This window comes from Dyadobacter sp. HNCC25DJ187 (genome assembly GCF_056895255.1).
The window spans coordinates 1,959,589-2,190,274 of record NZ_JBXHAT010000001.1 but is presented as its reverse complement, the minus strand read 5'-3'; the positions used below and the strand labels follow the sequence as shown (position 1 = coordinate 2,190,274).

Sequence of the window (230,686 nt, the reverse complement as noted above, 5' to 3'; positions counted from 1 at the left end):
TAAAAAAGTATTGGATTCGGGTGTTGATGTGGTTATTCTTGCCACACCTCCACATTTCCGTCCGGAACATTTAACGGCAGCGATTAATGCAGGTAAGCACGTGTTCTGCGAGAAACCAGTAGCTGTCGATGCTCCAGGTGTACGTAAGGTTTTGGATGCTGCTAAGTTGGCAAAACAAAAGAATGTATCTCTGATGTCAGGTTTCTGCTGGAGATACCATGAGCCAAAACGTGCTATTTTCGGGAAAATTCTGGATGGTACAGTAGGTGACATTTCTGCAATCTATAATACGTACGATACAGGTTCGCTATGGTCGTTCCCGCGCCAGACTGGCTGGACAGATGCTGAATATGTGCTGCGTAACTGGACTTACTATACCTGGCTGGCTGGTGACCACATTGTAGAACAGGCAGTACATAGTATTGATATGATGTCGTGGGCATTTGGTGGAAAATTGCCAATATCAGCGACCGGTACAGGTGGACGCCAGGTAAGAACAGATTCTCTTTACGGAAATATATTTGATCACTTCGCAGTAACCTACGAATACGAAAACGGAGCAAAAGGCTTCCACCACTCTCGTCAGCAAGATAATTGCGAAAAGAGCTATTTGGTCGAAACACTTGGAACAAAAGGACGTGCAATGGCCAACTGCGCCAGAAACGTACACGAAATATATGGTCAGAATCCATGGAAGTATGATGGAGCTCAGAACGATATGTACCAAACGGAACATAACGAGCTGTTTGCTTCAATCCGTAGCGGTAAACTGATCAATGATGGAGAATACATGGCCCAAAGCACTTTGTTGGCGATCATGGGAAGGATGGCTGCATATACCGGTAAACGTGTAACCTGGGATGAAGCCATGAATTCTACTGAAAAGCTTGGTCCGGATACATATAGCTTCGACATGAAACCGCCGGTGGTGGAAGTGGCTCGTCCAGGTATCACTTCATTCTCATAAATCACTTTCTTCTACCAGAAACTCGTTTGAAATGATGGAAAGAAGGGATTTCCTCAGAAACAGCGCGTTAGTTGCCGGAGCTGCTATAGTTGGCTCGGCAGCTAATGCCACAGATATTATACCATCTCCATCAGAACTCACGAACGCGGCGGCCCGGCCGATGGTGAAGAAGAGCCTGAAATGGGGCATGGTGAAAGAAGATTTGTCCATCATGGATAAATTCAAATTACTGAAAGATCTTGGATATGATGGTGTGGAACTGGATTCGCCGGATAAACTGGATATGAAAGAGGTGCTGGCCGCCAGGGATAAAACCGGACTGGAATTACCAGGAACGGTAAACTCCATGCACTGGAAACTACCTTTGTCGGATCCGGATCCAAAAAAACGCGAAGAATGTGTGAAATCTATTGAAAAAGCACTTCGGGATACCAAACAATATGGTGGTACAACGGTATTGGTGGTACCCGGCGTAGTGAATGCCAATGTTACTTATGCAGAGGCTTATGAACGTTCGCAAAAAGAGATTCGTAAACTGCTGCCCGTTGCGGAAGAAACAGGTGTTAAAATAGCATTTGAAAATGTATGGAATCAGTTTTTAATCAGTCCGCTGGAGGCTGCCAGATATGTCGATGAATTTAATCACCCCATGGTGGGCTGGTATTTTGACGTAGGTAATGTACTCCGTTATGGATGGCCTGTTTCATGGATTGAAGCGCTTGATAAACGCATCTTAAAACTGGATCTGAAAGAGTTCAGCTTCAAAAAGCAAAATGATCTAGGACTTTGGAAAGGATTCGATGTGGAATTTATGGAAGGTGACTGCAATTGGCCGGAAGTAAATAAAGCTTTACAAAAGATCGGTTATTCAGGGTGGGCTTCGGCTGAAGTGGCTGGGGGCGATAGAAAACGGCTGCTTACCATCCGCGAAAAAATGGATGAGGTTTTCAAAGCATAATCTCAGTATTTAAAGTACTGAACATAGAATGCCAGGGGAATTCCCTGGCATTCTATGTTTTTATTATTTCTTACGGCTCAAAGTTCGTCTGTAAGCTTTAATGGTGGTTATTCTCAATTCCCCATTGTCAATAAAAACTTTCTTATATTCTTTAAACTCGTTTTCTTTTCCTTTAAATCCAACAATACAGGACAGATCTTCACTTCCCTTTTGGAGTTCAATAACAGGCATCACCCCGAAATCGGGCAGAGTAAGTGTATCTTTCACTTGTAGTTCTTTGTAGCGGATCTTCAACAGATACTGAAATGTCTTTTCTGTTTCAAAAGCATCGACTGAAAACTTCCAGTCGTTGAGTTTGTCTTTATCGGCAACAGGTTCCGTGTAGCTTGCGACGGCTTCTGTCTTAACGGTGGCTCGGTTTTCGGGGATCGTATCATTCACAATCGTTATTCCGCCTTTATCCGTGTCAGTTTTATTTTCCTTACCACATGCTATTGCAAGAAATCCCACCAACAGAATACTGTATTTTTTTATCATCATATAGAAAAGTTAGAGCGTGCAGGCATAAAGATAGAAAGCTGTCATCAATTTGTGCTATTTTACAGCCAATTTGGATCTTGATTTAAACATAGGATAATATCCTTAGTCAGATTCGAGGAAATATTCCTAAAAAACCAGACCATCCCGCAGTAATCTTCTATGGCATTAAACTACATTTTCGTAGCCTTTTTTGTAATTGCTTTTTTCATTGCCTTTCTGAAATTCATCATGACGGGCGATGTGCAAACCTTCAAATCTATTACTGAAGGAATGCTGGAGATGTCCAAAATTGCCGTGATGGATATTGCACTGCCGCTGACGGGGGTGATGACTTTCTTTTTAGGGATTTTAAACGTGGGAGAAAAGGCAGGAATTATCAATGCATTAGCCCGGATAATCGGCCCATTTTTTAATAAATTATTTCCTGAAGTACCTAAAGATCACCCGGCGAACGGACAGATGATCATGAATTTTTCTGCCAATATGCTCGGGCTGGATAATGCGGCCACTCCCTTTGGACTCAAAGCGATGCAAAGTTTGCAGGAACTTAATCCAAGCAAGGATACGGCCTCCAATGCACAGATCATGTTTTTGGTATTACATACCTCAGGTCTGCAAATCATCCCTCTGTCTATCATTGCGCAACGCGCTATTCTGGGTGCGCAGAGTCCGTCTGATGTATTCATTCCATGTGTGGTCGGTACCTATGTCACTACAGTCGCGGCAATGCTCATAACTGCTGCCTGGCAGCGAACCAACCTGTTCAATAAGTCTGTGATGTTGGGATTGGGCAGTATCACCACGGTAATGGGATTACTGCTCTGGTATTTGTCGGGATTGCCGAAAGAACAGATAGAAACCATCTCAGTTTTTACAGGTAATTCTGTTTTGCTGGGCGTAGTTGCAGGATTTCTGTTATGGGGAATGGTGAAAAAAGTGAATGTATTTGAGACTTTCATTGAAGGAGCAAAGGCTGGATTTACCACCACTGTTACGATTATTCCTTACCTGGTAGGGCTGCTGGTTGCTATCAGTGCATTCAGGGCATGCGGAGCGATGGATTATCTGATTGATTTTATGAAATGGATGTTTTCATTTTCCGGTTTCAATACTGACTTTACCGACGCACTACCGGTAGCTTTGATGAAGCCCTTGAGCGGAAGTGGCGCCCGCGCACTGATGATTGATGCCATGAAAGAATTCGGGCCCGATTCATTTGTGGGTCGGTTGGTGTGCATTTTTCAGGGATCAGCTGATACTACTTTATACATTGTTGCTCTTTATTTTGGTTCTGTCGGCATCAAGAATACCCGGTATGCGATCGTTGCCGGACTCATTGCCGACCTGATCGGGGTATTGGCAGGTATATGGCTCGGTTATCTGTTTTTTCATTCCTGATAAACGTACATATCACCCTTTACCCAGATATGCAACCGTCCGTACAAAATGGATGGTTGTTTTTTATTACAACGTGTAATATTGATTATCAAACTTATATAAGCATGACTAAATCGTTACGAAAATCCGTTCTTGTCGCTCTGATCATTGCTGGATTTACCTCGTTTCAATCTGTTTCGGCACAGACAAAAGTCCAGCAGGCACCTAATACGTATTCTTTGGAAGACTGTATACGGATTGCACTGGAAACAAATCCGGAAGTGAAAATTACCGAATTACAGGTTGCTTCTAACGAAAACATCCTGAATCAGTCACGCTGGCAACGGTGGCCGAGCCTCAGTTTTAGTGCTGGTCAGGGATTTAGCTCCGGTCGTAATATTGACCCTTTTACCAACACTTATGTACAGCAAAGTGTCAATTCTACGAACTACCAGCTGGGCGCGTCCTTAGCATTGTTCAACGGAATGCAGCTACACAATACCATTAAAAGAAATGTCACTAATTTAAAGGCAAGTCAAAAAGATCTTGATGCATCGCGTAACGATTTGATGCTGAATGTAGCTTTGGCTTACCTGCAGGTAATCTCAAATGAAGAGTTGATCGAAGTTGCCCGGAGACAGGTGGATGCATCTGTTTTGCAGGTTGATCGTACTGGTAAACTTGTTCAGGCCGGAACACTTGCAGAAAGCAATCTGTTCGATTTGAAATCACAGCTGGCTAATGATGAACTGAGTTTGGTAAATGCTGAGAATAACCTGGAAACAGCTAAGTTAAATCTGAAGCAGCTGATGAATATGCCGGGAAGTGAGCCGATTTTTCTTGTTAAAATTGCTGTGAGCGATCCATCATTACAGCCATATGACGCGGGTATTCAGGAAATTTATGATGTGGCTTTGGGGAATCTTCCCCAAATGAAAGCAGCGCAATTGAGGGTGGAATCAGCACGACAGAATATTGATATTGCGAAAGGCGTTGCAATGCCTTCTCTGAGCTTGAATGCAGGTATGGGGACCAATTACTCCAGTGTGGCCCCAAGGCAGCGTTTTGTAGCAGATGGTACAGGAAGTACAACGATTGAAGTGCCTTCCACAACAAATTTCGTTTCTTATCAGGGGATTACGGTTCCTGTGATTCAGCGTGTAACAACACCTAACGGACGTCTTCAGGATTTTGGATACTTCAACCAGCTGGACGGTAACCGGAACTCAGCCATCAGTTTAAGTTTACGTATTCCAATCTTCAGTCAGTTTCAGGTGAGATACAATGTGGCGAATGCTAAGTTACAGCAGAAAAATGCAGAGTATCAATCTCAACAGGTTCAGTTGTCGATTCGTAGAAATGTAGAACAGGCCTACATTGATATGACCAATTCGGCAAAGCGTTATTCTGCAACGGCTAATCAGGTACAGGCGTTGGTGGAAAGTTTTCGTGTAGCGCAGGTTCGCTTTGATGTTGGTGCGATCAATTCAGTAGAATACAACATCGCGAAGGCTAATCTCGACAGAGCGAATGCGAATCTGATCCAGACAAGATATGACTATGTCTTCAGAACAAAAGTGCTGGACTTCTATATGAATCGGCCGTTGTCGGATTTCTAAGCTGAACATCAATATTTCTTACGAGTACCCTTTACAATATTAATCTGCAAACGAATAACAATATGGCGCGTAAATCTTCAAATAAAATATGGTGGATTACCGGAGGTATTCTGCTTGTGTTGGTAGTCGGACTATTCGGGGCCAAACAGGCGGGACTGATCGGTAAACCGAAAACGACCGAAGTAGAATATGCTACAGTAAAACGTAACGACATCATTGAACGCGTCACTGCCTCAGGAAAAGTACAGCCGGAAGTAGAGGTAAAGTTGAGCCCGGATGTATCGGGTGAAATCATTAGTCTGAATGTAGCAGAAGGGGACTCGGTTGTGAAAGGACAACTGCTATTAAAGATCAGACCGGATAATTACGAGTCGCTGATGGCCCGTGCACAGGCATCTGTCAATTCCAGCAAAGCGAATTACGAACAAACCAAAGCCATGGTAATGCAGGCTGAATCGCGGTTAATTCAGGCAAAGGCAAATTTTGACAGGAATAAAAAACTGTATAACGACAAAGTGATTTCGGCTTCGGATTTCGAAACCTTTGAATCCAATTATGCGGTAGCGCAGCAGGATGTGGCATCTGCCAAATCCAACGTTTCAGCAGCATTATTTAATATTAAAAATGCAGAAGCCGGAATGAGAGATGCGGCAGAAAACCTGCGTAAGACAACTATTTTTGCACCTGTTAGCGGTATTGTTTCTTTATTGAATGTGGAAGTAGGGGAACGCGTGGTAGGTACATCACAAATGGCCGGTACTGAAATGATGCGTATTGCTAATCTGAGCAATATGGAGGTTCGTGTCAATGTCAATGAAAACGATATCGTTCGGGTTTCAATTGGTGATACGGCAGAGATTGATGTAGATGCCTACAATGCCTCAGGCCGTAAATTCAAAGGCATTGTCAAAGAAATTGCGAATACTGCCGCTGGTTTAGCTTCCAGCACTGCCACAGCAAGTGTTTCAGCAGATGCTGTTACTGAATTTCAGGTGAAGGTGAAAATCCTGAACGAATCTTTTAGTGATCTGATGGGTACACGTGCAAAAAAATCCTACCCTTTTAAGCCGGGGATGACTGCTTCGGTCGAGATCATTACAGAACGTAAAAACGGAGTGGTTTCTGTCCCTATTGCAGCTGTAACAACGAGAAACAACACACCGGCCGCTCCTGTTGAAGAAGGTGCAGACGACAGCAAAAAAAGCAAAGCTCCGGTTGTTGTGAAAGAGGTGGTGTTTGTTGATGTGAAGGGAAAAGCTGAAATGCGCGAAGTAAAAACCGGTATCAGTGATTTTGAAAACATTGAGATTGTCTCAGGTGTGAAAGAAGGAGATCAGATCATATCCGGACCTTATATTGTTGTGTCTAAAAATCTGAATGCCGGTGACCTTGTAGAGAAAAAGAAAGAAGAAGTGAAAAAAGACGAGAAAAAATCAAATGAAAAGTCTAACTGATACGTTGTAAAACTGTAATAAGTTCGATTTAGTTTAGGTTAAAAGAGAAATCCTTGCGGCTTTGCTGCAAGGATTTTTTATTTAACTGTCGAAATGCTTAGAATCGGGAGCTCAATCCCAAATTGATAATTCCTTTATATCCATAGCCGATTTCTGCAAATATGCCGGTTTGTTTTCCCGCTCTCACACCAAACGGGGTTATCTGGAATGTGGGATACATAAATGTTTCGTATTGATTTGTTGCAAGATCCAGCCGTCTTTCGCGAACAAGTACGCTACCTCCGCCAGCAAAATAATAAAGTTCAATGTTAGGTTTAGAAACGTAGTTGAATTTAGCTTCAAAACTCAATATGTAACTTTTATGACGATAATTGAACCGCTCTGCAAACAGATATTTTTTACTGGCATCTCCCCATCCCAGACCAGCATTTACACTCACTGCCAGTTTTTTATTAGTCTGGTATCTGTAAGTAGCCGATACCTTTTTCGAAAAGGCAACTTTTCTGATTGGTTCGCGCAGTAGTGTTCGACCCATGTTAAGCAGGATGTCTGTAGCAATCTGGTTTCTGGCTAAAGGGCCAAAACTGATCTGCAATTCTTCCCTGTCCGGAGTTTGAGAAAATGTACTGGCGGAAAAAAACAGATATGTTATTACTGTAGTTAAGAGTCTCGATTTCATAATTTCCCTGATGTTTGACATTATATAATCCGTACTTCTTCAGAGGTTACTCTGAAATTGCGATTGTATTCCTACTGTCAAAACCTTGAACTGAGTCCCAGATTGGCAATTCCTTTATATCCATAACCGATTTCCACAAATGCTGCTATCTTTTTGCCTGCCCGTAGTCCTATTGGGGTAAGTTGAGTTGTTGGATTGGTGTAAAGCTGCGAGGCAACGGATTCACCATTCATGATCGTTTTGTTTTCATGGAAAATGATACCTGCGCCAGCAAAGAAATAAAGCTCAAATGCTGGTTTTTTGAAGTAACTGAATCTAGGTTCAAAGGCAGTTACAATACTTGTGTGATGTAATTCAATATTCTGATTTTTCGATAACTGTCCGTTCAATAAAGACGCTGAAAAGCCCAGGTTCAATCTGCGGGGAGTTTTATATCGATATGAAATTTGATAAGAGTTGGAAAAATGAAAATCCTGGTGAAACGACTTTGATGCCAAACTGGTGATGTCGGAGTAGAAAAGTGGTCGGGCTAAGGGGCTATATCCGACTTGAATCTCATGTCGTGCCTCAGGAGTTTGTGCATAGCTACATGTTGTAATAGCTACAAAATAAGAGATTAACAGTAAGCACTTTTTCATAACAATTATTTTTCATTGAGATGAGTAGGTACAATTTATAAGTAGAATTCCGGGAACAAAGTAAATTGTTCTTGTAATATTTATATCTTGTCCTCTGACATTAGTTCGCCTTGTCGTACGACAAGATTTTGGCTCATTTTTAAATCTGGTTTGTTCAATTAGTTATTTAAACTTGAACATTTGAATGACTATGAAAAACGAAAAATTACCGCTGCACCAACTACTTGAAGCCATTGATACACCTCGTTTTGAAGGTTTAAAAGAACATTTTACACATTTATTTACACCCACATTTCTACGAAAGGGGAGAGTGCTCGTGGATATTGGTCAGGTCAATAATGCCATCTATTTTATCAAATCCGGTGTGATCAGGTCTTATTACTTGAAGGGTTCCGAGGATATTACATCACGATTGATTGCTGAAGGTGAAATTGCCTGCGTAGCTGAAAGTTTCTTTTCTCAGCAGGTATCGGATGAGGTAATGGAAACCCTGGAAGATACCATGGTATATTCAATTTCATACGAAGGATACCGTAAAATGGCGCAGGAGGATATACTCATCGCACAATTGATGATCCAGTTGCTGGAACAGCGTCTTGTTAGTTTTAGCGAACGGGTACGGCTTTTCAAATATTTATCAGTAGAAAAAAGGATTGAATACTATATCAATCAACCTAATTCTCTTTTTCGAAGAGTGCCTGATCATTACATTGCTACATACCTGGGAACTACGTCCGCAACATTCAGCAGATGTTTAAAAACGGCCAGTTTTGATAAAATTCAACATTAAGCAGTTTATTTGTAGTTTCCTTTTTACCTTAATTTCCGGGAAAGGAAAAGTAACAGACAAACAGAAACGATGAGTTTTTTAAGTAATACAAAAATTGCGGTAATTGGCGGAGGAAGCTGGGCTACTGCATTGATCAAAATACTTTGTGAACAATCCAATGTCCAAATCCGCTGGTGGCTCCGCAATCAGGATGATATCAACCATATCCGTAAGTTTCATCACAATCCGAGTTATCTGAGTGATGTACATTTGTCTCCAAAAAAAATTAAGGTTTTTGAGAAGACAACCGATGCGGTAAAAGGAGCCGATTATATCATTCTGGCGGTTCCCGCGGCGTTTGTACAGGAATCATTGCAAGGGCTTTCCGAAAAGCATTTTAAAGGAAAACGTGTAGTATCTGCCATTAAGGGCATGATTCCTGAAAAGAATATACTGGTGACAGACTGGGTAGCTGAAAAGTACAATGTTCCGCTCTCTGATACTTGTGTAATAGCCGGTCCTTGCCATGCAGAAGAAGTGGCTTTGGAAAAACAATCTTACCTGACCATTGCTTCTATTGACCATACAACTGCTGAGGAATTTGCTAAACTGATGACCTGCCGGTTTGTTACGGCCAATCCGCTGGAAGATTTGTATGGCGTAGAATATGCCGCAGTGATGAAAAATATTGTGGCACTCGCTTGTGGGATCACCCACGGACTAGGTTACGGTGATAATTTTCAGGCAGTACTTGTTTCCAACGCCATGCAGGAAATCGGGCGTTTTGTAACGGCACTGGACCCTCGCGAACGTGAAATCAGCTCATCAGCTTATCTGGGAGACTTACTCGTAACTTCTTATTCTCAATTTAGTCGTAACCGGCTTTTTGGTAATATGATTGGTCGGGGATATAGCGTAAAAGCGGCTCAATTGGAGATGAAAATGATCGCTGAGGGGTATTATGCCACTCGGAGTATTATGGAGATGAATAAATCTTATCATGTCAATATTCCTATTACTACTGCTGTTTACAGTATTCTTTACGATGAACAGGCTCCCGCAGGTGTGATGGAGGAATTGAAAAAAAACCTGAAATAGTAGCCTGTTGGTGTTACCTGATCGTATTGGATATTTACATCCAAACCCACATTCATGATGAATTTATCTGTTTTCAAATCTGGTCGGTATATAGCTTTATCAATACTTGTAGCATCTTGTTTGTCATGTAATTCCAACACAAAGAACTCTGATGAAGGAAATTCTGCTGATTCAGTAAAAGTCGAAAAAAGCTTTGTTTTTGGAGACGACAGGCCGTTTGCACAATGTCATGCTTCTACTTTGGTCAGGTTGGATGATGGTCAGTTTCTGATAGCATGGTTTGGTGGAACAGAAGAGAAAAATCCGGATGTAGGCATATGGCTTTCCAAGGGACAACCCGGCAACTGGAGTGCGCCTAAAGAAATTGCTAAAATTCGGGAAGATGCACACTGGAATCCGGTTTTACAAAAAACAGCAGATGGTAAAGTAATCCTCTATTTTAAGGTAGGGAAGGAAATATCACACTGGGAAACCTGGGTGCAAACTTCGGAAGATGGTGGTAACAGCTGGTCGAAGGCTCACGAACTTGTAAAAGGTGATAAAGGCGGGCGCGGCCCTGTGAAGGATAAATTGATTGAACTGGCTGACGGTACCTGGCTGGCTGGTGCATCCAATGAAGTGGGCCGCTGGGAAGTATTTGTAGACCGGAGTGAGGATCAGGGAAAGACCTGGAAGGCTAGTCCTTACTTCAAAATTGATACAACCGAAATTAAAGGAAAAGGAGCTATACAACCCACATTATGGGAATCTAAACCCGGAACCGTTCATATGCTTATGCGTACCACAGGAGGGGTTATTGGCAGAAGTGATTCCTACGACAACGGTAAAACGTGGTCTGAAATCAAAAAAACAAATTTGCCTAATCCGAACAGTGGCATAGACGCCGCTAAACTTGCAGATGGAACCATTGCATTAACATATAATCCTGATAAGGAAAACTGGGGCTCCCGTTCACCGTTGTCCCTGACACTTTCCCACGACAACGGAAAAACCTGGACCGATGAGTTTGACCTTGACAAAGGCAAAAAAGAAGATGAGTTTTCATATCCCGCCATCATAAGCTGGGGTGATTCTGTTGCCGTGACCTACACCTGGAACAGACAGAAGATAGCTTTCTGGAAAGGTAGTAAAGCTGATATCGTCCGACTCGCCGCCGCTCATAAATAAATCAACTCTTGTAATAGTATAACTAACTCTACTGTAGAAATAGAGTAATCGGCTCCATCTTATATCATATTACCACGATTTTATAATAAATTATCTCGGGTGCATCGCTTTTTGGCAACGTTCCCGATAACGTGTGCATTAATAAATTAACTCAAATTGCATTTTTTTAATTCTTAATTGGCTAATATTCATTGTATTTCTATTGGAACAGCTCATACCTATAGAATACTTTTCGTGGAAAAATTCAATAAAAGGTTTAATCTGATGAATGGATATCTGGCAGCCGGGACAAAGTTAGAAAATAAGAATTTTGTTTTTCATCATGTTTATGTTCCGGAGCGGGACGGTCTGTTTCATATGCAGTTCGATCCCCGCAACCAAATGCCTAAGTATAAACAGATTGTCCATTCTATCAAAACGGACATCGAACTGGGGGTATTGGCCAGAGGTGTCCAACTTCCTTCCATCAGTGAATTGAGTGCGGAATATCAGTTAGCACGTGACACTGTTGAAAAGGCCTACCGTGAGCTTCGCAACATGGGCTATATTTCGGCTGTCCAAGGAAAAGGATATTATGTGCAGGCAGTGAAGGACAGTAAAGAGCGCATCCTTCTTGTATTTAACAAGCTGAGCTCATATAAGAAGATCATCTATTATTCTTTCCTGAAAACGCTGGGTGATGCCGCTACTGTTGATTTAGAAATACACCATGGTAGTACGCTGAAATTCAAAGAGATTATGGAGAAGAATCTCGGTAAGTACAACAGATATGTGATCATGCCTCATTTCAATGCGGATTCCGAAGAGGATTACATGGATATACTGAAAAGAATCCCTACTTCTGAACTCATACTGCTTGACCGAGATATGCCGGCTTTGAAGCAGGAGATCAGCAGCGTACATCAGAGTTTTGATAAAGATATATTCGGTGCTTTGGAAGATGCCAATGATCTGATTCAGAAGTATGATAATCTGGTATTAATTTTCCCTGAAATCGGTAATTATCCTAAAGAGATCATCAGAGGCTTTCGTAATTATTGTATCAACTATAAGAAGGAATTTTCTATTAAAAGCAGAGTTCCCGAGATAGAGCCGCGCACAGCCTATGTTGTAGTGGAAGAATGTGAACTGGCGGAACTGGTCAAAAAAGTAAGGCTGTCTTCCTGCAAAATGGGAGAGGAGGTAGGGATCATATCATTTAATGAGACAACCCTCAAAGAACTACTCGAAATTACAGTAATCACTACAGACTTTGAAAAAATGGGTAGAACCGCCGCTACGCTGATTATGAATAAGCAGCAGCTAAGGGTCAAAAACCCGTTCTTTATGATTAGAAGAGGTTCATTATAATAATTTCTCTTGTTAACGATTAGAAAAAAACCGTCACGATCGCGCGACGGTTTTTTTGATATATGAACTATCCACTTAAATCGATATTACTTCATTTTATATATTTCAGCACCGGCAAGGAGAAAACATCCCAAACCGAAATCTTCAAAGTCGGGCATGCTGTTGTAGGTTACCGGCTGACCATCTTTTGGTTCTTTTCCTGTTCCTTGTACAAACCCTAAAAATCCGTTTTCATGTACACATTCTGATACCATGGCATTCCATGCTTTGGTGATGGCAGGCTCGTACTGTTTGCTTTTTACAAGACCTTTACGAATAGCCCAGGCCATACCGTAGATGAACAGAGATGTACCGGTAATTTCCTTGCCTCCGAAATCTGTTTCATCCGTAAGGCTCACATTCCAGTATCCATCTTTGCGTTGTAGTGGTAAAAGTGCTTCCAGCATAGTAAGCAACATTTTTTCATATTCATCCCGATGGGGAGCGTTTTGTGGCATGATGTCCAGCACCCGAACCAATGCCGCTACGATCCAGCCATTACCGCGCGACCAATAGCAATTCTTTCCACCCGGCGTTTTGTATGGGGGAACGAAATCTTTGTCTCTCCACCAAAGTCCCTCTTCGGGATTAAATAAACCTTTGCCTCCATGAACTGTTTTGGTATGATTGTACAGATCAAACATCTTTTCATAATACCGGTTGTCATCGAAAATGATAGCCAGCTGAGTGAATACAGGCATGGCCATTTGCAGGGTATCAATCCAGGACCAATCGTCTTTTGGTTCCGAATTCACCATCAGATCGATAGAAGCTTTAATATCTCTGATCCTTTCAGGCTTCTTGTCCATCAGGTAAAGGTCAATGTAAGTTTGCCCGCAGCACTGGTCATCAGCATTTCGGGTCTTGATTCCGTTACGCAATCCCCATTTGTGATTTTCACCCCATGATACCGCATAGTCAATATACGATTGCTGCTTGTCGATCTGGTACAAAGCCATTAATCCTTCGTAATAAACGCCACGCGTCCAGATATTGCTTGGGCGTTCGCGATTCGTAACAATAGATTTACCCGTATCAGGCCATTTTGCAACGAAGTAATCATTGGTTAGCCGAAGGGTTTTCAGGATTTTCTTTTTATCAATTTTAGAAGCTTCCGAGTTTTTTCCAAAAGCCCAGGTTGTCTGTATAGCAGCACCGCCTGCCAGCAATAACCCGAGTGCATTGCGTCTGTTCATCATGGTTAGTAGTTATATTTCTATTTTTTCACGCAAAGCAGGAAAGGATCATCAAGGAAACGATCTGCCTTCTGAGTGATTAACTTTAAGCCCTCCGTGAGATTTTACTTAAGATATTTTTTTAACTTACTTTTTTTCAAGCCTTTAATCCCGGTTGTTACTTCCTGTGCATTTACCCTGGCACCGGCCTCTGTGGTATGCGTATGATCTTTGGCTGTGAAAAGATCGGCCTGTACTTTTTCCGGACCCAGTGCGTCGTATCTCTTGGCGATCAGTTCAAACAGGTCGATGAAATCTGCACCATTCGTCTGCGCTACCTGCTTAGACCACAACCGATAGCTTCCTTCTGATCTTTCTATTTTACCGTCTTTGAAAATATTACGCGGAACCGGTGAGCAAACGATCGGAATGGCTCCTTTGGCTTTTGCCTCATCAATGTATTTGCGCATGTAGTACCCATAGGTATATACCACTTCATGCTTTTTGGTCATCAGATTGTCAATTTCTTCTGTTTCATTTCCAATGCCTTTGATAGAACCTCTTGCCCGGGTGGTGTCATTAATTGCTCCGCCGTCATTATGTCCGAATTGCATGATCACGTAATCGCCTGGCTGCAATTGCGCAAGTACTTTCTCCCATCTTCCTTCGGTCAGGAACGTACGGCTACTACGACCTCCAATTGCGTGGTTATGGATTTTAATTTTTGTTGTATCGAATAATTCAGGCAATACAGTGCCCCAGCCCCAAAGACCGTCTCCACCTTTTCCTGAACCATTTTTCACGGTGGAATCTCCTATTAAAAATAACTGAACAGGTTTGGGTTTGATACTGGCAGCCAATACCACCACAGAGAAAAGGGAGAATATAGAAAGGCGAATGAAGTTGGTTTTCATGTTTACAGGATAAATTTACTAGATAACTTTTTTGGGTGTAATGAAGTTATAAGTTGATTGTTCATAGCTCCTCATGTCGTGTGACGTATACTTTTACGAATGTCTTGCTGAGCGGAGTCGAAGCATTTTGCCCTTCGACTCCGCTTAGAGTGACATTTGTATTCCTACGAAACTTATTTCAATTGACATAGTGATTGTGACACGACAGCAGCTTTACTTATTTGTTTTAATATTTGGTTGTGAAACAGGTTTCATACCTTCACCCAGAAAAAACGACGGGTGAGGTGGCTGGTTGTAAGCCGAATTTTGCCAGGCAATCGCCACACGGTATTGTGCATCGTGCATCAGCGTTGGGATTCGGATTTCAGCAGGTATGGTTGTGGTATAAATCCGTAGTTCGGTATTATCTTCCTTCCGCCAGATCACTTCTTCCCGCCAGTCGCCCAGGATATCTGCGCTCAGCGCCGGCGTGCCTTTTGTCCCATTGTTTGAAGTAAAACCTTCTGCCGTGAAGAGATTTTTTGTTGTGTGGGTTTGATAATCCCATTTGTCAATTCTGTTTTTATCAAGTAGCTCTCTTGTCAGATCAGCATCCCACCACACAGCAAAATTGATGGACGAAGGCCGGTTATCAGCTATCTTTTCACCCTTGCTGTTATATAAACCTCCTACCGATCCCCAGTACTCATAACCCGGATTTGTTGGATCAATGTCTGCAGCCATCGCGCGGCCAACATCTTTACCTTCGCCATCCACGCCCCAAAGCATTTTTCCTGTTTTTGCATCTTTGAGCGCGAGACCGTACTGTCCATATTTTTTTTGTTCTTCGTACGACTGCCATATCTCCATGCCCGGATTGGCCGGATCCATGTCGGACATATGTAGCGCGTCTCCATGTCCTAGTCCTGTTGTGTACAATTCTTTACCGTCATCGTCAATCACGCTTGATCCATTGATGATCTCATCCTTTCCATCTCCATCCACATCGCCCACGGTCATGCTGTGGTTTCCCATTCCTGCATAGTTTTCGTTGGGAGCGTCTTTGCTGTCGAATATCCAGCGACGTTGCAGTTTTCCATTTTTGAAATCCCAGGCAACACGAACCAGTCTGGTGTAATAACCACGACCAGCAATAAAACTTGGTTTTTTACCATCCAGATAAGCCACCGCAGATACATAGCGATCTATACGATTTCCATAATTGTCGCCCCAACCCGCTTTCATTTGCTCAATAGTTGGATTGTCTCCGGCTTCTACATCCCGTTTCGGATAGAAATCCTGTGTATCAATCGCTTTTCCACTGATGCCTTCAAAAACAGTGAGATATTCCGGACCGGAAAGTATATAACCTTTTTCATTACGGAAGTCTGCATTGGCGTCACCAATTACTTTACCGGCACCGTCTATGGTTGCATCTGCGGTTTTACAGATAATTTCCGCCTTGCCATCACCATCAAAATCATACACCATAAACTGGGTGTAATGAGCTCCCGCACGTATGTTTCTGCCCAGATCAATACGCCAGAGCCTGGTGCCGTTCAGTTTATATGCGTCCAGATATACATTGCCCGTATAGCCGCGTTGCGAATTGTCTTTAGCATTGGAAGGATCCCATTTCAGGATGATCTCGTATTCTCCGTCACCATCCAGATCACCTACACTTGCATCGTTGGCGTTGTATGTATAAGCATCGCCTTTGGGTGTTGTTCCTCCCGCAGGTGGAGAAAGTGGAATGGAAATGAAAGGATTCGGGTTGACCTTCACCGATTCTGCGGCTTTTTGTTCCTTTCCTTTAATCACCGTTTTAATGCTGTATACTTCACCAGAGGGATTTTTATCAACATAATTGGTAGAAACTGAAAGTGGTGTTTTGTTGATTTTGGTTTTGCCCCGGTACAGGTTGAAAGCAATATCACCTGGATCTGTACCCAGAAGCCGCCAGCCGATATACACCTGGTTATTTTCTCCTTTAATAGCAATCAATCCCCGGTTCAAATGCTCCATCTGCCGTTGGGCTGTCGCGGAAATTAGGGTGCAAAAGAGGAGTAAGGAGGTTAATATTTTTCTATTCATTATAATCTTATTTTAGGTTACACAGCATTTCACGGAGATAAAAAAGAGGAGCGCGGAGTAAAAGTATCTCTTTGAAACTCTTGTTTTCTCTGTGTACCTCTGTGTCATTTTTTAACATTTCACGCAAACTCGCCAAGTTCTTTTTTCGGTCTTTGCATTTTTCTTCTCTGCTTTGCGTGAAATTTCCCAGCCTCTATTCCAAATGAAAAACCTCCGTCAACGGAACACTCACAGGTGAATTATCAGGATTGGTTTCCATGACAGCAGCCATATATGCCCACCATTTTTTGACGATTTCTGTTGTTCCCAAATCCTGTGACGATCCCGATCCGTCTTGCTTTTGTACTGCGAAGAGTATATTCGTCTCCTCATCCAGGAAAATAGAATAATCGCTGATGCCATTGTCTTTCAATAGTTTTTTCAGTTCCGGCCAGATCTCATCATGGCGTTTTTTATATTCCTCGGCCTGGCCGGGGTTCAGTTTCATTTTAAAGGCGGCTCTTTGCATGGCACTTTTCGTGTTAAGGTTTAGCTGAGTAAGCTGAAAAGTAAAGTTAATGTTTGTATGATAAGGCTCCTACCTGTGGTCTCCTGTGTTTGAAGCTCAATACAGAAAAATAAAAAAACGGAGCGGAATAATGATTCCGGCTCCGTTTTGTACTACCCTAGTCTACATGATTCAATATCAATATCCGTCATTTTGTTTCCAGAAACCCGGGTTAATAAGCATTTCGTTTAATGGTACAGGAAACAGCAGATCGCGATTTGTAACCCCGTTTGCCATAGGAATATCATGAGAGCGGAAAAACTCAGTCATTGCCGGGATGGCACGTTCTGTGCGAACCAAGTCAAACCACCTCAGGCCTTCTCCTGCAAATTCCCAGCGACGCTCGTTTTCCAGTGCCAGTTTCATCGCAGCTTTTGTTGCCGGTGTAACTGGTGCCACTTTTGCATCTGTGCGTACTTTGTTCAAGAGCTGAATGGCTTCTGCGGGAGGTGTTCCGGCTTCTTCGTTCAGGATTTCAGCGTACATCAGCAAAACATCGGCATAGCGTACAATAGGGAAATTGCGTTGGTAGTCGTTACGGCTGGTTACAGTCGGATCACCTTTTTCAAGAAACTTCGTAAACTGAACACGACCAGACGTTGCACCGGTTTTTGAATCCACATATCCTGAATCCAAAGTCGCGAGTTTTCTTGCATCCGTCGGTGCGTATGAAGCAAGCAAAGCTGGCTCTACCTGTCCTTCAAAACCACCGGTAAAAGGACTCCACTGAGATGGAAACTGAAAGGCCATTTCTGATGGCAAAGAAGAACCGAGTCCTTTTCCACCGGAGAGGTATTGCACCTCAAAAATGTGGTGTTTATTTTTTGATGCAACAGTAAAGAGATCGCGATAGACTGCTGGTACAGGGAAAAGTGAGCTTGCCTTCATCACCTCTGCAAGCTGCGCTTTTGCCAATGCAAGTTTGTCGGTTTGTTTCAGTGGATAGCCGGCCATAGTAAGGTAAACTCTTCCCAGCAAAGCTTTGGCGGCATATTTGGTAGCACGGCCCTTTTGAGCAGCTACGTAGGATTCTGGCAGGTTATCTGCAGCAAATAGCAAGTCGTCCACAATGAGTTGGTAAACCTCTGTTGCCGGCGTTCGCAGTGCATTTTTACCTTCTGAAATACTAAGTACTTTATCTACCAATGGAACATCTCCCCAATAGCGAACCAGATCAAAATAGGCCATGGCACGGAACAAACGTGCTTCTGCTTTGAATTGATTTACACGGGCAAACTCAAAACCCTCCACTTTGGAAAGAACCACATTGGAGCGGTAAATAACGTTGTATAGTTGTGACCATGCAGTTTGGAAAGCAGCTGTTTGTGAAGAGGCTGTAAAGTTTCCTACTTCCTTATAGTCGCGCTGCGCTCCGCCTTCGATCTCATGTGTATTGTCTGAGCGAACTTCTGACAAATACCAGTTGGACGATGCCGGGATGGGCAACCATGAATTGTAAACAGCCAGAACACCCTGATTGACCTGATCTTCGGTTTTGTAAAAATCATTGGCCGTATTGTTGGTCAGCGGCGTGATGTCTAAGATGCTTTCACTGCAGGAGCTCAGCGTCGCTGATAAGCCTAGTGTAAGCAAGTATGGGAATATTTTTGTGATTTTCATAGTCTCAAAAATGAATGCAGGAGAGATATACTGGTGTATATCGTCTGCTTTAAGTGTTGTTAAAGATTCAGGTTGATACCGATAGAATAGGTCTTAGACTGAGGATATCCACCGTAATCGCCACCTTCATTGTTCGCAGCTTCAGGCGTGAAACCTCCTGAGTATTTGTGCCAGATGAAAGGGTTTTCCACGGAAACATAGACTCTGGCACGTTCAAACCATTTCATTTTTGGTACATTATAACCAAACGTGATGTTTTTCACACGGATGTAATCTGAGCTGTACAGCCAGCGGGTATCATAGTAAGAACCTGTAGTAGAGTTGATACTTGGCGTCATACCATCACCCGGATCTTCCGGCGATTTCCAGCGATTTTCCCAGATAGCCAGTTTGTTGTATAAATAACCCATACCCGGACGGTCAATAGAACGGCCAATCATCGAATAGATCATTCCGCCTGTTTGCGCTGTTGCCAGAATGTTCAGGTCGAAATTGCGGTAAGTGAAAGTGTTAGTAAGTCCGTATACAAAAGCAGGCAGCGGCTGTCCCATGTTCGCACGGTCATTTTCATCGATGATCCCGTCCCCGTTTACGTCACGATATTGAGAATCCCCAACCAGTGTTTTCGACATACGAGGGTTGGCATCTACCTCCGCTTGGTTCTTATATACTCCGATGGCGTCGTATAGTTTGAAGTATCCGATTGGCTGGCCTACTTCAATCATGGAAGTCAATCCCGAGAACCCGGATGGAATAGGCGTGTTGTCATAGCCGAGTCTCAGTACCCGGTTTCTGTTGTAAGACAAATTGAAGTTGGTTCCCCATTTCAATACGCCTACTGTGTTTTTAGAAATTAATGAAAGTTCAAATCCTTTGTTTTCGATGTCGCCGATATTTTGCCAGCTACGGGTAAAGCCGGTTACAGCTGCGACCGGTGCCTGCAAAAGAAGCTCGGATGTTTTCCTATTATAATAATCTGCTGCTACGATCAAACGGTTTTTCAGTATACCAAAATCCACACCGAAGTTGTAGCTGCTGGTTTGTTCCCAGCCAAGCATGGTGTTTTCAAATCCTGATGGCGCATATCCTGTTTGTTGTGCACCGCCCAGGGCATAGTCGCTGTTGCCGAGCAATGAGAATTGCGCATTGTTAGGAATACGGTTATTTCCTGTGATACCGAAACTTGCACGAAGTTTGAGGTCTGTGACGTCTTCAATTCCGGCCATGAAGTTTTCGCTCGATATACGCCAAGCTGCCGAAACAGCCGGGAATGTTCCCCAACGGTTTTCTGATCCAAACTTAGAAGAGCCATCGCGTCTCAAACTCGCAGAAAACAGGTATTTTTCGCTAAAGTCATATTGAACACGTGCGAAGTAAGATAGCAATGCGGTTTTATCCTGACTGATGTTGGATGTAGAAACGGTAGATGACCCCTGGTTAAATAGGTTGGTCCAGTCATTTGGCAGACGTGTGTGGTTCTGACGGTTTCCGTAGCCATTGGTTGTTTCAACAGAGTAACCCAATAGTCCACTAACGTTGTGCTTTCCGAATGAGCGATTGTAATTCAGTGTACTTTGAAATAGGTATCGGTACGAATTCAGATTTTGTCTGTCCGATGAGGAGGCATAACCTTCGTTTGGCGCTGATGCCCAGTCGCGTGTTGCGTTGGTCGGTACAAATGAGTTGGATACTGATGAGGTATTGTCCATACCACCTGTCAACTGCAGTTGAAGTCCTTTTGCCAATGTAGCGTGTAAATACAGATTGGTATTCAGTCGGTTACGGGTCTGGTCTGCCTGCGTTCTTTCTAACACAGCTACCGGACTCACGTATCTTCCCGACCATAAATAGGTACCATTAGGTTGCGCACCTACATAAAGTCCTGTTCCCAACGGTGCTACCGGAGGCATTTGTACGGCGTTCATTCCCTGGCGGTCCTTTCCGTCAACTTGTCCGCCTCCATTGATCCATTCAACAGATGGCGACAGGGTCAATCCAACTTTTATAAATTTATTAACCTTTGCGTCGATGTTGGCTCTTACCGTAGCACGTTTGTAGTTGGTGTTGATAATCACACCTTTCTGATCCATATAGCTACCGTTGATGTTGAAAGTGATGTTATCGCTTCCACCATTTACACTCAACTGATAGTTAGACAACGTACCAGTGTTTCCGAAAAATGCATCCTGCCAGTCAACGTAGTCAAGACTGTCTCTTCCATAAGCCCACTTAGGGTCATACATTAATCCTGTGTTCGGGTTGTTTTCCGATATACCCAGCTCTGATGCACGGAAAGACATCGGATCGTTAGCAGTGTAAGGTTTACCCTGGCTAACTCCTCGGCTCACCCAGGAAGCATCGATCCCTTCTTTGCGCTGCTGAATCCATTGCTCTGGTGTCATCATGTCCAGACGGCCTTCTACTCTGGAAACACCTTGTGTCATGTTAAACTGAATACGTGGTTTGCCTTTTACACCTCTTTTGGTGGTAATGATCACAACCCCGTTAGACCCGCGAGAACCATAAATGGCAGCAGACGAAGCGTCTTTCAGTACGTCTATGGTTTGTACGTCAGCGGGGTTGATACCGTTCAGCGATTCAACCGGAACACCATCGACTACGTAAAGAGGATCGTTGGATGCATTCAAAGAACCTGTTCCCCGTACACGTATCTGCAGAGGGGCACCAGGCTCACCTGTCGTAGTTTGTACATCTACACCCGGAAGTTGTCCTGCAAGTGCATTCTCAAGTCTTGAAACTGGTCTTTCTTCAATGTCTTTTGCACCAATACTTGCCGCTGCGCCAGTAAGATTTGCTCTTTTGGAAGTACCGTAACCAATTACAACCACTTCTGACAATGCCTTGGAATCGTCGGAAAGTGATATGTTGATTTTAGAGCGGCCATTTACCGGAACCTCCTGAGGTTCATAGCCAATAAAAGAGAACTGAATCACAGCGTCCTGAGGGGCGCTGATAGAGTAGAGTCCTTCAACATTGGTGGATGTTCCGGTTGTTGTTCCTTTTATAACAATGTTAACTCCGGGCAAAGGTTCATTTCCCTGAGCTCCGGTAACCTTTCCGGTAATGGTTGTCTGTGCCATAACGACATCAGACGTGACAGTTAGCAAGATGCAAATCATGAGGAAGGCGAGGTGTCGATAAGCCTTTTCCAGCATGTTTGAGGATGAGTAGTAAATATGCATGGTTTGTATGCGATTAGATTTGAATCAAATTTGCACATAACCGATGGGCACACCTTCATGTAGACTCCTGTATAAGCCAAGATATTATAAGGATTCTGCAATTAAGAAAAGAAAGAAAGTGCTTTTTTTGTCATGAAAAGCACTTTTTGGAGATTGATTAAGATATTTTATATATAGTCTGACTCGGGAAGATATCTCTTATCAGCATTAATACCCATGCAGATCCAAATCAGAACTGTATTTCATTTCGACCTTTTTACCCATTTTTTTCTGAATGATCTTAAAATGATGCTCGTCTTCCGGGCAGATCAGAGAGATGGCATCACCCGAAGTTTCAGCACGCCCTGTTCTTCCTATACGGTGGACATAATCCTTTGGGGAGCGAGGCAATTCAAAGTTGATGACGTAAGGCAGAAATTGAATATCGATACCTCTGGCTACCAGATCCGTTGCAACAAGCACATTGAGCTTTCCTGATTTGAACTTGTTTAAAACTTCCGTACGTGCTCCCTGGCTTTTTCCACTATGCATGGCAGCCGCCTCTATTCCATTCTTTTTAAGTTTTTCAACAAGGTTGTCAGCGGTACGTGTAGCAGAAACAAATACAAGTACTTGTTTCATTTGTTCTGATTTGATAATATACCTCAGTAGTGGCCCTTTTCTCTCCGGATCAACAAAATAGGCAGTTTGACGGATCAGGTCCAGATTGTGTTCTTCCTCAGGAATTTCAATTTTTACCGGATCACGCAGAATGCTTTTATGGATGGCCTCCACGTCGTCGCCCAATGTTGCAGAGAAAAGAATACTCTGTCTTTTTCTGGGTAGGAGAAAAAAGATGTCTTTCATCTCATCAGCAAAGCCCATATTCAGCATTTTATCTGCCTCATCCAACACCAGTATTTCCGTATCTGATATCGTGAGAGCCTTGTGCGAGAGCAAATCTAGAAGGCGACCTGGTGTAGCAACAAGTATCTCTACATTTTGCAGACCGATCATTTGTGGATTAATTGAAACCCCTCCATATACAGCCATTGTTTTGACCTTCCTGGGTAGTTTTTCTCCGAAAGTCTGAAAAACCACAGCAGTCTGTAATGCCAGCTCTCTGGTAGGAGCCAGCACAAGAACACGGATCGACCTGTTTTTGGGAGCACCTTTATCCTGAAACCATTCCAGAATGGGCAGTACGAATCCCGCAGTTTTACCTGACCCCGTCCGTGCTATACCCAATATATCCTTTCCATTCAGAATGGCTGGAATTGCCTCTTTCTGAATGGGGTATGGCTGAGTATAATTCTGTTCTGCTATGGTTTTAAGTAAGGGTTCTGAAAGCCCCAATGCTTGGAAAGACATAAATTTTGCGGATACTTGCTGATATGATTTTTACAAAGATACCACTATTCGTATGATCGTTAACAGAAGAGAATTTTTACAGAAGGCTGGGTTGGGTGCTTTGCAGCTTGGCCTCATCAGCTACATGGCAGAAAGCGCATGGGCAGAGCCCCTGAAAGTAAGCCAATTGCCAAGAAGTATTCCCGAGGTACAGGGTGTTAAATCTTCTGGTATTTTGGATTTTGTGAAGGCGATCGAGGCAGATAAACTCAATCTGCACAGTCTGATGGTTCTAAGAAATGGAAAAGTACTGGCAGAAGGCTGGTGGGCGCCGTACGCGGCTGATCTGAAACATACACTTTATTCACTTAGTAAAAGTTTTACATCTACTGCCATTGGTTTCGCTGTAAGCGAAGGAAAGCTCACTGTGGATGACAAAGTCATATCCTTCTTTCCGGAAGCACTGCCTGACATGGTGAGTGAAAACCTGGGTAAGATGCGTGTGAGGGATCTGCTTACCATGCGTACCGGACATGAACAGGATTCGACACCGGCACTGAGGGAGTCGCAAGATCCTAACTGGATAAGATCGTTTCTCGCATATCCCGTCAAGAAAGAACCTGGTACCTTTTTCGTATACAATAGCGGCGCGACTTATATGTTATCCGCCATTATCCAAAAGCTTACCGGGCAAACTTTGATCGGTTATCTCAAGCCCAGACTGTTTATTCCATTAGGTATAGAAGGTGCTGATTGGGAAGTAGATCCCAATGATATCAATACAGGAGGATGGGGACTGAGGGTGAAAACAGAGGATATAGCGAAATTTGGTCAGCTTTATCTCCAAAAGGGAATGTGGAATGGAAAACGAGTACTTTCAGAAAAGTGGATTGATGAGGCGACCTCGGCCCATGTTCCTGCAAAGGACAGTGAAAGTGACTGGGAACAGGGTTATGGCTATCAGTTCTGGAGATGCCGCCATGATGCTTATCGCGGTGACGGTGCTTTCGGTCAATACTGCATTGTACTTCCAAAATTGAATATGGTCATTGCCATGACCAGCGAAACCGGAGATATGGGGGCGGTGATGAACCACGTCTGGAAACATATTTTACCCTCCGTTCAGGATAGCACGGCCTTGAACAAAAGTGTACAAACACAATTGAAGCAGAAACTTGCTACATTAGCTCTTCCTGTACCACCTGCAAATAGCAGTCCCTTGGCTGCCAAAATTAATAAATATACCTACGAGTTTGAGAGCAATGAGCTAAAAATCAAGTCTGTAACATTGAGCTTTAATCATGGTAACTGTGTGTTTAAACTAACGGATGATCAGGGTGAGCATACAATAGCATGCGGTAGTGGCCAGTGGAAGATAACGAAAACGGATTTGTCGGCCATGCCGCTCAAGCTTGTGCTTACCTCGGTTCCGGGAGAAACCCATGCGCCGGTTGCTGCTGCAGGTACATGGGTGGATGACGATACATTTGCGATGACCTGGCGATTTATAGAGACAGCTCATTATCAGATTGTGACTTGTCAGTTTCGTGATGATGACATCAAGTTAAGCTTCAAGAGAAGTCTTGCGATTATTAACAAAACTGAAGATTCCCGTCCTGCAATCATGGGAAAACGCGTAGTATAGGATTCAGGATGAGCGGGCCGGCAAGGAATGATTTTTGAAGCGTTGATGCCAAACCAATGGCCGTGTCTATATGGCTTTTGTAATTTTTCATGAGTTTAAAATAAAAATAATGAAAACAAGACAAATCGTATTAGCATCCCGGCCAAAAGGAACGCCATCCAAAGAAACTTTTCGTTTTGAAGATGTTTCGCTTCCTGAAATTCAGGGTGACGAGATATTGCTGAAAGGATTATATTACTCTGTTGATCCGTACATGCGGGGAAGGATGAATGATGCAAAATCGTATATACCTCCTTTCGAACTGGATAAGCCCATTACCGGGGGTGTCGTTGCGGAGGTAATAGAGTCTGGCAGTAGTCATTTTCAAAAGGGAGATCTGGTGACAGGTCGTCTGCCGTGGCAGGAACAAATCTTATCGCCTTCAAAAGAACTTAAGAAAATAGATACATCAGTTGCACCTGCAAGTTATTATCTCAGTATTCTGGGCATGACTGGCCTCACTGCTTACTTCGGTCTGATCTCAATAGGAAAGCCAAAGGTAGGGGAAACGGTTGTCGTGTCGGGTGCAGCAGGAGCGGTAGGCATTGCAGTTGGCCAAATTGCTAAATTAAAAGGGTGCAGGGTAGTAGGTATTGCCGGATCGGATGATAAGATCGATATGCTGAAGGAACAATTCGTTTTCGATGAAGGAATCAATTATAAAACAACTGATGATCTGAAAAAGGCGGTTGGCGCGGTATGTCCGGATGGTGTTGATATCTACTTTGACAATGTCGGAGGTGAAGTGTCTGATGCCGTGCTGAGCCATATTAATTTTCAGGCACGTATCCCGCTTTGTGGACAGATATCGCTCTACAATAATACTGAAATGGCTACCGGCCCGCGTATACAACCGCTTTTACTTACAAACAGTGCATTAATGCAAGGCTTTATCGTAGGTGATTTTGAAAGTGAGTTTGAGCAAGGAATAAAAGATTTGTCGCAGTGGGTGAAGGAGGAAAAACTGAAGTTTACCGAGACAATCGTTGAAGGATTTGATCAGTTGCCTCAGGCTATGCTGGATCTTTTCACTGGTGGAAATACCGGTAAGATGATTGTGAAAGCATAGTTAATTACATTCGTTAAGCAAAAGTGCCGGTTATGAATCAATAACCGGCACTTTTGCTTATTTTTACCCATAAACGTTTAAACAATGATTGACATGAAAAAGACAATTTTCCTATCCTTAATGCTCTCCGTACTTGCGTTAGGTGTGCAGGCGCAGAAATTCAAGCCGCTTGATAAGAGTCCGCGTGATATTGCTTATTACCCTGATGGTTTTGCAGGAAAACGTAAAGACGGAGAAAAAGCACTGGTAAAGGTTTCTTACAGCCGTCCGGGTGTGAAAGGTAGAGAGATATTTGGTAAACAGGAACAATACGGTAAAGTATGGCGACTGGGCGCAGATGAATCTACCGAAATTAAATTTTATACAGATGCTACTTTTGGCGGTAAAAAAGTGAAAGCTGGAACATATTCTCTTTTCGCCATTCCTGGTGAAAAAGAGTGGACGATCATATTGAATTCTGATGTAGACTACTGGGGTGCATACAAGTACAAAGAGGCAAATGATGTAGCGCGGGTAACTGTTCCTGTATCGGCCAAGCCTGCTGAGCTGATTGAAAACTTCTCGATCGTCTTCACAGGCGATTCTCCATCCAAAGCCGTGATGGCACTAGGCTGGGAGAATACGATTGTAGAAGTCCCTGTTACTTTCTAAGCACATACTGGCATTATTATTTAAATAAATGGGGTATCAGCATATTGTTGATATCCCTTTTATTTTAACCCAGTATGATATGAAGAAATTTCACACGCTGATTGCATGTATGGCGGTGGTTGGAAGCCTTGCCAGCTGCGGAGGCAATACAAAACAGGAAAAAGAAGAAGCAAGGGCTGCCGGGCCGGATTCAGTCGAAACGGCCGTAGATAAGCTGGTATTGCCCGCGCCATTCGAAACAGAATCGGTAACCAACAGACCGGAAGAGGCAGGATGGCCTGAGGGTAAAATGCCTACAGCGCCGGATGGGTTTACAGTAAATAAGTTTGCAGATAAACTCAAAAATCCGCGCTGGACATACATTGCTCCCAACGGAGATATTTTTGTGGCAGAGTCAGCTACTAAGAACAGTGCAGACCGCATTACACTGTTAAGAGATGTAAATAAAGATGGTATAGCAGAGTTCAGGGAAATATACCTGGAGAAGCTGAAGCAACCATTAGGCATGTTGGTCCTGAAAAATTATTTCTATGTGGCCAACACAGATGGGCTGTATCGTTATCCATACAAGGAAGGTGAGACCAAAATGACCGGGAAAGGGGAGAAAATTCTGGAATTACCAGCGGGAGGATACAATAACCACTGGACGCGTAATTTGCTTGTGAATAAAGATGGTTCTAAAATTTATGTATCTGTAGGTTCTGCCAGTAACGTAGCTGAACACGGCATGGATACGGAAAAAAGGAGAGCCAACATACTTGAAATTAATCCGGATGGCTCAGGTGAAAGAATTTTCGCCAGTGGTTTGAGAAATCCTGTTGGTATGGATTGGGCTCCGGGAACCAACACATTGTGGACGGCTGTGAATGAACGCGATGAATTGGGTGATGAGCTTGTGCCAGATTATATCACCAGCGTGAAAGAAGGCGGATTCTATGGCTGGCCATATTCCTACTTTGGGAAAAACAAAGATCCGCGCATGAAAGGTGAAGGAGCTGAATTGGTTGAGAAAGCGATTACTCCTGACGTTCCGCTAGGCAACCATACAGCATCACTAGGACTGGCATTTTATACAGGAGACAAATTCCCGGTAAAATATAAAAATGGAGCGTTTGTGGGTCAGCATGGATCCTGGAACAAATCCAAACTATCTGGTTATAAAGTTGTCTTCGTTCCTTTTAAAAACGGAAAGCCAGATGGCAATATGGAAGATTTTCTTACCGGATTTATAGAAAGCGAAAAGAAGGTGTACGGCCGGCCGGTTGGCGTTACTGCTATGAAGGATGGTTCAATGCTTGTGGTGGACGATTCAGGAAATACGATCTGGCGCGTTGCCGTGAAGTAATACATATAAATAAATCATAAATAAAGGCAACTGCACACTCGTTCGGTTGCCTTTATTTTTTATTTTAAATCTATTTGAAAAACAATACCGATCGGTATATATTTGTGTAGAAATTATATAAAAATGAGTAAGGCAGAAAGGACCAGGCAGTTTATAGTGGAAAGAATAGCCCCCATTTTTAACAAAAAGGGCTATGCGGGAACATCATTAAATGATATGACAGACGCTACCGGGCTTACAAAAGGTAGTATTTATGGTAACTTCATCAATAAGGATGATGTTGCACTGGCTGCTTTTGATTTTAATCTGGGGAAAGTGAATACTGCTATTATACTGGAAATGAGTTTAGTAGCCACGTATAGGGAAAAATTACTTGTTTATACCAAGGTGTATGAAAATTTCTACGAGTTCCCGTTTCCCGAAGGTGGATGTCCTGTGCTGAATACAGCGGTAGAAGCAGATGACACACATCCTGCTTTAAAGAGTCGGGCTGCCGATGCGATCATTTCGTGGAAAGAAAAGGTGGTTGGGTTAATTCAGAAAGGGATCGCAAACCATGAATTTGCCGGGGATACAGATCCTGAGCAAGTAGCGCTGACCATTATCGCGACGATTGAAGGGGCTGTTATGATCACAAAGCTTACGGGTAAACTAAACTATCGCAGAGCTATTATGAAATCGGTGGAAAAGCTGATTCGTGATTTGTAATCCAACTTTTTAACTAAAAATATACCGATCGGTATTAAACATGAAAGAGCAAGTCAGAGAGAGAAGTTTTACTTGGGAAGATCCTATGAAAGGAGCATCTCAGGCTTTACAACTGTCAGGATTAGAGTATTTCGATAAAATAAAGGCGGGGGAATTACCTCTGCCGCCGCTTTTGACGGCGCTCGACTTTCATCCCGAACAAGTTGAAAAAGGGAAGGCAGTCTTTTCATTTGTGCCACAGGAATTTCATTACAATGCTATCGGCACAGTACACGGCGGCGTCATTTCAGCAATACTGGATACAGCTATGGGTTGCACACTTCATTCGATGCTGCCCGCCGGAACTGGTTATACAACGCTGGAATTAAAAGTGAATTTCCTGAAGGCAGTCACTATCAGATGTAGCAAGCTGAAAACAGTGGGGAAAATGATTCATTCCGGTAGCAAGACTGCTCTTATAGAAGCACAACTTGTAGATGAAAATGGAACAATATATGCGCACGGCGTAAGTACATGCCTGCTTTTACCATTGGGCTAATTGTCAATTTTATGAAAATAAAAGTAGCTTTTGCATTGGTAATGGGAATTATCACCACCGGGATTATTTCTTTCACACTGATCTCCGTCAATGTAGGCTTCAAACCGGGTTTTGCCGGTATTTGGGTAAAATCTTGGGGAATGGCATATCTTATTGTTATTCCCGTTATCTTACTTGTTGGCCCGCCTATTCAGAATTTTGTGGAGTATGTTTTCAAGGAAAAGATTCCTTCAGATGTTGAAAAGTACAGGGAATGAATATTTTTGCGCAAAAATTAAAGTAATCACAAAGGAAAAACAGCTAACAGCTAACAGCGACAAGCTAGCAGCACATCGATATGAAAAGAGTTGTAGTAACAGGCCTGGGTGCGTTAACGCCACTTGGCAATACAGTGAATGAATTTTGGGAGAATATACTTGCAGGTAAAAGCGGAGCAGGACCAATCACCAAATTTGATACTTCAAAGTTTAAAACACATTTTGCCTGCGAAGTAAAAGGTTTTAAAGCGGAAGACTTCATTGATAAGAAGGAAATTAAGAAATACGATACTTTTACACAATACGCCATTGTAGCTTCAGATGAAGCTATCAGAGATGCAGGCCTGGATTTTTCTCAGATGAGCATAGAAGAACGTTATGATGTAGGGGTGATTTGGGGAAGTGGAAACGGCGGTATTGGTACTTTCGAAGATCAATTGCGTGAGTTTCATACCGGCGATGGTGCGCCAAGATTCAGTCCGTTCTTTATCCCTAAAATGATTGTGGATATAGCAGCTGGTGTTGTTTCTATACGTCATAAACTGCATGGTCCTAATTACTGTACGGTTTCTGCCTGCGCTTCGTCGAATAACGCGATCATCGCTGCATTTGACACAATTCGCTTGGGCAAAGCTACCATCATGATCGCGGGCGGTTCGGAAGCTGCCATTACGCATTCTTCACTGGGTGGATTCAGTTCAGCTCAGGCGTTATCGAAACGTAATGAGGATCCTGCAACTGCATCTCGTCCGTTTGATAAGGATCGTGATGGTTTTGTGATGGGAGAAGGAGCAGGGGCGCTTGTATTGGAGGAACTGGATCACGCTTTGGAACGTGGTGCAACCATATATGCTGAAATGATCGGAGGCGGAATGGCTGCCGATGCATACCACCTTACGGGTACGCCTCCTGATGGTTTGGGAGCATACCTGGGTATGGCCAATGCATTAAAAGATGCAGGAATTTCGGCTGATAAAATTGATTATGTTAATGCCCATGCTACATCCACCGGCTTGGGTGATATGAGTGAATTGAATGGCATCAAACGTGTTTTCGGTGAGCACCCTGTTGTAGTTGGCGCTACCAAATCCATGACTGGGCATTTACTTGGTGCTGCCGGCGCAGCTGAAAGCATTATCAGCATACTATCTATTAAAAACGATGTGATTCCGGGTACGATCAATACAGAAAATCTGGATGAGCATATTCCTGCAGGTTTGAATATTGTGTTGGGAGAACCTGTGCACAAGCCTGTTCATTACGTATTGAACAACACTTTCGGCTTTGGCGGACATGTTGCCAGTTCTATATTCAAGAAATTTACAGGAAAATAATCGATAAGTTAGGCGGCGCTTCACAGCGTTCAAAAGAGATACACGGAGATGTTTTGAATTTCTCTGTGTATCTCTTTACGTTTTCCACAACGCTGTACACATTATTTTTTCTCAATAGCGTCAATCAGCTCTGATAGCACTTCCACCACACCATTTTCATCATTGCTTTTGGCAGTGAAGCGTGCAATGTTCTTAATGTCCGGATGCGCATTAGCCATGGCATAGGAGAAATAGCCCTTTTGCAACATTTCAAGGTCGTTGAAATAGTCTCCGAAAACCATAGTTTGGTCGTACGTTACGCCGAATTTCTTTTGCAGTACATCCATAGCAACACCTTTGTTGGCCAGCGGATGGGAAATGTCCAGCCAGATTGGTCCGGAAACTTTCACTTTTAAAGTATTTTCAAGGTGTTTGTAATGAGGGTAACTATTCGCCTCCGATCCGGTGAGATCACACAAAGTGAATTTCAGGAATTGATCGTCTTCCACTTTCAGTAAGTCTTCAACGATTTCATAACGTTCAAAATATAACTCGAGCTGACTGATAAACTCCGGTTCCGAGTTTTGTACATAGGCTTTCTTTTTGCCACAGATGATCGGAAATGTATGAGGAATACCCTTTGAAATCCTGATCATATCCCTTACGATTTCATGCTCGATAGACTGTACATGAATTTCTTCGTCTCTGAAAACCACATAACTGCCATTTTCAGCAGCGAAAATGACTTCGTCTTTCACCTCATCCAGCGCTTTCAGGAGGTTGTAATATTGCCGTCCGCTTGCTGCCACGAATACAATTCCCTGTTCTTTTATTTTTTTGAAAACAGGTACAAAGGAATTGCTGAGTTCATGTTTTGAATTTAAAAGGGTGCCATCCATGTCGGTAGCAACTAAACGGATATCAGAAATATGCATAATTTGATATAAGATGTCGATCTATAAACAAGTACAAATGAATAACGTTGGTTCCTTTGCAAGCAAGGTTTTATCCAATTGTGCTATTTTATTTGGTTGAGGATGAACCTGGCTTTATTCGCTGCTGTTTGCCTAGAACCGTATCTGATGCAAATCAAAGTCTTTATCATGAAGTTGTATAAGTATTATCTGATCGCCTTTCTTTCTTTTGTGATCTGGGGATTTTTCAGTTTGGCTTTAAAACCGTTACACAATTATCCTTCGCTGGATATCCTTTTTTATCGTGTTTTTTTGTGTGCGGTCATTATGCTGGTGATCAGTCTGGCGGTTCGCGTGAGCGTCCTGAAGCGGAATATTGCAATTTTTAAAGCGATGTCGGCTACGGAAAAGAAAAGCATTATTCTCAGAACATTGGGGGGCGGAGTGCTGCTGACGGCCAACTGGTTTTTCTTCATTTATGTAATGAACCACATCAGTGTAAAAGCAGCATCTTTTGCCTATTTGGTGTGTCCTATATTGACGACAGTTATTGCTTTTTTTGTGTTGCAGGAAAAACTCAGTAAATGGCAGTGGGCTGCCGTAGGCCTGAGTGTTGTAAGCTGTTTGTTATTGTCTTTCAATAATATCGCCGATGTTGCTTACAGCATGATTGTTGCCTTATCCTACGCTTTGTACCTGGTAACGCAGCGTAAGAATTTTGGCGTGGATAAATTTCTTCTTCTAAGCGTTCAAATCGTCTTTTCTGCACTTATTCTTTTGCCCTTTTACCCGTTTTACAGCGCACCGCTGCCGTCGGAACCTGTATTTTACGAATTCATATTGCTGATTGCCGTGCTATTTACCATTATGCCTCTTTACATGAATCTCTACGCATTGCAGGGTGTAAACTCATCTACGATGGGCATTATGTTGTATATCAATCCGTTAATGAATTTTACAATAGCATTACTATACTTCCACGAACCCATCAACAGGTTCCAGATTGTTGCCTATTCGCTGATATTGTTGTCCATTGTAGTATTCAATGAACGACATATTTTTAGAAGGAGAAGTGTTGTAACGGGGTAGCCGTTTTTTGTTGCGCGATCACAGATGTATAGGATCAATGGAAGCGTATACTATTCATTTATCTTGTTTCTAACGGAAGTGTACTTACACCAACTCACCCCTCATTTTTCTTCTGTTTCGATACTCTGTACATACCCAGGAAAAGCGCGATGAGGAAGTAGCGAATAAATCTGTTCCTGGTCATCATGCCGTCTTGCCAGGAAAGCAATGCATCATCGAAAGAATTACCGCTTACTAAGGAATATCCCACTTCCAGAATAAAGCTCACAACAAAAATTCCAATGAAAACTTTAAGGGTGTAAATGGCAATGGCACTCAGATTCAGATCTTTCATTCCAGCAGGATTGTTGATTACTTCACGCAAAATAGGAATATTTTTTTGTGAAGCAACCATGTACCCGGCAACCCAGAGTGATTCGACTGGCCAATTCATGTGTACCTAATCCTGGGAAATTTGTACGTATACCGATGATTTGATGAATCCGTACATCCGTTCATAGGTATATAACTCCCGAAACTTATTTTGGAGGAAAAGGACTTTAACGGGTACCAGTTGTTTGGCTTCCACATGACATATCACCCGAAAAAAGTATAGCATTGTTTTTAGAAGGGCCTGTTGCCACCATGGACTCATTTTTTCATCAATATAAAAATCAGCAAAAAGCCATTTTCCTCGGGTAGTAAGTGATTGTGAGAGTTTATCGAAAACCAATGCTACCCTTTCTTCTCCAAAATTATCAAACAGGAAAGCGGTGAGGATAATATCGAAGTGCTGATCAGATTTGAAATCTTCAACAGGCATATTTACAAATTGAACTTCATTTTTCCCAGTATTGTGCCTTTTCGCCAGTTCCATCATTTTTTGGGAGATTTCCACATACGTTATCTGAAGGCCGGAAGGGTGTGTTTTAGCGAGTTCCGAAAGAATCCATCCTGTTCCTCCTCCTACGATCAGGACAGTACTATTGGATGGTATATGTTGTAAGAGGCAGGTTTGAGAAATAATCAGATTTCGTCTGAAAATAATCCTGCTCAGCCAGTCATAGTGAGTGGCTATCGGGTCATAATTGTTTTTCATAGTGTGTGTGGTTGTATCAGTTTAGTATGCGGAGTAATGCAATTCCTGTTATCCCGCAAACTGCCTTCAATAGCAAAAGACCATCAATGACAATCAGATAATACAGAATTTTTTTCGGGCGCTGCAACGCATAGGCGACATACAACAGACTCAAAAAAGGTATCAGATTTATCCCTATCACTACAGCACTGAAATTCTTGAAGTAGGTAAATATAAGTAAAGAAATTATTCCTACAAGCAGCAAAGGAACCAGGACGAAGAATATCGTTTTATGGAGTCCAAATCTTACTACAAACGTTTTGAGTTGCCTGTTTGAATCGTCTTCATAATCCTTGATGTCAAACATGATTGCGTTAACAGTACAAAACATCCAGTTCTTGATGAAGAGCCAGAGCATGAAGTCAGGTTGGGATACTCTAACCCCATACTGAATATGTGCCATCGCAACTGGTAAAAAGTTAACCGAACCTGCCCATACGAAACCTATTACAAATGCTTTAAACCAGCCCGTATTACGCAAATTGAAAGAGCTGGGAAGTAATCCGTAATACAGCATTGCAGCAATAGGGAGGCTGAATAGCATAAGCCAGTAGCTGATCGGTAAAGTTAAAATCGATGGCAGGTATCGATATGTCAGATAGCCCGCGGAGAGCACACAGATCAACAAGAATATTTGCTGTGTAATAGATGTAAAACGCTGGTGAGATCTGTACCATTCTGTTCTGGGATTCCTGGAGGCCGGAGCAGATGCGGCTCCTGAGTAAGCGTAGGTATAGTATAAAACGGTGGCCGCAAATAGCAGAAGGTAGTATACAGGCGACGCAAGAGGTAAGTTCAATTGAAATACGGTTTCAATTGAAAGTGCTACTGCCAGTAATCCGACGAAGTAGTTGGCAAAGAATATGAACTGAATAATTCGCAAACGCATCTCTAAATGTAGTCATACATCAGATGCAAAGGTAAAGCAGGATGGATAGGATATTGAAATTCCCGGAAAAGTTGTCGGCTTCACCGGGAAAATCGTGCTGAGACTAAGCCGTCGCAGCTATTTTATGCTGGAGATACTCGTATATAGAACCAACGGTTTGTAGCTTGGGATAATCGTCATCAGGAATACTCACCTTGAACTGATCTTCCATTTGAAGGACGATGTCTACGGTGTCAAGACTATCCAGTCCAAGATCGTGGGTAAGACTGGCATTGTCGGTGATGGACGATGTAGGGAGGCCGGTGGATGTGGCCAGTATTTTACGGAGCTGCTCTTTCATTTTTACATGGTTTGAGATAATATTTATTGTGGAAGTTTTCCTGTAAAGTTTATTTCAAGCAGTAACCTGTTATGTCTTTTGAGATACTTACGTGTATAGTGTGCCAACGGGAAAAGACCTAGAGTCTATATATGATTTACCATAAATCTTTTCCATTTGTTGCAAAAACAATTCCGATTTTGTCAGAAAGTATGTGTTGCAGGTTTGCTTAAATTGTTTTTCTTTTTGGTACTATTATCTGATTCAGTTCGAATGTTTCAGTATGAAAAGGTTTCATGGGGCATATTTTCTAAATTCGGTCATCAGAACTAATCCTAACTTTATTTATGAAGAAAATATCCTGTACGCTGATCGTTGCGGTTTTACTATCAACCGGTTATGGTTATGCTCAGAAAAACGATGCTGTGATAGATGGTATCGTTAAAGAAGCAACAGAGAATTCTCAGCTGGAAAAACTTGCTCATGAGCTCATGGACGTAGTGGGGCCAAGATTGGTAGGGTCTCCCCAGATGCAGCAGGCCAACGATTGGGCAATAGCTAAATACAAAGGCTGGAATATTGCAGCGAAAAATGAAAAGTGGGGAGAATGGAGAGGTTGGGAACGAGGTGCTTCACACATTGATATGGTATCGCCACGGGTAAAATCACTGGAAGGAATGCAGCTTGCATGGAGCCCGGGGACAGGAGGCAAAACAGTAACAGCAGATGTCGTGATCGTGCCTGACCTTGCAGATTCCCTGGCCTTTCAGAAATGGTTGCCGTCAGTAAAAGGAAAGTTTGTGATGATCAGTATGAATCAGCCCACAGGACGTCCAGATTACAACTGGCAGGAATTCGCAACTAAAGAGTCTTTTGAAAAAATGAAGAAAGAGCGCGAGTTACAGACCGAAGCCTGGGGGAAAAGAATAGCAAAAACGGGTTTGAATGCACGTACATTACCCGCAGCGCTGGAAAAAGCGGGCGCGGTAGGTATTGTGATGTCATATTGGTCGAAGGGATTTGGAGCCAATAAAATCTTTGGCGCCAATACAAAGAAAATTCCTACAGTGGATATAGCGTTGGAAGACTATGGTTTGTTATACCGACTGGCTGAATCAGGAAATACGCCGAAAATCAGTGTAAAAGCTGATGCGAAAGAACTAGGAATGGTTCCCACATTCAATACCATTGCGGAGATAAAAGGAACTGAAAAGCCTGAGGAATATGTAATTCTATCTGCACATTTTGACTCATGGGATGGTGGAACCGGTGCTACAGACAATGGGACAGGAACAATTGTGATGATGGAAGCGATGCGTATCCTCAAGAAAATCTATCCGAACCCAAAACGTACCATACTTGTAGGGCATTGGGGAAGTGAAGAGCAGGGATTGAATGGATCGCGTGCCTTTGTGGAGGACCATCCCGAAATTGTCAACAATATTCAGGCTGTATTCAACCAAGATAATGGAACAGGCCGTGTGGTGAATATGGCAGGACAAGGTTTCCTGAATTCCTATGAGTACCTGGGACGCTGGTTGTCGAAAGTTCCTGATCCAATTCGTTCGCAGATCGAAACACGTTTTCCCGGATCGCCGGGAGGGGGAGGTTCAGACTTCGCATCCTTCGTAGCTGCAGGAGCACCAGCATTCTCGCTGAGCTCTCTGAACTGGTCTTACGGAACCTATACCTGGCATACCAACAGAGATACCTATGACAAAATCGTGTTTGATGATGTACGCAGCAACGCGATCCTGGCGGCTATTCTGGCTTATCAAGCAAGTGAAGATCCTGCAAAAACTTCCCGCGAGAAAAGCGTGTTACCATTGAATTCAAAAGGTGAGCCGGGTGTGTGGCCTCAACCTCAGAAAGCAACAAGAAAAGGTGGCGTGAACTAATTTAAAAAGACTGATTAGAGCCGGTAGCTTTGGAATAATTTCTGAAGCTACCGGCTTTTTTATTTAGTGGAATTTTTAATTAGGAGTGTCTCATTCAATCTGTTGCTTTTTACTTTTCGGCTTGCTCAGAAAGATGAGCACTATACTTGCCTTTCATTTGACTGAAATTGCTCAGTTCAACTCGTACAAACCACGTGACATCACAGTTCTGTTAGTTTGCTGATCAGTTAGTTTCCGTCAGGTTTCACTGTATTTGCAAATGGGCTTTGTGGAAAATCGAAGGTATCAGCAGGGTCTGGTTGAGCCGGATCGTATCCGGGAATACCTGGAAGCAGATAAGATGCAAGCTGATCATCCGCTTTTCGTATACCTTCGATAATGCATTTAGCTAATTGATAGGCGCCATAATTGCTAAAGTGTGTATTGTCAGAAATGGCTTCGTTTCTTCCGGGATAGGTGCCTGCAGGCATATGAACGAAAGCTTTTTTGGATTCTTCAACGCCCAGCGCTTCCCAGAGTGTTTTACTCATCGCGTTCAGATCAATGAGTGCTACCCGATGTTCGTGGGCTGTTGCGCGTACAGCCTCCGGGAAATCCCCCAGTGTATTGATAATCTGTCCGGTTGAATCGAAGTTGCGCCGGTGCATAGATGTAACCAGTACTGGAATCGCACCTTTGGCTTTTGTCTTTTGAATCATTTCTTCCAGCATAGACTTGTATCCGACAAATGGCAACAGGTCTTTCTGTTTCTGGTCATTGTGAGCAAATTCAATCAATAGATAATCTCCCTTTTTCATTTGGGAGAATATTTTGGCTGATCTTTTTGAAGCGTTGAAGCTCCTTAAAGATTCTCCTGATTCGGCGTAGTTGGCTATGACAACAGAATCAGGTTGAAAAAAGCGTGGAATCATTTGTCCCCAAGACGCATAGGGTTCATTGGCCTGATCGACAACGGTTGAGTTGCCAGCCAGGAAGATGGTCCGGGCCGTGTGGTTGGGGATAATTTCCAGTGCACATATTTTGGGTTGTTTGCCTGTGAATTCAAAGGTGAGCTGGTCGTCCCAGTGCAAATAACTGAGTTCCCGTGGCTTCAGCGTTATTTTTTCGGTATCACTGATCTGAGGTGAACGAAGATTCACTGTAAAGTCAGAACTGGCCCATGATCCATTAGAAGTAACTACATTTTCAATCATCAATCTCCGGCATTCCACTTTTACTGTGGTGTGCGAAGTACCCTCCTGATCTCCCGTAATCAACCTGATATCATAATTTCCTTCCGGCAGCTTTACAGAAAAGAAAAAGGCGGAGTCGGCTGTGATAAAGTCATTGCGCAGCTGATCTTTCCCTTTCCGCAGTGTACTTCTGACCTGAGTACCCGGAAGAAATCCATATCCTTTTTCCGTGGTATAGGTCATATTCGGGGTCACACGGACATAGGTTTTTTCAGCCTTACCGGTGCCAAAATCAAAACGTAGCGGTTGCGCCACTACGTTTTGAAATATTCCCATCCATATCAGACAAAACAAAAAGCTATTTTTTTTGAAGCAACTGAACAGAGCTGTCATTAATTTCAAAAGATTTATTATTCAGTAAATTAATTACCTCAGCTCCGGCCATAATCACAGGTCCGTAACCGTGCGCTGCAAATGGACTGATAGGTCTGTGATAATAAAATGCGGGATCAAATCCCATCCCGGTTCCTACGCAGGTTCCTTCCACCTGGCCTTCTTTGTTGATTTTCGTCGAGACAGCATTCCATGCAAGCAGGGTCATCGGCGCATAGGTAAGTCCGTCGACCCAGCCGCTATTGATCGCTTTTGCAATAGAGTAGGCGTAGATTGCAGTAGCCGATGTCTCCAGATAAGAATCATTGCGATCCAGTAATTGGTGCCAAAAACCTGAGCCCGACTGATAGGAAGCCAGTCCTTTGATATGTGCTTTCAACAGTGCAAGGATTTTTGGCCTTCCCGGGTGGTTTGCCGGAAGTACGTCGAGCAACTCTACTTTTGTAAGAATTCCCCAACCGTTGGCTCGCGCCCAGTGAAATTGTGGGTGTTCTGTCATATTTTCTACCCAACCATGCATGTAGACCCCTTTTTCCTTATTAAACATGCGGTCAGATATCTGCAAAACCTGCTTTACGGCTTCGTCATAATATTTTTTCTCTCCTGTCAGCTTACCCATTTGTGCCAGTGCAGGTACAGCCATGAAGAGGTCGTCGAGCCAGATTGTGTTTGGTTGAGGTCGCATTCTGGCCAGTGTACCATCTTTTAATTTATGCTCCTTGTTAAGAATGTAGTCAATATGGCTGTCGATCAACGGTCTGAAATTGCCTTTGCTACCGTCGCGCGTTGCCTTGATCATGGCTGCACACATCGCTCCGCAATCATCCAGTGCATGAGGATCCACGAGTCCACGTAAAGGACCCGAAGTTGCCCAGTCAGCATGTTCCTGGCTTGTCTTTTTGAAGTATGGAACAGATTCAGCAATGAACTGCAGACGGGTATCTGAATACTCTTTGAACTTAGGGTCACCTGTTACTTTACTTGCCAGAAGCATAGCTGCATACGTTACACCCCACTCATAGCTTACAATCCTGTAGTCACCCTTTTGCAAAGCTGTATTCTGATCTATTTTCGTCAGATCAGTAACTGGTTTTCCTGTCTTGGAATCAACAAAGGCTGTTGGCGTCACTTTATTCAGGTATCCATGAATGCGGTTGAGATCCGCCACGATATTTTCCTTTTTCACGATACCGTACGGCACAGGGTAATCAGGTTGCAGCAAGTGCAAAGGGGTATTGGAATCGTTGGCTTTGGTTTCGTTTCGCTGGGCAAAACTATTATTGCCAAAAGCAAGCATGCCAGACAGAATGACACTGGCAGCAATATGATTTCGATGTGGAAAATTGAGCGGCATATACTATAATTTGGGTCTTTATACGGGTTGCAAATATGCTGTAAAAGGAGTGATACACATTCACGTACTCACCTGCTTCCGGAATTATTCCGGAACATACATATCCTTTGGCAAGAAATAGTTAGAAAATCCCTTCACTCTTTTTTAGCTTTGGTTTTATCAGAAACAGATATAGTAAAATGATCATCAATCAAGTAATTCAGCATAAGGAAGATACGCTTCTTCTAAGAATATTCAGAGAAGGTGAGCAGCCGTCTGATCAGTCGATGTTCAAAGGTGAAAAAGGGGAGTTGTGGTGGTACTCTTCTCAAGAGTTATGGGTAGGGTTGGGAAGGGACATTAAAATACCCAATCTTATCAAAGTACTTCGTTCGGTATTTTTCAAAAGAAAAGATCGCTGGCCAGGATTTATTACGCTGGATGCAAGAAAATTAACTGGTGAAGAGCTGGAATTGGTTGTAAACGGCATACTCTTGGGAGGCTATAATCTGCAACTTTATAAATCTGAGCCAAAGCCATTGAGTGCGTTTTTTTCTGCCAATGGGCAACTTGATATCTGGATTGAGCAGGAATCTCCTGAAATCGCTAACGCCGTTTCGCTGGCACAGCTTACAGCCGTTGTTCAAATGCGGATTATGGATCTGATGAATGCGCCAGCCAATTACAAAACACCGCAAACACTAGCACACTGGGCAGTGGAATCGGGGCGAATAAATCATTATGATGTAACGGTATTGCAAAAAGAAGCTCTGCAGCAGATGGGCATGCATGCTTTGCTGGCCGTAAGTAAGGGAAGCGATGTGCCGCCGGTAATGATTGTTACGGATTACAAACCAGAGGCATATGATAAAACCATTGTTTTTGTAGGAAAGGGTGTCACGTTTGATACAGGAGGGATTTCGATTAAGCCATCTGCCAATATGCACCTGATGAAGAGCGATATGGGCGGAGCAGGAGCCGTGTTGGGAATTGTCGAACTTGCTGCTCAACTCCGGATACCGGCCAGGATTATCGGGATTATTCCTTCCACAGAAAACAGCGTGGACGGTTCAGCCATGAAGCCGGGTGACGTAATCGGGTCATATGCAGGAAAAACCATCGAGGTAATAGATACAGATGCAGAAGGCAGGTTAATTCTGGCGGATGGACTGGCTTATGCTGTGAAGCATTACAGCCCTGATGTGCTGATTGATCTCGCTACATTAACAGGCAGCGTGATACAAACACTGGGCTATGAAGCAGCCGGATTGTTCACTCCGAATGATGACCTGGCACGCGACCTTACACTGGCGGGTGAAAAGACCGGAGAAAGATTGTGGAGATTGCCGGTATGGGACGAATACAAAGAAGAAATTTCTTCTGATGTGGCGGATTTGAAAAACTACCATGGCAAGCCTTTGGCAGGAGCGATTGTAGCAGCCAAGTTTCTGGAAGTTTTCACGGCTTCACATGTATCATGGGCACATCTGGATATTGCCGGTACTGCTTTTGGAGACAATGAGTTTGCACCCGGACGCGCCGGAACTGCATATGGAGTTCGTCTTCTTAGGGAATTTTTAGATACGCTTACCGGAAGAAATTAGTAATCCATATTAAATCAATATAATATGTGCTGTGTTACTTGCTTAATTGGTGCTTTTTGTTGAATTTGAGAAGGTAAGCCTGAGCTTGGTGTAATATCAGATCGGGCCATTGTTCACCGATTCGCGACTTTATGAGCCATACTTTGACCTTCCTTTGTATTTCAACATTCTTTAAGGGTAATGATTTTCTGAGAGCTTGTAAGAGCGCAGGGAACACCGTTTTTCTGCTTACTGCAAAAAAATTGGAACATAAGCCCTGGGCGAGAGAGAGCGTTGATGAATTCTTTTATATAGAAGAGCAGGAAAATGGCAGTTACAATATGGAAGACATGATCACGGGTCTTGCCTATGTGATGAGAAGTCGGCCAGTTGACCGTATCGTAGCACTGGATGATTTTGACGTAGAGAAGGCATCTCATTTAAGAGAGTATTTTCGCATTCCCGGCATGGGACAAACTACCGGCAGGTATTTTAGGGATAAACTGGCTATGCGTACGAAGGCAGCAGAATCAGGAATACTGGTGCCCGGATTCTCAGCTTTGTTCAATGATGAGCAGATCAATACTTTTATCGATAAATATCCGGGACCGTGGATGATCAAGCCAAGGTCGGAGGCATCGGCGACAGGAATAAAAAAGATGCACACTGCAGAAGAGCTGTGGGAAACCATTCATGATCTCGGAGATAAGCGGCATGCTTATCTGGTAGAGCAGTTTAAGCCCGGAGATGTGTATCATGTAGATTCTATATCTTATAACAGCCGCGTCATTTTTCTTTGGAGCAGCAAATATTTGTCTCCCCCTTTCGATGTAGCACATGAAGGAGGGATTTTTCGATCGGTAACAGTACCGTTTGATTCCGCAGAAGAGCATGCACTGGAAACACTGGCGGTAGATTTGCTGAAAGCTTTTGGATTAAGGCATAGCGCATCCCATACGGAGGTTATTCGCTGTCATGATGATGGAAAGTATTATTTCCTCGAAACATCTTCACGAGTAGGTGGAGCGCACTTATCCGAAATGGTGGACGCTTCTTCGGGCATCAACCTTTGGAAGGAATGGGCAAAGATGGAAACTGCCGAAGCGAGGGGTGAAGGTTATAAACTTCCTCCTGTACGCAAGGATTATTCCGGCATCATCATTTCACTTACCCGGCAGGAATACCCGGATCTTACTCCTTTTAATGACCCGGAGATTGTTTGGCGAATGGACGAACCTTACCATATTGGTTTAGTTGTAAGAGCTAAGACAAGGGAAAAAGTAATGGAGTTGCTGGATGGCTATGCAGCGATCATTCAGAAGAATTACCATGCTTCTGCTCCGGCTCCGAAAAGACCATCACATTAAGATTTTTCAGACCATTGTGGTCAGTACAAAAAAAATAAATCATTTTTGTACTGAAACGACATCCGCCCCAAAGGTTTACAGACTGATTGGGCGGATGCTGCTGTTTTATTTTAGTTAGAAGTCACGATTCCTGAGTCATTTATGCATTTTAGAAACCTGGTTTTTTTTATTTCGGCTTTCATATGGCTGGCAGGCTGTAAAAATAATGATGTAGAACCACGCAACCAGATACTGAAAGACGGACTTTCCTATGAGCTGGATAAGGGAACGCTGGTAGGCTATGGTAAAATGAATGAAGGTGACGTGGGATATAACTTACACCTGTATTTGATGTCTCCCGATGTATCCATTGTGGGTCGAAATGAAGTTCCGGATTCACTGGCAGGCAAAGGGCATCTGATCAGCTTTTCATTGTTTAGTAGTCAGGAGAGAGAGCTTGCATCAGGCACGTATCAGTTTGATGGATTTGGCACAACCAATCCTGAAACATTCGGAAATGCATATACCGTTTTTAATGCCAACTATACGAATAAAACCGGCAATGAAAACAAACTGATCGCCGGAAAAGTAATCGTAAGCAGAACCGGGGATCTATATAAAATTGATTTTGATGGGGTAGATGATACGGGAAAGCATTTGATCGGGCATTATACGGGGGGAGTTTCATACTTTAAGGGGAATTGATATCATCGTCCTTGTCTAAAGACAAACAAGCCAACCGTGAGGTCAGCTTGTTTGAAATCATCAGTTAGAAGAGTATCAAGGCAATTTAAATGCCTGACGGCCAACAAGCAGCCAGTTTCCTTTCGTTTTTTGCCATACCAGAAGTACACCAAGCTTCGTAGTGCCAGGCTCTTTGCCTTTGTTGTGCGTATCGCCGGTAAGCTTATGGCGAACCAATGCTACATCGCCGGATAGCGTAATAGTTTGCTCACTCAGGTCAATTTTGGTAAAATTGGATTCATCACTTACAATAGCACGAATGAACTCTTTCTTATCCTCCAGCAGCCCGTTGCTATGGCCATAAGTTAGTTTTGGAGATGTGAGCTTATTTAGTTCAGTTTCATTAGCATCTACGATAGCAATCCGTAATTTCTCTACTGCTGCCGCTACCGCTTTTTCATCTGCACTCTGAGCAAAAGATATGAGTTGAACTGCCGCCAGAAATAAAATAGTCAGAAATGTCTTCTTCATTTTGTAAGTTGTTTTTTGAACGTATGAATATACAAAGCCTTTCTTAAAAGCTAAAAACGGACTATATTTTTACCTGCTCCATTTTCGGTGCAAACAAGTGCATTACCAGCCATGCCAGCAAGTATGCACATCCGCAGATGATGAATATGATGTTATAACCAGCTCCGATATTACCCAGCGCTTTGTAATTGTCAAGGATGATACCCACCATCAATGGGAATAAAATACCGCCCACTGAACCTGCCATGCCTCCGATTCCTACAACAGAACTAACCGCTTTTTTCGGAAACATATCTGATGCAGTAGTAAAAATATTAGCGCTCCATGCCTGGTGAGCAGCTGCTGCAAGACTGATCAGGAATACAGCTTGCCAGATATTGGTCGTGTACTGAGCCAGCATAATTGGCATAACCAGTAAGGCAAATATGAACATAGATGTTTTTCTTGCCCGGAATATAGGCCATCCTTTGTTGATCAGATAACCGGATAGGTAGCCTCCTCCAATACTACCAATGGTAGTAGCTGTGTAAACGATCACCAGTTCAAGACTTGGTTTGGATAAATCCAATTTGAACGCTTCCGCAAAGTAGGACGGTAACCAATACAGGAAAAACCACCAGATGGGATCTGTCAGCATTTTACCAAAAACGAAAGCCCAGGTCTGGCGTACTTTGAACAGATCAAGCCATTTAACAGGCGCTTCTTTGCTGGTGTCAGGTTCGTTATCACTGAGGATATATTCAATTTCGGCTGCATTGGTACGCGGTTGTTTGTTAGGCACTTCATAGTATTTGATCCAGAAGAACAGCCAGATAAAACCTACTGCCCCGGTAATTAGAAACGCTTCCTGCCAACCGTAAGCACCAAGAATCCAAGGAACCATGATGGGCGCCACAACGGCACCAATATTAGCACCTGAATTAAAAATTCCGGTGGCCAGTGCACGTTCCTTCTTGGGAAACCATTCAGCAGTAGCTTTGATCGCCACGGGGAAGTTACCTGCTTCACCCAGACCGAGCAAAGCACGCATGAAACCAAAGCTGAATGTACCGGTCGCAACGGCATGAAGTACCGCGGCTATACTCCAGACTACGACTGATATGATATAGCCCAATTTTGTTCCGATCCTGTCAATGATGGCCCCAAAACCGATCAGGGAAATGGCATAGGCTGCCTGAAACGCCATAACGATATGACTGAAATCAGATTCTGTCCAGGAAAACTCTGCTTCCAGAGTTGGTTTTAATAAGCCGAGTACCTGCCGGTCCAGATAGTTGATGGTGGTTGCAGCGAAAAGAAGAGCTACAACTCGCCAGCGGTATTTCGTCATTTGGGTTTCCATGTAATGCGGTTTTGGATTAATGAGTAAGTAATAAATTTAATGTCCGGCCTGAAAAACGGGCTGACCAATTCGATTTTTATAGATGTGAGTTCTGAAGGATTTAAGTGCTTCCATTGCTCCTTTGTCAAGTATCCATTCGAGATAGAGGACGACACACTCTTTGGTTGTCCCTGTCTGGGTAAGATCTTTTCCCCAGATAGAAACATCTTTCAATATCAGATCAACCATATCCGGAAGTGACTTCATTTGCCATTTTTGATAGAAATATGCAGCCTTTGGATCCTGTATGAGATAAGGCTTGCCATTGCTCTTTCCATAAAAACTATCTCCGTTTTTACGATAGGACTTCATAAAATACATATAGGCTGCGAGTCCAAAAGTGATATAGTCAGGATGCTTGCCAAAAAGCTGTTCAAAGCTTTCGAAAGAAGGCATTACCCGTGATAATATTTTAGCAGAGTAATTGGACGTTATATTCAACCATTTATGATCGATGTATGGGTTTCGGAATCGATCCATGACCATTTTACTAAATGCCGGAGCTGTTTCCGGATCAGTCGGGTAGATGAGTGAAGGTGATATTTCATCTTCCAGCAAGGTGCTCAAAAAATCTGAAAAATAGGTATCATCCATTGCTTCCAATACCGACGTAAAACCACAAAGATGCGCTAATCCGCCGCCAAGTGTATGCGCGCCATTCAGGATGCGGAGTTTCATTTCGCGGTATAGACTGATATCGGGCTGGATGACAACACCGGGATCTGCCTGAGCGAATGACAGTACTTCTTTTACATGCTCATTACCTTCAATGGCCCAGAGATTGTACATCTCTGTAGTAATTAAAAGTTCATCCTGATAACCCAGCTCTTCCTCGATTTCTTTTCTTGTATTCAGATCTGGTTTCCCCGGTACAATACGGTCCACAAGGGAATTGCAAAACGAGTTATGCTGTTCAAGCCAATCGATAAAATTACTTTCCAGTCCATTGCGGTGCGCAAGTTCTAATACAATGGATTCCAATTTAGAGCCATTTTCCGATATCAGCTCAGTTGGTAGAATCACAAGACCATGGTCAGGACTACCGCTGAATGCCACAAAGCGTGCATAAAGGAATGCCAGGAGTTTTCCCGGATAGGAGATGGGGGGCCATTGGTAGATATCATCCGGCGCAAGCTGAATACCCAGTTCCGTGGTATTTGAAATAACAATACTGATGGCGGGATTTCGGGCAAGATCGAGTACCAGCGACCACTGTGTACGTGCGGAAAGTACCCGGCTGATGGCTGAGCATATTACATTTTCCTCAACCAATCTGCCGTTTTGAATACCACGACTGCAGATCGTATACAGGTTATCCTGTCTGTCGAAGGCTTTAAGGTCGCCCTCATCAGTGGATTTAACCACTACAATGCGCCCGTTGAAGATACCCTTACGGTTTGCTTTATCAATGTAATAGTCGGAAAGGCCACGAAGGAATGCACCGGTTCCGAACTGGAGCACTTTTTCAGGAAGCTTAAATATATCATCCAACGGTACTTCTACTGAAGGATGCCCTCTCAGCTGTCGGAGGTTTTCACGGAAAAGATAGCTCATACGCACGTCCGGTCATAAGTGTAATTACATATTCATTTGGATTGCCATCCTTCATATTTGCGGGACAACAATTGGGCTGGCCAGGTTCCATAATAAGCGTAACCCACCCGTCTTTCATTTTCAATCTCGCTTAATTTTTCACGTTTAATGCCATCGCGTCCACAAAAGAAAGGTTTCCCTGTCTCCAGGTCATAAAACCTGGCCCATATCCGGCCACCCGGAGCTTCCACCAGGATCACATCCTGTCCTTTGGGTTGCTTTGCATCTTTTACTCTCTTCACCCCATAGCCCGAGATTGCAGCGGCATCCAGCCAGTTGAGTGCCCCCAATACGGCTTCTCTGATCTCTGGAGTCGGATTAGGGATATCCATTAAAAACCGGGTAATATCAACACTTTCTCCACCGCTAAATGAAGCCAATTCAAATGCTCTGGCATTGGCCGGCTGGTAAGTGACATGATCGTGCTGCGCACACCAGACGGTAGGTTTCCCATTCACTCTGATCTGCGTTTTAAGTATACATGCAATACCTGCTTCCACGGCTGCAAAGGCCTGTGTTTTGAGCTCTGCATCAAATACTTTGAAATCATCCTTTCCTGCAGCAACATCCTGTAGAATCCGCAACGCGTTCAGCATCGCATCATCGTTGTAGGTGATGTGTTTCCGATAGCCACTGGTATCCGGGAAAAACTGAGGAAATCCACCATTTTCGTATTGCATTTTCAATAAGTAACGTATGCCTGTTTCTGCAGCATTCAGGTACTTTGGATTGCCTGTTTCTGAATAAGCTTTGGTAAGATGGCGAATCTCTCTGGTAGTAGCATTGTTATCTATGGTAGCATCCGGATGTTTATAGCTATTCTTTACCCGCTCTATGAAGTGACTGCTCCAGGCATAGTTATAATTGAAAGCTTTGGTGTCGATCTGCTTTGGCCAGCCACCTGAAATCCTTTGTGCAATTAATATTTTTTCTGCTGTGGAATCTATTTTGGTTTCAGCAGAAACAGATGCTGTAGTCAGACTTGCACCGTGAGTTTGCCTGGGTTCAGCCAGCGAGACCATGGTCAGAAGAAATAAAAAATACCGCATACTATCCATAGCATTCCTTATTTTGAAGCTTGTTTCAAAAGCCAGTTGGCCAGGTCTTTTCCGGCTTCAAAATTTTCGAAGCTGGTATCAATCCGGCGGCCGTCGGTATACTCATTATACAGCCATGGATCACCTACCGCGAATACTGTACCCTTTCCGTATTTTGAAATCCCGAAAATGATGTCTCCCTGATCTGTCAGTCCGGATTTGGCCGGTGATGTCAGGATCAGAGGAGAAAGCTCCTTGATGTAGATTTTGGAGGCAGTTTTAAATATCGGATCTCCTTTTGGAATATCAAGGCGGCCTTGTTCGAATTGTGTCCCCTGTACCATGTTACGGTTTTTATTAGAGAACTGTATACCAAATACTTTTGCAAGTTGGTTGAAATGAGGGATTTCACAGTTTGCAGTATCATTGGCCATCAACACCAGCACGCCACCTGCTTTTACCCATTTTTCAATAGCTGCTATATCTTTGGGTTCTACAAAATTGGGCTCGGCCGTTTCCTTTTTTGTATCCGGATCAACAATGATATAAACGCTCAGATTTTTCAGGTTTTCAGTAGTAGGAGCGGCCGGTACTGAAACAGTTTTTGCTCCCAACTCACGGAAAGTATTGCCCCACAGCCAGAAGCCGGAATGAAATCTATCCTCCCATGTATAGTGAAATTGTTCCTGCTGACCATTCGGGCCTTTTCTGAATTCACGATTGAAATGATAATCCAGTCCTACGGTTTTACCTTTGCCCACAGTGTTTTCCTTTGCAATCTCCATTTCGATACTTGCGAAGATAAAAGGACCAACTCCTTTCAGGTCATTTTTGCGGATTGGCTCACTAAGGTAGTATTCGTAAGTACCATCACGGTAGGGATTGCCTCCAAGTCCACCGACACTCACTGTTTTGTCAAGACTAACCAGTCCGTCCGCTTCTACTTCAATAAAATTTTTGATAATACCATCAAAACCTTTTTTCGCAGTAGCGGCATAGGTTTCAGGAATGTATCCCAGGCGTGATGCTTTTGCAAGCGCATATACAAACATGCAGGACGCTGATGCTTCAAAATAATTACCTTCTCTGTTGCCCTGATCTACGATCTGGTACCAAACACCGGAGGATTTGTCCTGATACTTGGCCAACACTGGTGCCAGTCTTTTGATGTAGCTGATGAGTTGAGCACGCTTGGGGTGATCTTCAGGAAAATAGTCCAGAACATCAACGATGGCAATGGCATACCATCCTATAGCCCGTCCCCAGAAGTGAGGAGATCGACCTGTTTTTTTATCAGCCCATTGCTGTTCCCTGCTTTCATCATAAGCGTGGTATACAAGTCCGGTTTTTTCATCAACGGCATACTTTTCAATTAGCTCAAATTGTTTTGCGATGTCGTCAAAATGCTCCGGGTGATTAAAAATCTTGCTGTATTCAGCAGCAAAGGGTTCACCCATGAAAAGTCCATCCAGCCACATCTGGTTCGGATAGCGTTTTTTATGCCAGAAACCGCCTTCTTTGGTTCTGGGTTGCTCTTCCAATTGTTTCCAAAGTAAATCAGCCGCTTTTTTATATTTCTCTTTGTCTGGCAACGTTTGCTGATACAAAGTGAGCAAAGCACGTCCCGGAGGTATATTATCAATATTGAAATCATCAAATTTATAGGAACGAATACTGCCGTCTTTATTCACATACTGATCAATATCTTTCCGGATGTAATCGAAATATTTTCCTTCACCGGTGCGGTACCATACTTTTTCAATGGCCTTCAACATTAATCCCTGCTCGTAGTCCCACCTGGTTTTCGTGTTTTTACCAACTAAAATGGAGTCCTTGTGGCGTGCTATGAATGAGTCGGTCATACGTCTCGACCACGGTATATCCTGAGCAAAAGATCCGATAGATACCAACATGCCAATGATCAGGAATGCTATATTTTTGAAGTTCGGTGTACTGATTTTCATTATAAACGATGTAAGTGCTAGGTTGTAAACTGAGATGTGCTATTCTTTTACAAAATCTTCCCGCATCGGTGTGAAGATGTCAATAAGAACACCGGCTTCAAGGCAGAGTGCGCCGTGTACCACATGGGGTGGAATGTAATATCCGTCACCAGTTTTAAGAATTCCTTTTTTTTCTCCGATGGTCATTTCAAATGAACCGCTTTCCACATAGCTCATCTGTGTATGATAGTGACTGTGCAGTGCTCCGATTCCACCGGTTTCGAATGCGACTTTTACCATCATCACATTTTCGTCGTAGGACATGATTTTACGTTTCACACCACCACCAAGATCTTCCCAGGGAATGTCATTATCGGTGATGAATTGGTTTTCTTTTTGAAACATGATTAGATTCTTTTATCAAAATTTTGAGATGACAGGCCTTTATGGCTAATCAGAGCGAGAACTTTCTTGTGGTCTTTGACTACTTCCTGCTAAAAACTCTCTCAGTCGCGTTTCCACCAAACTGAACTGCCTTCTTTGCTTTCTTTTCGTCTGTATTAATCAGCTTAATGGATTTAGATCTGTCGCCGGAAACATTCAAAAGCAAATTTCTTCCTTCCGCGTATTGTATACCATCCATGGTTACGTTAGTGCTATTCTGAATCTGCATGACCGTTTTGTCCTTGGTCAGCAGCGTTACGTTTTTCAGATTGATATTTTCGCCTTCGATACATACAAAACCCTTGTTACTCAGCAGTACGGCATTTTCGATTGTAATATTTTTGATACTCATTTCAGGTAATCCGCGTACCATAATTCCGGTTTCAGCACCTTTGGCAACAACATTACGGATATTGAAATTCTGGAACTGAGGGGTGCCGTCATTGACAGGCTCCGACTTCATCACAGGCAATTCGTTTTTCTCACCTGGTTGCGGAACAGGATCTTTTGCCATATAGTACATATCGAATAGAATTGCTTCGCCGGGAATGTTGGTCATGTTAATATCGGAAACAAAAATGTCCTCTACTACGCCACCGCGGCCTCTGGCCGTTTTGAAACGCAGACCTACATCTGTTCCAAGGAAGTTGCAGTTGGTGATGAATATGTTTTTAACCCCGCCCGACATCTCACTCCCGATCACGAATCCGCCATGGCCATGGAACACCGTCGAGTTCTGAACGATGATGTTTTCAGTAGGTACGGCGCGTTTACGTCCCTCTTCGTCGCGGCCGGACTTGATACAGATACCATCGTCACCCACATCAAAAGTACAGTTATCAATCACTCCGAACTTGCATGATTCCAGATCGACACCATCCCCGTTTTGTGCGTACCATGGGTTACGTACCGTCAGATTGCGAAGCGTAATGTGCTCGCAAAGCATAGGATGAAGATTCCACGCCGGAGAGTTTTGAAATGTTACACCATCAAGCAAGATCTTTTTACAGTTTGTGAAACGAACCATGTTCGGGCGAAGGAAATCCTTGAAAGGAGCCACATTACTTTCATTGTATCCGGCAGCAACATTTCCCGCCCCTTTTGTATTGTTTCCCAATAGTGATTTTTCCGTTGGGTACCAGATGCGCTGATCTTTATCAAGAACACCGCCTGAAGCGACCAGCTTTTTCCATTGTCCGTCGGTTAGTTTGTCTTTTTTTACTGCCCGCCATACCTGTCCGGCTCCATCCACAATACCGCCACCTGTAATGGCGATATTGGTTGCATTGGTAGCGCTGATAGGTGACTGACAGCGAACAGCGTCCAGCCCTTCCCAGCTCGTTTTCACAACCGGGTAATCGTCGTAGTTATCACTGAACTGAAGTAACGCACCTTTTGATATATGCAGATTAACGTTGTTTTTCAAAACAATGGGGCCACTCAGCCAGAAACCGTCAGGAATCAGAACGGTACCTCCACCCTTTGAAGAGCACTCATCAATGGCTTTATTGATCGCTACAGAATTAAGCTGAACACCATCACTTTTAGCGCCGTATTGGATAATATTGAAAGTATCTTTTTTGAATGCAGGTAGCAGCACTTTGGGTAATTCATAAACATACTTGTCAGTTGTACCGAAATGCTTCAGAGATTTGGCCAGGTCCGGAATCTGATTTTTGATTCCGTCTGCAACGATGCCTGCCATCACAGATGCGCCGTATCCGGAAAAATGCGTGTCGTCAATCAGCCCCTTGGGTGCCTTCGGATATATACCGCCTTCTAAATGCATGAAAAGTTCCTTTGAAGCTTCCGGTCCCATACTCCTGATTATTTCACCACTTTTGGAATGGAGATCAATTAACGGAACTTTCAATTCGCTGGCAACAGCTTTTACGGCAGCAGGATAATCTCCATGTGTATCGAAAAATACTCCTTTTTCATCAAATCTTCTGCGCATAACCGGCGTAATTAGTACAGCCTTTCCTCCTTTTGCCTGTGTTTCCTTCACGAAGCGGGTCAGGTTTTTGCGATAGTCGGTATTAGGTGCAGAAAAACGGCTGGTATCCTTATCTTTCTGGTCGTTGTGGCCAAATTGAATAAACACCCAGTCGCCAGGTCTTAAATCCTTCAAAACAGCTGTCCAGCGACCTTCATTAATAAAACTTTTTGTACTTCTACCGTTCTGTGCATGATTTTGAACGGTTATCTGATCATCATTAAAATAATCCTGCAGTACCATTCCCCAGCCTGTTTCAGGTGCATCTCCTGGTTTTTTGTTTGACAAAGTTGAATCACCAATCAAAAAGACCTGAACCCGATTTTCAGCCGGGCGGAAAGCGAAGAATATGACAAGGGAAAGTAGGAATAATTTTTTCATGCAATTGACTTATTTCAATACAAAGATGATAGGCACCGGACGTAGTGATCTGGTGGGTAAGACGAGTTTAGATGTATTAATTATAATTATCAAACATTAAATTGTGTTTAATTGTGCAATCGTTGTCGGGAACGTTGCCAGAGAATGAACACAGGGCCGGAATAGCGAAACGGAGCTGATTTGAGGGTTTTATTTCTCCTCTTGACCTTTAAAGAAGGCTTTTTGTAATCGTGTATAAATTGAATTTTACCAAGATGTGTTTGTAGGTCGCCTACACATTGCATTCTTTTTAGTAAAAGTGATCTGGTTACACGATTGTGCTTCGCATGCCAGGTAACATCCACCGAGAATCTTCATTCATTTTTGTGTTGCATTTAAAAAATGAATCCAATTCCGGTTTCTATGATATTCTTCACAGGTGTTGGGTCGAAATTCGATTTGTTCTTCCTATACTGGTAATTCATTTTTAAAACGATATTCTCTCTTGTATTGAAATTTGCTCCCACCGTAAGTATATCAAGGTTATTTTCTGTTCTTGTCAGACTTACCAAATCCGGATGTATTGCATGGTGGGTATTCAATCTTTCATATCGGGTAAAGAGACTCAATTTCATATCCTGATTGTCAAACAGGAAGTTGCTTTTGTGTGTCTTATTCTTCCTGTTTCTTTGTAAATATGGTAATATGTCGCAACCCAGCTCAAATAAATAGCCGTATGTTTTTTTGCCCAATACCTGGCCGTTTTCTCCATTTTCATCCTTGGTTTGCTGGTATATTTCTTCTGTATTCCCAAGCGTGCCGTATGTTCCTACGGTTACGAATCTGAAATTATTCCAGTCATATTTGGCGTAGGCGGATGTTAAATTGATTCTTCCTTTGATTTCCCTTGGCGTGTTGGTAATGTCTATCGTGTTTCCTTGTCCGGAATTTCCATAGTATCCTGACGCGGATAGCATCAGATTTTTTACACCATGATAATTGATTTGTGGATTAACAGAAAGGGATTTTGGAGCATCAAATCGGATTTCTCTTCCTTGTCTTATCCAGCTTCCGCTTAAATAGTTTTGGCTGTTCAGGCCTTGGGAGAATCCAAGTGCATAGCTCCAGTTTTTGAATACATTTCCATAAAACATAGTGCCAAATTCTATCCAGGTGGATGGTGTTATCAGCCGCTCTACTTCAGAACGGTTCACTGAATAAAACATGACAGGTTCGTCATTGTTGTTTACATAACCTATCGTTAGCGGATAAAATCCAATTCTTGCTTTGAGATAATCTCTAAAAAGATAGTCAACGAATGCTTCCACGACAATTTCATGATGGGTTTCCTGGTTTTTATAGTGCAGAAATTCTATCTGAAATTCTGAGTTCCAAATCAACTTATCTGTAAGCCTGTAACCGAAGAAAACGGCCTGCCGGTACAATCCTGAATAATAAAGTTCCAGGTCTCCAACGTTGGTGTTTACATTATTTTGTACAGGAACATAATTGTATTCGCCAAAGCCACTGATCGACCATTTTTTATCAGAGAAAAATATTTTTGAAGCAGCCAGCGCCAGTCCGGGTTGTTGCTGAAATTTAGGTTTGGCTGAGATTAAGCTATCTGTTAGTTGTGGTTGGGCATCGGTTTCAGATTGAGCATACGTTTTTTTGCTGCTGTAAATGAATAGGATTAAAATTAAGAATATGTTTTTCATGGTCAGGCAATTAGCTAGTTATTCATCAGGTAAATAACTAGTAAATCAAAATACGCTCTCTACAGAATTGCTTTGAGTCTGGTTCCTGTTTTGTCAGGTGGAATGGTTATCCAATTTACCAGGTACTTATTATAGGCGAGCTGGAAGTTCACAGTTGACAAAACAACATTGGAATCTGATTAGATTGTCTCAGCCAAAAAGCATCAGAGCCGAATAAGTCATAAAGACTTATTCGGCTCTGATAATATAAAAGTAATGTAATTTATCTTAAATCCCCAATCAAAACGGCATCCATGTCCGTATAGTCCTTATTCTCTCCGGCCATTCCCCATATGAAAGAATAGTTGGATGTGCCGCATCCTGAGTGCACTGACCATGGTGGCGATATGATTGCCTGGCGGTTAGCTACCCATAAGTGTCGGGTTTCAGATGGTTCACCCATCAGGTGAAGTACGCGTTGCTCTGCAGGTACATCGAAGTAGCAATATGCTTCCATACGGCGATCGTGCACGTGCGATGGCATGGTGTTCCATACACTTCCGGTCTGCAATACGGTTAGTCCCATCACCAACTGGCAACTTTGGATACCGTCCATGTGGATGTACTTGTAAATTGTACGGTGATTTGATGTTTCCATACTGCCTACTGTCACGGGTGTCGCATCTTCTTTGGAGAAGTGGCGGGTAGGGTGGGTGTGATGCGCTGGTGAGGAAAGTAAATAGAATGCTGCAGGATTAGCTGCATCCGCGCTTGAGAAAATCACCTCTTTGGTTCCTTTACCTACATATACGCAACCCAGTTTACTGATATTGATGGTTTCTCCATCCGCAATTACTTGTCCGTCTCCACCAATATTGATGATACCGATCTCGCGTCTTTCCAGGAAATACTCCGCGCGCAACGAATCAAACGTTTCTAGTTTCACAGGACCATTGGCTGGTATCGCTCCTCCGATCATTACACGGTCGTAGTGAGAGTAAACGAAGGAGATCTTATCAGTCTCAAAAATGTTCTCTATCAAAAAATTCTCGCGCAAGCTCGCAGTATCCATTTGGGAAACTTCCTTACGACTACTTTCAAATCTTATTTGCATATTGTTAGCTATGAGTGGTGGGCTATTAGCTGTCAGCTTTTTGCCAAACCTGTTTTTCTATCTATTTTGAAAAGTGATTAAAAGGAATTCTGGCATGTTGTGTCATCAATCGTTCAGTCCGCTAAACAGAGCCTGACTTCTCTTCTTCATTCCTAATTCTTAACTTCTATTTTCGTTCAGCCCGCCTGAGGGCGTGCAGACCGAAGCCTGACTTCTCATTCTTCATTCTTAACTTCTATTTTCGTGCAGACCGGATACTTACCGCCCCATCCATCCGCCGTCTACGGTCAGTGTGATTCCGTTGACATAGTTGGAAGCATCAGATGCCAAAAATACGGTGGGTCCTTTAAAATCTTCCGGCAATCCCCATCTTCCTGCAGGAATCCGGTCCAGTATTGATTTACTTCTGACAGCATCATTCCGCAATGCTTCTGTATTGTCGGTGTTGATATAGCCTGGAGCAATAGCATTTACATTCACACCTTTGCCTGCCCATTCATTGGCGAGTGCTTTTACAAGTCCTCCTATCGCACTTTTAGAAGCCGTATATCCGGGAACATTGATTCCCCCCTGAAAAGTGAGTAAAGATGCAGTAAATATAATCTTTCCGTAGCCGCGTGCCACCATTTCCTTGCCGAGTTCGCGCGAAAGGATAAATGGAGCATCCAGATTGATGTTCAATACCTGATCCCAATATTCATCGGAGTGCTCTGCAGCTGGCTGGCGCAAGATGATTCCGGCATTGTTGACCAGAATATCAATCCTCGGATGATCCTTTTTAACCTGTTCGATAAAGGCATACAGTTTTTCACGACTGTTCAGATCCACCTGATATGCATAAAACTTACGTCCTGCACCGGTTACCGCTTTTTGAATGTCACTTTCCCCGGCAGGTAAGGATGATGAAATTCCTATTACATCTGCACCGGCTTCGGCCAGTGCTTCAGCCATTGCTTTTCCTATACCCCGGTTGCAGCCTGTTACGAGTGCGGTTTTTCCTGTAAGGTTGAATTGATCCGTAATGCTCATTAAATATGATTTGAAATGGTTTTGACGAAGTAAAAAAGAGTTGATTAACTCCGTTTGAATAAGTTATCTACTTTCATCGGCGGCGATTTTAGAGCTATTTATTATAAATATCAAATATAAAATTGGCTTTTTATGTGCACACGTTGCCGGGAACGTTGCCGGATTTTAAATTTCAGGTGTCGATTTATGATTATTGGTTAAACTGAAATCGGGGTGTTCTCTGTAAGGCACCGTCTTAGTTGATAACAACTGAGGACGGATCACGTTTTATTTGCACTATTGAATTGAAAGCATATAATTGGGATCTGTTTACTGAAAAATGTAGTATATTCCCTATTAGGATAGAAATATAAAACTTTTATCTTATTGATTTGGATTAATTTGACTTCCCCTTGGAGACAATTACAATAAAAGATATAGCCCGTGCGCTCAATTTATCTACTTCCACGGTTTCCCGTGCGTTGAGGAATAGCTATGAGATTAATGCTGAGACGAAGAAGCTGGTGATGGAGTATGCGGAAAAAATGAATTACAGGCCTAATCCGATTGCACTAAGTCTGAGAGATAGCAAGAGTAAGTCGATAGGTGTTATTATTCCTGAAATTGCCAACAATTTTTTCTCACAGCTTATCAATGGAATAGAGTCGATCGCTTATAGTTTAGGTTACCATACAGTTATTTTTCAAAGTAATGAGTCATATGAGCGGGAAGTAGCAAATACAAATTATCTGGTATCCAGGAAAGTAGATGGTTTACTGGTTTCGCTGTCAAGTCTTACCACCGATCTTGTGCATTTTGAGGAATTGATAGAGAAAGGCTTGCCTATCGTTTTTTTTGACAGGGTTCCTAATCATATCGAAACGCATAAGGTAGTCGTGGATAACTACATGGCAAGCTATGAAGCCACAGAGCATCTGATTCAGTCGGGAAGACGGCGAATTGCACATATCACCAGCCCGATTTACCTTTCTATTACAACAGAAAGGCTTGCCGGTTACCGTAAAGCGTTGGAAGATAATGGTATAACTTTTGATGAATCATATGTGAAGTATTGTCATCATGGCGGAAAACTCACAACAGAGAATGAAGCTGCGGTGCTTGAATTACTGAGTATGCCGGCGCCACCTGATGCTATCCTGGCTGCCAGTGACCGGCTTACGTCTGGTTGCTTGTCGGTATTACATAAAAACCACATACGGATTCCGGAAGAAATTGCCTTGGTCGGTTTTACCAATATTGGTGTGGCTGATTTACTCAATCCTCCTCTTACCGCCGTCGTGCAACCTGCTATGGAAATGGGACAGCAGGCAGTAGAACTTCTGATCGGGCTCATAGAAAACCCCAAAAAGAACAGCAAGTTCGAAACGCGGTCGTTCAAAGCCTCATTGATGGTACGTGAGTCTTCTGCCAAAAGTCGTAATGAGTAATATCCAATAAATTTCAATGTTATGAATGGTCCAAAGACCATCAGTCTGCCATTAGAAGGTGGTTTGTTCAATTTCCGCGTGGCCGGTGTTGCTATCTTCAATAATCAGATTTTGCTACATAAAACTCCTTCTGACAATTTCTGGAGCTTGCCTGGCGGCAGGGTAGATATATTTGAATTTACAAAGGATACACTGCTTCGCGAAATGATGGAGGAGACAGGAATCCAGGCAGATGTGACAGATCTGATGTGGGTTGTTGAGAATTTTTTTGGATACAATGGGAGACGCTACCATGAAATCGGCTTTTACTACAGAATGCTGCTACCGGATTCCATAAGCCAGGAAGATTTCCAAACCATCGAGGCGGATACACATTTGCAGTTTCACTGGCATTCTATTGACAGGCTCCATGAAATTAAAGTTTATCCGGATTTTATCACCGCAGAGATGATCAGAGGCACCCATGCTACCAGACATATTTCTCTGGATTTTAAGGATCTTCATATTGTCTGAATTTTTCTTGTAACGACTAACGAGAAAATAGAAATAAAAAATAATACCCTATTAACTTTGTAGGTTAAGTAGTCTTAATATATATTTGTCCCATATCTAATTCAACCCTGGCAATTATGTATTACGAAATTGAAGATGAAGTAGGCAACGTTTCCACACTGCAACTGCGGGAAAGACATGAAGAGGAAGAGATAGAGGTGATCAAACCAGGTGATTTTGCGCCACTGTTTTATCTGAAGCCGGATGAAGGTTTCCAGGTCACTTCCATATCCGGCTCAAATGAATCCCGATCGTTGATAGAATTACTTAGAATACGTCCCGTTGTATTGAGTTTTTATTGCACCTGCTGGGGAAGCTACGCACCAAAACATCTTCGTATGCTGCAGGAAATGGCACCAAAAATAGAAGCTTTGGGCGGTCAGCTGATCATATTATCCAATGAGTCGCCCAAGCGTATTGAACGTCTTTCAAAAAAGCTGGATACTGAATTATCTATCTACCACGACCATGACCGGAATGTAGCGCGAACGTATGGTGTATATTCTGAAACTTCACCCATTTGGGATCGGATTGCAGGTATATCGGAGGAGGTATTCACACCTTCTTTATTTGTAATTGGCAAGGACAGACGTATTTCGTATACATTCGTGGACGAAAATTTTGACCATCAGCCTGATATAAAAGCCATATTGAAGCAGGTGTATTCATGGAGGAATAAAAAATAGTCTGATATAATCTCAGATGCACATCCGTATCACGCTCACTGCTATCAGTTATATTTGAAGCAGGATAAATGTGATACGGTTTTTTTTTGTCTTTTTAGAAGTTTATATCATATCGGAAATGAGTGTTTCAGACACAGGGGTAATCCTGAAATCAAAGCTTCCCGAAGTAGGGACAACTATATTTACCCATATGTCGAAACTGGCGGAGGAGTATAGCGCTATTAATCTTTCTCAGGGATTCCCGGAATTTGATTGTTCGCCTGAGCTTCAGAAGCTATTGGGGAAATATGTTGGCTCCGGGAAAAATCAATATGCTCCTATGGCAGGCATTATGCCCCTGCGGGAAGCTATTTCAGAAAAAGTATACAATGCTTGCGGACTTACTTATCATCCTGAAACCGAGATTACGATCACGAGCGGGGCTACTGAAGCGCTTTATGTAGCCATTAGTACAATAGTGCATCCAGGTGACGAGGTCATCGTGTTCGAACCAGCTTATGATAGTTACGTGCCGGCTATTAAAATGAATGGAGGTATTCCGGTTTTTGTTACACTAAGTCCGCTCTACAACCGGATTAACTGGACTGAAGTTGCGGCACTTTTCACTGAAAAAACCCGGGCAGTCATTATCAATACGCCACACAATCCTACGGGGAAAGTTTGGTCTGAAGAGGATATGAAGGAGCTTGGAGCACTGGCTCAGAAGCACGATGTACTGGTGATCAGTGATGAAGTGTATGAGCATATTATTTTCGATAACCATAAGCATGTTTCAGCTTCATCCATCCCGGCACTTGCGGAAAGGACATTTGTATGCGGGTCCTTTGGTAAGACTTTTCATATCACAGGTTGGAAAGTAGGTTACTGTCTGGCGCCCAAATCATTGACTGAAGAATTCAGGAAGATCCATCAGTATATTGTTTTCAGTGTGAATACACCTGCCCAGTTCGCCATTGCTGAATATTTGTCAGAACCTAGGCATTATCTGGAGCTGTCCGCATTTTATGAAGCTAAAAGGGATTTATTCATACAAGCAATTGACGGCACAGGATTGATCGTAAAACCATCAGAAGGAAGTTTTTTCCAGAATGTCTATTATGGAAATTTGTCGGATGAGCATGATTTGGCTTTGGCTGAAAGATTAACCAGAGAAGCAGGTTTAGCTTCGATACCCATCTCCTCATTTTATTATTCCAATTCGGATTACAGAGTGCTCAGGTTTTGTTTTGCTAAAAATGATGATACGCTTTCCAAAGGCGCAGAATTATTACATAGAGTGCATTGGAAGGGGTAGAACATTCATGTAAGTTGTTTGTCATACGGTAGAGTGTCGCCATATTCACATGACAAATTTCGGTTAAGATGAAAACAATTAATTACAGGTAACCTGAAAGCATCCCATTGCAAGTGGGCGCAAAACCTGAAATTTTATATTTTAACAAACAGAAAGACTTCAGGTATTTTGAAATGAAAGTAACTTAGTTGAATGGCTACGTGGTGATAAGATTATGCTCAATGAAACCATTGGCTCAGGATTTCAACAAAGTTCAATTTCATCCGGTCGCTCTTTTCTTAACGGATTTTAGCTTGCTGAAACGATTACTTTTCTAAGGCTATTTTTTAAATAGCAAAGCTTTAATGGGTTGAATACGTGTGATGATAAGTGTTGGTATCATCAGAATAAGTGCAGATACAACAATGGTTACTATATTGACAAGCGCGAATACCGGCCAGTCGAATACAATGGGTACAGTGTCCATGTAATAATTTACCGGATCCAATTTGATCAGATTGAATTCGTGCTGCAACCAGCAAAACAGAAGTCCTACGACATTTCCTATTAGCAAGCCTTTCCTTACCATATGTAAACCCACTTGAAAAAAGATCATCCGGATCTGTCCGTTCGGGCTGCCCAATGTTTTTAGCAAGCCGATCAGGGGTGTTCTTTCCATGATCATCACCAGCAGAATGGAGATCATATTGAAACATGCTACAAAGAGTATCAGCCCAAGAAATACAGCCGTATTTCGATCCAAAAGGATAAGCCAGTCGAAGATCTGGGGGAAACTGGTAGTTACCTTTTGAAGATATACTGCGGGTGGAAGTACTTTTCTTAATCTGTTGGAAACCTCATCTAATTTTTCGAAATCCTTTACATAAATCTCATAGGTACCCACAGAATCGGGTCCCCAGTTGTTGAGCCTTTGCACCAATCCGAGATCGCCGATCATCAGAATGTCGTCAAATTCTTCCATCTGCGTATCGTAAATTCCTGCTATGGTGAGTTTACGCGGGCGGGGCGGGTTCTGAAGTGAATACATAATCACATCATCTCCTGACTTGAGTCTGAGCTGGGATGCTATTTTCTGACTGATAATTACCTCGGAAGAATAACCGTAATTTTTTGATGAGGAATCCTTGTAAGTGAGTAAATGGCCATCTATCAGATTTTTTCCAAACGTCTCCCAATCATAATCTTTGCCTACTCCTTTCAGCACCACTCCTTTGATTTCATCCGGCGTTTTGAGTATACCTGATTTTTTTGCGACTACCTGCCAGTGTGCTATTTCCGGAATTTTGGGTAATTCTTCGGCTATGGGATTGTGAATATTAAGCGGTCCTTCCTCATAAGTATTTCCCATTACAAATGCACTAATATTGATATGTGCACCGAAGAGGAATATTTTTTGCTGTATGGTTTGCTTGAATCCGAAGAGCACCGCAAAAGAGATGATGCCTACTGCTACGCCTATGGCAATACTGGCTGTTCCGATACGGGACACCGTTGCAGAAAATGAGCCTGCCTCATTATGGCGAATTCGTTTGGCGATGAATGAGGGAAATTGCAAGGGTAGTGAATCGGTTAAATTTTTTGTTATCGGCAAAAATAGCAAAAATATGCCCTCGGAATTCTTTTTGGTTTATCGAATATCTAAGATAGAAGAGGGAGCGGGAGATGTAGGATAGGTTTCTGACAACTCCTTATGCTGAATTTTTGTTAAGTTGCGGACGGATTCTTTTTGATTTTTCACGATTCTACAACAGATCGCATATTATATGCCACAAATTAAAGTTGCTTCGGGTGTGGTGAATCAGACACCAATGTCTTGGGACACCAACACAAAAAATATTATTTCTGCAATTGAGGAAGCACGGAAACAAAATGTAAGTGTGTTGTGTTTGCCGGAGCTTTGTATCACAGGATATGGTTGTGAAGATTATTTCTTTGCGCCTGATCTGGTGGAGCAGGCTGAGAGATGCCTTCTGGATATTGTACATGAAACAAGTGGGATTATAGTAGCGGTAGGTTTGCCGGTTAGGCATAACAATAGCTTATACAATGCTGCCTGCCTGATCGCAAATAAGCAGATCGTCGGTTTTTATTGTAAACAGAATCTTGCCAATAATGGTATTCACTACGAAGCAAGATGGTTCCGTCCCTGGCAGCAGGGAGTAGTAGATGCTATAGAAATCAATCAAATGACGTATCCGATTGGAGATGTTATTTTTGATTTGGCTGGCAGTCCGCTGCAAGGTGGCTCCAAAGGTGTCAGAATTGCTTTTGAGATATGTGAAGATGGATGGGTAGCCAATCGGCCTGCCCGCAGACATTACGAGCGTGGAGTGGATATAATCCTGAATCCGAGCGCCAGTCATTTTGCTTTCAATAAGTTCATGACCAGAGAGCGATTAGTAGTGGATGCTTCAAGAACATTTGCGTGTACTTACATCTATACCAATTTGCTCGGAAACGAAGCGGGCAGAGCTATTTATGACGGTGATGCAATGGTGGCTACAAACGGAGAATTGCTGGTAAGCAGTCCGCGTTTCAGTTATGAAGACTTTCTTGTGACGACCGCTGTGATTGATACGGAATATACAAGATTAAGTCAGATTCAGAATATCATTGCACCACCCACCAAAGACAAAAGCTGGCTGGCCACTGGCCGATTCGAGTTTCCGGATATTGAGCCTGTAATACCTCAGGTAGCAGATATGGAGCCATTTGAGAGGGGAGGAGCTATTAAGGAAGAGGAATTTGCTAGAGCGGTTTGTCTTGGACTTTTCGACTATCTAAGAAAGAGCCGTTCGAATGGTTTTACCATATCGTTATCAGGTGGAGCTGATTCCTGTGCATGCACTGCATTATGTGGTTTGATGATCCGACTTGCTGATGAAAGTATCGGCATTGATAGAGTAAAGGAAAAGCTGTCCTATATTAAAGGAGTACAGTCAGCTCAGACAGAGGAAGATATGGCATTGGTTTTGATTCAGAATATTTATCAGGGAACAGAAAACAGCTCTGAGGATACACTGGAATCGGCCCGGTCACTGGCGCTTTCCATTGGATCAAAATTCTATAACATCAATATTAATGGTCTTGTTGAAACTTACAGAGGTTTGATAGAAGAGCAGATAGACAGAAAATTAAGTTGGGATGATGATGATATTGCCCTGCAAAACATTCAGGCGAGGGTACGTGCTCCGGGCGTGTGGTTGCTGACTAACCTTTCCAATCATTTGCTTTTGGCTACCTCTAACCGTTCGGAAGTAGCTGTTGGATATGCAACTATGGATGGTGATACATCCGGGAGTATTAGCCCATTGGCTGGTATTGATAAACATTATCTGAGGTCTTGGCTGCGCTGGCTGGAAACCGTTGGCTGTGAGGTGAAGGGAAAGCATATCAAGATCGAAGGTTTGCGTAAAGTCAACAGCTTACAACCTACTGCGGAACTAAGACCTCTGGATCAAAATCAGACGGACGAAGTTGATTTGATGCCTTATGATTTCCTGGATGCTTTGGAGAAACTGGCTATTCGCGATAAAAAATCGCCGATCGAATCATTTAAAGGAATGTTGGTTCGATACAGAGAAATGTATGAGATAGAAAGAATTCATCATTGGACTGAGCGGTTTTTCAGATTATGGAGTCGGAATCAGTGGAAACGCGAGCGGTATGCACCGTCATTTCACCTGGATGATCGGAATCTGGACCCCCGTTCATGGTGTCGATTCCCGATTTTGTCTGGTGGCTTCGATAAGGAACTTAAAGAGCTCAGCGAGTACGTTCAGGGGAATATGAATGCGGGAAGTAAAAAGAGAATAGGATTTTAATTTGACCTAGGATAAACGCACTATATGGCTGGCCTACAGATGGACCAGCCATATATTTTTACATTTTGTTGCAAAACCTGATACCCGCCTGAATACCTACCCAACCATAGTTTTTAGAATTATTATCAGGTTTTCTCCCGAGCCAGGACGGGCGTAGCACATGATCGGAAATACCGATCCGTCCTGATTCGGATGCACTATACCAGTTTACTGAAGGACCGGCAAAGAAGGCAAATCGGGATCCCAGTTTTTTTTCAGCGCTTAGAGAAAACCGAAATAGTCCGGCTGGTACATCATCTATTTTCTGACCTTTAAATAAAACAGCGTTTGCAGTTAAATCCGCATTAATACCCCATCCTTTTCCAAGATTTTGAGCAGTTCCGAATCCATATCCTATTGTTCCGATCTGATTTCGGTCAGAAAAACCATTGATGCCCAGCGCAAAAATATTATAGAATCGAGATACGCCCGTTTTAAAATGAAAGGAGAAACGGTCGAACTCGTTGGTGCCAAATTCATATCTCCGATACCCGCCGTACCTGACAAAGCTAAAGAACCCGAATGGGATAGTCTTTGAATAATTAGCATAATTAACTGCACCGATCTGATGCCCCGATTCAACGGTGTGGGCATAGTTATATACGCCTGAAAGCTGATAACCCGTCAGGGTGCCAACGACTACGTTGCCAACACCTGCAACCTGAAAACCACGAAAATTACGTCCTGTATAATTGATCAGGTTTGAACCCTGAAAGCCTGTAAAATTACCGAGTGTAAGATTGACCATACTCCCATATTGAAATCCGATGACGTCATTTCCTACCACATTACCGATACCAGCCAGCTGAAATCCGGTCACATTTCCTCTTACTACATTCAGAAATGCACCAAGTTCAAACATGTTGACACCCAAGGAGTAGCCTGCAAACAGGTTCAGCGATATGTCGTTGACAATGTTTCCGCTCAATTGCCGGTTTGTTCCTAAAAATGGTAGAACTGAGGCCTGGAAAGGTCGATGTAGTGTGTCTGTTATATTACGGATATTGATAGCCTGCCGCGCAGATGCAAAGGCATTCTGAACCTCTGTTTGCAGATGGATATATGTCATCCTCAGTTTTTCATAACGAAGTGCATCTGTTCTTCTAACTTCGGCGATCTGACCGGAATCCAAAGAAGGTAAATTGTACTGAGGAATAGTAATCAGTTGATGCAGAGAATCAGCACGTTGGCTAATCCGCAGTGCCTGGATTTCGAGCGGTTTGAGTGTGTCCGGATTCAGACCAATGGGCATATAGGCATCCTTTCTGCCAGGCAGCGGTATAGATCTGGCGATATAGTCTTCTTTTCTTACTTCGAGGCGTAGTGATGTTTTTGAAACCGGAAGTCTTATTCTATAAAAGCCATATTGATTACTGATGGTGGAAGCCAAGGTAACAGATTCATAGATACTCGCGTTTGCTAATTTCTCTCCGGTTTTTTCATCAATCACATAGCCGTTCAGATTGAAGTTTTCTGGTATAGCATCTTCCTTCTCTGCAGGTGCATTTTGTAATATAATATACTTACGCCTTTCTTTAAAGACCACTTTGCCTTTGAATATATCATTCAGAATTTCTCTGATAGTCTGGTTACTGGCATTTAGTGAAACAGTCTTTTTTACGTCTACGGCGTCAGGACTGTAGGAAAAACTGAAACCACCCAAACCACCGATTCGCTGCAAAACCTGGTCTATGGGCTGGTTACTGATGCGTATAGAAATTTTCTTTTCCAGAGTATTCTGCGCATACGAGGCCTGAATGCTGAGCAGTAAGCTAAAAATGAAAGAGATAAAGAGGTATTTATTCTTCAAAACTGGTATTGTTTGTGATGATAGCATACATGTTACTGGCAGCTGTTTCCGTCAAGCCAGTAGATATCTCCCTCTTTTCTGATTTTGAGATTCATAGTCTCGGCAATTACCCCCAGGGTAGCATCCACAGGTTCTTTTTCAAACCGTATTGTCAGCCTGCATTGTGCGGTCTTTTTGTCAGATAGCCTTAAATCGATGTGATAACCATTTCTGATAGATGAAACCACATCCTCCAGATCGGTAGCAACAAAGTCATAGACCTGTGTTCTGTAACCCATTTTGTTCAAATCCGGCATGATACTTCTCACGGTATCCTTTACTACTACAGCACTTTCTCCTTTGCTCAGTTTGAGTTTCGTTTCTCCTTTGGTGACTGATACTTTACCGGTTTCTACATCTATACGGACAGGTTCTTCCGCATAAGCCTTCACATTGAAAGATGTACCCAGTACCTGCACCTGAGTACCATTGGCATCAATGATAAAAGGATGAGCAGCATCAGGCTGTATGTCAAAAAAGGCTTCTCCTTTCAGTATTACTTTTCTTTCCCTTCCATCAAAATGCTCAGGATATGTAAGCGTGGAATGATAATTCAGAAATACTTTTGAACCATCCGGTAAAATTTCCTCTCTGGTATTTTCAGTTGTTGCGAGTTGAAGAGATTGATTTGCAGAAGGTTGCAGTATATACCAACCATAGGCCATCATTATTGCTGATATGACTGCTGCTGCCCACAATACCACCGGTTTTTTCTTATTGGTGATGAGCGGAGATGTGCTGTCCAGTTGCTTTACTTTACCTCTTTCATCGGTTTGCGAAGGAATAGAATCCATCCGGCTCTTCACTTTGTTCCAGGCCAGATCGGTATTGACAGGGAATTTTCCCCGCTGTATTTTTTCGGTTTGTTCCCATAGAATTCTATAGCCTTCAAATTCTTGTACATGTTCGTCAGATATAGCCAGCCAGGCTTGTACCTGTTGTATTTCTGAATCAGATGCTGTTTGGGCAAGGTAGCGCGCCAACAACTCTTCCGGTATTTGGTCATGAGTATTCTTCATGTTTACGGCTTGATTAGTTGTTGGATAAACAGGTAAAAAGAAACGAACACGGAGGGAAGATATGCAGCAAGTTCAACGCGCAGGATTTTTAATGCTTTTCCTATCTGATTTTCAACAGTTTTAATTGATATACCCAATTTGTCAGCGATTTCCTGGTATTTAAGTTCCTCAAAACGACTCATTCGAAACGCTTTCTGGCATTGTTCTGGCAGCGTGCTCACCACTTTTTCAATTCGTTCTTCCAATTCGTTGGCATGAATTGCCTCTGTTACCTGATCGTAGGATTGTGCCGAAAACTGAAGGCTGTAATCGCGGTGTGCTTCACGTACTGTCGCATGCTTGAACCGGTTGAGGCAATGATTGTGTACTGCTCTGTACAAATATGATTTCAGAGAAAGTGTAATTTCCAGTTCGGTGTGTTTCTCCCAAATGGTGAAGAAAACGTGTTGTACCACTTCTTCTGCCTCGTCCTGATCTTTCAACAGGGAGCAGGCATAGTGGCATAACCTCTCGTAATATTTGTGAAAGGTCAGTTCAAATGCCTTTTCATCACCCTGCCTGATCGCAGTGACAACATCCGGGTCTGTAGGGTGCAATGTTTTGTACTTTTGGTTCGGGGCCAAAAATAGGTAATCTCTTTCGATTACAGTATTTTTAAATACAAGAGCGGTTGCAGACACTGTTATAATTTCATTTTGTCATATGACAATCCACTACACGATAACCCCTATGCTGATGAGAGTCAGAGCAAGAAATTATCTGCTTTCGTTGATAATACGATTCGGGCTATAGCTGTATGAGCCAGCACTTTATTTGATCATGCCATATCGTACACGTGCAGCTTTTTTTGACATGCCATCGTAGTGCCACCATTCTGTAGTATTCTGTGTGAAACCAGCCTGTGTCATGGCTGATCGCAGAATTTTTCTATTGGCAATTTGTTTTGATGTGAGTTTGCCTTGTCGCAGCATTTCGGCCTCAGACCGTGGGTAGGCGAGGGGGCCAAAGTAATCGTATTTGGTTCCCATATCCAAAGCAACCCCTTTTTCATCGGCCACCGTCAGGTCAATAGCGCAGCCAAAGTTATGATTGGATCCTATTTTCGGATCTGCTACATATTGCGTTTTACTGCCTTCCGGAATTTTGAGCAGGTCGAGCGCTTTCCAAAGTTCATATTGAACCGAATTGGGACGTGCGGCATCGTATACGAGAAAATGATAACCAGGTTTGGCTTTTTGTAAAAGTTGGTGTGCTTTTACAAGGCGAGCTCCCATCTCCGGTTGCAGGTAAGCGCGTGTAAGATCCCCGTATACATCTTTACCTACAAAATTATCCGTAGTAGAATATTTCAAATCGACAAGGATAGTCGGATCCAGCTCCTGTATATCAACGAGTCCCTGGCTGATCATTCTCTGTTCTACCTCCGGAAGTTTTGCAGTTGAGCGGACCTTATTTTCTTTCTGACCATAGCTGCTCAGAAAAATCAGATTACAAAAAATCAAAAGTGCAGGACGCACAAAAAAATGAATAACTTTTACCATAGCCGGCAAAGATATTCATTAATGTAAACGGAGCAACAGGACTTGGTAGGATCTGATCAGTATCTTTTCAATTTGAAACTGGTAAGTCCACCTTCATAGTTGATCTGTATTTTATTTGCGGCTGATTCGTATCCGCTGGTTCTATATAAACCGTCACTTATTTTTTCAAGACCGTCCAGTTCTTTAGAATTAAGTGCACCGTCAAAACGCATCTCGCACCCACTTGTTCTGGGAATTTCAAGTTTTACCGATGCTACGCCTGCCTCAATTTCTACATCTGTTTTGGAATATTTGTCTCCCAATTTAATATCCATATCGGCTACGCCTGTACTCACTTTCAATTTCTCAAGCTGGTAGTTGGTAAAATCAAAATCCCCTTCTCCAGCACCTATTCCAAGATCAATGGTCCAGACAGGTTTGGTATTTAAACGGATTTTTGCCTCGTTGGACATTTTGCCATTTTTGATCTTGATATTCCCTTCCTCCATTTTCAGATTCACAGTTACACTGTTTTCCAGCTTGTTCACCGAAGTGTTGGATTGGAAGCCTACAAATGTACTTCGGGTTGAAGCATCAAATAATTTATCTGTATAGCCATTTACAGAAAAAGATCCAGCTCCTCCTTCCAGGTTGAGAGTGGCCTTTTGAACAAATTCCTCCATTTCATACTGAAATGATCTGTTGATGGCCTTCCCGTCTTTACGGCTCCGGTCTTCCAGATATGCATTGTCATCATCGCTGGTATCTTCGTTGTCATTATCCCGGTGGTGTCTTCTATCGTGGTGATCGTCGTCATCCCAGTCAAAATTCCAATTACGATTATTGAACTTATCGTTGGTTTTATTCGCGAGTCCGCCAAAAACTGCCAGCGTAATCAGCAAAGCAACTAGTCCGCCGGATGCGCCACTTGCAGTCCGGGAAATAAGAAGTACTACACCGGCGACGATAAGAAGTACAGGCCAGTAGGGCAATACTTCGCTCCACTGGATGTGTATCAGATTCATATTTCGCAGGAGCCAGAACGTACCGAACAAAACCAGTAATCCTCCCCATACAATACCTCTGGATGTTTTCATGGCTTATATATTTGAATGGTTTGATGTTCCTGACTTCAGAAAGTTTTTAACAAGAAGCAAGCCTCCTGCAACGATCATGATAATGGGTGTCAGATAATTCCCGAAGTCAAAATCAGTAAGTTCCTGTATCAGAAAGAGGGCGCCGACAACAATCAGCATGACTCCCCAGAAAATGTTTTTAAAGTTCATGGCGCTATGTTTTAATGGTTAGTTATCAATTATTAATGGTTGATGGCCGGAACTGGTCAGCTTAATTCACCTTGATAATCCGATCATCATCTTCATCATCTGGCTTTTTATTTTCAGGATCTTCCGGAAATCGGGAAGGTGAATCGGATGATGAAAATGGTGTATATGGCTGCGGTTCCGGTTCAACAGGTGCCGGATCTACGGGTTCTGTAGGAGGTGGAGTGGTTGGATATACAGTATTGTTATTGCTTTCCTGAGCTTTGTCGCGTTGGCGCAGGATTAAAAATGCTCCTACAACAATTAGTGCGATTGGCCAGAAATAAGATTTGATCTGGTACCAAATAGGCAGATCGTCAAGCAGCATCAAGGCGCCGAACAAAATCAGGGCTCCTCCCAGAATCATAATCGTCTGATCCGAACGTTTCTTGTCAGATGCCGGATCACTCGGTTTGAATGAATGTGAATCAAAACTTACTGTATTGTTATATGGGACAGACGGACCTGTAGGTAACACAGCCCATAAAATGATATATAAAATCCCTGTCCATCCGAAGCTTGGAGGTATTGGAAGAAATAACATGACTACAAATAGAACGCGGATGATCACTACGTCTATCTGAAAATATTGAGCAATACCGGATGCTACTCCTCCAAATACTGCCTGGTCTGGGATTCTGTGCAATTTCTTTTCCATAGTTGGTTCAGTGTTTATTTGCAATCAAAGGTAGTTGGTAATGCAAGATACTGAAAACTGGAAAATTATTATCGGTAATGTAGCGTGTTGAAAGGTTATTTTAAGTGGTAACTTGAATTTCGAGCAGGTGATGAGCTGATAGTCATACATTCTCTAACCATTAATTAGACAGAATAGCTTGTCTATTGTTCTTCCAGCGCTTCCAGGATATCCATCATACTACCGAAGTCTTTGTAACCCGGACGGATTTCTTCACTTCCTCTGAGTGCAATACCAAGCTTAGGGAAAATTTCAGTAAGTGCGGTGACAGAGAATTCATTATCCAGACCAAAACCTGTAAGTAGCGGGTATTCTTCGGAAAGGTGTCCCAGCACCTGCATCCACTCCTCTGAGAGTGTTGCTTCACTGTCACTTTCCAAGAGGAAATGAGTTACGTCGGACTCATACCTGCTTAGGATAGATTCTATTTCCGAAGCATCGTAGGTATCAACACTTACACGCAGCAATAAAGGAAGATTGAGCTCGCTGTGTAAATAGCTTAAAATTCCCGAATCTTCTACCTGCAGAGCATGAACCGGGTATTGACTTAATGTATCAATGATTTTAGCAGGGTCTTCCTGTGCAGTTTCTGCGACCAGTGTGACACCGGCAAGCCAGGAACAAATATCCTCAAACTTCTTGGGGCTGATATAATTAGGGGAGTCTTCATCAATGGAAAAACCAAGCATTTCAACACCCATTCCAGCGCAGTAGCGGGCATCGGAAAGGTTAGTAACGTTGCTGATCTTTACGGTTCTGGTAAGCATATTCGATTACAGTTTATCGCGCAAAGATAAGTCAATGCTTCTGAAAATGTAACGCTTTTTGCTTATAGCAAATTGAAATTAGCAGAATGTAGACCTAGTATTAGGTGCTATAAGAGCTTAACTTACTCGTTGCTAATTTGAGAGCTTCTTCCATTAAAAAACCTCTCAAACTTAAATCAAAGTCAATTTCGGGCCAGTGAATACCGTAATCAGAAATCTGATACTGGTCGAGATGATACTCAATGGCATTATGTAGCTGAGGAAAGTCAGAAAGTTTACGCTGAATGATTTGGCCATTATTTAAGAAGAATAGTGCGATGTCTAAATCTGTTAAAAAACCGAAGTGCTTTATTTTTAAGTTCGTCTCAATAATAATCTTATCAAATTCATCATTACATACCATAATGTCTTCATTCATATCATCGGCCAGTATATCAGATAGTTCTTTACTGATTGAAGGTTTCATGCCAGGATTTGATAATGGTTTCATAATTTTCTATGATAATATCAATGATTTGACGCAACTCATTTTTCTTAAATCCATGATTGTAGGACAATTGTATGATTGGTACCAAGATAATTCTTGCATCATTTTGCCCTCTTGAAACATGAATATGTATTGGTTCATGCTCATTCATGAAAAAGTAGAAACGATATCCATGTAAGAATAAAACGGTTGGCATATAAAATTAACTATTAAAATCATATACTAAAATACAAGGAGGAACATGAATTTATAGTCTGTGTTCCTCCTTGTATTTTAGTTATTACTTCGCTGAAAACTTATACACTGTGGTAGTGCGGTAAGTATCGCCAGGTTTTAAAGAAGTGCTTGGGAATTGTGGTTGATTAGGAGCATCCGGATAATGTTCAGTTTCAAGGCAAAGGCCAAATCTCTTAAAGAATGTAGCACCTTTACCTGACAGACTTCCGTCCAGGAAGTTCCCTGAGTAAAACTGAACGGCAGGCTCCGTAGTGAATACTTCCATAAAACGTCCGCTTTCAGGATCCTTTACGGTTGCAAAAGGAATTAGTCCTTTGTTTGTACGGTTGATCACCCAGCAATGATCGTATCCTCCACCGTTTTTGATTTGCTCATCTTCAGTTTTGTCAATGCCTGTACCCACCACAGTAGGTTTCCTGAAATCGAACGGCGTACCTTCTACAGCTCTTAATTTACCTGTCGGGATCAACTCCTTGTTTACGGGCACAATGCTGTCAGAAAGAATAGTTACTTCATGACCAAGAATATCACGTTTCAAGCCGGTCAGATTGAAATAGGAATGGTTGGTGAGGTTAATAACAGTTTCCTTATCGGTAGTTGCAGTATAGTCAATACTAATCGAATTCTCGTTAGTAAGTTTGTAAACCACAGTCACAGTGAGATTTCCTGGATATCCTTCTTCCATGTCCTTGCTGGTATATTCCAGTTTCAAACCTACAGTCGAATCCTCTTTTACTTCAGTCGCTTTCCATAATACTTTATCAAAACCTTTGATGCCTCCATGCAGAGAATTCGGTCCGTTATTGATCGCAAGCTTATATTCAGTCCCGTTCAACGTAAATTTTCCGTTAGCGATACGGTTGCCAAAACGCCCTACCAAAGCACCGAAAAACGGATGCTCTTCCAGATAAGGAGCAAGGGAGTCAAAACCAAGCACAACATCTGCCCATTCTCCCTTTTTGTCAGGCGCGGTAAGTTTCGTAATAATACCACCATAGTTCGTGATATTCACGGTCATGCCGTTTTTGTTTGTCAGCGTATATAAATCTGCTGTTTGTCCGTCGGGAAGTTCTCCGAATACTTCTTTCGAAATGGTACTGATCATCTCTTGTTTATCATTGGTTTTTGAGCAGCTGGCCAAAGCAAGTCCAACCAGTGCTGTGAATAAATAGGTAATTCTTTTCATGCGGCGGATTTAGGTTTAATATTGATAATAGGTTGAATTGAGCCTGCTATTCCTAAACAGCCTCAGATTTTAAAAGTAAAGTTCTTCCGTACCATCTGTGATTTTCACGCGATAGCATGGCAGGTCTATACCAAACTTCGATTTATAGCCTTGTTTCATTTTATCTTCAAAAGCATCAACACTGTCTTTTTTAATCAGATTAATCGTACAGCCACCAAATCCGCCTCCCATCATGCGTGCTCCCAGTACATCATCATTTTCGATTGTCTGCTCAACCAGATAGTCAAGTTCGGGACAACTCACTTCATAATCATGCTGAAGACCACGGTGTGTTTCATACATTTTTTTTCCGAAGCTTTCCAGATCGCCGGCAATCAGCATATTACATGCATCCGTTACACGTTGAATTTCGCTGGTTACATATTTGCATCTGCGGTATACAACATCACCCATTTCATCCTGATGTGCTTCAACTGTTTCGGGAGAAACATCTCTCAGACTCTGGATAGACGCATCATATTTCCGGAGGATTGCGATCCCTTTTTCGCATTCCAGGCGCCTGGTATTGTATTCTGAACTGGCCAGAGAATGTTTGACGCTCGTGTCACAAAGCACCAGCAGGTATTCATCCATCGGGAATGGATAGTATTCAAAATCAAGGCTACGGCAGTCCATTTTCATTACAGATTCCTTTTTGCCAAATGTGGAGGCAAACTGATCCATGATACCGCTTTGCAGGCCGATAAACTCATTCTCCACTTTTTGCCCCATTTTCACAATATCCCATTTTGTGAGGCCGAGTGAGAACATTTCATTTAATGCAAAAAACAGGCAACATTCCAATGCAGCTGAAGATGACATGCCTGCACCTGCCGGAACATCTCCACCGAATGTGGCCTGGAAACCACCAATGGATTTACCTATTTTCTGAAGCTGATCTACTACTCCCAGCTGGTACAGAGGCCACGACTTTTTAGGTTTACTCAGGTCATCCAGTGTAAAACTGTAGGTATCGTTAAAGTCCGCCGCGTGAAGAATTACCTGATTGTCATTACGCGGAGCAATCACAAAATAAACCGCTTTGTCAACACTTGCGGGCAATACAAAACCATCGTTGTAGTCGGTATGCTCTCCGATCAGGTTGATTCTTCCGGGTGAACGAAAAATGCGGGGTGCCGGTGAATGATCTGAATTTCCGAAATGGATATAATATTTTTCTCTGATTTGTTCAGCTACACTTATTGATGTATTAGACATGCGGTTAGTTATTGGGCATAAATAGTAATATCTGGTTAATATCCTTTGGCCAGATTAATCTGGTCAAATATATCACTGCCATTTTCGATTGCAAAGATGTTGTTCAGGAATAAATCTACTTTTCCCAAATGTTCGTCTGCGCGCCCACCTCCTGTATGCTGTGTGAGAATCACATTTTTCATTTCCCAAAGTGGACTATCCGCAGGCAAAGGTTCAATATCTGTTACGTCGAGCACGGCTCCATCCAGATGCCCATTGTTAATTGCATCTAACAGCGCTTGTTCGTCCGTAGTACTGCCGCGACCAACGCTGGCATACACAGCACCTTTTTTTATTGTTTTGAAAAAATCAGCATCTGCAAATTTTACGGCTGTACCCGGCAAAGTGTTTATCACCAGATCAGCATGCGGCAATTCATTAAAAAGTTCTTCACGACTTCTGAGTGTTGCATCCGGTGATGTTCGGGCGTGCAGATGCGTATAGGTACCAAAGCCTTTGAGAATCTCATTCATCGCCTGACCTATGGTTCCTGCTCCAAGAATAATGGCATTCTGGCCGTGTAAAATACGGAGATTGGCCCGTAGTCTGGCGCCAACCCATTCTGATTTTTGTTGTAGCAATATCAGGTCCTGTAGCCCCCTGTAAAGAGCAAGTACCCCGCCGATAATCGTTTCAGCGCAGGGGCGTGCAAACCAGTTTCCCATGTTTGCTACTTTGACCTGCTCAGGCAGGGAAATGGATGCATATTGATCAAAACCAGCGGAATCAAGTTGCCAGAACTGCAGATTCGGAGAAACATTTTCAAACCATTTTACGGGTGGGTTTCCAAGAATGAAATCAGCTTTCCTGAATGTATTTTCTGCTTCATCATCGGATGTCAATTGTGAGTGAAACACAATTTCATATTTGGGTGACAAAGCATCAACCAGTTTGCTGCGAAGAGATTCTGTCAGTGTTGAATGGCAATAAATAATCATTTTTTTACTGTTTGCGGGAATCATAATCCCATGAGTACACTACTTATATTTCCTATGTATGACTCGCCAAAGGACAACCAATCGTAACAGTTGTACCTGCCCCGGGTTCACTATAAATCAGGAACTCACCCCCAAATGAGTCAGTCCGTTGTTTGAGATTGAGGAGTCCGTTACCATTGTTATTCTTTTCTTCATATACAAAACCTATACCATCATCCTGTATGATAAGCAGAAGATTTTCAACTTCTACCAATATATTGATGTATACATTCTGCGCTTGAGAATGCCTTACAATGTTATGGAGAATTTCTTTGTAGACCAGAAAAAGATTCCTGCGACTTTCATTTGGTATGCGTAGATTGATTTCCTGAGAAGGGAAATTGAAATGTAAAGCAATGGGATGATGTTCGAATAAAGTATAGGCTGTTTCTTTGGCCCGGAAAGTGAAGTTATCAACTGAATTATGAACCGAATGAAGGCTCCAAATGATTTCTCTCATACGGGTGATGACTTTTCTGGAAGTTTCTCCAATCCGACTGATCGTCGGCTCTGCGGCAGCCCCTGAGCCGTTCAGCTGCTTAATTGCAACATAACTCATCACGCTTATACTACTCAGATCGGCTCCCAATTCATCATGTAAATCTCTCGAAATATCATCTCTGATACGTATCAAAGCGGATTGTTTTCTGTCATTCTCAAGAAGTTGTTCAATCAACTGCTCTTGTGCCTGTATTTTGTCCAGTTCGTTTTTTCTATTCTGCACCGACATACCCAGCGTAAAACATAATACTTCCATGATCACACCTATTTCCATATAGGTTATCGGAAACGAAAGTGCTGTATCTGGATTTCGGTTAAAAATATGAGGCAAAAAATTAGTGGTGAGCGCAAAAAGGCAGCCCAAAACAAAGAAAAAAGAGCCTGCTATAAAGTAACCTACAGCTACTTCTCTTAACTTAAGAATGCGGGGTACCACAAAGAGGGCACCTAAGGCAAGCAGACAACGGAAAAAGATATAGGTATTGCTCTTAACCACATTTGCAGAGTCCCCAAGATAAAAAGCAAAGTCAACTGCAATTTCAATGGCAAGAATAATATTCATAGCTCTGAGTATCCTGTAACTAAAAGGATCCAGCCGCGGAATATCGATCAGGAGAATGGCAAACCTGATGTACAGAAGAAAAGCCAGGGATTCTACTGCAGCCACTTTGAAGTTGGTGCCCGGTAAATAGTTTGCTTTGCCATAATCGATATCATCCCAGTAAAAAGTGACGATCATGCAAAGAATGTAGAGAGCATATTGCCAGTAAATAGGCTTGCGATGCTGGATGTATGAAAACAGCGCATACAGTGCCATCATTGATAACATACCATCAAAAAACAACCGCAGCTGTGGATAAGGTATGGCAGGAAACATGCTGTTGGTTAGGGGGTTATATCAACCAACAATGTACGAAGGATTCTTGTGATTTAGTGCAAGCTCTATAGAAACATACTTTCAATTCAACTTCTTATATTGGTAGGAATAATCAGGAGCAATCTGAAGAATCAGTTTGCCTGGCTCTACAATAAATGGCACTGTACGATTGGCTAGTTTGCTAAGATAATCACTTTCGAAGTTCATATTGGGGCAGGCCATCAGGGTACCCGTAAAACGTCCGAAATGAATTCGCTTTCCCTGTACCTCCATCGAACTGCTGAATTCATTGCAACCTGCAAACGCAAAAACCTGATTCAGGGCAAGATTAAGTTCCATACGCGGGAGACCTTTGGGGAAGGAGTTGATATCAAGTGGTGCTTGATTAATACTTTCCAGAACCCATACATCATTCAAGCGGTAGTCAGACAAATAGGATCCGCAACCAGTAAAGCGTTTCTGACCGTAGCTAACCTCTACGGTTTTGGGAAACTCTTTTCCTGACATACCATCTTCGCAAGGTTTGTCAAATATAATCACTTCAATAGTTTGAGGAACTGTTTGGACACGATAGCTTGTGGCAGCTACGTCCTTGAGTCTGGTGCCATAAGGAGTTGCTATAGATACAGAGTCCCCCTCGAGTACTTTGAAGGTAATATTCTGATCGAAATTGATTTCAAGTGACCAGAAAGGTTCGTTGCCGGAGGCTACGAAATCAACTCCACTTTCCAGCTTATTCATCAGCTGATCAGTATATTTAGCCGGACCTTTATCTCCATAATCCAGCGGTGGAGTATGATTACTTACTCTTTGCTGTTGGCTGCATGCTGTAAACAGAAATACTACCAGAACTGCATTTACTATGTTTTTCATACGGATGTCTTTTCCGGATATATCCAACGATGTTGAGGATTACTGGGCTGGTTCTTACTTTAGTTTTGCCAAAAGTTTCTTACCTCTTGATCGGAATGCCGCTGTTTCAAATTCAATGTTTTCCTGAATGACGAGTTTGAGCTCATTCCGGATTTCAGGGTACAATTTCGAAAGATTGAAAATTATGTGTAACGAAAAGGCTTTTATAGCCACTGCAGTGTGTTTTTTCTGAACAAAATCAAAGCATGCATTTAAAACTTCGCCATGAAGTGGCTCTGGAATATATGTATCTTCTAAGATTCTGAGACTGTTACGGACGACGGCATCGTGTGCGTGAGGCTTGGATATCTGACTAACGATAATATTCAAATAAGGTTGTATCGCTTTCGGATTTTTCTGTGCAACCCAACTTAAACTCCAGGCTGCTCTTTGTGCCAAACGTGTATCGCCGGAGGTGTAACAATCAACCAATTCACTCAATAATATCTCAGAGTCAACTGCATATGTGGCTATCTGCAGCACTAATGCTTTGGATTGAACCTGATGTTTAAGAAGCTCTTCCCGGATGTTCATTTGTATCAGATCCTGTCCAGATTGGTAATAGCTGCTCCAATATAATGCATTTTGAGAGAATGAGGTAATTATAAGTATAAAACCGGTTTCTCATTGAAACGAAAAGGTCTCACGCAGTGAGCATGAGACCTTTTTGATGATCAGTGTCAGGATCAGAAATTGTTGTCACCTACCATGTCTTCCGGCTTTACCCATGCATCAAATTCTTCCGGAGTAACATAGCCCAAAGCCACGGCAGTCTCTTTTAATGTAGATCCGTTTTTATGAGCTGTCTGCGCAATTTCAGCTGCTTTGTAATAACCGATTTTTGTATTCAATGCCGTTACAAGCATCAGAGAATTGTTCACGTGCTTTTTGATATTTTCATGCAAAGGTTCGATACCAACCGCGCAATTATCATTGAAAGAAACACAAACGTCACCGATGAGTCTTGCTGAATGCAGAAAGTTGTAAGCCATCAAAGGTTTAAAAACATTCAGTTCAAAATGACCATTGGAACCTCCGATACCAATAGCAACATCATTACCCATTACCTGAGCTGCCACCATCGTCATCGCTTCACATTGCGTAGGATTCACTTTGCCAGGCATGATAGAGCTTCCTGGTTCATTATCAGGAATATAAATCTCGCCAATTCCTGAGCGTGGTCCCGATGACAACATACGAATATCATTACCGATTTTCATCAGACTCACTGCAACTGTTTTCAATGCGCCGTGAGCTTCTACAATGGCATCATGCGCTGCCAGTGCTTCAAACTTGTTTTCGGCTGTAATGAAAGGCAGTCCCGTTAAAGTAGCGATATGCTTTGCCACATTTTCCGAATAACCGGCAGGAGTATTGATTCCGGTTCCTACTGCAGTACCACCCAGTGCAAGCTCAGAAAGATGCGCAAATGAGTTATAGACTGCACGCAGACCGTGATCCAATTGAGAAGCATATCCAGAGAATTCCTGGCCCAATGTTAAAGGAGTCGCGTCCATGAAGTGCGTGCGACCGATTTTTACCACGTTACGGAATGACTCAGCTTTTGCTTTCAGCGTATCGCGCAATTTTACGATACCAGGAATTGTAACATCTACCAGAATCTTATATGCAGCGATGTGCATGGCAGTAGGGTAGGTGTCGTTGGAAGATTGCGATTTATTAACGTCGTCGTTAGGGTGAAGGACTTTGGTTTTATCAGCAAGTTCACCTCCCTGTAAAACATGTCCCCGGTAAGCAATTACTTCATTGCAGTTCATGTTAGACTGAGTACCTGATCCTGTCTGCCACACTACAAGTGGAAACTGATCGTCAAGCTGGTCAGTCAGAATTTCATCACAAACTTCACCGATCAGGTCACTTTTTTCTTTTGGCAAAACACCAGCCTCATAGTTTGTAATAGCAGCTGCTTTTTTGAGGTATGCAAAGGCTTTAATGATTTCCTTCGGCATCTTGTTGATATCCTGTGCAATAGGGAAATTCTGAATTGAGCGCTGAGTTTGTGCACCCCAGTATACATGGGCAGGAACCTGTACTTCTCCCATGGTATCTTTTTCTATACGGTATTCCATTTGATGATTTTAAATGAATAGGTAAAAGGTATAATTTACAAGTGGGTAAAGTTAGGACTGACAGTGGAGTTTTGGTATTTTTTATGGAGAAATGTTTCTTCTGAAAGGCAAAAATGCCGCTGGTGAGTCTGCCCCACAAGAATGTTGTCAGAATGAGCCTAGCGGAACGGAGCACTTGATACCGATGTGAGGCTGTATTGACAGCAATGGAAATATTGCAACTGCACCAACATGAACTGAAGGAGAGGATTGCTATTCCATCCTGCTTATTTTCAGCTTTATGTATGATTTTAGCCGATTCAATAAGTTATTCAAATAAGCAGTTGACTTAACTCATACATTTAGGAGCTTTTTCTAATTCGAAACTCTTAACTTAATAAGTCGATGTCATCTAAAATCCTCGTTACCGGAGCAACCGGAACCATGGGCAGAGCCCTTGTTCAAAGCCTGTTATCAAAAGGTTTGGCATTTGACGCAGCGGTGCGGGATGTAGAACGCGCAAAAGTGCAGCTGGGAATCTCGGATCATCTCGTTTATTTTGATTTTGAAGATCCCTCTAGTTTTGAAAAAGCTACAGAGGGTGTAGATAGTGTTTTCTTGCTTGGCCCACCATTCAATTTGGAGATTGTGGATCTTTTGTTTCCGTTCATTGATTTCTTAAAAGAGAAGAAAATAAAAAAGGTGGTATATCTATCTGCACTGGGTGAAGAAATTATGAAAAATCTGCCCTGGCACATAGCCATAGCCGAAAAATTACACAATGACGATTTTGACTACACGGTACTTAAACCTTCTGTTTTTGCTCAAAATTTCAAAAATTACGCAGGTGATATGATCATGAAAGACAATGTCATTTTTGTAACTGCCGGAGAAGGTCGTGTTGCCTTTATTGATGCCGATGATGTTGCAGAGGTGGCTTCCATCGTTTTGACAAAGGACGGGCATAGTAAGAAAACCTACCCGCTGACAGGTCCTGAGGCTTACACTTTTTATGATGCCGCTGAAATATTGACGGAAATTACTGGAATGCAGATTTTCTATCCAAACCCTACTGACGAGCAATTTATAGCCGGATTAACTGCCGCCGGAATACCTGATGACATGATTCAGTATATGTTGCGAGCATATGGCATGATGGCCAATAATAACACCGACATCATTAATAATGTTGTAGAACAAATAACAGGCAAAAAGCCCTCCTCTCTCAAAGATGTGTTAATCCGTGATTTCGCTTCCTGATTAACCTGAAAATTGTAATTAAAAGGAAAGAGCAGGTACCAGAATATACCTGCTCTTTTTGTATTTTTATGGCTAATGATAAAGGCACCTGGAACCGGAATGAAGCCAGGGCTGCTTTGGGTAATAGGATTTATGCGACTAACTTGCCACCTCATTTGGCATAGGACACCCATAGATTGTCATTTGTTGTCAGGTTTAGTCATTGACCATACCTGACAACCTACCGATGAATAACCATTTAATATTTAAAGTTTTGACCTTAGAAGAAAGAATCAACAAGTCGGAAACAAGCGTTTTTAAAACAGTTTTTCCAAATAACACAAACCATTACGATACGCTTTTCGGAGGAACTGCCTTATCCATGATGGACGAAATAGCTTTTATCACCGCCACCCGTTTTTCCCGCCTGCGTTGTGTTACCGTGTCTTCTGATCGCATCGATTTTACACATCCTATTCCGGCCGGAACGATCATTGAGCTTATCGGACGTGTAGAGCATGTAGGTAATACAAGTATGAAAGTGCGTGTAGATATTTTCGTAGAACATATGTACCATGAAGGACGTGAAAAAGCAGTATCCGGTATCTTCACCTTTGTGGCGCTGGACGAAAGTCACAAGCCTACAAAAATATTTCGTGGTTGAGGATCTAATCAGGTTCATCATGCTACAGATACTACTTTTAGATTAAATGGCTTTATTTGTTGAGAATTAGAATTGTTTATGCACAAACAGCCGGATTATATTTCTCAATTGGATGGTCTTCGGGCAATCGCGATTGTGCTTGTTATTATATTTCATTGGTTCCCTGAAGGTGAAGGTGTCAACAGAATAGCAAACGGTCCTTTAGGCGTTACGCTCTTTTTTGTTTTAAGTGGTTTCCTCATAACCAGAATACTCCTTTCAAACAGAAATTATCTCGGAGAACAGGGCTTTGCAGGAGTTTATAAGAACTTCATGATCAGGCGGATGTTACGGATTTTTCCGCTCTATTATCTTACACTGCTGCTGGTCTGGCTGGTGCAGTACGTTCCTTTTATTCCAAAGATATCTACACAGCTTTATTCCAATCCGTTATATTATGTCCTGTATCTGTCAAACTTTCTGATAGAAAAACTGCACGACTGGTCGGATGTTTTATCGCCATTCTGGTCGCTGGCTGTGGAGGAGCAGTTTTATATTCTGTGGCCGGTTGTTATGCTTATTACGCCTTCTCTATATGTGAAGAGGGTGATTATCTTGACTATATTGCTGGGTGTAGCATCCCGACTTGTTTTTTCGGTATATAGTCTGGATGAAGGAGTATTGATGCCTACCTGTCTGGATGCTTTTGGATTGGGGGCGATATGGGCATACACATTGTATTACAACGATGCACCTGAAAAATTCCTGAGGTTACTAAAAATAGTTGCAGCACCGGCACTGCTATTGTTTGTAATTATTTGTTTTGGATATGGTGGAGTAGTGCTGAAGACAATTATGTTCCGGACATCGATGTCCGTTTTTTGTCTTTATCTGGTAGCTACAGCCAGTTATGGAAATGGTTTTAAATCCGTTTTTGGTACAATCCTGAACGCCTCTCCGTTGAAGTATATCGGAAAGGTGAGCTATGGCTTGTATGTTTATCATATGCTCGTGCCCGCCTTGGTCATTCCATTGATTGTCAAGCTGGCCGGGAGATTTTTACATGTTGAATTCACGGTTGATGGCTTCACCGGCGTCTTTTTCGCCTTCATTGTTTTGATGATTGTAGCCTCCTTATCCTGGTACTGTTTTGAAGCACCTTTCAACAATCTGAAACGATTTTTTCAACTAAAGAGAAGCAAATAAAAAAACAGCACTGACCTATTTTGTCAGTGCTGTTCGTCATTGTTATCAAAATTTCTTTTTCCGAAGAGATCTTTCATAAAGTAACTGAAGCATTCCGTCCTTAAGACCCACATCAGGAACGTGAATAATTTCGGCACCGGCCCATTTCATGGCTGAAGTATAAATATCTCCGGCAGGAACAATTACATCGGCACGGTCAGGGTTCAACTGAAGTTTATTGATCCGGTCATCCAGAGAAAACTGAGCAATGTAGTCCTTCATCCGGGTTATTTCTGCCAGACTGGTAGACTTGTCGCTAAGTTTAGAAGACAGGTCAAACAGTTTATTGATATTACCACCGGTGCCTACCGCTTGAATAGGTTTTGAAAAATCTACATGTGCAGTAATCCATTCCTGGACCTTAGGCCACACATTTTTGGATTCTTTTCCTTCCAGAAGTCGCACAGAGCCGAGTTTGAACGATTTGGCGATGATTTTTTTTCTATCCTGGTACAGATTCAGCTCAGTGCTGCCTCCGCCAACATCAATGTGCAGGTATTGTCCATCATCCAGTGACTTCACTACTACATTGTTTACCAGCTCAGCCTCACGCTGTCCGTCAATGATTTGTATATGAATACCGGTGCGTTGCTCTATATGTTCACGGACTTCATGTCCATTTTCAGCTTCACGCATGGCTGATGTGGAACAAGCCATATAATCTTCTACTTCGTGAAGCTCCATCAATAGCTGATAAGCCAGCATGAGCTTCATCATGCGATCTTCACTTAAAGCAGAGATCTTTCCTTGTGTGAATACATCGTGTCCCAGTCGAAGGGGAAACCGGACATATTCTACTTTTTTTAAACGGGAGATGCCTTCATCCTGCAATACAGAGGAGATTTGCATACGGGCCCCATTCGATCCTATATCTATGGCCGCGAATTTCAAATGCTTATTGTAAGGATTAATAAAAAGCCAAAAATAGCTGTTTCAAACAAAAAACTCAAAGATCCCCGGGCTGGAGGATCTTTGAGTTTACATTTTTTTTCCAATCTGATACAATAATTTCATTTTGACACCCGGCCCCGTTCGTTGGGTTGTAGGATTGAGAGGCTTGAAATAGCTGTAAACATAGCCCTCTATCTGAACGACAATCGGGTGCCAGCTCTTCTCAATTCCGGCTGTAACATTCATGGAATTGAAAAGTGGGATATCCATTTTTCGCTCCAGAGATTGATTGTTAAACTCTTTTCCTGTTATTGGAAGCCAGCAATCGTAAGTAATTTTCTCCTTTCCGTTAAGTGTTACATTTGTTCCGGCACCGACGAAATAGCTGAAATCTTTAGCAACCTCATTTCTGTATGCCAGCGTCAGAGGTATTTGCAGTAATGTAGGATTTACGCTGATATTTTTAACCTGAAAGGCCATAGGCACTTCTCCAGGATGCATTTCTTTGAAATCACCTTTATTCTTTTCTTTGAATATTTTTTCCGATCTGAAATTCATTGGTTTGATTTTCAGCCAACTAAGACCGGTCGCTATAGAGAATTTTTTACTTACTAAAACTTCGCCCACTATTGTTTTTACCTGATTATTGCCTTCAAACTGAAATCCTGCGCCGAACCTGTAAGGAGCTTTGATGTTAAGCTGAGGGATAATATGATCCGCCTTTGCTGTTTTCTCAACCTTTTTATGATCCGGAGCAGCAACTTTTGAAACAGGGGTGGTAGTCGCCAGCCATACTTTCCGTGTTTGTTTTGGAGACATCCTGTTAGCCATTGCATACTTCATTGCGCGATAGCTCCCGTTTTCTGGCGTCACAGGGCTTAATTCCGTTATGTGGCTGAAATTTTCGTCCAACGCCTTCGAAGAATAAGATTCTCTACTATTACTCCCGGAATTAATGATTCTGTTTCCGGATGCTACCGAAAGGCTTGACGTTTCTGTATTTTGTGCGAGTTCAGTTTTTTGTTTTGGAACTTGATTCGCATAAGTTTCAAGGCTATGTTCATCCTGATTTGAGACAGATACAGTTTTCTTATTGTAAGAGGTATTTTCAGAATTAGCATACACGGCTCGATTAGTCACTTCATTAGGATGAGGTATATCTGCCAGTTTTTCTGAAGCGTATTTCTTAGGATAACTCAAAATGGGCTCACGAATAATATCTTTCTGTACGATATACACAGTATCCGTCTTTGGAGCAATCGAAGTTGAACTGATCATTCTGATCTCATTCCTAAGTTCAGCCAGATCCTGTTTCAATTCTTTCGTTTGAGACAACTGATTTATATACAAGAACGCCATCACGGTGGTTACCGATGCGGCTGCTGCATATCCAAGCCATGAACCATATTGTTGCCAAAAACCAGGAGGATTATGAACCTGCATATAGCTTTGCATCTGGGCCCAGTTATCCTCATGAAAGTCCGGTGAAATACTCTCTAATTTTTGGCGTATAGTATTTTCAAATTTATTAGTTTTCATTTCCTTTAAAAGACTTTACAGCCCAATCACTTGGGAAGAGATGTGGGTAATATTTTTTTATCAGATGTTGCAAGCGAGCTCTTGCACGTACATAATGCGAACGGACCGTAGCTTCGTTAATCTCCAGCATTTCCGCAATTTCCCTGTGATTGTAACCGTCAACCACATAGAGTAGAAACACGTTTTTGTAAATTGGCTTGATCTCCTGTATCAATTCCAGAATTTCATTTGCGGTGATCTGGCTCACAACATCTTCATCAAAACGCGGATACGGCGCATCTTCCAGAGATACGGTATCTTCGTTGTATTTTTTGTGTTTACGATAATAACTGATGGCAGTATTTACCATAATTGTGCGCAGCCACGCTTTGAAGGGATGGTTGCTGTCATATCTGTCTATATTGTTAAATACCTTCAGAAAACCTTCGTTCAGGACCTCTTCCGCTTCTTCGGCTGTGGAAGTATAGCGCAGACAAATACTTTTAGCGTAGCCAAAAAACTGTTTATATAAAGCACGTTGTGCCTGACTGTTGCCAGCAGAACAAGCAGAAACGACAGACTTGAAGTCGTTCTCATCAAAAGATATTTTTCTTCCAAATAGCAAAGTTAGGGCGTCAAATTGTCAGGGATAATGCTTATTAAAGTAAGTTACGCAGCACATAACCTATCTGTTGCAGAGGAGGTAGAAATATTTTCTTAATTTTTTTAAACGAGATTGCAACACATGCATCACGGGTAACGTAAAGGCTATATGAACGTCAAAAATGGCGTTTACTGGAATGATAAAAACAAGGCTTGAACCTTTAGAAATATAAAGATTTTTGTTAGGGGTGAGTTGGAATACGGTGCTGAAACTTTCGGTACCGTATTTATTTTTTATGGACCTGCATTTCCAGCTCCGATGAGTTTTTAATCTCACCCATCACAAATAAACTGTGTGTACTACCAATATTTTCCAGTGAACCCAGTTTTTGCATGAGAAACTGTTGATATTGAGACATGTCCTCAACTATGATTTTGAGGAGAAAGTCATAATCGCCGGATATATTGAAACATTCCGTTACCTCCGGCATAGCAACCACAGCTTTTACAAATTTTTCACCCATCACTTTGGAGTGCTCTTTCAAAGCAATGTTGCAGAACGCCATCAGTTTCTTACCTACTTTTTCGCGATCCACCAGAGCAACATATTTTCGGATTACGCCTTCCTTTTCCAATCTTCTCACTCTTTCGTAAACGGGTGTATAGGAGAGGTTTAGCTTTTCTGCCAATTCGCGGGTTTTTAAAGTAGCATCCTGCTGAAGGTACTGGAGTATTCGCGCGTCTGTTTCGTCAAGATGATGCATAGATAGAATATCTTTAATCAATTTTAATTCATCCAAAGATGCGATAAGTTATGCTAAAATCGGACCTCTGTTAGGTTAATAATCTGTTTTTTTTCATTTTATTGAATAAAACATCTATTGCAGTAAATTTGTATCATGATAATATTGCGTACTGCCCTTCGAGCGTATGTGAGCCAATTGAACTAACGGAAAATGATATAATGGTAGCTACAAAGCAAAATGATATTCGTGAAATTTTGAAAAGTCGTATTCTGGTGCTGGATGGTGCTATGGGTACGATGATACAACGCTACAAACTGGAGGATTACGATTATAGTGGAGAACGGTTTAAAAACTGGGCGCACGACGTTAAAGGGAATAATGACTTACTTTCTCTGACCCGCCCCGACGTAATCAAGGAAATACATGCTGCCTACTTTGAAGCAGGGGCTGATATTGCTGAGACCAATACATTTTCAGGTACAACCATTGCCATGGCTGATTATGGAATGGAAGAGCTGGTATATGAGCTGAACTATGAGTCGGCCCGTCTCGCAAGGGAAGTCGCCGATGAGTTTACTGAAAAGAATCCAGACAGACCGCGTTTTGTAGCAGGTTCAATAGGGCCGACAAACCGTACGGCATCTTTGTCGCCAGATGTGAATAATCCTGGTTACAGAGCCGTCAGTTTTGATCAGCTCGTTGAGGCTTACTATGAACAGGTAAAAGCACTAACAGACGGAGGTAGTGATATCCTTTTAGTAGAAACCGTATTTGATACGCTGAATGCGAAGGCTGCGCTTTTTGCCATTGACAAATTTTTCGCAGATGCCAGAGCTGGTAAAGTAGAGAAACTGGCATCCTGGAGAGTAGGAAAGGATGGCGCATTGCCGATCATGGTGTCAGGTACTATTACAGATGCTTCAGGAAGAACACTTTCCGGACAGACTACCGAAGCATTTCTGACATCTATTTCTCATTTGCCATTGCTTTCAGTAGGTTTAAACTGTGCTTTGGGTGCCGATTTGATGCGTCCTTACGTGCAGATACTGGCGGATCACGCTCCATTTTTTACATCCGCTCACCCCAATGCAGGTTTGCCTAATGAAATGGGAGAATATGACGAATCGCCTGAGCAAATGGGCGAAGTCGTTGAAGGATTTCTGAAAGATAACCTTGTCAATATCATCGGCGGATGTTGTGGTACTACACCCGGGCATATTCGTGTTATTGCCGATCTGGCAGCGAAGTACACACCAAGACCAATAGATAAGACGGATCCGATCCTGAAGTTGTCTGGATTGGAGCCAATGAATATCACACCTGATGCCAATTTTGTAAATATTGGTGAAAGATGTAACGTATCCGGTTCGAAAATGTTTGCACGTCTGATTCGTACCGGTGATTACGATGCGGCACTTTCTGTAGCGCGGGATCAGGTTGAGAACGGAGCGCAGGTGATTGACGTCAACGTGGATGAAGGAATGATTGACGGTGTGGAAGCGATGAAGACATTTTTGAACCTGATGGCAGCGGAACCTGATATTTCACGTGTCCCTTTGATGATCGATTCTTCTAAATGGGAGGTGATCGAAGCTGGTCTTAAATGTGTGCAGGGAAAGGCGATTGTAAACTCCATCTCGCTGAAAGAGGGAGAAGAAAAGTTTAAGGAGCTTGCGCAAAATGTACTGCGATATGGAGCTGCTGCAGTAATTATGGCGTTCGATGAAAACGGGCAAGCTGATAATTATGAACGCCGTATTGAGATATGTGAAAGAGCTTACCGGATTCTGGTTGATGAAGTAGGTTTTCCGGCTCAGGATATCATTTTTGACCCGAATATCCTTACTGTTGCAACGGGTATGGAGGAGCATAATAATTATGCTGTTGACTTTATTAATGCAACCAGATGGATTAAAGCGAATCTACCTCACGCCAAAGTTTCCGGTGGTGTATCCAACGTTTCTTTCAGTTTCAGAGGAAACGAGCCTGTCAGAGAGGCGATACATACGGCTTTCCTTTACCATGCTGTGAAGGCAGGAATGGATATGGGAATTGTGAATGCCGGTCAGCTGGGTATCTATGATGAGATTCCAAAAGACACTTTGGAGCTGGTTGAAGACGTACTGCTTAACCGGAGAGAAGATGCCACGGACAGACTTATCACATTTGCAGAGACGATAAAGGATAAAGGTAAGGTAGCTACCGGACCGGATCTGACGTGGAGAACGCTGCCTGTTGCAGAGCGGATCAGTCACGCACTGGTGAAAGGCAATGCCGACTATATAGAAGAAGATGTAGCAGAATGTCTGCCTATGTTTACGCGCCCGCTGGAAGTGATCGAAGGTCCGCTGATGGATGGAATGAGTATAGTAGGAGATTTGTTCGGAGCTGGAAAAATGTTTCTTCCCCAGGTAGTGAAATCTGCGAGGGTCATGAAAAAAGCTGTGGCATATCTTCAGCCTTTTATCGAAGCCGAAAAGCAGGAAGGATCATCCTCTGCCGGTAAAATATTACTGGCAACTGTAAAGGGTGATGTACACGACATTGGTAAAAATATTGTAGGCGTGGTGCTGGGCTGTAATAACTATGAAATTATTGACCTTGGCGTGATGGTGCCAACGGACAAAATTCTGGCAGCTGCGATAGAGCATAATGTGGATATTATCGGATTATCGGGGTTGATTACGCCTTCGCTGGATGAAATGGTAAGTGTTGCGAAAGAAATGGAGCGACGACATCTTAAAATGCCATTACTGATCGGTGGTGCGACAACTTCACGTATACATACAGCGGTGAAGATTGATCCAAATTATTCAGGAGCTGTAATTCATGTGCTGGATGCTTCACGGTCTGTACCTGTTGCAGGAAAACTGATTCAGAGTGACGCGAGCCAGGCGCAGGTATTGCTCGATATTAAAAGCGAATACGCCAAGCTCCGGGAGGATCATGCAAAGAGAGGCGGCGAAAAGGCACATTTGGCTATAGATAAAGCGCGTAGTAATAAAGTGAAGATTGACTGGGCAAATTTCACGGCAAAACGTCCTGAATTTTTGGGAACAAGAGTCTATGACGATTACAGCTTATCTGAAATTGCTGAATACATCGACTGGACGCCGTTCTTCCAGACATGGCAGTTGCATGGGAAATACCCCAAAATATTTGAAGATAAAGTGGTGGGCGAAGAGGCTTCCCGTTTGTTTGAAGATGCTGCCGTATTGTTAGGCCAAATTATCAGAGACAAAAGTCTGAAAGCAAAAGCCGTAATTGGTTTCTGGCCGGCTAATTCGATTCAGGATGATATTGTACTTCATCCTTTTGAAGAAACGGGCATCGCCAATGAATCACATGGTTCACACCAGCATCTGGAGTATAAAATCAGTCAGCCTGCACTGGATAACCTGAGCGCCGGTGAACTGGTAAATGATACATCCATTGTGTTACACCATTTGCGTCAGCAAACACAGAAGGCATCTAATCTTCCCAATTATTGTCTGTCCGATTTTGTGGCTCCTCTCGAGACCGGTCGTACTGATTATATCGGTGGCTTTGCCGTGACGGCAGGTATTGGTATTGAGGCGTTACTGGATAAATACGACAGAGATCATGATGATTACAACAGTATTATGGTAAAAGCTCTGGCCGATCGCCTCGTGGAAGCATTAACTGAGCTTATGCATGAAAAAGTACGTAAAGAAATCTGGGGTTACGCAACAACCGAGTCATTTACGAATGAGGAATTGATCAAAGAGGCGTATACAGGTATTCGTCCTGCGCCGGGTTATCCGGCCTGCCCTGACCACACAGAGAAAAGAATGCTTTTTGATATACTGGAAGCTGAAAAGCTGGGAATTGTGTTGACTGAAAGTTTCGCAATGTATCCTGCAAGCAGTGTGAGTGGCTGGTATTTTTCTCATCCGGATAGCCGTTATTTCCCTGTCGGTAAAATCCATAAGGATCAGGTGGAAGATTACGCGAGGAGAAAGAATATGCCACTAGAGGAAATTGAAAAATGGCTGTCCCCGGTTCTGGGATATTAGTCATCAATTTCGAATTTGCAGAGCGTCCTGAATGATGAGATTCAGGGCGCTTTTTCGTTTTGACCAAATGTTGTAAAAAAATGTGATTTTTTTTATAGCTGATTAATAGACGTTTATACCTAAGTATTAGATTTTAGCCACTATACGGGCATATTTATTTTGTGACTATTTCTGCGCTTTCTCGTTTAAGTAAATATTTAGCGAGGGCAATATACTTTCATTAAAAATCAGGTAATTATACGCTATAATGTTAAGTATTTACGTTGAATATTTGTAACCCAAACCAGTGAATCTAAATACTTAGTCATTCTCAAGGCCATGAATAGGAAAATATCTGTTTTTATCTTGTTGATCTTAATGGCGTCTTCTTTTAAGTATCGCGCCAAAACAGTGGAGTCAACATCTGCGGCACATGCTGCGGTTGCCAAATTGCCAACCTCTTCAGCAAAGGCACCTAAAGTTAGTTTTGATGATTTTATGGTTAGTCTGCAGAAGGCAAATCAGGAACTGGTGAACGGTAATTCAGAAGCTTTTAAGGCGTTATGGTCAAAGGACCACGATGTTACTGCTATTGGCAAACGTAGCGAGGTACGTGTGAAAGGATGGGAAGCAGTAGAAGTGAAGTTGGATGCACATCAAAGCGCGGTTGAGTCTGCAAATGAATATGCTTACGAAAATATTACGACACAAGTAGGATCAGATCTTGCATATTTGTTACAAACAGAACATTATCGCAGGAAGGGAGAGAAACCAATCGACTTGCGTGTTACTTTATTGTGCAGACTTGAGAAGGACGGTTGGAAGATTGTTCACCGTCATGCCGATGAAATGAAGGTAAAATGATATAAGATCTATTCAAATGATGATCTTCGCCGGGCTCAGATTCACAGTCGATAAATTCACTTTAAGTTTTAGCTAATTATTTAGTGCAAAATATTCAGGGAATTCCTTCATTGGGATTCCTTTTTTGTTTGTCACTGTACGAATATTAACCGTAAATGATGCTTATTTTCAACTCCTTCTGATCGTTGATGCATGTAACATTAATTTGTTGTTATTTTGCAGCCTTAAAAAATAGCATCAACTTATATTCATGGAAAGATTTACCGGTCTGATTGGTATTGCCCTCATTTTAGGAATTGCGTATGCGATGTCCAACAATCGTAAAGCCATTAATTATAGAACCGTTGGCGTAGGGCTAGGGCTGCAGTTTGGCTTAGCAGTTTTTATTCTACGGACAGATATAGGGCAGAGCGTATTCCAATGGCTGGGCGAAAAGGTACAGAAACTACTCGCATTTTCTGATAAAGGCGCCGATTTCGTTTTCGGAACATTAGTTCGTCCTGAACTGATGCAACGGGCATTTGGACCGGGAAATGATTTTGTCTTCTTCTTTAAAGTAATTCCGACTATCATCTTTGTAGCTGTTTTGGTGAATATGTTATATCACCTGGGAATCATGCAGCGGATCGTATCCGTGATCGCCCGTGGTGTATATTGGCTGATGGGCGTGAGTGGGGCAGAAGCCGTTTCCAATGTAGCCAGTACGTTTGTAGGGCAGGTGGAGGCGCAAATTATGATCAAGCCTTACTTGAAAAATATGACTAATTCGGAGTTAATGGCTTCAATGACAGGGAGTTTTGCATGTATAGCGGGTGGTGTCATGGCGGTATATATATCGCTTGGTGTTCCAGCCCCATATCTGATTGCAGCAAGCCTGATGGCTGCTCCGGGAGCATTGGTGATTTCCAAGATTGTGTTTCCTGAGACGGAACAGTCCAATACCAAAGGTGCTGTTAAACTGGAGGTAACCAAAACACATGCCAATTTGCTCGATGCTATTGCAGCAGGTGCAAGTGAAGGGCTTAAGGTAGGTTTCAATGTAATCGCAATGCTAATCGGATTTATAGCGCTGGTAGCTTTATTGGATTATTTGCTTGGATTAATAGGTGGTGTTTTTTTATTTCCTGAGTTGAGCTTCAACTTTCTATTAGGAAAAGTGTTCTCGGTTTTTGCATGGGCAATGGGCGTTCCTGGAAAAGATATAGAGGCAGCAGGCTCACTGATGGGAACCAAGATGGTCATCAATGAATTTGTGGCTTATCTTGAAATGGTAAAAATGAAAGAAGCATTGGATCATAAAACCATTGTGATCACAAGCTTTGCACTTTGTGGCTTTGCTAACTTCAGTTCCATCGCCATCCAGGTGGGAGGTATTGGTGAACTGGCTCCTTCCCGCCGGGCGGATCTTGCACGGTTAGGATTCAAGGCATTAATTTGCGGAACACTCGCGTCTTATATGTCGGCTACGCTGGCAGGATTGCTTTTATAGCATCAATTAAGATTCAGATACTGCAGAGGAATGGAAGTACATCCATTCCTTTTTTTGTATGATCATACCATTCATTGTATGGCCTTTTGATTGCCTTTTGGCATGATTATATTTGTGACAAATACTATACGTCATCAAATACACGCTTCAATATGAAAATTATAAAGTTCTCCCTCTCTTTACTTTCAGAAAGTTTTGACGCATTCATGGAAGACAAGGGTCTCAAACTAAGTGCCGCATTGTCATACTATACGATTTTCTCGCTGGCTCCTATGTTGCTGGTGATCATATCAGTACTCAATTTCTTTTATGCTAACGGGAACATTCAGGGAGAACTTTTTTCTCAGATCACGACACTTGTAGGTGCAAATGCAGCACAACAATTACAAGAGATTTTGGAAAATGCAGAGATGTCAAAAAAATCGGGAGTAGCTGCGGCGATCGGCTTTGGTACTTTGCTGATTGGTGCAACCGGGGTATTTGCAGAAATCCAGGATTCTATCAATTTCATTTGGTCTATCAAGTCCAAACCAAAGAAAGGGTGGCTGCAATACCTTAAAAACAGATTGCTTTCTTTTTCTATTATTCTTACGCTCGGCTTCTTGCTGATGGTATCTCTGGGGATCAATGCAATGGTGGAATTACTGAGTTCAAGGCTGGAGCAGCTGTTTTCTGAGGCTTCTGTTGTAGTTTTTTACATATTAAACATGGCGATTCTGCTGGCCATTATTACAGCATTATTTACAGTCATTTTTAAAGTATTACCGGACGGGCATCTTCGTTGGAAAGAATGTATTGTCGGGGCCACATTTACTGCAGTTTTGTTCCTGATTGGTAAGTTTTTAATCAGTTTTTACATCGGTCAGTCAGACCTCGGTGCCACCTACGGAGCATCAGCATCTGTTGTGATTTTGCTCACCTGGGTTTACTACTCTTCGATTATTCTGTATTTCGGAGCAGAATTTACAAAGGTGTATGCCGCTCTGGATGGAGTCGCCATCGCACCTAATAAGCATGCTGTATTAATTGTGAGAAGAGAAATTGACGAAGAAACCGGTCAACAGGTTTCTTAATTAAAGTTACACTCCAAAAGCGAAATCCCCCTTATTTTCATAAGAGGGATTTTGTTGTATTGGGAAGAAGGACTCTTTACGGCTCGCACTTCGACTCCACTCAGTGTGACAAGCGACAAAGCTAACTTATTTAACTCCTTAACTTCTCTATCTACCTATTTAATCACCATCTCAAACGGCATTCTCGCCTGCATACCTCCCATATTCATAAGCTTTTTATACATTTTTGCGTAAGAAGCCATTTCACCGAAGTTTTTGTTTAAAGCTTTTTCTTCCTCGTCACCCATCATTTTGGTAAGGAATTCTTCCAGAGGCTTTTTCTTCTCAGGATAGTAGCGTACACGGTAATCTCCTTCTTTCAATTTGGCAGAAGAAGCTGCCAGTTTAATGGCTTCGTTGATACCTCCAAGTTCATCTACAAGTCCATTGCCTTTTGCTTCAACACCCGACCAAACACGTCCCTCAGCCAACGTTTTCAACTTTTCAATCGGCATTTTACGACCTGCTGCTGCTTTCGAAGTAAATTTCTCGTAGCCCTCATTTACACTTTTCTGAATCATTGCTTTTTCAAAATCAGTCATTTCGCGGGTTGCAGTCGGCCAGTCGGCATGTGGATTTGTACCTACACCATCAAAGGTCACACCTAGCTTATTATTCATGAAATCAGTAACATTGAATATCAGACCAAATATTCCGATCGAACCGGTAATGGTATTAGGTTGAGCCACAATTTTATTACAGCCCATGGCCATGTAATATCCTCCTGACGCAGCCACATCCGACATAGATGCAATCACTGGTTTTGTCTTCGATGTTAGCTGAATCTCCCTCCACATAACATCGGACGCCAAAGCACTTCCACCCGGTGAGTTAATTCTGAGGACAATCGCTTTGATCTTGTCGTTGTCGCGTAGTTTTTTTAATTCTTTCACAAACTTATCAGAAGCGATGCCACCGTCAGAATTATCACCACTTACGATTTCACCTTCTGCTACCAATACTGCTATGCGTTTGTTATAATCTCCATCGGTTGATGAATCACCACTTTTCAGATACTTGTCAACACCAATATAGGTAATGTCTTTTTTTGCTTCAACTTTCAGAGAAGTCTTCATGTAGTTTTCAAATTCATCCCAGTAACCCAGATTTGTTACAAGTTTGTGTTGAAGCGCAGACTCAGGATTCTCTACCTTCAGGGAATCAGCAAGGCCTTTTAGTGTCGCAACCGGAATGCCACGTGAAGTGGATACCTTTTGCAAATAATGATCGTTGATGGCCGTAATAAGCTCCAGAGATTGTTTTTTGCTGGCTTCACTCATATCCTTACGCGCAAACATCTCAATTGCACTCTTAAATTCTCCCACACGGAATATCTCCGGCTTTACACCCAATTTGTCAAATGTTCCCTTGAAGAAGCTGTATTCAGCCGACAAACCATTCCATTCCATTCCCCCGGCCGGATTGAGGTAAATTTTATCAGCAGCAGAGGCAATATAGTAACCTTTCTCAGAGAACATTTCTCCATAGGTCACCACAAATTTTTTGGATTTTTTGAATTCGAAAAGCTGATTGCGAATTTCTTCCAGTGTTGCCCATCCCGCCTGAGGACTTTCCACTTTCAGGTAAATACCCTTGATTTTATCATCTTTCTGCGCGTTTTTCAGAGCATCAGTAATGTCTTTAAGACCAACTGTGTTTTCACTACCCGAAAATGGCCCGCCAAATCCAGCAAACGGATTTTCCACACCAATCTCCTGAATAGGCTTATTCAGATCCAGTTTGAGAACTGATTTCTCTGCTACAGCTACTTTGTCATCTGAAGAAAACATGGCTCCAACTCCTGCGAGCACAAATATGGATACGATAAAGAAAAGAAATAGCCCGACTATCGTAGCGAGCACATATTTGAGGAATTGTAACATACTGATGTAATCCGTTGTTTTGATAGTTCTGTGATATCTTGCCAACAAAATTAATCATTAAATGCACCAGTTAGATGCACAAATATTGTCAAAAGGTATTTTCTGAGTATTGAGTGGTCAAATATGTTTTCAAGTATATTTGTACCCGTATAAATTACTAAACCTGTTCACTGTCATTATTCCTGTTATCTCTATGAGCAAGACATTAATTTTGGTTCGCCATGCTACCGCAGAGGAGGACAATTTTCGCATCAAGGATTTCGACAGACAGCTGGTTAGCAAAGGGTTGTCCGAATCGGTGATAATGGGTAAATGGTTTCACCAAAATGATATAAAACCTGATCGCTTTATTACCAGCAATGCAGCGCGTGCTTACAAAACGGCTGAAGTTGTTGCAAATCAGTTAAAGGTTGATATATCAGAAATCGTGCAGGAAGGAACTCTATACAATGGAGGGCCGAAAGCTTATCTGGGTGCTGTAAATGCTACGCCAAAAGATGTTTCAGTCGTGATGCTGTTTGGTCATAATCCGGATATTACCTATTTCGCAGAGTATTTGTCAGGCAAGGTTCTGGGTTCGATGAAAAAAGGTAGCGCTGTCACTTTAAATTTCAAAGATCTCGAATGGGAAGAAATTTCTGCTAAAACAGGTGTTTTTGTGTCTTATGTGACACCAAAGGATGTAATTAAAGAACAAGGAGAGAATGAGTAAACAGAATCGAAACCGTAAGATTTTTATAGTAGTATTGATCGCTTTTGTGTCAATGTTTCTGTATATCAGTTATGATATGTCGAGTCGTACCACAGCGCCATGGAATAAGCCAAAGCAACTCAAACGCGCCATGCCGGGAGCGTTGCCTGATTCTGATTCACTGAAGTTGGATTCTCTGCTTGAAGAGGTAAACTGATTTTGTGATCAATATTGACTATGGTGCTTTAAGGCCCGTAGGTTAAGTGCGGTCATCCTCTGGGATGAAACTCAGTAATAATTTGACGGAGATACTCACGGTCGAGGTGGGTATATATTTCTGTGGTTGTGATGGATTCATGGCCAAGCATTTCCTGTACCGCCCTCAGACTCGCCCCGCCTTCTACCAGATGCGTCGCAAACGAATGCCGGAACGTGTGAGGGCTCACTTTTTTATGGACGCCTGCCTTTTCAGCCGCGTCTTTGATGATCAGAAAAATCATCACACGCGTAAGTTGTTTCCCTCTGCGATTCAGAAAAACGATGTCTTCGCTGCCTTTTTGAACAGGCATATCCCTTCTTACATGGTCCAGGTATAGGTTGATATGTTTAATAGCATCCTGACCGATAGGAACAAGCCTCATTTTGTCTCCTTTTCCTATTACCCGTATAAACCCTGTATCAAAATGGCAATTGGTGAGCTGTAAATCAACCAATTCGGAAACACGTACCCCGGTACTGTATAATGTCTCAATAATAGCCCTGTTTCTGGTTCCTTCGGGAGTAGAGTGGTCAATCACACTGATGATCTGTTCAATGTCTTCATAAGAAAGCACGTCCGGAAGTTTTCTGGGTAATCGTGGCGCATCAATCAGTTCGGTAGGATCTTCCTGAATTTCATTTTCCAGTAGCATATACCGATAAAATGCTTTGATTCCTGACAGCATTCTGGCTTGTGTATGTGCTGCAAGCCCCAGTTCTGCTATGTATTTCAGAAATACTAACAAATGCTCTTCCTTCACTTCTTTAGGCGTCACTTTGGTCTGGCTCAGCTCAAAGTACTCAACAAGTTTCTCCATATCGCGGATATATGCCTGAATGGAATTGTCAGAAAATGACCTTTCCAGCCGCAGATAGTTTTTAAAATGTTTGATGTAGCTTTGCCACATGATGTATTGAGTCGCCGGTTGATAGAACTGCAATATTATACAGTAAATACCAATCGAGCTTCATTATTGAAATCGGGTAGCTTATAAAAAGTAGCTGAAATGAAAAAAATATTAATTCTGAATGGACCCAACTTGAATCTATTGGGCAAAAGAGAACCGGGTGTATACGGGAATGAGTCTTTTGAAGATTATTTTGAAAAGCTGAAAGTATTGTTTCCTGAGCAAGATTTACATTATTTTCAGTCCAATCATGAGGGTGCGTTGATTGACAAAATCCATGAGGTTGGTTTTAGTTTTGATGGAATCATTATCAATGCTGGTGGGTATACACACACTTCGGTAGCTTTAGCGGATGCTTTGTCTGCAGTCAATACACCCGCAGTAGAAGTGCATATCTCCAATATTCATGCGCGGGAAGCTTTCCGTCACCACAGTTACCTGACGAGCCGCTGCAAGGGTATGATCTGTGGATTAGGTCTGAAAGGATATGAAATGGCAATCCGGTATTTCATCTGAAACCGGATTGCCATAGTTATTATCTGAATAATGCGTTGGCAAAAAGAATTTTACCATCGTATAACATACCTCGGAATAATGGATCATCAAACATATAAATAATCTGACCTTTGCCTACAGGCTGAGCACCAAAGATGAGCGTGTTTTTTAATTTGCTCGTCATACGTTCGCCGACGAAGCCTGCCATATATCCTTTCTCGTTCAGATAACCGACATTCCAGCCATCTTTCAAGAGTTCAATGTCATAGGCGTCTCTCACTAGTGTGTAATAATCTTGCTTTAAACCAAACGAAATCGGATGCGTACGGTCAAAGGTTACACTGAAAGTACTTCCCGGAGATGAATCACTGGTTTCTTCTCTTTCCTGATCTCCATATTTTTTAAATACATCCGGCTCTTTGCCTTTGTCTGTCATTTTTTTAGTGATGCTGAAGCCTGGCTTGTTCAGCAGAGCATTGTTGGCACTTTCCATAGCAATTAGCTTTCCGCCTTTTTTAACCCAATCCTGGATTTGTTCCAAAACCTTGTCTGTGAGAATTCCGGAATAACGGCCAGCTGGTAGTATCAATACATCAATTTCATTCCATGGCAAAGCAGATAGCTTGCCCGGATCTACCAACGTCATCGGATAGTGAATCTGCTGTTCGAAATAATGCCATACCGAACCAAATGAAGTAGCAGACACACCGGGTCCTGCAACGGTTACAACTTTGGGAGAGGTAATGACAGGAACAAACTCCGAACCGAAATCAGCTCCGGCAGTAACGAAACCCGTAGTTGCGGGTGTAAGCCGTACATGATGTTTGTTAGCCAGTGCAGCAATTTGCCGATCGAAATCGGGCTGATTGTTGCTCTTCTTGGTGATCACCAGTGTGCCGGCATCGTATTTCACATTGTTCATTTCAAAAGGAACATTGGAGCTTCTCACCAGAAAATTACGCTTCAAGAGCTCTGAAAGAAATACCACGTCTTCTACATCTTTCCATTGGGCCAGATACGCATACGGAGAAGAGGCAGGCACTTTGTTTTCAACAGCAGTTGCCTCGTATGTTGCCGGAACCAGCTTTTCCTTTAATCCATACGTTTTGAGTCCGAACAGATAAGAGATTCCCCAGCTGGTAAGGTCATAGGTAACAGAATCTTCAAGTATAGGCCTGGTTTCAAACAGCACTCTCAACAGATTGGATTTTGGCTGATACGCAGATATCACCAGGTCACTGTTTTCAATCTTCACAGACTGATCTGTAGAGCTGCTTAGCTCAGTTCCTTTTGTGGTGATCGCTTTTCCTGCCTGACCGTATTGGAAACCTTGTTTGGTCAGCCACTCTGTGAATGATCTCACGCGCTCCTCATTGCCCTTTGTTTTGATGATATAGGATTTGAAAGGGCCGACAGGGTTTGTCGCTGCATCTTCATGGAACTTCACAAATTCGCTGACAATTTTTTCCTTACGTGAAGCCACTGCTTCCAATGTAGCCAGACTCGTTGCAAAGTGGTGATCAATACGGCTCACCAAGGTCAATGTATCTTTTTCTGTTTTACGTGCAATGGCCAAACCAGCAGCTCCTCCACCGGCTTGTTCGTAAGTAATTCCGATCGCGCCATTAAAAGATGGCCAGGTATCACCGTAGCTTGGGTAAAACAGGTCATAGTTGTAACGGGTGAAGTAAGCCCAGTTATTTTTGTCAAAATAGCGGCGGCAGTTTTCACCCACCAGTTCGTTGAATTCACGCTGCCATGAAGTAATATCTTTATGGAAAGGCTTGGCTGCAGGAGGGAAGTAGTAACTTCTGTTGGAACCCATTTCATGAAAATCGGCGTGCAAATGCGGCATCCACTGATTGTAGAGTGCAATACGTTCTTTGGTTTCCTTTTGTGTTTGCCAGGCCCAGTCGCGGTTCAGATCAAAAAGATAATGATTGAAACGTCCACCCGGCCAGGGCTCGTCGTGTTCCAAAGCAAACGGTGTTACATCAGCAACGGCGTTCTGGTAACGGTTGTACCATTGCGTATATCTCTCATAGCCATCGGGATTCTGGCAGGGGTCAAGAATCACGACTGTGTTATTCAGGATCTCCTGCGTTACTGCATTTTGTTTGTTCAGCAATTCATAGGCCACTTTCATACTCGAATTCGCCGAAACAGCTTCATTGCCGTGGACATTGTAGCTGAGCCACGTAATAGGAATTACCTTTCCGTCAGGCTTGCCTTCTGCCATCCGGATGCTCTTCAAATGGTTGGTTCTGATTTTTTCCAGATTGGCCATGTTTTCGGCGGAAGATATAAAAGCCGTAATAAGCGGTCGGCCCTCGTTGGTGGAACCGTACTGGATAATTTTAACGCGATCCGGATTCTGAGCTGCCAGCAGCTTGATGTAATCGATGATCTGATGGTGGTAAGTAAACTTTGATCCCAGCGGATAACCTAGATATTGATCAGGAGTTTGTTGTTGCGCCTGTGCGGGAAGGACGAATAGTAGAAATAGAAGTGCATAAAGATATCTGGTCATAAACAGGCCTGTGGTGTTAGAAAGAAATTAGGACTACCCAAATTTATAAATAACGCTGAATTTACCGGAGTGCAGATGGGTTCAAAAAAAACTTTTATTTAAAACGCATTGATAATGAGCGATGTGAAAAAATTATTAATTTATTTTTGTCAGGACATTTGGATCTTAAAAACCAACCCTGCATATTTGCACCACGTTAACGGAAACGAGAACGAAAAAGTGAAAGAAAGTGCTGAAAACGCCACGAAGTAGGAGACCAGTCGGCCCATTCGTCTAGCGGTTAGGACACGACCCTTTCACGGTTGAAACAGGGGTTCGATTCCCCTATGGGTCACCAAGTTGCGGTTAACGCACTTTCAACACTTTTTAAACCGCCTCAGCAATGAGGCGGTTTTTTTGCATTTCGGGAGTTTGATTAAACCAACCTCATGTAAACCTTTCATTAATAAATAGCACTTTCTTCACCCACCCCGCTGAAATATTCTAGCAATTTCTGATATTACCACGATAATTTATCTTACACATCACTTTAATCTGCTTGTTACTATGAAAATGAAGTACTTGTTCACTGCGATCTTATTATGTACTGTGCTGGTTGCGGCGCGTTCTGTCCGTTTTGCGGATGATTTGACAGGCTCCTGGGCTTATACGATCTCGGATGTGCCGCCTGAGTATCAAAAGGGTGTCTTTGTTTTTGAACAGAAAGACAATGCTATGGTTGGCTATATGGATGCAGAGAAGTCGAGGCAGATGAAGGAACTCACCGCTGCGGATGGAAAAGTGAATTTTAAATTTGATTTCGACGGTGGCTCAATAGGAGTGAGTCTGACCCAAATGGGTGATACACTCAAAGGGAATATGTCTTCGCAATATGGTGAATTCCCGATTGTAGCCGTGAAGCAAAAGTAGGAAAAATACAGAGACAGCAGCTGTAACTCTGATTTCGGAATTTATAGTTATTTTGGGCGGTGATATTCACCGCCTTTTTATTTTTACTTCATCCCAATGTACGTCTCCCGCCTGTTTTACTACTTTTTCTTTCTTATCTCATTTTCGTCTCTGGCGCAAACCAGCGTTGTGCAGGATACGGCTTGGGTTCGCAGCAACTTCATCAAAACAGAACATACAATAGCCATGCGCGACGGTGTGAAACTACATACTGTCATATATGCTCCCAAAGACGGACAGGCGTATCCGATACTGATGCAGCGCACGCCCTATTCGGCAGGCCCTTATGGTGCGGCCAGTTACCGACGTCGGCTGGGCCCGAATACGTCGCTGATGCAGGACAAATATATTTTTGTGTATCAGGATGCCCGTGGCAGATATAAAAGTGAAGGTAACTTCCGTGAAATGACACCGGCTATACCGAACAAGAAGAATAATAAGGATGTAGATGAGTCGAGCGATACGTATGACACGATTGAGTGGCTTTTGAAAAACACCAAAAACAATGGCAGGGTAGGGCAGTATGGTATCTCGTTTCCGGGGTATTATTCCTCGGCTGCTTTGCCGGATGCGCACCCGGCGTTGAAGGCCGTTTCACCACAGGCACCGATGTCGGATGAGTTTATCGGAGACGACTGTTACCATAACGGTGCGTTTTTCCTGATGGATAATTTTGGCTTTTACAGCGGTTTTGATGGCCCGAAAAGTGCGAACGGAGAAAGTTATAAACGCTTTTTCAACGCTTCGTATGCAGATGCCTATCAGTACTTTCTTGATTTTGGTCCTTTGAAGAAAGCCAATACAAGCGCCTACTTTTCGGATCCCAACAGTGTATGGAGACAGGTGGTAGCGCATCCTACGTATGACGAGTTTTGGCAATCCAGGAATATAAAGCCGCATCTGAAAAATGTGAAACCGGCTGTATTGGTGGTAGGAGGCTGGTTTGATGCCGAGGATTTGTATGGTGCTTTGAAAACCTATTCTGCTATCGAAAAGCAATCATCTGGCAATAATGTAAGATTGGTGATGGGACCATGGACGCACGGGGGCTGGGCATCGCCTTCCTGGAAGTCTTTTGCGCAGTATCAGTTTGGTGCGGATGTCAACAAATATTACCAGGATGAGATCGAAACGAAGTTTTTTAGTTTTTATCTGAAAGACAAAGGTACTTTCGACCAGCCTGAAGTGACGGTTTTTGAAACAGGTTCTAATCAATGGAAAAACTATAACGTGTGGCCTCCGAAAGAAAGTAAGCCGAGTGCATTCTATTTAGGAAATAAAGGTAAACTGACCACATCGAAACCAACAGATCAAAACAGTGCTACTGCGTACGATAGCGATCCGGCAAAACCTGTTCCGTACACAAGTGTAATATCAGGGCGTCGTAATAATGAATATATGGCGGAAGACCAGCGTTTCGCAGCACAACGCCCGGATGTGATCGTGTTTCAAACCGATTCTTTGGAGAAGGATCTGACTTTAACTGGTGAAATTGCAGCGAATCTCTTTGTCTCTATGACGGGAACGGATGCAGATTTTATCGTAAAAGTGATTGATGTATGACCGGCCGGTTCGTCGTTGCCGACGGAAAACGGACAACGTCCCGTACAAATGGGAGGATATCAGCAGATGTTACGGGCGGAGGTATTGCGAGGGAAATTCCGTAATAGCTTCAGTCAGCCAGAAGCATTTACGAAAGATAAAATTGAAAAAGTGACGGTTAAACTCAATGAGGTAGCACATACTTTCAAAAAGGGACACAAGGTGATGATACAGATTCAAAGCTCCTGGTTTCCGCTGGTGGACCGTAACCCGCAGAAATTCATGAATATTTTTGAAGCGAATGAGGAAGACTTCCAAAAGCAAAAAATTACCATTCATCACGATGCAAAAAACAGTAGTCATGTATTGCTACCGGTCATGAACTGATTTTTCTTAGCCACGGATGCACGAATAATCACGGATTTTTTTGAATCGAGCAGATTCGTAGTCATCTGAGTATCCGTGGCAAAATTGATGAAGTAGTTTTCTTAGCCACGGATGCACGAATTTTCACTGATTTTTTTTTGAATCGAGCAGATTCGTGGTCATCTGTATATCCGTGGCAAAATTCTGAAGTAGTTTTCTTAGCCACGGATGCACGAATAATCACGGATTTTAATTTTATGTAAAAACATCTTAGTGCTCATCCGTGTATCCGTGGCAAATCCTGTCCGCCATCAAAATTTTATCCTTCCAAAAGTTACGTACCTTTGTAGATTAAAATTTGAAGCAGTTGCGCCTTGAAAAAGAAAACACTTTTTATAACTCCCCCCTTTACCCAGCTGAATACGCCGTATCCTGCAACTGCTTATCTGAAAGGCTTTCTGAATACGTTGGGACGGGAATCCTGCCAGGCGGATCTGGGGATAGAGGTGATTTTATCTCTGTTTTCTTCCAAAGGACTTACACGCCTTTTTACCGAACTCGATGAATCGGATGCAGAACTGACAGAAAACAGTTTCCGTATATATGCGCTCAGAAGTGAATATATCGCAACCATCGATCCTGTCATACGTTTCCTGAAAAACCAGAATCCGACGCTGGCACATAGCATTTGCGACAGAAGCTACCTTCCTGAAGCAAGTCGTTTCCAACAACTGGAAGATATGGACTGGGCATTTGGAACGATGGGGATACATGATAAGGCCAGGCACCTGGCTACTTTGTATCTGGAAGATCTGGGTGATCTGATTCAGGAAGCAATAGATCCGCATTTTGGTTTCAGCCGGTATGCGGAAAGACTGGGTCGGTCGGCTACAAGTTTTGACGAAATGGAAGAGGCGCTAGAAAAGCCGGATACAATCGTTTCTTCTATATTGACTTCTATCCTGAACGAAAAAATAAAGAATTTTCAACCTGATATTGTCTGTATTACGGTTCCGTTTCCGGGAAATTTATACGGAGGATTCAAATGTGGACAGTATATCCGAAAGCACTATCCGCAGATTCAGGTGGTCATGGGCGGAGGTTTTGCAAACACCGAGTTAAGGTCGTTGAAAGAACCACGCGTTTTTAATTATATCAACTTCGTTTGTCTGGACGACGGCGAAGCACCGTTGCTGTCATTGCTGGAGTACCTGGATGGCGAAAGACCACTGGAAAAGCTGAAAAGGGTTTATTCCTGTATCAACGGAGAAGTAATTTACCACAATGGAGCAAAGGAAAAGGATGTACCGCAGCGGGATACAGGCACGCCGGATTACAGCGATTTACCCTTGTTCGACTATCTGTCTGTAATCGAGATTGTAAATCCGATGCACAGGCTATGGAGCGACGGACGCTGGAATAAGCTCACACTCGCGCATGGGTGCTATTGGGGGAAATGTTCTTTCTGCGATATCTCACTGGATTACATCCGAAGATACGAGCCGATGACCGCCGCTTTGCTGTGCGACAGGATTGAAGAAATCATCGCTCAGACCGGACAAAATGGTTTCCACTTTGTAGATGAAGCAGCTCCGCCGGCATTATTGCGTGATGTGGCTCTGGAAATGATCAGACGTAAACTGACGGTAGTCTGGTGGACGAACATCCGTTTTGAAAAGAATTTTACACACGATTTGTGTTTGTTGCTGAAAGCATCGGGTTGTATCGCTATATCAGGCGGGCTTGAAGTAGCGTCGGACAGATTGCTGGAACGGATGAAGAAGGGTGTAACTGTTGCGCAGGTGGCAAGGGTGGCTGACGCTTTTACACAAGCGGGAATTATGGTGCATGCTTATCTGATGTACGGTTTTCCTACGCAAACCATGCAAGAGACCATTGATTCACTTGAAATGGTGCGTCAGTTGTTCGAGCAAGGCATAGTACAATCAGGATTCTGGCACCGGTTTGCGATGACGGCACATAGTCCGGTTGGTTTACATCCCGAAGAATTCGACGTCATGCGGATCGGGCCGGATTTGGGAAAATTTGCATACAATGATCTGGAGCACCAGGACCCTAGCGGGGCCAACCACGACTTGTTTGCCGAAGGACTCAGAAAATCGCTGTTCAATTATATGCATGGTGTTTGTCTGGATTTCCCGTTGTCAGAGTGGTTTGATTTCAAAGTGCCTGCACCTTCCATATCTCCACGCTATATAGAGAAAAGTATACGTGAAATTCCAGATGCCGCGACAAGGCCCAATGCTTTGGTGGTATGGACAGGTAGCTTGCCGGAGTTATCCGTATTTGAAGAAAAGAGAGGGAAGAAGACAACAGAAGTTGCTGAGCTGGTATTCTTTGACAAGAAAAAAGAATGGGCGGTGGAAGCAGATGTACCCGTAGCTGAATGGCTGACCGAAGTAATTCCTAAATTACTTATTCGTAATCCGGCTGCTTATGCACTCGATCAATTAAAAAAAGATTATGAGGAAGCCGGATTGGGCAGTTTCCAATCGTATACGCAGACTACAACCTGGAAGGCATTACGGCAACGAGGACTTCTGATTGTTTAATAGCATTAGCTACATTTTTAAAACGGAGAATTGCTGTAAATCATCATCGAAAGTAGTGAAGGTGGCTGGAAAACCCACGGCAATTTCTCCGATGTGCGCAGATATCCCCATTGCCCTGGCAGGCCTGATGGTAGCCATTTCAACCGCTTCCTGCAATGGAATGCCTACTTCATTTACAGCATTTCTGACTGCATCGGGAAGGGAAATAGTGGCTCCGGCAAGGTTTCCATCCGAATTGACATATTTACTGTCTTTCAGATACGCATCAAACTCGCCCCATTTAAATTCTGTTACTTTTTCATTCAGAAATAGCGCATCCGAGATGAGGAATAACTTTTCTTTTTTCAACCTGTATGCGATTCTTGCTGCGGCATAGCTACAGTGCGTGCCATCCATGATGATAGGTGCGTAAGTCTCTTTGCTATCAAAAGTAGCGCCAACAAGTCCCGGTTCGCGGTGACCGAAAGACGACATGGCATTATACAAATGCGTAACAACCTGGATACCTTGTGTAAAAGCATGGGTAGCTTGCTGATAGGTAGCGTTGGAATGTCCTGCCGAAACGGTAATTTTTGAATCCAGCAACATCTGAATCTGTTCTTCTGTGAACATTTCAGGTGCGATCGTGATCAGTTTAATAATACCTTTTCCATAGCGAATAATTTCTTCCAGATCTGCATTGGTTGGTTTGCGTACGAATTCTGTAAGATGTGCACCACGTTTGACCGGATTTAAGAAAGGGCCTTCCAGATGCATTCCCAGTACGCCTGATCCCGGATTTTTTTGCTGATAACTTCTTACTGCTTCTATTCCTTTCAGGATGTTCTCCTGCGGAGATGTAATCAACGTTGGGAATATATACGCTGAGCCGGTTCCTACGCTACTTTGGTATATGTCGTCAATCGTTTCCTCATCTGCTTTTTGCGTAAAATGATACTTTTCACCACCATTAATATGACTGTCAAAGAAGCCGGGAGCCAGGTTATTCACAACGTTGGTGCCATTTGGAGAATTTTGATGATCGATAGAAATGATCCGACCATTTTCGATCGTAATCAACTGATCTTTCAAAATCTCGTTACCTGTGAAAACTGTTTTAGCAAATAACTGATCTGGCATTTCTTTGATGTTTTTGAGATGATGTACAGTCTGGGAATAGGACCGCAAACTATTATTTTACAATGATATCAAATCTCGTAAGCAAACCTGCAAGGTCGGATGAGAGAAACTTCGCCTTTTTCACGTTGTTCATCGTAGGATCAATTGTAAAGTTCTTACATGTTGTAAAATCTACTCCGGATACATTCGTATTGGCAAATACAGATTCACTGAAATCGCAATTGTGAAATTTGGATTTCGAAAGATCAGCTTGGGTAAAATCTGCTCCCTGGATCCGACAGTTTGAAAATGTACTTTTGTTCATTTTCTTCTGTTCGAAAATCGCGTAGTCTAGAATCGAATTCTCGAATCTGACCTGAAGTCCGAAATCTTTGGCTACGGATATATCTATTCCCGTCAGTTTACAATTCACGAAAGAAACATTATCAAGTTTACTGTTTTTGAATGACACATTACTGAGGTTACAGTCTGTGAAAATACAGTCCGTCAACGTGACACCTGTCAGTTCAACAAAAGTGCAATTGGTAAAATCTGCCTGCTCAAATTCGTCAGAAGGTAATGTTTCTGTTGAAAAATCTATATTGTGGTAGTAGGGCTTGTCTTGTGAAACTGACATGGAAGTGAATAGGATCTTTAATAACGGTATTAAAAATTAAATATACTTGTTGATGATGGATTTCAACTGATCAGCCTGAACCACACCGGATTGCCTCCACATGGGTTTTCCATGTTTAAATACGATCAGGGTAGGTACTCCCTGTATCTTATACGCCTGAGCAGCTGAGGGGTTTTTATCCACATCTACTTTGATGATTGTTGCCGTTTCTCCCAGGTCTGCCTTAAGCGTTTCCAGAATGGGTTTCATCATTTTACAAGGTCCGCACCACTCAGCGGAAAAATCGACGAGAACTGGTTTGTTGCCGTTGATGAGTTCTTTGAAAGATGACATATCAGTATATAGAATGGTTAAATATGAAAAAAATCGCCAATGATGATACACGGTTGTAGCATATCATTACAAAATGAATGCCTGTGAAAACAACGAAGCCAACTAAAAAATGGTTTGCCTGCGGCGGGGCAAGGAGAAGAAAATAATATGCGTCATCATCTCAGTCAGATTTTAGATCTGAGAAATCTTCCCAGTTTTACCTCGATCAAATCATAAGTAAAATGAGAATAAATAATTGTTAAAGTGATGGATATCAGCAACGAGGTGCCGATCATCGTCTCGGTCTGAGCAGATTTCAAAACCCTGAAGAGTATCACGTTTACCGCGATCAGAACGATGGCGTGATTAAGGTAAATGGAGTAGGATATTTTACCCAGATACTGGAAAGGCTTCGTCAGCAACAGTTTGGTGACCAAACCGGAAGAATTGCAAAAGATGATGACACCACCCGAAAACAGAAATGGGAAAACAAGTTTCCATAAATTGAGATCATAATGATGAACGATGAACATACCCAGAACGACAGTGACTAAGAAAGGGATCTCAAGGACTGAAAGTTGAAGGTTTCTGTTTTGTACAAAACTATATGTAAATACACCAAGCGTAAAACAGAAAATCCCACGTACAAAGCCGTAATCGTAAGCCAGCAGATAGTCACCGTGCTGGATGATGAATGCACCGCAAAGTATGGTAGTAAGGATAAATACAATGAGCCTGTATCGGGTAAATAGAATGAGCGTCAGTCCGAAAGTGATGTAGGCTATCATCTCTGCAGATATCGACCAGGCAGGATAGTTGAGGCCGATCCAGTCACCAAATACGGGTGTAGAGCCCATAAAGGTTAGCGTGTCCAATACGGTTTCGAAATAGTAGGACATGCTCAGGTTATTGACGTTCTTATAAGAACTGAAATCGCCAATAATATTGAATGCGAGAAAGACAATCTCAGTGTAAAAAAGCAGAGGATACAATCTCACAAACCTCTTTTTCAGAAAAAGAAAAAAATCGTCCTTCGTTTCAAGACGAAAGTAATAATTGAGTGCAATCACGAAACCACTCAACACGAAGAAGAAATCAACGAAGAGGTCGGAGTTAATTACAAAAAAGTTATTGTAAAATATGGAATCTTTGAAAGCATTGTGATGGTGTGCAACAACAAGAACTGCAAAAATACCGCGTAAACCGTCAAGCTGCTCTACTCTTCCTTTCATTTAATGGTTCTGTAAATAATCTGCTGTATTAGCGTCAGGTATAATGAGTAACGGGCTAAGCAGGAATAGTAGATAATGGTTTTTCATGAACCGGCAATTCTTCCCGTTTCTCGAAATATCTCACACCCAGAAAACGTATCATTACGATATACGGAAACCAGAAAGCGATATCAGTAGGCCGGCCACCCGTGATCAGAAGAATCGTGAGAGAGATATAAAAGTAGCCAAGAGCAGTTGATATGGCTGCGGTAGGCCGTCTGATTTCGCGTATTGCAAAAATGAATAAAAACAGATTGAAAAATGCGAAGAATAGAAAACCTATAATTCCATAAGCAACGAATGATTCCAGTATAGGGACGTCCAGATAGTCGCTTTTGAAACCTCTACCCATGAACACATCCCAGGAGAAGAAAGTATTTAGAAATGTTTCAAAGCCACCGACACGGCCCATTGCGGAATAATCCACATCCGCTGATTCCGTTAATTTGACACCGAAAGATGTAAAAATTACATCCATAATCCGATCCTGAAACGTATCCCAATAAACCAGAAGTAAGTTAAGAATATCGCCATAACGATTCATGAAATAGCGTATACCGATGATGATGACTATGACCAGAGCCAGACTTCGAAACTTAAATATATTCAATGCAGCTTTGAATATGCTGGAAACTTTAAACTGAAAAATCAGGTAAGCCATAGTCATCAGCCCGATACCTATATAGCTGGATTTGGCAAGTGATAAAACGACCACACCAAGGCTGAACAAGACAGAGAAGAACAAAAATGCCTTATTAATAATGCCTGTTGAACGGCTGAATAATACCAATGCTGTTACAATACATATGACTCCGTTACGTGCCGTAATGTGTGGATTTCCACCGGGTTGAGCTCCATCATTAGAAAAACTTACCGCTGCACGCATCCCGGGACTCCAGTTTGGGTCGGTCAACAGGGAATACACCAGTGTTACGTTAGCGAATAGAGACAGGATAAAAAGTATGGTTACCAGCGTATCAGAAATATCGTTCGGAATGTGCAGCAGCAGTATCAGGAAGCCAAACATGAAAACAAAATTACCTACATCAGCTACTGCTTTTCCCGTATAATTGAGAAAAAGAAAGTAATAAAGCATGATGAGCATGAAGCCTAACCCGAGATTGAACAGGATGGTATTAGGCTTATAAAGGCGCCTGAACAAGTTCATAGGGAGCATAAGCATGAGCCCCAATGCAAGAAAAACTGCTGTAAAAATACTATTGGCAGGACCTATCTTCAGTGTATCACGGATAAAGAATATCAATGGGAATCCATTGAATATCATAGCTATACCTACAGAGTACCTGAGGTAAGTGAAATTTGAATAAACATTTAACAGACTCCAATTCATCTGGATAACCTAAAACTAATGTATTTAAAGTCGAACTTGAATATGAAGTAGGCTACTTTCCGAAACCTGCACCAAAGATACCTCAATTTGTTGAGAGATGGGTTGCCTACCGCGGAAATGTACAATTCCTTGATTTTAGCATGTTCCTTTTTTCCCAGTGGCGCAATATTGGAAGATTTCGCATCCGCATGAATCCTTAGTGCTCCGCCTAGTCCTTCTACCTTTTTAACAGTAGCGGTTCCGTCCGCTGTATATCTGGTGATGAACTCATAGTCAAATGCAAAATGATATGACTCATCAAACGGGCCGTACTTCTTTACCAGTTCCCTCTTAAAAAATAATGACTGATTATGAATCTGCATTCCCTCCAATACCTGGCATGTAAAGCTGTAAGACGTCGTTTTCAGAATCTCAGTCACTTCGTCCTCCGTAGAAATCATAAACAGGTCACCGAACAATATATCTGCAGGTGTTTGACGGGCCGCTTCTCCAAAACGAAGAAAAGTGCCTGGGAAATATACATCATCTGAGTTTTGGAAGCTGATATAGTTACCAGTTGCAATTTCAAGAGCCTTATTAATAGCGTGTACCTGGCCACGGTCTTTTTCAGAAACCCAATAAGTGAGGTGTTTCTCATACTTTTTGATCACTTCAACGCTGTAATCAGTGGATCCACCATCGATGATGATATATTCCAGATTCGGATAATTTTGGTTCAGTACACTTAAAATCGTACGTTCCAAAAAATCGGCCTGGTTGTAGGATGGCGTAATAATTGTCAGTTTTGGAAAGTCAGGTCGGTTCTCCGGATTGATATTGGGTGAAGAAACCAGTGTGCGTAATTCCTTGGTATATTGTTCGAGGGACTTCATGTATCGATAAATTTTAAAACTGATCAATAAATTGGGTTATTGATTTCAGATTGGCCCTCCACTTATTCCTGAAAAGGCGATCCGGCTTAATGTCAGGGTTTTTTCCGAAGCCTGGTTTGCCACCGGGGACAAACTGCTTAAAAGAATTTACAACCTTCTTATAGTCATTGTACAGTGTTTTATACAAACCACTGTTTTTTAATAGCGGCGCATGATCAGACCAAACCGGATCAAAGAAGTCCAGGCCTGCAAAGTCTGCCGAAATTAATTTCTCTCCGTTCACAAAATAGGTCTGGTCTCTTAGTTCCAGTTGTCTGTTTAAAACTGAATGCAAACCATAATGCCAGCCGGGATTTGAAATTTGGATAGCATCCGGAATACGAACCAGTACGAAATTGAGCCACAACTGATCCATGCACATGCCATGGCATAAATCGAATTTGGCTCTGTCCGGCATTCGCTCGGCCCACCAATCCAGAAATTGAAGGCTTTCTTCACCCCGGTAGAAGGTCCAGCTGCCGGAATGAAACATACCTACGTTGAGGATTCTTTTGTCATCCAGTACAGAAGATTTTTTTAAAGCTTCCGTAATATGTGGTGTAACCTGCATGCCCGCAGTCTTTGAAATAATTTCTTCGCAAGAATTATATAAAAATACGGTAGGGGCAAAAAATGTAAAGCCGGAATTATCCGGATGAAGCTGTAGCAGATGTTTAAGAAACCATGGACGGCAGGCGTTCACAAGTTCAAAATCATAATACTGCTCCGTCATTTGTTGCCAGTTCGGAATCGTAATTTCGTCAGTCTTGATAAGCCTGATATAAGCCGGGAGGTCTGAAATCTCAGTATAGTCGACCCAGCCAAGATAAAAAAGATTTCCAGGGTACTGCATCACAGACTTGGCCAATGCGAGTGCATGTGCCAGACTTGTTCGGTTGCAGACTGTAAAAATGATGTTCATGGTATTTAATTTCTTCCTTACACTTCCTGTATCGGAAGATCATCTATATTGTCCTTGTTGACACCCGTAAAGGCGAAAGGTAATGTTCGGCCTGCGAATTGACTGGCTGATTGTTGTGTTGAAAGTGCTATGCAAAAGAAATTGCGTACCACTTCGGTTGGCTTTCTGACAGTTGGCCAAAGTCTGTTCGCCTCCACCTCCCAGAAAATAGAATCCCGATGTATCAATGTTTCGTCATGACGGTATTGATAGGCAGTTTTTGCTTTCTTCCTGAGCGCCTTAATCATTCGCTGCACATGACAAAGAATGAGTCCATTATTTTCAAACGCCTTGTCTATATTCAATTTCTCATTTTGATTTAGCCCTAGCATCAGTGAAACCTGACCTGGCATCTTTCCGGAAAGACTACCATCTGGTTTGGCTTTCAGGTAATCGTAACCCTGTTTACACCAATAGTGTAGCTCATCCCTTACGACCCAGCTATTCAGTTCGTGTATCAGCAAAAAATCGCTCCAGCTGAATCGGTCGTAAAATTCATCCAGCAGGAATAACTTTGCCATCGTCTGCCGGGATTTGAAATATTCTTTCGGAAAATAAATGATGTCCGCATCAGCTTTGTGCTCCTTCACGATAGCCAGATCAGCCCCTTCCGCTGTTATAAACATAATCGGATAACGAGACAGTGCTTCCAGACATCTATGAAGAGATTTTTCTTGAGTTGGAGTCAGTTCTGGATCAGGAATTGGGATAATAACCGAAACTAGTTCTTTCATTTATATCGTTTCAAGCTGATCTATAACGTATTGAAATGGGAGTTTAATCCATTTTCGAACACGCTGATAACGCAACACCCGTTTAGGTTTGATGTAATAGCAGGGGAACTGGCGATAATAAGCGTTCCCATTATCCAAGAGATTATCCTTATAAAGCCGGAAAAGTGCCGTAAGATCTTTTCTCTCCGACAGCTCAAAGCGGTCCTGATACTTAGATAACACCTCAGGCTTTGCCGGATCATAACCACTATAGTGGAAAAAAATCAGAGGATTATTTCCGTTGACATAGTGGTTTGTGTCTGACTGAGAAAAAGTACGCTCATGGAGGTTCCAATAAGCAGCGTTATAGCCAGGATTGCGTTGGATAAAAGTATCCTTTACAAATACCGGCAGGAAATTCATCCAGTTCTGATCTGTAAACAAACCATTACAAAGATCAATCAGACATTCGTATCTGAGTTTTTCTTCCCACCATTTGATGTATTTCAGTGTTTCGTCACTTCTTGCGAAAGCTACAAAACCAAGGTTGTAAATGCCGGTATTGAGGTGATGTAATTCATTAGGTGTTAAACGATCATCAATTGCTGTATTGATATGGGGTGTAACCACAGCAGGATACCTGGCAAGTAAATTTTTCAGCTCTGTTATAGGCTGAAAAACAATAATGTCAGGATCGAAATAAATGACATTGTCGGCTTGCGGATATTTCTTAAAAAAATAGGTGAAATAGAATGGCTTCACTGCCGTGTTGAGTTCGGTAATATCATACCGGTCCGCCATTTCCTGAAAACCTTGTATATCGATTTTATCAATCTCTATCATAGGATATTCCGGTCTGAATGCAGGATCAAAACTGACACCCTCCAGAATATCAACAAGCCCTATGAAGAACTGCACATCCGGATTGGTATTCCTTAGTGAATCCCCGAGTGTACGTGCCTGAGCAAGGTAATTTATTGAACAAATTGTAAAAGCAATGGTCATTAGTTATGCTGTTCCGAAACGGTCAAAGGTAAGTACTTTTGAATGATGGCTTCAATGTTTCCTACGCTTTTCTCTGCATTGTGGCGATCCAACACTTTTTTTCGCCCCTTTTCTCCCATCATTTGACGTAACCCCGGATCAAGAATAAGTTTGATAACTGCTTCTGAAGCAGCATTAATATCAAGATAAGGCACCACAAAACCTGCGTCTGTTTCGATCAGTTCAGGTGAGCCTCCGGCATTTTCAAAGCAGACCACCGGAATTTCCAGCAGAGCTGCTTCCAGTACTACCAACGGATAAGGATCTTCGCGGGAGCTGAGTAAAAATATGTCAAATCGGTTGATGTAATCAAGTGCCTGAGGGGTTGGAGGGATAAGAATAATCCTGTCGGAAAGCCCCATGTGACGTATATCGCTTTCAATCAATTCATAAATCTCATGTTGCGGTCCTGCGCCTACCCAAACAAAATATACGGGCAACGGGTTGGTCTTGCTAATTACGTTGCGGGCAATCCAGTTGAAAATATCATTGCCTTTTCTCCATTCTGCATTTCCACATCCACCAATTACGATAGCGTCATCCGGAATCTTATAGGTTTTTTCCAGCAGGTTGCTTTGCACCTGTTTAACTCTTTGATCAATACGATCATGGTCAATCAGTGTAAATGTGCTGACATGCTGAGGCGGGAAATCATACTTTTTTACATAGTGATTGGATACTGCTTTAGAAACTGCGATCAGATGATCTGTCTTTTTGAGCAGGAAATTCAGATGTTTTTCATGCGTATATATTCTTGCAGACATAGCAAGTTCATGTACAAATAAGACCATCGGAAGATGATGCAAAAAGCGAAGTGTTTCATAGTAAACTTCCGCATTTGCTATAGAATTGACAAATACCAATCCAATATTCTGAGCTTCGAGCTCACCAATAATCCGGTCACTTTCACGTTGAGCTGAATGCTCTTCGTACAATTTCTGCAGTTTTATTTTCCGTAAAATACGTCCGGAAATGAAATTTGGGGAAGTGTGATTATCCTGATAAAGCCTGGTGATGGTTGTTACTTCGGCAAATTCATTTTCCAAAGCTCCTCCGCTGCAAAGTAGCAGGTGCATAGGTATGCCACGCTCCTTCAACAACCGCAACAGCTGAAGCAGTAATAACTGGCTTCCTGCTCTGTTTGCATCATGACTTACGAATAATATTTTCTTATGTTCCATTACTTCAAAAGTTTCCAGGATCGTAATCCTATGGTAATGCCGGATAAGAGGTTTACGTTAATATGCTTCGTAGCTCTTCTTGCCGGGAACTTTTTTTGCGGGATTTCCGATATAAATTCCCCATTCTTCTGTCTCTTTGGTAATGGCGGAAGCCATGCCTACAAGAGTTCCCTGAGCAATAGTTGTATAATCACGGATGGTACTGTTCACACCAAAAAATGAATGAGATCCTATTTCGCAATGTCCCGACATGACGACATGCGAGGTAAAAAACACGTGGTCGTTAATACGTCCATGATGACCGATATGATTGCCGCTCCACATCACTACATTATTACCAATAGTTGTGAAAGGCTGGATTGTATTATCTTCGAGAATGAAGCAATTCTCACCCACTACACTTTTGTCAAATATGGTAGCATGAGAGCTGATGTAGGAAATAAATGAATAACCTTTTGCCTTTGCCTGATTGTAAATGGCTTCACGGTTGCGATTCATATTGCGTCCCGTCATTGGAGCGAAAAATGAGTATTCAGCAGGAGAAAACACTGTTTCTACATCTTCGAATGCAACAACAGGTAAGCCGTGAAAACTTTCATCCTTGATATATTCGCGGTTGATTGCGAAAGCCGCAACTTCATGTTCGGAATCGTGCTGCAAGTAATAGTGTGCAAGTTCTGCGGTATCTAAAACACCAAAAATAATAACCTTAGCCATTTTAAATCAGTTCGTAATCTTTTAGAAGTGTGGTAACCTTTTCTGCGTCGTTAAACATCAATATATCCAATACTGACAACCAAGGTACGAAAGCATTTTGGAATTGGGAATAAGGGCTGAGCACACTTTTTAAAAAGTTGAGCTTAATCCCTTCGTTCTCGAATCTGTTTTTGTCATACAATTCCATTCCACCAACCGGATTGATATAATGTGTAGCATGTTCCTGCCTGCAAATATCCAGTATCCGATCCGGCCCCTTGAGGTTTGTATTATTGTAAATTCGCGAGGAGGGAACAATTTCTGTTTCAATACCCATGTATGCGCAGGTTTTTAAAAGCGCGTTTAGTGTAAATTCATGTATTGTTTCAGGATCGAAATTTACAATTTCTTCTATCAGGATAAAAACCTTTTGATAATTCGGTGCCTTCTGATAAGATTGTTGTAATGTTTTGAAGAACTTCTTACGCCACGGCTCAGATTTCAACATCTGTACCTCATTAATTAATTTATTCTGACTGGCATCCTTCAATGGAATTGTAAACATGTGGGGCTTGCCCGCTACAAGAATATTATTTCGATTGATCCATCCTTTATTGATGAAATTAACATCGTCATAAATAATAAATTTATCGACCGCGTTGATGAGTTGAAAATACCCTATATATGGAAAAATATAAGGTTGCATGATGGCAATAGTCATGGGCATTCGAATTTCCGGCGTAAAGTGCCGTGGTTTAAGATGATGGTGATGCCAGTAATATATGCCTTTCTTAACGCAGTTTGCGAAGATAATAGTCTTCGCCTTTTACGATCAGGCCGGTCATGGTAGTATCGCTGCCAAGTCGGATATCGCTCTTCAAAGCTTTGATTTTACTCGTATCGTTGATTACACTTCGTGCATAAAACAGATATTCTGCATCTTGTGGGATTGGTCTGAGGCCCTGCTCAAAAGGGTTAATGGTTATCAGCTTCCGACTCAGATCCTGGCCATATAATGGATATTCAAAGTCATCGTTGATGGTAGCCAGCGCAACGGTAGCATTTGCAGGCACTATAGAATCAAATCTTCTATACGCAACCGTTATATCCGGCCGAGCGAAAGTCTGGTAGCTAATCCTATCCATATTCAGGGCAGATTCATGCCCGTATGCAGGGAATGGCAGGCAGCGTACGTTGAGATACACCGACATAATAGCAGAGATACAAGCCATCAGGACTATTAGCGCTACATACCCTTTCCACAGCTGACGCCTAGGTTTGATGATGGACAACCGGTGATGCGAAAACAGAAGCAAAAGGAAAAGTACACCAAATAGACCTGTTTCTATAAAATAGCGACCTTTGAACGGGTCATAAACGGCAGAAAAAGAAATGCCGATGAAGTGAAGTATAAATGCCAATGCCAGAAACCAGTGTACCCGGGACCAGATCACCCGGAAAAAGACCAGAAGGATAATAGGCAAAATGAGTGCAAAACCGAACACTCCCCAATACGGATTTGCATTATAAAAGTCGAATCTTCTTTGAAAGGTGAAGGGAACAATCGCGTATTCTTTTTCTTCATCCAATCCCAAACCCAGTTTGTCTTCAAGATATACAATTGGCTTGCGAATCGTAGTATTCAGGTCATAACCCCACTGTGCATTCCGTATTCCATCCAGATTGAAAAAGTCGTAACTATATCTGATCACATTTCTTGTTCCTTGTTTCAGACCATTTTTAACGGAGCCAAACCGTTCGATAGACTGATGTTTCAACGCGGTAGGAGGGCCGATAGGATGTCCGAAAACCTGCAGGTTTTTGATGTATCCGGAAGGTAGCATATATATACATACCGAAAGTGCTATCGCAATTCCTAAACGAAGCGTTCTGTTGAAAAATACCTTGAAGTCGGGTGCGAGAAAAACGGTATAAATCATGACCACGAATACAGAAGGCAGCAGAAGAGCAAATGTTGCTTTATGACCAAATACGATTCCAAATGTGAGTCCGGCCAGATATAAATAGCGGTTATCGCGACTGTTGTAATAGGTAAAAAGGAAATACAACAATGTACTCAAATAGGCAGCGAGTACGATGTCGGTTTCGGTGGTAATGGCCTGCATCAGAAAATCCAGGAACATTGCATAAGCCAACGCACAGAAGACACTTGCGGATAGATTTCTGCCAATTCGCTGGGCAATACCGAATACTGAAAGAATGGTAATGTAATAGGAGAGGTGATGTATTACCTTGAATGCATTCTCTACTTTACCACTGATCAGATAATTGTAAATCTGAATGCTCGTCAGGCTTTTCGGGTAGGTATCCATGTTCCAGTTGGTTCCCCCGAAATGAGCCATTGTTCCGTGTTGAATGTAGCGAATTGCGCGGTTCAAGTGCCCTGTCATACTGTCCCACTCGTTAGGCACCGTTGCAATAACCAGTATCAGATTGGTGACAGCAATAATTAAAAATGTACCGAAAAGTAATCCAAAAATAAATTTCAGATAAGGGGATAATTCTCTTGCCCAGACAGTCAGACTCTTTGCCCGATTTTTGAAAATTACGCGAACCGAGTAATGTTGTTTTGCGGGAATCAAAACAGACCAGAGTCCGTATTGTATTCCCAGCATAATGAAGGTAGCTGCTATCCACGAAAACACATGAGCTGTCTGATCAATTGCTGAAAGTACAAATCCGCTTGGAATGATACATCCCACAGACAGCACAAACGTGCTGAGAATCCATTCTGTTAACGAAGGTTGGGCTACTCGTTTAGCAACGTATCCAACACTGTATATAAAGGCAAAAAAAGAAAGCAAGTATACTATAACCATAATGCTATGGTGACAAAAGACTTTTATTAATGATAGCCGCAATTCGATCAACATCCTCAATAGGAAGACCCATGTACAGAGGCAGGCAAAGCACACGCTCCGCTATATTTTCTGATACAGGGCAAACAATTGCTTTCGGCATAAATGGCAGGGTATTCAGTGATGGATAAAAATACCTGCGCGGAATAATTTCATTTTCAGCCAGGTTTTCCATTACTTTTTTCATCACCACTTCGGAAGGAAACACGACCGGATAATAGGCATAGTTATACTCTATGTCGGCACTCCGTTCTGGTCTTTCCAAAATATCCCAGTTTAGCTGGCTGTCGTAAGCATCGAAAATATCTTTTCTGGAGCTGATGATTTCTCCAACATGAGGCAAATTGCATAGCCCCATAGCTGCATGAAACTCAGAATTTTTACCATTTATTCCGGCAAAATGATAGGCTTCATCTCCCCGGTGTCCAAAAGCGCGAAGCAAACTTAGCTTTTCATGAAGTTCAGGATGATTGGATATCAGAGCCCCGCCTTCTATTGTATGAAAAACCTTCGTCGCATGGAAGCTGCAGGTACTGATATCGCCATAAGATAAAAGTGATCTGTTTTTATACTTCACACCAAAAGCATGCGCCGCGTCGTAAATAACCTTAAGGTCATGTTTCTGAGCTATTGCTTCAATTTTCTCTACGTCACACGGATTTCCATATACATGCGTTGCAAGAATAGCCGTGGTCTCCGGTGTAATAGATTGTTCTATTAAATCCGGATTGATGTTGAATGTAGAACGGTCAATATCAACAAATATAGGGGTGCATTTCTCCCACAGAATAGCATTCGATGTGGCACAATAGGAAAAAGGCGTAGTAATTACGTCTCCTGTTACCTCAAGTGCTTTGATAGCAATCTGTAGTACAATAGTCCCGTTTCCGCAGAAATAGAGATGATCAACATCAAGGTATTCCTTTAATTTGGATTCCAGCTCCTGCAGTAAAGGCCCGTTGTTTGTCAGATACCCACGGTCCCATATTTCACGAACATATTGAAGGTATTTTTCCTGATCCGGTAAAAAAGTTTTAGTGACGTTAATCATTCACTAGGTGTTCAGTTTGTCTAATGGAGAAATTAAGTTGAGGACGAATATAACCAGGCCATTTGCCGTACCAGGTCACGTTTTCGCGGTAGTCCTCTATATCGAAAACAAGGGCCTCCTCCATGTTGTAAAGTACCGTACTGGTATCCTTAACAATCATCATTGAAACAACGTATGAGCCGTCGTTCAGAAAGTTGCCGGGAATATGACAAGTACCTGTTACCAGTCCTTTGCCAAATGCTTCTGATTGTGTGCCTACATTGAATATACACTCACCTGTAAAAGTATATAAGTGTAAACTCAGGTTAAGATTAGCACCTTCTTCCATGTTCCAGAATTCAAACCTGAAATCAATAGGCGTGCGCACATCAATATGAGAAAGGTTGTCCTGAAATTCAGGAACTACCTTGAAGCTTTTAATTCTTACCTGGTCATTTCCCGGAGCATGATTTATATCATCCCACTGCTTTTCCAGTGATTTATGCGAAACTTTACTGAGATAGTTAGTAACTATATGCGTTGTTTCACCCTGATCAATCAGTCTGCCTTTTTCGAAATAAAATGATTTATTACACAGTGCCTGTATAGCCGTAAGGTTGTGACTTACGAAGATCAGTGTACGACCACTTTCGGATACATCTCTCATTTTTCCCAGACACTTCTTCTGAAACTCTGTATCACCTACAGCAAGTACCTCGTCGACAATCAGAATTTCGGGATTTAGGTGAGCAGCGATGGCGAATCCAAGCCGTACGTACATACCTGATGAGTACCGCTTCACAGGTGTGTCCAGAAATTTTTCTACGCCGGCAAAGTCTACAATTGCATCAAAAGACTGCTTTATTTCACCTTTGCCCATTCCTAAAATGGCACCGTTCAAAAATATGTTTTCACGGCCGGTAAGCTCAGGATGGAATCCCGTACCTACTTCAAGTAAACTTGCAATACGTCCGTTAATCTTAATTTGTCCGGTCGTTGGTTCTGTAATACGGCTGAGGATTTTCAGAAGGGTCGATTTTCCGGCACCATTATGGCCAACAATTCCGATCCTGTCACCTTCGTCTATGCTAAAGCTTATGTCCTTCAATGCCCAGAACTCTTCCTTTTCAGCGAAGTCATCCTGCTTATTTTTTCCCGGACGAAATTTCCCGAGCGTATCAGATACCACATCCCTAAGACTGGGGGAGCCGGTTTTTCTCTGATGGTCAATGATATATTTTTTGCTGATATTTTCAGCTACAATTACAGACATAAACAAAAATAGCTATTTCAAATATGATCAACGAACGTATTTTCCTTTTTGCGGAAATATACGATTGACAACACAAGAGTAATCAATGATAATATGGTGGTTGAAATAAGGCTTTGGGGATCAAAATAAGCTTTGTCTCCAAGCAAACACCATCTGAACCCATCTATGATACCTACGATCGGATTGAGCTTATAGATGCTTTCAAACCATTGGCCTTCAACCAGCCTGCTGGTGTAAGCAATAGGGCAGATGTAGAAGCCAACCTGAACGATAAATGGAATCAATTGACCAATATCGCGGAACCGTACATTTAATACCGCAAAAAACAATCCAAAACCCAGCGAAATAATAAAGGTCAGGAATACGAATGCAGGAACAAAAATAATATTCCAACTAAGACCGTAACCAGACGCAATAGTAAAAATGAGAAATATGGCGAGTGTTATCAGGAAGTCTACAAATCCTACAGCTACTGAGCTGAGAGGCATGAGCAACCTGGGGAAATACACTTTGGACACCAGATTTGAATTGATGAGTATACTACTGCTGATCTGAGTAAAAGTATTTGAAAAAAATGTCCAAATCGTAATACCACTTAGTACCATAAGCGGATAGGGGATTCCGGGATCTCCTTCGAGTTTCGCTACAAGACTGAATACAAAAACCATGATTCCCATGGTCATAAGCGGGCGAAGAACGCTCCACGCCAAGCCTAGCAAAGTTTGTTTATATCTTACGGAAATATCTCGTTTCGACAGAATCCAGAGTAACTGTCTGTTAAGCCACAGATCTTTCCAATAGTCCTTTTCTGAACCTCCTGCCTTGATGGTAATAGTATGCTTCATAATCATTAATTAAGCCTGTACTGTTTTTGGTACAGGTGCCAGCGCGGTACGAAGGTAAGTAAATATAAGAGCAAGGAACAAACCGATCAGTAATCCGATTTTCGCTCTTGTTTTATCTGTAGCCTTCATATCCAATGGAACTTTCACACCTTCAATTTCTGTAAATAGAGGCGCTTCCCTCACAAGAGATACTCTCATTTTTTCAGCACTTGCCATAGCCTCATAGTACATAGTTTGCAGGAAGGCTGATTTTTTCTCCATTCGGTTGGCAGATACTTTTACAGTAGGATCGTAAACCTGTGCGCTAAGATCCACTTCACGGGCGAGGCGGTTTTCGGCTACACCGAGTACCCGTCCCAAAGAATCTCGTCTCGACTCTAAGAGACGAAGCTGCTTGCGTGATTTCTGTGTCTGATTTTCCGTATACATCTCTTCTACAGTTTTAAGAAGCGAGGTAACCCATAGGGCGGCAAGTGTCTCATTCTCTACTTTCGCAGACAATTTTGAGAATGAAGATTTTCTTTCCAAAGGTCCAATTTCAGTCAGATCAGTCGCTTTACGAACGAGCTGGTTCAATACAATTCTGGATTTCATATCCAACTGTTTGATATTCGATGTATTGAATCGGAAATTGTGAAATTCCGGTGTCTCCTCCCATTCTTTCTCCTTAATCCCACTTGAATCAATAAAGAAATTAGCAAGAATCATTTTTTGCCCACGAATATCCACCTCTTTTAGCAGATTTCTTTCAATAACCGGTCTGGATTTTACGAAATAAAAGAAATTTTCACCCGTAAAAATGTTGGCGTCCGGCGCATTTCCTAATCCCAGTAATCCGGCCATATCGCCCAAACCACCCCCGGAGCTTTGACTGCCGCCAAGGTTAAAGACGACGTCAGCTTCATATTCGTTAGGAGTTCTGAGCACTAAATCCAAGCCATATCCGATACCAAATCCAAGGCCGGGTAGAAGTAGAAGCACCAGCCAGTTTTTGATTAATGCTCGTTTAATTACCTGAATCTTTTCAATTACGTCCTGAGGCGTTAATTCATCCTCAGGAACTTGTCGGGCTGTTGTTGACATATTTTTTAGTTGATAGTACGGAAGGCCAGTATGGTAACAACCAGGGTCATTATCGAGCCTAATACACTTGTTGCGGTAGTGATCGATTGCTGCGCGTTAAGAGCAGGTGCTGCTCTCTGAGGGACGTATATTTCAGAGCCCGGCTGCACTTTCGGATATACATTGAAGAATAAGAATCTTCGGGTTCTATCCACATTTCCGTTCGGGTATTTGATATATGAACTTTTTCTGAGTGACTGTGGTGTAAACCCTCCTGAACGGGAGATATAGTCTGTAAAGTTCATGCCTTTTCCGTATTTCACTGTGGTTGGATACAGTACCTGACCTATAACCTGAACCGTTTCCAGACGTTTCGGTATACGTATGATGTCACCTTCCTGAACGATGAGATCTTCAAAAGAACCAGGTTGTTTTAAAATGCTACGCAATTGAATACCTATCGATTCTTCTTTTACGTTGGGCATATCACCCATGATAGTACCGCTTTTGATACTTTTCTCAGCCATGTCAGTCTCCTCATAATTGGTAGCTTCTGTCATGCTTTTCGCGACGGTTCTTCGCAGCAGAGTAGCTCCTTCCGCATTAGCAAGTTCGGTCAGGTTACCAGCTCTTTTGATCACGTCGCTGATTTTGTCATTTTTATTGACAATACTGTATTCACCAGGTACAAGCACTTCTCCCTCTATAAAGACAGATTGCTGTACGACATAATTGGGCGATTTACGGATGATGATGTGGTCAAAAGGCATCAGAACAAAATTGCTCTGATTTGCACCAAGAGAAAGGTCCCGATTTACATTGAATTTGTAGATTTCTGCAATTTGCGCATTAGCAGCACCTGCAACACCGTCACGTTTACGTCTGATGACCTCAACTTCGGCCGTATAAGCCGATTCTTTAAATCCGCCTGCCTTAAGAATGGCATCCTCTAGCGTTGTATTGGATGTAAAAGGAAATTTACCCTCGTTCTCAGGGAATTGTGGATTATTAACTTCCCCATCTACTTTAATAAAAGCTACTTCTGCCATTGTGAACTTGGATGGAATAATGATCTGATCCAGACGGGTAAGCATCAGGTCAGGGGTTTTATTATTCACAATGTCAGCGTAGTTAAGCGAAATGTTTTCAATTGTAAGATCCTGACGTGTTCTGAGTACATTGATACGCCCTATAAATGCATCTTCTCTCAAACCTTGGGCATTCTCTACTAATTTTTTAAGAGAAGGACTGTTATCCAGCGAATAATTACCTGGCCTGAATACGGCACCTTCGATTGTTACAATGTTCTCAAAACGATCCAGGACAGTTTCCACCGTCACAAGATCACCTGTTGCCATGTCAAACGTACTGAACTCACTTTCGGATACGTCAAACATTTTACGTTCCAGAGAGGTGATTCTTTCTACTTTTACACGGCCTCTGTATGCTTTGTCATCAAATCCACCTGCGTAAGCAAGTACATCGCTTAGTTTTTCTTCAGGCAGGAGCTCATACAATCCAGGCCGCTTTACAAGCCCTTCCATTTCAATTCTCTTGAAATAATAGCCTACCTGTATATTATCATTATCCTGGATTCTCACATCTCCGTCTCTGGTTCCTTTGGTTAGGAAATCGTAGATATCCATGTGGCTGATAACCTTTCCATTACGAACAACTTTTACATCACGGAAAGATCCTATTTCATTAGGTCCCCCGGCCAGGTAAAGTGCATTGAAAGCAGATGCCAGAGAGGATAGCTCATATGTACCCGGATTAATAACCTCACCGGTAACCAGTACTTTCACGGTTCTTAATTCTCCAAGAGTAACCATCAGTTTAGTACGTGCAGGTTGTCCACTTCCACCAATAAGTCCGGGAACTCCTACTTTGGTAAATCTGTCGATAAGAATTTTTCGGATTTCGTCAATGGTGTGCCCGGCCACATATACATTACCAACACGTGGCTGAATCTGGATAAAACCGTCTCGATTTACTTCCAGCTCGTAAGTAGCTTCTGCAAAATTGTAATAGAATATCTTCAAAACATCGCCCGGGCCAACTACATAATTGGTGGGTGTTGCGATCTGAAAATCCGGAATTGTGTTCAGATTTTTATCTGCGAATATGGAATATCCGTATATTTTTCTGCGTAGTTCTTCTTTCTCCTGCTCCTGAGGTGTAAGTGCTTTGGAACTATCCTGATTTAGCTTACTTTGATCAGAGTTTTGCGCATCTGCATTTTCACCAGCTTCTGCAGCGTTAGCGGCATTTGCAGCATTGGCAGCCCGACCTTTGTCGCCGGTATTAGTTCTCGGGGCTCCCTGCTGTTGGTTAGCATTACCTGGAACATTTCCCTGATTTCCGCGTTGATTGGAAGGAGCATTATTTGTTCCTGTATTGCCTTGTTGCTGAGTTCCCTGTGGTTGGCCAGCAGGTGCAGGAGCTGAAGTAGTAGGTGCAGTTACTTGTGAAAATGTTGGCAAGGAGATGATAAAACTTAGCAAATAAGGCAGGAAATATTTGCATTTTTTACCCAACTTTAATCTGGTCATACGTAGTGTTGTTGTGCTAGGAAATACTTAAAATTCAATATAACTGTTGTCTGAACTTAGTAAATTTGCATATTTAAGATCAGAAAACGGAATATTTGATTTTTCATATATCGCAAAGTAAATTAGATTTTTTCTATTTTTAAAGAATTTCTAGTATATGGTTGGTTTACCCATTTCGGCAAAGTTACAATAGCCTAACGACAAAAGACCAAAATTATTAAAATACAATAATTAAATCGAACTTACAGGCCGACTGTGAGTTCACTTCTATATGGAAAATAAAGTTAATGTTCAATACGACGAGGATAGTATAAAGTCACTGGATTGGAAGGAACACATCCGCCTCAGGCCCGGTATGTACATCGGAAAACTGGGAGATGGTTCTTCGATTGACGATGGCATCTACGTACTGGTGAAGGAGATCGTGGACAATTCAATCGATGAGCATATGATGGGAAATGGCAGAACCATCGAAATCAAAATCTCGGAGCATCGTGTAGAGGTACGTGACTATGGCAGAGGAATTCCGTTGGGCAAGGTGGTGGATTGTGTTTCTAAAATAAATACCGGTGGTAAGTATGATTCCGGAGCTTTTCAAAAATCTGTTGGATTAAATGGTGTCGGTACCAAAGCAGTGAATGCACTTTCCAATTATTTTAAGGTACAATCCTACAGAGATGGAAAGTTCAAGATGGCGGAATTTCAGCAGGGAGAACTTACCAATGAATCCGGAGAAGAACCGACTTCTCAGAGAAACGGAACGCACATGGTGTTTGAGCCGGATGGTCTGATTTTTAAAAATTTCAGGTATATCCCGCAATACCTGAATAACATGATATGGAACTATTGTTACCTGAATGCAGGATTGACAATCAATTTCAATGGTCAGAAATATATATCTCAGAATGGTTTGCTGGATCTGTTACAAAGCAAGTCGGATGCGGAAGCAATACGCTATCCTATTATTCATCTGAAAGGGGAGGATATTGAGTTTGCGATGACGCACGGGAATCAGTATGGAGAAGAATATTACTCTTTTGTAAACGGGCAGTATACAACCCAGGGCGGCACACATCTTGCTGCATTTCGAGAGGCAGTGGTGAGAGCCATACGGGAGCATTTTGGGAAGGATTACGCTCCGGAAGATATCAGGTCATCTATTATTGCAGCAGTAGCAATTCGTGTTCAAGAACCCGTATTTGAGTCTCAGACCAAAACGAAACTAGGATCCAATACGATCACACCGGATTCGACCAGTACTACGGTCCGCACATTTGTTAATGATTTTGTAAAGGAGCGTCTGGACAATTATCTGCATATGAATCCTGAGTCTCGGGATGCCCTTAAGAAACGTATTGAGCAGTCGGAGCGGGAACGAAAAGAATTGGCCGGCATTAAAAAACTGGCTAACGAACGTGCTAAAAAGGCAAATTTACATAACAAAAAGTTACGCGATTGCCGTATTCACCTTACCGATCTGAAACACGATTCAAGATATGAAACCACCCTTTTTATAACAGAGGGAGATTCCGCAAGTGGCTCGATCACCAAATCAAGAAATATTCAAACTCAGGCGGTATTTAGTTTAAGAGGTAAACCATTGAATTGCTTCGGATTAAATAAGAAAATCGTATACGAGAATGAGGAGTTCAACCTGCTTCAGCATGCATTGGATATCGAAAATGGAATCGAAAACCTGCGTTTTCATCGGATCGTAATCGCAACAGATGCAGATGTGGACGGCATGCATATCCGATTGCTCCTGATGACGTTCTTTTTACAGTTTTTTCCGGATATCGTCCGTAACGGGCACTTGTATGTGTTGGAAACGCCCTTGTTCAGGGTGCGAAATAAAAAAGAAACCATCTATTGTTATTCACAGGAAGAGAAACATGCAGCAATAGGAAAACTGGGTAGCAAGCCTGAAATAACGCGTTTCAAAGGGCTGGGAGAGATATCTCCGGAAGAATTTGGGAAGTTTATTGGCGAAGACATGCACCTCGAACCAGTGATATTACAGAAAGAAACGTCTATTTTGAAACTGCTTACGTATTATATGGGTAAAAATACACCGGAGCGTCAGCGGTTCATTATTGACAATCTGAAAATTGAAAAGAATATCGAAGAACTGGCTGTAGCTGTTTAACTTCGCGCCCCGATTTGAAAATACGGTTGACGGCTAATACCTTTTATTAGAAAACAAAAATTGTGGATTTACAGGATTTAAGAAACAGGATAGACACCCTTGACGATCAGATGCTGGCCATACTGAACGAGCGTATGGAGCTTGTTCATAAAGTTGGTGAGCTGAAGCGTTCTTCTAATTCAATTATTTACAGGCCTGAAAGAGAGAAGCAAATACTTGACCGGCTGGAAAAACGAAATGGGGGGTTGCTGACCAGGCAGGCGATAGATGCGATCTTTTTTGAAATTTTTGCGGTTTCCCGTAATCTCGAATTGCCGGAACGTATCGCTTATCTGGGACCGGAAGGAAGTTTTACGCATCAGGCTGCAGAGAGTCGTTTTGGTGCGATGAGCGAATATCTGGTGCTTCCCACTATACATTCAGTTTTTGAAAGTGTCGAAACCGGACGTGCCAAATTTGGTGTAGTACCTATTGAAAATAATCAGGAAGGTATCGTTGTTGAAACCGTTGATTATCTGAGGGATAAGAATTTGACCATCGTGGCTGAAGTGCTGCTACCCATTCATTTTACTTTTGCCTCCCAATCAGATTCATTAAAAGATATCAAACGAATTTATTCAAAGGATATCGCCTTCAGGCAGTGCGGTAAGTTTATCAGTGAGTATCTGGAGGGGCTGGGTGTTGAGCTGGTTCCGGTTGAGTCCACGGCCAAGGCTGCAAAACTTGCTGCTCAGGAGCCTGACTCCGCAGCAATTTGTTCTTCCATTTCTGCACGCCTGTTTGGGGTTCCGGTCTTCTTTGATAATATTGAAGATAGTGATCAGAACAGAACACGGTTTTTAATTTTGTCCAAAGATATCGTAAATGCAAAAAGCGAAGAGGACAAAACGACGATCATTGCGAATTTGCCTAATACCAACCGGCCGGGTGTTCTTTATGAGTTCCTGAAAGAGTTTAATGACAGAGGAATTAACCTCACGAAAATAGAGAGCCGCCCGCAGCGGGGAGAGGCAAGTTTCAGAGCATGGTTTCTGGTGGAGTTTCTGGGGCATATAGAAGATCCTCAGGTGAAAGAGTTAATGCACAAGTACGGTACACACTTAAAATGGCTCGGTAGCTATGTAAAGGTGTCTTGATATAATTAATAGAGAATTCAACATCAAAATGGCCAGCACCGATACATCGGAACTGGCCATTTTAATTTTATTCACATTTACCACCATCTGTAAAATAGCCCCACTGAACCATTTACTGTGGATGTCCCTTTCTCCAGATATCCGTATTTGAAGCTGGTCCCTTCATATTTAACGCGGACGTCAGCACCGAATGAGCCATCCTTCCTGAACAAAAATCGAGATCCGAGTCCAACGCCATAGGCAAAAGGTATTTTTTGCTGCTGCTGGATAAGGCTGCCGTAATAAAGAGAATAATCAGAGAAACTGACACCGGCACTCACCTGTGCATAAGGCTGCACAACAGAGGACTTGTTCAGGAAATGGTAATTAATGAAAGCCTGAACAGGAGTTTGGCTGATGGTTCTTGTCTGGACCGCAGATACCGTCTCGTCGCCGCTTTGATATAGCGCTCTGGGTAATCTCTTTTGAAAGTAGGAGCTTCCTATTTCTCCGCCTACAGATATCGGGCTGTTTCGAAGTACCCATTCAAGTGAAATTGAATAATTTCTGAATGATGCCTGATCAATATATGAATCAGAGAAAGATCCCATGGGAACTGCCCCGCCAATCCTTCCCGTCACCAGAAAGTGCGTGTATCGTTCAAAAGGAGAAGGCAAAGTGTAGAGCCTTGGTGCTTCCTGAGCCATCACTGCTGAAGTAAATGAAATCAGCATGAGGGCAAAAAATATTTTCTTCATGACTTTCTATTTTTTTAAGTACGCTGACTGGGAGTAAATGGCATCGATCATGGTATTCGCTAAACTGCGGTTTCCGATATCTGATCCCCGGATTTGTGCATCCCATACAACCTTATAAGTTTTGTCAACCGTATTGGGATTTTTAAAATCTACCATGGAGATGTGCCAATAGCTTTCACTGGTTTCGTAATATTGATAGTAGCTTGGGTAGCCCCAACCATACCCTCCTAATCCGCCCCAATAATTTCCGTAGTACAGAGGCATACTTGTTACATTCAGTTGTGAGTTGGTAATCCAGGCAACATTAACTCCTACGTCAGGTTTTTGTGCGGGACTAACCAGCACATAGCCAAGGTCTTTCATATTGTCGATAATGCGATTTAAAACAGCAATATCCAGCTCGTCAAGTGCAGTACCGGTACGGTTGTTCTCCATGACCAGCACCGAATCAACGATACTGAAAGTTTTATACTGTTTATAATCTGCCTGTGTATCCCTGTTGGTTACATATACTAGTGATTCTTCTGAAGTTAAATCACTGATGGGGTCTTTGGTGCAGGACATTAATCCAAGCAAGGAGACCAAAACGATGAGTGAGGCTATCTTATACATTTCTGATTTTACATTTAATACTTTAATGAAACGAAATTTGAAATTGAACATTTTATCCGATGGCATTTCTCCACATGTAAGATGTATGATAAATGACCGATGGACGAGTAAATTGGTTGGAAAATGAATTTATTAAACTTTAAAAGAGTTGTTCTGTGGTTTAGCAAAGGCCATACCCGGATCTAGTGCTGTAATGCCGCATTGAAAAAAAATAGGGTATAGACAAGGCAATTTGTAAAAGACATAGTACTATTGCAGAAATTCAAAATCCTGTAAAGTTTTAGTATCCAACATTCTGTTTAGAAAAATATTTCGAACACCCCGTTCAGAATCGCAAATATGGAGGCAAAAGAAGAAGTTTTAAGAATTATCGACGTACTCAACGATACTTATGAAAGTGAAGAAGCATGGTACGGACCGTCATTGGTAGAAACACTGCGTGATGTTTCTCCAAAAGTGGCGGAAGCAAGGCTGAGCGCCAATACACATTCCATTGCTGAAATTGTTTACCACATGACTACATGGCGTATTTTTGCGGTTCGTAAGCTGCAGGGAGATGCTGAATTTGATATCAAAACAAAGGATAAAGACTGGAAGAAATTTCCTTTGGTGGACGAGTTTGAATGGGAAGCAATTCAGATGGAACTTAGCCTTTCGCAGGAAGAATTAGTTTCAGAACTGGAAAAAATTGAAAACGACGCGTTTCTGGAGGAATTTGTTCCGGGAAGAGATTACTCTTATTATACCATGATACATGGTGTGATTCAGCATGACGTGTACCACACCGGACAAATAGGGCTGATTAAAAAGGCGGTGAAAAGTATGCGTCTTGATGAAGATGATGATTTTGGAGCCTATAACGGAGGGGCTGATTTTGATAAAGACAATGATTATTATTGATCATTTGTTGTCTAAATCATCATTCATGAATAAGTATGGCTATCCGGTTAGGGTAGCCATTTTTTTAAAAATCTTGGTTCAACACTCATAAAATGCATTAATTACCATTTATGAAGATACTTGTAGTAGAAGATGAACCCAAATTAGCGGGATTTCTGAAGAGAGGTCTGGAAGAGCAATCCTGGGAAGTAGAACTTGCTTACGACGGAGAGGTAGGTAAAAAAATGGCATCTAACTACCGTTTCGATGTCATCATTCTGGATGTAAATCTACCAGGGCTCAATGGCTATGATGTGGCCAGGCATCTGCGCTCGGATGGTTTGGCTACACCCATTTTGTTTTTGACGGCATTAGGAACTATCGATGATAAACTGGACGGCTTTGAAGCAGGCGGAGATGATTATCTGGTGAAACCTTTTGAATTCCGGGAGCTTATTGCGCGCTTAAAGGTGCTGGCAAACCGGAATGCAGCGAGAGAGCAATCCAGCCAGATCCTTAGTCTGGCTGATCTTGAATTGAATCTTGACGAAAAAGTAGCCCGGAGAGGTGGAAACCGTATTGATCTTACGGCTAAGGAATTTGCCCTGCTCGAATACCTGATGCGAAATCGCGGACGTGTGGTATCACGCGTGGATATTGCTGAGCAGGTTTGGGATATCCGGTTCGATACCGGTACCAATGTAATTGATGTATACATCAATTTCCTTCGGAAAAAAGTTGATAAGGATTACAGCCCAAAACTGATCCACACTGTGGTTGGAATGGGTTATATTTTCAAGGAGGAATGAACATAAAGACTCGCCTCACACTCTTGTTTACGATGCTGGTAGGGTCAATTATGGCTCTTTTCTGTCTGGCTATTTATTTCTTTTACGATCAGTACAGAGAAAAACAGTTTCATTCTTTTCTGCATGAAAGAAGTCAAACCATCGCCCAGTTAGTTGAAGCTGCCAGTAGTATCAGTAAAGAAGAAATTGTTAAGCGGGAAAAGGAAAACAGTTCTGTTTTATTGAATGAAGAGATTACTATTTACGACGGGTCCGATTCAGTGATTTTTGCCAGTGGACAGGTGTACTTTCTTGCTTCTGACGTTCTTCGTGAAGTCAGACAAGGTAAGGATGTTCATTCAAAACTGGATAAAAAGGAAGTAGTCGTAATCCGGCATATTCTTCAGGATCATAGTAAGCCTTGGGTAATTGCAACCATAGCCCGGGATGTTCCGGGAATGAGCCAACTGGCCCGACTAAGGGATATTTTGCTGGTTGGATGGCTTCTCTCCCTGGTACTTGTTGCAGTGGCTGGCTGGCAGTTTTCGAATGATGCCATTAAGCCGGTTGCAGACATCATCGATCAGGTAAATAATATATCCGCAGGCAACCTGCATGATAAAGTAACTGTTGGCAGGGAAAAAGATGAACTAGCTTTGCTGGCTCAGACATTTAATCTCATGCTGAATAGGCTGGAAATTGCCTTTGTAGCTCAGAAAAATTTTGTTGGACATGCTTCTCACGAATTACGAACTCCGCTTGCTCTCATCATGAGCGAGGTAGAAGTAACAATGATGAAAGAAAGAAGCCCGCAATATTATCAGGAGGCATTACAGGGAATAATGTCAGAGGCGAAAGGAATGAATGAGTTAGTAAACAGGCTGCTGGAACTGGCAAGAACTGAGGAGAATGCCTTCAAAGTAACTTTCTCCAAAATACGCGTGGATGAAGTATTATGGCAGGCTAAAACAGCGGTTCAACAGAAAAATCAAACCTACGAAGTACATATTCACTACGGGAGCATTTCCGAAAATGAAGAAGATCTTAAACGATATGGTGATGAAAGTTTACTCCGTACTGCATTCCTCAACCTGATGGATAATGCTTGTAAATATTCGGATGATAAAACAGTGCATATTAACCTGCAGGCGACCGATGACATGATCACGATTGAATTTAAGGATAATGGGGTAGGTATAGCAGAATCAGAATTTCCATATATATTTGATACTTTCTACAGGAGTGCCACTACAATGAGTAAAGCCGGCTACGGAATAGGCCTGGCGCTTACCAAAAGAATCATCACCATGCAAGGCGCGAGCATTGATATTGCGTCGGAATTAGGTAAAGGGACAACCTTTACGTTAAAATTCCCTCCATTTTAATGTCATTTTAATTTTTCGTTAATCAAAATTTAACAAATTTGGGTGACCTTTGTCTTAAGAAGGATCGTTAGGAAGTATAATTATCTGATGAAATGATCTGTAATGTATATGTAATTTCACCTATGGCCTGCTTTCACAGGTACAAACGGAAGATATAGATAAAGCGGCAATGCCGTATAAGGTAAACTATGCTGACTCAAAGGAGTTAAATTAGATTTAGTTAGATGAGTAGTGAGGAAACTGGCCTTCGAACTTTCGGAGGCCAGTTTTTTATTTTCTTTCTGCCGGGAAATCCTGCGCCGCCCCATCAATTCTGTAGCCAGGCAATGCCTCAGGGCATTCCGTTACGATGTAAGCAATGAGTTTTTCTCTGACCAGACAACGCAGGTCAAATGCCTGAGAAGAGCTTCTGGCAGACATAATCGCTCTCACAACCATGATTTGTTCCTGTGTATCGGTCACCTGCAGCGCCCACGATCTTCCATCCCATAAAGGAGAGCTGATCAGAATTTCTTCCAGTTTATCCCTCAATTTCTGAACGGGGGTGTTATAGTTCAGATGTAAAAAAGCAGTACCTATCAGGTTGCTCTCATTACGAGTCCAGTTTTGAAAAGGCTTCTCTATGAAGTAGGTAATAGGTAGTACCAGCCGTCGCAGATCCCAGATGTTAACGACAACATAGGTTAGATTTATTTCTTCAATCCGTCCCCATTCGCCTTCGACAATCACTACATCATCAATTTTAATAGGTTGCGTAAATGCGATCTGTATACCGGCCAGAAGATTTCCAAGGGACTTTTGCGCGGCGAAACCGATAATAACGCTGAATATACCTGCCGATGTAAGTATACCTACACCATATTGCCGTACACTGTCGAAGCTTAACAGCAATATGGACACACCGATGAGGACAATCATGATGATGATGATCCGCTTGATGAACTTGATTTTGGTGAACATACGCCTTGCGTAATTATTGTCCTCCGTATCGAAATCGAGCTTTTCAATCAGGATTTTTTCGATGATGATGATAATCCGGGTCATCAGCCATGTACTAACTCCAATTAACAAAATTTTGCTGATGGCGTGTGTCCACAGATAGTCTCCGCTAGTGGTAATATACGCTTTCGTTGTGCTCGTCACTAGTACAAGCGGCACAAAGAAATACAGCACATTAGTTAGATTGTCGCTAATTGCTTTTGCAATGGGCCAACCTTTTTTGTGTGCCGTTATTTTGATAACCTTGATAAAAATTCCACTGATAACCAGCCCGATTGCACAGGCCAGCATAATGATCAGCCATGGAGTATTGTTGTAATCCAGCTTGTCAAGAAGATAATTCATGAGCTTATAGATCTGTTAGCCTGGCTACGATCATACCCGTATGCTTAGGTACAGAGGCTACATATTCAGCAAGTGGAACATGAGATAGAACAACCTTTTTACCCGTAGATGATGCGTGAATCAGATATGCACGACTACCAACTTTGGTAATAATTCCCATATGGTTGCAGTCAAGGCCCTCAACCGATGACGTAAATGCTACTACATCGCCATCATGCAGCATAGCCTCTGTTTTACGTATCCCTGCTTTGGGGACATAATAATGCTCTCTGGAATTAATCTGACTTTCCTGCTCTCTAACACTCTCCCACACCTGGCTTTCCGCCATTGAAGGATAGAGATTAGCATGATTGGTCATGAAGTTGATTTCTTTTCTGAATGGAATACCACCAATTTTAGCGGTAATGTTTTCAATCCTTCCTCTCTTTTCGTTTTCATACATCCAGTCCAGCACGTAATGAAGGCGTGAGGCATAGCCATCAATTTCTCCGTTTCGGTAGCGAAGTTTGGTTAACTCTGATTTGTAACCATCAAAAGTTGGATTTTCCGATTTGGCAATGGCCAGAGAAATGGCGGTTTCTACTAAAGTGGTGCAGTCTAATCCATCAAATTTACAAACCAGCTTTTCAGTTGGATTTCCTTCAAGGGTACCAGCCACATAAGGCGTGCCGAGAAAAGATTCACTCATCCTGAGCACTTGCGTCCCAATGCCTACTGTAGCAGGAAGTTCCATCTTCTGTGTGAATGTTTTCTGCAGTCCGGGCTGAGAAAAAACATTTGTAGAAAGGATCAGAATTATATAAAAGGGAAAAAATCTTATCATGAATGTATCTGGTTCTTACGGGTTAGCTTATCCGTATATGTCATCACCTCTGCCGTCCCTATTAAAGGCTAGTAAGGCCTTCTCTGTAAAAATAGGCAGGAATTCGTCTATTTACAATACTGCAGCATGTCCCATAGCCCTACGTATTTCAGGCTATAGAACGTTTAGAATGGTTTTGCAATTATATCTTCACAATTTCATACACCAGAACAGACACCGGACACAGATCAACAGCAATTCCGGAAGAGGTAATTTCTGAGGCTGGAACTGTAGGTGACGGGCAATTAGCCGGAAATACAGGGACGAGCTTATAATCTGTTGTTCTGCCAAGTTGGAAAGTATGCACCCAGGCTTCCTGTGGAACCTTTACACGTGTATCGAAATGACGATCCCGATCAAAGTTGTAAACAAAGAGTAGCTTTTGATTGCTGGTATAGCGTACATAGCTATATACCCTTGTTTGGTCGTAGTTATAGGTTTGGCCATTGATATTGAAAAACTGAAGATCATAGAATGCACCGGCATATATGGCTTCATTACCCTTCACAAAATGATTCAGGCTTTCATAAAAATGCCTTAGCTCCTTCTGGCTTTCTGTTAGCTTCTCCAGATTATAAGCACCATTGTTGATCCACTGCTGAAATTCCGGAACACCCCAATAATCGAAAATCGTGGTTCGACCATCTTCTCCCTGAAATCCTTCAGATTGTGTAGGATTTACACCGAGCTCCTGGCCAAAATAAACCATAAGTGGTCCCGTATTCATTGTGGCACTGAGCGTCATGGCAGGTATTGCAATAAAAGGATCTCCGGCAAAGTACCTTGAGGCGATACGTTGCTCATCATGATTTTCGAGAAAACGTAACATTTTCTCACTGATATCGCCAGATTCAACCTGCCACAATCGTGTAATGCTTTCGACTGTACCACGTCCTTCAATGAGCTCACGCAGTGTGTTGTATAAGCCTACTTTATCGTACAGATAATCGAATTTTCCTTTAAAAATGTAGTTGTGATATTCGTACGGGTTATAAATCTCAGCAATAAAAATCACATCCGGATTCAGGCTTTTGATCTTCGGGATTACCCATCCCCAGAATTCCGAAGGAACCATCTCAGCCATATCACATCTGAATCCATCCACCCCTTTTCCTGCCCAAAACGCCAGGATATCATACATCTTGACCCATGTCGAGGGTATGGGATCGAAATGAGTAGCTCTGCCATTCAGATAGTCTACGCCATAGTTGAGTTTGATTGTTTCATACCAATCGTACTGGCTGGGTTGTGGCTCAAAAACATCATTTCCAGTAGCTTTGGCCGGTCGCTCGTGGTAGGGAGAGGCAAATTTAATCGGAGGCTGATGTCCTTCCGGAACTACAAAATCGTGATCAGGAATATAGTAAAAGTTGTTTTCGGGGCTGAAGGCAACTGTTGTATCATCGTCTTCACCAAAATCCTTTACACCTGTAGAACGAACAATAGAGTGATACTGACGCGCAACATGATTAGGAATAAAGTCGATGATCACTTTCATACCATGTTGATGCGTTCTGCGCACCAGTGCCTCAAATTCTGCCATTCTGTTATTAACATCCACGGCCAGGTCCGGATCTACATCATAATAGTCTTTAATCGCGTAAGGTGAGCCCGCTATTCCTTTGACTACCAATGGATGATCATTCGGAATGCCATAAGCGGTATAGTCAGTTAATGTGGCATGCTTGATCACACCAGTATACCAGAGATGAGTCAGTCCGAAATCTTTCAGTGCATTGAGTGCCGTGTCATTAATGTCGTTAAATTTTCCGCAGCCGTTTTGTTCTATTGTGCCGGAAAATTGATTTGTGGTATTTTGATTGCCAAATAATCGGGTGAAAATCTGGTATACAATGAATTTATCTTTGTTAATCACTTCGACGCTCATTTCGACTTCTGGTAGTTGCAGGATGATAAAATTACCAAAGAAACGGGCATTTGGAGCTGCCAAATGGCCCGTTTCTTTGGTTCTTATTATTTTTACTATTTTGCAAGATATTAAATTTGAAATGATATGCCCGAAATAAAAGCTTGCCTTTTTGATCTTGACGGAGTAATTGTAGACACTGCACGCTTCCATTATATAGCATGGAAAGAGCTGGCCAACGATCTGGGTTTTGATTTAAGTGAAGAAGAGAATGAACAATTGAAGGGGATTAGCCGGATGGAATCTCTTGAAATCATCCTTCGACTTGGAGGGGTGACCTTGAGTGCGGATGAAAAGCAAATAAGAGCAGCGAAAAAGAATGCCCGGTATCTGGAATTATGTCAGCAGATGACTCCCGATAATACTTTGCCAGGAGTTAAGGCATTTCTCGAAGAACTAAAGAATGCTTCCATTGGAATCGGATTGGGTTCGGCGAGCAAGAATGCAAAAATTATCCTGCAAAGGATAGACATGCTGTCTTATTTCGAAACGCTCGTAGATGGCAACAGGGTAACAAAAGGCAAGCCCGATCCGCAGGTGTTTAACCTGGGAGCAGCAGACCTGAAAGTAGCCCCTTCCGATTGCGTCGTTTTTGAGGATGCGGTCGCCGGCGTTCAGTCCGCAAAAGCTGCCGGTATGTTTGCAGTAGGTATAGGTGAAAAGTCTGTTTTGACAGAAGCTGACGTGGTTGTGCCGGGTTTCAGTAACTTTCATTTAAATGATCTTAAAGCGAGTTTCGTAAAGAACCGGCAAGCCTGATTTTTAAATTGATCACAGAGAGGAAACAGATATCATGAAGAATTACATCACCCACGACGAATGGAATATAGTGGAAAATGGTTTCCACGAATCACATAATGAAATCACTGAAAGTCTGATGAGCCTGGGTAACGGGCGAATGGGGCAGCGTGGTAATTTTGAAGAAACTTACACAGGTAAGACCTTGCAGGGAAACTATGTCGCAGGAGTATACTTTCCGGATAAAACCAGAGTGGGTTGGTGGAAAAACGGATATCCGAACTATTTCGCCAAAGTGCTTAACGCGTGCAACTGGATTGGTATTGATGTGAAAATTGGAGAAGAGGTGCTGGACATGAACACCTGTTTGGTAGAGGATTTTCGCCGTGTGCTGAATATGAAGGAGGGGGTGCTGGAACGAACTGCCATTGTTGTTCTGCAAAGTGGGAGAAAGGTCAGGATCAATTCTAAACGTTTCTGCAGCATGGCAGATGATCAGGCGGGAGCAATCCGTTACAGCGTAACGCCGCTCGACTTTTCTGATCATTTTACAGTCACACCCTATCTGGACGGTAATATCCGAAACAGAGATTCCAATTATGATGAAATTTTCTGGAATGAAATACACCGCGAAACCAGCTTTTCAGAAGGATATCTTGTCATGGAAACGAAAGAAAATCCTTATGGTGTAGAGGTTTTTCAGGTAGCTACCGGGATGGCATTTGATATTAAGATCAACGATCTGAAAACAGATTATCAATCCTTACCCGTTCGCCAGGAAAAATATGTGGCCGGAACAGTTACTATTGACGTACCGGAAGGAAAAGAATTGGTTGTATATAAATATGGAGTGAATCTGTCTTCAGCTAATTATGCAAAGGAAACAATTCTGGATTCTGCAAAAGAGTATCTGGGAGGTATTTACAAAAAGGGGTTTGACAAGCTTCTCGAAGACCACATACAGGCATGGGCGGAAAAATGGGAACGAAATGATATTACAATTGCAGGCGATGTTGCGGCGCAGCAGGGAATCCGCTTTAATATCTTCCATTTGGGACAAACCTATACCGGGCAGGATGAAAGACTGAATATTGGGCCCAAAGGGTTTACCGGTGAAAAGTACGGCGGAAGTACCTACTGGGATACCGAAGCTTACTGTATTCCGTTTTATCTCGCTACAGCTGATCAGAATGTAGCCAGGAATCTTTTGGTATACAGATATAAGCATCTGGAAAAGGCCATTGAAAATGCAGCAAAGCTAGGTTTTACCGACGGCGCTGCGCTATACCCGATGGTGACTATGAATGGTGAGGAATGCCATAATGAATGGGAAATAACCTTTCAGGAAATTCACCGCAATGGAGCGATTGCATATGCCATATGGGACTATGTACGCTACACAGGGGATGAAACTTATCTCGACCAGTATGGGCTGGAGGTACTGATCGGGATATCGAGATTCTGGAAGCAGCGTGTGAATTGGTCGGCTCGTCAGGGTAAATATGTGATGCTGGGCGTAACAGGTCCGAACGAGTATGAAAACAACGTCAACAACAACTGGTATACCAACTATATCGCCAGATGGACTTTGCAGTATACACTGGATGTAATCGGTAAGCTCTGGACTACGAATTCAATCAGATTGAATGAGATCATTCTGGCCACCAATTTTAACCTGAATGGTGAAATGGCAGACTGGAAACATATCGTTGAACATATGTATTTTCCTTATGATGAAGAAAGGAGAGTGTATCTGCAGCAACAGGGCTTTCTGGACAAGGAATTACTTACGGTTAACGACATCACAGAACATCGTCCTATTAATCAGAAATGGTCATGGGATCGTATTTTAAGGTCATGTTTTATCAAACAGGCAGATGTTCTGCAAGGGCTTTATTTCTTCGAAGATGACTTTACAGCCGATGACATTCGTAGGAATTTTGAATTTTACGAACCCATGACGGTGCATGAATCTTCTTTGTCTCCATGTGTTCACGCTATATTGGCAGCTCAGCTGGGAATGAAAGAAAAGGCGTACGAAATGTATGTAAGAACGGCCCGTCTGGATCTTGATGATTATAACAATGATACGGAGGATGGACTTCACATCACCTCAATGGCTGGTACGTGGATGAGCGTAGTGAAAGGATTTGCCGGCCAACGCGTGAAAGACGGTTTTTTACATCTTAATCCCTATCTGCCTGCAGAATGGACATCTTTTAGTTTTCGGATAGGTTTTCAATTGGCATTGCTCCATGTCGAAGTAAATCAGGATGCAGTGGTGATTCAGAATATTTCTGATCAGGATTTGACGCTGTATGTTCATGGTGAGCGAATGTATCTGGGTAGCAACGCGGTGATACAAAAAGACAATTGAAATTATTGCTGATCCTGTTTTTAAAACTGAATAGACATGTACAAATCCCTCACAATATTTATCTGCTTTCTTCTCATCACGGGAAATCTTGCTGCTCAAACGGCAAATACACTTTCTTCCAAAGAAAAACAGGAAGGATGGAAGCTACTTTTTTCAGGAAAGGATTTGAAAGGATGGCACGCGTATGGAGGAAAGGAAACAGGATCAGCCTGGAAAATAGAACAAGGTGCCTTAAAGCTGGATGTACCTGAACGGGCAGGTAATAAGGCTAAAAATGGTGGTGACATTGTAACCGACGACGAAATAACCGGAGACTTTGAATTTAAGGCCGACTGGAAAATAAGCAAGTACGCAAATAGCGGGATCTTTTTCTTTGTAAGCGAGTCTCCTCAAAATCCGAAAATGCACAGCACCGGATTGGAGCTTCAGGTTACAGATAATACTATTTACGAAGGCGCAAAGGAAAACACGCACCGTGCAGGAGATTTTTTCGGCATTGCAAATGCACGGCTAAGGGAAATCAATCCTGTCGGTGAGTGGAATCAGGTTCATTTCATTGTTAGGAACAATAAATTGACAGTTACACTGAATGGATTTATTGTTCAGGAACATGATATCGCAGGCGAAGATTGGAAAAAAAGATTGTCAGAGAGCAGCCTGGCCAAAGCTCCGATTGGCAGAGGAATTTATAAAGGCCGTATTGGGCTGCAGGATTGGGGTAGTACTGTTTGGTATCGAAATGTCAAGATACGTAAATTGTAATCTTGTAAATATCATATTTAAAATTTGTATGTGGCAGTTTGGTTTAACTTCTTAAAATGGCTGAAAATAGGTTTTTAGGTTGATTTAAAGTAAGTTAGCGCCTTAGGAGCCAAATTGCATATGGTAATTCACAGTTACAAATTTCGTTCTTTAATGCTATTGCTATTGCTTTCGGCTGTTTTTAGCCGGAAAGTGATAGCTCAGGATTTTGGAGAGTGTCAGAGATTACTGAAAGAATTGCTACCAGTATTTAACCAGTCTTTTGAAGAAAATAACCCTCAGCTGCTGAAAGATGATAGTTATCAACGGACACTTCATAAACTTCAGGCTTCTTATCTTAAATTTAACAAAGAAGATTATTCTGTTGAGGACTCTGTTCAGAGGATGAACAACGAAGCCGTGTTACTTGCTTTATCAGGAAACCATTCCAAAGCTTTACACATTATGGAGAACCTGAGCCTCTCAGACACGGATCCGCAATTACAGTATAACCGGGGGCTTTTTAATCTTTTGTCCAGGCGGTATAATGCAGCCAGAAACGATTTTGCTACATCTTCATTAAGTGCTGCAAAATTGAATACTCTTGTTGCATATGCCAGGGAAAAAAAGTATTCAGCGGCCAGGGACTTTGCTAATTCTTCATCAGGGAAACATCCGGGAGGTAAGTGGAATTATAATCTTGGGATGATCCATAAATTTAATGGTGATCTCGGAGAGGGGATCGATGAGATGACCGCGGCCATCAGGCAGAAAGATGAAGTAATGGCCTACCGCTTGCAGCGCGGTGATATGTTCATGAAGAACGGCAATGAAAAGAAGGCGGTGAAGGACTTTGAAAAAGTGGCCCGTAAACATACCAAAGCACAGATCCGTTATGCCAACGCTTTATTATCAATCAATCAGTTTGCCGAAGCCAGAGCTGTATTTGAAAAGTACCTGGAAACCGGTGAAAGAACATTTCGTGGAGAGGCATATCTGGGAATGGCACATGCCAACTATGGCCTGAGCAATATCAACGAAGCGTTACGGTATTACAGACTGGCATCTACCATGAAGCGAGAAACTGCGGCTTTATTATCAGGAATAGGAAATGTTCATTTATCCAGACACGAATACCAGTTTGCCTTTAATCAGTTTGACCGTGTTCTGAAAAAAGATACCAGCTATATGCCAGCTTACCTGGGAAGGGCTGTTGCTTATTACGGAATGGGAAAATATGATATGGCTCTTAAAGACTTCAAAAAAGCTGAAAAAGCCATGGATGAGAATAACAAATTCCATGCTGACCTATTTGTAACACGGGGTTTCGCATCCTATTATCTTCATAAGAGCAATGATGCCCAACAGGATTTTGCAAGAGCGATTCGTCTTGATGGGACGCGTTATGAAGCCCTTGCTGGTATGAGCAGCATTATGATCGACCAGAAAAAATATTCCGATGCAGGTACATTCCTGGCCAAGGCACTTCAGTATGAGCAGACTTACGATAAGATGTGGAGTAATTATGGAAATCTTCTGTTGCACTTCGACATGTTTAAAAAAGGATATCAGGTCTTTAAAAAGGCAGTAGCCCTTAATCCTGAGAATGTGAATGCTCAGAATGGTTGGGGCGTGGCACTTTTGGAGAACGATCAGCTGGATAAGTCAATGGCATTATTTGACAGCCTGATTAAAGAGTGTCCGGAGTTACCCTTTTTGCATAACAATCATGGTATTATTCAGGCGTATATCGGAAACAGGCATGAGCAGAAACATGAAGTCAATGAAGCTAACAGCAGATATGAAGGGGCATTTGCAGATTTCAAAAAAGCAATGGACTTTGCTCCTGCCCGAAAATTCTATCATGTCAATCAGGGCAATGTATATCGATATTGGCAGCAATACGATGAAGCAAAGATCAGCTATCAAACCTATCAGGACAAGAGTGCACTTAACAACACTGCCATCATGCTTGCGGGTCGCGAGATGATAAGAGATGCAAAATATTACTTGGGTGTTGCCATTCAAATTGATTCAATGCACAGGGTTTTTCAATACAATATGACAATCCTGGCAAAGGGAAAGCAGAAGGAAATGATGAAGCTGGTTGCCTCAAACGACAACAGCCCTTTCTCAGATATAGCTATCAAATACAGTCGGGATGGTTTTGTTACTATTTATCTTTATGATTATGAGTACGATAAACTGAATTTCGCGGGCAGGCATTTCATGCCTTTGCCGGCAGCCGAGTACAATGAAGATTATTTTATTCCTGAATACGATTTCAAATTGGTTCCCTATAGCAAAAAGAAGAACAAACCAATTAGAATAAAGAAAGCGAGGTGCAAAAGTCAGAAGGTAAATATGCCTGGGAGGAGGGGTAGATCGGGTACCAAGTGCCCTGTTTTTAAATAGTAGAAATACGAATGGGAATCTATTTCCATGATATGAGCTATTTTTTGCTCATATGTTGCATGTTTTCTACTACAGTATTAGTGAGTGAAGTTAGATAGTATGCTTTGCACCTCCATGAAACTGATCGGCTTATCCAGAAAATAGTCTGCACCGCGCTTAAACGCTTCTTCACGAAGATTTGTCATGGCGCTCATCATCACAATCTTGGTGCCAATATCCTTTGATGTTCTGTTCTTAATCCCTTCAATTTCATTGATCCCTCTTCCATCAGGGAGGTTGTTATCGATAAAAACACAGTCAGGTTTGAGTTCCTGAATGCATAATAACCCCTCTGACAATGTGGTAAATAGTTTAATTGTTGATGGTGCAATTGAGCTTAGCTGCTTCTCAAGGAAGTTGCGCATGAGTATCCCCAAATCTTTCTCATCTTCGATAATTATAATTGTCATGTTACTATCTAAAAAATACTTAAAATCTTTTGAGGGATATCTCGATGGTAAAAATCGGAACGGTAATAAAGTAACCATTTTAAAACAACCTTGCCACTATTGCATACGGTTCAGTAATTTCTATCCCGATATTTTCTGTAAAGACGTATCATAGCAAGTATGGGCAACCTGTGTTGATATTTTGTTCACCAAGGGGCAATTATGATACAATACGTGTACAAAATTCAGAGCTTATGAAATTGTGTGATATTGTAACTTATTGATTTTAAGTATATTGTTGAGCGGATGTTGTTTGGAACAGGTTTTTACGATTTATTCTCAACATTTAATTTTTAAATTATTAAACATAAGAATTATGGCTAGTAATAGAGCTTTCTTGGGAATTGTAACTGCAGCAGCAGTTGGTGCAGTGATCGGCTTACTTTTCGCTCCTGACGAAGGAAACAAAACAAGAAAAAAAATTAAGAAGAAAACCAACAGTCTGGCAGGCGATCTGATTGATGCGCTTGAAAAAAGTAAAGAGAAGGCTGTAAAAGTAGCTGATGAAGCAAAAGAGCAGGGAGAACACTATAAAGACAAAGCAATAGATGCTGCCGAGGATTACATTGATGACGCTAATAAAGAGATTAATAAATATAACTAAGTCAGCAAATCAGCTGTGATTCCTTCGAAAGCATGAAAAAGAAACCTGTTAAAATGGATTTTGTATCCGGACCTTTAAATAGTGCCGGTAAATATGTGAAGGAATTGATGACATCAGGAGTTGATGGCATAGCTGGTAAAAGTATGGAACTTGGTGTGGGGGCAATACTGGCTAAAACGGCTTTAAAGAGATTGCCTCCACCATTGAATATTGTTGCTCCAATAGTTGTTGAAAAAGTAATGATGAAATATGGAGTCGACGGAGGTCGGGAGGTTTTGCTGGCCGGATTAAAATGGATCAAGAAAGTAACAGACGAGGAACCTGTTAAACAGGAATTGATATAGTGCTCCGCTAAACTCATGCGTATTATAAAACAGGCTACCCTAACCCTCCGAAACCGGAGGGTTTTGTTGTATTGTATAGCCTTCAGATTTATTAACGGTAATTAATACGCAATTCTCTCGTTTGCGATGCTCGTTTGGATAACAGTGAGGGAAGATTGGTAGTGTTCTTCGGAATCCGTGGCAGTACGGCAAGAGATTTGTTTATGTATATCGTATCTCTGAAAAAATAAGAAACTGTCTGTCAGATAAGTCATTTTCTCAAGGCCTGATGGGATATCTTTCAAGGCTAGAATAACTTTTTGTATGAGACTCACTTTTTCAGTAAGATAATATGAGTTGTTTGTCAATCTTGTGATAACTAGATGACAATCCAGCGATTAACAACAATGATATGCCAGCAGAGAATTTGGTAAACCAGAAAAATTCCTGTTACGTCATGGTTCCTGAAAGTTTATGAAGGGCTACATTCGTTCGCTTTTCTTTCAGGAAGTAAGTTTATTTAATCCTGAATTTTATACTCAGAGTGTGGAAATATGTACGCAATGATAGACAAAATGTCGTTTGCTTTAGTATTGATAAAATAAAGAGTAGTAAATTTAAAATGATATAATGATTCTCTACTTAACAGAGGTGACAGTTCATTTTGAAGATACTCACTTGCAGATTCATCAGAATCGATCAATAGAATTTAAATTTTACCCTTGACTGCAATATGCAAAGACAAACGCAGACGCAACGACAGACACTTAAGTACTCGCCACTGCAAATTCAGATGCTTAATTTATTGCATTTGACTACAATGGAACTGGAACAAAGAATAAAAGAGGAGTTGGAAGAAAACCCTGTTCTGGAAGAAGGCAAAGAGGAGAGTACAGCAGAAGAAACAACTGATGAATTTTCCGATCCGGATGATGTAGGTGGTGGTGATGATGATTCTGGAGGAGTACAGGATTATTATGACTGGGATGAATTCCGGGATGACGATATACCTGATTACAAAACGTACGCCAATAACCAATCACCTGATAACGAGTTGTATACAAGACCGATGGTGGAATCCATTGGCTTCAGAGATGATCTGAAACAACAGGTGCATTTTTTGAGGTTGGATGATCGTCAGCAACTTATAGCAGATTTTGTTCTGGATTCTTTGGACGAGGATGGCTTTTTGAGACGAGAAAGTGATGTAATTGCAGATGACATTTCCTTTGCTAACAGTATGTTTATTGATGGAGAGGAAGTGTCTCAGATACTCAGAATTATTCAGCAATTAGATCCTCCCGGGATCGCTGCCCGTGATCTGAAAGAATGTCTCCAGATACAGTTAGGACGATTAGATAATCAGGATAATACCTGGAAAATTGCCTGTCGGATCGTTACTGATACATTTGATGAACTAGGGTCTCGCAATTATGACAAGATTATGCGGGTACTCGGAATAGACGAAGAGTCGCTAAAAAAAGCTATTCAGCTGATTACGACGCTTAATCCTAAACCTGCTTCCGGTCTTCGTAATGATACCCTTGTCAATGAGAGTATTAAACCTGACTTTATGTTGAGGTATACAGAGGACGGTGAGATAGAAGTGCAGCTGACATGGGGTAATAGTCCCGCCTTGAAACTCAATAAGCTGTTCACACAAATGGCGGAACAAAAGAATGATAAGGCAACAAATCAGTTCCTCAAGAATAAAATGAATTCTGCAAAGTGGTTCATAGATGCTATCAAGCAGCGAGAAAATACAATGCTGAATACCCTGAGAGCCATTGTCAAACTTCAGTATGATTATTTCCAATCTGGTGATATCAAAAAGCTGAGACCTATGATTCTCAAGGACGTCGCGGAGATTATTTTCATGGATATTTCTACCGTTTCTAGGGTAACTACGAATAAGTATGTACAAACCCCATTTGGTATTGTATTGCTAAAAGATCTGTTTACCGAAGGGGTAACGAACGAAGACGGCACGGAGGTTTCTAACCGTGAAATACAGGAAGCAATCCGTGAAATTACTGAGGCAGAAGATAAAAGACATCCATATAACGATCAGCAAATCACTGATTTATTGTCGGAAAAAGGCTACTCGGTAGCAAGGCGCACTGTTGCCAAATACCGTGAGCAATTAAACATTCCGACAGCAAGACTAAGAGTAACCATATAATAATCAAAGCCCTTACCTGGCATGAAAAAAATTGTTGTTGTTGATGATGAGGCGGATATTTGCTTCCTTTTGAAGAGGTTTTTGTCTAAAAATGATTTTATAGTTGAAACTGCACAGAACGGAAAAGATGGCCTGGCTTTAATTGAGTCGGTGTCTCCGGACCTTGTGATGACCGATTTCAGATTGGGCGATATTACGGGAACCGATCTGTTAACTGCTATCAAGTCCAAAAGACCACATGTACCTGTCCTGATCATAACAGGATATTCGGACATTAAAGTGGCTGTGAATGTCATGAAACTGGGCGCTTACGATTACATTACGAAGCCTCTTTTTCCGGATGAGATTCTGGTGACAGTGAAGAAAGCAATTGCCGACGCGGAAAATGCTAAGAACGAACAGCAGGAATATACCGTAGTAGAGACAAACGCGCAGGATGCACCTTCCAAACCTGCACGCCGCGGATATTCTAAATCCAAGTCGGGTTATGTATTAGGTAACAGCGACGTTTCCGACAATCTTTTCAAACAGGTGGATTTGGTTGCTCCAACCAATTTCAGTGTAATCATTTACGGTGAAAGCGGATCGGGGAAGGAAGCCATTGCTCAGGAAATTCATAATCGTTCTAGACGTAAGGATATGCCTTTTGTTGCGATGGACTGCGGTGCTATTTCTAAGGAGTTGGCAGGTAGTGAACTTTTTGGACATGAAAAGGGATCTTTTACAGGTGCGTTACAAACGAAAATCGGGCATTTTGAAATGGCCAATGGTGGTACACTGTTTCTAGATGAAGTTTCTAATCTATCGTACGAGATCCAGGTTGCATTACTGAGGGTTGTTCAGGAACGTAAAATGCGTCGTATAGGAGGTTCCAAGGAGATCGATCTGGATGTGCGGATCATCGTGGCGAGTAATGAAAGATTACTTGAAGCTGCGAAAAACGGTAAATTCCGCGAAGATCTTTATTATCGATTCAACGAATTTACCATTGAAGTTCCTGCGCTCCGCAACAGAAAAGATGATTTGATGCTGTTCGCTAATACATTCCTTCAATCTACCAATATTGAACTTAATAAGAATGTACAGGGGTTCTCAGACGAAGTAGTAGACGATTTCCTCAATTACTCATGGCCGGGAAACCTTCGTGAGCTCAAAAATGTAATCAAACGTTCTACGCTATTGTCGGACGGTGACATGATAGAGGAGAAAGCATTGCCTTTCGAAATTGTCAATTACCGTAAGCTGAAAGATATGGACGACGAGCCAACTGTTTTTTCATCCGTAGTTCCTGTAAGTAACACGGTTGATGCGGAGACAGATGATACCAAGCCAAGTCTTAAGACAGTGGCGAACGAAGCTGAGTATGATATGATCATGCAGGTACTTCGCGATGTGAATTTCAATAAGAGTAAAGCAGCGCGTTTACTGAATATCGATAGAAAAACGCTTTACAATAAAATGAAGCAGTTCGATATTTAATACACAGGACATTCTTGTGAGAGTGTATATACGTAGGATAAGAGTTTATTAAATATTGATGTTTTTCAAAACAACTACAATACTATTAAGGATGATTCATAGTTTCAGGCAAGTCGTTAGAATCCCACTTGCCTGAAACATATCATACACTCGTCTTTTAAGCAAAGTATTTGAACAGGTCAGTGGTTTATATACTGCAACTTTTCTTCAGTCGTCTCATGACTTTGAATGCAGAGAATTTGCAATGAAGATTGAGCTGCTTGAAAATCCGCACTCATTTAAATGTGTTAAAACCAGTGACACAAGTGCACCAGGATAGGTCTCATTTCCAGGCGTAACGGATGCCGGGTGTTTTAAAGTTTAAGTCGCCAATGAGGCAGAATAAATGGTTTTTATGGAAAGGATTACTCCTCCAATTTTAGAAATGAACAGCAAGCTGATTACAGTCCTATTGGTTGACGATGATGAAGATGATTACTTCCTCACCAGAGCCTATTTCCAGGATTTGGTACACTGGAAATTTGATATTACCTGGTGCTCAACCTACAAAAATGCCTTAGAGCAAATCAGATCAAACAAATATGACTTGTATATGTTTGATTATTTACTTGGTGAAAATACGGGTATAGATCTTATTCAGGAAGCTTGCGGCATGGAATGCGAGGAGCCCATGATATTGCTTACCGGAAAAGGGGATACAAAAATCGCAGTGGAAGCACTGAGACTTGGAGCTGCTGATTACCTGATTAAAAGTGAACTGGATTCAGAAAAACTGGAACGAAGTATTCGATATGCACTGGAACGGACATCGGTTCTTAAAGCTTTGAAACACAGTGAGCGCCGTTACAGAAGGGTTTTCGAAGAATCAAAAGATTTTCTTTTCATCAGTGATCTGGATGGGAATATACTGGACTTTAACACATCTGCATGTGAACTGACTGGCTATGCGGTTGAAGAGCTCCGGGGTTACAACATACTCGACCTAATAGAAGAACCGGATTTTAGAAAACAGTGGGATGCTATAGAGCAACAAACTATCCATGATTTTGAGGTACGTTTGGTAGCCAAGGATAATGAAAAAAGATATTGTTTATTCTCTGCATCTCTGGAAGTGGATGATGGGAACTTATATGTACAGGGTAGGATCTATGATATGACTGCCCGTAAGCAATCGGAAAGGGAGCGATTGTTTTCTGAGAAAATGGCAGTTACCGGAAGGCTTGTGCGCATGTTGGCGCATGAGGTGAGAAATCCGCTTACTAACGTGAATCTTTCTGCCGAACAATTGGAAATGGAGCTTGTGGATGAAGATCAGAAGTTCTACACACAGATTATTAAGCGAAACTGCACACGGATCAACGATTTGATTACACAATTGCTGCAACCTTCCAGCTCTGCTGATATAGAGTTAGTGGAAAGTTCCGTAAATAAGGTGCTGGATGAGGCAATTACTACAGCATACGACCGCGTTCAGTTAAAACGGATTCAGGTGTTGAGTCAGTACAATGATGCAGATTTTGTATTGCCATTGAATGCGGTCTCTCTCCAAATGGCTTTCCTAAACCTGATTACCAACGCTATTGAAGCAATGGAAGAGGATAAAGGTGTACTACAAATCAGCTCAAGAAATGTAGGTGATACTTTTCAGGTGATATTTGCCGATAATGGATCAGGTATCAGTGAAGAAAATATAGATAAGATCTTTGAGCCTTACTTTACCGGAAAGAATAATGGCATGGGAATTGGCCTGGCCACAACCATGAGCATCATTCATGCACATCATGCTCGTATTGATGTCAAATCGGAAGTAGGTGTCGGGACGACTTTTACGATTAGCTTTTCAGGGAAGTAATTCAAAAATACACACTGCCTGACTTTAATAAGGTAAAGGAACTGCTCTGGCTTACAGGGCAGTTCCTTTGTTTTAATTAAACGGAATCAAATGGCCAGTCTCTTTTTTCTGTTAAAGAAACCATATACAATCGGGAAGATAAGCAGAGTTAAAACCGTTGCTGTTATCAATCCACCGATTACCACAATCGCCAGTGGTTTCTGTGTTTCGGACCCAATTCCGGTAGATGTGGCTGCAGGCAACAAACCGATGGCAGCCATCAACGCGGTCATAATTACTGGTCTGATCCTCGATTTCACACCTTCCCGAATCGCCTGATCCAGAGTCATTTTTTCAGATAGATTTTTATTAAACACTGAAATAAGAATAACCCCGTTCTGAACACATAAGCCAAAGAGTGCGATAAAGCCGACACCCGCTGAAATGCCAAAGTTCATATGTGTTACATGTAAAGCAAGTATACCGCCTATGAGAGCAAAAGGTACGTTCACCAGTACGAGTCCTGCGTCTTTGGCATTGTTGAACATGATAAATAGCAGAATAAATATCCCTACAAGACTGATAGGGACTACCTGCCCCAAACGAGCCGTAGCACGTACCTGATTCTCAAATTCTCCTGACCAATTTACAGAGTAGCCTTTTGGTAGTGATTTTAAAAGTGGCTTTACGCGTTGTTGTGCGTCCGCAATAGTACTTCCCAGGTCGCGCTCCCGCACCGAGAACTTCACACCGATAAACCTTTTGTTATTATCACGGTATACAAACGCAGGTCCGGTAATGGTTCTGATGGAGGAAATCTCTTTCAATGGAATCTTACCGCCGGTTATGGTGGGAACCATCAGCTGTTGTATATCATCTACGCTCTTTCTGTATTGTTCTTCATAACGTAGTCTGATATCGAATTTACGTTCTCCTTCGTACAGAATAGAGGCTGTTTTTCCACCAATAGCCATTTCTATTACCGCTTGTACGTCGGCAGTGCTTACTCCGTACTGGGCCATTTTATGATCGTGTAAAATGACACTTACCTCGGGCTGGCCTATATTTCGGAGTATACCCACATCCTTTATTCCTGGTACGTCCTTAATGGCTTCGAGTACTTCGTTAGCCTTTGTATTCAGCGTTTCAAGGTCATCTCCATATATTTTAACCGCATTACTTGCGTTCATTCCGGCTACAGCTTCAGCGACATTGTCAATAATTGGTTGGGAATAGTTGTAATTGATACCCTGAAATTCCTTCAGTTTTGTATCCATTTCCTCAATCAACTGATCTTGAGTTATTTTCCTGGTCCATTCGTCTTTTGGCTTCAGGTTTACCTGCATTTGTACGTAGTAAAAACCCGATGGATCCGTTCCGTCATTAGAGCGCCCGGTTTGAGAAAGAACGCCATTGACTTCCGGAAATTCGTTGAGTTTGGCCCTTAGTATTGTAACCATTTTGATAGTTTCATTCAAAGAGCTACTCATTGGCATTTTTGCTTCCACCCAAAGCGCGCCTTCATTTAGTGTTGGAAGGAATTCCGTTCCCAATAGGGTGGAGGAGAAAAGGCTTAGTCCCATGAAAACGGAAGCAAAAAGCACACTCACTTTTTTATGTCCGTAACACCATTCAAAACCTTTGGTAACTGCATTGTCAAAAAAACGGACAATGGGATTACTTTTCTCACGCACGTTCTTATTCAGTAAATAAGAGCATAGGACCGGAACAAGTGTGAGGGTATACAGCAATGCTCCGAGCAAAGCAAAACCAAGTGTGTAGGCCAGAGGTGTAAACATCTTGCCTTCTACCTTTTGAAAACTGAAAATAGGTATAAGGGCGGTAATGATGATCAGCTTGGAGAAGAATATAGCTTTACCCAGTTCACCGCCGGTTCGCTTGATGAGTCCCATTTTGGAAAGCTTGTTGAAACGTTGCATTCCGTTCTTGTGCGCAAGATGATCCAGAGCGACAAAGATTCCTTCCACCATGACTACTGCTCCGTCAATAATGATTCCGAAGTCAATAGCTCCCATGGAAAGCAGGTTTGCTGACATGCCTTTCATTTTAAGGCACATAAAGGCGAAGAGCAAAGCGAGCGGGATAATGATCGAAACAATGACAGTGGTACGCCAATCCGCCATAAAGAGAAATACAATCACCGTTACCAGTACGATCCCTTCAATCAGGTTGTGTTTTACGGTATGAGCGCAGAATTCAATCAGATTGTCCCGGTCATAAAACGTTACCATTTTTACATCCGGGGGCAATATTTTAGTATTCAACTCTTCGACTTTATCCTTGATCAACGCCAGTACTGCACTCGGATTTTCACCTTTTCGCTGTACTACAATTCCCTCAACAACATCGTCATTTTCGTCTAAACCTACCTGTCCTACACGCGGCATGTCGGATTCTTTTACCACCGCCACATCACGTACAAGAATCGGATTTTCATTCACATATTCTACAATGATGTTTTCGATATCAGGAATGGATGTTAATAATCCGATACCACGTACTACATACGCCTGGCCGTTTTTCTCAATTACATCACCGCCGACGTTGATATTACTCTTCGTTACAGCCTGATAAACTTCCAGCGGCGTAATATTGTATTTGACAAGATTAGTAGGATTTACCTGCACCTCGTATATTTTTTCCCGACCGCCGAAGGCAACAACGTCGGCAACACCTGGTATACTTCTTAGCTGTCGGTCTATGACCCAGCTTTGCAGTGTAAGCAACTCCCTGCTGTCACGGTCTTTACTTTTTAGTGTATATCTGAAGATTTCACCAGTTGGTCCATACGGAGGCTGCACATCTGGTTCTACTCCTTCGGGTAAGGAAATATTACGCAGCTGATTATTGACCTGCTGTCGGGCGAAAAAGTCCTCTACGTGATCGTCAAATATGATTTTGATAATACTGAGGCCGAACATAGTCGTACTGCGGACGTTGGTCTTTTGCTGCACGGAGTTCATCGCAACCTCTATAGGGACAGTCACGAAGCGCTCTATTTCTTCTGCGCTCCTGCCATTCCATTGCGTCACGATGATAATCTGTGTATTGGTGACGTCAGGAAATGCTTCCAGAGGCGTATCACGGTAGCTGACAATTCCTGCTACGATAAGCAAGCCTGTCATGAAAAAAATGAAGAAGCGGTTTTTAAGAGAAAAACCTACGATTCCCCGAATGAATTTATTCATCGAAATAATGATAGAATGAGTGAATGATAGAATGAGTGACTGAGAAAATGATTGAATGAGAAAAATTTGAAGAATGATGATTTTTGCTGTTGGGTCTATTCATTCATTCTCTCATTCAAAATCCACTCATCAATCATTCAGTGCATCGTATACAAGCAGCTGATTTCTGGAAATGATCACATCACCGTCTTTTAATCCACTGCTGATGTATGTACGGTTAGCCAGAGAGCGATATACTTCCACAGCCCTGGTCTCTATATTCGAACGGCCGTGAAACACCATCACCCAGTTTTTACTACGATCGAAGATCACCGCTTGTGATGGAATGGCCTGCATCTGATTGCTTTCTTCAAAATTGAGATACACGGTAGCATGCATTTCAGGTTTGAGCTTGAAACCAACATTTTGCAGCTGAATCCTGATTTTCATCGTCTTCGTTTCAGGATCAAGTACGTTGTAAATCTTATCCACTTTTCCTTTGAAAATCTGATCGGGGAATGAGATGGTTTTTACATCTGCTGTCATGCCCAATTGTACCCTTGGTATGTCACTCTCATTTACGTTAGCCAAGACCCACACATCTTCAATTTGCCCCACTGTGAAAAGACTTTCTGAATTGTCGGAACGTAGCTGCATCCCGCGATTCACATTCTTGTTGATAATAAATCCGCTGATAGGTGATTTGATGGTATAGTTGGTAGATTTTCCTATCCCATATATGGAAAATATTTCCTTTACCCGTTTTAGCTCAGCCTGCGCTTTATCCACCATTTGCCGGGCAGTTATTGCATCTCTTTCAGGTACCAGCTTACTTTCGTAGAGGTCTTCAGTGGACGAGAGGTTTTTCTGAGCGATCAGCAAATCAGACTGCGCCTGTATCATTTGTCTTTCAAAATCTGCTACTTCCCCTGACCGGATAGTGGCCAGCTTCTGTCCTTTTACTACATTATCACCCAGTTCCACGTTTACGTCCTCTACATTTCCACCTACAAGTGGAAAAATTTTAATGACTTTGTTTTCGTCCGGGACCACTTTCCCTACAAGCGTAAGTTCGTTCCGTACAATTTCCGTTTTTACAGTGTCAAGGGTGATACGGCTCATCATGGTGTCGGAAAGCATAAATGCTTTTGCCTCTTCCGGAGCTTCCTGTTTTTTGCTACAGGAAATGTTCCAAATGACAATTGAGGTGAGCAGGGTTATTGAAATTGATTTTTTCATTGTATTGTCTTTATGAGGAATGTCTTGATTTGAACATAATTAGTTGAAGAGCTCTTCTCCGACCACAAAATTGAGCTCCTCGTACACCTTGATCCGGTCTGCCTGAAGGCGGTTGAATTGGCGGGTGCTTTCATTGTAGGTTTCGATGAAATCAATGAATTCGAGCAGTGAAATATTCTGTTTCCGGAAATTGTCGTAAATACCTTTATTCAATAATTCGAATTGTTCAGTAAACCGGCCTTCTACACTCTGATAAGCATTTTCAGCGATGTTGACTTTTTGCAGAGCTGCATCTACTTCGTTGCCAATACTGTTTTCTTTTGCTTTTTCAGCGGTTTTAAAGTAGCTGATATTGCTTTTGGCTGCCCGGATATTTCCCTGGTTGCGATTGAAAAAAGGCAGGTCCATGGTGGCTGAAACACCGAAGTAGTTATCAGTGTAGTTACTTGCCTGATCATATACGGCACCAAGTTGCAGGTTCGGTTTAGCGAGGGCTTTTTGCAAAGTATAGTTCAGCTCCGCCTGTTTGGAAGAGGATTGTGCCACTTTCAGATCTGCTCTGCTTTGAATGGCTTTATCTTTCAATGTCACAATATCATAATTGCGGATTTGATAGCGGTTGATATCCTGATTACTCACAACAGCTTTGATCGGAAGCTCCGTGTTGAGATAGGTACGGAGATCGCGCTGATTTTCGGACAATTCGAAAAGTATATCAGCACGATCATTCGTAAGCTGAAACAGAAGGGCTTTCAGACGTACGACTTCTTTCAGTGATACGTTGTTTCTGCTGTATTCTTTGTCGAAAGCGGTGATGGTAGTACGTAACGTTGCAATTTGATTATCAAGACGTACTATAGTTTGTTCAAGAAAATAGGTTTCGAAGAACAATTGTCTCAAATCAAATTTTAATGTTCTGATCAGATTATAAAACTGAAATTCACTCTTACGGGTCGATTCTACATCCAGTGCTACCTGCTTGTTGCGCTTGCCTGCTCGGGTGATCATTTGCTGGATGCTTATCGCTTTCTGACCGTTTCTTCCCACATCCAGAAATCCACGGGAGGGATTGTAAGCACTTAGCTCAACGCTTAAAGATGGGTTATCCCATAGTTTGTCCTGAATTTCAAGGGATTTTGCAATATCGATCTGATATTTCTCCGCAAGCAGTTCAAGATTATTTTGGAGAAAAAGGCTGTCGGTCTGATGAATCGAAAGCCGTAATGTGTCCTGTGCCTGCAAGGTGCTGCACAATAGGATAAAAAAACCAACAAGGTAAATTCGCATATTTTCTGTTTTAGAATATGCGATATTCCGACATCAGTATTACAACAGCCTTAAATTAACTTTAGAAAAACATTAGAAAGTCAGATGTGAAAAAGTTGCACGGTGAAGGAACTGCCTTTCCCTGGCTCGCTTTCTACGGAGAGCTGTCCTTTATGCAGCTCCACAATTCGCTGACAAATGGATAGACCAATACCAAAACCAGGTAAGTCGCTGGTTAGAGCCGATCGGTAGAACGGATTGAAAATGTGAGGTAGGTCGTCTGCGCTGATACCGTAACCATCATCTCTAACTGTTACATTACAATAGGTTTCATTCGTGTCAATCAATATTCTGGCTTCATGATTTTCTGAGTATTTACAGGCATTATCAATCAAATTAAGAAATACTCTTTTCAGTAATTCTTCATTTCCTTCTATAACGGTTTCTCTTTCATTTTCCGGAATAGAGGTGTAATCGATACTAACTTTATAATGTGGTGAAGTCTTCAAAACCTCTTCTTTGGCCAGGAATACCAAGTCCTCAACGCGTACCTGTAACATTTTCATCTTCTCTATATTCTCCATAGAGCGCGCAAGAAAAAGCAGATTATTGGTAATGCTGATCAGTCTTTCCGTATCAGAGAAAAGATTGTCAAAAACTTCTTCCAGGTCGGGGTCATTTTTCAGGAAGCGCTGCCCCAGCTGAATTTCAGATTTCAGAGCTGCGAGAGGTGTGCGGAGCTCATGAGAAGCGTGTGATACAAAGCTTTTTTGTTGTTCGAAAGCCTGATTGAGGCGGTGCAGTACGGTGTTAAAGTTAATAGCAAGTTGGGCAATTTCATCTTTTCTATTGCCTTCGTCCAGCTTTTGAGAAAGATTTTGAGCTGTGATCAATGAAATCTGGTCGTTAATACTGCTGATGGGCCTGAGTGAATTTCCGGCAAAATAGAAACCCAGCCCCACCGTGATGACAATGCCTACAACCAGTCCCCAGGTGAGTGTTTTGATGAGATTGTCCTGTTTGCTTTTTCCGAATTTGTCGAAAGCAGAAGCAAGTACAACCAGCGGTTCTGCTCCTTCTGTATACAGCAGGCCAATTACTTCACTTTCTCCCTGCACAAATTCGATGCTTTTTTTCTCGCGAATTTCCTGCAAAAGATTTGCGTGATAGGTAAGGAGCTTATCATCCACACTGGAATAAACCAGATCATTTTTTGAATTAAAGATCAGTACCTTTTCATCCAGCATTTCTGTGAGTGTATTCTCATCGATTACTTTCAGCAGATCTTTGTCAATGCCGTGTACTTTCACAAGCAATCTGCAGGTTGTTCTGGCTTTACTTCTGAGCCGGTCAAAAAACTCTTCCTGCCGGAACGTGGATGATACGGAATAAACCACCACTGAGAATACAAATAACAAAGCCGCAACCAACAGGGTAAACTGTATCGCAATTCTTTCCTTGATCTTCACAGGCGGTTTAGTTTGAAGGGTTTTTATTCTTCTTTCAGGATATAGCCAAGGCCGGGACGGGTATGAATGAGCTTGGCGCTAAAATCTTTGTCTACTTTCTTACGCAGATAATTGATATAAACTTCCACTACATTGGTTCCGGGATCAAAATTGAGATGCCAGACATGCTCAGCAAGATCCATTTTGGAAATAACCCGTCCACGATTTATCAGAAAATATTCTAACAGAGCAAATTCTTTCGCCGTGAGTTCAATAGATTTGCCTGCCCTCACAACCTCTTTGGTGGTCAGGTTCATCACCAAATCGGCAATTTTTAATGTTTTATTGACCGTTTCAGGATTTCTGATTTCCGAAAGTCTCAATGCTGCATGAATTCTTGCAAGCAGTTCTCTGAAGTCAAATGGCTTGACTATATAGTCGTCCGCACCGCGTCCCAATCCTTCTACTTTATCTTCTATTTCACCATAAGCAGTGAGCATGATGATTGGAATTGCGGGCTTATATAGTCTGATCTGTTGACAAACCTCAAATCCACGCATACCAGGAAGATTTACATCCAGCAATATCAGATCAAATTTCTTGTCCAATGCCATTTGTTTTCCGGTAATTCCATCCTGCGCTATTTCTGCTTCAAAATGCTCTGACACCAACCCGCGATAGATATTCTGCGCAATGCGTTTGTCGTCCTCAATGATCAGTATTTTTCTCATTTTGTGCTAAATCGGGTTGATGGCTAAGGTAGGGTTATAAAAGTTTCAAAGCCTGGTCAAGATCGGCAATCAGGAAATCGGCATCTTCAAATCCTACATACATCCGTGCCATACGATGTCGTTCATTGGTCGGGTCAAAATTGTCAGGGCCTATTCCGGCTGCTTGCGGCAAGATAAGTGATTCATGGCCACCCCAGGATACAGCTACAAGGAAGTGTTTCAATGCATAAGTGAATTTCTCAATCTGCGTATAGGAATCTGATTTGAGGACAATGGTAAAAAGTCCGCATGCCCCGGTCATCTGTTTTTTTGCCAGTTCCCGCTGGGGAAAGTCATCACTGAACGGAAACAATACTTTGTCAATTTTTGGATGCGTATTTAGAAAGGCAATGACCTTGTTGGTCGTCTTCGTGATATGTGCTAGTCGCATAGGCAATGTACGAAGTCCCCGCAGGATAAGCCATGCATTGAATGGAGAAATCCCGGAACCGTTGTTGAGCAGCTGTTCAAAGAAAATCCTCTGCAGCATATCTTCTTTTCCTGTTAAAACACCTGCAACTGTATCGCTATGTCCACCCAAGTATTTGGTAGCAGATTGAAGGCTCAGATCAATACCCAGCGCCAATGGCTTCTGATATAGTGGAGTACAATAGCTGTTATCCAAAATAGTGATGATGCCGTGACGCTTGGCAAGCTTAGCTACTGCTTCCAGGTCCTGAAGATCGAAAGTAAGTGAGTTGGGTGACTCGAGATAAATAATCCGCGTTTCCGGCCGAATGGCTTTTTCAAAGTTCTTGATATCTGTTCCGTCAATGTAGGTAGTGGTAACGCCAAATCGTGGAAGGAGATTGTCAAACATCCGGGACGCCCAGCTGTAAGGTCTATCGACAGATATAATATGATCTCCGGTTTTAACATTTGCCATCACAGAACAGAAAATAGCTGAAGCACCGCTGTTGAATACAAGCGCATCTTCGGCTCCGTCAAGCGCAGCCAGTTTTTTTCTTAGTATCTCAATGGTCGGATTTTTTCCGCGGGAGTAGAGGTAGGCAGAGTTTTCGTCTTCAAATGCTTTTCGTATATCTTCAAATGAATCGAAAACAAAATTACTGGATTGCACAATGGGAGGAGCAACGGCATTAAAATAAAGGCTTCGGTCTTCTCCCAGCTCATTCAGTATATGAGATATTTCCATGGTTTAGGTTAAGGTTTTTTAGAGTCTGCCTGATCGGGCAACAGTGTATCTATGGGTGCCTGAGCAACGATTCCGGTATCGAGTGAATGTATAATTGCCTTATTGCTATGAGCGAAATAACATGTATCAATTCCATGGCTGGTTATATTCTTAATATGCTGCGAGGTCTCAGGTTTGCTTCTTGTTCGGGTCTGCCGAATATAGACGGCACGTATGTTTTTTGGAAACTCATTACATATTTTATCATAAATCTCAGGGTCTTTTTGAGAATCGTCTCCTAATAGAATGAACTGTAATTCGGGATAAAAGCCCACAATATTTTGGATTTTGCGCAATTTGTGGTCGTGCGAACCTGCTCCTGTCATGACGAAATCGTCTAAGCCGGATTTTATTTTCTTTAATTTTAGTATCGCTTTTGGTAAGCCATTCAATTCCGCAAATTTGACAATCATATCATACAGATTCCATTCACTGCTCGATACATAAAAGAAGATGTTATTTTCTTTATGTGGATGTACGCGACTCGCATATGACAACAGCTGATAATGTTTCACCACATCATCAAAAGGTTTCCTTGCCTGTACATTTCTTGCCAGCAATACAAAAAGCTTTCTGAAAGACCTTCTACTGTGTGATATCAGGAAAGTATCATCTATGTCAGATATAATGCCGTAGGAGCTTTGATACGGTATAAAAAATTCTTCTGTACCAGTAGCTACATATCTTTTACCATCAATTTCATCGTCAATGGAAACAGAATATTGGTGCCATCCGCCATTCAGTTCCTCCGGAAGTGGCACCTGGAACCTGAAGTATCCGTCTTCTTCTGTTATTGCCTCCGCAGTTACAGAGCCGGCATGGAGCTTAACTCTTAAATTGGGAATGGTTTTTATTGAAAACAGCTGTAGGATTGTTCTTGCATAACGAAAGCCTTTTCTTGTATATTTATGATCTCCGGAAGGATACTTTTTTACAACATGTCCATAAACAACCAGTTCTTTTTTATTAGCATACCCCCGGTATAATTTAATATCACATCGTTTCATACACCACATTTTACGCATTTACAAGTCACTAATTTAGACATTATGTTTTCAGAACGAAAGGTTTTGTTGGTTGTTAACCCTATATCGGGCGATTTAGATAAGAATGAGATTTTTGATGCGGTCATCAACAGAACTACTCAAGAAGGCATAGATCTGCGGATTTATACTACCACCGGAAATCAGGATGACCAGATAATCAGGGAGATGGTGGAGAACCTGAAACCAGAAAAAGTGATTGCAGCCGGTGGAGACGGAACCATCTCGCTGGTAGCTCAGGCCATCCATGACCTTAATGTAACTTTATGCATTATTCCTGCAGGATCTGCCAATGGCCTGTCCGTTGACTTCGGAATCCCGGCAAATCTGGAGGAAGCTGTTGATATTGCTTTTGGCGAAAATCAGATAGGAATAGACGCTGTGAGTATTAATGGAGAAATCAGTTTGCATCTGAGCGATATAGGACTAAATGCACTTCTGGTTAAAAATTACGAAAATGGTGAGACAAGAGGGAAAATGGGTTATGCGCGCGAGATGTTAAAGACGCTCAGTGAACATGAGAACTTCAATGTCAGGATTACAACGAGTGCGGAAACATTTGAAACGGAAGCGTTGATTGTGATCATTGCTAATGCCCAGAAATACGGTACAGGGGTAAATATCAATCCACAAGGTGATATGTCCGATGGATTTTATGAATTGGTGATTGCCAAAAAGCTGGATTTTATTGAAACAGCTAAGATTCTCACAGGTAACACGGATCTTAATCCAGAGATTATGAAAATTATCTCAGTTGAGCAGGCCACGATTGAATGTCTGGATAGGGAAGTTTATTTTCAGATTGATGGAGAATATAAAGGTCAGGTGAGAAAACTTGAAACGCATGTTCTGAAAAACTATATCACAGTTGCTGTGCCACCCCGGTCTGTATGATCTGCGAGCCGGTCTGTACTGCGAAGCCGAACTGAACGGACCTTGCCTTAACTGGTTTCACCGTTCAGCCTGGATACACCATGCAGACCGGGGTGCGCAAGCCAGAATATTATCCAGTACTGAATCAGTAGTACGTTGACCGGAATGCCTTTTCCGGTCATTCTCAATTAATTTTATTTGCTTTCATGAAATCAGTTGTAACGCTTGTTCTCTGCACGTTTATAGTGGGAAGTGCATGGGCACAAACACAGGAATTATGTCAGGGTAAATACTTTACTGAAGAGCAGGGTAAAGCATTTTTGGAAAATTATCCTGCGACTACAAAGGCTGCATGGGAGGCAAGGTCGGTAGCCATAAAGAATCAGATCGTGAAGGGTATGCAGCTGGAAAATTTGCCGGCCAGACCTACTTCAGCTCCGATCATTCACAGCAAACGGATCATGGATGGTTACACAATTGAAAACGTAGCTTTTCAGAGTATCGAAGGAATTTATGTAACAGGAAATTTATACAGACCACTGAAAAAACAGAAATCATATGCAGCTGTTCTGTGTCCGCATGGACATGGAGAAAACCCTCATGGGCGATTTCGGGAACAAACCCAGAAACGCTGTGCTACTTTGGCCAGGATGGGAGCTATTGTATTTGTCTGGGATATGGTAGGGCAGGGAGATTCGAGGCAATGCGAGCACAAAATGCCCAAAGCACTTAAATTACAGACGATTAATGCGATCAGAGCACTCGACTTTATTTCGTCATTACCAGAGGTGGATAAGCAACGGATAGCAGTTACAGGGGAATCGGGTGGAGGAACGCAAACGTTCCTGCTCACAGCGCTGGACGAGCGTGTAAAAGTGTCCGTCCCGGCAGTGATGGTATCTTCCTATTTTTTCGGAGGCTGCGTTTGTGAAAGTGGTATGCCAATTCACAAAAATGGAACACATCAAACCAATAATGTAGAAATCGCTGCTTTGGCTGCTCCACGGCCCATGCTGCTGATCTCTGACGGGGACGACTGGACCAAGCACACGCCGGAAGTGGAATTTCCGCATATCAGGTCTATTTATAAGCTCTATGGAAAATCTGATCAGGTTCAGAATATACATTTGCCAGATGAGAAGCACGATTATGGGCCTTCGAAGAGACAGGCTATGTATGCATTTCTGGCAAAGCAGCTCAAACTGGATTTGAAATCTGTAACAAATGCTTTAGGAAAAGTGGATGAAACGGCTTCAAAATTACTTGATCAGAAAGAACTTGAAGTTTTTAATGCGCAATATCCAAGACCTGCGAATGCGGTTATGGGTGATGAAAAAGTAATGGAGTTGTTGTAGGATTTAGCTTTGGTATTTTATGATCATCTGGGTTGTACTTCTCTCTATTGTTTTCATCGTTTTAAGCTCTACCATTTTTAAACTGCATCCGTTGGCGGGCTTACTACTTGCTGCATTGGGAGTAGGTATTTTTGCAGGCCTGCCGATTGACAAACTCGCGGAAACAATAGGGAAAGGATTTGGCGAGTTGATGTCGAAGATCGGACTGATGGTGATCTTAGGTTGTATAATAGGAGCTATACTCGACAGATCAGGTGCGGCTATAAAAGTAGCAGATGTAATCTTGAATTTGTTCGGTACGAAGAGACCTGCATTTGCGATGTCCGTGATCGGTGCGATTGTAGGTATTCCCGTTTTCTGTGATTCAGGATTTATCATTCTACATAAGTTGAACCGTATCGTGGCAGAACGAACGGGTATTCCGCTGGCTACCATTTCTTTGTCGTTGTCAGGCGGATTATTCGCAACTCATACATTGGTACCACCTACACCCGGCCCGCTTTCCGCCGCCGGAAATCTGGGTATTCCGGATTCTATAGGGCTGGTGATTTTGATCGGTCTCGTTGTTTCTGTTCCCAGCTTGTTTGTTTCAACCTGGTTTGCCGATCGTTACACAAGAAATATTCAGGTAGCCGTTGAGAATACTGATGTGCCTGCAGAGAATCTTACGCTACCGCCTGCATGGAAAGCGTTCATGCCTATTCTACTCCCGATTTTCCTGATTACCTTGGCGTCGTCCGCACAGATATTTCATTTTTCTTCTGTTTGGACAACATGGCTGGGTTTCTTTGGTAGTCCGTTAGTTTCGTTTCTGTTGGCGATCTTTTTCAGTTACTCGTTATTTCCAAAGAATGCTGCGGCTAGTATGAATGCCTGTTTCAAAAATGGTATTGAACACTGCGGAACAACACTGGTGCTGGTCGGGGCAGGAGGTGCTTTTGGGGCTATATTAAAGGAAACAGAATTGAAAAATCTAGTGAGTGAATGGTTAACCCGGAACGAAATGAGCGGCGTGTACTTATTACTTATAGCCTTCCTGATTGCTTTATTTTTCAAAACGGCACAAGGATCCACGACTTCATCCATGGTTCTGACGACCAGTATACTAGCTCCGTTGTTACCCTCACTGGGATTCACAGATCCGGTTCAGATTACACTCGTTGTGATGGCCGTGGGTAGCGGCGCCATGATCGTGTCGCATGCAAATGATGCCTGGTTCTGGGTCGTGTCGCAGTTCACAGGTATGTCGGCGACGGATACTTACCGTAGTCATACTATTCTGACAGGTTTGCAAGGTATCGCCAGCTTTATAGTGACGGTCATTCTCTATTTTATCCTGGTCTGATTCGTCTGTTGAGAAAACCGATAGCTTACAAAAAAGCCCGCTCCGGATTCCGGAACGGGCTTTACTATCTTATATATCAGAAATTATTGCAGACCAAGATCTGCAAGTACTTCTTTCACTTTGGCAGCTGCTTCTTTGAATTCAATCGCAGAAGAAACCTTCAGACCTGATTCGTTGATAATACGTGCACCTTCTTCAGCATTGGTACCCTGCAAACGAACGATGATCGGAACTGGAATCTCACCAATTGCTTTATATGCTTCTACAACACCGGCAGCAACGCGGTCGCAACGAACGATACCACCGAAGATGTTGATCAAAATAGCTTTTACATTAGGATCTTTCAGGATGATACGGAAACCGGCTTCTACGGTACGTGCGTTCGCGCCACCTCCAACATCAAGGAAGTTAGCAGGATCACCACCAGAAAGCTTAATAAGGTCCATTGTAGCCATTGCAAGTCCTGCACCGTTTACCATACAACCCACGTTTCCGTCAAGTTTCACATAGTTCAGGTTGTTAGCACCAGCTTCTACTTCCAAAGGATCTTCTTCGTTGGTATCGCGCATTTCTGCCAGCTCAGGATGACGATACAATGCGTTGTCGTCCAGATCCACTTTTGCATCAACAGCAAGAATCTTGTTGTCAGATGTTTTCAAAACCGGATTGATCTCGAACATGGCCGAATCACTCTCCACGTATGCTTTGTAAAGTGCAGTGATGAATTTCACCATTTCTTTGAAAGCGTCACCTTCAAGCCCAAGAGCAAAAGCAACTTTACGTGCCTGGAATGGCTGCAATCCCACTTTCGGATCGATCCACTCTTTCATGATTTTTTCCGGCGTATGTTCTGCAACTTCTTCAATGTCCATACCACCTTCGGTGCTGGCCATGATTACGTTGCAGTTTCTGCCGCGATCCAATAGGATGGACAGATAATATTCTTTTGGCTCGCTTGGGCCAGGATAGTAAACATCTTCAGCTATAAGCACTTTATTCACACGCTTTCCGGCATCGCCTGTCTGATGCGTAACAAGTACTTTACCAAGAATGTTATTGGATATCGTACGTACGTCTTCAACAGATTTAGCAAGAGCAACTCCACGTTGTTCTGTACCAACTATTCTGCCTTTACCACGCCCACCGGCATGAATCTGCGATTTAACCACATACCACTTGGTACCTGTCTGCTGGCTAAGTTCACGTGCAACTTCTACCGCCTTGTCGGGCGTGTCGGCTACAAGCCCTTCCTGAATACGCACACCGTATTTTTTCAGAACGCTTTTGCCTTGATATTCGTGAATATTCATGAGTATAAAAGTAAATTGGTATTTTCACGGCAAATTAAGGAATTAATCAAAACGGGGGTAAGTTTTTCCCTAATTATCTTTTTGTAAAATGAATTTACTTAGGGCGAGTGGAATAAAACGTACGTATGGCTCATTGCAGGTTTTAAAGGGAATTGATCTTGAAGTTGCAAGTGGAGAAGTGGTCGCGATTGTGGGTGCATCAGGAGCGGGTAAGAGTACGTTTTTACATATTTTAGGAACACTTGACCGTCCGGAAGAAGGAGAGGTGTATATAGAGGACGTGAATGTTTTTACTCAGAAAGACAAAGATCTTGCCCGATTCAGGAATGAGAAAATAGGTTTTATTTTTCAATTTCATAATTTGATGGCTGAGTTTACAGCACTTGAAAATGCCTGCATGCCTGCTTATATTGGTGGAGTGATGAAGGAGAAGGAAATCCTCAACAGAGGCAAGGAGTTGTTGGATATGCTCGGACTGACCGACCGGATGAATCATTTGCCTTCGCAACTATCTGGTGGAGAGCAACAACGTGTAGCTGTTGCCCGTGCTTTACTCAACAAACCTTCCATTGTACTGGCTGATGAACCAAGCGGAAATCTGGATTCTCATAATGCACTCGACTTACACCAGTTGTTTTTTAAATTGAGAGACGAATTCGGGCAAACCTTTGTAATTGTTACGCACAATGAGGAGCTGGCCGAGATGGCCGACAGAAGACTTGTGATGCAGGATGGCAGAATGCTTTCTTAATCAGAAAAATAATTAAAAATATTTTTACACTTGGTGTGACCAGCGATTGTGAACCTCGTCATAATGCCGAAGTTTTTCATAACGTTGAGTAAAGTGAATAGCCGCCTGGAGTTTTCCGGGCGGCTATTTTTTGGTGGGTATTGCAATTGATTCTATCTCGCTTTCCATGCAATCTCCGTCTGGAATGAAGCTTTAGTAAGGAGTGGCAATTTTTTCGTGTGTTGTAAAAACAATATCACTATGAATGATGCGTCCATCTTCCAGCTTCGCATAAGCTCGCTGGTATACATGCATGCGTAAAGGGTAATTTCCATTACGCCTCATTACCTTTTCACCAACTCCGAATTCTTCTGTTATAATATGTCGACCGTGAGTCTGAAAAGTTGGCTCTTTGAATAAATATGGTGAATTGTTTATTATCTCACCAGTATAATAAGTTGAAAAAATAATACCATATTCTACCACTGTAACATTACCTTTTCCTTTGCAAGAACCCGATAATTATTGATGAAAGTTGTTGGGTATGGAGGTGGAGTTTCTCTGTGCTGGGTAATGAGCAATGCTTCCAGCACTGGCAATACCTCAAGGATTTCCTTCTCCTTGCATGAGAGATTTGTAAAAAGTACTGTAATTACCAGTGCCGTTAGTTTGAGTGATTGGGTAAATAGCTATTGCATAAGGTAGGCAGTTAGCAGGTTTGTGACAAAGCTATTTGATATAGCTCTAAATTTAAATCCTTTACTGTTTTGATAAGTCAGATAAAACTATGGTTAAAGAAATCAAGTTTGGATAACCGCCATAAACAACAAAGGCAGCCCATTACGGACTGCCTTTGAAAAAGCTATATCAGCGAATGAATTACATCATTCCGCCCATTCCGCCTGGGTGACCATGGCCACCACCTGCAGGTGCTTCTTCTGGTTCGTCAGCAATTACGCACTCTGTTGTCAACAACAGACCAGCGATAGAAGCTGCGTTTTCCAAAGCAAGACGTGAAACTTTCTTAGGATCGATAATACCTGCTTCTAACAAGTCAGTGTAGATATTGTCTTTCGCGTTGTAACCATAAGCGCCGGTTCCTTCCTTCACTTTCGCAACTACAACAGATGGCTCCTGGCCAGAGTTGGATACGATCGTTCTCAGAGGAGATTCCAAAGCTACACGGATGATGTTGATACCTGTTGTCTCGTCTTCGTTGTTTCCAACCAAGCCATCAAGGGCAGCAGCAGCACGGATGTAAGCAACACCACCACCAGCTACGATACCTTCTTCAACAGCAGCACGAGTTGCATGCAATGCATCGTCAACGCGGTCTTTTTTCTCTTTCATTTCAACCTCAGTTGCAGCTCCGATGTAAAGGATAGCTACACCACCAGACAATTTGGCAAGGCGTTCCTGAAGTTTTTCGCGATCGTAGTCAGATGTAGTATTTTCGATCTGCGATTTGATTTGGTTAACACGTCCGGCGATTTCCTCAGGAGAACCACTTCCGTTAACGATAGTTGTGTTGTCCTTGTCGATAATCACTTTCTCAGCAGTACCAAGGTACTCCAAAGTAGCATTTTCCAATTTGTATCCTTGCTCTTCGCTGATTACTGTTCCGCCAGTAACTTTTGCAATATCTTCAAGCATCGCTTTACGACGGTCACCGAAACCAGGAGCTTTAACAGCAGCTACTTTCAAGGCGCCACGGATCTTGTTAACTACCAAAGTAGCCAATGCTTCTCCGTCAACGTCTTCCGCCAAAATAACTAATGGACGACCAGTTTGAGCTACAGCTTCCAATACAGGAAGAAGTTCTTTCATAGAAGAAACTTTCTTCTCAGAGATCAAAATGTATGGACGCTCAAGATCAGCCTCCATTTTCTCTGTGTTAGTAACGAAATATGGAGAAAGGTATCCACGGTCGAACTGCATACCTTCAACAGTTTTAACTTCTGTTTCAGTACCACGTGCTTCTTCAACAGTGATTACACCTTCTTTACCAACTTTTTCCATCGCCTCAGCAATCATATTACCGATTTCTTCGTCGTGGTTAGCAGAGATAGTTGCAACCTGAGCAATTTCTTTTGAAGTAGAAATCACTTTTTTCTGTCCTTCAAGATTTTTAGTGATAGCAGCAACAGCTTTGTCGATACCACGCTTAAGATCCATCGGATTTGCGCCAGCAGCTACATTTTTAACACCTATCGAGTAAATCGCCTGTGCAAGAACGGTAGCAGTAGTAGTACCATCACCGGCAGAATCAGCAGTTTTAGAAGCAACTTCTTTCACTAACTGAGCTCCCATGTTTTCGATAGGATCTTTCAGGTCGATTTCTTTTGCAACAGATACACCATCTTTTGTGATGCTTGGAGAACCGAATTTCTTGTCAATTACAACGTTACGGCCACGAGGTCCCAATGTAACTTTAACGGCATCCGCCAATGTATCTACACCCTTTTTTATTTTATCGCGGGCTTCGGTATCAAAAAATATTTTCTTAGACATACCAATAAGTAATTTGAATTAACTTTTAAGATTTAAATGGATAGTTACCAGATATTAACCAATAATGGCGTAAATATCTGATTCACGCATAATAAGGATATCTTTTCCTTCGTACGCCAGCTCTGTACCGGAGTATTTACCATACAATACTGTGTCACCAACTTTAACTGTTAATGGCTCATCTTTTTTACCAGGACCTACTGCCACAACAGTACCACGTTGAGGTTTTTCTTTTGCAGTATCAGGGATGATGATACCAAATGCAGTTTTTTCTTCGGCTGGGGCTGGTTCTACAAGAACACGGTCAGCCAGAGGTTGTACGTTCACTTGTATTTCTGCTAAAGTTGACATAGATATTAAACGTTTATTTATTTTTTTGATTTGTCAGTAATTGAATGACTCCTCCCTACTTAGCACAATCTATGCCAGTCCGCCAATGCTGACATTTTTTCAGCACGGTTGTGACATATTTGTATGTTGTCGTGTTTTGTTATAATTATTCAGGTGAGTACCATGTCAAAGATTACAAAGATTTGATTTTGCTCCGACAAATGATTAATTTCTGTCCGTATCTAAAAGTCGACCATTATGACAAAACTGGAATCGGACTGGCTCACAAAGGGTATTATTGATTTTGAATATAAAAAGTACGTACTCCTGGCATACCTCAAACATATTGAAGGACAGTTTTGTGCCAATAAATTGTATCCGTATCTGACGGAATTACAGCATCATTTTGATAATTGTATCAAAATCCGCGAAAACAAGGAAATGCTGAAAAGTTCTTTCCCGAAAAACCTGAAAAGTATTGATCTGAAATCGCTACGCTTCGTATACGAAGATGCTTTGCATGACGACTCGTATCCAGAAGAGCTGGATAGTATACTGGATTTTGCAATTCCGAATCTGGCGCGGAAGAATACGGATGGGCATGAAATTCTTACGGCAGTAGGGGAGAATATCAGTATTTCGCCTGTAGGTATTGTTCCTTTGCGGAATGAAGAAGGATATTTGTTTTTCTGCCACGCTGTGGAGAATAGGATTAGTATATTTCAATACCAGCTCGCCCTCTATAATGAGCAGCGCGAGAGGTATGTCAAAACCATGTTTGTAGATTCTGTAAAGCTTGGCTACGCCAATACTGTGTCGCAGGTAAAGGTGGATCTTGTGAGGCGCAATAAATCACTTCCTAATCCTGCAACTTATGTCATTGAATCGAAGTATTCTTACCCGTTGGAGGAAACGCTTTTGCCTATTGCAAAGAAGCTCATTCTGAAACAGCTTATCGCTGCCTGAGAATGAGATCAGTAAAACGGATTGATATAGGATCAGACTACCTTTTTATCAATCCATTTTGCTACTTCCGGAGCCGTATAGTTTTCCATCATAGTGATGAGATTTTCCACATCTTCACTGACAAGTAACATTTCCTGGTTGATCTGTTTCAGAAATCCTTTGCTGACCATGACATCTAACAAAGCATTAAGTGAATCATAAAAACCTCCTACGTTCAGAATTCCTATTGGTTTTTTGTGCAGTCCGAGCTGAGCCCAGGTAAGCATTTCAAATAGTTCTTCCAATGTTCCGAAGCCACCCGGCAATGAGATTACACCCTCGCTTATTTCATTCATTCTGGTTTTGCGCTCATGCATACTTTCTACCAGAATAAGTTCAGTCAATCCGCTGTGAGCAATTTCCTTGGTTTGCAGGAAGTGGGGTAACACGCCTCTCACTATTCCTCCTTCACCAAGTGCTCCATCCGCAACAGCGCCCATCAGGCCTACGTTAGCACCTCCGTAGATAAGTTCAATGTTTCGTTGGGCAAGTACTTTACCAAGTAACATCGCCTGATCTTGATAAATACTGTCTGTTCCAAAGCTGGAACCACATAATACCGTAATACTTTTCATATTTAAATTATGCGATAAAAAAAACAGCTAATTCTGACATAAAGTTGTCAAAATTAGCTGTTTAAAGCTTTAAAATGTCTTTTATTTTGTAGTGTCAGCAGGTGCTGCTTCAGGTGTCGCAGGAGTCGCTTCGCCACCAGCTGCAGGAGCAGGAGCAATGTTGCCACCAGGAACTACAGTATTTTGTGCTTTATCAATATTGACACTTCTGATACCGCCTCCATCTGCATTGCCACCCACAATGATGTAGGAAGCAAGTGATATAAGAATAACAGCACCAGCAAGTCCCCATGTAATTTGCTCAAGTAAATCAGTAGTCTTTTTAACTCCGAACATTTGTGTTGTTCCGGCTCCGCTAAACTCACTGGATAATCCACCACCTTTGGAGTTCTGAACCAAAACTACCAGAATTAACAAAACTGCGATGATCGCAACCAAAATAATTAAACCCAAGTACATGCCTTAAAAAATAATATAGAATGAATGAATGCGTAAATAATCAGTTTTAAACAATCAGAATTAAACTTCTAAATGATAAAGTTCACTTAATTTTTTCGCAAAGTAATTCCTTTTTTCCGGATTTCTCAAAATCAATTTTTGATAGACGTCAATTGCTTTATCCGTTTTACCCTGGCGAAGAAGAATTTTTGCAAAGGCTTCTGTTTCAATCATCCCTGTTCCTGACTGCGCAACTCTGCCGGAAAGGTCAATAGATACAGGTTCTACATTGCTTTGCTGGCGAATAATACGAGGGTTTTTCTTCATGAAACCCTGAATAATCTGTTGTTGTCTTTTTTGTTCCTCAGACCTTTGAGTGAGTAAGTCAGGTATTAGTTCTTCGGGTAACTTACCCAAAACATCCTCTGCTACTTCCGGTATCAGAAGCTCCGTACTAACAATCGTTTTTTCAATATGAACTGAATCGTCGTACCGATCCTGGCTTTCAACCAGATTTTGAAGAGCAATTCTGCTTAGGGCGTAGGCGGCGGCCAGAGGTCTGGTTTTTTCAAGTTCGTCCGGACCTGATATACTGGATGCCTTTGCCAGCAAAGAATAATTGATCTGGCAATAAGGAAATGCCTTTATCGTCGCTTCAAGTTGAGGAATCACATCTGTGCCCAGTATGTTTGGATTTTTTACCAGGTGATTAAATGTGTTTTTATCAACAATTGTCATAAACCGCAGCAGCTTTAAAGTAAACTAAAATATGAAGGTAATCAAATTCGAAATCTACTACCAGTCGGCAGCTGATTTATTGAATATCTGTTGTATTAAGTTTTCCTGAATTGTTGGCAATAATCTGGCTTCGTTCTGATCAAGCGTTTGTGTCTGGGGAAAGTCAGCAAAATAAGTAAATGACTGGTCGAAATTCTTGGTTTCATCCTGAGCATTGGTAAATCGTACCTGAACTGTAACGTTCAGCCGGTTGAGCCCTGCTTCATCACTTGCTGTAGTAGCAGCAGGTGTCACATCATAACCGGTAATAGAACCTTCCAGTACCAGATCTCCACCGCTGGGAAGTATCTTCAGGCTGGTGTTTTTCTGGAAATATTCTTTTAGCTCTTCTGTAAGTCTCTGCGGTAAGTTAGCCGGCCCACCGGCGGTTCCCATCGTAAAGTTCACTACTGAAAAGGTTTTCAGGTCAGGAGAGAGATTTGTTCCACTGAAAGAATACACGCCGCAGCCTGATAAGAGGAATGAAGAATGAAGAATGAAGAGTACAATCGTCAACTTCATAGCAGATGGAGAGGAGCCCCACCATAATTTATTGAAACCCTTTTTGGATAAACTGTTATTCATTTTTTATTCTTCTATATCGTATTGTTTTATCTTCCGGTATAACGTGCGTTCTGATATTCCTAATGCACTTGCTGCATACTTCCTTTTGTTATTATTCTTTCTAAGTGCTTTAATGATCATCTCCTTTTCTTTGTCTTCCAGAGATAGAGACTCTTCTTCGGCAGTAACGTGAATAACATCTTCAATTTCACTCCTCTCATCAGAATAACGATCCAGATCCACTTTTCGGGGATGTGGATTAAGAAGACGTGACGGCTCCAGGGGAGACTGAGATAAACCAGGTTCAGGTGTATTAAGTGAACTGAATAATTCCTGATGATCTTTCAGAATTTCGCCACCATACTTTTCATTTTCTAAAACACCTCTTACCAGCTTCTTGAGTTCCGTTACATCACGACGCATATCAAAAAGCACCTTGTATAGCAGTTCACGTTCGGAAAAAGAGTTCGCTGATTCTTCGGAATTTCTAACAGGAATCAGCGCCTTGCGGCTCGAAGGCTGAACCGGATTTAAGTAGCTGTTCAATGTAACTGCACTGATGGGTAATTCTTTATCTGTTTCAAGAATCGTGATTTGTTCAGCAATATTCTTGAGTTGTCGGATGTTACCGGGAAAAGGATACTCCATTAATAAGTCCCGGGCTTCCGCATCCAGTCGTACTGCCTTGGTTCTGTACCTCTCAGAAAAATCGTTTGTGAATTTTCTGAAAAGAAGCAGTACATCTTCGCCTCTGTCTCGCAATGGAGGAACATAAATAGGAACGGTATTCAAACGGTAATATAAATCCTCTCTGAATTTCCCGTTATTAACTGCCTCGAGCAGGTTGACATTTGTGGCTGCTACCACACGCACGTTGGTTTTCATCACTTTGGATGAGCCCACACGTATGTATTCGCCGTTTTCCAATACGCGCAACAGACGTGCCTGAGTTCCGAGAGGCATTTCACCCACTTCATCCAAAAAGATGGTTCCTCCATTGGTTGTTTCGAAATAGCCTTTTCTTGCATCAAGGGCACCGGTAAATGCACCTTTCTCATGTCCGAAAAGTTCCGAATCGATCGTACCTTCTGGTATCGCTCCGCAGTTGATGGCAATAAAAGTGCCGTGTTTGCGGGAACTGATACTATGTATAATTTTAGAAAATGATTCTTTACCGCTTCCGCTTTCTCCTGTAATCAGTACAGTGAGATCCGTAGCTGCCACCTGAATAGCCACGTTGATCGCGTGATTCAGAGAAGGAGAGGAGCCAATGATGCCGAATCTATTCTTTACAGATTGTATTTCTGATGAATTCATTAAAATAGCAATGGCTATAAAATTTTAATATACAGCCGTTTATGGTTTTATTTTATGGATTTCCATAAAATAACCTGGTTAATATTGAGCTACTTCCTGTTCAATAAGTGCCACACCACGAAGGGTAGCTGAAGTGGTGTCTGTGATCAGGACATTTACATAGTCACCCTTGCTAAAATGCTCTTTAGGGAAAATCACTACTTTATTCTGGTCACTGCGTCCTGACAAATCATCATCTGAACGTTTTGAAAATCCTTCTGCCAGTACTCGTTGAACTGTTCCAATCAGCTTCTGATTTCTTTCAGCTGATATACGTTGCTGAATTGCGATAATTTCCGAAAGTCTGCGTTGTTTCACGTCAGCAGGAATGTCGTCGGTAAATTTCTTCGCCGCCGGTGTTCCCGGACGTTCCGAATAGGAGAACATGAATCCGAAATCAAAACGAACGTGTTCCAGTAGAGAAAGAGAATCAAGGTGTTCCTCTTCCGTTTCTGTGCAAAATCCTGCAATCATGTCATGCGATATTCCGCATGTGTCTCCAAGTATCCTGCGAATGCTGTCTACTCTTTCCAGATACCATTCACGGTCATAAGTGCGGTTCATCACTGATAACATCCGGCTATTGCCATGTTGCGCAGGAAGGTGTATATATTTACAGATGTTGTCGTACTTTTTCATCATATACAACACCTGATCCGTAATATCTTTAGGGTGCGAAGTACTAAATCTGACACGAAGATCAGGACTGATCAGTGCAACCATTTCAAGCAAACTGGCAAAGTTGACCAATATCTGCTCAGAGGATTCCTCACCTTTTATTTTAGTGCTATCCCACTTATAGCTGTCTACATTTTGTCCGAGTAGGGTAACTTCTTTATAGCCAGCCTCAAACAATTCACGGGCCTCCTTGACAATCGAAAACGGATCCCTGCTTCTTTCCCGACCACGGGTATACGGCACTACGCAGAAACTACACATGTTATCGCAACCACGCATGATGGAGATGAGCGCAGTAATACCATTTGAATTGAGCCGCACTGGAGATATATCTGCATATGTCTCTTCTCTGGATAGAAAGACGTTTACGCCTTTTTGTCCTGTTTCAGCTTCTTCAACCAGGCGGGGCAGATCGCGGTAAGCATCAGGGCCAGTAACGATATCCACCATCTTTTCCTCTTCCAAAAGCTTGGATTTCAAACGCTCGGCCATACAACCTAACACGCCAATCAGCATACCAGGTCTTTTTCTTTTATATACATTAAGCTGTTTCAGCCTGGTTCTCACTCGCTGCTCCGCATTATCTCTGATGGCGCACGTATTCAGGAAAACCAGGTCAGCGTTTTCTGCGTCAGATGTGGTAGCAAAGCCTGCATTGCGCATGACGGATGCAACGATTTCGCTGTCTGCAAAATTCATCTGACAACCATAACTCTCAATAAAAAGGGTTTTCTTCCCAAATGCAGGCTCGTTTTCCGAAACCTTTACGATCTCACAGGCCTCTTTATCCGATTCTGTTAATATTTTTAAACTCGCTGCAATTCTGTTCTCCATCTGACAAAGGTATTCTTGGTAGTATCCTTAAGAACTACAAAGGTAAAATAAATTGGCGAAAACTGACAAACTGTCATAATTCACCTGATAAAGTTAATACATGATCCGCAGTCTTCCTTTGGCATTGGTATGGAAGGAACAATGCACTGATGAGGTCAGAAAGGATAACCAACTCCCAGATTGATATTCAGAAAATTGGGCTGAGAACGTCGGAAAGGTTTCCTGATATCAAAATCGTCCAGTACAAAACCTCTTCTTTTAATGATGGTATCAGCATCGTCGGTTTGTACAGTCATTATTGAAGGGTCATATACTTTAATCCCAAAATCAAACCGAAGTACAAAAAATGACAGATCGTAGCGTATACCAAAGCCGGATCCCACGGCTATATCTTTCAATAGTGTTTCAGCTTTAAGATTTTGCCTGTCATTCGGACTGTTGAAACTCCATACATTTCCTGCGTCAATAAAGAAGGCATAATTGATAGCTCCGAAAAAATCGGCCAGGTGACCACGCCATTCCAGATTTCCTTCGAGTAAGAACTGTCCGGGTGCTTCAATCAAAAGATTGGATGTAGTAAGCTGTGGTGGTGCTGAACCCGGACCTAACCGGCGTGGAAGCCAGGCTCTTACACTATTAGATCCACCTGCAAAGAAATACTTTTCATAAGGTGGAACCTTGTTATCGCCATAACTATGGATCGCTCCGCTGTTGACTCTCGCTACAAATGCTGATTGCCGCCCTACAGGCCAGTATCGTCGGAAATCGATATTCCAGCGGATATATTTATAGAATTGCAGATTCCCGTCATTATCCTTGAAAATGTTGTTGATTAATCGTTTTTGGCCTGGGAAAAGATTTTGGGATGTTCCGCCGGATTCAAAAGAAAATCTGAAATAACGGGCATTTTTCTGAGGACCTGCAATGGGATTATTATTGAAAACGTAGGTGAAGTTGACATCTGAAACGAATGCTTTCAAAAAGCTGTATCTCAGATTATTCCCTTGTGCCTGTAAGGTATCAAGCAAATTGCTGAATCCCGGACTTAATCTTGAAGTATTAAGTATGTTAAGGTCAATTAAGGAAAGATTGTAGAGTGTAAAATTGTTAGGCTGCCAGGAATAAGTGAGTGCTGTTTTGAAGTTAGTTCTTGAATATTCCGGTCTGTTCACAAAATTGAAACCTACTCCAACCTGCGTGCGTGGATTGTAGGCAGCCACTTTTCGACCAAAGTAATTACCCGGTATGAGTAGTTTCGGAAATAATATGGAAGTATTGAGTCCGATTTCTTCACTTCTGTAAATGTCATTGTCATTCAAAAAACCAGGTACCAGCTCAATACCACCACGAATATTGGCCTCGAAGTTTTCCAACCCGTTGAATACGTTTCTGATTTTATAAGAAAAGTTGGCAAAGGGCCCCGGTGCTCCCTGTAATTGAATTACATTTAATCCAAGATCAGTTGAAAACTGGTACTTGTCAAGTGGGATAGCCTTGTAGGTTGCCTGTATTCCTTTACCGGTGGAGTCGAGTTTATAGCCGTAATTGATAAACCGGAACTGATCTGTAAGTGATAACAGCCGCTGGGTATCCCGCTCTTTCTGCTGGCTGTAGAAGTCGCCGGGACGGATCTGAATTTTGCTGTCGAGGATACTTGTTGAAAATTTTTTGTCGGAAAATGAATAGTTTATTTCCCGGAAAGTGGATGCTGTTTTTCTAAATAGCGAGTCGGGCAAACCCGTAGGAGAAGCAACCTCAAACTTGACCGAAGAAAAAGTATACCGGTCAAGTTTTTTGTCTCCGGTAGTTTCCATATCTACATTCACATCGACATCAACCTCTTTGAACGCGCTATCGGTCTCAGGGTTAGTAAGCGTGTCGTTTACCAGATACGTTACATTCTGGCGTGAAAATCCCATATAACCCTCGTTACGAAATAATGTCTCGATCCTGACACGTTCTTCTTCGAAAGCATCACCATCGTATCGCTTTCCTGAAAGAATTGCAGCATCTTTAGCGTTTGCCGTCACCAGGCTATCGGCAAAGGCATTGGTTATATGGTACTCAACATGACGTATCATGGTCGGACGGTTTTCTGAAACCTGGTACGTAACCTTGATGCGGTTAAAAATCGTATCCGGAGTAAATGTCACCGCAGACTGAAAAAAGCCGTTGTTATAAAGATACTTTTGCATCTTCTCTGCATTCTTCTCTACTTCACCCTGAACGTAATATACCGGCTCCTCTCCCAAAACCCACATCCAAAAATTACCTTTTTCGACACGATTCTGGGCTCTTTCAAGTTTTTTGCTATATCTGCGCTGAATTTTTTCAAGTTTAGCTGGATTGTCTTCATGCAAACGTGATTCTTTCTGGTAATTTTGCGTTACCTCTATTACTTTCCGTTGTTTTTCTTCCTTGACATAAAAAAGCTGTCCGAAGCGATAAAGTCCTACATAAGGAAAAACGGGTAAACCAAGTAATCGTCGGTTGGGTTTTTGAGGAATCAGTGCGTCGAGCTCTGAATTACTGATCGCATGATTCCCTTTAATATAAGAGTTGCCCAGATAATAACCATTCAGCTGGGTTTGTTGCTTTCGGGCACAAGACGACAGCCCCAGAAGAAACAGGAAGAGATATAAACAGTACTTGAAATTATATTCGCTATTCAATGCTTTCTAAAAATCGTATTAAGTATATTAACTCGCTAAAAATCAAGAAGTATCGTCACCTTAATCAATCTTTTATTATTGAAGGTGCCAAAAGTGTACTGGAACTGATCCGCTCTGATTTCGACGTTGAGTTTGTATTGGCTACACAGGAATTTCAACAAAAATACTCAAGTATTTTAAGCGAGCGCAAAACTCTTATCGAAACCGTTACATTAACTGAACTTGAGGGGCTCGGTTCATTTCAAACGAATGATTCCTGTCTGGCAGTTGCGAAGAGTAAAGAAAATGTTTTTCTGAGTGCTGATGAATCTGAATATGTGATCGTGTTGGACGATATTAATGATCCGGGCAACCTGGGGACGATTATCAGAATCGCAGATTGGTATGGTATCAGTAAAATTGTATGTTCCAATTCTACTACGGATCTGTATAATCCCAAAGTAATTGCCGCAAGTAAAGGGTCTTTTACAAGAGTGAAACTGTATTACACGGATCTGGCAACGTATCTGGAACAACACACCGAGGATCAGACTGTAATCGGCGCTTTTCTGGGTGGACATTCTTTGTACGATTTTCAATTTTCTCCAAAAGGAGGGTATATCATCATGGGTAATGAGGCGAATGGAGTAGGAAAGGATGTTGAAACTTACGTGAAAGAAAAAGTAACAATTCCGCGTTTCGGCGAAGCAGAGTCTCTCAATGTAGGTATTGCAACGGCAGTGATTCTGGATAATTTGAGGCGGAGTATTGGGGCGTAGGGTCCGGGCTTGGGGTAATCGGCATAGGGTAGTGGGTTTTGGGCGTGTTCCTTTTCCCATGCCCTTTTCCCTTTGCCCCTTACTCTTCCGAAGCTTGATGTGTAAGCTCTTCGACATATTCCTTGCCCAGGTATCCGTCTATAAAATAATGGGCAACGTACAAGAGGGGAGTAAGGAAAATAGCAATCATTCCCTTGTATAAATAGTTGATGCTGCCTACAGAAAATACCTGTTTCAAATCCCAGTTCCCGAAAACATAGAAAGCGATCGCAATCACAAGAAAGCTGTCTATAAGCTGGGAGAACATGGTGGAGCCGGTTGCGCGAAGCCATATATATCGGCCTCCTGTTTTTTTGCGTAGCCATGAGAAAACGGATATGTCCAGCAATTGTCCAAGAAGGAATGCTACAATAGATCCAACCATAATCCCTAATCCCTGATTGAAAATCTTTGTAAACGCATCATTGATATTAAAGGCGTTGCCAGCATTATCATTTCCGTTCAGATCGAGCCAGAATTGGGCGGGAGGTAGTTTCGTCGCAACGAGCACAGTTACGAAGGTGTATACAATGAAACCCGCAGTGAGATAAGAAATACGTTTTACACCTTTTTTGCCAAAATACTCATTGATGATGTCAGAGGTAATAAATACAATCGGCCAGTTAATCACACCGGCAGTCATGTTAAAATCCAGTCGCTGACCACCAATCAATAATTGGGCCGGTGGAATACCAAGAAGTGCTTCCACCGAGAAAATCTTGCCACCAATAATTTCGGCTATCAAAGCATTTGTAAGAAAGATACTGCATAGAACGAGAAATAGTCGTTGTCTTTTAGCTTCCTGAATCGACTGGTCTGGCGGTATCATTTACTTTCAATCTGAAATTTACAAGTTCAATTTCTTAGGCTCAATTACACTAAGCTATTACATCTTCTACAGTTCTTGTCGAGAGTACACGACGGTTTTCGAGGAAGAATTCGAGCTTATCCATAGCCTGGTTCAGTTCATCCAATGTAGGCAAGATAACGATCCGGAAGTGGTCATCACTTTTATAATTAAAACCGGTTCCTGCTACCACAAGTACTTTTTGTTCACTCAACAGGTCATACACAAACTGCTCGTCATTTTTCAATCCGAATTTTTTCAGATCAATTTTTGGAAAAACATACAAAGAGCCTTTGGGTTTCACACAAGTAACGCCGGGTATAGAAACCAGCCTGTCGTATACGAGATTGATCTGTTTATAGAGCCTGCCAGTGGGCATGGTTAATTCATGTATACTCTGATATCCCCCTAATGCAGTTTGAATGGCATATTGTGTCGGGACATTCGCACACAGACGAAGACTTGCCAGTAGCAGAAGTCCTTCCATATAGGATTTAGCTTTTTGCTTGGCACCGCTCAGGATCATCCATCCACCGCGGAAACCCGCCGATCGGTAGTTTTTTGATAATCCACCATACGAAACACAAAGTGTATCAGTTACAAGAGATCCCATAGGGTAATGTACAGCCCCGTCATAGAGTATCTTGTCGTATATCTCGTCAGAAAAAATAATCAGTCCGTGTTCCTCAGCCATCTTGGCTATACGTACCAGCACGTCCTTTTCATATACGGCACCAGTAGGATTGTTGGGATTGATGAGTACAATACCCTTGGTACGTGAAGTGATCTTTTTCTCCATGTCTTCAAGATCCGGATTCCAGTCGGCCTGTTCGTCACATATATAATGTACAGGTGTGCCACCACTCAGCGCAATGGAGGCAGTCCAAAGTGGGTAGTCCGGACTTGGAACGAGCACTTCGTCGCCAGGATTCAGCAACGCCTGCATGGATAGTAAAATAAGCTCACTTACACCATTTCCAATAAATATATCATTAATTTCTACATCCTGAATCCCGATAGTCTGGGTGTAATGCATCACAGCTTTTCGCGCGGCGAACAAACCTCTTGAATCTGAATAACCTTGGGCATTGCGAAGGTTCATGATGATATCATGTACGATTTCATCCGGAGAATCGAACCCGAAAGGGGCGGGATTGCCAATATTCAGATTGTGAATTTTAAAACCCTGGCTTTCGAGTTCCAGCGCTTTCTGATACGTAGCGCCTCTGATCTCATACTTCAGATTGTTGAGGCGTTGGCTTTTTAAAAATTCCATGAGCTGATTGTAATGCGATTGATTTTCAAAGTTAAGGAAAAATTGAAATGGCAGCTTATACAGGAATAATTATATGCTATAAACTAAGAAAACCGCTGCAAACAACTTGCAACGGTTTTCTCAACCTAAAAATCAGAGATAATTATTTGTCCCACCAAACTCTTGATTTCATTGCTTCAACAGAAGTAAGAAAGCCGGGACCTTCCTCAATGGATTGTCGGTTAAGATTCAATTCCAACTGTGGATATGGTAATCTCCGTGGCGTAACCCCTCCATTAAAGTTTGTTACGGGTATAGCTAGCTGCGGAAAACCAGTGCGACGCCAGTCAACCCATGCCTCGTAAGGTGCCTGGTACATCGTTATCCATTTCTGCTCCAGAATTCTGTTTAAAGTATTGTCATATTTGACAGCAGTAGTTGCCAGGTACGCATCAGATGCAGCGGAAAGTCCGAGGGCAGCAAAGTCATTTTTTACAGCAGCATTGTAAGCAGTTGTAGCAGCTGCCTGGTCTCCTTTGCGGAACTGTACCTCAGCAATGATAAACTGTACCTCTGCAGCACTCAGGAAAACAACAGGGGAAGTGCTTGATGCATAAAAACTTCCCACTCTTGAAAACTTAGTCTCACCTGAATCATCATCGTTCACACCAGGGCCATTACCTGCATATTGGCCTGCATTAGTTCCATTCGCAATTCCATGGAAATACAAAGGAATCCTTGGGTCCGCTAGAGCCTTCATTTTGTTCACGATTGTGCTTGATACCGCCATATCTTTTCTACCCGACAATACGTCGAATTGGTAAATAGGATTTGCATTAGAGGCATTTGCACCAAATGTTACCTTTGCATTGTCTGCATTGGCGGTGATCAGAGCAGGATTGGTTGCAAGGAACTCTGCAGCAGCATTTGGCTGTACCTTACTTAAATGATTATAAAGTCTTAGTTTAAGGGAATTCGCAAACTTTTCCCATTTCACCACATCTCCACCATACACCAGGTCATCTGTTCCCGGTTTGGTACCCTGTCCTGACTTCACATTGGCTATACCCTGATTCAGTAAATCAATCAAAGCACTGTAGATAGCTTCTTGCTTATCATAAGAAGGAGTTATATTCTCAGTGCTGAGAAGTGCTTCGCTGTAAGGAATATCACCGAACATATCGGTTAAAATGGAAATCGTCTGAGCTGTTGTAATCTGAGCAATACCTGTATAGATATCGTCTCCGTTCTCATCCGCCTTAGCCATTAACGCTTTCATCTGAGTTAGGACCGAGGTATACATTCGGTCCCAAAACGTATCTGTTGTGGATGGATTAAATGTAAACTGGCTATATTCCAGAGGCTGACCGCGATGCCCCCCATAATATTGGACAATGGAGCCGGTGTATCTGCTTGCATCACCACCTAACGCGTAAGCAAGATTGACCTGAGCAGCTGGTAAAATAGTGCGTAGTGGAACATCAGTAAATGAGTTTGGATCTGTATTGATGTTCAAGCTATCCTCACAGGCAGTTCCGGTTATTATCAGGAACGATGCCATAACGGCAGGATAGATATATTTTTTATTGAAAAATTTCATATCTGTATCTTTTAGAAAGTCAACTTAACATTTACACCAAGTGAACGTGTAGAAGGATAGGCCATACGGCTTGCTCCTTGTCCATTGCCAGAACCGAATGAGCTGGATTCAGGATCGATATCAGGAACTTTGGTCCACAAGGCCAAATTGCGACCGTATACACCTAAGTCAATTGACTGTAAAATGCTTCTTTTGATATTGAAAGTGTAAGAAAGATTTGCTTCACGAAGTTTAACCCAGTTGTTCTTGTATACGTGAGCTTCTGCATTTGAGCCGCTTACGTATCCATACCAATCCTGGTCTTTAACCGCAGAAATTTCGTTTTTAACGCCAGTTTCTTCATCAACTCCATCAAATACGATGTTTGATCCACGATCCAGTGTTCTTTCAGAAACTCCATAGTTGTCTAAAAGTTGAGAAGTTCCACTGAAAATATGACCACCTTGACGGGTGTCAATCAAGGCAGAGAGCCTCAGACCTTTATATGTAAATGTGTTGGTTATCCCTCCAGTCCAGTTAGGCTCGATATGACCTAGTGTAAGTCCATCTTCGAGCAATGGATATCCATCTGCGTCTGTGGAAATTGCACCATTTGGATTAGCAACGCCAGCTACATTGGTTCTTTTGTATCCTGCACCAATGATACTTCCATATCTTTCTCCTTTCACTGCATAAATAGCAGGGTTACCACTAAATCCACCCAGATACAGTTTATCGAGATCTCCGTATAGCTCGTTCACTTCGGTACGGATTCGGCTATACACCACACCCACGTTCCAGTTAAAGTCTGTTGTTTTAATCGCCTGAAAATCCAATCCAACTTCGATACCCTTATTCGTAGTTCTTCCGGAATTGACGATCAGGGAAGATGCACCTGTACTTGGCGCAACGTCCAGGGATATAATTCCATCTGTGTTTTTGTTATGAAAGTAAGTCAAATCCACACCAAGTCTGCTCTTGAAAAATTTCAATTCTGCACCTGCTTCAATTTCTCTTGTGAACTCAGGTTTCAGATTTGGATTGTTCACTGTTGAATTAACCATGTAGCCTGGTAAACCAATGTATGGGAAAGTTACACCATCTGTAAATCCATCGGTAGCACTTGCTAATATATATGTGCTCTGTAATCTGTACGGATCAGTATCCCTGGCTGTCTTAGCCCAGCTCAATCTCACTTTTCCGAAATTAAGAATATCGGGATTAATGTTTAGTGCTTCGCTAAACACGAAAGAAGCGTTAACGCCAGGATATAGGAAGCTTCTATTAGCCTGAGGCAATGTGGACGACCACTCATTTCTAACTGTTACACCTAAAAATAGGTAATTACGATAATCCAAACGTAGATCGGCAAATGTACCAATCAGGTTTCTTTTAGAATGATACTCATAATCGGGATCAAAAGCAGTAGCATTGTTCATGTGGGCGATTCCTGGTAATGCCAACATGGTAGCAGTTTGTGCATTACGGTCATATTTTCTCTGCTTGTAATCATGACCAAGAGAAAGTGTTCCCGAAAAGTCATCATTGAAAGTATGGCTCAGATTGGCCACAAATGTTGACGTAATCTGTTGTCTGCCAACAATGTCGTTACTCAGATAGCCGTTTGGATTACCTCCTGTGTAGATATCTCTGAAAGACTGACGGTTATCTGTGTACTGATCCATACCCAGGCGATATGTGAAATTCAACCAGGACGTGGGTGTATAAGCAAAGTTCAACCCACCTATAAAGTGATCATTTTTTGTATTAAAATAGGTTTTGTTTGTAGTCCACAGTGGGTTGTCAAATGCCCCGCCACGAAAGTTGATCTGTCTTCCTGTAGTTGGATTTTGATAACCGTAACCATTAAGATCCCAGCTCACAGGAACGTGGAATAGAGAGAAGAATGGATTATTACCATCTTGTCCCAAGTAAGGTACATCACCGTTACTTTTTGTATAACCTACATTAATCCCAGCTGTAATCTTGTTAGAAAGATTAGTAGTTACGTTCGTTCTGAAGTTTGCTTTGCTGTAACCCTGGTTAGGGACAATTGCAGTTTGTTTGTTTTGACCAACAGATACGTAAAAAGTGGTTTTTTCAAGCGTTTGAGAGATACTTACATTGTTGTTTATCGTCACACCAGTTCTCAAGAAATCAGCACGTGGATCATGAACCCTAAGTGTTGCGGTTCCACCGGCAGCTGCGCTTGTAACCTGCTGACCTGTAATTTCTGGTCCCCAAGACAAGGAAGTTCCTTCTAAATAAGCTCCACGGTTACCTTGAGCAAATTTAGTTTGGTAAGAAGGTAATCTCAAAGCATTGTCGATACCTATATTGGAATTAACTGTAATAACCGGTTTGCCTTTTGTTCCTTTACCGGATTTGGTTGTGATCAAAACGACCCCGTTAGATCCTCTGTTACCATATAGTACAGATGCTGCACTACCTTTCAATACGCTGATCGACTCGATGTCATTCGGGTTAATATCACCTACTCTGTTTGGAGTGGCAGCCCCGGATACTTCGTTTGCAGCCCCACTTCCGTCATTATCATTGCTAACAGGAATTCCGTCAATAACAAATAATGGCTGATTGTCACCGGAGATCGATTTCGCGCCACCTCTAATTGTAATTCTGGCTGCCTGTCCCGGTGCACCACCAGAAGTCACCTGTACGCCTGATACTTTACCGTTCAGGGAGTTAACAAAATTTTGTTCAGGAACCTTATTAACAACGTCACCCTTTATTTCAGAAACCGCGTATCCGAGTGAGCGTTTTTCTCTCTGAATACCTTGTGCTGTAACGACAACCTCGTTCAATTGGCTAATGTCGTTTTTCAAGACAACATTAATAACCGATCGTCCGCCAACGGTCAAATCCTGGGACGCAAAACCGATAAAACTGAATGTTAAAGTAGTGGCCTCAGGTACATCAATAGTATAATTACCATTTTCATTAGTGGTAGTTCCTCTTGTACTACCTTTTACAGTGATACTCACGCCAGGCAGTACGGACCCGTCTTCTGCGGAGACCACGCCGGTAACCGTCAGGTTTTGCCCCGAGACATGTATGCTAAGAAGCATTGTCATCGTAAAGCAGAATAGTATAAACTTCCTCATACGATTTGATTTGGTTAAAGTTGGTTAATGTTAAGAGTGTAAAAATAATATTTCATTAACATAATCTTAATAATTAAATTATACGATTGGCAAAAAATAGCCTTTTTTGTGTCCGATTTTGTTAAAAAGTACAATTAAATGGATGTTCGTTTGCGATAATTGCAATTTTTCCTATTTTGTCTGTGTCCTGGTTTGAAGTCAATTTTCCAATTATTATTCTATTTTACTTTGTTTTGTATTTTCTTATACGTGTGTTTGACGGAAAATGCACAATAGTATTTGGTTGATCTATATCCTGTAAGTCACCTAATTTTTACAGCTTATAAATTGTGCAGATAATCAAAAAATATTTCTTGTAATGGACCGGACACGTTATAACAATGTAGTTGAGTCTTTGCAGAGGTTGAGGTCAATAACAATAACAGTGATACCTGTTGTTGATGTCATTCGGAAAGTATTGGATATAAGTCAATCTTTTGATCGTACTTTAGAGGGCAATAATTGTATTATTTATATAATTTAGAATTGGTTTTGTAGATTCGCCTGAATGGCAATAATGTTCCTTGTCAACAAAAATAAAATGGTATTTAATAGCTATTGGAAAATTAAAATATCATTAAGAAATCAGCCATTTAGTAATAATAATGTAACCGTATTGTCAAATTGTTAGAAAAAAAGAAGAAATACCCACTCAAATAGAAAATTCATTCAGTTGAAAAATTGGCAAAAAATTCCTTCTTTAATATAAAATTTGCCATTTGTTGGTGTGAAACCAAAGTAAATTTTGATAAATCTATAAAATTTTATTGTGGTGGTCAAAACAATAGTTACTTTTGCAACAGTAGAAATACATAACAAACCTAACTTTAATAAAATATGATTTATCCTCTATCTAGCTCCATTCGATGTCAGAATCCTGTCTGCCATGAATTTTAAATTTAAATATCCCATCTAATTTTATGTAGCGGAAGTGCATTTTCCGAACGAACTGACTTGTATCCTCGCACTTTTGAGCGTCTGGCATCTATTGGATTAAACCCTGATGGTTGTTTGTGTTCAGGGGCTGGATATCGATATCTGTTTGCTGCATCCTAATTCACTTGTATATAATCTGCTTTCAGCTGTTTTATATTTTTTTTCACCTAACTAACTAATAAAGTATGAGGAGTTATTTATTGATTTTATTCTTGTTTTGCTCCGGGTTAGTCCTGGCACAGGACAGGGTTATTACCGGGACTGTAACATCCACAGATGATGGGTCTGTGCTTCCGGGTGTTTCCGTTCTGATTAAAGGAACTACAACAGGTACCACTTCAAATGCAGATGGTACGTATTCAATTAATGCAAACCGTGACGGAGTTACACTGGTATTCAGCTTTGTAGGTATGAATACTAAGGAAGTTTCAGCAGGAAACCAATCTGTTATCAATGTTGCACTGGTAAGTGACCAGACACAATTGAGTGAGGTGGTTGTTACTGGATATGGTTCTCAGCAAAGACGCGATGTAACCGGATCTGTAGGTACAATCAAAGGGGAAAGCTTCAAAAGCATAGCAATACCAAGTGTAGACAGATATCTTCAGGGACAGGTTGCTGGTGTACAGGCATCCGTACCAAGTGGTGTTTTAGGCCAGCCTGCACGTGTGCGTATTCGTGGTGTAAACTCTATTTCAAATAGTTCTGATCCACTTTACGTTGTGGATGGTATACCTTATATAGCAGGGGATCAGGGTGCTAATACTTCCTATAACCCACTTGGAGATATCAACCCTAATGATATCGAAAGTCTGGAAGTACTGAAGGATGGTTCAGCAACGGCCATTTATGGGTCTCGCGCAGCAAGTGGTGTAATTTTGATTACCACAAAAAGAGGAAAGCTAGGTGCACCTAAATTTACTTATGATGGATGGTTTGCCTCTGCACGACCTTCTAAAAAATTCGATTTGCTGAATGCTGATGAGTTTGTTGAAATTACCAACGAAAAGTTGGCAAACGCAGGACTTCCTGCTGCTGCTTTTGCAACAGTAAATCCTGAAACCGGTGAGAATTACAATACAGACTGGCAGAAAGAGATTCTTCGGAATGGTTTTCAGCATAACCACGCGTTGTCATTTAGCGGTGCAACGGCTGCAACCAACTACTATTTCTCTTTAGGTTATGCAAACTTGCAGGGAAATATTGATGCCAACAATCAGACTAAGTACTCTTTCCGAGCTAAAATTGATCAGAAGGCATTTAACGATAAAGTTACATTTGGTGTTAACACGTTTGTGACTCACGCGACCAACACAGGTTTGAACACGGGTACGAATGCACTGTCAGGAAATATCGCTGGAGCTATATATGCCTTCCCTAACGTACCGGCAATGTGGCCTGATGGTTCTTATAACCTGAGCGCAGATTTGACCAGTCTGGGACAAGGTGCTAATACCAGACCTATCTATGGTAATTATACAAACCAACGCTTTGTGTTAGACAACAACATTTACAAAAATATGAACCTGAATCTAACAGGGAATGCATTTGTTGATGTGGAAATTTTAGCAGGACTAAATTTAAAAACGCAAATCGGTATTAACTATCTGAACGGAGAGGATTACATGTTCTACCATCCGGGCCATGGTGATGGACGTGGTGTGAATGGTCGTATTTATCAGTATAACTTACCGACTTTCCGTTACAACTGGCAGAACACCATCAGTTACAATAAAACGATAGGGCAGTCTAAAATCGGTGCAGTAGCTGGTATTGAACATCAGAAGACAAATGCAAGATCTTTCTTTGCTCATGGAACGAACCTTTCAAGTGTGTATTTCGGAGAGAACGAGAATATCATCAGTGGTTCTTTAACAAATCAGTTCATTGGTGGTGGATTCTCACAAAGAGCATTTGAATCTTATTTCGGGCGTGTTAATTACTCGCTTATGGATCGCTACTTATTAAGTGCAACGGTTCGTCATGATAAGATTTCCTCACTTCCTCATGGTAACCAGGGTGCAACGCTGCCAGGTGTATCTGTTGGTTGGAGAATCTCGGAAGAAAATTTCTTCAAATCAGCTAACCTTGATTTTGTAAGCGAGTTAAAACTTCGTGGTGGTTTTGCCAAAGTGGGTAACGTTGAAATTGGTAATTATCCTTATGCAGGTGTTTTTGCAGCTACACAGTATGGTGACTGGAGTGGTATCCGCTACAATCAGGTGGGAAATAATGATCTTAGCTTTGAAACAAGCAAAAAGTTGAATTTTGGTCTTGATTTATCGGTATTGTCTAACCGGATATCTTTCTCTGCTGAGTACTTCCGCAATAACATAGACAATCTGATCCTCCTTGCTCCAACACCTCCTTCGTTGGGTATCCCATCTAATCAGATTGCTCAGAACATAGGTGCCATGTACAATCAAGGGGTTGAATTCTCTTTAAACAGCACAAACATTCAGCGTGGATCATTTGTATGGAGAAGTAACATTAACCTGACTTTGATTAAAAATGAAGTAACCAGACTAGTAAATGGTGCACCAATTACCAGTACATACAACAGAACTGAAGAGGGACGCCAGATTGGTACCTTCTTTGGATACCAGAGTCGCGGTGTTAACTCTGCCAATGGTAACCCTATATTTGAGAAAGCAGACGGAACGCTTATCCAGCAACGTGTAGGAAGAACCGATTATGCAGTTTATAATCCAGACAACAAAGGTGACGTAAGTGTTGCTGCTGCTGCGCTGACACAGGCTGACAAAAGGTTTTTAGGTAACTCAATGCCTACATGGTATGGGGGTTTCAATAACAACTTCAACTATGGAAATTTCGATCTTGGTATATTCCTTACGTTCTCTGGTGGAAATAAAGTATATAACGTCACACGTCAGGAACAACTTAACAATCAAGTTTTTGCAAATGCTGGAAGAGAATTGCTGAACCGTTGGACTGGTGACGGACAGGAAACGGATGTGCCTCGTTTGTATTTTGGTAGTGATAGCTATCAGCTGCAAAACGGACATACTGTGAGCAGATTTTTGGAAAACGGTAGCTTCCTGAGAGCTCAGAATATTAGTATTGGCTACACGCTACCGGCAGGTCTTAAAAGTAAAATCAAATCTAATACTTTCAGGGTTTATGCGCAGGTTCAGAACGCTTTCGTTATTACGAAATACAGTGGACTGGATCCTGAGTTGGCGACATCTTCTACTACTAGTTCGACTAACAATCAGCAACCTGGTTTGGACAACCGTACTAATCCAATACCACGAGTATTCACTGTAGGTCTTAATCTAGGTTTTTAAAATATTGAAATATGAAAATTAATAACTTTGGCAAGCTGGCTTTCAGGCAGATTAGTCTGGCACTTGCAATATCCAGTATTTCTTTCTACTCATGTAAGAACTTTACTGAACTGGATCCTCTTTCGAGTTTATCGGAAACAACAGCTTTCACAAGTCCCGGAAACATTGAACTGGCAACGGTTGGTATGTACCAGGCAGCAGCTGTAGGTACTTATGCCGGAGCAGCAGGAAGAGGGTATCCCTTTGGAGCGGCTTCCACGCAGCAAGGAGAAATGCGTGGAGAAGATATGATCAATCTTCAGGCTTTTTACGATATCACTTACAGAGCACAGTATACAACTGCATCAGCTAACAATGTAAACCATTGGGAGCAACTCTATGCATTGATCAATCAAGCCAACATTATTATCAATGGTGTTAAGACGGCGGGAGCAAACGGAGTTATTGCGGCTGACGTCGCAAGCCGATACGAAGCAGAGGGCAGATTTATCCGTGCTTTATCACACCATGAATTATTGATCCATTTTGCCCGTCCTTTTCTGGATGGCGCTGGTGCTTCAGCAGGTGTTCCTTACAGAGAAAACCCGATCACATCAGGGGCAGCTGTAACTGAAGGGTTGGCTCAGGGACGTGGCACTGTTGCTGAAGCATATACGAAGCTGCTGGCAGATTTGGATTTTGCTGAGCAAAACTTGCCTGCAACTCGTACAAATGGAATTGCCCGTGTAACATCTGGCGCTGCAATAGCTTTGAAATCTCGTGTTAAATTGCATCAGGGAGATTGGGCTGGTGTGATAGCCGAAGGAGCCAAACTTGGAACGAATGCAACAACTGGTTCATTCAAAAGTGCAATTGGCGCTTATGAACTGGAAGCTGATCCGGAAACGCCTTTCACTAATTACAAGGCAAATAAGGAGTCTGTTTTCTCTATAGCTAATAGTGCACAATCAAATGGTGGTGCAAACGGTGCTCTTGCAAATATGTTCGGTCCGTCCAGCAGGACAGCCAGAGACTTGATCGCTACAAGCCCAAATCTATATAATGCTCCTTTTTGGGTAGATGGAGATTTAAGACGTACAAAATTGCAGATTGGACAAACAACTGGTAATTTTCCTTTCTTTTTTTCCTACAAGTTTCGCGAGTACGGTGTGTATGGCGACTATGCACCTATCATACGCTATGCTGAGGTGATTCTTAATAGTGCAGAAGCGTATGCGAGATCAGGAAATAACGATCAGGCACTAGCACTTTTAAATGCTGTAAGAAATCGTTCTGTCCCTGCTGCAGCTAGATTTACAACTGCTCCGGCTGACCTTACTCAGGCGATTTTAAATGAGCGCCGTATTGAGTTTACTGGAGAAGGACGTCGTTGGTCTGATATCCATAGACTTGCTAATGATACTAAATATTCTACAGGTGGTATACCTGCTAAAATAGAGGTATCTCAGGTTAGGGGAACAAATTATGATCTTACAACACGCCCAACAATTACAGGAAGTGTTGCTGCAATTCCTTATAGCGATTTTAAATTCTTGTGGCCAATTCCTGTTTCAGAAACTTCTGTGAACAAGACTTTGGAAGATCAGCAAAATCCCGGGTATTAATTTGAATCATAAATAAATTCAAATTATTTGCTAGAAAGGCTGTCTCGATTTCGAGACAGCCTTTTTTTGTGCAATTCTAACAGCGTTGGATGAGTTTTTAATCACTTTTTACTTCGTTCTAAATAGGTATGCTTTGTGTCCATGGCTTAATCAGTATTTAATATTGGTAAATAGTGTATTTTGAAAATAATAATTATGATTATGAATAATTTTTCAAAATTATAGTTTGGAAAATTATTTAAATACAATTGGAAATATTAAAACAATAGCTATTTTTACTACTTAGTGAAAATATAACAAACCTAACTTTAAAGAATATGATTTATCCTCTATCAAACCTTCCCGAATTCCGAAGTAGAAAGTACTTCCCATCCTCGTGACTCCCTGACTTTTAAAGTAATTTTTCTCAGTATTATCATGTAGACGTCTGCATCCTCTATCCGGATTAGCAGGAGTGTTTGACCTGTGTTTTGTATTAATCCTTGAATCCAACACATGAATCAAACGCGGTCAAAGTATTTGGAATTTAGTATCTATTATATGTTTATTTACCTACCTAACTAATCAAAGTATGAGGAAGTATTTATTGTTTTTATGCTTGTTCTGCTCAGGTGTCGTCCTGGCGCAAAACAGAGTGATTACCGGAACCGTTACGTCCGGGGAAGATGGTTCTTTATTACCCGGCGTTTCAATTCTTGTAAAGGGAAGTACTACGGGAACTACAACAAATGCGGAAGGGGATTTTTCAATAAGCACCAGTCAGAATGCAACGTTGGTGGTAAGCTTTATTGGTTTTGTGACCAAAGAAGTAGAGGTATCAGGGAAATCTGTTCTGAATATTACCCTGGATAGCGATATTCAAAACCTTTCAGAGGTAGTTGTTACAGCATTTGGTATCAAAAGAGACAAGAAAACACTGGGTTATGGTGTTACCCAGCTTAATACAGAAGAGCTTACACAGGCGCGCACAACCAATGTGACCAATGCTTTGGCTGGTAAGGTCCCGGGTGTAAGAGTAAGCGGTAGCGGTGGTGCTTTCACAGGTTCCAGTATTGTAATTCGTGGTAATACCACATTTACAGGAAGTAACCAGCCGCTGTTTGTGATCGACGGTGTACCTATAGACAATGGTGGTGGTGAAACAGCACTTCAGACGGGGGTTCCTCCATCCAACCGTGCTATTGACATCAATCAGGATGATATTGAAACTATGACGGTGCTAAAAGGCCCATCGGCTGCTGCACTATATGGTTCCAGAGCATCGAATGGTGTTATCCTTATTACTACAAAAAAAGGAGGCCTGAATCAGAAAAATGCAATAACTTTCTCCACATCGTATGCTGTTGAGGAGGTAAATCGTCTTCCGGATTATCAGAATGAATATGGCCAGGGAACTGGTGGCAGATATATCAATACATCTCCATCTTCGTGGGGACCTAAAATCGCGGGACAGACAGTAACCAATTTCTTTGGAGATCAGGAACAGCTTCAGGCTCATCCGAACAATGTTAAAGATATCTTTCAGAGAGGTAAAAACTTCCAGGGCAATCTTGGATTCAGTGGTGGAAACGATAAGAGCACTTTCCGTTTTTCTTACGGATACCTTAGCAACACAAGTGTTATTGATGTGAACAAGTTGGAACGGCATAACTTCTCTCTGAATAGTAGTCATCAGGTTAATAAGAAGCTGAATGTGAGTGTATCAGCTAATTATATTAATAACCATTCGAGAAGAACTCAGCAGGGAAATCAGCTTAGTAGCCCTCTGTTCCGCGCCTGGTTTATGCCACGCAGTTATGACTTGACTAATTTACCTTTCGAGAACGCTGCAGGCGGTCAGTTGTATTTTGGTGGAGAAGATAATCCTTACTGGACCATCAAACACAATCGTTATAATGATGAGATCAACCGTGTAATAGGGAACGTTGCCTTTAAGTATAATATCACTGACTGGCTGAACGCGGACTATAAATTAGGAACGGATGTGCATTCAACCTTCATCCATGGTTATGACCAGATCGGGGCGCGAGGAGCAGCCAATACCACGGCTGGCGGTGCAGGTGGTGTGCTTGAGCGTCGTCACCAATACAGAAACTATAACTCCAACTTCTTCTTAACGGCGACAAAGAACTTCGGAGACTTTACATCTGCTCTGATTGTAGGGAATGAAATCTCCCAGATTTATAACAGAACCGCTTCTGTAACAGGTTTGGGTGTAATCGTTCGGGATTTCGAACAGATGAAAAACACAACTACTTTTAATCCGACCTTTGGTTCCTCCAAGGTGAGGCTGATAGGTTTATATGGAGATTTGACGTTAGGTTATAAAAGTATTGCCAGTTTGAATGTAACGTTAAGAAACGACTGGTCTTCAACCTTCCTGAAAAACAACAGATCCTACCTATACAATGCAGTAGCTGCTTCTGTAAACATTACTGAATTGTTCCCTACTCTGAAAAATGATGTTATTGATAATATCAAGCTTCGTGGAAATATTGCAACAGTAGGTAAAGCTGGTACTGATTTCGTTTATAGCACGGATTCATACTTTGTGGGAGCAAGCTCAAGTGATGGTTTTGGGCCGACTGTCAGCTTTCCATACAACGGACTACAAGGTTTTACCCTGAGTAATACAGCAGGAAATCCTGACTTGGGGCCGGAATTTACAACTAATAAGGAATTGGCTGCTGAACTATCTTTCTTCAAGTCGAGGCTGACGATTGAAGGAACGGTTTATCAACAAAAATCAAGGGATTTGATATTCTCTGTTCCTGTTTCTGCCGGATCAGGTATTACTGCAATCACTCAGAATGCAGGTAAAATGAGCAACAAAGGTGTAGAGCTAGGTGTAACAGTGGTACCTGTGAAAACAAATTCTGTGAACTGGGGACTTACTTTTAATTATACGCAATTCAAGAGCAAGGTTGAAGAATTGGCCGATAATGTGCCCAACATCTTCCTTGGTGGATTTACAACACCAAATATCCGATTGGTAAAAGGTGATGAATATGGTCAGATTTATGGTAATGCATATCTGCGCCAGCGACAATTGGAAGACGGAAGCCAGGATAGAAGTTCACCAATGATTATCGGTGCGAATGGTTTGCCTATGATTACATCCGGTGTTGAGAAGATCGGTAATCCTAATCCTAAGTTTTTGTTAGGCATCAATAATAGTCTGTCTGTAAAAGGATTTAACCTTTCATTCCTGATTGATATCAAGAAGGGCGGGGATCAGTATAGCCGTAACATCGCAGATATTCGTAGAAATGGTGTCGCTGCTGAGACAGCCGAGTTTGAGCGTTTCAATGCAGATGGAACTGCTACAACACCTTATCTTTTTGAAGGAGTAAATGCAGCAGGTGAAGCAAATGCAGTACCTGTAACTGTAGAGCAATACTGGGGTAACTTAGGGAAATATGCCGCAGCAGAAGGCTATATCCTGGAAACATCTTGGGTAAGACTGAGAGAAGCTTCTCTCAGTTATAAAATACCGGCTGCATTTTTGTCTAAAACACCATTTGGTAGCGTAGAAGCAAGTGTATTTGGTCGTAATTTATGGATGCATACACCCAACTATCCTCATCTGGATCCGGAGCAGAATGCTTTGGGTATCTCAAATGCGCAGGGTCTTGAATTCAATGCGCTTCCGCAAACTCGCTCTATGGGTGTTTCTTTAAGAGCATCATTCTAATTCACGAGAAGGATAAACTTTATGGGTTTGCCTCAGAAGATAGATAACTTATATTAAGATTTACTATGAAAAAAATATCATATATACTTACGGCAGGACTAGCTATGGGAAGCTTGTTTTTCACAGGCTGCTCTGACTTTCTGGAAATCAACACTGATCCAGACAATATTATATCTACCAATGCTCCCTTGCCTCAGTTGCTTACAGCAGCACAGGTGAACCTGGGATTTGAAGGTGGTAGTGATAAGTTCCGTTATTCAACAATTATCGCACAGCACTTGTCAGGTCAGGCTTCTCAGCCTAATCAGACGTTTGATTTCACCAGATATAACATTCAGGGAAGCGACCAAAATAACCTTTGGTCTAGCATGTTTGCTACTACATTGAGTGACCTGGAACTTATTATCAAAAATGCTACAGCGAACGGAAGCCCGCATTATTCGGGGGTTGCGAAGATATTGAAAGCGTACGAATATCAGCTTGCGGTAGATATGTGGGGTAATGTGCCATTCACCAATGCGCTTTTATTGACTGAAAATACACAGCCGGCTTATGACGATGCGGCGGCAGTTTATACGAATTTGATTAAGCTTTTGGATGAAGGAATTGCTGAAATCAAGGCTTCTACTAGCACCTTATCACCTGGAGTTAATTCAGTTATTTATCCTGGTACATTCGCTACAACGAAAAAGCAATGGGAGAAACTTGCGAATACATTAAAGCTGCGAATCTACATCCATTATAGCAAAGTAGATCCTGCGTTCATGACGCAGCAAATTAATAGTCTGGTAGGATCCGATGCGGTATTTATGGAGGGGAATGAAGATAGTTTTCAAATGTCCTTTTTAGATGAAGCGAATAGACGTAATCCAATCCACGCCTTCGAAATCAGCAGAGCAAATTACCTTTTTGCTGCGTCTCAGTTGGTGGACATGATGAATCTGAAGTCTGACCCGAGAAGAGCAAGTTACTTTACAACATTCCCTTACGGTTCTACGAATTACAAAGGGGTGAAGGCCGGAGACCCTACTACTGTAAATTACTCTCGGATGCATACATATCTCCGTGGAGCAGTGTCGGGCACACCTACTCCTAATGCTGATGGCGGTATTCAGGCAACAGCTCTCACCTACACTGGTGCAGCTCCAATCCGGCTGCTGACTTACGCAGAATACTGCTTTATCAGAGCAGAAGCTGCGGCACGTGGCGCTAATGGAGTTGCTCAGGAGTGGTTCACTAAAGGTATCACCGCAAGCATGAAAAGTGCCGGGGTAGCTGATGCTACTATTGCCACTTACCTGACAACGAATGGCACACTAGCAGGAGCCAGTGAAGCAATGATCAAACAGATTATTGAGGAAAAATATGTAGCTCTTTACGGTGTAGCAGTAGAACCATGGACCGATTACAGAAGAACAGGTTATCCGGCTTTGACTCTGCCAGCGAACCCAATGGAACCTGCCGTACCACGTTCTCTCTATTATCCACAGTCTGAGGTTGACACGAATCCTGTCGGCGTACCAGCGCAGAAACCCAACCAGCAGGTGAAAATCTTCTGGGATAAGTAATCGTCCTAATCAATTTTACAAAGGGCTGTCTCGAAAGAGGTAGCCCTTTGTGTTTCAAGGTATTTTTATAACTAATAGACTGATTTAAAAGATTGTTTCTTATCTTTTTGTCAAACTGGAAATTTTTATTTCGATTGTAACTTTTTGAATATTCACTATTTCATTCCTATGAATCTGAAAGCAATTTTGCCATTTTCCTTTCTTGCTCTTTCCGGGTTTTTTGCTTCTGCCCAAAATCTGAATGCAAAGATTGATCAGAAGGCGCAGTCCCTGGAATCAAAGGTGGTGGCTTGGCGCCGCGATTTACACCAAAATCCTGAATTGGGGAACCGTGAATTTAAAACCGCCGAAAAAATAGCAGCCCACCTTAAGCAATTAGGTATTGAAGTACAAACAGGCGTGGCTCATACCGGTGTGGTGGGTTTGCTAAAAGGGGGTAAGCCCGGACCTGTTGTGGCACTCAGAGCGGATATGGATGGATTGCCTGTTACAGAAAGAGTAGATGTGCCATTCAAATCTAATGTGAAAGCGGAGTATAACGGACAAACTACAGGTGTCATGCATGCCTGTGGTCATGATACGCATGTTGCGATATTAATGGGTGTAGCGGAGGTACTGGCTTCGGTCAAGTCTGAACTGAAAGGAACAGTGAAATTCATTTTTCAGCCAGCCGAAGAGGGAGCACCGGAAGGTGAAGAAGGCGGAGCGAAGCTAATGGTGAAAGAAGGCGTACTCGAAAATCCGAAAGTGGATGCTATTTTTGGCTTGCACATCAATTCGCAAACCGAAGTGAATACGATTGCCTATAAGCCGGGTGCAACCATGGCTGCTGTAGATTTTTTCAGTATTGATGTAAAAGGAAAGCAAACACATGGCGCTTATCCATGGTCAGGCGTGGATCCTATCGTTACATCTGCCCAGATTGTAACCGGCCTGCAGACGATCGTAAGCCGTAACCTTGATATTACAAAAGCCCCGGCCGTAGTAACTGTGGGTGCAATACATGGCGGAATCAGGCAGAACATCATTCCTGAAGAAGTGAAAATGATCGGCACCATCAGAACTTTTGATGAAGAAATGCACACCCATGTACATAAACGGGTTACCGAAATATCAACAAATATTGCTGAAAGTGCGGGTGCTACAGCCGACGTAAAAATTGACGTGCTGTATCCGGTTACGTTCAATGACATACCGCTTACGGAGAAAATGGTGGGAACTTTGCAAAGTGTTGCAGGGAAGGAAAACGTAATCCTGACATCAGCAAAAACAGGAGCGGAAGACTTCTCCTATTTTCAGCAAAAGGTGCCTGGTTTTTTCTTCTTTTTGGGAGGAATGCCGAAGGGGAAAAATCCTTTAGAAGCAGCTCCCCATCACACCCCTGATTTTTATATTGATGAAAGCGGGTTGGTGCTAGGCGTGAGGTCGCTTAGTAGGTTAGCGACGGACTATATGGAGGGGAGGAAATAAGGGTTGATTATTAGTTGTTAATGGTTAATGAGGGACGATTGAACCCTCGGCCATTAACCCTTAACCCATAACCATTACTCCGGTATATTCTTCCGTTGTAGTTGTCTGGTCTGAACGCTTTAGCGGGCTGAACGGTTGAAGGAAAACTACTTTAAAGTAAAGCCGTCTTTCCGCAAAGCCGTGCAGCCTGCTTACACATGCAGACGGGAGAATTATTCCGGTATATTTTTCCTCACCTGATCAAACAGAACGTTTGGTAAAAAGCGCTTCAGATAGATAGCTGCTACCTCCTTCAATCCACCTATATATATTTCTTTCTTATCCTTCCGGACGGCCTGAAGGATTTGCCTGGCACATTCTTCCGCCGGAATACCATTGGCCTGGTTAGAATCCATTTTGCCAAATTTACTACCGGATTCATTCAGTGCATTCAGAGAAATATTGGTGCGGATGTATCCCGGGCAAACCGTAGTTACTTTGATATTATCCTTATATCCCTCAGCTCTGAGTGAATCGTAAAAGCCATGCAATGCGTGCTTGGCTGCGTTATAACCAGAGCGCATAATGGTGCCTATTTTGCCAGCCACACTACTTATTACGATAAAATGGCCACTTTGCTGTTTGATCATATACGGCAGTACCGCTTTTGTAATGGCTACGGTACTATAAAAATCCACATCCATCAATTTGCGGTATACATCCAGATCAGTATCAACGATGTAGGAACGCTGACTTACACCGGCATTATGTACCATAATATCTATCTGGCCGAATGTCTGAATGATCAGTTCCGCTGCAGGCTTTGCCTTTTCGAAGTCGGTCACATCCATAGGTATTATCAATATGGAAGTCTCCGGAAGTCCGGTTAATTTGCCCACACGAATCAGTTCTTCTTCTCTTCGTGAGGTGAGTACAAGTCTGGCTCCCTGCTGGGCGAATGCCATGGCTATTGCTTCTCCGATACCAGAAGAAGCACCTGTAATCCAGACAACCTGATTTTTGAAAGTTTCCATCATGATTGATCTATATTGAGTTCGTTGAGGGGTGTTCAAAACGGAGCGAAACTCCGTCTGTTTTGACTTCCAGGTGTGCTGAGGCACCCACGATCATCGTACGGTTATCAGCTACATGACCGCAAGGGAAATCGTAACAAACCGGATAAGTATATGCAGATGTGTGTTCTGCTATGATCGCATTTGCATCTTTACCGAATGATGGTGAAATATTATCTCGCATGTCTGAGAACTGCCCTACAATCAGTCCGGCCAAATGATGTAGCTTTCCTGAACGCTTCAGTTGGATCATCATCCGGTCCAGGTTGTACATATACTCATTAACATCCTCAATGAAAAGGATTTTTCCTGTTGTATCTGTATCGGTAGGTGAGCCAATGAGATGAGCAAAAAGGCAAAGATTACCGCCAATCAGTTGTCCGTAAGCCGAACCTTCGCGGTTGAGGTCATGTGCAGGAATATAATATTCAGGTAAATGGCCAAACAATGCGCTTTTTAGTGACTCCGCAGCTTCGGTTGCTCCGGATAGGGACATCGTTTTGACCATCGGAGCGTGCATGCCGGCGAATCCGGTTTGATACATACCGGCCAGCAAAGCTGTCAGGTCACTGAATCCGACGATCCATTTGGGTGATTTTAAGAATTGGGTATAATCCAGCTGATCAATAATTCTTGAACAGCCATATCCTCCCCGTGCCGCAATGATGGCTTTAATTTCAGGATTGTCAAGCATACGCTGCAGATCCAGAAGCCTGTCATCATCACTAGCGGAAAACTGATGAAAGCTGCTCTTGATGGTAGTGCCCTCTATGACTTTGAGATTCCACTGATCGCGCAACATAGCAATGCCATCCGTTAAATCATCATATCTGACCACGCTGGCGGGAGCTACAATACCCACTTTATCACCCGGTTTTAAAAACGGAGGAAATACAATCGGATTAATAGAGTTGTTTTTTGGTTGCATCGGAAGAGCATACTTTCATTCCGGGACGGATAGTTAAATAAATACGACTTCTGCTACAAGGTCGCTTTTCATTTCCCGGTTGATTAATTCAATGATTTTGTATTTCGCACGCACCAGTTCATTACGAAGTGGGGCTGATTCAATTTGAAGAAAAAGTGTACGGTCTTTGATAAAGACCTTCTTTGTCCTGGAAGCAATCGCATCACCCATAATTTTATCCCAATGTGCAACTACATAGGATTGGTCGAATCGATTTCTCAATTTGTACTTGTCCAGCATTTGCTCAATAGCATCTTTCAGCGGCGTTACGCCCGGGCGTCGCGATGCTTGCTCTTTATTGAAACGATAATGTTGTGCCATAGGAAATGAAGACAAGATGCAAATGTACGCATATACCCATTCAAATAATTCGATGAGGAATTTGTTTTTTCAGACATCCGGCCTTAATATTGTGCTATCAAGTCAATTGCTTCACTAATCAGCGATTGATTTATAAAGAAGAGGCGAGAGAATGGGCTCTAGGAACCTCTGGCAACCTGCTACCAAATAGGAGAAAGGTGCTAATTCCCACCTAAGTTATTTAGGAGATATAAATTCAATTCGTAAAAGAACTTACAGTTAGAAATTTCCGTAAGCCGGATGGCTTTAATCTCGTATCTGACGCTGAAACCGTTTTTCATTAGGTGGGTTTTCGTATAGCTTGTGTTTTATACACTGGATATACGTTTTTAAATGATCTATAATTAAAACCTGTGCTCTGGCACTTATGCAAGCGGAACAAAAAATATTCAGATATCCATATACTTATTCTCTTGAACTAGGTCGCGAATTACCTGGCTTTGAGCTCGCTTACACTACGCTTGGAACCAGGAATGAGGCAGAAGATAATATTGTGTGGATATGCCATGCGCTTACAGGGAATGCTTTTGCCGCTGAATGGTGGGATGGACTGGTAGGGGAAGGGAAATATTTTGATCCCGCCAAGTACTTTATTGTTTGTGTCAATGTATTGGGATCAGCATATGGCTCTACCGGGCCGGCTTCCGTTAACCCATTGACGCAAAAGCCATATTACCGCGACTTTCCTGTCATTACTGTCAAAGATGTTGTAGGTACACTGGACATACTCCGTCAGGAGTTGCAAATCAAAAAAATCAATATATGTATAGGAGGCTCATTGGGCGGACAACAGGCACTGGAATGGGCAGTGGAAGTTCCTGATCTGTTTGAAGAACTGATTCTGATCGCTTCCAACGCATTGCATTCGCCGTGGGGAATCGCGTTCAACGAATCACAGCGTATGGCTATTGAGGCTGATCCCAGTTTTAAAGAAGACCATGAAGAAGGAGGGAAGCTTGGCATGAGAGCAGCCCGTTCGATGGCACTTTTATCATACCGGAATTACGATACCTATAATTTTACCCAGGCGCGCGACAATCCTGATCAGATTGATGATTTTCGGGCATCTTCCTACCAGCAATACCAGGGAGATAAGTTTATGAAAAGGTTTAATGCTTATTCCTACTGGACTTTGTCAAAGATTATGGATTCACATAATGTAGGCAGAAACAGGGGAGGAATCGTGCATGCGCTGGGTATGGTGAAAGCTAAAACGCTCGTATTAGGAATTAAATCTGACTTATTGTTCCCGCTTACAGAGCAGCAATTCATTGCCAGACACATTCCTGACGCAGTTTTCCAGGAAATTGATTCCCTGTATGGACACGATGGTTTTTTAATCGAGTATAAGCAATTAGCACAGGTAATTAAGGCCTGGCAACAAACCAATGGTCAGCTTCAGTCTGCACGATTGGAATAACAATTACAAACTTTTTCTTATTGCCAGTCCTGTACATGTGTGCAGGACTTTTTTATTTAATTTAAAATTTTAACTTTCCGCCATGCGTAAAATAGGAGCAAAGCTGATACTCGCCCTTCTGATTATTGTGGGCATGCTGTATAGCTATTTCAGCAAAACGCAGGTAAATCCGGTTACGGGAGAAAAACAACGTGTGGGACTCACACCGGAAGAAGAAATCCAACTTGGCCTTCAATCCGCTCCCCAAATGGCAGTTGAATTCGGTGGTTTGCATCACGACAGAGCTTTACAAGCAAAAATAAAGACAATTGGCAAAAAACTGGTGAATCATTCCGAAGCGGACAAGTCGCCGTATCAATTTGATTTCCATGTGCTGGCAGATGAAAAAACGATCAATGCTTTTGCGTTGCCGGGTGGACAAATATTCATCACAGCCGGATTATTGAAGCAGCTTAAAACGGATGATGAAATCGCCGGTGTGCTGGGTCATGAAATAGGACATGTAATTGGCAGACATGCTGCGGAACAAATGGCAAAAGGAGATTTGCTACAAGGATTGGCAGGAGCGGCCGGCGTTGCGGGCGGGGATTATTCATTCGCACAGACCGCACGTTATGTAGCACGACTTATTGATTTGAGCTACGGAAGAAGTGACGAGCTCGAATCGGATGACTTTGGGGTGAAATATATGATTGCAGCTGGTTATAAGCCGGAAGCTTTGTTGGCAGTGATGAAAATTCTGGCTCAATCTCCGAAAAGAGAAATGGAATTCATGAGTACGCATCCAAACCCTGCTAACCGGGAAGAGAAGATACGAGAAGCGATGAGCAAGTACGGTAAAAAATGAAAATACCGTATATGTAAAAAGGAATAATTCCGGATTTAATCCGAAACCATTCCTTTGATATACTGGTAATCTAAGCCGGATTATTTTGTAATCTTCAAAAGTAACTCAGGCTCGTTGGTGGTGATAAAATCTACATTTCTCTCTAAAAACCATTTCATGGTTGCCTCATCATTCACTGTCCATACATTCGTAGAAAGTTTCAGATCACGCATTTCTTTCAAATAGCCCTCATTTTTTTTGTAGACGCTGTAGTGATAATCGATACCATCCAAGCCGGCAGCTTTGATTTCAGAAGGCGTTTTGTCGCCGTTCAGGTATTCCACATGTGCTTTAGGAGCGAGTTCTTTCACTTTCATACAAACGTCAAAATCGAAGGCGATATAGTCGGTAATTTTTTCGACTTTGTATTTTTTTACCAGTTCTACACATTGAGCAGCCAGTGCCAGCGAACGTTCCTTACTGATGGAGGAAGTTTTAATTTCAAGAATCAATCTTGTTTTCTTTTGCTTGCCACCTGTTTTGAGATAATTTTCAAGCGTAGGCAGACTTTCTCCATTACTTAGTTTGATGGCTGACAGCTCCGCAGCAGTTGTTTTCTCAATATGCGTTCCTTTAATAGCATGGTCGTGATGTACAAAAATGACAGAATCAGCGGACATGTGTACGTCAAACTCCGCACCATAGCATCCCAGTTTGATGGCATGTTCAAGCGCGCCGATAGAGTTTTCAGTAGCACCTGTATTCTTCCAGGCTCCGCGATGGGCAATCACTTTATTTTTATTCTGAGACATAGCGTTTGGGGCAATCAGGCACAGCATCGCCGCACAAAAAATAATGGTTGTTTTTAACATATCAAGGTTATTATACATGTTCAAAAAGCGCCTGTTCAGGCTGTTTTTTGTTGCAAAGAAAAGGAACTGGTAAGGTATGAAAATATTAAATTTGTGTTAAGTAGTAACCGAGCTCTCCACATTTTCAGATGCTATATGTTTTTGTATACTGATAATCACATACTTTGATGTCGGTGTATTACTTTTTTCAGCTACGCTCTCTAATGGTACCAACACATTCGCTTCCGGGAAATAAGTGGCGCAACAGGTTTCAGGAATAGGGTAGCTCACTACAACGAACTTACGGGCAAGTCGCCTGGATCCACCAAATTCATTGATCAGATCCACAACATCACCTTCGTTCAGATTCCTCTCACGTATATCTTTTGCATTCATCAGTATCACTCGGCGTTCTTGATGAATTCCTCTGTAACGATCATTGAGACCATAAATGGTAGTATTGAATTGATCATGGCTACGAATAGTCATCATGATCAGTTGATCTTTGTCTAACTGCGTTTCCTGAGCGGTTGCTACATTAAATTGTGCTTTTTCGGATGTCGTATCAAACCTGCCTTCTCTGTTACAATTAGGTAAATAAAATCCGCCGGGTTTGCGAACACGCTCGTTATAATTGTCGAATCCGGGAATTGTTCTTTCTATATCTGCCCGGATCACATCGTAATTTTGCAAATAGCGATCCCAGTCAATTCTACTTTTTTTACCAATCGTCGCTTTCGCCAGTTTACATACAATAGCTGGTTCGCTTAACAAATGGTCGGAAACCGGATCCAGAATACCACGTGATGACTGAATTACACCCATAGAATTCTCGCAGGAAACAAATTGCTCCATTCCGCCGGTTTCATCTTTGTCGCTTCTGCCTAAACATGGCAGAATAATTGCTTCTTTTCCATGAATCAAATGGCTGCGGTTGAGCTTGGTAGAAACCTGTACGGTAAGACTGCATTTTTGTAAAGCTTCAGCAGTGTAAAGTGTATCCGGCGTAGCCGACAGGAAATTGCCACCCATAGCGAAGAAAACGTGTGCTTTTTCCTCATGCATTGCTTTAATGGCTTTCACTACATCATAGCCGTGCTTCGATGGAGGCGTGAATCCAAAGTTCTTTTCAATTGAATTTAAAAGACTTTTTGATGGCTTTTCAAAGATACCTACCGTTCTGTCACCCTGTACATTGCTATGGCCACGCACCGGACAGGTACCAGCTCCCGGCTTACCAATACTCCCTTTCATAAGTAGTAAATTCACAATCTCTTTGATGGTATCCACCGCATTCTTGTGTTGCGTAAGTCCCATTGCCCAGCAGACAATAATCTTCTTCTTCGGTCCTAGTATATGTGCCGTTTCTTCCAGTTGGCCCAAAGGAATCCCGCTCTGGCTGGCAAGCTTGTTTAAATCTTTGCAAAGCAGACTTTCCTTCCAATCTTCAAAACCATTGGTCTGTTTGCTTATGAAATCATGATCCAGTATTGCTCCGGGAGTTTCTTCTTCCATTTTTAAAAGCATCAATGCAATAGCCTGCAGTGCAGCCATATCACCATTGATCTTAACTTGTAAAAATAGGTCGGTCAGCTCCGGCTTAAGACCTAATACGCCCTGTACAGTCTGTGGATTGTTAAAAGCCATCAGTCCTGTTTCGGGCAGGGGATTGATCGAGATAATAGTAGCTCCCTTGCCTTTGGCTTTTTGCAGAGCAGTCATCATTCGCGGATGGTTCGTGCCGGGATTCTGGCCCAGAATAATGATAGCTTCCGCTTCATAGAAATCTTCAAGCGTAACTGAGCCTTTTCCTATACCCAACGATTCGCCCAATGCAACACCACTGCTTTCATGGCACATATTACTGCAGTCAGGTAAGTTATTCGTTCCGTATTCCCGTACAAAAAGCTGGTATAGAAAAGCTGCTTCATTGCTCGTTCTTCCCGAGGTGTAAAAGATGGCTTCGTCGGGTGAATTAAGCCTGCCTAATGCAAATCCAATCTTTTCAAATGCCGAGTTCCAGGAAATGGGTTTGTAATGCGTTGCGCCGGCTGGAAGATACATGGGCTGAGCTATACGTCCGGTTTTTCCTAATTCATAATCCGAGAGAGAGGCGAGCTTCGCTACTGAATTTTGTGTGAAAAAATGGGGTGTGAGTTGTTTTGCAGTTGCTTCTTCCGCCACAGCGCGTGCTCCGTTTTCGCAGTACTCTGCAATGCCGGATCTTTCATCATCAGGGTCGGGCCACGCACAGCTCGGACAATCGAATCCACCTTTTTGATTTAGTTTTAGCAGCGCAGTCATGCCCCTCTTAAAACCTGCTTCTTCGGTTACCATTTTAAGTGCCGATACGACTGCTGGTATACCTGCAGCCACTTTGGAGATTTCGGTTTTACGTAAACCTGTCAGTATTTCCGGGTTTTCTGCGTTAGGTTGCTGATCTTGATTGTTCATAACTAACATGATTTAGAAGGGTTTTCGTAATTATCAGACTGGTCTTCCATTGTATTATCAAGGCACTTGAAGTCTTTTTCCAGTAAAAGATAAAGAGAATTTCCGTCTTCCAAAGTCATATCAGCGTCAAACCCGACCACCTGATTGTCTTTCCAGTTTTCTAATAACGATGCTTGAATAAACAAAGTGATCTGATGATCAGAATATGTTGCTGTAAGCTGTTTGATGTCGGCATTACTTTTCACTGCATAGCCAAATCTGCTATTTCCGAATGAAGTAGCGTCTTCAATCTGCCCGGTCGAACAAAGCTTTTCAACCTCTGTTTTGGAAAGTCTGAATCTTACTGAATTTCCCTGAATCCTGATTTTCATAATTCGCTGATGCGTTCGAATCCTGTGTAAATGTTAAATTTTTCCTTTGACAAAAAGCCAACCAATGTAATACCGCATGATTCGGCCATTTCAGCTGCCAGGCTTGAGGGCGCTCCAATGGCTGCTATAATCCTGATGCCGGCCATGTGTGCCTTTTGTATAAGCTCAAAGCTCGCTCTTCCACTCAGTAATAAAATCGATCCCTGAAGTGGCAGTATACCATTTTTGAATGCTGAACCAATCAATTTGTCAAGTGCGTTGTGTCTGCCTACATCTTCAAAAATCATCTGAAAATTGCCTTCTAAGTCGAATAGGCAGGATGCATGTAATCCACCTGTGCTTTCAAAGATATTTTGTCTGCTATGTATTTCAGAGAAGATTTTAGGGAAAATCCGACGGGGTACAATGACTAAGTCAGGCTGGCTGGAAAAGGATGATACGACGTGTATCGCATCAATACTGGCTTTCCCGCACACCCCGCAACTCGATGTGGTGTAGAAGTTACGCTCTGATGTATTAAGGTTCGGAACATATCCTTCTTGCATCACGACTGTTACCTTGTTCGGTTCCAGCTCACTGTATTTTATTCTTTCTACCTGCTCATAATTCTGAATAATACCTTCTGTAAAAAGAAAACCTAAGGCCAGCTCCTCATCCTGCGAAGGTGTCCGCATTGTGACAGATATATTCTTTCTGATATTCTTTTGATTTTCTAAATAGGCTACACTGATTTCGAGTGGCTCTTCTACAGCAAGGAAATCATCCTGCCATACCATGCCTTCGACAGAAGATTTTTGAATGCTTCTTGTAATAACGGCTTTATCTATACTCATTTCAGTATCAATTTTTCAAAATGTTTCGAATGTGCTCGTAGGCTTCAGGTGTATCTGCACTCATCATTGTTTCCTGATTTTCTGGCAGATACTTTTCCGCATTATATAAACGGAGAAAATGCTGCAGAGAACGATTTTTATCTTGATAAAATTGCAATAGTAAAGGAGCACATTTTTCGGAATACCATCCAATCAGCGGCTCGTACTTATCGTATTGGTTATAAAAAGTAGCGGCTAGCCTATCTTTTCTGATGGTGCACAGGAATGATTGCAATTCCTTTTTTGTGAGAAGCGGATAGTCGCAACCCACAATCAAAAAATCCTTTCCAGGATGTATTTCAAATGCGGTCAGTAACGAAGCAATCGGCCCGCTTTCTTTGTAGACAGCCAGATCCGGAAGAGGTTGGTACTCTTCAGAAATAGCGATTCGCTGTTGTTCGTTGCAAGAAATAAATACCTGGTTGCAAAGTGATGGTTCAGTATGCAGGAAGTCAGCTATATGAAAACATTGAGGCTTTTGGAAATATGTTAAAAATGCCTTGTCCTTTCCCATACGCTGGCTTTGTCCACCGCAAACTACCAATCCATATAAATAATCTCTTGTTTTCATATACCTTATTCTGTGTGTGAAGTTAGCATTGTGAAACTTTAAACAGCGGTTAATTGCCGATTAAAGTTATTAACTCCTTGAATATGGCCGGCTCGATTGATTTAATTTTTGTAGCTTGGAAATCGTTGTATAGCAAGTAGCGATCTAGGATTACAAAAAATACCTGGAGGAGTCGTTGTTCAAACATAAAAGTATGGAAAAGGGAGATGTCACTATTCTGAAAAAGAAGCCTATTTATCCGGTTAGTACGGAATTAAGAAAGTATTTGCGTTTCTACCAGCGCGATGCCCGACTGCCAGTCAGTTACCATGATTTGTTGCACTTCCATGAATCGTTTCCGGTTAGTGATAAATTTGGTAAAGACACATTGTGGGAGAGCCCCATGTATCCGCCTCACGAGATGGAACGCCTGCATACCGGATTGAAAAAGGCTTATGCCATGTTGAAAGCTTCTGGAAACTTGCGTATTGTGGAGCACAAATACATTGATAGAATTGACTATTGTAAGTTCGGAAATTCCAACCCTTTCCGGGTCAAGATCGTAAACAGACTGAACGACATTTACGATTATTTCTATATCAAAAAAGCGGATGCTTCCCGGATTTATGGATTGGAGCTGGAGGAGATTTTCTCTCCCAATCAAGTCAATTATCTTGTTGATGGCGAAACGCTTGTTGAGGAACATATTGCAGGTATTCCGGGTGATGTGTTTGCAGAAACCCGTCTGGGGCATACAGACTATAATCCTATCCGGATTGCTAAAGAGTTTGTGAAATTTAATGAGCGTTGTAAAATCACGCTTCTGGGAGACATGCGCGCATACAATTTTGTTATGCAGATCACGCCGGATTTTGATGATTTTCAATTCCGCTTACGGGCTATTGATTTTGATCAACAGTTCTACGAAGGAAATCTGAAAGTATATATGCCACAATTTTTTAAAGAAAATCGTGCATATGTAGAGCTGGCGATGGAATACCTTACAGATAAAACTGTACTTCAATACCAACAGGAAGAGCAGTCGTCGATCATGTATCAGGCTCGCAGCGAAAGACATCGGCTCAAAGAGTTGCGTGATGTTTCTATTAAGGATAATATTTCAACACCGGAAAATATTCATCAGCTAAGTTCCGGTCTGGCAAAACATTATCAGGATACGCATTATAATCATTGTCAGAGTATGACCGAAATTATTGAGTTGAATATCAAGAATGTGATCAGGCAGGTGATCGCGTAAGAGGGATAAGAAATTTTATCATCTAATATCATTACCTTTGCGGAATCTGATGGCAATCATCTGTCATTAGCATTTTTCAATTTAAACTAAATCGGAAGGCGTTCAACCTTCGCAGATTCCTACCATGAGTAAACACGGAAGAATACTTGTCGCAATGAGCGGCGGTATCGACAGCTCTCTAGCAGCTGTTATGTTACACGAGCAAGGTTACGAGGTAATCGGCATGACGATGAAAACCTGGGACTATGCAAGTAGCGGTGGGACTAAAAAAGAAACCGGCTGCTGCTCACTCGACTCGATCAATGATGCCCGTAGTATAGCCGTGGAGCTGGGCTTTCCCCATTATATTCTGGATATCCGTAACGAGTTCGGCGATTATGTTATTGACCACTTTACAGGAGAATACCTGGAAGGACGTACACCTAATCCATGTGTTTTATGTAATACCCACATCAAATGGGATGCGTTGTTACGTCGCGCTGACAGACTCGACTGCGAGTTTATCGCTACCGGGCACTACGCCAACATGAATATTCATGAAGGGCGGTATTATGTATCAAAAGGAATTGATGCATGGAAAGACCAGAGTTATGTGCTTTGGGGGGTATCTCAGGAGAGTTTGAGCAGAACAAAACTGCCACTCGGACATTTGCATAAGACAGAAATTCGGGAAATGGCTAAGGAGCGCGGGTTTATTGACCTTGTGAATAAAGCGGAAAGTTATGAGATCTGTTTTGTGCCTGATAATGATTACCGCGGATTCCTGAAGCGTCGTATACCCGGACTGGAAGCAGAGGTAGCAGGGGGGAATTTTGTATATGAAGATGGTACGGTCGTAGGCAAACATGAAGGTTATCCCTTTTATACGGTCGGGCAACGTAAGGGACTTGGTATCGCTTTGGGACGCCCGATATTTGTAACTGAGGTAAGAAAAGATACAAATGAAGTTGTGCTCGGCGACTTGCCAGACCTTTTCCGTGACGGAATGATGGTCGGTAAATTAAACTGGCAAAAGTATGATGGCATCTCCCAACCGTTGGAGACTGTCACAAAAGTACGTTACAAGCATGAAGGAACGCCTGCCACTTTGTTGCCAGACGATACTGATAAAATTAAGGTGCATTTCCACGATGGTGTAAATGGTATTGCTCCCGGGCAGGCTGCTGTTTTTTATGAAGGTGACGATGTAGTAGGAGGAGGCTGGATTATGAAGAACTTCAGGCAATAACGAAATACCATTAGGTCAGCAGAAAAGTCAATGTGAATTACGATCTTCTGCTGACCAGTGTTTAAAGTATTTGTATAGACCATTTAATAGTGGAGTCGTCGACCTGCTTTGTAACCACATAAATCTGATTCCCCTTTGAATTTGTAAATACAAAGTAAGGTTCTATGTAAGCTGTTTTGGTTACAGCAGCAGGTATTCCTTTTAGCGCTTTTCTGTACAGATACGATAGATTTGTAGCATCGTAGATCCACACATAAGGTACGTTGGGCTTATCCATGTATAAGGTATCACTAGCTATCACATAAAGTTTGTTAGCTGTAGCAGAATGATCCAGTGACATAATTCTTTTATTTTGATCGTAGGAATTTTTGATTGTATCTAATCCAACGGTACCATTGTAGATCAAATCATTTTCTTGGCTCGCGGAAAGTCTCATGGTGGTTTGGCCTCTTAAAAAAACTCGGCTACCATCTTCCGAAAACCATAAATCTCCCTCTACTGGGTATGTTCCATGATACGGTGAATCATAAAGTCGTGCAGCAGTACCATTTTGAATATCGTATTTTTCTATATCTGTTGGTGATACAAAATTGTTGGTTGAGTAAATGAAATTTCCTGATGGATGAAGTTTTCCTTTTGATCCTGCATACATGGAGGAACCTGTGTGAGCTGTTTCCTTGCCTGTGGCCAAATCGATACACCTGACAGTAGCCCATTGATCTCTTTTAGGAAATACGTAGGCCCAATTATTATTTCCGAGAACAATGTCTAACGCTTCGCATGATACACTGAAAGTATTTAATATTGTTTTCTTGTTAAGGTCAACATGAGATAGTTTTCCGTCAAATCCGACAACTGCTGAGCTTCCATCCTGAGCTATAGAAACACTCATAGGTATATACTCGAGAGGAACTGTTTCAGTCTTATTTTGAGCAGGAATAAAAATGTTGAGTTGTGCCGGGTGATTGGTGACATAAACAAGAATATCTTTTCTCTTATTGTATTCGGCATCAATAATGACCATATCCTTTGGTAAGATAATCTCACCCTGTGGCTCAATATCTTTTTTCTTTCTACAACTGTTCTGAATAAGCAACATCAGGCACAACATTGACAGGGAAAAGATGCGCATAAGAGTAATGGGTTTTGTGGAAGGAGAATATAAAACAGTACCTGACGCTAGTGCATCAGGTACCGGAATTGCTCATACTATTTAAATATTTGCCAAGCGCTGCCTTACTGCTTCATAAAGAATAATTGAACTGGCTACCGCCACATTCAGGGACTCTACTTTTCCGTTCAGAGGAATTCTGGCCCCGCTGTCTGCCAATTGGATGAATTCTTTGGAAATACCGTCCTCTTCCGAACCCATGATAATAACTGTGGGGACAGAAAGGTCGATTTCATACACAGACTTTTCTGTTTTTTCTGTACAGGCTATGATCTGTAATCCACTATTACGAAGGTAAAGCAGCGTTTCGTAAAGATTTGGTTCTCTGCAAATCGGAAGAAAATTCAATGCTCCGGAAGACGTTTTCATAGCATCCGCATTAATCTGTGCCCCTCCTTTTATAGGTACAATAATACCTTGCACACCAGCGCATTCAGCCGTACGGGCTATGGCTCCAAAATTTCTTACATCTGTAATCCTATCCAGTAAGAGGAAAAATGGAACTTTACCATCCTCATAAACCTGCGTAAGCACGTTGTGCAACGGCATATACTGGATTGGAGAGACAAAGGCGATAACTCCCTGATGATTCTTTCTTGTTACACGGTTCAGTTTTTCAACCGGAACACGCTGATAGGGGATACCAAGTTCTTTGGCGAGCTTTTCAATCTCAGCCATGCCCAGCTCTCTCTGAATAAATAACCTTTCGATCTCCTTTCCTGAGCGAAGTGTTTCAAGTACCGACTGTGTACCAAAAACCATATCCGCCTGGGATGGTCTTGGTGCGGGTTTTCTTACCGTATAGTTCCGTTTCTCCATGCTTCTACCATTGGATACCAAATTGGCTGATATTCGGCGTACCGAACCAGCTCGTAGTGGTCATCCACAAATTGATTGTTTCTTCTGTTAAATGTAAAATTGACGTTCTGAGCATTACCGCGGCGTTCGTAGGTCCAAACCTCACGGTCTTTGCTGCGCTGCACCTTATCTGGTGAACCGAGAACAATATAAATCATTCCCTTATCGGTTTTCCATCCTTCTTTATAAGTAGTAAAAAGCGTATTTGCTTCTTCCACCCGTGTATAGAAAGACTTGATCGACTGACGAGCAACTTCCTCATTGCCGTTCATCAGGTTAAGCCAATATTTATCGAGTGCTTTTTTGAAATCCTCGGCCTTTTTGATGTCAGCGATTTCTGTATTCGTACTCATGTAAAGCAATGGTCCCAACAACATTTCCGGTTGCGTTGTTTTAGGAAAGCGCTCATTCACGATAAGTATCCCCATCCCTTCAGATTGTGTGGTGTCTGAAAAGATATTATAGAGCCCTTCTTTGGTAAATCTGATGGGCTCATTCGTCTTGACAATAAAGGTGCTATCCACCTGCAATGACTTGGCTGCTGATTTTTGAGGAGCCGTATTCATAGGAGAGCCTGCAGGGTCGAAGCTGTGTTTATAGTAAAACACATGCAGCTGATCAGCGTTATCGTTTGCCCTTTTGATTGTAAATTCTTCGTTGGTATTAATATAATGGCGCTGCAGAGGCTCAGAACTTGCAGAAGTATAAATGCCATACAGTTCGCTGGTTGACTGATTCTTAAAACGAATGGTAAGATCGTTTAATACTTTTTTCAAAGTGCCGGTCTGGCTGATCTCACTCAGCAATACACCATAGTCTTTATTGGGACTTTTTACATCAAAACTGATGACGATTCTGTTGCCGACTTTACTGACATTGGAATTAGTAAGCTTTACATTACCATATCCCAGTCGGTCGCGTGCGCCATAGTCAGAGTAAATGACATAATTGAGATTATATATTCTAACGAAATCGTCAACCGAGATACTATTTTTCCCACGATAGGCATCTACATACAAGTATACTTTTACCTGAGTCGTGTCCCTGATCAGATATTTACTTTGGATAGATACCAAGGAAAGCTCTTCGCTGGAAGCAGGTGCGGCAGCCTGTTCAGATGCATATACCTGAGCTTCAGGAAGAGATTTACCAACCTGACCTGACGATACACAACCAGCAAAAACAATTGCGGCGAAAAAAGACAGATATACTCCTAAACTATTTTTCATAGAGATGTTTTCATCATTTTCTCAAATAACGAACGAACAGGCAAAATTACCCAATAAAACCGGAAGAAAATTATTATTCTGATTTCTTACTGTTCCTGTTGGCATTTTTGATCTGGTCTTCTATCGCATCCCACTGATCATCAGTTACATCTTTGAGGAAATTAAACTGACCGGCAGCCAATACTTCGCCACCGTCAAGGGTAATGACCTCTCCCGTCATATACGCAGAATAATCGGACATCAGGTAGGCGGCCAGGTTGGTTAATTCCTGATGATCGCCCACACGCTGTAACGGGATCCTGTTTTCGAAAGCGAATTGTTTCGAAAGTTCTTCCGGGAACAGTCGGTCCCAGGCTCCTTTGGTAGGAAATGGCCCGGGTGCAATGGCATTCAGCCTGATTCCATGGTCTGCCCATTCAAAAGCTAAAGATTTTGTCATGGCCAGAACACCCGCTTTCGCCATAGCAGAAGGCACTACCCAGCCAGATCCTGTCCATGCATAGGTTGTTGAGATATTAAGAACGGTTCCTTTTATTTTGTTATCAATCCAGTATTTTCCCAGGGAAAGGGTGAAATAGTACGTACCTCTCAATACGATGTCAACAACCACATCAACAGCTTTGTGGGAGAGACGTTCGGTCGGACTGATAAAATTACCAGCAGAGTTATTTACAAGGCCCTCAATACTACCGAACTTTTCAATAATCAGGCGGATTACCCTTTCGATCTGCTCAGGTTTACGTACGTCGCAAGCCAAGGGTAAAATGTTCCCACCGGTTATTTTTTTAAGTTCTTCTGCTGTGTTTTCTAGAACTTCCAGTTTCCGGCTGCAGATCACGACATTGGCACCCAGTGTCAAAAAATAAGTAGCCATGGATTTGCCGAGTCCGGTTCCGCCGCCGGTAACGATGATTGTTTTGTTTAATAGTGCCCCGTCGCGAAGCATTCCTTGCTGGTGAAGCATAATGTTTCTTTTTAGTGTTTTAAGATTTAAAGAAGGGAATGCGCCCTTCCTGCTTTGCCATAAATATCTCTTTCAAATCTTTTGAAAGTAATGTAGCCGCGTTCCAGGTAGCTACATAGTTCAGTCCATCGGAAATGGGATGATCTCGACTGTAATTAAGTACATGTTTTGTTCCGCGTACCGCCAAGGGAGATTTTTCAGCAATCATTTTCGCAATAGCATTTACAGCGACCATCAGTTCGTTTTTGCTGGAATAAGTCTTATTGGTCAAACCTGTTTTTTCGGCTTCTTCGGCTGTAACGTTTCTTCCCGTGTAGGCAAGTTCGCGAACGAGGCCATGAGGGATAATACCGGGAAGTCGCTGTAAAGTACCGAGGTCAGCCACCATGCCCATGTCCACTTCTTTGATGGAAAAATAGGCGTCTTCGCTGGCATACCGTATATCACAGGTACTTGCTATATCCAGTCCCGCTCCGATACAGCCACCTGATATTGCAGCTATGACGGGCTTGGAGCAATCTTCAATGGTAGTAACGGCTTGCTGTAACTCCACGATCTGCTTCCTTAATTTTTCATTTTGATAGCCAGCTCCAATGGATGATGACTGTGTGATTTCCTCCAGCAGGCTCAGATCAATACCCGAACAGAAGTGCTTCCCCTCTCCGGAAAGGATGATTATTCGAATGTTATTGTCTTCGTTCAGTTCAGTGAAAATACGCTTTAATTCTTTCCAGGCTTCGGCATTGAGCGCATTCGCTTTTTCAGGCCTGTTGAATGATACGGAGGCAACATATGGAGTCTCAGTATTAACCCGAAGTGTATGATAAGCATGATTCATAATTCCAGTTATTTACAATGTTATGCGTGCATACTATCATAAATATAGGAATAATATCATCCTGCTTAGGATTTTTAGTGATAAAATACCAGAATGAAGCTACTTCTGTCTATTGTTGTGCAAGCAGATAGAGTACTGCCATACGTACGGCAACTCCGTTTTCTACCTGATCAAGGATAATCGAATGTTTGGAATCTGCAGCGTCAGAGGAAAGTTCGACGCCCCGGTTAATTGGCCCAGGATGCATCAGTACAATGTCCTTGTTCAACTCATCGAGCATATCCTTATTGATACCGAAATAGAGAGAGTATTCACGGAGAGACGGAAAGTATTTGATCTGCTGTCTTTCGAGCTGAATACGCAATACGTTGGCAACATCGCACCATTGAAGGGCTTCTCTCACATCGTGCCCGATCTTTACACCCAGATCGCCCAGGTATTTAGGGATCAAAGTGGATGGGCCGCAAACCATTACTTCCGCTCCTAATTTTTGTAGGCAAAAAATATTGGAAAGCGCTACACGTGAGTGGGTGATATCACCAATAATGGCAATTTTCTTCCCGAAAAGATCTCCGATTTTTTCTCTCATGGAGAATGCATCCAGTAAAGCCTGCGTCGGGTGCTCGTGGGTACCGTCGCCGGCATTGACCACATTGGCGGAAATGCGGGAGGAAAGATAGTGCGGAGCACCAGGACTGCTATGTCGCATGACGATCATATCCACCTTCATAGCAAGAATATTGTTGACAGTATCAAGCAATGTTTCTCCCTTTTTAACTGAACTTCCTGATGCAGAAAAATTGACTACGTCAGCAGATAAGCGCTTTTCAGCAAGTTCGAAGGAAAGTCTTGTACGGGTGGAATTCTCAAAAAAAACGTTGGCAATGGTAATATCCCGAAGTGAAGGGACCTTCTTGATCGGCCGATTAATGATTTCCTTAAATTGAGTAGCAGTCTCTAAAATTGTTTGAATATCATTCTCGTTCAGGTTTTTTATTCCAAGTAAGTGCCGGACCGAAAGTTTTGTCATTGCTAAATTTCAAGAAGTTTGGCAAAGATACTAAGGAAGGGGGAATGAGAAAATTGAAATTGGATTTAATTCGTCAATATAAGTAAGTCTGAGTTTCACTGTTCAGATAATCCGTTGATTTTTAAATGTTTTAAAAGAGTAGTGGTAGATATTTGTAAAATGTGCATTTTTTGGCTTTCCTCGGAAAAATCTATTCTTACATCAACTTTATACTTTTTAAGCGCAGTACTGCATATTCTGAATAAAGCATGTTCATGTTAATCATGAATGTCTGATGTTTTTGTAAATGGGTCAAAACAATCAGGTAAAAATGTATCTGACATGCTCGGTCATGATCAGGATTTACGTCATCATAGCTATCTTTGAAATCTGTCCCAGACTTTTGCCGGGATAGAAAATGTCATTACGATATCAAGAATCATATTAGAAGAAATGGACAAGTCGGGTTTGATCAGTTATGTGAAAGAGCTACTGGAGGAAAAAATGAAGGTGGCCTGGGAAGCCATGGAAGCAGCTCAGGAATCGGCTAACGACCAGGGTAAAAGCTCAATGGGGGATAAATATGAAACATCCAGATCTATGGGGCAACTCGACCGTAATATGCATGCGCGGCAATATGAGCAGGTGAGGGTTGAGAGGACAACACTCGAGCGAATCGGTAACACGCAGGCGCCGGAAAGGGGAGCTGTTGGTTCGTTGATGAAAACAACAGCCGGCTGGTTCTTTATATCTGTAAGTCTGGGAGTTTTGAAGTTTGAAGATGAAACCATCATAGCAGTTTCATCTTCATCTCCGGTAGGGGTTTCGCTATTGGGTAAAACCGTTAACGAAAAATTCAGGTTTCAGAACAAGGAGCATACTATTATTAAAGTGATATAGGTGCGACCTTATTATGCCATGTTATGGAAAACGCGTTGTACGTCGTCGTCGTCCTCAATTTTTTCTATCAGCTTCTCTACTTCTGCAATTTCTTCATCAGAAAGCTTTTTCGTGTCACTCGGAATTCTTTCGAAATCAGCTTCGATAATCTCAAATCCGTTTTCTTCCAGATAGTGTTGTAGGTTTCCAAACGCCGTAAATTCTCCGTAAATGTTGATCTGATCTGTTTCTTCATCAAGAAACACTTCTTCTCCGCCGTGATCAATCAGTTCAAACTCCAGTTCTTCGATATCTTTTCCGTTGTTTTTAACCTTAAATATACATTTACGGTCAAAAATGAAATCCAGCATACCCATTGTACCCAGGCTACCGCCAAGCTTGTTGAAATAGCTACGTACGTTGGCTACTGTGCGGGTTGGATTATCGGTAGTACTCTCAACAAGAATAGCAACGCCGTAAGGTCCATAACCTTCATACACCATTTCTTTGTAGTCTTCCTGATCTTTGGAAGTGGCTCTTTTAATCGCTCTTTCTACTGTATCTTTTGGCATGTTGGCTGCCCGTGCGTTCTGAAGCAGAACCCGAAGTCTTGCATTGGTATTGGGATCAGCAGTACCGCTTTTTACAGCCAGAACAATATCCTTTCCGATTCTTGTAAAGGTTTTTGCCATTTTGTCCCAACGCTTAAACATCCGGGCTTTTCTGTATTCATAGGCTCTTCCCATTTCTACTTTCTGATTAAAATGTTGTTTTTCTGATGATTAAGTGTCAATAACAACCCTTTTCTCTTTTTGAGATGTTCAATACGGTTTGGGGTATTGAGCGGTTATGTATAACTAGGGTGCAAATTTATAAAAGACAGTCAAAATCAGACATAAATAGTAATTTTTAAGCTATAATTTATTGAAAATGGATTTGAAGTTAAATTGGTCCGTAAAGAAATTTACAGAGTTCAATGTGCATGAATTATATGAAGTACTGAGGCTCAGGAGTGAGGTATTTGTTGTAGAGCAGAACTGTGTTTTTCCGGATATGGACAATAAAGATCAGTTCTGTGAGCACCTGTCAGGATGTAGGGAAGAGGTTTTGTATGCTTATGCCCGTATTGTTCCTCCAGGAATCTCTTACGAATTTGCTTCGATCGGTCGCATCGTCGTATCACAGGCCGGCAGAGGTGAAAAGCTGGGCAAGGAATTGTTAAATACGGCAATTGGCAGAATTGAAAGTGTATATGGCCAAGTACCGATACGGATAGGTGCGCAGTTATATCTTAAAGCATTCTACGAATCCTTCGGGTTTTTGCAGACCAGCGATGTATATCTTGAAGACGGGATAAGTCATATTGAAATGACCAGAAAAAGCTTATAAAATGTGATGTAACATAATGTGGAAGCTTTTCCCAATTTTGCTGAATTAGTATACAAGAAAAAACACTGATTACGCTTAAAATTGAAAGATGTAAGGATTATACGATTAAAATGTAGTACTTTAACTACATTTGATTTACATTTTCACTTCTTCATTTGTGTATTCCAAATAAGTTTAATACTTTGGCACAGAATTTTAGTTATTAGTATTCAGTCAAGCAAATTGTTGCTTTGGAACTGACGCCCGTCAGAACTCCATTCAACTTTTTTGACGAACACTGATAGAGGAGGGTTTACGTGGAATGGCTTACTGTAATGCGGTAAGCCATTTTTTTGTGCCTACGTGGTTGGTTCAGGTTGGGATATGCGTTTTTTCTAAACTCTCAAATTCAGTACATACCCCAGTTATGGTAATTATCCTATTCCATTACGACGATTGAAAATGCCCTTCCGTTTGATGTAACTTACCATCAATGAAGAACGAATAGACAGAGTTGGCTCTGAAGAAAAATGATGGTAAGAATTCAGATTAGCAGAACAAAGGGTGTAGTAAGTATCTGTGTAAGGCTTAGTTTAGCTAATATGTTCCATCATGAATTTTCTCAGAATTTTGTTGACGCAGCCTTTTCCTGCTTTTCAACAAGGATGTTCTTCACGAAGTGATTCAATAAGTGAATAGCATAAAGTTACGGGTCTACGGATCATGCGTAGTCCACTTGTATATAATGGGTATTGCTCAGATCTTTCGACAGGTACTAATCTTCTACTCTATTACCACAGCAGTTCCATTGGAACTGACCATGAGCATGGAGCCACCGGTCCCTATTGTTTCGAAATCCAGGTCTACGCCTATGATGGCGTTAGCTCCCAGCCGATGCGCCTGATCCATCATTTCCCGTAGTGCAATGCTTTTTGCTTCTCTGAGGCCCTGCTCATAAGAACCGGAGCGCCCACCTACTATATCGGTGATTTTGGCAAGGACGTCTTTCATGACATTCGCTCCTATAATAGCTTCTCCATTGACAAGCCCTATGTATTTAACGATTTTCTTTCCCTCAATATTAGGTGTAGTAGTAACGAGCATATACGTGGAGTGAATAGTTTGGTTAAGTTGCTTTTTTTTGATGCTGCAAGTTAGAATAATTTATAAATCCCATAAAATATTTCGTGGTCAATGGTATTTACGTTCGATCATTGGTATCATAACCTTATGAATGACCACATGAAAGTCAACGTTTAAAGCAAGGGAAACGTCACAGATCGACGATATTGTTTAGATTTGCATATACCACAGTATCTAATTAATAATGAGACTTTCATGAGTAATTCAATAGATATCATCAATGAGACGATACGTAATCGTCGCAGCATTTTTCCACCAAGCTATATTCAGAAGGAAATCCCCAAGGAAATAATTGATAACATACTGGAGAATGCCAATTACGCACCAACCCACAAACTGACAGAGCCATGGCGTTTCATGGTTTTCAAAGGTGAAAGCAAGCAAAAACTGGCAGCGTTTTTTATGGAAAGATATAAGTCAGTAACACCGGCTGAATCTTTTTCACAGGCGCGTTACGAAGCAGCTGGAGATAAAGTTGTAAAGTCCGACTGCGTGATTGCGATTAATATGGAAGTACATGCGGATAAGGTGCCGGAATGGGAAGAAACAGCAGCTGTAGCCTGTGCAGTCCAGAATATGTGGCTTACGGCTACTGCCTATGGTATAGGTTCATACTGGAGCAGTCCTGCTATACTTGATTTACTGGGTAAATTTTTGGAATTACCGGAAAATCAGAAATGTCTGGGCTTATTTTTCATGGGCTATCATGAAGCTCCGGCAGCACCAGCACGTCGTACCTCCATTGAAGATAAAGTGATCTGGGTCTGAAATGAAGAACAGGAAAGTTATACTTCAGGCATCCGGAATATCAAAGGGTTACAGTTCAATGCCGGTTTTGTCTGACATTGATATAGATTTGCATGCAGGAGAGTGGTTAGGCATTTTGGGTGAAAGCGGATCCGGCAAAAGTACTTTGCTGAAAATTCTGGGACGTTTTCTGGATGCGGATGCCGGTACTATTCGTTTCAGAGAAAGTGAATTACCTTCTGTAAGTAGTGAGTTGATGCCCGGGCACGACGCTATCAAACTGATTCACCAGGAATTTGAGCTTTTTCCTAATCAAACGGTAGAAGAAAATATTGCCTATTCTCTTCGCTTTTATGATCCGGGATATAAGACCGAGCGGGTAGTGGAATTGCTGGAAATCGCCGCTTTGGGTCCTGTGCGTGCACAGAAAGCAAAATTACTGTCAGGTGGAGAAAAACAGCGTACGGCAATTGCCAAGTCGCTGGCAGAACAACCGGACGTACTGCTTCTGGACGAGCCATTTGCGCATCTTGACAATCATAACCGGCGGGTATTGGCAGATGCTATAGAAGGCTTGCGCAAACAGCAAAAGATGAGTTGTGTTTTTGTAACGCACGAATCTGAGGATGCATTGGCCTGGTCAGACAGGATAGCGGTGCTCAGGGACGGGAAAATTATCCAGGTTGGAACACCTCAGGAGGTATATAATAAGCCTGTAAACAGTTACGTCGCCGAGCTAACAGGTGATATCAACTGGTTAAATGATCAGAATGCCGGTAAAAAGACCTTTATTCGACCAGAGAAAATCAGAAGAACAAAAGATCCGGAAAAAAGTAAGTGGTCCGGACAAGTAGTAGCGATTCGTTTTCATGGGAATCACTGGGAAGTACGGTGTGCCAACAAGCAGGGTGATCTGGCATTTTACCGGAGCAGAAAAGATTTGGAAATAGGAGATGCGGTATTTCTGACGTATTCGTCACGTGATGTGATGGTTGCCGGCGAATAATATTAAAGGTTGAACCAGAAGGAAATTTTAACAGCGAACGGCGTTACGTTTGGATTTTTCAAATAGGTGAGCCGGTGAACAAAATCTACCCGGCCTGCCTTGAAAATATTGTCGATGCCATAACCCAGTTCTATATAGGGTGTATTAGTCAGTCTGCTGAAAGTTGGGATATCATGTCCATCATTGTCAATAGAAGGCGTAAGAGAAAGGTTTGATTCGCTGACACTGCCATAGAACAGCTTTCCTGTAGCCAGCATCCGCCACTTGAGCTTCCTGATTGCCGGCAATCGGTTGAAAAGCAATCCTTCGAAGTTGTGTTCCATGCGCAGTACCACGTACTTGTCGCTGATGAATTCAAAGTATCTCATCATGTTGAAAGCATTATCAACATAAAATAAAGACTCATTGCCTAATGGTGTATATAACAATGGGTAGGGCAGGGTAGATGGGATATAACCCAATGTGAGATTATAATGAGTACGGCCAATGATACCTGCTCTAAAGCTATGTTTTACGTTCAACGAAAACTTCTGATAGTTAAAATCACCACCTAAAAAATTCTTCATGCCCAATGAATACCTGAATGTAAATGCCGGAGAATTGCCGTTTCCCATACTGATACGCTCATTATCATTTTGCAAAAACGTTTCCTTCCTTGCTAAACGGGTTTCGAAGTTGAGTTCGGTAATTTCAAATGAGCTGCGAAGCGGGGATTCTGTACCGACGACAGGGTTGGTTTTGTAAGTAAAAGGAAATAAGGGTCTGAAATTTCTGTGTTTCAGCTGTATGCTTCCCGTGAGACCTTTTACAATTTCCCGTTTAAAATACGCGGCAATATCTTCCTGCCAGTAAGCCCTACGAAAGGCGCCAAATCTTGAAAATGCGCCAAACAGCGTATTCGGTCCAATTGTTTCCGCCGAAACGCCAAGCCTTTCCAGATCTTTGGAATAGGATATGCCGGTCATGGTCCATGGTTTTCGGGAAATAATGCGGTCCATACCAACACCATACTTGAACGCGTTATCCCGCGTGCCATAGGCTCCATAGCCATTGAAAATCCATTTTCTGCTGAATCCCGTATCGGTTCTGAACCCGAGACGGAAACGATGTCCTTCTACTGCATTGTTGGCGTACAGAAAAAGGTAAGGTCCCAGATCAATATTCCATTTGTCCAGCTTCTTGTACCCATTTACAAAAATATTAAGGATTTCAGTATAGGTTTTTACAACCGGAAGCGATTTCAGTGAATCAACGAGCTGGAAACTGAGTATCTCTGCCGGAGTAAGTGATTCGGGCCGACTATTGCTCCAGAAAGTCGAGTCATGCTTCATGTAGTCTTCACGTAACTCAATACCTGTATCGTAAAATTTGCTGTTGAGTACGAGGCCAAGTTTGTAATCTGAATTGGATGAATAAAATTTCAGAAGCATGCCTGCTGTATTTTTGGTAGGCTCATCTACATCAATCAGGACCCTTGTTTTACTGGGAACCCAACGTTGAGCGGAATCTGCAAGTTCGTAAGATTGCTGAATCTTGATTTTTTCAATGAAATTCAGATTAGCTGCTTTTCCCACGTTCGCGTCGACCTGTGTAACGGCAAAGGTTTCTCCATCTATCCAGAACGAACCCGTGAAGGCAAGATCCTGTTCTCTTTTGGGTTCAAACTCTATATGGTAATCGTGCCCTGCACCATTCGTAATACTGTCGGCCAGGTAATATTCGTAGGTAATTTTCCAGCTGTCAGAAATGGGCGACGCAAAATCTTTTTCCAGTATATTAAGCCAATTGTTATAGAAGTTGTACTGTTGAAAAGATGAACCAGTAAGTTGGGAAACAAGGCTTCCATCGGTAAGTCCTACTCCGGAAACTTTCGTTTTCAGTATCACTTCTTTTTTTCTTTTCGGATCATTGCGGAAGTATACGTTTGAGACCGATTCTGAAATGAATAAAGGGATAATTGTTTCACCATTATCTCCTTTGATTTCGTCATATTGATCAACAATATGGGCCATTTTGTTGATAGCCTTACGTTTGCGGAGCTTATCAGACAAATTATCCATATCAATCTGAATTTTATTGTAGCTCTGGTATTGATAGGCACTTACACTTTCCGGATTATTCTGCCTTTTTGCAGCTATCACTTTTCTCATCACCGCGTAAGCCGGATTCTCACCTGCGAAGATTTTCACTTCTTTTAGTTGTTGTGCTCCGGGACTAAGTTGTATATCTATATTTTGTTCGGAGATACCAGGCTTGATAGCTTTTCCTCTCGTTTCGTAACCCACGTATGTGACAAGTATGGAATCGGCAGGTGGGGTATAGGGAAGTTGATAAAATCCGTCGAAATTGGTGGTGGTACCGGATAAGGAAGATTTGATGGCAATATTGGCAAATGGGATGGGGTCTCCCGAGGAGGCATCTGTCACTCTGCCTTTAATGATAAAGCCATTTTGTCCGTAAATACTTGTAAAACTCCCTGTTATCAATAAAATCAGGAAAAGTATAGCTTTATTCATTTAAAGGACGAAGTGTAGATGTATATCACCAAGTTACATAATTTCTGAAGTTTTTACTTTTTAAAAATTTCATTATTTGAAGTTACATCCGTATTCGGTCTGAGTATGTGTACATCCAAAACAGCCTTCGGGCGGGCAAGGTATTCACGAACCAAAGTACGAAGTGAGTATCCATCGGGTACATCCTGAGCCGCGAAGGATATGGCACTTATTCCTTCGTGTCGGGCAATATACAGCGCTCTGGCATTGTGAAAGTTCTGCGATATAACAGTAAAATTATCCTGATTAAAAACCTGCTTACAACGCACCACGGAGTCGAAGGTGCGAAAGCCGGCGTAATCAAGTGTCATCACATTCTCAGGTACACCCAGGTTAAGCAAGGCCTTTTTCATATCCAGTGGTTCATTGTAATAACGTGAATCGTTATTACCGCTCAAGATGATGTATTTGATTTTGCCTTCTTTAAACAACCGGGCGGTAGCTTCCATCCTATACTTAAAGAACAGATTTTCCTTTCCTTGTTCCGTCTTTTTACTCGTCCCTAATACCAACGCTACATCGTTGCTCGGTAGGTTATTAATAGAAAAAAAGTTGTAGGGACGTGTATAATATACCACCCAGAAATTACAGAGCAGGATGAAAATCAAGCTGATAAATGCTAAAAGTACGATAGCCTTGATCACATTTTTCACGTCTGAAACTAAGGATAGTATTAAAACTTAACAACCCTTTGCTGCTTCCTGGTTCGTTTTTGGATCATCTTCATGTACCAGTACGCAGGAAAAGGCGCTTTTTGTTGCCAATAAACAATAATATATCCTTGGCAACAAAAAGCGTTTCGTTTTTTATTCAAATAAGCCGAGTTGACTTTCAGGATCTGATTTCTTTTTGGATTCTTTTTTTGCCTTTACAGGCTTTGTGTCTTCGATCAAATCTGAAGCGTTTTCCTCTGCCGGAGCAAGATCCTCGGGTTGAGTCAAATCAACTGTTTCTTCTGCAGCTTCGCTTTCATCCGATTCTACTCCAGCCACAGTGTCAGCGTCGTCAGTTTCCATGGATTCCTGTGTCGTGATTTCCACTTCTGGCTGAGACTCTTCTTCCGCTGTTTCCGGCAGTGATTCAAGCCAACGTATGTCTTTGAATTTATCATGAGGCAGCTTTGTTCCCATGGCTTTCCAGCCACGAACATCCACCATTTCGCTGATCACGTATTCCTTTCCTATTTTGTCTCCCTCCGCAGGTTTAACCGGAAATACTTCGAGTCTCGGGTGTTTATCGGAACTAGCCAGCAACAATTTGGTATTTTTGCTATCGCTGATAAACAGGAATTTCTTATCCAGCGAAGTAGTCTCAATATTGAAACGCTTGATAAAATGCTGTTTCTGGGCACCGTCGTAATACAGTGCCGTGATGATCATTTTGGGATCGAACTTCTTAACCAATACTACATCGTTGGTAACATAATGATTGGTCAGGTCAAAGTTTGTGAGCTCGTAGGTGCCATCTTTGTATACAACCAATATATGGTCTGAGGATCCAAAATTGCCGAGGTACTCCCCGCGTTCATCCCGGTTTAGTCGGCCTATGATTGGATCAAACCACATGTCCACACCTCCTAGTGTTGAGCGACCAGCCTGTTTCAGGGTCAGTTTACGAACGGGATATTTGGTAAGGATGTTACCCATTGCACTACGGTTTTTGATCAGCAGATCAGCAAAATTGAAATCAAATTGTTTCACTTTTGCTTTACTCTGAGCCTGCAGATTGACAGTAATAATCTCTGCTTCCCCGTTATCGTTGGCAGTGAAATAGGTAATCTTGGATTTGGGTGTTCCCTGAGTCAAGTCATATTCCCGATCACGTGTAACCGCAGTAATCTGGAAACGTTTGATGTAGGATACACCTGTTTTTCCATCGACGTATATCAGATTATATACCTTCCTTTCATCATTTTTGACAAACACGGCACAGTGAATAATATCTTTCCCGACAAAAATCTTGTCCTGTGCTTTCACCACAACACACTTACCATCAGACTTGAATACGATAATGTCGTCAATATCTGAACAATCCATGACGTACTCGTCTTTTTTCAAGCCGTAGCCGACAAAACCTTCTGCACGGTTTACATACAGCTTCTGGTTGTTGGCAGCCACGATGTTGGCAGAAATCTGGTTAAAAGCACGGATTTCTGTTCTTCTTTCTCTGCCTTTACCATATTTCTTCAACAGTTCGCGGAAATAATCGATCGCAAAACGGGTAATGTTAGCCAGGTTGTCCTCGGTTTCTGCGAGTTCATCCTGCCATTTTCGCATTAGTTCATCAGCCTTGTAACCGTCGTATTTAGATATACGCTTGATACGGATTTCTGTCAGCTCAATAATATCATCGTCCGTAATCTCTCTGTAGAATTGTGGTTTGTAGGGATCAAGACCCTTGTCGATTGTGCGTATAACCGCTTCGAAGGTTTCGCACTCCTCAATATCGCGGTAAATTCTATTCTCAATAAATATCTTTTCCAGCGAACCATAAAGGATTTTCTCAAGCAATGCGAGCCTCTTAATCTCAAGCTCGCGTTGCAATAAAGCTACCGTTTGCTGGGTGTTGTACTTCAGGATTTCTGTAACGCCTACGAAATGTGGCTTGTCAGCAATAATGATACAAGCATTCGGAGATATAGACACCTCACATTCAGTAAATGCATAAAGCGCATCCATCGTAATATCCGGCGACACACCCGGTGCCAAGTGAACCTGTATCTCTACATCAGCGGCGGTATTATCCACCACCTTTTTAATCTTAATTTTTCCACCATCATTTGCCTTTACGATGGAGTCGATCAGTGATGACGTAGTAGTTCCGAAGGGTATATCGCGGATGACGAGCATCTTTTTATCCTCCTCTTCAATCTTAGCCCGAACTCTTACTTTTCCCCCGCGATGCCCGTCATTATAATTAGATACATCTATATGACCACCTGTGAGAAAATCAGGGTAAATCGTTACTTCTTTTCCCTGTAGAATTCCGATGGAGGCTTCAATCAGCTCGCAGAAGTTATGAGGAAGGATTTTGGTCGAAAGCCCTACTGCAATACCTTCAACACCTAAAGAAAGTAAAAGCGGGAATTTGACAGGTAAGGTTACAGGTTCTCTTTTTCTACCATCATAGGACAGCTGCCATTCGGTAGTGCTGTCATTGAAAACAATTTCCTTAGAAAACTTGGATAATCTTACTTCAATGTACCGACCTGCAGCAGCTCCGTCGCCGGTACGGATATCTCCCCAGTTTCCCTGGGTATCGAAAAGAAGTTCTTTTTGGCCAATATTAACAATCGCATCGTAGATAGATGCATCCCCATGCGGGTGATACTGCATGGATGATCCTACTACGTTAGCTACTTTATTAAATCGGCCATCGTCCATTTCGTTCAATGCATGCATGATCCGCCTCTGAACGGGCTTGAGTCCGTCTTCGATGGCCGGAACAGCACGTTCCAGAATAACATAGGATGCATAATCGAGAAACCAACTTTCGTATAAACCCGAGATGGGCAATTTTTCATGAAGTTCGCTGTCTTCTGCTTCTGGGGCAGATCCGTTTTCGTCCATAAATGAAGGAACAACCAGGGTTTAAGTTCTTAATTAAAAATTATTTTCTTGCCGGCTTTGCAGAAGGTTCAACGGATGAGTAAATAAGGATCTGTTGGTTGCACTCCCTTAAGATTATATTCATTCTCATCGCTAATATAGCAAATATAGCGCTTATTTTCACGGTTGAACACCCCGATCGGTACTGTTAATAACGGCCAGAAGTTCGCTAATCATCATTGCTGTTGCCCCCCATATTTTGTATCCATGAACATCATAATGAGGAGCATAAACCTGCTCACCACGGATTTGTAAATAACTCGAACCAACAATGCTTTCATCCGTTATTTCTGAAAGCTTCACTTCAAACACGTCCTCTACTTCCCTTGGATCTGGAAAGTAGTCGGGTCGATACGGTATAGATGCGATCACAGGCAGTACGTAAAAGTTACTCGGCGGAATAAACAGTTCAGTCAGGCAGCCCAAAATGCTCACATCTGTGAGCCGAAGACCCACTTCTTCCTGTGCCTCTCTTAAAGCAGTCCGGATTAGGTTTTCATCCGTCAGTTCATATCGTCCTCCGGGAAATGCCACTTGTCCCGAATGTACACCATCATAGGCCGGACGAAGTATCAAGGGGAAATAAATGTCTCCCTGATGAGGATAAAACAATATCAAAACAGCGCTTTTGCGGGTACGTAGATTCGGCTTAAAGCTGAGCCTCATTTTAGACGTGGCCTGCATGACCTGATGAGCGGACTCACCGGGCAGCGGATATTTCAGATTATTAACCAACTGTGTGGTAAATAAAGAAAATGCTCCTGCTGACGCCATAAACGGTTCCTTTAAAGGTGATGTAATGAATTGCTTCTTCACAGCGCTATTCCTGTGATATCTTAATTTGAGTTTCGGGTTATAATTTACACTATGAAATGCAAATATACTACTTTTTGAATTGATATTAAAGGTATCACAGATATGTATATATTTTGATACTTTCAGTGATAATATAGCAATTCAAGATACGGTCAGACTTTGGCATATAGTTTTGCCAGTTGCTCTGCACATCTTTCTCCGTCCATGGCAGCAGACATAATACCACCGGCATATCCAGCCCCTTCGCCACATGGGAAAAGTCCTTTTAAGATTGGATGCTCACAGGACTCGCGGTCCCTCGGAATGCGAACAGGGGAAGATGTACGGCTTTCTACACCGATCAGCTGTGCCTCATCGGAAAGGTATCCTCTCATTTTTCGTCCGAAATCGGAAAGTCCACTTCTTAAAGGCAAAGCGATATTGTCGGGCAATATATCGTAAAGGTCCACAGCCTGAAGTCCGGGCTGGTAAGAAGTTTCCCGCAGCTGTCCTGAGTTTTTCATTCTTACAAAATCGGTTACCAATTGAGCTGGTGCCGTTTGGGTAGCTCCTGCGATTTTACAGGCTTTTTTCTCCATTTCTTTCTGAAATTCAAGACCGGCCAGCGCGCCAAATTCGCGATAGGGCTCGATGTCAGCAGATTCAACCGCTACCACAATACCCGAGTTAGCAAAAGGGGAGTCGCGGCGGGAAGGAGACATCCCGTTTACAACC

General features: G+C 42.2%; 190 protein-coding genes, 1 tRNA gene, 1 pseudogene and 1 riboswitch (2 of these 193 running past the window's edge). Of the genes and pseudogenes, 74 read left to right on the top strand and 118 right to left on the bottom strand.

Annotated elements, in window-relative coordinates:
• Both AC1XUE_RS09050 and AC1XUE_RS09045 read left to right on the top strand, forming a co-directional pair.
• Positions 1 to 967, top strand: the 3' portion of a protein-coding gene (locus AC1XUE_RS09050; protein WP_483356013.1) for a Gfo/Idh/MocA family protein. 293 nt of this gene lie to the left of the window's left edge; the window shows 967 of its 1,260 coding nt (coding positions 294-1,260); the start codon falls outside the window, past its left edge; the stop codon is at positions 965 to 967.
• Between the two features lie 31 nt (positions 968 to 998).
• On the top strand, positions 999 to 1,925 hold the full coding sequence (locus tag AC1XUE_RS09045; protein WP_483355610.1) for a sugar phosphate isomerase/epimerase family protein: 927 nt from the start codon (positions 999 to 1,001) through the stop codon (positions 1,923 to 1,925).
• Between the two features lie 63 nt (positions 1,926 to 1,988).
• Here AC1XUE_RS09045 and AC1XUE_RS09040 read toward each other — a convergent pair whose 3' ends face one another.
• The gene (locus AC1XUE_RS09040) at positions 1,989 to 2,465 is read right to left on the bottom strand and encodes a hypothetical protein (RefSeq protein ID WP_483355609.1); all 477 of its coding nucleotides are present in this window, start codon (positions 2,463 to 2,465) and stop codon (positions 1,989 to 1,991) included.
• 159 nt (positions 2,466 to 2,624) lie between these two features.
• Here AC1XUE_RS09040 and AC1XUE_RS09035 point away from each other — a divergent pair, with 159 nt between their 5' ends.
• From AC1XUE_RS09035 to AC1XUE_RS09025, 3 genes are all read left to right on the top strand, one after another.
• Positions 2,625 to 3,863, top strand: coding sequence for a nucleoside recognition domain-containing protein (locus tag AC1XUE_RS09035; protein ID WP_483355608.1), 1,239 nt, complete (start codon positions 2,625 to 2,627; stop codon positions 3,861 to 3,863).
• 104 nt (positions 3,864 to 3,967) lie between these two features.
• A complete protein-coding gene (locus tag AC1XUE_RS09030; protein ID WP_483355607.1) occupies positions 3,968 to 5,461 on the top strand; it encodes a TolC family protein in 1,494 nt (497 codons plus the stop codon).
• A gap of 62 nt (positions 5,462 to 5,523) precedes the next feature.
• Positions 5,524 to 6,915: an efflux RND transporter periplasmic adaptor subunit gene (locus AC1XUE_RS09025; protein WP_483355606.1), complete on the top strand. Its 1,392-nt coding sequence runs from the start codon at positions 5,524 to 5,526 to the stop codon at positions 6,913 to 6,915.
• A gap of 97 nt (positions 6,916 to 7,012) precedes the next feature.
• Here AC1XUE_RS09025 and AC1XUE_RS09020 read toward each other — a convergent pair whose 3' ends face one another.
• Together AC1XUE_RS09020 and AC1XUE_RS09015 are read right to left on the bottom strand one after the other, a co-directional pair.
• Entirely contained in the window at positions 7,013 to 7,594 is a 582-nt protein-coding gene (locus AC1XUE_RS09020) for a hypothetical protein (RefSeq protein WP_483355605.1), read from the bottom strand.
• Between the two features lie 77 nt (positions 7,595 to 7,671).
• Positions 7,672 to 8,232 carry a hypothetical protein gene (locus AC1XUE_RS09015; protein WP_483355604.1) on the bottom strand — a complete coding sequence of 187 codons (561 nt, stop codon included), beginning with the start codon at positions 8,230 to 8,232 and terminating at the stop codon, positions 7,672 to 7,674.
• A gap of 190 nt (positions 8,233 to 8,422) precedes the next feature.
• Between AC1XUE_RS09015 and AC1XUE_RS09010 the strand changes: the two genes are divergently transcribed.
• From AC1XUE_RS09010 to AC1XUE_RS08995, 4 genes are all read left to right on the top strand, one after another.
• Positions 8,423 to 9,022: a Crp/Fnr family transcriptional regulator gene (locus tag AC1XUE_RS09010; protein ID WP_483355603.1), complete on the top strand. Its 600-nt coding sequence runs from the start codon at positions 8,423 to 8,425 to the stop codon at positions 9,020 to 9,022.
• A gap of 69 nt (positions 9,023 to 9,091) precedes the next feature.
• On the top strand, positions 9,092 to 10,099 hold the full coding sequence (locus tag AC1XUE_RS09005) for an NAD(P)H-dependent glycerol-3-phosphate dehydrogenase (RefSeq protein ID WP_483355602.1): 1,008 nt from the start codon (positions 9,092 to 9,094) through the stop codon (positions 10,097 to 10,099).
• A 54-nt stretch (positions 10,100 to 10,153) separates the two neighbouring features.
• Positions 10,154 to 11,266 carry a sialidase family protein gene (locus AC1XUE_RS09000; RefSeq protein WP_483355601.1) on the top strand — a complete coding sequence of 371 codons (1,113 nt, stop codon included), beginning with the start codon at positions 10,154 to 10,156 and terminating at the stop codon, positions 11,264 to 11,266.
• A 234-nt stretch (positions 11,267 to 11,500) separates the two neighbouring features.
• Complete coding sequence (locus AC1XUE_RS08995) at positions 11,501 to 12,616, top strand: GntR family transcriptional regulator (RefSeq protein ID WP_483355600.1); 1,116 nt, start codon at positions 11,501 to 11,503, stop codon at positions 12,614 to 12,616.
• 86 nt (positions 12,617 to 12,702) lie between these two features.
• Here AC1XUE_RS08995 and AC1XUE_RS08990 read toward each other — a convergent pair whose 3' ends face one another.
• The 7 genes from AC1XUE_RS08990 to AC1XUE_RS08960 all read right to left on the bottom strand — a co-directional run bounded on the left by AC1XUE_RS08990 (position 12,703) and on the right by AC1XUE_RS08960 (position 23,537).
• Positions 12,703 to 13,854 carry a glycoside hydrolase family 88/105 protein gene (locus AC1XUE_RS08990; protein ID WP_483355599.1) on the bottom strand — a complete coding sequence of 384 codons (1,152 nt, stop codon included), beginning with the start codon at positions 13,852 to 13,854 and terminating at the stop codon, positions 12,703 to 12,705.
• 101 nt (positions 13,855 to 13,955) lie between these two features.
• Positions 13,956 to 14,744, bottom strand: coding sequence for a rhamnogalacturonan acetylesterase (locus tag AC1XUE_RS08985; protein ID WP_483355598.1), 789 nt, complete (start codon positions 14,742 to 14,744; stop codon positions 13,956 to 13,958).
• 213 nt (positions 14,745 to 14,957) lie between these two features.
• Positions 14,958 to 16,817, bottom strand: a complete 1,860-nt coding sequence (locus AC1XUE_RS08980) for a rhamnogalacturonan lyase (RefSeq protein ID WP_483355597.1) — start codon at positions 16,815 to 16,817, stop codon at positions 14,958 to 14,960.
• Between the two features lie 193 nt (positions 16,818 to 17,010).
• Positions 17,011 to 17,325 carry an L-rhamnose mutarotase gene (rhaM, locus tag AC1XUE_RS08975; RefSeq protein ID WP_483355596.1) on the bottom strand — a complete coding sequence of 105 codons (315 nt, stop codon included), beginning with the start codon at positions 17,323 to 17,325 and terminating at the stop codon, positions 17,011 to 17,013.
• 177 nt (positions 17,326 to 17,502) lie between these two features.
• The gene (locus AC1XUE_RS08970; RefSeq protein WP_483355595.1) at positions 17,503 to 18,984 is read right to left on the bottom strand and encodes a RagB/SusD family nutrient uptake outer membrane protein; all 1,482 of its coding nucleotides are present in this window, start codon (positions 18,982 to 18,984) and stop codon (positions 17,503 to 17,505) included.
• A gap of 59 nt (positions 18,985 to 19,043) precedes the next feature.
• Positions 19,044 to 22,187: a SusC/RagA family TonB-linked outer membrane protein gene (locus tag AC1XUE_RS08965; RefSeq protein ID WP_483355594.1), complete on the bottom strand. Its 3,144-nt coding sequence runs from the start codon at positions 22,185 to 22,187 to the stop codon at positions 19,044 to 19,046.
• Positions 22,188 to 22,394: 207 nt separating this feature from the next.
• Positions 22,395 to 23,537, bottom strand: a complete 1,143-nt coding sequence (locus AC1XUE_RS08960) for a DEAD/DEAH box helicase (protein ID WP_483355593.1) — start codon at positions 23,535 to 23,537, stop codon at positions 22,395 to 22,397.
• 52 nt (positions 23,538 to 23,589) lie between these two features.
• On the opposite strand from AC1XUE_RS08960, the gene AC1XUE_RS08955 reads away from it, so the two are divergent.
• From AC1XUE_RS08955 to fabF, 8 genes are all read left to right on the top strand, one after another.
• A complete protein-coding gene (locus AC1XUE_RS08955; protein ID WP_483355592.1) occupies positions 23,590 to 25,161 on the top strand; it encodes a serine hydrolase domain-containing protein in 1,572 nt (523 codons plus the stop codon).
• 109 nt (positions 25,162 to 25,270) lie between these two features.
• Positions 25,271 to 26,269: an NADP-dependent oxidoreductase gene (locus AC1XUE_RS08950; protein ID WP_483355591.1), complete on the top strand. Its 999-nt coding sequence runs from the start codon at positions 25,271 to 25,273 to the stop codon at positions 26,267 to 26,269.
• Between the two features lie 93 nt (positions 26,270 to 26,362).
• A complete protein-coding gene (locus AC1XUE_RS08945) occupies positions 26,363 to 26,920 on the top strand; it encodes a DUF2911 domain-containing protein (protein WP_483355590.1) in 558 nt (185 codons plus the stop codon).
• Positions 26,921 to 26,999: 79 nt separating this feature from the next.
• A complete protein-coding gene (locus AC1XUE_RS08940; protein WP_483355589.1) occupies positions 27,000 to 28,265 on the top strand; it encodes a PQQ-dependent sugar dehydrogenase in 1,266 nt (421 codons plus the stop codon).
• Between the two features lie 123 nt (positions 28,266 to 28,388).
• The gene (locus tag AC1XUE_RS08935) at positions 28,389 to 28,973 is read left to right on the top strand and encodes a TetR/AcrR family transcriptional regulator (RefSeq protein ID WP_483355588.1); all 585 of its coding nucleotides are present in this window, start codon (positions 28,389 to 28,391) and stop codon (positions 28,971 to 28,973) included.
• Between the two features lie 40 nt (positions 28,974 to 29,013).
• Positions 29,014 to 29,511, top strand: coding sequence for a PaaI family thioesterase (locus tag AC1XUE_RS08930; protein WP_483355587.1), 498 nt, complete (start codon positions 29,014 to 29,016; stop codon positions 29,509 to 29,511).
• Positions 29,512 to 29,522: 11 nt separating this feature from the next.
• A complete protein-coding gene (locus tag AC1XUE_RS08925; RefSeq protein WP_483355586.1) occupies positions 29,523 to 29,768 on the top strand; it encodes a DUF2798 domain-containing protein in 246 nt (81 codons plus the stop codon).
• Positions 29,769 to 29,848: 80 nt separating this feature from the next.
• Entirely contained in the window at positions 29,849 to 31,102 is a 1,254-nt protein-coding gene (fabF, locus tag AC1XUE_RS08920) for a beta-ketoacyl-ACP synthase II (RefSeq protein ID WP_483355585.1), read from the top strand.
• A 101-nt stretch (positions 31,103 to 31,203) separates the two neighbouring features.
• Here fabF and AC1XUE_RS08915 read toward each other — a convergent pair whose 3' ends face one another.
• Positions 31,204 to 32,016, bottom strand: a complete 813-nt coding sequence (locus AC1XUE_RS08915; RefSeq protein WP_483355584.1) for an HAD family hydrolase — start codon at positions 32,014 to 32,016, stop codon at positions 31,204 to 31,206.
• A gap of 168 nt (positions 32,017 to 32,184) precedes the next feature.
• Between AC1XUE_RS08915 and AC1XUE_RS08910 the strand changes: the two genes are divergently transcribed.
• Positions 32,185 to 33,084, top strand: coding sequence for an EamA family transporter (locus tag AC1XUE_RS08910; protein ID WP_483355583.1), 900 nt, complete (start codon positions 32,185 to 32,187; stop codon positions 33,082 to 33,084).
• Positions 33,085 to 33,178: 94 nt separating this feature from the next.
• On the opposite strand, the gene AC1XUE_RS08905 is transcribed toward AC1XUE_RS08910, so the two are convergent.
• The 4 genes from AC1XUE_RS08905 to AC1XUE_RS08890 all read right to left on the bottom strand — a co-directional run bounded on the left by AC1XUE_RS08905 (position 33,179) and on the right by AC1XUE_RS08890 (position 35,430).
• Entirely contained in the window at positions 33,179 to 33,517 is a 339-nt protein-coding gene (locus tag AC1XUE_RS08905; protein ID WP_483355582.1) for a hypothetical protein, read from the bottom strand.
• A 6-nt stretch (positions 33,518 to 33,523) separates the two neighbouring features.
• On the bottom strand, positions 33,524 to 34,162 hold the full coding sequence (locus AC1XUE_RS08900; RefSeq protein WP_483355581.1) for a class I SAM-dependent methyltransferase: 639 nt from the start codon (positions 34,160 to 34,162) through the stop codon (positions 33,524 to 33,526).
• A gap of 16 nt (positions 34,163 to 34,178) precedes the next feature.
• Positions 34,179 to 35,090 (bottom strand): UbiA family prenyltransferase, encoded by a 912-nt coding sequence (locus AC1XUE_RS08895; protein WP_483355580.1) that lies wholly within the window; start codon positions 35,088 to 35,090, stop codon positions 34,179 to 34,181.
• 103 nt (positions 35,091 to 35,193) lie between these two features.
• Positions 35,194 to 35,430, bottom strand: a complete 237-nt coding sequence (locus tag AC1XUE_RS08890) for an acyl carrier protein (protein WP_483355579.1) — start codon at positions 35,428 to 35,430, stop codon at positions 35,194 to 35,196.
• A 326-nt stretch (positions 35,431 to 35,756) separates the two neighbouring features.
• Between AC1XUE_RS08890 and AC1XUE_RS08885 the strand changes: the two genes are divergently transcribed.
• A complete protein-coding gene (locus AC1XUE_RS08885) occupies positions 35,757 to 37,307 on the top strand; it encodes a M20/M25/M40 family metallo-hydrolase (protein WP_483355578.1) in 1,551 nt (516 codons plus the stop codon).
• 227 nt (positions 37,308 to 37,534) lie between these two features.
• On the opposite strand, the gene AC1XUE_RS08880 is transcribed toward AC1XUE_RS08885, so the two are convergent.
• Complete coding sequence (locus tag AC1XUE_RS08880) at positions 37,535 to 38,815, bottom strand: rhamnogalacturonan acetylesterase (RefSeq protein ID WP_483355577.1); 1,281 nt, start codon at positions 38,813 to 38,815, stop codon at positions 37,535 to 37,537.
• A 22-nt stretch (positions 38,816 to 38,837) separates the two neighbouring features.
• Complete coding sequence (locus AC1XUE_RS08875; protein WP_483356012.1) at positions 38,838 to 40,169, bottom strand: glycoside hydrolase family 88/105 protein; 1,332 nt, start codon at positions 40,167 to 40,169, stop codon at positions 38,838 to 38,840.
• A 236-nt stretch (positions 40,170 to 40,405) separates the two neighbouring features.
• Between AC1XUE_RS08875 and AC1XUE_RS08870 the strand changes: the two genes are divergently transcribed.
• From AC1XUE_RS08870 to AC1XUE_RS08860, 3 genes are all read left to right on the top strand, one after another.
• On the top strand, positions 40,406 to 41,809 hold the full coding sequence (locus AC1XUE_RS08870) for a leucyl aminopeptidase family protein (RefSeq protein ID WP_483355576.1): 1,404 nt from the start codon (positions 40,406 to 40,408) through the stop codon (positions 41,807 to 41,809).
• 131 nt (positions 41,810 to 41,940) lie between these two features.
• A complete protein-coding gene (locus tag AC1XUE_RS08865; RefSeq protein WP_483355575.1) occupies positions 41,941 to 43,155 on the top strand; it encodes an ATP-grasp domain-containing protein in 1,215 nt (404 codons plus the stop codon).
• A 141-nt stretch (positions 43,156 to 43,296) separates the two neighbouring features.
• The gene (locus AC1XUE_RS08860; RefSeq protein ID WP_483355574.1) at positions 43,297 to 43,839 is read left to right on the top strand and encodes a hypothetical protein; all 543 of its coding nucleotides are present in this window, start codon (positions 43,297 to 43,299) and stop codon (positions 43,837 to 43,839) included.
• Positions 43,840 to 43,914: 75 nt separating this feature from the next.
• Here AC1XUE_RS08860 and AC1XUE_RS08855 read toward each other — a convergent pair whose 3' ends face one another.
• The 10 genes from AC1XUE_RS08855 to kduD all read right to left on the bottom strand — a co-directional run bounded on the left by AC1XUE_RS08855 (position 43,915) and on the right by kduD (position 56,943).
• Positions 43,915 to 44,349, bottom strand: a complete 435-nt coding sequence (locus AC1XUE_RS08855) for a nuclear transport factor 2 family protein (protein ID WP_483355573.1) — start codon at positions 44,347 to 44,349, stop codon at positions 43,915 to 43,917.
• A gap of 61 nt (positions 44,350 to 44,410) precedes the next feature.
• The gene (locus tag AC1XUE_RS08850; RefSeq protein WP_483355572.1) at positions 44,411 to 45,691 is read right to left on the bottom strand and encodes an MFS transporter; all 1,281 of its coding nucleotides are present in this window, start codon (positions 45,689 to 45,691) and stop codon (positions 44,411 to 44,413) included.
• A gap of 36 nt (positions 45,692 to 45,727) precedes the next feature.
• Positions 45,728 to 47,284: a tagaturonate reductase gene (locus AC1XUE_RS08845; RefSeq protein ID WP_483355571.1), complete on the bottom strand. Its 1,557-nt coding sequence runs from the start codon at positions 47,282 to 47,284 to the stop codon at positions 45,728 to 45,730.
• Between the two features lie 32 nt (positions 47,285 to 47,316).
• Positions 47,317 to 48,381: a pectate lyase gene (pelA, locus tag AC1XUE_RS08840; RefSeq protein WP_483355570.1), complete on the bottom strand. Its 1,065-nt coding sequence runs from the start codon at positions 48,379 to 48,381 to the stop codon at positions 47,317 to 47,319.
• Between the two features lie 8 nt (positions 48,382 to 48,389).
• Positions 48,390 to 50,273 carry a glycoside hydrolase family 88 protein gene (locus AC1XUE_RS08835; protein WP_483356011.1) on the bottom strand — a complete coding sequence of 628 codons (1,884 nt, stop codon included), beginning with the start codon at positions 50,271 to 50,273 and terminating at the stop codon, positions 48,390 to 48,392.
• A gap of 90 nt (positions 50,274 to 50,363) precedes the next feature.
• Positions 50,364 to 50,708, bottom strand: a complete 345-nt coding sequence (locus AC1XUE_RS08830) for a cupin domain-containing protein (protein ID WP_483355569.1) — start codon at positions 50,706 to 50,708, stop codon at positions 50,364 to 50,366.
• Positions 50,709 to 50,787: 79 nt separating this feature from the next.
• The gene (locus AC1XUE_RS08825) at positions 50,788 to 53,124 is read right to left on the bottom strand and encodes a glycosyl hydrolase family 28 protein (protein WP_483355568.1); all 2,337 of its coding nucleotides are present in this window, start codon (positions 53,122 to 53,124) and stop codon (positions 50,788 to 50,790) included.
• 374 nt (positions 53,125 to 53,498) lie between these two features.
• Positions 53,499 to 54,821 (bottom strand): hypothetical protein, encoded by a 1,323-nt coding sequence (locus AC1XUE_RS08820; protein ID WP_483355567.1) that lies wholly within the window; start codon positions 54,819 to 54,821, stop codon positions 53,499 to 53,501.
• Positions 54,822 to 55,083: 262 nt separating this feature from the next.
• The gene (gene kduI / locus AC1XUE_RS08815; protein ID WP_483355566.1) at positions 55,084 to 55,914 is read right to left on the bottom strand and encodes a 5-dehydro-4-deoxy-D-glucuronate isomerase; all 831 of its coding nucleotides are present in this window, start codon (positions 55,912 to 55,914) and stop codon (positions 55,084 to 55,086) included.
• Positions 55,915 to 56,172: 258 nt separating this feature from the next.
• The gene (gene kduD / locus AC1XUE_RS08810; RefSeq protein WP_483355565.1) at positions 56,173 to 56,943 is read right to left on the bottom strand and encodes a 2-dehydro-3-deoxy-D-gluconate 5-dehydrogenase KduD; all 771 of its coding nucleotides are present in this window, start codon (positions 56,941 to 56,943) and stop codon (positions 56,173 to 56,175) included.
• 392 nt (positions 56,944 to 57,335) lie between these two features.
• Here kduD and AC1XUE_RS08805 point away from each other — a divergent pair, with 392 nt between their 5' ends.
• From AC1XUE_RS08805 to AC1XUE_RS08790, 4 genes are all read left to right on the top strand, one after another.
• Positions 57,336 to 58,370, top strand: a complete 1,035-nt coding sequence (locus tag AC1XUE_RS08805) for a LacI family DNA-binding transcriptional regulator (protein WP_483355564.1) — start codon at positions 57,336 to 57,338, stop codon at positions 58,368 to 58,370.
• A 21-nt stretch (positions 58,371 to 58,391) separates the two neighbouring features.
• Positions 58,392 to 58,883, top strand: a complete 492-nt coding sequence (locus AC1XUE_RS08800) for an NUDIX hydrolase (protein ID WP_483355563.1) — start codon at positions 58,392 to 58,394, stop codon at positions 58,881 to 58,883.
• A 116-nt stretch (positions 58,884 to 58,999) separates the two neighbouring features.
• On the top strand, positions 59,000 to 59,608 hold the full coding sequence (locus AC1XUE_RS08795) for a redoxin domain-containing protein (RefSeq protein ID WP_483355562.1): 609 nt from the start codon (positions 59,000 to 59,002) through the stop codon (positions 59,606 to 59,608).
• A gap of 118 nt (positions 59,609 to 59,726) precedes the next feature.
• Positions 59,727 to 60,902 carry a methionine aminotransferase gene (locus tag AC1XUE_RS08790; protein WP_483355561.1) on the top strand — a complete coding sequence of 392 codons (1,176 nt, stop codon included), beginning with the start codon at positions 59,727 to 59,729 and terminating at the stop codon, positions 60,900 to 60,902.
• Between the two features lie 319 nt (positions 60,903 to 61,221).
• On the opposite strand, the gene AC1XUE_RS08785 is transcribed toward AC1XUE_RS08790, so the two are convergent.
• Positions 61,222 to 62,457, bottom strand: coding sequence for an ABC transporter permease (locus AC1XUE_RS08785; RefSeq protein WP_483355560.1), 1,236 nt, complete (start codon positions 62,455 to 62,457; stop codon positions 61,222 to 61,224).
• Positions 62,458 to 62,665: 208 nt separating this feature from the next.
• Between AC1XUE_RS08785 and nadE the strand changes: the two genes are divergently transcribed.
• Positions 62,666 to 64,726, top strand: coding sequence for an NAD(+) synthase (gene nadE, locus AC1XUE_RS08780; RefSeq protein WP_483355559.1), 2,061 nt, complete (start codon positions 62,666 to 62,668; stop codon positions 64,724 to 64,726).
• Between the two features lie 58 nt (positions 64,727 to 64,784).
• On the opposite strand, the gene AC1XUE_RS08775 is transcribed toward nadE, so the two are convergent.
• The 17 genes from AC1XUE_RS08775 to fumC all read right to left on the bottom strand — a co-directional run bounded on the left by AC1XUE_RS08775 (position 64,785) and on the right by fumC (position 80,502).
• Positions 64,785 to 66,575, bottom strand: coding sequence for an STN and carboxypeptidase regulatory-like domain-containing protein (locus tag AC1XUE_RS08775; RefSeq protein WP_483355558.1), 1,791 nt, complete (start codon positions 66,573 to 66,575; stop codon positions 64,785 to 64,787).
• A gap of 32 nt (positions 66,576 to 66,607) precedes the next feature.
• Positions 66,608 to 67,633, bottom strand: a complete 1,026-nt coding sequence (locus AC1XUE_RS08770; RefSeq protein ID WP_483355557.1) for a FecR family protein — start codon at positions 67,631 to 67,633, stop codon at positions 66,608 to 66,610.
• 2 nt (positions 67,634 to 67,635) lie between these two features.
• Positions 67,636 to 68,229 carry an RNA polymerase sigma-70 factor gene (locus AC1XUE_RS08765; protein ID WP_483355556.1) on the bottom strand — a complete coding sequence of 198 codons (594 nt, stop codon included), beginning with the start codon at positions 68,227 to 68,229 and terminating at the stop codon, positions 67,636 to 67,638.
• A 213-nt stretch (positions 68,230 to 68,442) separates the two neighbouring features.
• On the bottom strand, positions 68,443 to 69,174 hold the full coding sequence (locus AC1XUE_RS08760; RefSeq protein ID WP_483355555.1) for a M15 family metallopeptidase: 732 nt from the start codon (positions 69,172 to 69,174) through the stop codon (positions 68,443 to 68,445).
• Between the two features lie 56 nt (positions 69,175 to 69,230).
• Positions 69,231 to 70,250, bottom strand: a complete 1,020-nt coding sequence (locus tag AC1XUE_RS08755; RefSeq protein ID WP_483355554.1) for a LiaF transmembrane domain-containing protein — start codon at positions 70,248 to 70,250, stop codon at positions 69,231 to 69,233.
• Positions 70,251 to 70,253: 3 nt separating this feature from the next.
• Positions 70,254 to 70,439: a LiaI-LiaF-like domain-containing protein gene (locus tag AC1XUE_RS08750; protein ID WP_483355553.1), complete on the bottom strand. Its 186-nt coding sequence runs from the start codon at positions 70,437 to 70,439 to the stop codon at positions 70,254 to 70,256.
• Positions 70,440 to 70,500: 61 nt separating this feature from the next.
• Positions 70,501 to 71,133, bottom strand: coding sequence for a PspC domain-containing protein (locus AC1XUE_RS08745; protein WP_483355552.1), 633 nt, complete (start codon positions 71,131 to 71,133; stop codon positions 70,501 to 70,503).
• A gap of 182 nt (positions 71,134 to 71,315) precedes the next feature.
• Positions 71,316 to 71,939, bottom strand: a complete 624-nt coding sequence (locus AC1XUE_RS08740; protein WP_483355551.1) for a hypothetical protein — start codon at positions 71,937 to 71,939, stop codon at positions 71,316 to 71,318.
• Between the two features lie 100 nt (positions 71,940 to 72,039).
• The gene (locus AC1XUE_RS08735; protein ID WP_483355550.1) at positions 72,040 to 72,429 is read right to left on the bottom strand and encodes a DUF2442 domain-containing protein; all 390 of its coding nucleotides are present in this window, start codon (positions 72,427 to 72,429) and stop codon (positions 72,040 to 72,042) included.
• A complete protein-coding gene (locus AC1XUE_RS08730) occupies positions 72,386 to 72,577 on the bottom strand; it encodes a DUF4160 domain-containing protein (protein WP_483356010.1) in 192 nt (63 codons plus the stop codon). The genes AC1XUE_RS08735 and AC1XUE_RS08730 overlap by 44 nt, the downstream gene beginning before the upstream one ends.
• A gap of 129 nt (positions 72,578 to 72,706) precedes the next feature.
• Positions 72,707 to 73,849: an aldose epimerase family protein gene (locus AC1XUE_RS08725; RefSeq protein ID WP_483355549.1), complete on the bottom strand. Its 1,143-nt coding sequence runs from the start codon at positions 73,847 to 73,849 to the stop codon at positions 72,707 to 72,709.
• 69 nt (positions 73,850 to 73,918) lie between these two features.
• Entirely contained in the window at positions 73,919 to 75,106 is a 1,188-nt protein-coding gene (locus tag AC1XUE_RS08720; RefSeq protein WP_483355548.1) for a galactokinase, read from the bottom strand.
• 35 nt (positions 75,107 to 75,141) lie between these two features.
• Positions 75,142 to 76,083, bottom strand: coding sequence for a D-2-hydroxyacid dehydrogenase (locus AC1XUE_RS08715; protein WP_483355547.1), 942 nt, complete (start codon positions 76,081 to 76,083; stop codon positions 75,142 to 75,144).
• A gap of 52 nt (positions 76,084 to 76,135) precedes the next feature.
• Positions 76,136 to 77,500, bottom strand: a complete 1,365-nt coding sequence (locus AC1XUE_RS08710; protein ID WP_483355546.1) for a sensor histidine kinase — start codon at positions 77,498 to 77,500, stop codon at positions 76,136 to 76,138.
• Positions 77,501 to 77,581: 81 nt separating this feature from the next.
• Complete coding sequence (locus AC1XUE_RS08705) at positions 77,582 to 78,373, bottom strand: META domain-containing protein (RefSeq protein WP_483355545.1); 792 nt, start codon at positions 78,371 to 78,373, stop codon at positions 77,582 to 77,584.
• Between the two features lie 54 nt (positions 78,374 to 78,427).
• Entirely contained in the window at positions 78,428 to 78,946 is a 519-nt protein-coding gene (locus AC1XUE_RS08700) for a hypothetical protein (protein WP_483355544.1), read from the bottom strand.
• A 152-nt stretch (positions 78,947 to 79,098) separates the two neighbouring features.
• Positions 79,099 to 80,502, bottom strand: coding sequence for a class II fumarate hydratase (fumC, locus tag AC1XUE_RS08695; protein ID WP_483355543.1), 1,404 nt, complete (start codon positions 80,500 to 80,502; stop codon positions 79,099 to 79,101).
• A gap of 384 nt (positions 80,503 to 80,886) precedes the next feature.
• Here fumC and AC1XUE_RS08690 point away from each other — a divergent pair, with 384 nt between their 5' ends.
• The 3 genes from AC1XUE_RS08690 to AC1XUE_RS08680 all read left to right on the top strand — a co-directional run bounded on the left by AC1XUE_RS08690 (position 80,887) and on the right by AC1XUE_RS08680 (position 83,569).
• A complete protein-coding gene (locus AC1XUE_RS08690) occupies positions 80,887 to 81,741 on the top strand; it encodes an SDR family oxidoreductase (protein WP_483355542.1) in 855 nt (284 codons plus the stop codon).
• 253 nt (positions 81,742 to 81,994) lie between these two features.
• On the top strand, positions 81,995 to 82,384 hold the full coding sequence (locus tag AC1XUE_RS08685) for an acyl-CoA thioesterase (RefSeq protein ID WP_483355541.1): 390 nt from the start codon (positions 81,995 to 81,997) through the stop codon (positions 82,382 to 82,384).
• Positions 82,385 to 82,462: 78 nt separating this feature from the next.
• Positions 82,463 to 83,569 (top strand): acyltransferase family protein, encoded by a 1,107-nt coding sequence (locus AC1XUE_RS08680; protein WP_483355540.1) that lies wholly within the window; start codon positions 82,463 to 82,465, stop codon positions 83,567 to 83,569.
• A 45-nt stretch (positions 83,570 to 83,614) separates the two neighbouring features.
• Here the strand turns inward: AC1XUE_RS08680 and AC1XUE_RS08675 are convergent, their stop codons facing one another.
• From AC1XUE_RS08675 to AC1XUE_RS08660, 4 genes are all read right to left on the bottom strand, one after another.
• On the bottom strand, positions 83,615 to 84,499 hold the full coding sequence (locus AC1XUE_RS08675; protein ID WP_483355539.1) for a Ppx/GppA phosphatase family protein: 885 nt from the start codon (positions 84,497 to 84,499) through the stop codon (positions 83,615 to 83,617).
• Between the two features lie 87 nt (positions 84,500 to 84,586).
• A complete protein-coding gene (locus tag AC1XUE_RS08670) occupies positions 84,587 to 86,038 on the bottom strand; it encodes a hypothetical protein (RefSeq protein WP_483355538.1) in 1,452 nt (483 codons plus the stop codon).
• Entirely contained in the window at positions 86,028 to 86,642 is a 615-nt protein-coding gene (locus AC1XUE_RS08665; protein WP_483355537.1) for an RNA polymerase sigma factor, read from the bottom strand. The genes AC1XUE_RS08670 and AC1XUE_RS08665 overlap by 11 nt, the downstream gene beginning before the upstream one ends.
• Before the next feature lie 265 nt (positions 86,643 to 86,907).
• The gene (locus AC1XUE_RS08660; protein WP_483356009.1) at positions 86,908 to 87,384 is read right to left on the bottom strand and encodes an Lrp/AsnC family transcriptional regulator; all 477 of its coding nucleotides are present in this window, start codon (positions 87,382 to 87,384) and stop codon (positions 86,908 to 86,910) included.
• Positions 87,385 to 87,584: 200 nt separating this feature from the next.
• Here AC1XUE_RS08660 and metH point away from each other — a divergent pair, with 200 nt between their 5' ends.
• The 4 genes from metH to AC1XUE_RS08640 all read left to right on the top strand — a co-directional run bounded on the left by metH (position 87,585) and on the right by AC1XUE_RS08640 (position 94,808).
• Positions 87,585 to 91,403 carry a methionine synthase gene (gene metH / locus AC1XUE_RS08655; protein ID WP_483355536.1) on the top strand — a complete coding sequence of 1,273 codons (3,819 nt, stop codon included), beginning with the start codon at positions 87,585 to 87,587 and terminating at the stop codon, positions 91,401 to 91,403.
• Positions 91,404 to 91,760: 357 nt separating this feature from the next.
• On the top strand, positions 91,761 to 92,246 hold the full coding sequence (locus tag AC1XUE_RS08650) for a YybH family protein (protein WP_483355535.1): 486 nt from the start codon (positions 91,761 to 91,763) through the stop codon (positions 92,244 to 92,246).
• A gap of 250 nt (positions 92,247 to 92,496) precedes the next feature.
• The gene (locus AC1XUE_RS08645) at positions 92,497 to 93,735 is read left to right on the top strand and encodes a NupC/NupG family nucleoside CNT transporter (protein WP_483355534.1); all 1,239 of its coding nucleotides are present in this window, start codon (positions 92,497 to 92,499) and stop codon (positions 93,733 to 93,735) included.
• Between the two features lie 152 nt (positions 93,736 to 93,887).
• A complete protein-coding gene (locus AC1XUE_RS08640) occupies positions 93,888 to 94,808 on the top strand; it encodes a YihY/virulence factor BrkB family protein (protein WP_483355533.1) in 921 nt (306 codons plus the stop codon).
• Between the two features lie 155 nt (positions 94,809 to 94,963).
• Here the strand turns inward: AC1XUE_RS08640 and sppA are convergent, their stop codons facing one another.
• A complete protein-coding gene (sppA, locus tag AC1XUE_RS08635; protein WP_483355532.1) occupies positions 94,964 to 96,730 on the bottom strand; it encodes a signal peptide peptidase SppA in 1,767 nt (588 codons plus the stop codon).
• 193 nt (positions 96,731 to 96,923) lie between these two features.
• Between sppA and AC1XUE_RS08630 the strand changes: the two genes are divergently transcribed.
• Both AC1XUE_RS08630 and AC1XUE_RS08625 read left to right on the top strand, forming a co-directional pair.
• Positions 96,924 to 97,442, top strand: a complete 519-nt coding sequence (locus tag AC1XUE_RS08630) for a SixA phosphatase family protein (protein ID WP_483355531.1) — start codon at positions 96,924 to 96,926, stop codon at positions 97,440 to 97,442.
• A complete protein-coding gene (locus AC1XUE_RS08625; protein WP_483355530.1) occupies positions 97,435 to 97,638 on the top strand; it encodes a hypothetical protein in 204 nt (67 codons plus the stop codon). The genes AC1XUE_RS08630 and AC1XUE_RS08625 overlap by 8 nt, the downstream gene beginning before the upstream one ends.
• A gap of 52 nt (positions 97,639 to 97,690) precedes the next feature.
• Here the strand turns inward: AC1XUE_RS08625 and xerD are convergent, their stop codons facing one another.
• Positions 97,691 to 98,587, bottom strand: a complete 897-nt coding sequence (xerD, locus tag AC1XUE_RS08620; RefSeq protein WP_483356008.1) for a site-specific tyrosine recombinase XerD — start codon at positions 98,585 to 98,587, stop codon at positions 97,691 to 97,693.
• Positions 98,588 to 98,686: 99 nt separating this feature from the next.
• Between xerD and aroQ the strand changes: the two genes are divergently transcribed.
• The gene (gene aroQ, locus AC1XUE_RS08615) at positions 98,687 to 99,103 is read left to right on the top strand and encodes a type II 3-dehydroquinate dehydratase (RefSeq protein WP_483355529.1); all 417 of its coding nucleotides are present in this window, start codon (positions 98,687 to 98,689) and stop codon (positions 99,101 to 99,103) included.
• Between the two features lie 19 nt (positions 99,104 to 99,122).
• On the opposite strand, the gene AC1XUE_RS08610 is transcribed toward aroQ, so the two are convergent.
• On the bottom strand, positions 99,123 to 101,612 hold the full coding sequence (locus tag AC1XUE_RS08610; protein ID WP_483355528.1) for a M14 family zinc carboxypeptidase: 2,490 nt from the start codon (positions 101,610 to 101,612) through the stop codon (positions 99,123 to 99,125).
• 262 nt (positions 101,613 to 101,874) lie between these two features.
• Here AC1XUE_RS08610 and AC1XUE_RS08605 point away from each other — a divergent pair.
• The 4 genes and pseudogenes from AC1XUE_RS08605 to AC1XUE_RS08590 all read left to right on the top strand — a co-directional run bounded on the left by AC1XUE_RS08605 (position 101,875) and on the right by AC1XUE_RS08590 (position 107,041).
• A tRNA-Glu gene (locus AC1XUE_RS08605) sits at positions 101,875 to 101,949 on the top strand.
• Positions 101,950 to 102,158: 209 nt separating this feature from the next.
• Positions 102,159 to 102,521, top strand: a complete 363-nt coding sequence (locus AC1XUE_RS08600) for a hypothetical protein (protein WP_483355527.1) — start codon at positions 102,159 to 102,161, stop codon at positions 102,519 to 102,521.
• A gap of 96 nt (positions 102,522 to 102,617) precedes the next feature.
• Positions 102,618 to 104,489 (top strand): annotated as a pseudogene (locus AC1XUE_RS08595) (CocE/NonD family hydrolase).
• A gap of 353 nt (positions 104,490 to 104,842) precedes the next feature.
• Positions 104,843 to 107,041, top strand: a complete 2,199-nt coding sequence (locus AC1XUE_RS08590) for a B12-binding domain-containing radical SAM protein (protein WP_483355526.1) — start codon at positions 104,843 to 104,845, stop codon at positions 107,039 to 107,041.
• A gap of 9 nt (positions 107,042 to 107,050) precedes the next feature.
• Here AC1XUE_RS08590 and nagA read toward each other — a convergent pair whose 3' ends face one another.
• The 18 genes from nagA to AC1XUE_RS08500 all read right to left on the bottom strand — a co-directional run bounded on the left by nagA (position 107,051) and on the right by AC1XUE_RS08500 (position 126,857).
• Positions 107,051 to 108,160, bottom strand: a complete 1,110-nt coding sequence (gene nagA / locus AC1XUE_RS08585) for an N-acetylglucosamine-6-phosphate deacetylase (protein WP_483355525.1) — start codon at positions 108,158 to 108,160, stop codon at positions 107,051 to 107,053.
• 52 nt (positions 108,161 to 108,212) lie between these two features.
• On the bottom strand, positions 108,213 to 108,776 hold the full coding sequence (locus tag AC1XUE_RS08580) for a pentapeptide repeat-containing protein (RefSeq protein WP_483355524.1): 564 nt from the start codon (positions 108,774 to 108,776) through the stop codon (positions 108,213 to 108,215).
• A gap of 36 nt (positions 108,777 to 108,812) precedes the next feature.
• Positions 108,813 to 109,109: a thioredoxin gene (gene trxA / locus AC1XUE_RS08575; protein ID WP_483355523.1), complete on the bottom strand. Its 297-nt coding sequence runs from the start codon at positions 109,107 to 109,109 to the stop codon at positions 108,813 to 108,815.
• Positions 109,110 to 109,273: 164 nt separating this feature from the next.
• Positions 109,274 to 110,320: an acyltransferase family protein gene (locus AC1XUE_RS08570; RefSeq protein ID WP_483355522.1), complete on the bottom strand. Its 1,047-nt coding sequence runs from the start codon at positions 110,318 to 110,320 to the stop codon at positions 109,274 to 109,276.
• A 55-nt stretch (positions 110,321 to 110,375) separates the two neighbouring features.
• Entirely contained in the window at positions 110,376 to 111,644 is a 1,269-nt protein-coding gene (locus tag AC1XUE_RS08565; RefSeq protein WP_483355521.1) for a hypothetical protein, read from the bottom strand.
• A 62-nt stretch (positions 111,645 to 111,706) separates the two neighbouring features.
• Positions 111,707 to 112,582 (bottom strand): glycosyltransferase family 2 protein, encoded by an 876-nt coding sequence (locus AC1XUE_RS08560; protein ID WP_483355520.1) that lies wholly within the window; start codon positions 112,580 to 112,582, stop codon positions 111,707 to 111,709.
• 13 nt (positions 112,583 to 112,595) lie between these two features.
• A complete protein-coding gene (locus AC1XUE_RS08555) occupies positions 112,596 to 113,543 on the bottom strand; it encodes a hypothetical protein (RefSeq protein ID WP_483355519.1) in 948 nt (315 codons plus the stop codon).
• Positions 113,544 to 113,560: 17 nt separating this feature from the next.
• Complete coding sequence (locus AC1XUE_RS08550; RefSeq protein ID WP_483355518.1) at positions 113,561 to 114,316, bottom strand: DUF5672 family protein; 756 nt, start codon at positions 114,314 to 114,316, stop codon at positions 113,561 to 113,563.
• The gene (locus tag AC1XUE_RS08545; protein ID WP_483355517.1) at positions 114,317 to 115,300 is read right to left on the bottom strand and encodes a glycosyltransferase; all 984 of its coding nucleotides are present in this window, start codon (positions 115,298 to 115,300) and stop codon (positions 114,317 to 114,319) included.
• Positions 115,300 to 116,520 carry a glycosyltransferase family 4 protein gene (locus AC1XUE_RS08540; protein WP_483355516.1) on the bottom strand — a complete coding sequence of 407 codons (1,221 nt, stop codon included), beginning with the start codon at positions 116,518 to 116,520 and terminating at the stop codon, positions 115,300 to 115,302. The genes AC1XUE_RS08545 and AC1XUE_RS08540 overlap by 1 nt, the downstream gene beginning before the upstream one ends.
• A 57-nt stretch (positions 116,521 to 116,577) precedes the next feature.
• Positions 116,578 to 117,237: an acetyltransferase gene (locus tag AC1XUE_RS08535; protein WP_483355515.1), complete on the bottom strand. Its 660-nt coding sequence runs from the start codon at positions 117,235 to 117,237 to the stop codon at positions 116,578 to 116,580.
• A 1-nt stretch (position 117,238) separates the two neighbouring features.
• Complete coding sequence (locus AC1XUE_RS08530; RefSeq protein ID WP_483355514.1) at positions 117,239 to 117,937, bottom strand: WbqC family protein; 699 nt, start codon at positions 117,935 to 117,937, stop codon at positions 117,239 to 117,241.
• 70 nt (positions 117,938 to 118,007) lie between these two features.
• The gene (locus tag AC1XUE_RS08525) at positions 118,008 to 120,056 is read right to left on the bottom strand and encodes an ArnT family glycosyltransferase (RefSeq protein WP_483355513.1); all 2,049 of its coding nucleotides are present in this window, start codon (positions 120,054 to 120,056) and stop codon (positions 118,008 to 118,010) included.
• A 4-nt stretch (positions 120,057 to 120,060) separates the two neighbouring features.
• Complete coding sequence (locus AC1XUE_RS08520) at positions 120,061 to 121,146, bottom strand: DegT/DnrJ/EryC1/StrS family aminotransferase (RefSeq protein ID WP_483355512.1); 1,086 nt, start codon at positions 121,144 to 121,146, stop codon at positions 120,061 to 120,063.
• Positions 121,139 to 122,398, bottom strand: a complete 1,260-nt coding sequence (locus tag AC1XUE_RS08515; RefSeq protein WP_483355511.1) for an ABC transporter ATP-binding protein — start codon at positions 122,396 to 122,398, stop codon at positions 121,139 to 121,141. Before AC1XUE_RS08515 ends, AC1XUE_RS08520 begins: the two co-directional genes overlap by 8 nt.
• 17 nt (positions 122,399 to 122,415) lie before the next feature.
• Positions 122,416 to 123,249, bottom strand: coding sequence for an ABC transporter permease (locus tag AC1XUE_RS08510; RefSeq protein WP_483355510.1), 834 nt, complete (start codon positions 123,247 to 123,249; stop codon positions 122,416 to 122,418).
• A gap of 3 nt (positions 123,250 to 123,252) precedes the next feature.
• Positions 123,253 to 124,326 (bottom strand): hypothetical protein, encoded by a 1,074-nt coding sequence (locus tag AC1XUE_RS08505; protein WP_483355509.1) that lies wholly within the window; start codon positions 124,324 to 124,326, stop codon positions 123,253 to 123,255.
• A gap of 5 nt (positions 124,327 to 124,331) precedes the next feature.
• A complete protein-coding gene (locus AC1XUE_RS08500; RefSeq protein WP_483355508.1) occupies positions 124,332 to 126,857 on the bottom strand; it encodes an SLBB domain-containing protein in 2,526 nt (841 codons plus the stop codon).
• Positions 126,858 to 127,128: 271 nt separating this feature from the next.
• Between AC1XUE_RS08500 and AC1XUE_RS08495 the strand changes: the two genes are divergently transcribed.
• Complete coding sequence (locus tag AC1XUE_RS08495; protein ID WP_483355507.1) at positions 127,129 to 129,003, top strand: DNA topoisomerase IV subunit B; 1,875 nt, start codon at positions 127,129 to 127,131, stop codon at positions 129,001 to 129,003.
• A gap of 62 nt (positions 129,004 to 129,065) precedes the next feature.
• Entirely contained in the window at positions 129,066 to 130,139 is a 1,074-nt protein-coding gene (pheA, locus tag AC1XUE_RS08490) for a prephenate dehydratase (protein ID WP_483355506.1), read from the top strand.
• Positions 130,140 to 130,216: 77 nt separating this feature from the next.
• On the opposite strand, the gene AC1XUE_RS08485 is transcribed toward pheA, so the two are convergent.
• Both AC1XUE_RS08485 and AC1XUE_RS08480 read right to left on the bottom strand, forming a co-directional pair.
• Positions 130,217 to 130,876 carry a hypothetical protein gene (locus AC1XUE_RS08485; protein ID WP_483355505.1) on the bottom strand — a complete coding sequence of 220 codons (660 nt, stop codon included), beginning with the start codon at positions 130,874 to 130,876 and terminating at the stop codon, positions 130,217 to 130,219.
• Positions 130,877 to 130,882: 6 nt separating this feature from the next.
• Positions 130,883 to 131,488, bottom strand: a complete 606-nt coding sequence (locus AC1XUE_RS08480) for a DUF4136 domain-containing protein (RefSeq protein WP_483355504.1) — start codon at positions 131,486 to 131,488, stop codon at positions 130,883 to 130,885.
• A gap of 339 nt (positions 131,489 to 131,827) precedes the next feature.
• On the opposite strand from AC1XUE_RS08480, the gene AC1XUE_RS08475 reads away from it, so the two are divergent.
• The 3 genes from AC1XUE_RS08475 to AC1XUE_RS08465 all read left to right on the top strand — a co-directional run bounded on the left by AC1XUE_RS08475 (position 131,828) and on the right by AC1XUE_RS08465 (position 134,540).
• The gene (locus AC1XUE_RS08475) at positions 131,828 to 132,388 is read left to right on the top strand and encodes a DinB family protein (RefSeq protein ID WP_483355503.1); all 561 of its coding nucleotides are present in this window, start codon (positions 131,828 to 131,830) and stop codon (positions 132,386 to 132,388) included.
• A gap of 110 nt (positions 132,389 to 132,498) precedes the next feature.
• Positions 132,499 to 133,176 (top strand): response regulator, encoded by a 678-nt coding sequence (locus AC1XUE_RS08470; RefSeq protein ID WP_483355502.1) that lies wholly within the window; start codon positions 132,499 to 132,501, stop codon positions 133,174 to 133,176.
• Positions 133,173 to 134,540 (top strand): HAMP domain-containing sensor histidine kinase, encoded by a 1,368-nt coding sequence (locus AC1XUE_RS08465; protein WP_483355501.1) that lies wholly within the window; start codon positions 133,173 to 133,175, stop codon positions 134,538 to 134,540. The genes AC1XUE_RS08470 and AC1XUE_RS08465 overlap by 4 nt, the downstream gene beginning before the upstream one ends.
• Before the next feature lie 270 nt (positions 134,541 to 134,810).
• Here the strand turns inward: AC1XUE_RS08465 and AC1XUE_RS08460 are convergent, their stop codons facing one another.
• The 3 genes from AC1XUE_RS08460 to AC1XUE_RS08450 form a co-directional block, all read right to left on the bottom strand.
• Positions 134,811 to 135,884 (bottom strand): mechanosensitive ion channel family protein, encoded by a 1,074-nt coding sequence (locus AC1XUE_RS08460; RefSeq protein ID WP_483355500.1) that lies wholly within the window; start codon positions 135,882 to 135,884, stop codon positions 134,811 to 134,813.
• Positions 135,885 to 135,888: 4 nt separating this feature from the next.
• Complete coding sequence (locus tag AC1XUE_RS08455; protein ID WP_483355499.1) at positions 135,889 to 136,707, bottom strand: N-acetylmuramoyl-L-alanine amidase-like domain-containing protein; 819 nt, start codon at positions 136,705 to 136,707, stop codon at positions 135,889 to 135,891.
• A gap of 181 nt (positions 136,708 to 136,888) precedes the next feature.
• Complete coding sequence (locus AC1XUE_RS08450) at positions 136,889 to 138,634, bottom strand: alpha-amylase family protein (RefSeq protein ID WP_483356007.1); 1,746 nt, start codon at positions 138,632 to 138,634, stop codon at positions 136,889 to 136,891.
• 126 nt (positions 138,635 to 138,760) lie between these two features.
• On the opposite strand from AC1XUE_RS08450, the gene pgmB reads away from it, so the two are divergent.
• From pgmB to AC1XUE_RS08430, 4 genes are all read left to right on the top strand, one after another.
• Complete coding sequence (pgmB, locus tag AC1XUE_RS08445) at positions 138,761 to 139,432, top strand: beta-phosphoglucomutase (RefSeq protein WP_483355498.1); 672 nt, start codon at positions 138,761 to 138,763, stop codon at positions 139,430 to 139,432.
• 34 nt (positions 139,433 to 139,466) lie between these two features.
• On the top strand, positions 139,467 to 141,788 hold the full coding sequence (locus tag AC1XUE_RS08440) for a glycoside hydrolase family 65 protein (RefSeq protein WP_483355497.1): 2,322 nt from the start codon (positions 139,467 to 139,469) through the stop codon (positions 141,786 to 141,788).
• A gap of 36 nt (positions 141,789 to 141,824) precedes the next feature.
• Complete coding sequence (locus AC1XUE_RS08435; protein ID WP_483355496.1) at positions 141,825 to 142,550, top strand: 3-keto-disaccharide hydrolase; 726 nt, start codon at positions 141,825 to 141,827, stop codon at positions 142,548 to 142,550.
• Positions 142,551 to 142,703: 153 nt separating this feature from the next.
• Positions 142,704 to 144,944, top strand: a complete 2,241-nt coding sequence (locus AC1XUE_RS08430; RefSeq protein ID WP_483355495.1) for a tetratricopeptide repeat protein — start codon at positions 142,704 to 142,706, stop codon at positions 144,942 to 144,944.
• Between the two features lie 77 nt (positions 144,945 to 145,021).
• Here AC1XUE_RS08430 and AC1XUE_RS08425 read toward each other — a convergent pair whose 3' ends face one another.
• Positions 145,022 to 145,393: a response regulator gene (locus AC1XUE_RS08425; protein WP_483355494.1), complete on the bottom strand. Its 372-nt coding sequence runs from the start codon at positions 145,391 to 145,393 to the stop codon at positions 145,022 to 145,024.
• Positions 145,394 to 145,748: 355 nt separating this feature from the next.
• On the opposite strand from AC1XUE_RS08425, the gene AC1XUE_RS08420 reads away from it, so the two are divergent.
• From AC1XUE_RS08420 to AC1XUE_RS08400, 5 genes are all read left to right on the top strand, one after another.
• Positions 145,749 to 146,036 (top strand): YtxH domain-containing protein, encoded by a 288-nt coding sequence (locus AC1XUE_RS08420; RefSeq protein WP_483355493.1) that lies wholly within the window; start codon positions 145,749 to 145,751, stop codon positions 146,034 to 146,036.
• A gap of 32 nt (positions 146,037 to 146,068) precedes the next feature.
• Positions 146,069 to 146,380 carry a hypothetical protein gene (locus tag AC1XUE_RS08415; RefSeq protein WP_483355492.1) on the top strand — a complete coding sequence of 104 codons (312 nt, stop codon included), beginning with the start codon at positions 146,069 to 146,071 and terminating at the stop codon, positions 146,378 to 146,380.
• A gap of 712 nt (positions 146,381 to 147,092) precedes the next feature.
• A complete protein-coding gene (gene rpoN / locus AC1XUE_RS08410) occupies positions 147,093 to 148,541 on the top strand; it encodes an RNA polymerase factor sigma-54 (RefSeq protein ID WP_483355491.1) in 1,449 nt (482 codons plus the stop codon).
• Positions 148,542 to 148,562: 21 nt separating this feature from the next.
• Positions 148,563 to 150,020, top strand: a complete 1,458-nt coding sequence (locus tag AC1XUE_RS08405) for a sigma-54-dependent transcriptional regulator (protein ID WP_483355490.1) — start codon at positions 148,563 to 148,565, stop codon at positions 150,018 to 150,020.
• Between the two features lie 394 nt (positions 150,021 to 150,414).
• Complete coding sequence (locus tag AC1XUE_RS08400; RefSeq protein WP_483355489.1) at positions 150,415 to 151,872, top strand: two-component system sensor histidine kinase NtrB; 1,458 nt, start codon at positions 150,415 to 150,417, stop codon at positions 151,870 to 151,872.
• 86 nt (positions 151,873 to 151,958) lie between these two features.
• Here AC1XUE_RS08400 and AC1XUE_RS08395 read toward each other — a convergent pair whose 3' ends face one another.
• From AC1XUE_RS08395 to AC1XUE_RS08365, 7 genes are all read right to left on the bottom strand, one after another.
• Entirely contained in the window at positions 151,959 to 155,060 is a 3,102-nt protein-coding gene (locus AC1XUE_RS08395; protein WP_483355488.1) for an efflux RND transporter permease subunit, read from the bottom strand.
• A 129-nt stretch (positions 155,061 to 155,189) separates the two neighbouring features.
• Positions 155,190 to 156,278, bottom strand: coding sequence for an efflux RND transporter periplasmic adaptor subunit (locus AC1XUE_RS08390; protein ID WP_483355487.1), 1,089 nt, complete (start codon positions 156,276 to 156,278; stop codon positions 155,190 to 155,192).
• A 39-nt stretch (positions 156,279 to 156,317) separates the two neighbouring features.
• Positions 156,318 to 157,565: a TolC family protein gene (locus AC1XUE_RS08385; protein WP_483355486.1), complete on the bottom strand. Its 1,248-nt coding sequence runs from the start codon at positions 157,563 to 157,565 to the stop codon at positions 156,318 to 156,320.
• 80 nt (positions 157,566 to 157,645) lie between these two features.
• Positions 157,646 to 159,013 carry a sensor histidine kinase gene (locus tag AC1XUE_RS08380; RefSeq protein WP_483355485.1) on the bottom strand — a complete coding sequence of 456 codons (1,368 nt, stop codon included), beginning with the start codon at positions 159,011 to 159,013 and terminating at the stop codon, positions 157,646 to 157,648.
• Positions 159,014 to 159,036: 23 nt separating this feature from the next.
• Positions 159,037 to 159,723 (bottom strand): response regulator transcription factor, encoded by a 687-nt coding sequence (locus AC1XUE_RS08375; RefSeq protein WP_483355484.1) that lies wholly within the window; start codon positions 159,721 to 159,723, stop codon positions 159,037 to 159,039.
• A 34-nt stretch (positions 159,724 to 159,757) separates the two neighbouring features.
• Positions 159,758 to 160,918, bottom strand: coding sequence for a trans-sulfuration enzyme family protein (locus tag AC1XUE_RS08370; protein WP_483355483.1), 1,161 nt, complete (start codon positions 160,916 to 160,918; stop codon positions 159,758 to 159,760).
• A gap of 8 nt (positions 160,919 to 160,926) precedes the next feature.
• Positions 160,927 to 161,964: an App1 family protein gene (locus tag AC1XUE_RS08365; RefSeq protein WP_483355482.1), complete on the bottom strand. Its 1,038-nt coding sequence runs from the start codon at positions 161,962 to 161,964 to the stop codon at positions 160,927 to 160,929.
• A 42-nt stretch (positions 161,965 to 162,006) separates the two neighbouring features.
• On the opposite strand from AC1XUE_RS08365, the gene AC1XUE_RS08360 reads away from it, so the two are divergent.
• From AC1XUE_RS08360 to AC1XUE_RS08350, 3 genes are all read left to right on the top strand, one after another.
• Positions 162,007 to 162,894, top strand: coding sequence for a diacylglycerol/lipid kinase family protein (locus AC1XUE_RS08360; protein ID WP_483355481.1), 888 nt, complete (start codon positions 162,007 to 162,009; stop codon positions 162,892 to 162,894).
• Between the two features lie 185 nt (positions 162,895 to 163,079).
• The gene (locus tag AC1XUE_RS08355) at positions 163,080 to 164,228 is read left to right on the top strand and encodes an alpha/beta hydrolase family protein (protein WP_483355480.1); all 1,149 of its coding nucleotides are present in this window, start codon (positions 163,080 to 163,082) and stop codon (positions 164,226 to 164,228) included.
• Positions 164,229 to 164,247: 19 nt separating this feature from the next.
• Positions 164,248 to 165,573: a GntP family permease gene (locus AC1XUE_RS08350; protein ID WP_483355479.1), complete on the top strand. Its 1,326-nt coding sequence runs from the start codon at positions 164,248 to 164,250 to the stop codon at positions 165,571 to 165,573.
• Between the two features lie 83 nt (positions 165,574 to 165,656).
• Here the strand turns inward: AC1XUE_RS08350 and sucC are convergent, their stop codons facing one another.
• Entirely contained in the window at positions 165,657 to 166,883 is a 1,227-nt protein-coding gene (gene sucC / locus AC1XUE_RS08345; RefSeq protein ID WP_483355478.1) for an ADP-forming succinate--CoA ligase subunit beta, read from the bottom strand.
• An 88-nt stretch (positions 166,884 to 166,971) separates the two neighbouring features.
• Here sucC and AC1XUE_RS08340 point away from each other — a divergent pair, with 88 nt between their 5' ends.
• The gene (locus AC1XUE_RS08340; RefSeq protein WP_483355477.1) at positions 166,972 to 167,634 is read left to right on the top strand and encodes an ABC transporter ATP-binding protein; all 663 of its coding nucleotides are present in this window, start codon (positions 166,972 to 166,974) and stop codon (positions 167,632 to 167,634) included.
• 858 nt (positions 167,635 to 168,492) lie between these two features.
• On the opposite strand, the gene groL is transcribed toward AC1XUE_RS08340, so the two are convergent.
• Together groL and AC1XUE_RS08330 are read right to left on the bottom strand one after the other, a co-directional pair.
• Positions 168,493 to 170,124 (bottom strand): chaperonin GroEL, encoded by a 1,632-nt coding sequence (gene groL, locus AC1XUE_RS08335; RefSeq protein ID WP_483355476.1) that lies wholly within the window; start codon positions 170,122 to 170,124, stop codon positions 168,493 to 168,495.
• Positions 170,125 to 170,178: 54 nt separating this feature from the next.
• Entirely contained in the window at positions 170,179 to 170,475 is a 297-nt protein-coding gene (locus AC1XUE_RS08330) for a co-chaperone GroES (protein ID WP_031526862.1), read from the bottom strand.
• A gap of 237 nt (positions 170,476 to 170,712) precedes the next feature.
• Between AC1XUE_RS08330 and AC1XUE_RS08325 the strand changes: the two genes are divergently transcribed.
• Complete coding sequence (locus tag AC1XUE_RS08325) at positions 170,713 to 171,420, top strand: hypothetical protein (RefSeq protein WP_483355475.1); 708 nt, start codon at positions 170,713 to 170,715, stop codon at positions 171,418 to 171,420.
• A 32-nt stretch (positions 171,421 to 171,452) separates the two neighbouring features.
• Here the strand turns inward: AC1XUE_RS08325 and AC1XUE_RS08320 are convergent, their stop codons facing one another.
• The 7 genes from AC1XUE_RS08320 to tamL form a co-directional block, all read right to left on the bottom strand.
• Entirely contained in the window at positions 171,453 to 172,034 is a 582-nt protein-coding gene (locus tag AC1XUE_RS08320) for an LOG family protein (protein WP_483355474.1), read from the bottom strand.
• Between the two features lie 81 nt (positions 172,035 to 172,115).
• Complete coding sequence (gene secG, locus AC1XUE_RS08315) at positions 172,116 to 172,493, bottom strand: preprotein translocase subunit SecG (protein ID WP_483355473.1); 378 nt, start codon at positions 172,491 to 172,493, stop codon at positions 172,116 to 172,118.
• A gap of 60 nt (positions 172,494 to 172,553) precedes the next feature.
• The gene (locus AC1XUE_RS08310; protein WP_483355472.1) at positions 172,554 to 173,210 is read right to left on the bottom strand and encodes a hypothetical protein; all 657 of its coding nucleotides are present in this window, start codon (positions 173,208 to 173,210) and stop codon (positions 172,554 to 172,556) included.
• A 57-nt stretch (positions 173,211 to 173,267) separates the two neighbouring features.
• Positions 173,268 to 173,834, bottom strand: a complete 567-nt coding sequence (locus tag AC1XUE_RS08305) for an LptE family protein (protein ID WP_483355471.1) — start codon at positions 173,832 to 173,834, stop codon at positions 173,268 to 173,270.
• Positions 173,835 to 173,837: 3 nt separating this feature from the next.
• Positions 173,838 to 175,130 carry a sigma-54 interaction domain-containing protein gene (locus AC1XUE_RS08300; protein ID WP_483355470.1) on the bottom strand — a complete coding sequence of 431 codons (1,293 nt, stop codon included), beginning with the start codon at positions 175,128 to 175,130 and terminating at the stop codon, positions 173,838 to 173,840.
• A gap of 78 nt (positions 175,131 to 175,208) precedes the next feature.
• On the bottom strand, positions 175,209 to 176,681 hold the full coding sequence (miaB, locus tag AC1XUE_RS08295) for a tRNA (N6-isopentenyl adenosine(37)-C2)-methylthiotransferase MiaB (protein WP_483355469.1): 1,473 nt from the start codon (positions 176,679 to 176,681) through the stop codon (positions 175,209 to 175,211).
• A 155-nt stretch (positions 176,682 to 176,836) separates the two neighbouring features.
• Entirely contained in the window at positions 176,837 to 179,353 is a 2,517-nt protein-coding gene (gene tamL / locus AC1XUE_RS08290; RefSeq protein WP_483355468.1) for a translocation and assembly module lipoprotein TamL, read from the bottom strand.
• Between tamL and AC1XUE_RS08285 the strand changes: the two genes are divergently transcribed.
• A complete protein-coding gene (locus tag AC1XUE_RS08285; protein WP_483355467.1) occupies positions 179,353 to 180,111 on the top strand; it encodes a TrmH family RNA methyltransferase in 759 nt (252 codons plus the stop codon). The genes tamL and AC1XUE_RS08285 overlap by 1 nt on opposite strands.
• Before the next feature lie 79 nt (positions 180,112 to 180,190).
• Here AC1XUE_RS08285 and AC1XUE_RS08280 read toward each other — a convergent pair whose 3' ends face one another.
• The 4 genes from AC1XUE_RS08280 to AC1XUE_RS08265 form a co-directional block, all read right to left on the bottom strand.
• Positions 180,191 to 180,979 (bottom strand): queuosine precursor transporter, encoded by a 789-nt coding sequence (locus AC1XUE_RS08280; protein ID WP_483355466.1) that lies wholly within the window; start codon positions 180,977 to 180,979, stop codon positions 180,191 to 180,193.
• A 49-nt stretch (positions 180,980 to 181,028) separates the two neighbouring features.
• Positions 181,029 to 182,273, bottom strand: a complete 1,245-nt coding sequence (locus AC1XUE_RS08275; protein WP_483355465.1) for a pyridoxal phosphate-dependent aminotransferase — start codon at positions 182,271 to 182,273, stop codon at positions 181,029 to 181,031.
• A 142-nt stretch (positions 182,274 to 182,415) separates the two neighbouring features.
• Positions 182,416 to 183,852, bottom strand: coding sequence for a SusD/RagB family nutrient-binding outer membrane lipoprotein (locus AC1XUE_RS08270; protein ID WP_483355464.1), 1,437 nt, complete (start codon positions 183,850 to 183,852; stop codon positions 182,416 to 182,418).
• A gap of 11 nt (positions 183,853 to 183,863) precedes the next feature.
• Positions 183,864 to 186,953, bottom strand: a complete 3,090-nt coding sequence (locus AC1XUE_RS08265; protein WP_483355463.1) for a SusC/RagA family TonB-linked outer membrane protein — start codon at positions 186,951 to 186,953, stop codon at positions 183,864 to 183,866.
• 1,160 nt (positions 186,954 to 188,113) lie between these two features.
• On the opposite strand from AC1XUE_RS08265, the gene AC1XUE_RS08260 reads away from it, so the two are divergent.
• The 5 genes from AC1XUE_RS08260 to AC1XUE_RS08240 all read left to right on the top strand — a co-directional run bounded on the left by AC1XUE_RS08260 (position 188,114) and on the right by AC1XUE_RS08240 (position 199,572).
• A complete protein-coding gene (locus AC1XUE_RS08260) occupies positions 188,114 to 191,236 on the top strand; it encodes a SusC/RagA family TonB-linked outer membrane protein (protein WP_483355462.1) in 3,123 nt (1,040 codons plus the stop codon).
• A gap of 11 nt (positions 191,237 to 191,247) precedes the next feature.
• The gene (locus tag AC1XUE_RS08255) at positions 191,248 to 192,840 is read left to right on the top strand and encodes a RagB/SusD family nutrient uptake outer membrane protein (protein ID WP_483355461.1); all 1,593 of its coding nucleotides are present in this window, start codon (positions 191,248 to 191,250) and stop codon (positions 192,838 to 192,840) included.
• A 571-nt stretch (positions 192,841 to 193,411) separates the two neighbouring features.
• Complete coding sequence (locus tag AC1XUE_RS08250) at positions 193,412 to 196,534, top strand: SusC/RagA family TonB-linked outer membrane protein (protein WP_483355460.1); 3,123 nt, start codon at positions 193,412 to 193,414, stop codon at positions 196,532 to 196,534.
• 65 nt (positions 196,535 to 196,599) lie between these two features.
• Positions 196,600 to 198,102, top strand: a complete 1,503-nt coding sequence (locus AC1XUE_RS08245) for a SusD/RagB family nutrient-binding outer membrane lipoprotein (protein ID WP_483355459.1) — start codon at positions 196,600 to 196,602, stop codon at positions 198,100 to 198,102.
• A 168-nt stretch (positions 198,103 to 198,270) separates the two neighbouring features.
• Positions 198,271 to 199,572 (top strand): amidohydrolase, encoded by a 1,302-nt coding sequence (locus tag AC1XUE_RS08240; RefSeq protein ID WP_483355458.1) that lies wholly within the window; start codon positions 198,271 to 198,273, stop codon positions 199,570 to 199,572.
• A gap of 212 nt (positions 199,573 to 199,784) precedes the next feature.
• Here the strand turns inward: AC1XUE_RS08240 and AC1XUE_RS08235 are convergent, their stop codons facing one another.
• The 3 genes from AC1XUE_RS08235 to AC1XUE_RS08225 are packed head-to-tail and all read right to left on the bottom strand — an operon-like array spanning position 199,785 to position 201,912.
• Positions 199,785 to 200,585, bottom strand: coding sequence for an SDR family oxidoreductase (locus AC1XUE_RS08235; protein WP_483356006.1), 801 nt, complete (start codon positions 200,583 to 200,585; stop codon positions 199,785 to 199,787).
• Between the two features lie 10 nt (positions 200,586 to 200,595).
• On the bottom strand, positions 200,596 to 201,552 hold the full coding sequence (locus AC1XUE_RS08230) for a S66 peptidase family protein (RefSeq protein ID WP_483355457.1): 957 nt from the start codon (positions 201,550 to 201,552) through the stop codon (positions 200,596 to 200,598).
• Between the two features lie 33 nt (positions 201,553 to 201,585).
• Positions 201,586 to 201,912, bottom strand: coding sequence for a DciA family protein (locus AC1XUE_RS08225; RefSeq protein ID WP_483355456.1), 327 nt, complete (start codon positions 201,910 to 201,912; stop codon positions 201,586 to 201,588).
• Positions 201,913 to 202,039: 127 nt separating this feature from the next.
• A riboswitch (SAM riboswitch) is annotated at positions 202,040 to 202,148 on the top strand.
• A 170-nt stretch (positions 202,149 to 202,318) separates the two neighbouring features.
• Between AC1XUE_RS08225 and AC1XUE_RS08220 the strand changes: the two genes are divergently transcribed.
• Together AC1XUE_RS08220 and AC1XUE_RS08215 are read left to right on the top strand one after the other, a co-directional pair.
• Positions 202,319 to 203,371, top strand: a complete 1,053-nt coding sequence (locus AC1XUE_RS08220) for a homoserine O-acetyltransferase family protein (protein WP_483355455.1) — start codon at positions 202,319 to 202,321, stop codon at positions 203,369 to 203,371.
• A gap of 82 nt (positions 203,372 to 203,453) precedes the next feature.
• Positions 203,454 to 204,218 carry a M48 family metalloprotease gene (locus tag AC1XUE_RS08215; RefSeq protein WP_483355454.1) on the top strand — a complete coding sequence of 255 codons (765 nt, stop codon included), beginning with the start codon at positions 203,454 to 203,456 and terminating at the stop codon, positions 204,216 to 204,218.
• A gap of 80 nt (positions 204,219 to 204,298) precedes the next feature.
• On the opposite strand, the gene AC1XUE_RS08210 is transcribed toward AC1XUE_RS08215, so the two are convergent.
• The 5 genes from AC1XUE_RS08210 to mobA all read right to left on the bottom strand — a co-directional run bounded on the left by AC1XUE_RS08210 (position 204,299) and on the right by mobA (position 209,316).
• Complete coding sequence (locus AC1XUE_RS08210; RefSeq protein ID WP_483355453.1) at positions 204,299 to 205,009, bottom strand: glycerophosphodiester phosphodiesterase; 711 nt, start codon at positions 205,007 to 205,009, stop codon at positions 204,299 to 204,301.
• 156 nt (positions 205,010 to 205,165) lie between these two features.
• The gene (locus tag AC1XUE_RS08205) at positions 205,166 to 207,502 is read right to left on the bottom strand and encodes an FdhF/YdeP family oxidoreductase (protein ID WP_483355452.1); all 2,337 of its coding nucleotides are present in this window, start codon (positions 207,500 to 207,502) and stop codon (positions 205,166 to 205,168) included.
• Positions 207,503 to 207,504: 2 nt separating this feature from the next.
• Entirely contained in the window at positions 207,505 to 207,873 is a 369-nt protein-coding gene (locus tag AC1XUE_RS08200; RefSeq protein WP_483355451.1) for a DUF7009 family protein, read from the bottom strand.
• Complete coding sequence (gene fdhD / locus AC1XUE_RS08195; protein WP_483355450.1) at positions 207,870 to 208,706, bottom strand: formate dehydrogenase accessory sulfurtransferase FdhD; 837 nt, start codon at positions 208,704 to 208,706, stop codon at positions 207,870 to 207,872. Before fdhD ends, AC1XUE_RS08200 begins: the two co-directional genes overlap by 4 nt.
• A gap of 7 nt (positions 208,707 to 208,713) precedes the next feature.
• On the bottom strand, positions 208,714 to 209,316 hold the full coding sequence (gene mobA, locus AC1XUE_RS08190) for a molybdenum cofactor guanylyltransferase (RefSeq protein WP_483355449.1): 603 nt from the start codon (positions 209,314 to 209,316) through the stop codon (positions 208,714 to 208,716).
• 193 nt (positions 209,317 to 209,509) lie between these two features.
• Between mobA and AC1XUE_RS08185 the strand changes: the two genes are divergently transcribed.
• Positions 209,510 to 210,553, top strand: a complete 1,044-nt coding sequence (locus AC1XUE_RS08185) for a hypothetical protein (RefSeq protein ID WP_483355448.1) — start codon at positions 209,510 to 209,512, stop codon at positions 210,551 to 210,553.
• 124 nt (positions 210,554 to 210,677) lie between these two features.
• The gene (gene mnmA, locus AC1XUE_RS08180; RefSeq protein ID WP_483355447.1) at positions 210,678 to 211,781 is read left to right on the top strand and encodes a tRNA 2-thiouridine(34) synthase MnmA; all 1,104 of its coding nucleotides are present in this window, start codon (positions 210,678 to 210,680) and stop codon (positions 211,779 to 211,781) included.
• A 61-nt stretch (positions 211,782 to 211,842) separates the two neighbouring features.
• On the opposite strand, the gene AC1XUE_RS08175 is transcribed toward mnmA, so the two are convergent.
• From AC1XUE_RS08175 to AC1XUE_RS08150, 6 genes are all read right to left on the bottom strand, one after another.
• The gene (locus AC1XUE_RS08175; RefSeq protein WP_483355446.1) at positions 211,843 to 212,913 is read right to left on the bottom strand and encodes a hypothetical protein; all 1,071 of its coding nucleotides are present in this window, start codon (positions 212,911 to 212,913) and stop codon (positions 211,843 to 211,845) included.
• An 81-nt stretch (positions 212,914 to 212,994) separates the two neighbouring features.
• Positions 212,995 to 213,771, bottom strand: a complete 777-nt coding sequence (rlmB, locus tag AC1XUE_RS08170; protein ID WP_483355445.1) for a 23S rRNA (guanosine(2251)-2'-O)-methyltransferase RlmB — start codon at positions 213,769 to 213,771, stop codon at positions 212,995 to 212,997.
• Positions 213,747 to 215,039 carry a GWxTD domain-containing protein gene (locus tag AC1XUE_RS08165; protein ID WP_483355444.1) on the bottom strand — a complete coding sequence of 431 codons (1,293 nt, stop codon included), beginning with the start codon at positions 215,037 to 215,039 and terminating at the stop codon, positions 213,747 to 213,749. Before AC1XUE_RS08165 ends, rlmB begins: the two co-directional genes overlap by 25 nt.
• Positions 215,040 to 215,112: 73 nt before the next feature.
• Positions 215,113 to 216,003 carry an SDR family oxidoreductase gene (locus AC1XUE_RS08160; protein WP_483355443.1) on the bottom strand — a complete coding sequence of 297 codons (891 nt, stop codon included), beginning with the start codon at positions 216,001 to 216,003 and terminating at the stop codon, positions 215,113 to 215,115.
• Between the two features lie 19 nt (positions 216,004 to 216,022).
• The gene (locus tag AC1XUE_RS08155) at positions 216,023 to 216,841 is read right to left on the bottom strand and encodes a crotonase/enoyl-CoA hydratase family protein (RefSeq protein WP_483355442.1); all 819 of its coding nucleotides are present in this window, start codon (positions 216,839 to 216,841) and stop codon (positions 216,023 to 216,025) included.
• A gap of 109 nt (positions 216,842 to 216,950) precedes the next feature.
• On the bottom strand, positions 216,951 to 217,871 hold the full coding sequence (locus tag AC1XUE_RS08150) for an aspartate carbamoyltransferase catalytic subunit (protein ID WP_483355441.1): 921 nt from the start codon (positions 217,869 to 217,871) through the stop codon (positions 216,951 to 216,953).
• A 432-nt stretch (positions 217,872 to 218,303) separates the two neighbouring features.
• Between AC1XUE_RS08150 and AC1XUE_RS08145 the strand changes: the two genes are divergently transcribed.
• Entirely contained in the window at positions 218,304 to 218,750 is a 447-nt protein-coding gene (locus tag AC1XUE_RS08145) for a transcription elongation factor (protein WP_483355440.1), read from the top strand.
• Positions 218,751 to 218,761: 11 nt separating this feature from the next.
• Here AC1XUE_RS08145 and AC1XUE_RS08140 read toward each other — a convergent pair whose 3' ends face one another.
• Positions 218,762 to 219,475 (bottom strand): YebC/PmpR family DNA-binding transcriptional regulator, encoded by a 714-nt coding sequence (locus tag AC1XUE_RS08140; RefSeq protein WP_483355439.1) that lies wholly within the window; start codon positions 219,473 to 219,475, stop codon positions 218,762 to 218,764.
• A 184-nt stretch (positions 219,476 to 219,659) separates the two neighbouring features.
• Between AC1XUE_RS08140 and AC1XUE_RS08135 the strand changes: the two genes are divergently transcribed.
• The gene (locus tag AC1XUE_RS08135; protein WP_483355438.1) at positions 219,660 to 220,118 is read left to right on the top strand and encodes a GNAT family N-acetyltransferase; all 459 of its coding nucleotides are present in this window, start codon (positions 219,660 to 219,662) and stop codon (positions 220,116 to 220,118) included.
• Between the two features lie 762 nt (positions 220,119 to 220,880).
• Here AC1XUE_RS08135 and AC1XUE_RS08130 read toward each other — a convergent pair.
• A complete protein-coding gene (locus AC1XUE_RS08130; protein WP_483355437.1) occupies positions 220,881 to 221,201 on the bottom strand; it encodes a heavy metal-binding domain-containing protein in 321 nt (106 codons plus the stop codon).
• Positions 221,202 to 221,435: 234 nt separating this feature from the next.
• Between AC1XUE_RS08130 and AC1XUE_RS08125 the strand changes: the two genes are divergently transcribed.
• Positions 221,436 to 222,008, top strand: a complete 573-nt coding sequence (locus AC1XUE_RS08125; RefSeq protein ID WP_483355436.1) for a nitroreductase family protein — start codon at positions 221,436 to 221,438, stop codon at positions 222,006 to 222,008.
• Between the two features lies 1 nt (position 222,009).
• The gene (locus AC1XUE_RS08120) at positions 222,010 to 222,993 is read left to right on the top strand and encodes an ABC transporter ATP-binding protein (RefSeq protein ID WP_483355435.1); all 984 of its coding nucleotides are present in this window, start codon (positions 222,010 to 222,012) and stop codon (positions 222,991 to 222,993) included.
• A 2-nt stretch (positions 222,994 to 222,995) separates the two neighbouring features.
• Here AC1XUE_RS08120 and AC1XUE_RS08115 read toward each other — a convergent pair whose 3' ends face one another.
• The 5 genes from AC1XUE_RS08115 to AC1XUE_RS08095 form a co-directional block, all read right to left on the bottom strand.
• The gene (locus tag AC1XUE_RS08115) at positions 222,996 to 225,509 is read right to left on the bottom strand and encodes a DUF5686 and carboxypeptidase-like regulatory domain-containing protein (protein ID WP_483355434.1); all 2,514 of its coding nucleotides are present in this window, start codon (positions 225,507 to 225,509) and stop codon (positions 222,996 to 222,998) included.
• Positions 225,510 to 225,562: 53 nt separating this feature from the next.
• Positions 225,563 to 226,201 (bottom strand): SanA/YdcF family protein, encoded by a 639-nt coding sequence (locus AC1XUE_RS08110; protein WP_483355433.1) that lies wholly within the window; start codon positions 226,199 to 226,201, stop codon positions 225,563 to 225,565.
• A 153-nt stretch (positions 226,202 to 226,354) separates the two neighbouring features.
• A complete protein-coding gene (locus AC1XUE_RS08105) occupies positions 226,355 to 229,117 on the bottom strand; it encodes a DNA gyrase/topoisomerase IV subunit A (RefSeq protein ID WP_483355432.1) in 2,763 nt (920 codons plus the stop codon).
• A 159-nt stretch (positions 229,118 to 229,276) separates the two neighbouring features.
• Positions 229,277 to 229,930 (bottom strand): NUDIX hydrolase, encoded by a 654-nt coding sequence (locus AC1XUE_RS08100; RefSeq protein ID WP_483355431.1) that lies wholly within the window; start codon positions 229,928 to 229,930, stop codon positions 229,277 to 229,279.
• 194 nt (positions 229,931 to 230,124) lie between these two features.
• A protein-coding gene (locus tag AC1XUE_RS08095; protein WP_483355430.1) for an NAD(P)/FAD-dependent oxidoreductase crosses the window boundary here: on the bottom strand, positions 230,125 to 230,686 show its final stretch. Its footprint extends 1,016 nt past the window's final position; only the last 562 of its 1,578 coding nucleotides appear in the window; its start codon lies beyond the right edge, outside the window; it ends in the stop codon at positions 230,125 to 230,127.

Excerpts from the sequence above, each read along its gene's own strand:
- AC1XUE_RS08520 (WP_483355512.1), bottom strand. The coding sequence starts at position 121,146 with ATGATTAACGTCACTAAAACTTTTTTACCGGATCAGGAAAAATACCTT.
- AC1XUE_RS08280 (WP_483355466.1), bottom strand. The coding sequence starts at position 180,979 with ATGATACCGCCAGACCAGTCGATTCAGGAAGCTAAAAGACAACGACTA.
- AC1XUE_RS08100 (WP_483355431.1), bottom strand. The coding sequence starts at position 229,930 with ATGGCGTCAGCAGGAGCATTTTCTTTATTTACCACACAGTTGGTTAAT.
- AC1XUE_RS08545 (WP_483355517.1), bottom strand. The coding sequence starts at position 115,300 with ATGACCATTGCTTTTACAATTTGTTCAATAAATTACCTTGCTCAGGCA.
- AC1XUE_RS08135 (WP_483355438.1), top strand. The coding sequence starts at position 219,660 with ATGGATTTGAAGTTAAATTGGTCCGTAAAGAAATTTACAGAGTTCAAT.
- AC1XUE_RS08435 (WP_483355496.1), top strand. The coding sequence starts at position 141,825 with ATGTACAAATCCCTCACAATATTTATCTGCTTTCTTCTCATCACGGGA.
- AC1XUE_RS08460 (WP_483355500.1), bottom strand. The coding sequence starts at position 135,884 with ATGAATTATCTTCTTGACAAGCTGGATTACAACAATACTCCATGGCTG.
- metH (WP_483355536.1), top strand. The coding sequence starts at position 87,585 with ATGGTAGCTACAAAGCAAAATGATATTCGTGAAATTTTGAAAAGTCGT.
- AC1XUE_RS08625 (WP_483355530.1), top strand. The coding sequence starts at position 97,435 with ATGAGTAAACAGAATCGAAACCGTAAGATTTTTATAGTAGTATTGATC.
- AC1XUE_RS08455 (WP_483355499.1), bottom strand. The coding sequence starts at position 136,707 with ATGATAAGATTTTTTCCCTTTTATATAATTCTGATCCTTTCTACAAAT.
- AC1XUE_RS08835 (WP_483356011.1), bottom strand. The coding sequence starts at position 50,273 with ATGTTGGTATCTATCGGATCTTTTGCTCAGGATATACCGTGGTCGAGA.
- AC1XUE_RS08660 (WP_483356009.1), bottom strand. The coding sequence starts at position 87,384 with ATGCATCATCTTGACGAAACAGACGCGCGAATACTCCAGTACCTTCAG.
- AC1XUE_RS08150 (WP_483355441.1), bottom strand. The coding sequence starts at position 217,871 with ATGACAAAACTTTCGGTCCGGCACTTACTTGGAATAAAAAACCTGAAC.
- AC1XUE_RS08275 (WP_483355465.1), bottom strand. The coding sequence starts at position 182,273 with ATGGAATTTTTAAAAAGCCAACGCCTCAACAATCTGAAGTATGAGATC.
- AC1XUE_RS08425 (WP_483355494.1), bottom strand. The coding sequence starts at position 145,393 with ATGACAATTATAATTATCGAAGATGAGAAAGATTTGGGGATACTCATG.
- AC1XUE_RS08330 (WP_031526862.1), bottom strand. The coding sequence starts at position 170,475 with ATGTCAACTTTAGCAGAAATACAAGTGAACGTACAACCTCTGGCTGAC.
- AC1XUE_RS08105 (WP_483355432.1), bottom strand. The coding sequence starts at position 229,117 with ATGGACGAAAACGGATCTGCCCCAGAAGCAGAAGACAGCGAACTTCAT.
- AC1XUE_RS08160 (WP_483355443.1), bottom strand. The coding sequence starts at position 216,003 with ATGCTTCACCAGCAAGGAATGCTTCGCGACGGGGCACTATTAAACAAA.
- miaB (WP_483355469.1), bottom strand. The coding sequence starts at position 176,681 with ATGGAGAACAGAATTGCAGCGAGTTTAAAAATATTAACAGAATCGGAT.
- AC1XUE_RS08935 (WP_483355588.1), top strand. The coding sequence starts at position 28,389 with ATGAGTAAGGCAGAAAGGACCAGGCAGTTTATAGTGGAAAGAATAGCC.
- AC1XUE_RS08205 (WP_483355452.1), bottom strand. The coding sequence starts at position 207,502 with ATGAACAATCAAGATCAGCAACCTAACGCAGAAAACCCGGAAATACTG.
- AC1XUE_RS08400 (WP_483355489.1), top strand. The coding sequence starts at position 150,415 with ATGGAAAGGATTACTCCTCCAATTTTAGAAATGAACAGCAAGCTGATT.
- AC1XUE_RS08285 (WP_483355467.1), top strand. The coding sequence starts at position 179,353 with ATGCTTTCTAAAAATCGTATTAAGTATATTAACTCGCTAAAAATCAAG.
- AC1XUE_RS08260 (WP_483355462.1), top strand. The coding sequence starts at position 188,114 with ATGAGGAGTTATTTATTGATTTTATTCTTGTTTTGCTCCGGGTTAGTC.
- AC1XUE_RS08910 (WP_483355583.1), top strand. The coding sequence starts at position 32,185 with ATGAAGTTGTATAAGTATTATCTGATCGCCTTTCTTTCTTTTGTGATC.
- AC1XUE_RS08360 (WP_483355481.1), top strand. The coding sequence starts at position 162,007 with ATGTTTTCAGAACGAAAGGTTTTGTTGGTTGTTAACCCTATATCGGGC.
- AC1XUE_RS08305 (WP_483355471.1), bottom strand. The coding sequence starts at position 173,834 with ATGAATAACAGTTTATCCAAAAAGGGTTTCAATAAATTATGGTGGGGC.
- AC1XUE_RS08470 (WP_483355502.1), top strand. The coding sequence starts at position 132,499 with ATGAAGATACTTGTAGTAGAAGATGAACCCAAATTAGCGGGATTTCTG.
- xerD (WP_483356008.1), bottom strand. The coding sequence starts at position 98,587 with ATGTGGCAAAGCTACATCAAACATTTTAAAAACTATCTGCGGCTGGAA.
- AC1XUE_RS08865 (WP_483355575.1), top strand. The coding sequence starts at position 41,941 with ATGAGCCATACTTTGACCTTCCTTTGTATTTCAACATTCTTTAAGGGT.
- AC1XUE_RS08230 (WP_483355457.1), bottom strand. The coding sequence starts at position 201,552 with ATGCAACCAAAAAACAACTCTATTAATCCGATTGTATTTCCTCCGTTT.
- AC1XUE_RS08645 (WP_483355534.1), top strand. The coding sequence starts at position 92,497 with ATGGAAAGATTTACCGGTCTGATTGGTATTGCCCTCATTTTAGGAATT.
- AC1XUE_RS08155 (WP_483355442.1), bottom strand. The coding sequence starts at position 216,841 with ATGAATCATGCTTATCATACACTTCGGGTTAATACTGAGACTCCATAT.
- AC1XUE_RS08175 (WP_483355446.1), bottom strand. The coding sequence starts at position 212,913 with ATGCGCATCTTTTCCCTGTCAATGTTGTGCCTGATGTTGCTTATTCAG.
- AC1XUE_RS09040 (WP_483355609.1), bottom strand. The coding sequence starts at position 2,465 with ATGATGATAAAAAAATACAGTATTCTGTTGGTGGGATTTCTTGCAATA.
- AC1XUE_RS08750 (WP_483355553.1), bottom strand. The coding sequence starts at position 70,439 with ATGAACTTTAAAAACATTTTCTGGGGAGTCATGCTGATTGTTGTCGGC.
- secG (WP_483355473.1), bottom strand. The coding sequence starts at position 172,493 with ATGTACTTGGGTTTAATTATTTTGGTTGCGATCATCGCAGTTTTGTTA.
- AC1XUE_RS08915 (WP_483355584.1), bottom strand. The coding sequence starts at position 32,016 with ATGCATATTTCTGATATCCGTTTAGTTGCTACCGACATGGATGGCACC.
- AC1XUE_RS08420 (WP_483355493.1), top strand. The coding sequence starts at position 145,749 with ATGGCTAGTAATAGAGCTTTCTTGGGAATTGTAACTGCAGCAGCAGTT.
- rhaM (WP_483355596.1), bottom strand. The coding sequence starts at position 17,325 with ATGCAAAGAGCCGCCTTTAAAATGAAACTGAACCCCGGCCAGGCCGAG.
- AC1XUE_RS08940 (WP_483355589.1), top strand. The coding sequence starts at position 27,000 with ATGAAGAAATTTCACACGCTGATTGCATGTATGGCGGTGGTTGGAAGC.
- AC1XUE_RS08980 (WP_483355597.1), bottom strand. The coding sequence starts at position 16,817 with ATGAATAGAAAAATATTAACCTCCTTACTCCTCTTTTGCACCCTAATT.
- AC1XUE_RS08945 (WP_483355590.1), top strand. The coding sequence starts at position 26,363 with ATGAAAAAGACAATTTTCCTATCCTTAATGCTCTCCGTACTTGCGTTA.
- AC1XUE_RS08340 (WP_483355477.1), top strand. The coding sequence starts at position 166,972 with ATGAATTTACTTAGGGCGAGTGGAATAAAACGTACGTATGGCTCATTG.
- AC1XUE_RS08530 (WP_483355514.1), bottom strand. The coding sequence starts at position 117,937 with ATGACTATTGCCATCATGCAACCTTATATTTTTCCATATATAGGGTAT.
- AC1XUE_RS08965 (WP_483355594.1), bottom strand. The coding sequence starts at position 22,187 with ATGCATATTTACTACTCATCCTCAAACATGCTGGAAAAGGCTTATCGA.
- AC1XUE_RS08510 (WP_483355510.1), bottom strand. The coding sequence starts at position 123,249 with ATGATTATGAAGCATACTATTACCATCAAGGCAGGAGGTTCAGAAAAG.
- AC1XUE_RS08705 (WP_483355545.1), bottom strand. The coding sequence starts at position 78,373 with ATGAAAAACATAGTAAATGCAGTTCTGGTAGTATTTCTGTTTACAGCA.
- AC1XUE_RS08735 (WP_483355550.1), bottom strand. The coding sequence starts at position 72,429 with ATGAAACCATTATCAAATCCTGGCATGAAACCTTCAATCAGTAAAGAA.
- AC1XUE_RS09010 (WP_483355603.1), top strand. The coding sequence starts at position 8,423 with ATGAAAAACGAAAAATTACCGCTGCACCAACTACTTGAAGCCATTGAT.
- AC1XUE_RS08185 (WP_483355448.1), top strand. The coding sequence starts at position 209,510 with ATGGAAAAGGGAGATGTCACTATTCTGAAAAAGAAGCCTATTTATCCG.
- AC1XUE_RS08690 (WP_483355542.1), top strand. The coding sequence starts at position 80,887 with ATGTCATCTAAAATCCTCGTTACCGGAGCAACCGGAACCATGGGCAGA.
- AC1XUE_RS08540 (WP_483355516.1), bottom strand. The coding sequence starts at position 116,520 with ATGGAACATAAGAAAATATTATTCGTAAGTCATGATGCAAACAGAGCA.
- AC1XUE_RS08375 (WP_483355484.1), bottom strand. The coding sequence starts at position 159,723 with ATGAGAAAAATACTGATCATTGAGGACGACAAACGCATTGCGCAGAAT.
- AC1XUE_RS09015 (WP_483355604.1), bottom strand. The coding sequence starts at position 8,232 with ATGAAAAAGTGCTTACTGTTAATCTCTTATTTTGTAGCTATTACAACA.
- AC1XUE_RS08390 (WP_483355487.1), bottom strand. The coding sequence starts at position 156,278 with ATGAAAAAATCAATTTCAATAACCCTGCTCACCTCAATTGTCATTTGG.
- kduI (WP_483355566.1), bottom strand. The coding sequence starts at position 55,914 with ATGCAAATAAGATTTGAAAGTAGTCGTAAGGAAGTTTCCCAAATGGAT.
- AC1XUE_RS08755 (WP_483355554.1), bottom strand. The coding sequence starts at position 70,250 with ATGAAAACATCCAGAGGTATTGTATGGGGAGGATTACTGGTTTTGTTC.
- AC1XUE_RS08270 (WP_483355464.1), bottom strand. The coding sequence starts at position 183,852 with ATGAAATTTTTCAATAAAAAATATATCTATCCTGCCGTTATGGCATCG.
- AC1XUE_RS08370 (WP_483355483.1), bottom strand. The coding sequence starts at position 160,918 with ATGGAAATATCTCATATACTGAATGAGCTGGGAGAAGACCGAAGCCTT.
- AC1XUE_RS08485 (WP_483355505.1), bottom strand. The coding sequence starts at position 130,876 with ATGAAGAAAATATTTTTTGCCCTCATGCTGATTTCATTTACTTCAGCA.
- AC1XUE_RS09025 (WP_483355606.1), top strand. The coding sequence starts at position 5,524 with ATGGCGCGTAAATCTTCAAATAAAATATGGTGGATTACCGGAGGTATT.
- AC1XUE_RS08850 (WP_483355572.1), bottom strand. The coding sequence starts at position 45,691 with ATGGAAACCCAAATGACGAAATACCGCTGGCGAGTTGTAGCTCTTCTT.
- AC1XUE_RS08555 (WP_483355519.1), bottom strand. The coding sequence starts at position 113,543 with ATGAACATCATTTTTACAGTCTGCAACCGAACAAGTCTGGCACATGCA.
- AC1XUE_RS08830 (WP_483355569.1), bottom strand. The coding sequence starts at position 50,708 with ATGTTTCAAAAAGAAAACCAATTCATCACCGATAATGACATTCCCTGG.
- AC1XUE_RS08480 (WP_483355504.1), bottom strand. The coding sequence starts at position 131,488 with ATGTATAAGATAGCCTCACTCATCGTTTTGGTCTCCTTGCTTGGATTA.
- AC1XUE_RS08640 (WP_483355533.1), top strand. The coding sequence starts at position 93,888 with ATGAAAATTATAAAGTTCTCCCTCTCTTTACTTTCAGAAAGTTTTGAC.
- AC1XUE_RS08730 (WP_483356010.1), bottom strand. The coding sequence starts at position 72,577 with ATGAATGAGCATGAACCAATACATATTCATGTTTCAAGAGGGCAAAAT.
- AC1XUE_RS08855 (WP_483355573.1), bottom strand. The coding sequence starts at position 44,349 with ATGAAGAAGACATTTCTGACTATTTTATTTCTGGCGGCAGTTCAACTC.
- AC1XUE_RS08245 (WP_483355459.1), top strand. The coding sequence starts at position 196,600 with ATGAAAAAAATATCATATATACTTACGGCAGGACTAGCTATGGGAAGC.
- AC1XUE_RS08405 (WP_483355490.1), top strand. The coding sequence starts at position 148,563 with ATGAAAAAAATTGTTGTTGTTGATGATGAGGCGGATATTTGCTTCCTT.
- AC1XUE_RS08860 (WP_483355574.1), top strand. The coding sequence starts at position 43,297 with ATGCATTTTAGAAACCTGGTTTTTTTTATTTCGGCTTTCATATGGCTG.
- AC1XUE_RS08885 (WP_483355578.1), top strand. The coding sequence starts at position 35,757 with ATGAAGAAAATATCCTGTACGCTGATCGTTGCGGTTTTACTATCAACC.
- AC1XUE_RS08600 (WP_483355527.1), top strand. The coding sequence starts at position 102,159 with ATGAAAATGAAGTACTTGTTCACTGCGATCTTATTATGTACTGTGCTG.
- AC1XUE_RS08745 (WP_483355552.1), bottom strand. The coding sequence starts at position 71,133 with ATGGAAAAGAAATTGCACAGAATCCCAGACCAGGCAGTATTTGGAGGA.
- AC1XUE_RS08725 (WP_483355549.1), bottom strand. The coding sequence starts at position 73,849 with ATGAAAAGAATTACCTATTTATTCACAGCACTGGTTGGACTTGCTTTG.
- sucC (WP_483355478.1), bottom strand. The coding sequence starts at position 166,883 with ATGAATATTCACGAATATCAAGGCAAAAGCGTTCTGAAAAAATACGGT.
- AC1XUE_RS08535 (WP_483355515.1), bottom strand. The coding sequence starts at position 117,237 with ATGGCTAAGGTTATTATTTTTGGTGTTTTAGATACCGCAGAACTTGCA.
- AC1XUE_RS08440 (WP_483355497.1), top strand. The coding sequence starts at position 139,467 with ATGAAGAATTACATCACCCACGACGAATGGAATATAGTGGAAAATGGT.
- AC1XUE_RS08985 (WP_483355598.1), bottom strand. The coding sequence starts at position 14,744 with ATGAAAACCAACTTCATTCGCCTTTCTATATTCTCCCTTTTCTCTGTG.
- AC1XUE_RS08950 (WP_483355591.1), top strand. The coding sequence starts at position 25,271 with ATGAAAACAAGACAAATCGTATTAGCATCCCGGCCAAAAGGAACGCCA.
- AC1XUE_RS08715 (WP_483355547.1), bottom strand. The coding sequence starts at position 76,083 with ATGATTATTTATTGCCATTCAACACTGACAGAATCTCTTCGCAGCAAA.
- AC1XUE_RS08240 (WP_483355458.1), top strand. The coding sequence starts at position 198,271 with ATGAATCTGAAAGCAATTTTGCCATTTTCCTTTCTTGCTCTTTCCGGG.
- AC1XUE_RS09045 (WP_483355610.1), top strand. The coding sequence starts at position 999 with ATGATGGAAAGAAGGGATTTCCTCAGAAACAGCGCGTTAGTTGCCGGA.
- AC1XUE_RS08570 (WP_483355522.1), bottom strand. The coding sequence starts at position 110,320 with ATGAAAGGAAGAGTAGAGCAGCTTGACGGTTTACGCGGTATTTTTGCA.
- nagA (WP_483355525.1), bottom strand. The coding sequence starts at position 108,160 with ATGCCAGATCAGTTATTTGCTAAAACAGTTTTCACAGGTAACGAGATT.
- AC1XUE_RS08560 (WP_483355520.1), bottom strand. The coding sequence starts at position 112,582 with ATGAAGTCCCTCGAACAATATACCAAGGAATTACGCACACTGGTTTCT.
- rlmB (WP_483355445.1), bottom strand. The coding sequence starts at position 213,771 with ATGGAGAAACGGAACTATACGGTAAGAAAACCCGCACCAAGACCATCC.
- AC1XUE_RS08125 (WP_483355436.1), top strand. The coding sequence starts at position 221,436 with ATGAGTAATTCAATAGATATCATCAATGAGACGATACGTAATCGTCGC.
- AC1XUE_RS09020 (WP_483355605.1), bottom strand. The coding sequence starts at position 7,594 with ATGAAATCGAGACTCTTAACTACAGTAATAACATATCTGTTTTTTTCC.
- AC1XUE_RS08930 (WP_483355587.1), top strand. The coding sequence starts at position 29,014 with ATGAAAGAGCAAGTCAGAGAGAGAAGTTTTACTTGGGAAGATCCTATG.
- AC1XUE_RS08900 (WP_483355581.1), bottom strand. The coding sequence starts at position 34,162 with ATGAAAAACAATTATGACCCGATAGCCACTCACTATGACTGGCTGAGC.
- AC1XUE_RS08140 (WP_483355439.1), bottom strand. The coding sequence starts at position 219,475 with ATGGGAAGAGCCTATGAATACAGAAAAGCCCGGATGTTTAAGCGTTGG.
- AC1XUE_RS08215 (WP_483355454.1), top strand. The coding sequence starts at position 203,454 with ATGCGTAAAATAGGAGCAAAGCTGATACTCGCCCTTCTGATTATTGTG.
- fdhD (WP_483355450.1), bottom strand. The coding sequence starts at position 208,706 with ATGAGTATAGATAAAGCCGTTATTACAAGAAGCATTCAAAAATCTTCT.
- AC1XUE_RS08415 (WP_483355492.1), top strand. The coding sequence starts at position 146,069 with ATGAAAAAGAAACCTGTTAAAATGGATTTTGTATCCGGACCTTTAAAT.
- sppA (WP_483355532.1), bottom strand. The coding sequence starts at position 96,730 with ATGTTACAATTCCTCAAATATGTGCTCGCTACGATAGTCGGGCTATTT.
- fumC (WP_483355543.1), bottom strand. The coding sequence starts at position 80,502 with ATGGAATACCGTATAGAAAAAGATACCATGGGAGAAGTACAGGTTCCT.
- mobA (WP_483355449.1), bottom strand. The coding sequence starts at position 209,316 with ATGAAAACAAGAGATTATTTATATGGATTGGTAGTTTGCGGTGGACAA.
- AC1XUE_RS08960 (WP_483355593.1), bottom strand. The coding sequence starts at position 23,537 with ATGTCTTTCCAAGCATTGGGGCTTTCAGAACCCTTACTTAAAACCATA.
- AC1XUE_RS08325 (WP_483355475.1), top strand. The coding sequence starts at position 170,713 with ATGACAAAACTGGAATCGGACTGGCTCACAAAGGGTATTATTGATTTT.
- AC1XUE_RS08430 (WP_483355495.1), top strand. The coding sequence starts at position 142,704 with ATGCTATTGCTATTGCTTTCGGCTGTTTTTAGCCGGAAAGTGATAGCT.
- AC1XUE_RS08165 (WP_483355444.1), bottom strand. The coding sequence starts at position 215,039 with ATGAAAAATAGTTTAGGAGTATATCTGTCTTTTTTCGCCGCAATTGTT.
- AC1XUE_RS08500 (WP_483355508.1), bottom strand. The coding sequence starts at position 126,857 with ATGACCAGATTAAAGTTGGGTAAAAAATGCAAATATTTCCTGCCTTAT.
- AC1XUE_RS08880 (WP_483355577.1), bottom strand. The coding sequence starts at position 38,815 with ATGGGAATATTTCAAAACGTAGTGGCGCAACCGCTACGTTTTGATTTT.
- AC1XUE_RS08760 (WP_483355555.1), bottom strand. The coding sequence starts at position 69,174 with ATGGTAAAAGTTATTCATTTTTTTGTGCGTCCTGCACTTTTGATTTTT.
- AC1XUE_RS08255 (WP_483355461.1), top strand. The coding sequence starts at position 191,248 with ATGAAAATTAATAACTTTGGCAAGCTGGCTTTCAGGCAGATTAGTCTG.
- rpoN (WP_483355491.1), top strand. The coding sequence starts at position 147,093 with ATGCAAAGACAAACGCAGACGCAACGACAGACACTTAAGTACTCGCCA.
- mnmA (WP_483355447.1), top strand. The coding sequence starts at position 210,678 with ATGAGTAAACACGGAAGAATACTTGTCGCAATGAGCGGCGGTATCGAC.
- AC1XUE_RS08720 (WP_483355548.1), bottom strand. The coding sequence starts at position 75,106 with ATGTCTAATACATCAATAAGTGTAGCTGAACAAATCAGAGAAAAATAT.
- AC1XUE_RS08825 (WP_483355568.1), bottom strand. The coding sequence starts at position 53,124 with ATGAAAAAATTATTCCTACTTTCCCTTGTCATATTCTTCGCTTTCCGC.
- AC1XUE_RS08220 (WP_483355455.1), top strand. The coding sequence starts at position 202,319 with ATGCAAGCGGAACAAAAAATATTCAGATATCCATATACTTATTCTCTT.
- AC1XUE_RS08610 (WP_483355528.1), bottom strand. The coding sequence starts at position 101,612 with ATGACCAGATATCTTTATGCACTTCTATTTCTACTATTCGTCCTTCCC.
- pgmB (WP_483355498.1), top strand. The coding sequence starts at position 138,761 with ATGCCCGAAATAAAAGCTTGCCTTTTTGATCTTGACGGAGTAATTGTA.
- nadE (WP_483355559.1), top strand. The coding sequence starts at position 62,666 with ATGCCACAAATTAAAGTTGCTTCGGGTGTGGTGAATCAGACACCAATG.
- trxA (WP_483355523.1), bottom strand. The coding sequence starts at position 109,109 with ATGTCATCTTTCAAAGAACTCATCAACGGCAACAAACCAGTTCTCGTC.
- AC1XUE_RS08845 (WP_483355571.1), bottom strand. The coding sequence starts at position 47,284 with ATGAGCTATCTTTTCCGTGAAAACCTCCGACAGCTGAGAGGGCATCCT.
- AC1XUE_RS08320 (WP_483355474.1), bottom strand. The coding sequence starts at position 172,034 with ATGAAAAGTATTACGGTATTATGTGGTTCCAGCTTTGGAACAGACAGT.
- AC1XUE_RS08795 (WP_483355562.1), top strand. The coding sequence starts at position 59,000 with ATGTATTACGAAATTGAAGATGAAGTAGGCAACGTTTCCACACTGCAA.
- AC1XUE_RS08495 (WP_483355507.1), top strand. The coding sequence starts at position 127,129 with ATGGAAAATAAAGTTAATGTTCAATACGACGAGGATAGTATAAAGTCA.
- AC1XUE_RS08905 (WP_483355582.1), bottom strand. The coding sequence starts at position 33,517 with ATGAATTGGCCAGTCGAATCACTCTGGGTTGCCGGGTACATGGTTGCT.
- AC1XUE_RS08630 (WP_483355531.1), top strand. The coding sequence starts at position 96,924 with ATGAGCAAGACATTAATTTTGGTTCGCCATGCTACCGCAGAGGAGGAC.
- kduD (WP_483355565.1), bottom strand. The coding sequence starts at position 56,943 with ATGAGCATTACGGATCAATTCAACCTTACAGGAAAAACCGCACTCGTA.
- AC1XUE_RS09000 (WP_483355601.1), top strand. The coding sequence starts at position 10,154 with ATGATGAATTTATCTGTTTTCAAATCTGGTCGGTATATAGCTTTATCA.
- AC1XUE_RS08800 (WP_483355563.1), top strand. The coding sequence starts at position 58,392 with ATGAATGGTCCAAAGACCATCAGTCTGCCATTAGAAGGTGGTTTGTTC.
- AC1XUE_RS08700 (WP_483355544.1), bottom strand. The coding sequence starts at position 78,946 with ATGAACATCCGGGAAGAGCTTCTTAAACATCAGGTTCAATCCAAAGCA.
- AC1XUE_RS08870 (WP_483355576.1), top strand. The coding sequence starts at position 40,406 with ATGATCATCAATCAAGTAATTCAGCATAAGGAAGATACGCTTCTTCTA.
- AC1XUE_RS08525 (WP_483355513.1), bottom strand. The coding sequence starts at position 120,056 with ATGGTTATAGTATACTTGCTTTCTTTTTTTGCCTTTATATACAGTGTT.
- AC1XUE_RS08250 (WP_483355460.1), top strand. The coding sequence starts at position 193,412 with ATGAGGAAGTATTTATTGTTTTTATGCTTGTTCTGCTCAGGTGTCGTC.
- AC1XUE_RS08955 (WP_483355592.1), top strand. The coding sequence starts at position 23,590 with ATGATCGTTAACAGAAGAGAATTTTTACAGAAGGCTGGGTTGGGTGCT.
- AC1XUE_RS08300 (WP_483355470.1), bottom strand. The coding sequence starts at position 175,130 with ATGAATTCATCAGAAATACAATCTGTAAAGAATAGATTCGGCATCATT.
- aroQ (WP_483355529.1), top strand. The coding sequence starts at position 98,687 with ATGAAAAAAATATTAATTCTGAATGGACCCAACTTGAATCTATTGGGC.
- AC1XUE_RS08465 (WP_483355501.1), top strand. The coding sequence starts at position 133,173 with ATGAACATAAAGACTCGCCTCACACTCTTGTTTACGATGCTGGTAGGG.
- AC1XUE_RS09005 (WP_483355602.1), top strand. The coding sequence starts at position 9,092 with ATGAGTTTTTTAAGTAATACAAAAATTGCGGTAATTGGCGGAGGAAGC.
- AC1XUE_RS08650 (WP_483355535.1), top strand. The coding sequence starts at position 91,761 with ATGGCGTCTTCTTTTAAGTATCGCGCCAAAACAGTGGAGTCAACATCT.
- AC1XUE_RS08120 (WP_483355435.1), top strand. The coding sequence starts at position 222,010 with ATGAAGAACAGGAAAGTTATACTTCAGGCATCCGGAATATCAAAGGGT.
- AC1XUE_RS08680 (WP_483355540.1), top strand. The coding sequence starts at position 82,463 with ATGCACAAACAGCCGGATTATATTTCTCAATTGGATGGTCTTCGGGCA.
- AC1XUE_RS08475 (WP_483355503.1), top strand. The coding sequence starts at position 131,828 with ATGGAGGCAAAAGAAGAAGTTTTAAGAATTATCGACGTACTCAACGAT.
- AC1XUE_RS08580 (WP_483355524.1), bottom strand. The coding sequence starts at position 108,776 with ATGTCAGTTTCACAAGACAAGCCCTACTACCACAATATAGATTTTTCA.
- groL (WP_483355476.1), bottom strand. The coding sequence starts at position 170,124 with ATGTCTAAGAAAATATTTTTTGATACCGAAGCCCGCGATAAAATAAAA.
- AC1XUE_RS08895 (WP_483355580.1), bottom strand. The coding sequence starts at position 35,090 with ATGCGTTTGCGAATTATTCAGTTCATATTCTTTGCCAACTACTTCGTC.
- AC1XUE_RS08265 (WP_483355463.1), bottom strand. The coding sequence starts at position 186,953 with ATGAGGAAGTTTATACTATTCTGCTTTACGATGACAATGCTTCTTAGC.
- AC1XUE_RS08990 (WP_483355599.1), bottom strand. The coding sequence starts at position 13,854 with ATGATGAACAGACGCAATGCACTCGGGTTATTGCTGGCAGGCGGTGCT.
- AC1XUE_RS08890 (WP_483355579.1), bottom strand. The coding sequence starts at position 35,430 with ATGAAAGAGCAGCTCCGTAAAATACTGGCCACATCCACCGGCCTCCCT.
- AC1XUE_RS08310 (WP_483355472.1), bottom strand. The coding sequence starts at position 173,210 with ATGACAATTGTTGATAAAAACACATTTAATCACCTGGTAAAAAATCCA.
- AC1XUE_RS08210 (WP_483355453.1), bottom strand. The coding sequence starts at position 205,009 with ATGTCTCAGAATAAAAATAAAGTGATTGCCCATCGCGGAGCCTGGAAG.
- AC1XUE_RS08970 (WP_483355595.1), bottom strand. The coding sequence starts at position 18,984 with ATGAAAATCACAAAAATATTCCCATACTTGCTTACACTAGGCTTATCA.
- AC1XUE_RS08365 (WP_483355482.1), bottom strand. The coding sequence starts at position 161,964 with ATGAAACGATGTGATATTAAATTATACCGGGGGTATGCTAATAAAAAA.
- AC1XUE_RS08875 (WP_483356012.1), bottom strand. The coding sequence starts at position 40,169 with ATGCTTGCTTTTGGCAATAATAGTTTTGCCCAGCGAAACGAAACCAAA.
- AC1XUE_RS08710 (WP_483355546.1), bottom strand. The coding sequence starts at position 77,500 with ATGTTTCCTGCCATACCTTATCCACAGCTGCGGTTGTTTTTTGATGGT.
- AC1XUE_RS08790 (WP_483355561.1), top strand. The coding sequence starts at position 59,727 with ATGAGTGTTTCAGACACAGGGGTAATCCTGAAATCAAAGCTTCCCGAA.
- AC1XUE_RS08355 (WP_483355480.1), top strand. The coding sequence starts at position 163,080 with ATGAAATCAGTTGTAACGCTTGTTCTCTGCACGTTTATAGTGGGAAGT.
- AC1XUE_RS08235 (WP_483356006.1), bottom strand. The coding sequence starts at position 200,585 with ATGGAAACTTTCAAAAATCAGGTTGTCTGGATTACAGGTGCTTCTTCT.
- AC1XUE_RS08395 (WP_483355488.1), bottom strand. The coding sequence starts at position 155,060 with ATGAATAAATTCATTCGGGGAATCGTAGGTTTTTCTCTTAAAAACCGC.
- AC1XUE_RS08820 (WP_483355567.1), bottom strand. The coding sequence starts at position 54,821 with ATGAAAAACATATTCTTAATTTTAATCCTATTCATTTACAGCAGCAAA.
- AC1XUE_RS08670 (WP_483355538.1), bottom strand. The coding sequence starts at position 86,038 with ATGAAAACTAATAAATTTGAAAATACTATACGCCAAAAATTAGAGAGT.
- AC1XUE_RS08350 (WP_483355479.1), top strand. The coding sequence starts at position 164,248 with ATGATCATCTGGGTTGTACTTCTCTCTATTGTTTTCATCGTTTTAAGC.
- AC1XUE_RS08130 (WP_483355437.1), bottom strand. The coding sequence starts at position 221,201 with ATGCTCGTTACTACTACACCTAATATTGAGGGAAAGAAAATCGTTAAA.
- fabF (WP_483355585.1), top strand. The coding sequence starts at position 29,849 with ATGAAAAGAGTTGTAGTAACAGGCCTGGGTGCGTTAACGCCACTTGGC.
- AC1XUE_RS08515 (WP_483355511.1), bottom strand. The coding sequence starts at position 122,398 with ATGTCTGTAATTGTAGCTGAAAATATCAGCAAAAAATATATCATTGAC.
- pelA (WP_483355570.1), bottom strand. The coding sequence starts at position 48,381 with ATGGATAGTATGCGGTATTTTTTATTTCTTCTGACCATGGTCTCGCTG.
- AC1XUE_RS08770 (WP_483355557.1), bottom strand. The coding sequence starts at position 67,633 with ATGAAGAATACTCATGACCAAATACCGGAAGAGTTGTTGGCGCGCTAC.
- AC1XUE_RS09030 (WP_483355607.1), top strand. The coding sequence starts at position 3,968 with ATGACTAAATCGTTACGAAAATCCGTTCTTGTCGCTCTGATCATTGCT.
- AC1XUE_RS08740 (WP_483355551.1), bottom strand. The coding sequence starts at position 71,939 with ATGCTTACCAGAACCGTAAAGATCAGCAACGTTACTAACCTTTCCGAT.
- AC1XUE_RS08385 (WP_483355486.1), bottom strand. The coding sequence starts at position 157,565 with ATGCGAATTTACCTTGTTGGTTTTTTTATCCTATTGTGCAGCACCTTG.
- AC1XUE_RS08145 (WP_483355440.1), top strand. The coding sequence starts at position 218,304 with ATGGACAAGTCGGGTTTGATCAGTTATGTGAAAGAGCTACTGGAGGAA.
- AC1XUE_RS09035 (WP_483355608.1), top strand. The coding sequence starts at position 2,625 with ATGGCATTAAACTACATTTTCGTAGCCTTTTTTGTAATTGCTTTTTTC.
- AC1XUE_RS08225 (WP_483355456.1), bottom strand. The coding sequence starts at position 201,912 with ATGGCACAACATTATCGTTTCAATAAAGAGCAAGCATCGCGACGCCCG.
- AC1XUE_RS08200 (WP_483355451.1), bottom strand. The coding sequence starts at position 207,873 with ATGAAAATCAGGATTCAGGGAAATTCAGTAAGATTCAGACTTTCCAAA.
- AC1XUE_RS08565 (WP_483355521.1), bottom strand. The coding sequence starts at position 111,644 with ATGATATTCAATGGATTCCCATTGATATTCTTTATCCGTGATACACTG.
- AC1XUE_RS08450 (WP_483356007.1), bottom strand. The coding sequence starts at position 138,634 with ATGAGCGTCGAAGTGATTAACAAAGATAAATTCATTGTATACCAGATT.
- AC1XUE_RS08925 (WP_483355586.1), top strand. The coding sequence starts at position 29,523 with ATGAAAATAAAAGTAGCTTTTGCATTGGTAATGGGAATTATCACCACC.
- AC1XUE_RS08115 (WP_483355434.1), bottom strand. The coding sequence starts at position 225,509 with ATGAATAAAGCTATACTTTTCCTGATTTTATTGATAACAGGGAGTTTT.
- AC1XUE_RS08550 (WP_483355518.1), bottom strand. The coding sequence starts at position 114,316 with ATGAAAGAACTAGTTTCGGTTATTATCCCAATTCCTGATCCAGAACTG.
- AC1XUE_RS08505 (WP_483355509.1), bottom strand. The coding sequence starts at position 124,326 with ATGTCAACAACAGCCCGACAAGTTCCTGAGGATGAATTAACGCCTCAG.